Below are 230,686 nucleotides of genomic sequence, written 5' to 3'. Positions count from 1 at the left end.
AACGATCGACCTATTAACTCATAATTCGAAGTATAAAGACCAGACATCAAACCTGCAACATTTCCCCACTGACGAATAGCCTTTTTCAGAGGGATTTCAGGCGAAAGAAGTTCTCTTGATTCTTTGGTTTTAATTTCAATTTGCGGATGTATCACCACACACCATAAATCTTTTGGTGGCTCAATATGAATCACATCCAATGGATTGTATCCTCGAATCAAACAAAACCCTCCCAGTGTAGCTGGTGCAACATTATCGGCATGAATATCACCTGATGCAACCTCTTCGCCCTTCATAGCAAAATCAACCAGCTGCATTCTCGAATAGGGTTTCCCCAATAATTCATTGGCTGCAACCACCGCTCCTGCCGCACTAGCTGCACTTGAACCGATACCACTTCCCGGTTTTATATTCTTTACAATCTCAACATCAAATCCCTGATCACTTCCCAGATCATCCAACAATGCTTGAATGGCTACTCCTGCAACATTTTTCTTTGGGTCGGTTGGCAAGTTCTCATATCCATTCACAGGATTGATCCTGATCTCATTTTCATCATTCTTTTTAAGAATCATTTCATCACCAACTCCATCAATGGCAAATCCCAATATATCGAAACCACACCCTACATTTGAAACACTTCCGGGTGCAAACACTTTAACTTCTTCTGACATCTTATTCATTTTTTTACTATTGTCTTTCATACAATAGTTTTCTGATTTACGATCCATTCTACCTCAATTAATTTCTGCTAATTCTTATAATATCACCAAAAATACCCGATGCCGTAACCTCAGCTCCAGCACCAGCTCCTTTAATAATTAAAGGTTGGTCGTCATACCATTTGGTGTTTAGCGAAATCACATTATCCTTACCATGAATATCGTAAAACGGATGATCAGGGCTTACTTCCTTCAAACTCACATTTGCTTTTCCATCTTTAAAGGAAGCGATATATCTAAATCGAACATTTTTCTCTTTCATTACTTCTCTCCAAGCTTCGAAGTAATCATTATTAGCTTCCAAAGCCGTTAACAGTTCTTCTGCAGAATTTCCTTGCAGGCATGACTCAGGAATCATGGGTTGATGCTCCACTTCATTTTCTTCCAATTGATAACCTGCTTCTCGTGATAAGATCAATAGTTTTCTCAACACATCCATTCCACTCAAATCAATTTTAGGATCAGGTTCAGTAAATCCTTGCTCCATGGCCATTTTTACAGCTTCCACAAATGAACGACCTTTATTAAATTCATTCATGATAAAATTTAAGCTACCTGAAACGACCGCATCAATCCCAACAATTTCATCACCTGTGTTTACCAAACTATTAATGGTACTGATTACTGGTAAACCTGCACCAACATTACTTTCGAACATGAATTCAACATTGTGCTTTTTAGCTGCAGCTTTTATTTTACTATAGTTCTCGTAATCAGACGATGCCGCTATTTTATTACAAGCCACAATTGCAACTGTAGAATTCAATATCTGCTCATACACTTCGCTTACCTTATCGCTAGCTGTAATATCAACAAAAATTCGATTTCTCAGGTTCGATTGATCCATTAGGCGAACAAACTCCTGTAAATCTGCCTGAACACCATACTTATCCAATTTGTCTTCCCAATTTTCAAGCAAACTCTCATCTTCTGCAAAGAACATTTTTCTACTGTTGGTTACTGCCCTAACAATTAATTGCAAGCCTTTTTCTTCCAAAAGATGTTCGTATTGGTTTTTAATGAATTCGAGAAGCTTACCGCCAACGTTCCCAACTCCTGCAATGTATAAGTTCACCTTTTTGTAAGTCGTATCGAAAAACTCTTCATGTATTACGTTTAGCACCTTTTTAATATCCTTGGTGCGAACCATGAATGTAAGGTTCATTTCATTTCCGCCTTGAGCCATTGCCCTAATATTAACACCATTCTTGCCAAGAACGCTAAACACTTTGCCTGAAATACCCGGAGTGAATCCCATATCTTCACCAACAATGGCCACAATGGATAGATTCTCTTCAACCGATGGTTCATTCACCAGATTCATTCTGATTTCCATTTCGAATTCTTCGCACAATGCTTCCACGGCCAACTCTGCATCATCTTTGTGAATACCTACACTGATACTATGTTCCGACGATGCCTGTGTAATCAACACGACATTAATCTTATTTTTCGCCAAACTTGTAAAAAATCGAGAGGCAAATCCGCTAATTCCCATGACACCGCTCCCCGAAAGTGTAAACAAATTAATGTCATTAATCGACGATAAACCACGAACAACCGAGCGAACTTCTCCAGGTGTTTTGCTGATTAAAGTTCCCTCATCATCAGGTTCGAAAGTATTTTTAATTCTTACATCAATTTGATTCTGCACTACAGGAATTAAAGTTGGAGGATAAATCACTTTAGCTCCGAAGTGCGACAATTCGATGGCTTCTTGAAATGACATTCTTTTGATAGGCAAAGCTTGGGAAACAAATCGAGGATCAGCAGTATACATTCCGCTCACATCTGTCCAAATTTCCAATTCGGAACACCCCAATCCAGCAGCCAAAATTGATGCGGTATAATCAGAACCTCCACGTCCCAGAATCGTCATCTCTCCTTTGGCTCCTGAAGCTACAAATCCAGGAAACAATGCAACTTCAAATTCTTTTTTCTTTATTGATTCAAGATTTAGGTTGGTTTGTTCAGCATTTAAATAAACCCCTTTCCCATTTTGTGTTTTGATGTATTCTCTGGAATCGAAATACACTGTTTGCAGCCCATCATTTTTAAAGAATTCCGATAGAATTGCCGAAGACAACAATTCCCCTGAACCCAATACAACACTACGAACTTTTTCCGAAATATCTTCCAACAAATAAACCCCTTGTAAAAGCTCTGATATTTCTTCAAATTTTGCATTGATCTTTTCATTCAGATTGCCACTTACTCCAAGCTTCTGAATCATATCTTGGTGTCTCTGTTTTAACCTCTCCAGAACCTCTTTATACTCCTTGTCTCTTTTACTTGCCAAAGTAATACAGCGTTCCAATTCATCAGTAACACCTCCAAAAGCCGACACAACTACAACTTGCTTACAGCTTTTTTGATTCTTCTTAACAATCTCTTTCACCCTATTACAGCTTTCTGCATTGGCTACCGAGCTTCCTCCAAATTTTAAAACTTTCATCTGCTTATTATTTTATTTTAAGGCCAGATGGAACTTACCATTCCTGAATAATGATGTTTAAATGTGAGCTCATAATTTATTTAGGAACGGACGTTTCATTTCCTTGATTCGTTCTGATGATTTCCTCTCCCTACAAATGTTGATTCCATCATCAATGATTATATAATGGTTATAGTTATTTGATAATTAGCGTTATTCATATCGCACAAATGAATTTACGACATAATAAACAATCAGGCACAAATATTTCTATGTACTTTTTGAGTATGATAATACCCACCTTTGGTGATATGTAATAATATAGACCCCTAAAGGGTCCCCGTAGTTGTGGTGGTAGTAATAACAATAATGCCCATAGCACCGCACATACCGATAAATGGCATGTTCATCATAGCTATGTTTGTCATTTTATGCATTAGTGAATATTACTTTTCGTTGTGAGCATCAAAGATAAAGATTTTTTGCAATTAACCTGAGATCAATTAAAAACATTCCAAATAATATGAAATTTATATCATACCCCTGCTGTCGACTGTATCCTACTCTTGTTATCGGTAGTATCATGATCAGGATATCGATAGTATCATAGTCCTGTTCAAATCGAACTCAACATTCAAACAGATCACATCTACACTCAAATAGCCAAGCTCTTATCTACTTGATTTTCCATCGTTTAAGAAATCTTAATTAGATTCTTTCCAAATAATTGTCGTAAATTTGGGGATATTCACTAAAAACATATTTATCATGAAGAAGAAGAGTTTAATCCTAGGCTTAATACTACTTTGCACACTTGTTGCATTTGGCCAGGAGAAGGAAGAGAAGAAAACCATTGTGGTGGAAAGTGTATATATTCTACCTAAACGAGGAATGTCTGATAAATTTGAGAAAGCGATAAAAGCTCATAATGATAAGTTTCATCCCGAAGGAGATCATGTAGCAGGCTTAAGAATAGTAGACTATGGCGAAAAAGCCGGATGGTATGTTTGGATCATGGGACCTACAACTTATGCTGCACTTGATAGCCGTCCGACAAAACAAAATGGACATGACGAAGACTGGGATAAGAACATTGAACCCTTAGTTGAGAAATATGGAGCTGTAAATTTATGGAACTTCAACGAGAAACTGTCTTTTGGTATGGATCTGGTAAAAAACGCAAAGCATTATGAAGCTTGGGCTGTTGATATCAAGCGTGGACAGTATTATCGCTTTAAAGCCATTGCTGAGAAACTTATGAAAACTTCGGAAAGCCTGGGGGTTGCATTTCTGGTATTCAACAATCCACTGCATACACCTGGTGGCGCAGATGTTGGTTTGGTTTGGAATTTTGACAGTTATGATTCATGGTCGCAAGACATTGGTTTCATGAACGCATATGAGAAGTTGTATGGTAAAGGAACCTGGCAAAACATGATTGATGAATGGTTTGATATCATGGTTGATTATAACGCCGAATTGAGATCTAAGGTTCACTAAAAAAAGAATACATTGTTATAAGCCGGATTGAAATACTCATTCCGGCTTTTATTTTTAAGAGAATTCCTTTTTTATTTTGCAATAAAGATATAGTGTGCAATATTTGCATTTCAAATTATACATATATCATGATAAAAGGAGTAATTTTTGATCTTGATGGCACACTTGCCAATTCTATTGAAGACATTGCTGATTCAATGAATCAAGTACTTGAAGAAAACAATTTTCCAACCCATAATTATGCAACTTATAAAACCTTTGTTGGAAGAGGCATTAGAAGCTTAGTTGAAAAATCTTTGCCGCTGGAAAATAGAGATCTAAAAGAACTAGATAAAAACTTTGATCGTATGATGAAAGTTTATGATGAAAATTGCATTGTAAAAACTTGCCTGTATCCTGGTATCGCCGATTTATTAGACGCTTTGAGTGAAAAAGGTATAAAAATTTCAGTTTTCTCGAACAAAGCAAACGAATTGACTCAAAAAGTTGTTAAGGTTTTACTTGCCAATTGGAAGTTAGAATATGTTTTAGGTGCTGGCGGCGATATTCCAAGAAAACCAGACCCTAAAGGAGCAATTTTAATTAGTGAGAAAATGGGAATTGAACCTTCGGAACTAATGTATATTGGTGATTCAGGAGTTGATATGGCAACTGCTCAAAATTCTGGCATGCATGCAGTAGGTGTTCTTTGGGGATTTAGAGAAATGGAAGAGCTACTTACCAATGGTGCTCAAACAATATTGGAAAATCCAATGGATTTAATGACCTCATTCGATTAGTGCGAATGAGGCTTTTCTTGGTTTACCAAGCTTTCATCCTGGCAATATCCATTAATTTCGGGCTGTAAGGTTACATGGTTGATTTCAAAATCATCATGCAAAATATGTTCGATTTCATGAAGAACCTTGTTCACTTCACTTAAATTCAAATCCTCATTAAAACTGACATGCGCCTCAAAATTGACTTGTTTATCATCCAATTGCCAAACATGAACATGGTGAATATTTTTAACTTTCTTAACTAGTTTTATTTTCTGTTGCACCTCTTCTAAATTGATATGAATTGGAGCAAACTGCATAATAATTCTTACACTTTCAACAATTAATCCCCAGCTAGAATAAACAAGATAAAGTGCAATTGCAATAGAAAGAATACTATCTACCCAACTTACCTCCCACATGTACATGACAAAACCTCCCAATACAACCGCAATGGAAGAAATCATGTCGCTTAATAAATGTAGGTAAGCTGAACGCATATTGATATTATTCTTGGCATCTTTCATCACCAATAACACGCTGGCCCCGTTTAGCACAATTGAAAGTCCTCCAAGAATCATGACAAGTCCAGACTGAATTTCCTGAGGTTCTCCCAAACGCTCCACTGCCTCTTTAAGGAGAAAGAATGCGATGACAATTAAAGAAACTGCATTAATAAGTGCAGCCAAAATCTCAGCACGCTTATATCCAAAAGTTTGACGTACCGTCTGTTTCCTACCAGATAACTTACTTGCAAACCAACTAATAACCAATGCTAAAACATCTGAAAAGTTGTGTAAAGCATCTGACAATAAGGCCAAACTTCCTGAAATAAAACCACCTACCACCTGAGCTACAGTTATTCCAACATTTAGTAAAATGGCTATTCCTAAATTTCTTCCTTTCAAGTTCCCATGATCATGCTTATGATCGTGTCCGTGCTTTCCCATATTCCATTAATTTATTTAACCGGTTTGTAAATAAAACCATTTTTTAATAAAACTAATTATAAATAAGCCTCTTTTTTTCTTTCCTTCTCATCTTATTAATTGGATACATTAAGTCTGAAAGCATAGTAAAACAAGAATTTCAACCAATCCTTTAATAATTTGTACAAGCGATAACATTACAAAACCATTACATTAGTAACACATACACATTTGTAGATTCGTTAATATTAATATCTTTACGATGAATAATTAAAATAACTCCGAGTTTATAAGCTCTAAACAGGTTAATATAACTGCAAGATTTATAAACCGATGGGTAAGTTTGGAAACGAATTTGCCTCCCGCAGGATTAAAGTCCAAAAATTGGAAAGGAGCAAAATTGATGTGAATGATAATTGATAGTACTCTCTGGTACATGTCCGTTTCACCATACATTGCCTCCAATTCTGCACTGAGTTGGAGGTTTTTTGTATATGACAATTCAAAGAGAAAATATAATCCTGCTAGCTGGTAATGGCCAGAATGTTGGTAAGACTCTCTTTGCTTGTCAGCTTATTAATTCGTTAAAACAAAAGCATTCTGTTATCGGAATTAAAATATGCCCTCATTTTCATGAGCTTAAACCACATACAGAATTCATTGCTAGTAATACGAATTATCAGATTATAAAAGAACACCGCCAGCAAGGTAAAAAAGATAGCAATAGACTTTTAAATGCAGGAGCAAAAGAAGTGTATTATATACAGGCAAAAGATGATTACCTTAGAGAGGTTCTAAGCTGTTTGGATAAAGTCGTTCCAAATAATAGTCTTTTAATTATAGAATCGGGAGGATTGAGGAAAATTCTTGAGCCTGGTTTATTTATAATGATAGAAAGCAAAAACAATAAAAAACTAAAACCCAACACTGTTAAGTATAGAGAAATGGCTAATTTAAATATTGAATTTGATGGTGAAGAATTCAATTTCGATCCTAACCGAATCCATTTCTCTGAACAAAAATGGGTAATAAAGAATTAGCAACATGATTACGTTTCACGAGGCCCTAAAAACAGTAAAACATGCTACTCGAAAATTAGAGAAAGAGCATATTGATATTTCGGAGTGCTTAAATCGAGTACTGGCAGAAGATGTACGATCTGATATGGCTATCCCTCCATTCAACAAATCGGCGATGGATGGATATGCTTGTAAAAAAGAGGATTTATTAGAAGAATTGGAAGTGTTGGAAGTGATAGCTGCTGGTGTTGCTCCTTCTAAATCCATTGGCAAGAAACAATGTTCAAAAATTATGACTGGAGCTATGGTACCAGAAGGTGCTGATACTGTAATAATGATAGAACATACTGAAGTATTAAAGAACAGCAAAATTCGTTTTACCAAAGAGAAGACAAAATCGAACATTTGCATTAAAGGTGAAGATATTGAGGAGAATGATGTTGTTCTGAAAAAAGGAACCAGATTAAAATCTCAGCATATATCAGTATTGGCAACGGTAGGTTGCACCAATCCATTGGTATATAAAAAGCCGAGAGTTGCTAGCATCGCCACAGGAAGTGAGTTGGTTGAGCCACATCAAAAACCAAATACATCTCAAATTCGAAATGTGAATTCTTGGCAACTGCAAGCACAACTGAAGAAAATTGGTATTGATGTTAATTATTATGGCATAGTTGAAGATTCAAAAGAAGCTACTCAAGAAGCCATGGAAAAGTGTCTGGCTGAGAATGATATTTTGATCATTTCAGGAGGTGTTTCGGTTGGAGATTACGACTATGTACCTCAAATTTTAAAAGAACTTGGTTTTAATATCTGGTTTCACACCTTGGCTGTAAAACCAGGAAAACACACAGTATTTGCTGCCAAAAACGGACAATATGTTTTTGCAATGCCTGGTAATCCGGTATCATCATTTGTACAATTCGAATTATTAGGCAAACCTCTTGTTTTTAGATTGATGGGACACGACTACAATGCACCTATGGTTCGCATGCCAATTGCAGAAGATTACAAACGCAAAAGAACAGACAGGTTAGTATTTATCCCTGTTCGTTTCAATGCCAACAATCGAGTGGTTCCTATCGAATACCATGGCTCAGCTCATATCAATGCATTTACTTTAGCGGATGGAATAATGGCTGTGCCAAGAGAAGTTGATGAATTTACCGAAGGAGAATTTGTTCATGTTAGACAATTATAATCGAAATATAAATTACCTACGAATCTCTGTTACAGATCGCTGTAATCTAAGATGCACCTATTGTATGCCCGAAGAAGGTATAAATCTAATTGCACATGAGGATGTACTTAGTTTCGAAGAAATTGTAGCATTTGTAAAAGAAGCCATTGCCTCAGGCATCACGAAAGTGAGATTAACAGGCGGAGAACCTTTGGTAAGAAAGGGCATTGTTGAATTGGTTAATAAAATAGCAAGTATTCCTGGCATTGAAGATTTAGCAATGACAACAAATGGTATTCTGCTAGAGAAATACGCCAAAGATCTGGCTAAAGCTGGCCTAATGCGTGTAAATATTAGTTTGGATACCATGAATCCTGAGAAATATAAAAACATAACTCGCTTGGGTAATATTGAAGATGTATTTAAAGGAATTGATGCTGCATTGGAAGCTGGACTGAATCCGGTAAAAATTAACTGTGTAAGAATGCCGGATGCCGATTTGGATGATCTGGAAGCGTTAAGAAAATATTCCGATAGTAAGAATCTTGATCTTCGATTCATCAGACAAATGGATTTGGCAACTGGTGAATTTTCTATTGTTGAAGGAGGAAAAGGTGGCAATTGCCTTGAATGTAATAGAATCAGGTTAACTGCAAATGGAAAAGTAAAACCCTGTTTGTTTAACCAAAGTGAATATGATTTGAAAGAATTAGGTGCAAAACAGGCCATTCAAGAGTCGATCAATCAAAAACCAAAATCTGGCACCAAAAATAAAAAAGGAAGTTTCTATGGAATTGGAGGGTAAAGTCAATTAATAATGAAAAATTAGTAATTAAGAATAACATGTTCTATACAGACACTTTCACTATCAAATAATTACTGATTAATTACGATATAAGATGGGTAAATTCAGTCATATAGATAAGGAGGGAAAAGCCAATATGGTAGATGTTGGTGATAAAACTCCCCAAATAAGAGAGGCAAAGGCTACTGGCAAAATTACATTGGAAGAAGAGACGCTTAGACTAATCAATGAAAATGCTTTAAAAAAGGGAGATGTTTTAACCGTTGCAGAAATAGCAGGAATTCAAGCTGCAAAAAAGACAAGTGATTTAATTCCATTGTGTCATACACTACAAATTACAAAAGCTGAAGTTAAATGTATTGTGGTTGAGGACGGTGTTATTGCTAATACGAGGGTAAAATGTATAGGTCAGACCGGCGTCGAAATGGAAGCTTTAAGTGCTGCTAGCATAGCGCTTCTAACCATTTACGATATGTGTAAGGCGGTTGACAAAAATATGAGAATAGAAGGCATTAAGCTATTGGACAAAACTAAAACTGACTTGAAATAAAATACTATGAACAAAGAAGTAAGTGTATTATCGGTTAATATTTCAGAAAAGAAAGGTACAATTAAAAAACCAGTTGAAAGTATTCAGTTAAGCTCTATTGGAGTTGAAGGCGATGCTCATTCGGGAAACTGGCACCGTCAGGTTAGTTTATTGGCCAAGGAAAGTATCGATAAGTTCTCTGAAGAAGCAAAACGAAAAATTAAGTTTGGCGAATTTGCCGAGAATATCACAACGGAAGGCATTTTGTTGCATCATACTGCCCCACTTGATAGATTTACTTTTGGAGAATTGGAACTTGAGGTTACTCAGATCGGTAAAAAATGTCACGGTGACAATTGCAGTATTTTTAGGGAAGTTGGCAATTGCGTTATGCCTAAAGAAGGAATCTTTTGTAGGGTAATTAAAAACGGATCCCTCAAAGCTGGTGATACATTAACCTATTATCCAAGGGTAATAAAAACTATGATCATTACACTTAGCGATAGAGCCAGTAAAGGAGAATATGCTGATAAAAGTGGTCCGTTGGCTGAAAAACTTTGCCAGGATTTCTACAAATCACGAAATCGAAATTATAGCATCGAGAAGCATATCATTCCTGATCAGGAAGATAAATTAGCAATGCTACTAGACAAAGCCAAATCAGAAGAATTTGACATTGTTTTCACTACTGGAGGAACAGGAATAGGTCCTAAAGACATTACGCCTGATGTGGTAAAAAAACACATTACGAAAGAGATTCCTGGTATTATGGAGTTAATCAGGGTAAAATATGGCATGGATAAACCAAATGCATTGGTCAGTCGAGGAATTGCCGGTGTTATGAATAAAACTTTAATTTATGCCATGCCTGGAAATCCAAAGGCAGTTAATGAGTATTGCAGCGAAATTTTTAAGACCATCGAACACTCTTTGTACATGCTAAACGAATTGGATTTGCATTAAATGAAAAAATAATTGAACTGATGATCAAGGGCTTCGAAAATAATTCGTATTTATTACAAAAAAATGTTTGGTAGCAATTAAATTTTGTCATACATTTGCACCCGTTATCACAAGAGATATCAGAGCAACAATAGCTCAAAACAAGTATTGGAGAGATGGCAGAGTGGTCGAATGCGGTGGTCTTGAAAACCATTGTACGGCAACGTACCGGGGGTTCGAATCCCTCTCTCTCCGCTGAATGCAAGCACTGAAGTTGAAAAACTTTGGTGCTTTTTTTATGCACTAATTTAAAGGGATGAGAACCCTTCGAGCTTCATAACATATTCATGACGTTCGAAGAAAGAAATAATCCCAAACTCTCTCCTTCTCAGAAATCCAACAGGAAAAAAACTTGTAAACCATCTGTTTGTAATATTTTCTTTTATACCAACGTAAACAAATATTATAAATGAGAAAAAGGGTGTTTTAATTGGTGTAATTATAAAACTGTGAATCTCGAATCTTTGTTAGGATTACAATTGATGCCCCAAAAGTAAATATTGAAAAAATTTAGACTATGGATAAGATAAAGGGTGACCATTTACCTAAGTATGATCACCCTTTATTTGTTATATCAATCTTAACGTTTGATTTAAGTAAATGATTCAAAAGTTTAGTTTGGAATATTTACCTGCCACTTCCAGGCTGAAAGCAAAGTTTCATCCAATGTACTTTCTGCTTTCCATCCTAACTCATTATTGGCATAAGTAGTATCTGCATAAATCTTTTCAATATCACCTGCTCTACGTTCAACAATTTTATGAGGAACTTTTTCTCCTGTTGCTCTTTCGAAAGATTCTATAATCTCCAATACAGAAACTCCATTTCCAGTTCCCACATTAAAATATTCGTAGCCATTTTGATTTTTATTCTCCAACAAGCGTTCTATGGCTACAACATGAGCTTTTGCTAAGTCTACAACATGTATATAATCGCGTATTGCCGATCCATCAGGGGTATCGTAATCATTCCCAAATACACTCAATTCAGGTCGAATACCTGCTACAGTTTGCGTTAAGAAAGGAATTAAGTTATTAGGAACACCTAATGGCAATTCTCCAATTTTTGCAGTTTCGTGTGCTCCAATTGGGTTAAAATATCTTAAAGCAATACCTTTTAAACCTGGGTTGGCATGCACCGTATCGCGAATAATATCTTCGCAAATACTCTTTGTATTACCATATGGCGATTCTGCTTCTTTTCTTGGAGTTTGCTCGGTAACCGGTAATTTATCCGGCTGTCCATAAACTGTACATGATGATGAGAATACCAAATTATTTACATTGAACTCATTCATGCACTCCATGATGTTAATGAGTGAATTCAGGTTGTTATGGTAATACATCAATGGTTTTTCTACTGATTCTCCAACCGCTTTAGAGGCTGCAAAATGAATAATCGCTTCCAACTTAGTGTATTGCTCAAAAAAGGCTTTTACCTTTTGCTTATCAGTTAAATCAAACTGCTCAAAGCTTGGACGAATACCTGTAATCTCTTCAATCTGATCCAAAACTTCAACCTTTGAATTCGACAGATTATCTACTATTACAACATCGTAACCACTATTTTGTAACTCAACTACAGTGTGAGAACCAATAAATCCGGTTCCTCCCGTCACAAGAATTTGCTTCTTCATTCTTCTTATCTTTTACCTCTAATTATTTTAAAATCAACCTACCAAATGAAGATGGAATATGAAAATCTGGCTCTTCAGCATCTGGTTTCACCCAAGAAATCCATCTTAAATCTGCGTCTTTATCTTGGACAGGTAATTCCATACAGTATCCTCTATATAATCCTGCTTCCAAAACATTGCCATTTAATAAACCTAGTTCTCTTAATGATGAAAGCTTAATTGATCCCTCTACTACATATCCTTTGTCATTGTTTGAGGCTTTTACCTCTAACTTATTTTCAGGCCATGCCCAGTTATAATCAAACTTACGATAATAGTTTGTCACATAATCAAGAACTCTGGCATGAGCATCCATTTCCAAACAGTAATATGGATTTAATTCCTTATCTCGTCTAAAAAAGATCTCAACTCTGTCTGAATCTACAACTTCCATCTTATGATTCTGATCAACGAAAGTAAGTACATTCTCATCCTCAACATCGAACCTAAAATAAAAGTTCTCATCATCATACAAAGCTCTGAAAGTAGTCAAAGGAGCTTCACAATTCTCCCAAGGATAGCTAAAATCAGTATTCACTTCTGCTTCGTTCCATACAAAGTCCATATGCTCTCCCGAAATGTTTAAGCAATCATTTTTTATTTTATTTACAGTATACGTTTTCATTCTTTATAATTTATTAGACACAAATTAAATACTCAAATTCAAACAAATTATTCAATTCAACTGTTAAATCAGTCATTTCCATTATTCTTTAATAGCTTCACACAATTCACTAAGTCATTCGCATATTTCCGTGTTTTTGCCTCAAAATATGTGATTAATTGGTTCTGTATATATCTATTACAGCCATTTAAACTGTTGGCATTGATGCTAATCCCAGATCAACAAATTCAACTCCAACTGATATATCAACTCTATAATTTCTTTTTTTAATTTTAACTTATTCCCCTTTTACAAAATGATTGTAAGCATTGTAGTTACCTCCATCTTGTTTGGCTTCCATTTCCTGCTGCATTCTTAACTGGTTTGCCATCCAGTTACGTCCCATTTCCCGTAATTGAGAATGAGCGTGAGCAAAAAATATTTTATAGGAAGTACAAAAACGTGGCATACCATTGTCTTTTGGATCTTTGATTCTATCCTTGGTACAACCTCCAAAACAATGTTTTAAATAAGCACAGCTTTTACACTTTCTTGGCAATTTGGACTTCATACATCCGAATTGAGTTTGCTTTCTTGAATTAAGCATGTTAATTAGCTTACCTTCCTTAATATTCCCCAACTTCCATTTCGGATCAACAAAAAAATCACATGAGTATACATCTCCATTGTGCTCAATTACCGTATAAACACCACACTCTTTTTGCAAGGTGCATTCCGGTGAAGGTATGCCTACATAAGTATGGAAAACCGACTCAAAATGACGAATCGAAGTTGTTGGAGCGCCGTTTTCAAAATCATTAACCCACAAATCCCATAACTTACAAAGCACTTTTCCATATTTCTCTGGAGACAAAGAAAAAGATGCCGCTTGACGCGGATTTTCCTTATCTGTCTCCACTACAGGAATAAACTGCATAAAATCAAATCCCATTTGTTTGTGATGCTGATAGATCTCCTCAATATGATCTGCTGAATAATCTGTCAAACAACTTAGTACATTTGTTTCAACACCCTTATCCAATAACATTTTAGCATTCTTCGAAATGATTTCCCAGCTAGGCTTTCCCGCTTGCGTTAAACGATAATGATCATGAATATGCTCAGGTCCATCCAATGATAATCCTACCAACCAATTGTATTCCTTTAAAAAATCAGCCCACTCTTCATTCAGAAGCAAACCATTTGTTTGAAGACCATTTCCAACGGTTTTCCCGTAGCCATACTTTTGCTGAAGTTCAATCACTTTTCTAAAGAAATCCAAACCCATAAGGGTTGGCTCCCCTCCTTGCCAACCGAAAGAAACCTCAGGACCAGATTGTTCCATCACCTGACGAATCAACTCTTCAAGAGTATCTTCATCCATTCTATGAACTTTTTGTTGATGGTAAAGGTCAGCCTTCTCCAAATAAAAACAATAGGTGCAGCCTAAATTACAATCGGGTCCCGATGGTTTAATCAATACTGAGTTTAGCTGTTTGTTCTTCATTTCTATAATCTCCCTGTCTTAATATGTTGTAACTACTTTTGCAAGCTTGGCAATACCTAATTCAGATAATCAGGTATGCTTTCCGGATTCTTGCTCCACCTTTTCACCCTATTATTAATCATATGGAATTCTTCGTTCTTATCAGTAGGTTGATAAATGTCTTTCGGTAGATATTTTCTTAAGTTTTCCATCACTTCTTTGTATTTTGGATTTCCAACTAAATTGGTATGTTCTCCAAAATCCTGTACCTCATCATATAATTCTTCCGATCCATCGTAGTAACGAATATATCTCCAATTGTCGCGACGAATTGAATGGCTGCCATGAGTCCAGCTGCTGATTACGGCTTTCTTGCGCTTGGCTTTCATATCGGTAAGCAAGGGAATAATACTTTCCCCGTCAACCTGCTTCTGACTGTCAAGGCCACACAAGTCGGTAAGTGTTGGATAGATATCCAGTAAGCTTACCTCCTGCTGGCTTACCTGTCCTTTAGCAGTAACGCCCGGAACCACCCAAACCATAGGGCTTACCGTTGCCTCATTCCAAAGGTTGTTCTTTCTCCAGTTGCGCTTTTCGCCAAAGCACTGTCCGTGATCAGACCACAGAACAATGATAGTATTATCGGCATACTGGCTGTTGTCCAAGGCATCGAGTAGGCGTCCCAACTGGGCATCCATGAAAGAAATGGCAGCCAGGTATCCCTGCACCAACTCCTTGCGATAAGTCGGGCTAATGGTATTGATAATCATTTCTGCTCCCGGCTCGGTAATCCCTTCGGCTATGGCCTTTCCATACATTGGAATATCTGAAAACTCCTTCTCCATTGCCTTTGGAACCTCAATCTGATCTATCGGATACATATCGAAGAATTCACGTGGTGCGGTATACGGAACATGAGGTCGCAGAAAGCCAACTCCCAACATAAAAGGCTTGTCATAGTCTTTTTTCAAACGCTCAATGGCCCATTCCACATTAATCTCATCGGGCATTTTGCCTTCCGGCAGATATTCCCTGTCAATAGGGCCTGCACAAAGCGAAAATCCAGGGAAGTTGGTTCCATTCTTTTTGTTGTAGTTGGTGGTTCCCGATCCGCCCATTGGAAATGGATAAAAATCAGGGGCACCATATCGGTTCCCATCCTTTAGCATTTTCTCGGTGAGTCCGTACACACGAGGACGGCGTTCATCCCATAGCTTTTGATGCTCAAAATCATCCTCTATGGCCCAGCAAGCATGTCCTTCAATCTTACCACAAGCCATGGTACGATACCCATTTTGACGGAAATAGGCAGGCAACAAGTCCACCTCGTTCCAAATTTCCTGGTTAGGGGTTCCACTTTTATTGGTATAGCATCCTGTAGTCACCGGACTCAAGGAAGACAATACAGCCAAACGGGAAGGCGTACAAACAGCCACGGCTGCATGTGCATTGGTAAAATATACCCCACGTTTCGCCAAACGATCAAGGTTTGGGGTTTTCACATCGGGATGTCCTTTTGACATTCCTGTCCAATCGTTTAAATCATCTACCGCGATGAACAGGACATTTGGCTTGTCCAGTTCATCGCTCTTTTTATCGGAACCTCCGCCACACGACTGCATTAATAATGCTCCAGCACCCAGTAGCAGGCAGTTACTTATCTTGTTCATCTGTTATTAATTTCTTGAAAGATCTTTTTATTTTCTTTAATTCCAAAATCTGAGATTATACGGTTCTATTCTATGTTTAGAAATAATTTGTTCAAGCCACAGGGCTCTTACTTTTTTCATTGATAAAAAAGTAAGCAAAAAATCTAGGGCGCGCCCCCTCAGTCACCCATCACGATTCATGATCTAAATGAAAAAAACTCTCCCGATTAAGAACCTTATGGATTTTGATCCTCAAAATCCTACAAGTTCTAAACCGCGATCAAACAGTTTTTCATTTTTAACAATCATTTCATCTATGGGTCCCGACCTGCGGAGTCGATGCCCATCGTCTGCGAACTACCTTCTATTAAAAATTCCTACAACTACTATAGAACCAATCAGACTATGATTTTGGTAATAACTTCTTCCAGGTAGCAAGCTTCCACTCCACAGGTTTTTCCATGGAAGTAATCCACTTGTCGAAGGCAGCTTTCATGCTTTTCACTTTTTCAGGATGCTTGGCAGCCAAGTTATTTTCTTCGCCCGGATCATTTTTAATGTGGAACAACTCAAAACGATCTCCCACAGGATAGTAATGCATCATGTAGTCACCTTCCAACACGGTTCCTGCCGGATCAGACAAATACTCCTTGTACTGACTTGAAGGAACAGTAGTAATCTCAAGGCTTCCCTTCACATATTTTTCGTAATCAGACCAGAAACCAAGGTTGGTATCGCTCCAGTGGTAAGCCTGTGTTCCAGCCCAGAAAAGCTGTCTGCTGTTTCCTTGCTTATTCTCTCCGCGAATTACAGAATTCAAATCGATACCATCAACTCCTTTTGGCAATTCAATTCCTGCTTCAGCCAAAGCTGTAGGCAACAAGTCCATGGCAGAAACATTATCGGTAATCACTTTTCCTTCTTTATATTTTCCAGGATACCAGGCAAACATCGGTACATGAATACCTCCCTGGAACATCAAACCTTTGTTTCCTTTAAAAGCTCCGTTCAACGGTAGCGGTGAATCCACAACGGCACCATTATCACTTACAAACAAAATCATGGTGTTCTTGTCCAGCTTCAACTCTTTTAGCTTGGCAACAATTTGTCCAATCCCCTCGTCAACGGCAGCCAGGGTTGCATAGTAGTTGTCCACCTCGGGATTACCGGTATTGAATCGCTGATATTTTCTTGGAGCCTGCTCCTCCAAAGGAATGTGTGGCGCATTATACGACAGATAAATGAAGAACGGATCTTTCTGATTCTTCTCGATATATTGCAAAGCCTCATCGGTGAACTCTTCGGTGATGTAACCTTGTGATTTTACATGCTCATAGTTTCTGAACAAGCTGGTTGCATTGTAATAGTTGCTTCCGTGATAGTTGAAACCATAGTAGTAATCGAATCCCTTGTTCAGTGGATGCTGATTTTTCACGCATCCGTAAATCGCATCGCGATGGTAATCTCTGGTTTTCTCTACCAATGAGTCGATGGTCAACTCTCCCAGGTGCCATTTCCCAATCATTGCAGTTTTGTAGCCATTCTCCTGGAAAGTCTCCGAAAGGAATGTCTCATCAGGACGAACGCCTGCTTCCGCATCGTAGTTGTTGTAGATTCCAAAACGCTGGGTGTATTTTCCAGTCAACAGGGCTGCCCTTGAAGGAGCACATGTAGTAGAAGCCACAAATGCATTGGTAAATTTAATTCCCTCGTTGGCCAGTTGGGAAGTATTCGGCATGGCCGTTTGTGCCGCATTGTATGCCGCCTCAACAACCGTAGTATATCGCTTGGTCACCTGTGTATTTTTCAACTGATCCTGGCTATAGGAATTCGGATCGAAATTCAACTGACCATATCCCTGGTCATCGGTTACCACCACAATTACATTTGGTTTTTGATTGGCCTCTGCAGCCTGGTTTGTTGTTCCTGTTGCGCATGCACCCAAAACTACGGGCCACATTGCATGTATTGATTTTGATATCTTCACTTGGTAAAAATTTATTTTATATAGCAATACCCAAATATCCTATTAAGCCCGATTCTTCAAGGGTAAAATCATCCGAATGAACTCCAATATCATCCACGAACATGCCGTAAGCCTCCTCATTCCTCCTAAATTCAAGCATTTCTATTTATGGGACATATTCTAATAACCATCTTCCATCGACAAACTTGTATTTACCATATTTCATCTTTAGATTTAAATCTCAAATAAAACTCAAACAAATCATGAATCGTTTTAAAACAAAAATGACCAATACTATGGGTTTGATTGGTTGCACCGGAGTACTGCTTTCAGGTGCTTGCACGTCCACATCGAAAACAGAAAGCTCTCCCAACATCATCCTTTTCTTAGTAGATGATATGGGCTGGACCGACACCTCGGTTCCTTTTGGCAAAACTGCAACGCCAAACAATAAATACCAGAAAACACCAAATATGGAGTTGATGGCTCAGCAGGGCATCAAGTTTACCAATGCCTATGCAGCCAGCCCGGTTTGCTCGCCCACCCGATGCAGTATTCTTACGGGGAAAAACCCGGCCAGAAGCCAAATCACCAACTGGATTCCCGGACAGGGAAATGATGTTCCTGAATCGGAACAGAAATTATTCATTCCAGATTGGAACATTAACGGATTAACAGCTGCAGACATCACCTTCCCAAAAATATTGCGCGAACATGGCTACACCACGGCTCATATTGGGAAAGCTCACTTTGGAAAAGCAGGTACTTCAGGTGCTGATCCCAAACAGTTAGGTTTTGATTACAATATTGCAGGACATCATGCGGGTCATCCAGCCTCCTACTATTATCCTTACGGAAAAGAAGATAGCGGATACAAGGTTCCCGACATGGAAGAGTTTGCAAAAGACAGTCTCTACCTTACCGATGCCCTAACGGTGAAAGCAACACAGCTAATCGAAAAACTTTCGAATGAGAAGAAACCGTTTTTCCTGAATTTTGCTCACTATGCCGTTCACACTCCAATTCAAGAGCACAAAGAACTGGTTCAACAATTTATTCAGGAAGGAAAAACCGAAGCCGAAGCTAAATATGCTTCCATGGTGGCCAGTATGGATAACAGTTTGGGAGCTGTAATGAACAAGCTGAACGAACTAAAAATTGCTGACAACACGATCATCATCTTCATGTCGGACAATGGAGGCCTGATAACCCATGCGGGACATCCAACCACCAATGCTCCCCTTAGCGATGGGAAGGGAACTTGCCGTGAAGGAGGAATCAGGGTTCCTATGATGGTGAAGTGGGCTGGAAAAGTAAAGCCTGGCACTCAATGTGACGAACCCGTATGCAGCGACGATTTCTTCCCAACCATTCTACAAATGGCAGGAATTTCTCCTGAGGCCTTCCTGGAAACCATTGATGGAAAAGACTTGACACCTCTTCTTACCGGCAAGGGATCATTTGATCGTCCTGAAGGTCTTTGTTTTCACTATCCACACTATTGGGCATGGAAAGGCTTAAGAGATATCTATCCAAGTATTAAACCTTTTAGCTCCATTAGAATGGGCAAATGGAAACTTTGCTACGGCTATGAAGATGAAAAGGCAGAGCTATTCGATTTGGAAAATGACATCGCAGAGAAACACAATTTGATTGATGAGCATCCTGAAATCGCTAAAAAACTATGCACACAGTTGCGATCATATCTGAAAAGTGTTGATGCACAAACTCCGGTTGACAGACATAGTAGTAAATCCTTGGCCTATCCTAAATTATAAAGCTAAAAAATTGTACTTACCGCAACTTTTTGCGATACCTTTCGCAACTTATTGCAGTAAGTATCGAAACTTTTTGCGAAAGCTATAAAAATATCAAGCCTAAAGTACCCGGTAAAATTGTGGTAAGTACAATTGTTTCTTGTGGTGCTTTAGGCTTAAATCAATAAAGGCAAATTCATTTTCTAATTCAGCCTATAAGGTTTTCTTAATATGAAATCTGAACAGGGGTATTCACTTCTAAAGAAAGGTTCTTCATATACTCCTCCATTTCATCTGCTGTTTGAATCCCATTTTTTTAAAGGGTTTGAAGAATCTGATACACCCTTACATCAAACTCCCGTTATTTAGTTAAAATGAGCTTTTTCGACAGAAGCTGCCCATCCATTTGCAAGCGAACGATGTATACGCCAATGGGATTGGGAACATCAACACTTAATTCCTTTGAATCACTATGAAGTACTGATTTTAGCACTCGCCCTCCAAGGTCGTAAACCTGTACCATGGTATCACTGGGAAAAGGTCGAGAAGATTTAATCACAATCTTTCCATCTCTGCCGTATACCAATAAGTCATTATTACCATCGATATCATCCACGCCGGTCACTACGGTACTAAAAGAGTCTGTAGAAGAAAGAACGGAAACATTTCCCGCTTCATCCTCTGCCACGGCATGAAGCACATAAGATTCATTCTCCTGAAGATCATTCATCTGTCCTTCCCACACTTCATTAGCCACACAAGCATGTTGTCCGAAATGTACCGAACCAGCCCCGCTCATAACCTGTTCAGCAAGTGGCTTGGCATTGGCTGCCAAATCCACATACCAGTAAAGTGTTCCATTTTCATTACTGGTTAACTCCAAGCCTGCAGAGGCACCCTGAATGTCTTTTACCTGGATGTGCTTGATTACAGGTGCAACAGCGTCAGTGATTTCTTCACCTTTTGTCAGTTTAACCTCTCTTGGAATCCCATCTTTCACATTGAATTGAATTTTGGTTTCCGTATTGGTTCTCGACAAAATGCTGGCATCAGAAAATTGTCCATCCAACTCCCAGTTCCCCTTCAAGCGAATCACAATAACAGACTCCTGGCTAGCTTTGGCAGTAGTATAGGCAATTTCAGGAATATGAAGATCAGGATCGCAAACACTCAAATTTAATTTATCCTGTTCGGCATTGGCTTGTAGCATTACCAAAGCAGAAGCACTAATTTGCTTCACAAACTCATCCGATAATTCTGAACTTGCAGCAAAGAACACGTAGCCAGTGGTATTTGTAGCACGATCCCATACAATGTGAGCATTCTGATCTTGCTTTAACACCTTATAGGCAGCAGTTTCCGCTTGACTCATATTCGCAGCAAAGGCTTCCATTGCTGCCACATCAGCTTGCGGAAGAATAACATATTCATAGGTTTGATTCGAAGGTGAGGTTCCGTGATCGATCCAGGCGCTGGCAAAATCACCCTGAGTAGCAGCCTTGGTTTTATTATGACGGGAATCCTGGGTAGCTCTTGAAATTTTCAAGTGTGCACCTGATTTCAACCAATAGGCATTCCCAACAGGATCAACCAACCAGTGGTTCTTGTCGGCATTGAAATCCTGCTGCAAAGGAAAGCTTGTGATGGCATTGCTCCCATCAACATACATGGCTGTAGATTGATCTGTAAGATTTACCTGGAACAAAGTTGTTTCCGTAGGATATTGTGAATTGGAGTTTGAAATATCAGAGCCTAAACAGATGATTCGGTTTTCGAAACAGAACACCGACTTGTTGGCCTGATGATCAGCTGTGAAATTGGTTCTATCCTTTTCTCTCAACTTCATTCCAAAAATACCATTCTCACCACTCAAGTTCGAAGCTCCGGTAAATCCTTCATCCGATTTCTCCATCAAGGTTCCGCTGTTTGGGCTATCCAGCAAATTCAAAGGAAGGTGAATGCTGGTAGCTCCTGGATAACGATTCCAATCCCAACCATTTTCAACAAACCCACTTTTCGAAGAATTTACAGGATCACCGCTTCCGATTACCTGTACAGTTCCATAACTCTGGTAACGACCATACCTGTTATCTTTCGAATAGATTTCAGATCCCCATACATGTTTATTGTATCCTTTGACACTCACCATCCAATTGTCGCGACGATGAATCCCCAAAGCTCCATAGTTGTAGGTGAAGTTCCCACTTGGCGCCTCTTCCGCACTAATTCCCATACCTGCGAACTCTTTCTTGAAAGCGGTATTTGAGCTTTCTAATCTCATATAGGCCTGAGCCATCTCAGTCCAAATATCTTCACCCGTGTCCGGATTACCTGATTTAGCCAAATAGGCATAGGCATTTTTCATACCACTGCTAATGGTCCCTGCCAAAGGATGACGACCACAAATCCCAAATCCCCAATCCAAAAGATTGGAGTAGTTGCGCATAGCCATTATGCCTTTCCCAAAATTTCTTCTGGCCTCATTGGAAAGCGCATAACAAGTACCATTCACAAAACGAAGGTAGGTACCTACTCCGGCATATCCCCCCTTACTATAGGCAGGATACAAACCACCATGGTGAAATCCGCAACCATCCTCTTTGATACCGCCCATTGTACCTGGAACGATTTTCAATGAAATATCCATCCAGCGCTTAATGGCTTTCATTTCGCGGGCTTTTTCCGGAGAATCATCCATAGTCATCACCGCAATTAAACGAGGAATAACCGTAGTATTCCAGCTATCCATCAGCCCTTGCAAAGTTCCAACTTCCGGTTCAATTCTGTACTCCTGAATACCTGTCCAGTAATTCAGCATGGCAACGGCCTCATCCAATCTGCCATCAGCTTTCAAGGCATCCCTCATCAGAAGAACTGCAGGAGGAAACTCTCTGAAGTTATACCCATAATGGTGGTTGGTTCCCATACCACTACCAACATTCAGACCTTGATCCATCACATAATCCAGAAGATCGTAAAACATTTGTTTTGCCTCTTCATCCTTGTTGTGAAAGTATATCTGGGCAAGGTCTTGTAAAACCGGGCCAACCTGATTCATCTTAACGTCACCAATTGACTGGTCATACTCATCATCGCTTACGTATGGACGTCCTGTAATCTGTCCATCCAATCTTTGAATATCAAAACTTCTAAACTTGTCCTTAACCGTGGCAACCTTAGATGCAGTTGGCTGGGTTCCCTGGTAAGCCATTACCATCTCCTCTTTGATGGCATCAAAAGCCTTCTGCTCCTCAGCACTAACACTCGGTGCCAATGCAATATTGTGAGTATAATTATCGTACCAATACCAAAGTGCAGCCCAATGATTGTAGTTCATCGAAGGATTAATGTAAGGCAGCTGCTTATCTGGTGTTACCCTGTCGTGAATGCGAGTACTTGGAAACATCATTCTATCAAAACAGAGTGAGCCACTTTCTACATCAGAAGGGGCAATGATTTTCATATAATCCAAACTCTGATTGCTTTTGGGACCACTCATGTCATCTTTAAAGCGAATCCAACAGGCACGCCATCCTTTAAAATTGATCCCATAATCGAAGTAATAGTCTACACTACTTCCTTTTCCGAACTCAAATCTGATGGTACGATCAACAGGCGTTTCATTGTAGACCCACAACATCAATCCACCTTTATAGGTCGTTACTGCCGTATTAATGTTAGGAGGATTTGAAATATTCAACTCTGCCCCCTGATTCCAATCCCACTTGACCGATTGAGATCCCAACTTATAATGAGCACTACTCATTGTCAGACTGGAACCGGAGCTGGTGCTCCATCCCGCGGGAACGGAATTTTCCAAACCGATGTACTGTGCGTAACTCAACATGCAAGTACAACACATCAGCATCAGTAATAACAAAATATTCTTTTTCATCAGTTTATAATTTTCTTTTCATAACCATAAATTAAATAATCATTACTGTGTGTGAGTTAATAATTATTTAATCATGGACGTTTCATTGTTAGTTATTTATAATATAAAAGAGGATGGCTCTTCACATTTTGTGCCTGTGAATTGCAGATAGTTCCTGCAAAAAGAATAATCATCAAGACCACCAACACAAGATCTCCCAATCTAATTTTCAATCTTTCTTTCATTATCGTATTCTATATTTTCAAGCTTATCTCCTGATTATCTGACTCTAATGCCAACACCTATTCATTCAGGCCTCCCACTCGGGTCACTTTCTGAGCCGTAACCATTACTACCGATAGCCATGCTATGATTAGCAAGCTGATGCTTTTTCTATATGTCTTACTCATCTTTCCTTTTAATCTGATATACCTTCACATTATCAACACTCATATGGTTGTTGATGGTTCGTATTCCAAACCAACCCTTTTCATAAGCATCCTCATCCTTAAAATCATATATTATTGCTCCATCACGGATAAACTGTACTCGTCCATTTAAAGCAATTAGCTGAATTCTGTAGGTCTTGTTCGCTTCTATCAGCACATCTGGAGATGACAAGTCATGTCCGGCAAGAAGAGGTTTGTTCCCATCTCCTGCATAACGGCGAAAACGAGTTTTTGTATTGTTATGACCTCCCATTCCCACATAGTACAATTGCAAGGTATCATAATCATGAAACATTCCTGATGCCTTTCGGGGAGAGCTAAACAAGTCTTTCGGATTTCTAGGATCAGTCGCATTCCAAAAACAATTCAAATCACTCACCCTATCATTTGGACCATTTTTCCCTATTACTGTCGCATCATATTCAATTAAGACTCCTCCCTCGAAATATTGATCCAGCCAGATGGAAGCTCCCTTACAAACATCAATATCCATCTTTCCGTCTTTCATCAAAACTGAGCTGCATGAATCCTCCTGAATTTCACAAATCCAATTGCTCAAACTACCATCACTAAAGGAATCTTCAAACAGTAATTTCGATATTTCATACCAATTTTCTTTTTCAGATTTTGCATTACATGCCCATAAAGAAAGCACAAGAAATACCAGTCCAAATAATCGCATCATTTTCTTCTATTTTAAAAATATTACACCCCAGACTTACAAGGGGTCAATAAACAACAATTCTGAGCACTTGCCTGCTCCTGAAAACGATTTCAAGATACCTGAAAGTATTACCTCACACAAACTAAGCCTGTCCCAAATATCCATTTCGGCACATCAGTAAAGCAAGAAGCCCGAAAACACACTGATACACCAGGTTTTAAAAAATCGTACAATATCTTCCGTACGATTTTACACACTTGGAAAACATCATTAATAATTGCTTGTTAATACAGCTTTCTTTTTGGGTATCTGCACCTTACCGACATCCACCACAAAACAACTTGATTTATATGGAGATAATCCGCTTTCTTCCCATCCATAATTCTCCGAACAATTGCTACACTTCTAACAACAAGAAAATTAAGCTAGTCGCATTTTTTGAAACCCATAACACACCTCCGCTTAAGCCCTGAATTACTGATACTTACAAAACTTTCCTATAGGAATAGTACCAGAAATGAAAAAGTCCTCCATCTCACAGGACGCAATTCATAATTTTAAATGCAACTCATAGAAGAATCACGCAAGAATGAACAAAGAATCTCTCTATGATGCAATGAAAAAACAACACTGGGAAGCTTATTACTAATTCAACCTTCCAAAGACAAAATTTGATGGTTGAAATAGTCGGGAGATGCCAGGAATCATTAACAAAAAAACAAGAATCATATGAACAGGATCCACACCATCTGTTTCACATTTTTTGCCTGTCTACTTTTGTCGACAAGTGCCTCGTCACAGGAAAAAGGAAATGCAGATCTTCAAAAAATAAGAACAGAACTCCAAGGAAACAAGTTATCCGCAAAGGGAGAATCTCTCAACACAGAAAAAACACTCTCCTTACTTCAGGACGATGGTAGTTTTTCCGATGAAACTCCCCAAACAAAACATATTAGAGGGCGAATCACTCAATTAGCCATTGATTACAACAAAGCAAAACACCCCAACAAAAAGGAGTTGCGAAAGGCTATTTACAGTTCCTTGCAATATTGGATCAATCATCGACCAAAATATAAATTCCCAAGTGTGCCTTTTGAAACGCTAAGAGCGATGGCTGCCATTGAGTTGGTTATCTATAATGACATGATAAAAGAGAGGGAGTCAAACCCAGCCATGGCAGGTACAATAGACACACTGATTCAAAGCATTAGCGAATTTAGTCACTGGTGCTGGTATAATGGCAAAAGTCCTAAAGTCTTTGATAAACACGAAGGTCATAACAGAGGTGGCAATGTAGGTTACCGCTTGTGGGGCATGACAGCCATAGCTTCCTGTTCAGAAAACGAAAGCGAGATGGATTGGGTACACGAAATTGTAAAAGAACAGTTTCCAAGAGTAGTGAATACTCCGACAGATTTGCCAACTGGCTTTACTACTGATGGATCGTGGATTCAACACAATGCTGGAGGTGCACAAAACTACTGGGTTGGATATGGAGTTCACTGGATTAACCATATTCTTAACTATGCTGAAGTAACAAAGGGAACACCATGGGCTCTTACAGAAAAAGAATGGAACACCATTGCTGACTACTATCTAGATGGCATACAGTGGTATCATTTTAAAAACCGTGCGGCCCTGAACTTAGCCGGAAGACACAATGCATTGAAAAAAGCTCCGGCTGATAATGGAGAGATAAAGAAAAACATCACCAAACTGATGGCAGTTGCTCCATATACATTTGAAAGAGAAGCTGAATTAAAAACACTTCTTCAAAAACAGGGGGCAACACACACCGCAACACTTGATTCCACCAAGTATTTCTGGAATACAGATTTGTTGATACATAGCACCCCTAATGCTTACTTCTCAATCAAGATGTTATCAAACCGAACTACTGGATGCGAAACCTCTGAAAGTGAAAGGGCTCACGGGAAAAACAACTTCTTTAGTGGTGATGGTTCTACCATGATCTACCGAAATGGAAAAGAATACGACAAAGCACGTATTGGATGGAATTGGCGCGCTTTACCAGGAATTACTGCTCTTCAAAAAACCGGAAAGTTGCCATTAAGTCCATGGGGACGTGAAAGTAAAAGTAAAAATCAATTTGCCGGCGGATTGGCAGCCAACAAAAAAGGGATTGCTGCCTTTCAATACGATCGCGTAAATAACTATGCAAACCTGCAAGCCAACAAAGCATACTTTACCTATGACAATGTGCTTCTAGCCTTAGGAAACAGCATCAGGAAAAACAAAAATGATGATTTCGATGTATGGACAACACTGAATCAAAGTATCAGAAACGGATCAATTCATTACAATATCAATGGCAAAAAAGGAAAGGTTAAGGAAGGTAAATCTTCAAATCTTAAGTTCAAAAACATCCAGAAAACTTCGTGGGTTTATCATGATGGCACTGCTTACCTGATTTTCCCAACAAAAAAAGAAAGTTCACTGTTGCTATTTGCCGAAGATAGAACTGGTAACTGGGCAGACCTGGATGGCCGCTATTTAAATGCAAATAACAAGGCAGGCCAATTGGAAGAAACCTCCATTTTTCAGCTCTCCTTATCACATGGCAAAAACCCTGATCAAGCCGATTACTCCTATCTGGTAATCCCTGGAATTGAACTCAGCACGCTAAAAGAAATCTGTAAAGAGAATTTCCCTCTTATCATTCAAAACAATGATGGACAGCAAGCTATTCAAATTGATGCCAACACTTATATGATGGTCTTCTATAAGAAAGGATCAGTATCGCTAAAAGGTGGAATCAGTTTGGAAAGTGATGTACCTGTTATTGCCATGCTATCCCTAAACAATGAAGAGGCTGTGCTTCAAGTTTCAGATCCTCTTCATCAGCAAAAGAGTGGAAAGATAAAAATCAATACAGGGAATAACATTCTTGAATCAAACATTGACTTCCCACAAGGAATCAACGTTGGAAAATCAACTCAAATAATATTAAATCTTAAATAATAAAGTTCAAAAATGAAGCAAAATCTTCAATTTACGATTCTTTTGACTTGTATGGCCTTTCTTTGGTCATGCAATAGTCCAAAACATTCTTCTAATAATATTGTAGAGGAAAATGTAGAATTCGCGACTCAACAAATTGGTCGTGAAATAGAAAGTATGAATGCCAAAGGAGAAATCTTGAATCCCAGAACCATTCATGAGGATGGAACCACCAGATACAATACTCCTGAGCTTTGGACCAGTGGATTTTTTCCTGGTTCTTTATGGTATTTGTATGAATTAACAGGTGACAATAAATGGAAAACTGAAGCTGAGAAAGTTACTGAAACATTAGATACAGTTCAGTACCTAACATGGCATCACGATGTAGGTTTCATGGTATACTGTAGCTATGGTAATGGTTACAGACTAACTAAAAAACCAGAATATAAGGATGTAATTATTCAAGCTGCAAAATCATTAAGTACCAGATACCGTCCAAACGTGGGGGCAATCCAATCTTGGAACGTTCACCGTGGATGGCAAGCAAAAAGAGGATGGCAATGTCCGGTGATCATTGACAATATGATGAACCTGGAACTGTTGTTCGAAGCTACAAAACTAAGCGGCGATAATAGCTTTAGAGATATCGCTATTAAGCATGCTGAAACAACTATGGATCACCATTTCCGTGAAGATTACAGCTCATATCACGTGATCGACTACGATACCATCACAGGTCAAGTTCGCAACAAAGTTACCGCTCAGGGATATGCTGATCATTCTGCCTGGGCACGTGGACAAGGTTGGGCTATTTACGGATATACACTTTGTTACCGTGAAACCAAAGATCCTAAGTTTTTTAAACAAGCGGAAGCTATTGCCAACTTCCTTTTCACACATCCAAGAATGCCTAAGGACCTTGTTCCTTATTGGGATTTCGACTGCAAAGACATTCCAAATACCCCAAGAGATGCTTCAGCGGCAAGTGTAATTGCCTCTGCATTGTATGAGTTAAGCACTTACAGTCCTGAAAAATCTGCTACATACAAGAAATTGGCCGATGAAATTGTTGTTAACCTTTCCTCACCTGCTTATCGTGCTAAACTGGGAGAGAACAACAACTTTTTATTGATGCACAGTGTGGGAAGTATCCCTCATGGAGCAGAGATTGATGTTCCTTTAAACTATGCTGACTATTATTTCCTGGAAGCTCTTTGCAGAAAAAGAGAATTGGAAAAACTAGCAGCCAAATAAATTCAACTTGTCCCCGTCACTGTTCGGGGACAAGCTTTACTTTTATATTCTTGTAATAGAAAAGTATCAAATATTGATTTTGGTACACTTTATTTCTCAATCATTATCTTGCATCCGGCAGGTATTCTTTTCTTGCAACAGCAAAAGTCAATACATTTACAATGCATACAAAAAAACATACCAAATTACTTCACTGTTTAAGACAGGCCTTACTGGTAGCCTGTGTTCTTATCAGTGCCAGGTTATCAGCTCAGGACCTTTTCGTACCTGAAATCATCTCCTTCGAAGGAGAGCAAGTAAACTCTCAGTGGAGTGCTGATTCAAAATCAGAATTACAAGTTAGCGAACGTCATTTTAAACATGGCAAGCAAAGCTTACAATGGACATGGGAACGCAAAGGTTTTCTGGAACTGGATCAAAATATAAACTTTACTCCCTTTAACCCTGAAGCGGTGGACAAGTCAATTCCAACCTTTTGCTTTTGGGTTTACAATGAAACTCCTAAAGATGAAAAAATCACTGTTCAGTTTGCTACTGATGCAACTGTAAACTGTGAATTTGAATTCGGATTAAACTACAAAGGATGGAGAGCTGCCTGGGTAGCTTTCGAACGCGACATGAAAGGTACTCCAGTAACCAGCATGAACAAGATGAGAATCATCGCTCCTGAAAATACTTCTGGCAGCTTGTATTTCGATCACATCATGTTGTGCACCCCTGCCGACAGCAGATGGAATACTCCTGACTACCAGGTTCCATTTGTGAATGCAAAAACTGAAAACCACTGGTTGGTTCTTTACAAGTCGAGCTTAAACAAGCCAAGCCAAAAACTTGAACCACTGACTGACGAACAGATCAAAGGGATTCAGATGATCAACAAAAGGTATAGCAAGTCTGTCATTAAAAAAGTAAAAGTTACTGACAAGTTGATGAAGCAAATCAGAGATGACTATGCCAAATACAAAATTTCCAAAAATGAGGACCAAATCACCGGAGAAAACATTTGGTTTTGTCGTTTCTCAGAAATATACCACCCTTACACTAAGGATTGGAAGAACTACTTCAACAAGCATAACAAAGGCTTTCAGAAGTATACCAAATTAATGTATGATGTTGCCTGTGCCTATAACCAAACGGACAATGCAGAATACAAAAGCGAACTGGAGGAATTATTCTTCAACCTATCTGATCACCTAATCGATCAGGGCTGGGCTGAAGGTAGCGCCAACGGAACCCTTCATCATCTTGGATATAGCATGAGAACATACTACTCAGCCTATTTCCTAATGCGAGAATCATTAATTAGAACCCAAAGAGTAGACCAGGCTCAAAAAGCAATGGAATGGTACTCTGGTGTAAAAGAGGTGTATGCTCCCTTCCGTGGCAAAGGCATGAGCATTGATGCTTTCAACACTTCTGTAATGGGAAGATTGGCAAGTATCCTGATGCTGGAAGATTCTCCTGAAAAAGTACGCTACTTGAAAGCCTATGTAGCTTGGATCAACAACGGATTGGCACTTGCTCCTGGTTTGAAAGACAGCTTCAAGGTAGATGGTTCGGTTTTCCACCACGCCAATAATTACCCTGCCTATGCTACCGGAGGATATGATGGTGCAACAAAAATGGTGTACTTTTTTAGCAAAACTCCATTTCATGTTTCTGAAGAAGGACATCAAGTTTTAAAAGAATCATTATTAAAGACACGTCTTTTCTGTAATAAGGAAACCTGGCCAACATCAATGTCGGGACGCCATCCAAATGGGAAAGGAAAACTATCTGCTACTCATTATGAATTGATGGCCCTGTCAGGAACTCCTGATGGAAAGAAGAAAATTGACAAGGATATGGCTGCCGCTTACCTTAGATTAATGCAAGGTAAGAAAGCAACCAATAGTGTTAAGAAATTCCAAAAAGAAGGGATACAAGCTGAAGCTGATCCTAATGGTAACTGGACCATGAACTATGCTGCTCTGGGCATTCACCGCAGAGACAATTGGTCGGTTACTGCACAAGGACACAGCCGTTACTTATGGGCGGCCGAGCACTATATTGGAGCCAACTACTATGGTCGTTATATGAAACACGGACAGGTTCAAATTTTGGCCGGAACCGATAAGCCAAGTGTATTTACTGCCGGGTTTAATGTAAACGGTTGGGACTGGGGCAGATTTGCAGGTATCACTGCCATTCACTTGCCAATAGAACAATTGCGTGCCAACATTCTTAATGTTGATCAGGTAACTGGTTATGAGGAAATGCTTATGTCTGATGAAGCATTTGCAGGAGCCATTTCTTTGGAAGGAAAGAATGGTGCATGGGGAATGAAACTTCATGAACACGACAAATACAATGGGTCTCACCGTGCTTTAAAATCAGTTTTCTTTTTCGACGAGAAAATCATCTGCCTGGGTAGCGACATTGAAAATATCAATGCTGATTTTGAAACGGAAACCACCCTATTCCAAAACTATCTGAAGCAAGAATCTGATGCAGTTCAAATGAATGGCAAGGAAATTTCTGAATTTCCGTTTGCTTATGTAGGTAAAGGTAAAAAAGCGAACCTATTAACCGACAATGTTGGAAACAGCTTTTACATTCCATCAGCCTATACTGTAGAAGTGGGCAAGCAATTACAGCATTCAAAAGATCAGAAGAAGGAAACTCCAAACCAGGGAAACTTTGCAACTGCAGTGATTCGCCACGGCAAGGCTCCAAAAGGGGAATCATATGAATATGCCATATTGGTTCAAAGAGGACACAAAGAGTTGCAGAATTTTGCCAAGCAAATGAAGAAAAAGGCCAAAGCTCCTTATACCGTTCTTCAAAAGGACAGCAAAGCACACATTGTTCGTGAAAATGCAAGCAAAACAACTGCCTTTGTTCTGTTCGAAGCAAATGAACAAATCAACATCTCAGGAGTGAAAGCTGTTGATGCTCCTGCATTGGTAATGCTGAAAGATAAAAAAGACACCAAAGTTCTTAGCCTTTGTGATCCTGATCTGCACCTGTATGAAGGTCCGGCAGATGTAGTCATTGAAAATGGTAAAAGAAAGGAAAGAAGTATATATTCTCGCGAATGGAAAGACAACGAAAGTAAGATTTCAAAAGTGAGAATAAGCATTGAAGGAAACTGGTCTGTTCCAAACAACAAATACTGTACATTGATTAGCAACGAAGCCAATCAAACAGTATTGGAATTCAGCTGTCAGCATGGCTTGACCAGAGAAGTTGAACTACACAAAAAATAGATCATGGCTAAAGATATTTCAAGAAGAAACTTTATACGTAATACCGCCGCAATTACTGCAGGTATGACCTTGATTCCACAGGGCTTACTAAGTTCTTGTACCCGAAAAGGGAAAAAACCAAACTTGCTTTTCATCTTCCCGGATCAATACAGAAAGCAAGCCATGGGATTTATGAAGCAAGATCCTGTGTTAACACCAAATATCGATAAGCTGGCAAGCGATGGTGTTGTATTTAGCAATGCAGTTAGTAACCATCCGTTGTGTAGCCCATACCGTGGTATGATGCTAACCGGAAAATATCCATTGTCGAATGGAGTATTGTCTAACTGCCACTCGGGAAGGACAGAATTTGGGAACTTCTTAAAACCAGATGATGTTTGTTTCTCTGATGTATTGGCAAACAATGGTTACGATGCCGCCTATGTAGGCAAGTGGCACCTTGACGGGCCTACTCCAACTCAAAAGGGAGAAGCTAAAGTTTGGGATTCCTATTGCAAACCTGGCAAACACCGCCACGGATTTAATTTCTGGTATTCTTATGGCGCTGATGACAACCACTTGACTCCTCACTACTGGATCAACGATGCAGGTGAAGATCAGGCTCAATACTTTAAGCAATGGTCTCCTGAGCATGAAGCTGAAGTTGTGGAGAAGTACCTGGAAAATGCTGGTGACAAATTCAGAAATGATGACAAGCCATTTGCCATGTTCTGGGCCATCAACCCACCTCATCATCCATTTAACCTGGTACCTGAAAAATACAAGGAACGTTTCGAAGGAAAAACAGAGAAGGATGTTCTGAACCGTCCGAACGTACAGTTTACCGACAACAGAGAGATGGGTGACAAAGGTTTTGGCGATATGTTCGTGGAAAAAAGAATCGATCAGTCCATTGATTACTTCTCAATGTGTGAAGGAGTAGACCTACAAATTGGAAAAGTTTTGAAAAGCTTGAAAGAACAAGGTTTAGACGAAAACACAATCGTAATCTTTACTTCTGATCACGGAGAAATGCTAGGTAGTCAGGGTATGATGCACAAGAATATTTGGTTTAGCGAAGCCTTTGATATTCCATTCATTATTCGTTGGCCTAAGAAGATTAAACCTGGCACCGATGACTTGTTGATGAGTGTACCTGATGTAATGCCTACCCTACTTGGTTTAATGGGAATGTCGGATGATATCCCATCTGAAGTAGAAGGAAAAGACTACTCAGGAATCTTCAGAAATGAGAAAGTAGACCGTCCGGAGGCGGCCTTGTATTTCTTTGCCAAACCAGAAGACGATACTGAAAAACGCAGAGGTGTGAAAACACATACCCACACTTATGTGATCGCATATGATAACAAAGGAGAGAAACATCATTTCCTGTATGATGATGTAAACGATCCATATCAAATGACAAACATTTATGGAGAGAATACGGAACTGGAGCAAGATTTAACCGAAAAGCTTCGTGAAATCTTAATCCGCACAAACGATCCGTTTGTTTCCTATTTATAATACCAATTATCACACCAAATGCGCCTAATAAATCACATCTTTTCTTTTAGGCTCATTTAGTATTATAATTGGAATAAGACTTAGCATATCTTGATTCAAAAAAGGGCTGAGTAGTAAATTTGCACTTTGGCTAAAGTGCCATCCAATCATTTCATTGAAATTATCGCTTCACTTTTACTGGATGTTTACTACTGGCCCTTTTTCTAAACTTTAAAGTAATGAACAGAATACATCTATACCTTCTCACCGGACTTCTCACTTTTCTTACGCTTCAGGCAGTAGCGCAGGAATCCCTGGAAAAGGGAAAAGAGAAGAAATTGGTATACGAGTGTGACTTCAATCAAAAATCATCATTGGAAGACTGGGTGATGGAAGGACCGGGAATTGCTAAAATCAACAAGGGTCGCCTGGAACTCTATTCCCATTATCACAAAAAGGTGAACCGAAAGATGAAAAAGGGTGAGATTGTTTTTGAAGAAGGTACAGACAAGTGGTATCAGAACTACGTAGATGGCCTGGCTTTAAAAGCAGAACCTCACATGTATTCTTCCTACAAGCTGGACAATACTTTTAGAGGTGGACACCTGGTATACTGGAACAAAACCATTACACCGCAAGACTACGTGATTGAATTCGATTTTCAGAGTCCTATTCCCTACCCTTTGCACATGATCATGTTTTCAGCAACAGGTACAAAAGGGGAAAATGTATTCCATCCTTCCCTGAATAAGCGCTGTGGTGTGGCCGCTCAGTATACGAAGGGTGACATATACAATTATCGCATTTCCTTTCTGGCGCCCAAACGCGGCACTGCCAATATGCGCAAATGTCCCGGCAGAAGGTTGGTAACAAAAGGCCAGGACTTAACGCTTAAAAACCTTACCGGAAAACATCACATGAAGGTTATTAAATGGAAAGACCAGATTGAATTCAGGATAGACGGCCAATTGGTTTTCCAGTATCACGATAAAGAATCGGATGCTGCACTGGGAGCAGGACAAACAGCCATTCGCTTGATGGTTCCTGCCAGAGGATATTACGACAACTACCAAATCTTTGAATTAAAATAGAAATTCAGCACATAAACTACCTTCCCCTTTTCCCCTGCGACAAAGGGGATTTTTTATGCTCACCTACCTCGAATCACTTAAAAAAGTGCACTTATAAACTATGAAGCCTTCCTGATTTCAGGAAAACAAAAGAACTAATTCCTACCACTTCTAATAAAAAAGGTACAGCATCCTTGCTAATTGAGCCTGAAAAAGCATCCATTCTATCCCAAATCCTAATTTTGGCACTTCCCAACACTCTAAATCCACCTGAAAAACATTCTATTTCCATTTATTCGCGCTAAGCTAATTTTCAAAATATTAATTCAGGAAAAATTAAAATATGCGATCAAGCCTCTTATTCCTATTTTTCGTTTGTCTGTTCTCTGTAAATATGCAGGCTCAGGACCTAAGCATTACAGGACAAGTTTTCGATACAAAACTCAATGAATCCTTACCTTTTACACAGGTTGCCATTTCCAATATCAATTCGGAGAGTGGCATGAGTGGAACCCTGACCGATGACGAGGGAAGCTTTTCCCTTGCCGTAAAACAGAACAGCACCTATAAAATCATTATCCAGTACCTGGGATATGAGACCTACGAGAAGCTCCTGAATGTAACAACTGAAAGCATAGATCTGGGAGTTATTCCTCTCTATCCATCGGCACACAACCTACAGGAAGTATTTGTAACTGCCGAGAAAAAGTCAATCGGTAAGGAAAATGGAAATTGGGTGTTGTATCCCGATAAATTACCTGAAGGGGGAACCAACTCAGCCATTGAATTGCTAAGTTCCATTCCGTCAGTTTCTGTTGATATGGAGGAGGCAGTCAGTATTCGAGGGCGTCAAGCCAGCATATTAATCGATGGGGTTAAGATTGACGATCAATCAGAGTTGGATCAAATCTCTCCCTCCTCTATTGCTAAAATTGAAGTCATTCAAAATCCATCAGCAAAGTATGATGCCGATGGAAGTGTGATCAACATTCAGCTTAAATCGCCGATACAATCTCGGTCTTCGAGTAAATTCAGAGCTTCTGTTGATCACTTTGGAAATCACCAGGAGAACTTCTCCACTAACAAAAAACACAATAAATGGGGAGGATTCTTTCAAGTCAACTCCAACATCAATGAATTTAATACCACCATCAATCAGCTGCGAGAAAATCTCTTGCCCGGCAACTCCCCTTATATCAGGCAAGCCAGGGACGAATGGCAAAAAACCAACAGCCAACAGGCCAGAACCGCAATCAACTACCGACCATCGGAAAAACACCTGTTTAAAATAGATGGACTGTGGCAAAATAATCAGGTAGATCCACAAATCAACATCTTTAAAGAACTATTAAATGAAGAACAGGTTCTGACCCAATACACCGAACAGGAGCAAGCCTTTGAGAAGGATAAATTTACACAGCAGTATCGCGCACAATACATCGGGAAATGGGACAAGCAGACTTTAAAAGTAAGCAGCAGCTATCGCAAACAAAAACAGTATGAAGACAGGCTGATGTCCAGCCTGAATTTTGATCCTGAAGGGAAGCCAATCAATACCCTTCCGGCAGAGAAGAAAGATGATATTAATCTATCGGTTCAAAAGGTTCAAAGTAATCTGGACTACGAAAGAGAATTGAGTGATAAACTGAGCTTTGAAGGAGGAATCGATTGGAGCATGGAAAAACAAACACAGAACTCAATTCAGGAAAAGTACAATCATAGCGAGCAGGATTGGATCATGGTACCATCTAAAACCTTCAACTATCAATATGAAAACAGCAGTTCTGCCCTTTACGGGATTATTGACTTTAAAACCGACAATTGGTTCATTACAGCCGGATCAAGACTGCGATATGTTGACAGGTCGACCAACAATGCTCGTAACGAAATTGGAAATCAACAACACAACTCCTACCTGAGCCTTTTACCAACCTTTCATGCAGGAAGAAATTGGGAACATAGCGATGTGAGTATCTCCTACAAGAAAAGCCATAAACTGCCACGTTCAGGCCAGTTGAACTCTTATAAAAACGATGCCACCCCACTGAATATCTATTTTGGGAATCCCGATTTAAAACCAGAAAAAGAACATTCTGTTTCACTGGATTATGCCTTGCACAAAGAGAAGTTTCAAGTGGGGATTGCAATCTTCCATCGCTTTGTAGAAAATGTGATCATGCAAGAATACTATACCATTGGAGATACTCTTTTTAGAAGCTTCGACAATTTAGCAAAACAATTTGTGACCGGTAACGAGTATACCTTTAATTACTTGCCAGCCAAATGGTGCAGATTAAACGGAAGTGGCTCCATCTTCCATCAAAAGTTCTCAGGAAAAGGTATTTCTCTGCAAAAAAAGCAATTGTGGAGCTATAGCTACAAGCTTACCGGACAATTTAAACTGCCCAAAAGTGTAAGCATGCATGTGAACTACACCTATAATTCGAAAACCTTAATGCCTAACGGCCTGAAAGGAGAACTTTACAATCTGGACATGGCCTTTAGTCGCGATTTTTTCAAAAAGAAACTAAAGGTGTCGCTTAAAGGAGCGAATTTACTTGATAGCAAAAAACAATGGAACGAGGCCGAAAACATACAGTTTGTTTCTCGAAGCTCAAGGTATATGGATACCAGAAGACTTATTGTAGGCTTGGTGTACAAATGGCAGCATTCCAATTGATTGCAACAACTAAACTGAGAAGCTAAAACGGTACACCAATCAGCCTGAAGGTAGGCTGAGAGTTCTTTCTGTGCTGGTAATATTATAATGTCATCGTAAGCATAGTTACGATGACGTCGTAAGCATAGTTGCGATGACGTCGTAAGCATAGTTGCAATGACTCAGTAATACGAGTAGCAGTAATTCCATTCAGGAGTCTGAAATATCATTCCGGACTCCTTCTTCCAGTTTATGGGGATATCACAAATATGCCTGGAAAACTACTTCTCCTGCTTTTCCAGGTATTCACTAGGAGTTAAATCGGTGAACTTCTTAAAAATTCTGTAGAAAGAGGTTTTCGAGTTGAAACCACAATCTTCGGCAATTGCCAGCAGAGTGTAATCCTTGTTCTGGGGATCCTGTAAACGGTTCTTTACTTCATCTACCCTGTAGGTATTAATAAAATCGTTAAAACTGATTTGTAAACCATCACGCAGGGTATTTGAAAGCTGCACCTCGCTCCAGGAAAGCTGAATGGCCAATTGTGACTTGGTCAATCGTTTATCGAGATAAGGCTTCTCTTCCTCCATAAATTGATTAAGAGTCTTAATACTTTCCTCCCACTCCTTCTTTTTAGGTGCTGGAGCTGCCTTTTTTGTCACCACTTTTGCCTTTACTTTTTTTCGTTCTTCTTTCTTCCTGCGATTTGCATACACAACAGCCCCCGCCGATAAAACAGATACTAGAACAAGGAGATAAAGCAACCATGAATATTGTTTCCAGTTCCTGTTCACAACAATCATCATGACGGCAGGAGATGAGCTCCATTTCATATGATTGTTGGACACCAATACTTCAAGCTGATGTTCACCAATAGCCAGTTCTGGAACTACAATCTGGTGTTCACCCAAAGGCAAAAGCGTCCAGGTGGTATCTAATGAGGAAATACGGTAGCGAATTCTGTTTTTTTCAGGTTCCCAATAAGACATGGAAGCTACCGTAACACTCAAGTTCTGATCGGTATGATACAATTCAACTTTCTGCTGAAACACATCTCCTGATTCCCCTGAGTTTGAATAAGAGACAAACTGAGCCTCCGGGGTGAAGGAATTCATTTTAAAGTGGGAAGGATAAAAAGAGTTTAATCCATTATTTCCTCCGAAATACATTTGTCCGCTGGTATCAATACAAGCCACCTTGTATTCAAAAATATTCCCTTGTAAGCCATCTTCCTGGTAAAAATTGGCAAACTGCTTTTTCTTCACATCAAAGCAGCTTAATCCCTTATTGGTGCCGAGCCACAAACGGTTCTTTTCATCTTCCAGTATACTCAACACCACGTTTCCGGGTAGTCCGTCCTTCTCAACAAAGCTAGTAAATGTGTCCTCTTTTTCGTTGTAGAGGTTGAGTCCATTGCTGGTAGCAATCCATAAGTTTCCTTTGCTGTCTTCAAAAATATCGTAGACCCTGTTGCTCGACAAACTTCCTTTCTGATTTGAAGCTCTATAGCTTTGAAACCTGCTCTCTCCTCTTTTTAATCGACAGAGACCTCCCATGTGGCATGACACCCAGATGTCACCATTGGTCACCTGCGAGATCACTTTTACATTTTGATTTGTCAGATCATTCTTTTCCTTATCCAGAAGCTCTATACTTCCCTTTTGGGGATTCCATTTCCAGATTCCCTTATCCAGTTCGGAAAACCAGTAGTTCCCTTCGTCATCCTCCAGAATCTCAAATACACTCTTTTGGAAAATCAGTTTCCCCTTTGCCGTAAAGTTTTCAAACACCCTGCTTTTCACATTGTATTTTAACACTCCTGCATCGGTACCAAAGAATACCTGCCCTTTGCTATCTAAATAAGCCGTTCTAACGGTCTTGTGTCTTTTCTTCCTCTTGGTAGCTTCGCTTACTTTGGCAGGCTTAAATTCTTTTTTCACCGGGTCAAAATGACTTATGCCATCCCTCATCATGCCAACCCAAACATTGCCCAGTTCATCCGAAACGACTGCACGCAAGGTATTGTCGGGTAAAGAATATTTATTTTGCGGAATATTCTGATACAATTCAAAAGGCAGGCTATTGGGCGAAAAATGATTGACTCCCTGCATGGTTCCCACCCAAAAACTTCCAGATCTCTCACTCATAACAGCCAGAATGTTATTGCTTGAGATACTCTTTTTTAACAGGGGATGATGCTGGTAATTGTAGAATCTTTCTTCCTCTCGATCAAAGAAATTCAATCCCTTTTGGGTTCCGATCCAAAGGTTTCCTTTTTCATCATCATTAATCGCAGTGATGTAACTATCAGACAAGCTATACTTGTCTCCTTCCGAATGACGATAGGTAACAAAACTCTCCTCTTTCTCCTGAAACAGATTTAAACCTCCCACTGTGGCAATCCACATTTTGCCTTCTCTATCCTTAAACAAATCCTCTACATAGTTAGAAATCAGTTCCCCCTCTTTTCTTTTTTTGGATCGACGAAATTGTTGTTTCTTTTTCTTCTTTGTATCTAAAACCGTGATTCCATTTCCTGCCGTGCCAATCCACAGGTGTCCATTCTTATCGAAACACAAATCATTGATTAAGCGCTCTCCTTTCGAATAGCTTACAGTCTCACTATTAAAGGGAAAGTGCTCATATTGTTCAAACTGATCCTGTTCCCTGTTGAATTTAAACAAACCATTACGAGTACCAACCCATATTTCATTGCTTGCTGAAACGGCCAAATCATTCACATAAAGGCTCTGTGATTTATTAACCTTATAGGGCATCAGATAGTATTTCATCTTTCCCGATTCCCTGTTCAGAAAAACCACCCCAATTTGGGTAGCAATCCAAATATTCTGATCCTTATCCTCTATGAGAACATTGATTCTTCGATCCGCAACCTTAGCAAAAGGCCCCTGAGGCAAGGGGAAATTGACAATCTGATAACCATCAAAACGGTTCAGCCCCTCTTTGGTACCCAGCCATATCAACCCTTTCGAATCTTGAAGCATGGAGTACACAACATTTGAATGCAAACCATCAGAAGTGGTAAACTTTTGAAAACGAATCTCCTTACTTTTAGCTTTTGTAGGGGTAAACAGCAAACAGGCAAAAACCAGAGCCAATATGTACTTTATCAATCTCATTCCTCTATTTAAACGATTACTCTTTTAAGAACAGCCTAAAAATAATATTTCAATCTCTGACAAAGAATCAAAACCATTATTATTATAAAAAAAGCTCTCGAAGGCAAAATACCTAAGAGAGCTTCGTACCAAATGAATGTATTCAACCTCAAGGCTTCACACATTTATTTCCTTTATAATTTCATACTTGTACCATCAGACCTACATCTCAATGGTCAATGCTTTTCTTCTTCTCAATGCTTCCAGGTAATAGTAGTCAGCATAAACCAGGGCCACATCAATTTCATGGCGCTGTGGTTTTGCTCCTGTACTATGCAACAGGAAAGCATCGTTCACACCTTTTGCAGAATAGCTTGGTGATGCCAAAGAGTTTAAAATGGCATCAGCAGCCTTGCAATAGCGGTCTTTCAATTCCGGTTTGGTAAGCAATGAGCTTAGTTCCACCAAACCTGAAGCTGCAATAGCAGCGGCCGATGCATCACGTGGTTCACCTTCTTTGCCTGTCAAATCAAAATCCCAGTAAGGAATATGATCTTTTGGCAAACCTGCAATAAACCGTTCTGAAACCTTCATAGTAAAATCTAAAAACTTAGGATCTTTGGTTTCACGATAAACCATGGTGTAACCATAAACAGCCCAAGCCTGTCCTCTGGCCCAAACACTTTCGTCGGCATAACCTTGAGAAGTGTTCTTATTTCGAACGGCTCCCGTATTTTCATCGTACTCTACCACATGATAACAACTGTAATCATTTCTAAAATGGTGTTTCATGGTGGTCTCAGCATGCTTTATCGCAATATCTCTGTAAACAGGATTGCCAGTCTCTTTCGATGCCCAAAACAACAGCTCAAGATTCAGCATATTATCGATGATGGTGATGTGTTGTTTCCACTGAGGATGCAGCTCATTCGACCATGACTTGATGGTTCCTACCTTAGCATTGTATCTGGTGATTAATGAGTTTGCGGATTCTATCAATACATCACGGTATTCTTTCTTTCCAGTCAATCGATAAGCCTGTCCGTAAGAGCAATACATCATAAAACCAACATCGTGGTGTTCTTTGTTGTATTTATATGGTTCCAAAGGCAACGTTCTCTTCAGAGCCTCCTCTTTCCAATACTCATTCTTGGTTACATCGTACATCTGCCAAAGAATGCCAGGATAAAAGCCAACCGTCCAAACAAGAACTCCATTTTCAGGCATTTTCCAATGCTCTTCTCCACTCTCTATTAAGCGAGGATGTGTTTCAAAGTCAGTATGCAAAGCCACCGATTTCTTCAACTGTCCTTCGCAAAATTTCATCTCCTGCTCAATATTCACATTAAGCTCTTCCTGAAATATTGGCGACATTTCTTGTTTGCTGGTATCTTTTCCTTTTGACGAAGCAGATTGCAAACAAGAGGAATTTACCCCCATCAGTAATCCTAATGCGATAAAAAGTATAATCTTTTGCAACATTATTTTCTTTTAAACAGCTTGGTAAAAGAACAGGGAGTAACTCCCTGTTCAATTTATCTTTATTTCCACAATGGATTTTGTTCCATTAACTTGTTCTCGTTCATTTCCTTCAAAGGAATTGGCATCAAATAGTGCTTCTCAGCAACATTATTCGATGAACGATACAACCACTCTCTCGAAGAAGCAACGTTGGCAGCTTGCATTTCTGCTTTTAGTTGCGCCAATTTTTCAACCAACACTCCCCAACGAATCAAGTCGTGCTTACGAATTCCTTCAAAACAGAATTCTCTCAATCTTTCAGTCATCAACTCCTCATGGAAATCATCAGCAGTAGCAACCAAATCAGCTTCTATATTAGCTAATCCTGCACGGTTACGAACCTGATTCATAAATGGAACAGCTTCTGCAGTTTTATCCAACTCATTCAAAGCTTCTGCTTTCATCAATAGAATATCAGAGTAACGAAGAATTGGGAAATTAATTCCAGTATAGTTCTTATCCAAATCACCAGGTTCCAAACCATACCAGCTGTATGATCCATCAGCGTTATCCACTTTTTGAATACGACGGAACTTACCTGGGAACCACTCATATCTGTTTTTCTGAATCTTTACAACTCCGCTTTTATCAACTTTAAAGTTGGCAACATTCCAGTCGTAACGCTCATCATTGTCCTGATCGTAAGAATTAATCAATGATAATCCTGCATAGGTAAATGCATAAGCATAAGGAGAATTGTTTTGCTGACACATGATTCCGTTTAGGTTACCATGCTTACCATCTTCACGAATCCCAGCACCTCTTTGGTTCTCGAACTGAACTTCGAAAATAACCTCGGTATCATCATTAACACCTGTAATTTCGTTCATGAAGACATCTTCATACTTCTCAATCAAATTATGCTCTCCACTGTTGATGATTAGGTCACAATACTCATTCACCTTGGCATAAGATTCTGCTGGCATGTGTTTCAATGGTACACCTGCTTTTGTCATGTACACTCTTGCCAATAATCCCCAAGCAGCTGTTCTGCTAACTCTTCCATATTCAATCCCCTCTGAAGGTAGTGGCAAGTTTGGCGCAGCAGCTTCCAATTCAGTAATAATAAACTCGTAAATATCTTCAGCCGAAGTACGTGCAATATCATTGGCTGTTGCATCGCTAACAGATTTCGTTCTCAATGGTACTCCACCCCACCAACGAACCAAGTCAAAATAGAAGAAAGCTCTTAGGAAACGAGTTTCAGCTTCATATCTTAATTTTCTGCTATCCTCAGTAAACTCTGCTCCTGGCAAGTTCTCCAACAACAAGTTGGCACTGTTGATTCCTCTGTACAAGGTTCTCCATGTGTTTTCCAAATCAACGGTAGAAGCATTGTGAATATACAAACCTACAGTCCAGGAATTATAAGAACGTGAGAAAACAGCCTCGTCTGTTCCTACCATGAATTGAATAGGCAACTGTTCTCCATAAGTGTAACTGCTTCCAACATCGCTGTAAACTGCATTCAATGCTAATCTACAATCCGCCTCATTGCGATAAAAATTATCAGGACTTATTGTTGAAAGGGGTGTCTGATCCAACTCCGATTCACAAGAAGTAAAAAGGACAGACAGAACTGCGAATATGATTAAAAATGATCTTTGCATTTGTTATTTTTTTTAAAATGCCATTTCAAAGAATGATTCTGCTTGGAAATGGCAGTTCATAAGCTTTTAATTAAAAAGTTAAGTCAACACCAAAAGTTACTGTTGAACTTACAGGATAAGCAGAGTAGTCCAATCCTGGAGTCAAAGCACCATACTTACCTACTGAAACCTCAGGATCATAACCAGAATAGTTGGTTAAGGTCCATAAGTTTTGAGCTGAAGCATATACTCTTGCTTTCGAGAAACAAGTTTTCTTCAAGAAATTCTTGCTGAAGTTATATCCCAAAGAAACAGTCTTCAATTTCAGGTAAGAACCATCTTCCACTACTCGATCAGAAACCTTATTTCCTTCCGGAGCATAGCCCAACACAGCCTTCTCACCACGAATAATGTGAATATCATTTGTTGGGTTTGTAGGAGTGTAACGATTTGCTACAGAAGCATAGAAGTTGTGATTCTCTTTAATATCAGGACTTTCAAATACAACTCTGTTGGCATTTAAAATATCATTACCATAAGACCATTGGAACAAGAATGAAAAATCCCAGTTCTTATATTTGAAAGAGTTATTGATACCTCCGAAATGCTTAGGTTCTGGATTACCAATTACAGTTCTATCACGCTCATCAATGGTGTTATCGTTATTCAAATCTTTGTATTTCACGGAACCTGGAACAACCGCTCCACCGTTATCCGCAATATTATCTTTTAAAACATATCCTTCACCATTCACATAATTGAAATCATCAACCTGATACAATCCATCAGACAACAACCCGTAAATCTGCCCCACAGGGCCACCTACTTCAGTGATATACTGATATTCTGTATACTTATAGTTCCACTCAGGATTTGTCAACATGAAAGATTCTCCGTCGTTCAACTTAACTGTTTTATTTCGGTTGAAAGAGATATTAAAGTTGGTGGTCCATTGGAAATCCTCAGTATCGATGTTTCTTGAGGTAATGGCAACTTCCAGACCTTTATTTTCAATCTCTCCAATGTTAGCAACAACACTTTTGAATGATGTTGAAGGAGCCATTGAACGCATCAATAATAGGTCTACCGTATTCTTCTTGTACACATCAACATTCACATTTAATCTGTTGTCGAAGAATCCCATATCCAAACCAGCATTGTATTGGTAAGTAGTTTCCCACTTCAGGTTCTTGTCTGCAAGATTGGTCATGTAAATTCCTTTTGAATACTGACCTGCGAAATTGTAACCATTATCAGTATCCGCATTCATCTGGCTGTGCGCTGAATAAGTTGGGATTCTGTTGTTACCTGTTGCCCCCCAACCAGCTCTAAATTTCAAATTCGAGAACAGGTTCAAATCTTTAACAAATGACTCTTCAATCATTCTCCATCCGAATGAGAATGATGGGAAGTATCCCCACTGGTTCTTTCCTAAGAACTTCGAAGATCCATCCATACGGAAAGAGGCTGTCAACAAATATTTTTCACGGAAAGAGTAATCAACACGTGAGAAATATGACAATAAAGTTGACTTCTCAGCATATGATTCAGGAATGATTGGTTCTTCACCCAATCCAATATTATCAACACCCAGGTTATCCAAAGGCATGTGAGTATTCTTTGCTCTAAACCAATCACTGTCTCTAGAACTGAACTCATATCCTAACATTCCAGTGAATTTGTGATCCTGAATTTTAGTCTTGTAAGTCAGTACATTCGAAGTAGAAAGAGTATAGTATCTTCTATCGGTAAGCGTACCATTGATACCATTAGCTCCCTTGTATCCTTCCAAAGTTTCTTGTCCGTAGAACAATTCCTGGCGACGGTTGTCAGATACATATCCTCCTGTTAGCTTTAAGTTCAAACCTTTTGCCAAAGAAAAATCAGCATAAACATTTGCACGGAAAACATTCCAGTCAGTCTGACGATCAGTATTCTTCAAGGTCTTAACTGGGTTGAAACGCATGTTATTTGGATCTTCCAAGTCGATACCATTCTGTAAACCATCATCGTTTACAGGTTCTACCGGACGGAAAGTAATTGCATCAGCCAAAATACTCACTCTGTTGTTACCAGCAACCTTATCACCTGTTTGCTTCATAACAGAGTAGTTCATATTCACACCTACTTTAATCTTGTCAGTTAGGTTGTGATCTAATTTTAATCTTCCGTTGTATTTTTCGTAACCCGTTTCAATCATGGTTCCCTGCTGATTAAGGAAATCAAAAGAAACGTAGTGCTTTGTTTTGCTGTTACCACCACTCATTGATACATTGAGGTTCTTCATGATTGCTTCACGGAAAATTTCATCCTGCCAGTTGGTTCCCTTTTTATTGCGATACAATTCAGGATCTACCCAATGTTCTTTAAACTTATCAATATACTCTCCACCTTTGGCATTAGCAACTTCCTGCTGAAGAACAACAAAGTCATAAGGATTCATCACATCCAAACGATTCTGAATCCACTGTACACCTACAGATGAATTAACACTTACCTTTGAAGGACCTGACTTACCACCTTTTGTTGTGATGATGATTACACCATTGGCCCCACGAGAACCGTAGATAGCCGAAGCAGAAGCATCTTTCAACACATCATAGCTTTCAATATCACGAGTTGAAATCATACCTGGATCAAAACTCTCCATAGGAATTCCATCAACCACATACAATGGTGAATTATCTCCTGTTACCGAGTTCGCTCCACGAATAACGATCTGCATTCCCGAACCTGGCTGACCATCAGTACTGGTAACCTGTACCCCTGCCATTCGACCTGACAATGCCTGGTCGAAATTCGCTACAGGAGCTTTTGCAAGTTCCTCAGGACGAACCGATACAATTGATCCGGTAACATCCTTCACACTCTTGGTTCCGTATCCTACAACAACAACTTGTTCCAATTGCTGAACATCAGCTGCCATTGTAATTTTTAAGTCAGTCTGATTTCCAACAGTAATTTCCTGAGTTGCAAAACCAATGAAAGAAACAACAATGGTAGCATTCTTGCCTACAGAGATTTGAAATTTCCCATCAATTGATGTTACTGTACCATTGGTAGTCCCTTTTTCCAAAATACTTACACCTGGTAGTTCCAGTCCAGTATCGTCAAGTACAATCCCACTAATTTTTTTCCCTTGCGCATAAGACAAGGTGCTTGTAAATGTTAGCACCAATACCAACAAGCATTGTACTACATTTCTCATTCTATTTCTTGAATTAATGAAGTTCATTTCTACAAATTAAGATTCTTCAATTCAGCTAAATCTACTTGCGAATAGCTGTAACTTTAACATTCGACAAGAATGTTGTTCTTGTCATATTCTTCACGGATTTGCCACTATGAATGGAACGAAAAGCAATCACTACACTTTTCCCCATGTATTTTTTCAGACTAATCTTTCTTTCCACAGCCTGGTTTTGTTTGTGAATGCTTTCCATCCACAACTCATCCCACTGGGCAGCTTCAACATCTCCCTTGTAGTTGTCTGAAATCAATACTTTCAGTTCATTGGCACTGTCAGTTCCATACTTTGAATAAGCCTCGATCACCAATTCTGCTTTTTTGCAATTGGCAAGCTCAATTTCCTCAGACACCAACCAGTCATCATTTACCGATTGGTTAGGAACCATGATTACACCACGCTTTGAGTTTCCATCTTTACCGTTCACACTCCAGTTTCCCCATCCACTTGTCCACTTTTTATTATCAGACTGAACAGGTTCTCCTTCTACACTAATGGCTGTAAAATTGCCAGTTTGGTATTCACCCTCTACTGCTTTTAATTCTTGCCAGCCATCTTCAAAGATGGTAACTTTTCCCGATTTCTTATTCTTTGGTGCTTTATCTCCCGCCATGGCAGTCGATCCAAAGAGAAGAGATACCAGCATTGCTGCTGATACCACTTTCATTATATTTTTAGATCCTAACATCGTCATCTTTTCAATCTTTATTTTCTAAGACCACTAACTTTGAAATCCTGAACGTATGTTGTTCTACTCAAATTCTTCGGATCTCCATTGTCAGCCTCAATTAAGAAACTCTTATGACGGAATGCAATGGTCACTACCTGTCCATCGTATGCACTTAAATCAACCATTCTTGCCTGAGCAAATGTAAAATTGTGAACCGAAGTAAAATCAAGATTATCCCAGTTTGCAGTTTCAACATCACCAGCAAAATTGGTAGAAATCATTAACTCAAGAGTATTATTGCTATTGGTTCCGTATCGACTATAGGCTGCAAAATCTAATTGAGAATTCACAAAATTTGTTAGATCCACATTCTCAGCATACAACCAATCATCATTTTCAGCTTTCTTAGAGATCATGATTGCTCCTCTGGCACTTAGATTATCCACATCCATAACGCTCCAGTTACCCCAGCCGTAATCCCATTTGAAATTGGTTGCCTGAACAGGATCACTCAAAAGACTTACTTCTTTCATATTTCCCAATCCTTTTTCTCCAGCCTTAGGAGATACTTCATCCCATCCATCTTCGAATACAACTTCAGGAGTTGGAACCTGAATGGTTACAGTAATTACATCAGTAAAAGTCACCTCACCTTTAATGTTCGTAGCTTTTACAGATAGAGTATATTCACCAATGGCAAGACTATTTCCCTCTGCAAGGCTAATCACACCAGTGTTCTGATCAATTGCAAATGCTCCCTTGTTATCAACAAGTGCATAAGTAATAGGTGTTGTTCCTACCACTGTTGGCTGTACAGACTGGAATGCGAAAGATTCGTTAACCACATATGCTGACTTCGAATATTGCAGGTCAGAAGGCAATACCGCTTTGATTTCCACAATCTGGAAAGAAGCTGCATTTGCAAACTCAGTACTTCCGTGAGCATTAGTAGCCACTACAGTAAGATTGTAGGTATTAATATCCAATGGATGATTTTCAGGCAATGAAATTACTCCTGTATTTTCATCAATGGTAAATGATCCAAAATCGTCTTTCAAAGCGAAAGTAAACGGACCTGTTCCAGCTACAGTAGGTTGAGCACTTTGCTTTGCCTGTAATTGCTGAACATCCAAATATTCCTGAGGTGAATAAACCAAATTATATGCCTTGGTTTCCACCTTCACCATTATTACCTCTTTAAACTCAGCTACACCTGCAGCATTTGACACATTCACCGACAACTTGTAGTTTCCAGCTTCAATATCTGAATCTAAAGCCAATGAAATCTCACCGGTTTCAGCACTTATAGTAAAATCACTTTCTCCTTCTAATGAAAAAGTAGCAGGTTGGCTTCCTTTAAACAAAGGCTTGCTTGTTTTCTGTCCTTCAGCTCCACGAACAATAGTCTGCACATATGGTGCATACTGCAATCCTTCAATTGTACTTGGAAGAATTCTCAACTCAACAGCTTCAGGAAAAACTTTCTCACCAACTTTGTTGCTTACCTTCACATTCAGTTTGTATAAACCAGCGACCAACTTGTTGTCATTAGTTAAACTAATCACCCCAGTTGAATCCTTAATAGTAAATACACCCTCTACATAAACACCACCATCTTCAGCAGCACCTTCCACAATTTCAAAAATTGGTTGAGAATCTGAAAAAACTACAGGTTGTGCAGTTTCCATTGCCTTTCCTTCATAAACTTCGGTAACTGAAGCATAACGCAGACCACTTGGAGCCAAAACGTCTTCTGCAGAATCACTTTCATCATCGCAAGAATATGCAATTACTGAAAGCAAGGCAAATGCCACTGCCAACCATTTGGATCCAAAACGCCATTTGTTTTTACAATCGTTTGAATAATTCATTGAATTAACGTTTTGATATAAGATTAGTATTAGATTTTCAACATCGTTCCGAAAACGACTGCGTAAATGTATCCTTGCTGTCAAAGGATAATGTGACAATTTTATTCAAAACATGTCCAATATCATTCAACTACCACCTTTCAAGTACGATAATCCAACTAACCACACGTTTTTCACCCATGTGTGAATAATTTTGGATACAAAAATATCAAAGTTCAAATCTTCTCAAACTTTTTATAGACAGAGCACTATAAAAAAGAATCATTACAAGCTGTAAAAAAAGGCTCTGAGTGGATGGTTTCTTTTGTTTCACGAAACCATCATTAGGAAAGAGTACAATATCATCCCAAAACTGTATCGAAAATGGAATAGAAAATAAAAAGTCGGCACTTGCTGCACCGACTTTCATTAAAATGAGTTCGACGTAAATCTATCGCAAATAGAACTTACAGAGAATAGATCTTTACATCGAACTCACGTTATACTATAAACCAGGATTAATCAGAATATCTCTTGCCGGAATCGGGAATAGATATTTATCCTCAGTAATGGTTGACGGATCAAAATCGCTACGTTCATCGGCATGATTCATATTTGCCTCTTTAACCATTTTACGACGAACCAAATCGTGCCAACGCTTCATTTCAAATGCAAACTCCCAGGCACGTTCCTGAAGAACTACTGCATCGAACTCTTCTTTGGTAGCTCCAGCAGCTAACTTTTGGCTTTCCACTGCACTTCCAAGGTAGGCACGATCCTGTACCTCCCACAAGGCTGCATAAGCTTCAGCCGATGGAGATCCTTCTGCAAGGTTAGCAGCTTCAGCATAAATTAGCAATACATCAGCATAACGGAAAATTGGAAACAAACAGTTAGATGTAGCCTCACTCCAGGTAGCACCACCAATATCTCTGAACTTGGCAATGAAAGGGTGTGCTTCCGCTGAATTCTCCCATGAGAACCATTTGGACTCAGTCATCAGTTTCCCCTTCTTGTCATATTTAATGGTTTCATAAATGGTCCATTCCTTACGATTATCATTAGGATAGTTACGAGCAAACTCCTTTTCTACAAGAACTTCTCTCCAACCACCTTCATCTTTACCTCGAAAAGACTTGTTTCCAAAACTTCCATAGTTTCGATTTGATGCAAAATCAGCATAAAATGCAAAAATGTGTTCTCCCTCAGAAAGACGATCTTCATAACTCCATAGGGTAGAAAAATCATTTTCCAATTGGTAATTTCCGGCGTCAATCACCTCTTTTGCCTTATCGGCAGCCTTTTGGTAGTATTCAGTTCCCTTTTCCAACGGCCAACCTGCCATGTGAAGATATACATAGGAAATCAGAGTCTTTACCGCACCCAAAGTTGGACGTCCTTTTTCTGCTTGTGTTGCAGGCAATGCCTTTTCTGCTTCCAAAGCATCAGCCAAAATAAACTCATATACCTCTTCAATAGACGATTTTGTTACCTTTTGCGCATCACCGCCATTCATTAGCTCTTTTACAATTGGTACTTCACCCCAGTAACGTACCAGGTTGAAATAGGCAAAAGCTCTCATGAAACGAACCTCGGCAATACGAGCATTTCTTAGCTCTTCTGACATTGGAATCTCCTGAATTCTATCCAGGTTATTCAAAACATTGTTGGCAGCACCAATTCCTCGGTACAAAGCCTTCCAAACCATTTCCAGGTCGTTGTTCTCGGTAGAAACTTCAAAATCATCGAATTCAAGCAATCTTTGCTTGTTTAATCCTCGAGTTGAAGTAATATCATCAGCTCCGCAATTCAATCCCCAGCCTCTTCCGCTTAAACCGTTCAAGCGACTGTCATCCTTATATATGTAGGTGTAAATAGGATAAATTGCAGCATCCAATTCCTGCTGTGTAGAAAAATAGTTATCCGGGCTTAAAAGGTATGTATCTTCTTCCTCCAGAAAATTACAGCCTCCCAACAGGCCCAAGCTAATCACCAAGCCAAAGCTTAAATTTAATTTATTTATAAATCTTTTCATATGATTATAATTTGTCTATGGTTGCCATATGGAACTCTCGATGAATTTAATCATTCTGATGTGTGTATTTTAGAATGCTAAAATTCATGTTCGTTTCATCTGTTTATCATTTATCTTCAATTGCCAAATGGAGCCCCCAAGGAAAACAGAATAAGCATTTTCCATATTCAGCTCCATAGCTTCTGAGTTGTATTAGAAAGTAAGGTTAACACCAAAATTGAATACTTTAGCCAAAGGATATGGAGCACGGTCAAAACCTACAAGGTAGTCAGCATTATTTGCTCCTCCCGGGTTATTTACCTCAGGATCGTAGCCTCTGTAATCGGTAGATGTCCATAAATTCTGTCCACTTACAAATACGCGCATCTTTTCAATGTTATAACGCTTTAGTACTGATTTACTAAATGTATAACCCAATGAAATATTACTCAAACGGATATAAGATCCATCCTCTACTGTTGCTGATGAATTATCTAGGTAAGATGTTTTATAAGTAGTACTAAATGCAGGAATTGAATTGCTTGGATTTTCAGGAGTCCAACGATTCTGGATATCAACATTGGTAGGATCCTGATTTCCCCAACCCATTGAACGGCTATACACTTCATTCTTGATATCATTTCCGAATGTACCTGTAAACAAGATATCCATATCGAAATTTTTATACGAAAATGAGTTTGACCATCCCATATTCCATTTAGGGTATCCATACCCAATTATCGTGCGGTCATCAGCAGTGATAGCCTTGTCATCATTCACATCTACAAATCTTGCATCACCAGGCTTGTTGCCATACACCGCTGCCTGATCAGCTTGGTCTTGCTGCCATACACCGTCAAATTTATATCCATAAATCAAGCCTAAAGATTTTCCTTTCTGAATCAATGCAAGTGCATTATTCTCACCCATGATAATTTTCTCAGTATCTCCCAAATTCATTACTTTGTTTCGGTTGATACTCACAGTAACATTACTGTTCCATTTTAACTCTCCAAACGAATGGTTCGTTCCAAGATCAAATTCAACACCTTTGTTCTCAACCTCTCCCAGATTCTTGAACTCTGATTTGAATCCTGTATAAAAAGGAACAGCCACTTCCAACAACAAATCTTTGGTTTTCTTATAGTAGTAATCAGCAGTTAATGACAACTTCCCATTGAACAATGCAATATCAAAACCAAAGTCTACCTGAGCTGTTTTTTCCCACGATAGGAATGGATTATTTGAACGAGCAGGAGCAATTCCTACACTAACACCAGAACCATCAATAGGATAGTTTACACCAGTGCTCATTAAACCTTTAGACTGATATGGAGCAGTAGCCTGAGAACCTGTAACACCAAAGCTGGAACGCAATTTCAGGTTATCAATGAAATCCAAATCTTTCATAAATGATTCCTCAGACAGACGCCATGCGAAAGATCCACTTGGGAAATATCCCCACTTGTGATTGTCAGCAAACTTCGACGAACCATCAGCTCTCATAGCAAGAGTCACCAAATACTTGTCGTTGAATACATAGTTTAAACGTCCTAAGAATGACATCAACTGCCAATCAACAAAAGAAGAAGATGGCGACAATGGCTCTTTACCCAAAGACACATCATAGAATCCATTTTCAACATCGAAATTTTTCACTGCCAAAGCTGAAGCTTGTGTTTTCGAACCAGTTTGCTCATTCACAAAAGTAAAGTTGATTTTATGCTTTCCTATTTGATTCTTATAGGTTAAAATGTTGGTATTCTGCCAAACAAATTCCTTACGGTTATTAATATTGGCTCTACCGTTGTCTCCTTCACCAGCGTAAAGATTCACACTTGAATACATGTTAGAAACGTAATCTCTGGTGCTATAACCTCCAGATACTCTCACATTCCATTTATCATTGATTTGATAATCGAAGTATGCATTGATATTTTGCTTCACATTATCGATGTAATGATTCTGCTCCATATAATCCGCTACCGGATTCGATACCGTTGCAAAAGAAGAACGTGTATAATTTCCCTCCTCATCGTAAATAGGAAGAGTAGGCTCCATGGTAATGGCATCATTAGAGATAGATCCGTTTGGCCAGCTCAACTTGTGAGGTCTGTCCTTACTAAGGATTCCATTGATACGAACTCCCATCTTCAAATTCTCTGAAAGATCTACATCAACATTTGCGCGATAGCTAAATCTCTCATAGTTTGAATTTTTAAGAATCCCTTCCTGATTCAAATACTGACCAGAAAACAAGAAGTTGAACCCATTCTTTTTCCCACTTACCGATAAATCGTGATTGTGAGTCAAGGCTGTACGATACACTTCATCTTGCCAGTCTGTACCACCATTTCTTTTGAAATTCTCAATCTGCTCAGCAGAATACTCTTCAGCACCTCCTGTTTGAACACGCTTTTTGTTGATTACCTCAGCATAAGAAGCCGCATCCAACAAATCCATTTTATTTGCTAATTGCTGAACTCCCACGTAACCATTGTAGCTCACCTGCATTTTTCCATCTTTTCCACCTTTTGTGGTTACAAGAATCACCCCATTGGCACCTCTAGAACCATAAATTGCAGTTGCCGATGCATCTTTCAATACCTCTAAAGATTCGATATCATTCGGATTTAAATCAGAAAGAGATTGACCAATAAAACCATCCACAATTACCAAAGGAGCATTGCTACCGTTAATTGAATTAGTTCCGCGAATTCTAATTTTAATATCTCCACCAGGAGCGCCACTGTTCGACTGAACAGAAACACCAGATAGTTTCCCTTGCAGCGCCTGGCTAACATTTGGTGTTTGAATGTCCACAATCGATTCCGCTGATACGCGAGAAGTAGCCCCAGTCAAGTCACTTTTGCGCATGGTTCCATATCCAATGGCAACCACTTCATCCAATCCCACGTTATCAGCCTGTAACTCAACGTTAATGATTTGCTGAGTTCCAACTTTAATCTCCTGTGTTTTCATCCCAACAAAAGAGAAAATCAAAATATCCCCAGCAGTAGGGACAGTCAATACATACTTTCCATCTAGATTGGTGATAGTACCTAAAGAAGTTCCTTTCACAATGACGGAAGCTCCTGGTACTCCTAATCCATCTTCAGCCAATGTAACAGTTCCTGAAACGGATCGCTCTTGAGCTTTCAGAAATTGTACCCCTACAATAAAGAGGCATACAAACAGTCCAATAATTTTTTTCATTAGGTCATAAATTGTTTAGAGCGGTAGATAGTATCTAAATCATCAATACATAATTTGAATACTTCTCTAACCAGGTTTAGTAATAGCAAGTCATCACAAATATTCTACTCCCAAAGACAGTTTTTGAAACCATCTAATCGTTTCCGTCTGCTTAATTCCAGAATATTTGTATAACTTATAGTTTCGCAAACGAATGCATAAATGTATGATCAGTATAAAATGAGCCTTTATCATTTTGTTCAAAACATTTCCAAAATCATTCGAGAAATAAAGGAAAGCCCCTTATATCATGACTATTGGACGATTTGGTCATATGATTGGATGATAATGGACGTGGTTTTTCACATAAAAAACAACAATCTACTTTTTATATAGATAGCAATATAAATTATGTTATCAAAGAGAGGCTTTATCAAACTAAGAAGGAATTTGAAATTTCCATGGAGTTGGTTTGCTGGTGTTCTGCTTGTATTTTTTTGAAACTAGAATTCAATTTCTGGCAATAAACTGAGTTGGATTTAAAAACTGAATACAACGCTAAGATGAGTCCTTGGCACCCACAAAAAAATCCCGAACTAAACAGTGCGGGATTTTCCTTGAATTCTATTTCAATTTATTCATTTCCTACCTTGGGATCTTCTCCTTTGGCATACCTCGAAGGAGAAATCTTAAAATGATCGCTAAAGCATTTGCTAAAGTATCGTGGCGTTGTAAAACCTACCGAATAAGCAACCTCAGAAACGCTCACGCCCACTTCCGAACGTAGAATTACAGCTGCCTTTTTCAACCGACTACTCAAAATGAAATCATTTGGAGTTTGCCCGGTAATTCCTTTTATTTTGGCATATAAACTTGTACGGCCCAGACACATTTCCTGAGCAAACTGGTTGACATCAAACTTTGAATTATCGAGATTTTCTTCAATCACCTTCATGGCCTTCTCCAAAAGCTCAGCATCCAATGAATTGGAAGTAATATTTCTCACTCCAATACTTGGATTTGTTCTAAACTTATCTTGTAGTAAGGCTCTTGATTTGATTAAATTTTTACATCGCGCCTGAAGTAATTTCATATTGAAAGGCTTGGTAATATAATCATCGGCACCAATTTCCATCCCTTCAATTTTATATTCCAAAGCATCTTTAGCAGTTAAAAGGATGATTGGAATATGACTGGTACTTAAATCAGTCTTTAATTTTTCGCACATCTCAGTGCCCGTTAACACAGGCATCATCACATCACTAATAATCAGGTCGGGCTGTATTTCAATGGCTTTTTCCAAGCCTTTCTGTCCATTCTCAACCCCAATTACATTATAATGGTCAGCAAAGGAAGTACACAACATATCACGCACTTCAAAATTGTCCTCCACGATTAACAAGGTTGGATTTGTTGATAAGATATTTGTTTCAGATAATCTACTATCTGATATTTCCAGCTGATCGGCAAGCATTTTTGTGTTGGAACTAAGCTCAAATTCGAATCCTTCATCCCAAATAACATTTTCGTCATTGAAATGCTCTTTCCCCTTAGGCAAGTATACTTCGAAACAAGATCCCTCATCGGTTTTGCTATCTACCTTTATTTCGCCTCCATGAAGGTCAACAATTCCTTTTGTTAGAGCCAATCCAATTCCTGATCCAAGATGCTGATGTTTTTGCTGGCTCAAATGGTCAACCTGATAAAATCGATCAAAGATTTTATCTAAATATTCCTCAGGCATTCCTTTTCCTGAGTCAATCACTTTCACAACCACCTGCTTTTCCAGATTATCCAGTAAAAGATATACAGAACCTCCATCGTCGGTAAATTTAAAAGCATTGGAAAGTAAGTTAAACAATACTTTCTCCAACTGTCTTGCATCGAACCACAAAGGAATACTATTCTGATGACATACCATTTTAAAACTAATATCTCTTCGTTGTGCATATTCTTTAAAAGAGTCATATATACTCTTTGTAAATTCTACAAAATCATGCTCATTCACCCTTAATTTCACATATCCAAGCTCCTGTTTTCTGAACTCCAACAACTCATCAACAAGTTTCTTCAATCGATAAGAATTCTTAAATGCAACCAAAATTTTGTTGTAGATTTTGGGAGCAATGCCAGATTCATCTAATAACCCTTCCAATTGGCCCAAAATCAATGTGAGAGGCGTTCTAAATTCGTGGGAAATATTGGTAAAAAATCTCAATTTTGATTGATTCAACTCTCTGATTCGTTCCTTGTCAACCTGCTCCTTTTTCAAATTTTCCTCCAAAATGGCTTTTGAAATTAATACGCGGTTGATATAGATTAAAATACTAGCTACAAAAGCCAGATACAATAAGTAAGCCCACCAGGTATTGTAAAAAGGAGGATCAATTTCAATATCCATTTTTGTTATTTGCCCATATGTACCATCGCGGTACACCTCTCTCACTTTAAATGTATAGTCTCCTGAAGGCAAATTGGTATAGCTTACTGTTCTTCTGTATCCTGCATCTACCCAATTGTCATCAAAACCTTCCATCAAATACTGGTACTGCGATTTGTTTGCCTTTAAATAGTTGAATGAAGTAAAATCGAAAGAGATTACACTATGTCTGTGGTTTAAATTGATTTTTTCGGTAAAAGGCAATGTTTTGCTTAAAATCTCACTCTCATCGCCTACTCGAACCTCTTTGTTGTTTACTTTCAACGAAGTAAAATAGAGAGGATGGCTGATACTTTGGTTTTGCAATTCCTTTTCCCAAAAGGAAACCATACCGTGAATTCCCCCAACAAAAACTTCCCCATCTGAAGTAATATACAATCCTCTTTCATTGATTTCACCCAATGGGAAGCCACTTTCATAGTCGTAGGCTCTGAATACCTCCTCTTCAACATCAAACTTGCTAATCCCTTTACTGGTAGCAACCCAAAGAAATCCATATCTCGACTCCGTAATCCCATAGATAAAATCAGACGGCAAGTCATAATTCTTACTAGAGTATACCTTGAAACTATCATCTTCGGGAAGATAACGGTTCAAACCTCCACCCGAGGTGGCAATCCATACTCTTCGCATATGATCCTGATAGATCTGATAGATAAAATCGCTACTGAGATTAAAATGTTTACTATCCCTTCTATAATTCTTAAGATGTCCTGACTTTACATCAAAAACACTTAAGCCTTTGGTTTCTGAACCTATCCACAATCTATCATCCTTATCAAGAAGTAAAGCAAGGATTTTTTGTCCTACCAGCTGCCTTTGCTCCTCTTCATCAAAGAAATCGGTAAACATTTCAGTTTTAGGATCAAACATTACCACACCTTTGTTGGTTCCAAGAATCAATTTGTTTTTATAAGGGATAATTGCTGAAATAATGTTACTTGGGATAGAATAAGACTGCTGATCGTTTGTTAAATATTTTTTGATTCTTCCGGTTTTGATATCCAAAACATTCAGACCACCCATATGAGTCCCGATCCATAGTCTGTTGTCATTATCTAAATATAAACTTTTGGCATTGTTGTTTGATAAGCTCTTAACACCTTCTCCTTTGGTGATATAGGTAAAACTTTTTTCCTTTCTGTTGTAGAAGTTTACACCTCCCCCCTCTGTTGCAATCCATAGATTCTTGTCATCGTCTTCCAACATAGATCCCACAACACGATAATTAATAGATTTATTATGCTCGGGATCAGCAACAAAGTATCTGAATATATTTGTTTTAGGATTATAGATATTCACCCCGCCAAAATAGGTTCCAATCCATATACTCCCCTCATGATCGCGAAACATTGTGTAGATTGAATTATGACTAAGGGCATTGGGGTTTTTATCAGACTGGTAATAGTTAGAGAACTTCCGACTTTTTACGTCCAAAACACTAACTCCAAGGAAAGTTCCAATCCAGATTCTCCCTTCCCTATCTTCCGAAATATCACGAACTACATTGTGAGCTAGACCTGTATCCTGAGTATAGTGTTTTAATACCTTTTCTTTATAAATTTCGTATACACCATTGTTCTTTGTTCCCACCCAAATGGTGTCCAACTTGCTTTTATAAATACAGGATACTTCATCTTTTAATATGGTCTTCAGGCTCCCATTGCTTACGTGACTAATCAAGAGTCCTTTGTTTTTCATGCCTAGAAAAAGATCTCCATTGTCGTCCTCATAAATCTCAACGACACTATTCTCTTCTGTATGTATATCTTTGACAGCAATAAATTCAGATTTTGTTTCCTTTAATCTAAACAGTCCGTTATTGGTTCCCACCCAGATATCTTTTTTACCAATATAAAAGCAATTTACATCGGCATGAGGGTAGTTTATCAACTCATCAGTTTCAATGTTATAACTTGATAAACCTTCCTCTGTTAAGATCCATAATCGATTTCTGGAATCAAATTGCAAGTCACGTATATTATTTCCCAAAATACTATTGGGATTCTCTCTCTCATGACGAAATATATCAATTTCGTAACCATTAAACCTGTTCAATCCATCACGTGTCCCAATCCACATGGTGCCCAAATGATCCTGTTCAAGTGCGGTTACAGATATTTGAGACAAACCATCTTTCAAATCAATGTGATCGAAATAAATATCCTGAGCCTGACAAATCAAGATCTCCAGCAATAAAACAAATAGAAGAAAGGTTTTTTTCATAGGTTACAGGTATTTTTTAACAACAAGATTGAGTCTTCCTTGTTGCAACAAATTAAATCATTTCCTATCGCATTCAAAAATTAAATAGACCGGTATATTTTACTGATATGTTGCTATTAAACAATGCTACCAATAATTCTTATTTTATCTATTTAACAGACTCAAGTTATACTTGATAAATTCTATTAAATAGATCTTAAAAAAAGGCAAAGTCGATTCCAATGAATGCAACTTTGCCTTTAACCAAACAGATTAACAATTATTCAATCGTCAATTATAAAATTATTGTGAAGCTATTCGCTAAGTTGCAAATCCTCGTTCAATGGCTTCAATTTAGGTAACATCAAATGTATGATTCCTAGAATCACAAGATATAGTAAACCTGCAACCAAGAACATCCAGAAATAAAATGAATTTCCTGATGAGTCTAAACCATTCCCTAAAGCAAAGTCAACCAACATACCTGCAATGGCACCAACCATTCCACCTATACCAACTACAGAAGCTACTGCTTTTTTAGGCATTACGTCCGAAACAAGGGTAAACAAGTTTGCAGACCATGCCTGGTGACCGCCAGAAGCCAAAGCGATTAAACAAACTGCGATCCACACATTTTCAGTAAGAGCTGCAAAAGCAACAGGAGCAATACATAGTGCACAAATTAATAAGGAAACCTTACGTGCTGCGTTTAAATTCCAACCTCTATTGATGAAGAACTTCGACAAATAGCCACCACCAATACTTCCGAAATCGGCAACCAAATAAATCACAACCAATGCTCCCCCTAACTCTTTAATACTATCCAAACCAAACTTTTGCTTGAAAAAGATACCACTCCAGAACATGAAGAAAAACCAAACCGCATCGGTAATTTTACCAATGGCAAACGCCCAGGTTTGTCTCAATGGCAACACTTTCGACCACGACAATTTTTCAGCTTCTTTTTCTGCATTTTCAGGCTTGTTATCCTGTAGGATGTAGGCAAGTTCTTCTTTCGATACCTTTGGATGCTCTTCAGGCTTTTTATAGGTTCTCAACCATAGTGTAACCCAAATAGCACTAAATGCACCAGTTACCAAAAAGGCAAACTGCCAGTTATCTCCGTTAGAAGCAACCACCAAAGGAATAATAGCTGGTGCCAATACTGCACCAACGTTCGAACCAGCATTAAAAATACCCGTTGCAAAAGCTCGGTCTTTCTTTGGGAACCATTCAGCAACTGTCTTAACCGCTGCTGGAAAGTTACCTGCTTCACCGATACCTAAACCAAAACGGGCACTAATAAAACCAATCAATGCAAAAGCTGGACGAACCGCAGCGTGCAACATTCCGAAAATACTCCAAATAGCAATAGATAATGTATATCCAATCTTGGTTCCAAATCGATCAATTACACCACCCATTGTAATCATACCTATAGCATATGCGGCTTTAAATGCCATATTGATGTACCCGTAATCGGCGTTGCTCCAATGGAATTTCTCCATTAAAGTAGGGCCTAACACTCCCATAATACTGCGATCCATATAGTTGATAGTTGTTGCAGCAAAGAGTAAAGCAAGAATTCTATATCTGTAGTTTCCCGCTGGCTTTTCTAAACCTGTTCCACTCATATTTATTTCTTTTTAACGAAGATCAACACTTCCTATTTTTTCAATTTCTTAATAATCTCGAAAGCTTTAGCTGTTGCCTCTTCGATGCCCTGATAATCAAAAGAGCCATCCTCTTTCTTTAGCATCAACTGAGACCCCATTCCAACGCAGTGAACTCCTGCATCAAACCAAGATTTCAAGTTTTCCTCGTCAGGCTTAACACCACCAGTTGGCATAATGCTCGACCATGGGAATGGACCTTTTACTGCTTTCACAAATTCTGGTCCTCCAACCTGGGCTCCAGGGAAAATCTTCACTACTTCAGCTCCCAACTCTTCAGCATACGATATCTCCGTAAGAGAACCACATCCTGGCGACCAAGCAACCTTTCTGCGATTACAAACTTTTGCCATTTCAGCATTCAGAATTGGTGAAACTACAAAGTTAGCTCCTAATTGAATGTACAGTGCTGTGGTACCGGCATCAATCACCGATCCAACACCCATCATCATCTCAGGACATTCTTTAGTAGCCCATTTATTTAATTCTCCAAAAATCTCGTGAGCGTAATCTCCTCTGTTTACGAATTCAAAAAGCCGTGCTCCTCCCTTATAACAGGCTTTCACCACCTCTTTACAAACCTCTATATCTTTATGAAAGAACACAGGAATCATTCCTGTTTCTTTCATTTTTAATGCAACTTCTATTCTTGAAAATCTAGCCATTTTTTCTAATTATGAATTTATCTTGCAACACGACCTGATGCATCACCATCCATTAGTTTCTCAACTTCTTCAACCGTAACCTGATTGTAGTCACCATAAATAGTGTGTTTCAAACAAGAGGCAGCTACAGCAAAATTCAAGGCTTTCTGATTGTCATTCGGCCAGGTTAGCAACCCGTAGATTAAACCTCCCATGAATGAATCTCCACCACCAACACGATCAACAATATGAGTAATCTGGTAAGTATTGTTTGCTTTGAACAACTCTTTTCCGTCATACAATACTCCTGACCATGAATTGTGATTCGCATTAATAGAGCCACGCAAAGTAGTAATTACCTTCTTACAACGAGGGAATTGCGTCATGATTTGTTCTGATACTGACAAGTATGCCTCAGCCTCAACATGACCACCTGTTACATCAACACCTTCAGGTTTGATTCCCAATACTTTTTCAGCGTCCTCTTCATTACCAAGAACCACATCAGTACCGGCAACCAATTCAGGCATTACTTCACCAGCAGACTTGCCATACTTCCATAGGTTCTTTCTGTAATTTAAATCACAAGAAACTGTAATACCTCTTTCATTTGCAGCATTAATTGCTTCCAAACACACGTCAGCAGCACCTTGTGAGATAGCTGGAGTAATTCCTGTCCAGTGAAACCAATTTGCTCCTTCGAACACTTTGTCCCAGTCAATCATTCCTTTCTCGATTTGAGAAATTGCAGAGTGAGCACGATCGTAAACTACTTTACTACCACGGCTTACAGCTCCGGTTTCCAAAAAGTAGATTCCCAAACGATCACCACCATATACGATATGCTCTGTGTTAACACCATACTTTTTCAGGTCCATTTCACAAGAACGTGCAATATCATTCTTAGGCAAACGAGTTACAAAACTTGCATCTATTCCATAGTTTGCCAAAGAAACAGCCACGTTCGCTTCTCCACCACCATAGGTTGCAGTAAATTCTTTCGCCTGTGCGAATCTTTCATATCCCGGTGTTGCCAATCGCAACATGATCTCTCCAAAAGTAATTACCTTATTACTCATCTCTATCTATCTTTTCCTTATTATCTATTTTACACTTACCACAATTGGTGAACTCAACTCTTCAGCTTGCTTCGCCATTAGGCTTTTGAAACTTTCCTTTTTTGCCCAGTTTGCATTTTCTTTTTCCCACACTGCAAAAAAGTAATGTGTAGCTGCTTTATTATTCGAAATCTTCTGAGTTACAAAGTGAGTTTCTCCAACTGGCTGATTCCATCGGCTGCCTTTAATTACATTTTCCGACAATAAAGGAGCATCACCTGTTCTTACTTTCTCAGCAGATTTCACAAGAATTCCCAATCCAAGGAAATCCTCATTCATTGATTGCTTGTCGTGAGTAGCAACACCTGTGAATTCTTTGTTCGCTTCAAATTCAAATGGCTTTTCCTCTTTCAAATAGCTGGTAACAATTCCTGTTGCCAATTCAGCTTCTTCTTCAAGACCTTCAACAGTAACATCACTTTGGAACCAATATTTTCCAGCCCAAATCGAAATTCTTTCAGTAGCATTCAACATCTTACCATCAACATTCCAACCTGATAATTTCAAATCAAAAATAGAACGCACAGGACCTCGTGATACAAGCTGAAATTCGAAACGTTCAACGCTTCCTAATCGATAAAGAGAATCTTTGTGAAACATTGCTAAACCGCCAGCTCCCAATGATGGTCCAACGTGCAATACATCCATTCCCCAATCTGATAATTTATGGTAAGAACCACTTGTTTTGGTTCCAATTTTATTCATCACCATTTCAGGAGAAAGCTTACCGAATAAGTCTTTTGCATTGCGACAATCGAAGTAGTTACGGAATCCCATAATATCATTTTCCCAGCTTACACTTTCGGCCTGGTATTTTACAGGAACACCAGTAAATCCTTTTGGAGAAACTGCCTGATCCACACCTTCAAATCCTTCTTCAATACTACCTTCACCCAAACGAACATTGGTACGGATGGTAAATTGTGGTACTTCATTTAATGAAACCAATTTTACTTGAGGACGTTTGGTTTCGTTTGAGGTAAAATTGCTCACAAATACCAACTCATCCCAATTCCCATCACGGTCTAAATCATCAACCTGTGATGGAATATATTTGCCATTGGCTCCTAATACAACAGGAACCTTATCGGCAGGAATTTCACCTACTAATTTCTTTACATCTGCCCTGCTGATTACAACAGGTGCATCCGTTCTATTTTCAAGCAATTCATTTTTCAACTCTAAGGATGGAGTTGTACAGGACTGAAAAACAAAAGCCAAGGCAGCAACAACTAAATATCTTTTCATGGTCTTTTCTATCAAAAGTGCTTATTCAACTAGCTCTATAAAAGAGATTTTATAGCCAATCGGTAAACTAAAAAAGGAAAGGAAGAGTTATGGGCTCACTCCCCAGCAACGCCATTATTTATTCATTCTTCCTTTCCATATTGTACACAACTTTACTAACTATTCTTCGTTTGAAGGTTTTCCAATGGTCGCAAGAATACCACCATCAACATACACCACATGTCCATTAACAAAGTCTGATGCTTTTGAAGCAAGAAATACTGCTGTACCTCCTAAATCTTCTGGATCACCCCATCGAGCTGCTGGCGTACGGTTAATGATAAATTCGTTAAATGGATGACCATCAACACGAATTGGTGCTGTTTGAGAAGTGGCAAAATAACCAGGACCAATTCCGTTGGTTTGGATTCCGTATTTCGCCCATTCTGTTGCCATATTTCTGGTCAACATCTTCAATCCACCTTTTGCCGATGCATAAGCACAAACATCATTACGTCCAAGTTCACTCATCATTGAGCAAATGTTAATGATTTTACCTTCACGGCGCTCAATCATTCTTCTACCAACGTATTTACCCATAATGAAAGGACCTACCAAGTCAATATCAATTACCTGACGGTAGTCTTTTACTTCCATATCCTGCATAGGAACACGCTTGATGATACCAGCGTTGTTTACAAGAATTCCAATAGGACCAACCTCGTCTTCGATTTGTGCAACACCAGCTTTTACCGCTTCTTCATCAGTAACATCAAAAATGTAACCATGCATTTCAATGCCTTTTTCAGCATAAGCTGCTTTACCTCTTTCCAAAGCATCTGGCGAAATATCATTTACAACAATTTTTGCACCTGCTTCTGCTAAAGCGGTTGCAATGGCCATACCAATACCATGAGTAGCACCAGTAACCAATGCAACCTTTCCTTCTAACCTAAATAAATCTAAAATCATAACAACTACTATATAATTAATAACACAACAACTTCTTAACGCAATTCATCTGGTTGACAGATATCCATATCACCATAGTCAAGGTTTTCACCTCCCATACCCCAGATAAAAGTGTAGTTACTTGTACCGGCAGCCGAGTGAATCGACCAGGTTGGAGAGAAAACAGCTTCCTCGTTCCCCATCCACAAGTGACGAGTTTCTTTTGGTTCTCCCATAAAGTGACAGATTGCCTGACCTTTTGGTACTTCGAAATAGAAGTAAGCTTCCATTCTTCTGCTATGCGTATGCGCTGGCATGGTATTCCATACACTGCCTGGGTGCAACTCGGTCATCCCCATTTGCAATTGATTGGTTTTAATGGTATCCGAAACAATCAACTTGTTCAATGTTCTTCTGTTCGAATTTTCCGGCTCACCTAATTCAATGATAATTGCATCTTCACGTCCAATTTTCACTGTTGGAAATGCTTCGTGAGCAGGAGCTGAGTTCATGTAGAAATGAGCAGGTGCTTCAGCATTTTCACTACTGAATAAGATTTCCTTCTTTCCTTTTCCTACATACAAAGCTTCTTTATAGTCTAGCTCGTATACTTCACCGTCAACCGATACTTTTCCTTTTCCACCTACATTAACAATTCCAAGCTCTCTTCTTTCCAAGAAATACTCCGCCTTTAATGGATCAATGCTTTCTAACTTTAATGTTTCATTTACAGGTACTGCACCAACAACAATCAATCGATCGTACTGTGAATAAGTTAGATTCACATTACCTTCTTCCATGATATTCTGCACCAAATACTCATCTCTTAATCGATTGGTATCATAGTTTTTAGCATCCGCTGGATGGGTAGCATATCTTTCTTCGTATTTCAATCCCATTGCTAACTATTTTTATAATTTGAAAAATTTTAATCGAGTAATGTGACCTGTTTTATCACCTCTCGATGGATACAAAGAAAGAAAATGCAATTGAATTGTGCAATCGATTGTCTTATTATTCTTCATTTTTACTTTTTTCAATCGATACCGAAATACATTCAAAAAGCAATAAACACCTGCTTTATAAAGCTTTTAAGTGTTGTGATATTTTTTTAATTTAAATTTAATCCGCGCAATCGATTACCTTTTATTTGTCACTTTTAGGCTATTTATAAAAATTAATTGCATCTTTGCAGCGTGAATTAATACCTCTATAATCAAAATGAAGAACGAGAATAACGTTACCATACACGATATTGCCAAAGCATTAAATATCTCCGGATCAACCGTATCCAGAGCTCTTAATGACAATGCACGCATCAGCGAAAAGACAAAAAAGGCAGTAAAAGACATGGCAAAACAGTTGGGCTATCAACCCAATGCGCTTGCATCTAACTTGCGCACAAGTTGCACAAATACCATTGGTGTGATTATTCCCAGAATTAGCCGTTACTTCTTCTCTTCTGCAATTACTGGTATTGAGGAACTTGCTCGCAAAAAGGGTTTTAACGTTATCATTTGTCAATCCAATGACCTGGAAGAAAGAGAATCCGATTGTGTACAAACACTTTTTGCTTCGAGGGTAGATGGTGTAATCTCTTCGGTAGCCTTGAAAGCTGAAAACTACGACCACTATAAAACCTTTACCAACAGAAATATACCACTTGTATTTTTCGATAGAGTTGTAGACGAATTAGAGACAAGCAAAGTAGTGGTGGATGATTTTAAGGGTGGATTTATTGCTGCCGAACACCTTATTTCGAAAGGATGCAAACGAATTGCACACATTAGCGGACCACAACATTTGAATATATATATCAATCGTCTTCAAGGCTTTTTAAAAGCAATGCGCAAACACCATATCGATATTAATGAAGAATTAATAATTGAAAGTCCATTAACCCGGGAAGATGGTTTGAGATGTGCAAAAACACTTTTGGAATCAGACAATCCGCCTGATGCTATATTTGCTGGTAATGATACAACTGCCCTTAGCATTATTCTTTATGCCAAAGAAAAAGGGATTAAGATACCCGAAGAGGTAGCAGTAGTTGGATTCAGTAATGAACCGTTCTCGGAATACCTTAGCCCATCTTTAACCACGGTAGAACAATCAGGATTTGATGTGGGAACCAAAGCAACAGAACTTTTATTGGATATTATCCAGAACAAAACTGGCAACAGGCAGGAAACCATAGTTCTTCCTGTTAATTTAATTGAACGAGAATCTTCGAACAGAAAGTAAGCAAGTATATCTGATCGCATAGAGAGAGTGCTAAAAATGAACATTTCTCCTTAAGATTTCAAATTGAGATCATAATTGCGAGAAGTTTTCACCAAAACAAAAGAGGTTGTCTTTCTATTTAGACAACCTCTTCAACAACAATAAAATTGAGTCAACAATACCAAAAATCGGATTCAATTCTAATGAAAAACAACATTTATAGTGAAATCACTAGCACTTAAAGTTTAAGTTAGCATCTATACACTCAATATTTATTCAAAGCTCTTCAAAATACCCTGAAGAAAATCTCTATCTTGAGACCCGTCTTTAGTCAACTTTAAATAATCATTTCCTATTTTTTTTGCTCCCTCAATATTTCCAGCCATAAAATGGGCAAAGATCTCCGGAAAACAAACTCCACCATTTTCAGGCCAAGCTTTTTTAAATTCTCCGACCCATTCAAGTAAGATCTTACGCTCCTTAAATGTCGAAAAATCCAAATTATCTTTAGCCATCCAGAGTCTCCAAATTAACTCACCATACACTCCAGGATTATTTGTCGAGAATTTTTGTATATATTTTTTCGCAGCGTTTTCAAAAGCAATTAAATCAGCTCCATGAATGGCATGCATCCATTCTGCTCTTGTAGAAAATTGATCCAAATCAGCAAAGCCCATATCCTGGTACTTTTTATATACTTTTTGATAATTAGCAGTCCCAAAATCCTTTTGCAGTTCATAGTCAATTTTGTTGTCTATTGCTCTAGCTATTTCAAAGGGCCAAGCAACTTTTTGGTAGTCTTTTCTGTGCTGTACCAAATATTTAAATACCTCTCCGTCCAAATCCAGTTTCACTACCGCTAAAGTTTTAAAAGTCAAACTATCCAACTTCTGCTCCTCGGTCAATCCGTTAAAATAGGAATCAAATTCTCCCTTAGAGTTTTTGTCAAAGGCGAAATACTTTAATGCCACCGGCAAAGAACGATCACCATTGTGCCACTTCTCAATTACAGATCCTACTCTTCTGTTTTCATCAAATACTACCTTTGCTTCAGCCACCAACTGTTGCGGCACTTTAAAACCTGTTGAAACATGCAGAAGTTTTCCATCTCCGTCTAACCACATTAGCGTTGGATATGCTGTTACATGATACTGATTTGCAATTTCCTGGTTATTGCTATCCTTTTTATCTGCCTGTAGTTTAAAACACACAAACGATTTATTGAAATAATCTCCCACAATCTTTTGCGGAAAGACCTCCTTGGATAACTTCTTACATGGACCACACCACGAGGTATAAACATCTACAAAAAGAGGTTTGTTTTCCGTTTTGGCCTTCATTTTGGCTTCCTCAAAACTTCCGTGAAAGAACTCAATCCCCTGGGCTTTAATACCCAAAGAAACACTGAATAATAACAAGAAAGTCAAAATGCCTTTCTTTTCGATTCCTTTAAATAATTTCATGATTTTTTTATTTTAGTGCTGTTTTAAATATCATTTACTATTTCCAATCGTACCCCTCTAATTTCCCCTCTTAATTTTTAGGCGGTCCAAATGCACAAAACCATCATTATTTAGGATAAGAGGAATGATCCGTCTCCCTCAAAAAGCGGCATAAATCTGGTTCAAAAACAAGATATGGATAGGCAAACCGGTAGGTGAAACAGTATCTCTACCGAACAGCTAGTATGATTAAAAGAAACTGAGGCACTGATACAACAATGCCTCAGAATATTATTTATCTAGGGTTCTGTTCAATTAAGGAATTCAACTCAATTACTTTACGTGGAATCGGAAGAACGTATCTGTTACTTCCCGGCTCCAAAGTATAGCTTTCACCAAACAAAGTACGAGTAATGGTTTTGGCGGTTTTTGGATCCTTATTCAATCGCTTTAAATCGAACCAACGAAGACCTTTGAATAAAGTTTCTCTTCTTCGCTCATCAAGAATCAACTGTAACAAGGCATCTGGATTGGTTTCTGTAAGCTCAGGAGTTCCGGCTACATATCTTTTTTCACGAACAGCATTCAAAGCTAGCAGTGCTCCGTTCACATCATTATCACGAAGTTTTGCCTCTGCTTCGGTTAAAACAACTTCACCCAATGAAATCCCACGATTAAAATCTGCTATATCAGAACATCTGTATCCATTTGGATCCTGATCAAACGAATTGTACTTGTAATCTGTGAAGAAATTTATAAATCGTAAATCAACAGTTTGATCCATTAAAGCAAGCAACTCATCAGAAACATAGTACTGGCTTGAAAAATCAGATTCCCATTTGTAAAAAATTACATCTGGTTTTTCCCATCCAGAGAAAGGAGGCCAGTTGGTAATTCCAAAATCCGGTTGTCCTGGTGTCTCTTGACCAATGGTATTGTAATCCATTAGTTCTGGCATCAGAGTTCTCACTTGCTCGGCATATTCCCAAGCTTTTTTATAATTTCCCTGATAAAGGTGAAGGCGTGCCAATAAACCCAAAGCTGCTGGCTTGGTTCCCTGAAAGGTATAATCAGCAGTATTGGAAAGTAGCTCCGCGGCCTCTTCCAAATCCTGACGAACCTGATCGTAAACCTCTTTAACTGTTGACCTTGCATAAGTAAGGTTAATATCCGATTCTAAAGGCATAGGTACACCCAAATCAGTAGAAGATGTGTTCGAATCATAATGTTTTCCATACAAATTCACCAAAACAAAATATGAATTCGCCCTGTTTACCAGCGCATTACCTTTTACAAAATTGCGTCCATATACTCCATCACCTTCCGGGGCATTATCTATGTTTTCAAGAATGTAATTGCACAAATAAATTACATGATAAAAGCCATTCCAATCACGATCATCACTTGTAGGCTCATACAGATGATCTGCCCATACATAAGCGTTTTGACCAGCAGATGACACCCCAGAAGCAACAATATCCGGCAACCTACTATCATCTGACATCAAAATTGAATTAGCATGGCTATATGTTATTGCATTATCATCATATGGATCAAATGCATCAAGAATCATCCCCAAATCATCTACCGTTTCAGGGATCAGGTTTCCTTTTGGTGTTTCCTCAACAAAACTTTCGCAAGAAAAAAGCAGTAAGGAAATAAAAACTAAATATATATTTCTCATGATTCGTTTTTTACAAGTTTAATTTTAGACTAAGAGTATACTTGGCTCTTACTGGTAAAGAAAATGGTGAACCAAAGCCTGAATTAGCAAGATAATCACTATCCAAATTATATCTGTTGGCCGCCCAATACCATACATTCTCTGCACTACATCTAATTGAGCCTCCCTTTACAACAGGTAATTTCTTACATATTTTATTTAAATCGTAAGCCAAACTAATGCTCTTCAATCTTATAATATCTCCATCATCAACTAGGTAATCACTGTATTTTACAGCATTAATTCTAGCCCCAGAAACAAATCCCGGACTTGCATCCAACTTAGGCACCCATTTTGTCAACTCATCGCCAGGTTTTGTCCAGCGATACTTTTCAGACATCCACTCCGTAGGATTAAAATCAATAAAGAAAGAATTGTCAGGCGCAGGCATTCTCACTTTATGTCCTAGTTTGTACGTTACCAATATGCCCAAGGTAAAATTCTTATATTGGAACGTATTAGAAAGGCTACCAAACATTGGTGGTGTACTTCTACCCATAAATTTGTGATCATCTATTGTAAGAGAATACATCGCTTGATAAGGCAGTTTTGTATCGTCTCCTTTCTTCATAACTTGAGGTTCCCCATTAGCATCCAATCCTCCATAACGAAGAGCTGCGATATAAGAAATTGGCTTTCCTTTCATTGGAGTCTGGAAATAAAGACCACTTGCTGAAGGGGTATAGCTAATTGAAGTCACCTCGTTGTGATTGTAAGAAAAATTCAATCCTGCATCCCACTTCAACTCATTGTCAAGAATGCATCCATTTAGAGATAAATCCAAACCTCTATTTCTAACAGTTGCTGCATTTTTAAGAATACTTCCCCATCCTGAAGTAGGATCATTCTTCACATCACTTAACAAATCCTTTGAATTTTTCTGATAGAATTCAACAGACCCATGCAAACGATTATTCAGCATCGAAAAATCTACCCCTAGATTTAATACATTGGTTTTTTCCCAACCTAACTGTGGATTTTCAGGATTGGTAATAGAAAGGTAATTTAAACCCGCTAAAAAAGTAGATTGATCAATTCTACCGGTAATATCAGGTCCCGTGTTTTTGTTAATATTTCCACTTAAACCAAATGAAGCCTTAACAGCTAAACTATTGATCCATTCACTGGAAAAAAACGACTCTTCAGACAATTGCCATTTTCCACCAACAGACCACGATGGGTTGTTTCTGAATTTTCTTGAATTCACCAACATGTTGGTTTGATCCAAACGAACACTGGCAAATACATCATACTTTTCCTTAAAGGTTACTGCTCCTGTACCAAAATAGGATGCATACTTTTCAACTGTTTCACCTACCATAGGAGAGTAGCGATACGATGTATTGGTTCCTGTATATCCTTTTACCTTTCCAGCCTGTAAGGAAGCCAAATCAATAGCTTCACTGCTAAGTGTTTTATTATCGTAACCAAATAGTCTGTTGCTATTAAACCTGGTTTTAAGTGAATACAACTCGTTTCCGGCCATCAGCTTCACTCTAAAATCATCATAGGTAAAATCATACTGAAGCGTGTTCCTAAAAGCGAAGGAAACCAATCGTGTATTGGAAAGATCTAAAAGACCACCTTTCTGAGGCATATGATAATCTACAATTTCTGGTGTAACTGGATCATCCACCTCTGTATATTGATTCTTTAAAGATCTAACAGCATCATGGTCTTTTCCGTACAAATTACGCCCTTCAACTCGTCCTGTCTCATAACTGCCATAGGTAGTAAATTTTAATCCTTTAAGCAATTCCAAGGTAAGTTTAGCTGAAGTAGCGAAATTAATGGTCTCTTGTTCATTATCATTCGTTCTTACCTGGCGCAGGTTATTCATACTCCAGTCTAAAAATCCATTTGCTTCCAAAAGATCTCTATATTCCTTGGCAATACTTTTGTTCTGATCTACATATTCGCCATTTTCATCCAATACTCTTTCATAAGGCAACATGCTCCATACACTTCCATCTCCGTTGTTCTTGTCATTCTGGTAAGTCCCTCTTACACCTAACTGCAAATCAACGCCTTTTGCAATATTGATATCCGTATTGCCAATAAAATTCATCTTGTCAGATGAATTGCCAACAAGTTCCTTATCCGTCTGATCATAATTTAGCGAGAAATAGTGAGAAACTTTCTCATTTCCTGCCGTTAAGGAAAGGTTGTGTTGCTTCACCACCTTATGTCTGTAAAACAAATCCTCGATTTGACGTTCATTATCAAAAGAGCCAATGTTTGCAACTCTGGCTTTAGCTTCTTCTAATGAGATCGTACCAGCCTGCACATAGTCCATCCATACTTTCTGAATTTGATTGTATCCCTGGTATGGTGACCATCTAAAGATCCCTTTACCCAAACTTCTTTCAAACTCCAAAGCAGCATATTCAGATGCATTTAATCTGTGATAATCTCCTACGTCAACTTTATCTTCAATGCTATAGTCCCCAGAATAACTTATTGAAACCTTACCATCTTTTGTTCCTCTTTTGGTTGTAATTACAATCACTCCATTGGCGGCTCTCACCCCCCAAATCGAGGCAGAAGCAGCATCTTTAAGTACTGAAATCTGATCGATATCATTGGGATTGATGTTCATTACAGAACTTTCCAATGGAATTCCATCCACTACAATAAGAGGTTTTGTTGTTGTCATAAGTGAACCCTCACCACGGATTACCAAATTGTTATCCTTATCTACATATACACCTGTAGAAGCACCAACTAACTTCTCTCTAAAATCGGTAGAAACAACACGGTCCAACTCTTCATTTTCAAGAATCGTGAATGATCCGGTTGCTCTCCCTTTCTCAATGGTCTGAAGTCCTGTAACCACAACTTCTCCTAAAGTTTCAGCATCTGTAGTTAATTTGACATTCAGTATACTTTGCCCTGTGTATTTAACTTCCTGAGGCATCATTCCTACGAATGAAAACACCAACACTGTTTCGTCTTGATCAATTTCCAAATAATAATTTCCATCGATATCAGTGGCTACCCCAATATTGGTTCCTTTGATAACAACAGAAACACCAGGAAGTGGAACACCTTGATCGTCGGTTACTGTTCCTCTAATCGTTTTTTGTTCCTGAGCTTCATTGGTAGAATTAATTTCACTTTGGGGTTTATCAACAATTAGGATTAAATCCTTTTCTACCTTAAAGGTTTTTCCAAGTGGCTCCAAAATTTCTTTCACCACTTCTTCCCATTCCATACCCTGAAAGTTTACTTCTTCAAGCATATGATTTTTCAGCTCTTCGCCACGATACAAAAAGCCAATTCCAATTTGACTACTTATCTCTTCCACCACTTCTTGAACACTTACAGATTTCATTTGCAAGTCCACCTTACCACTTTGCATACCAGCATAACCAGGCAAGCTCAAACAGAGAATGAGCATGAAGCTTAAAAATCTTTTGTGCCATTTGTAGACACCATTTGGTTTTTTTTCCATAATTTCGAGTTAGATTTAAGTTATTCGAATACGCAAGTATTCTTTTAATCATCTTAAAACCGATAAAGTGTGCAGCTTTATCGGTTTTTATTTTTACTTAACTACAGATAAGACACGTGGAAGAAAATATAGGGTGGGTAGATTTATTAATTTTTCTAATCATACCTCTTTCCTCTTTACAGCACAACACACACCTCTTAATAAGATGATTAAACAATTAAATCTCTAAACAAGATACAAATTGTTTTACTCAATTTTAAATGATTAATTCTTATCATCCACCTACAAACTCATTACGAAATATTTGATATTCTGCTAGAACAATAGAAGTATGCTTTTTTATAATGCCCGACAATTCAACAGCAAATAAACATCTACTATTCTCTATTTTTAATAAATCTATTCGGGATTTTCTTAGTATGAAAAGGTAATCTAACCAAATAAATTAAGGATTTAGGCCATAAATAAAGGTGTCTTCTTTCGAAGACACCTTTATTTATATTTTGCAATATTCTATTTATACTTTCTCTTGAACAATTACGGCATTATCCTTAATCACAAAACTTACATCAGACAGTTGTTCCAATAAATCAAAAATATCCTGTAAGCTTTCGTATTTTTTCATTCTACCGGTAAAATAATTTTCTTTCACTTTTTCATTAACAAAAAAGAAATCAACATCATACCAACGAGATAGGATCAACGACAAATCTTCAAGGTTCATATTATCCAATACAAATACTCCATCTTTCCAAGCAGTAAAAATACTTGCATCTACAGCATTCACTTCAATTTTTTTGTTCCCTTTTGAATAACAAGCTTGAAAATTGGGAGACAAAACTGTTTTTATCTTATTATCTATTCCTTGAGCGAGTACTTCAACTCTACCATTTACCAAAGTGGTTTTAATTTCCTTTTCATCGGAATAAGCTTTCACATTAAAAGCTGTACCCAAAACCTTTACATTTAAATCATCAACCTTAACAATAAAGGGCATCTCCTTGTTATGAGCAACTTCGAAAAATGCTTCACCCGATAAATAAACGATACGTTTATCTCCAACAAATTTTGTCGGATATTTAAATGATGTTGCCGAATTCAACCAAACCTGGGTGCCATCAGCCAATCGCAACTTATATTCTCCCCCTCTTGGTATTTTTAGCGTATTGTATGTTTCAGTTTCAAGCAAGTTTTGATTTGATTGGTACTTCAATATCCCTGAAACATTCTGTATTTCAGTTCCATCTGATTCTTTCACTATTGTATCTCCTTGCTCGAGACTTACCACTTCTCCATTCGCTAATAACAATTCTGCCTTTGAAGATCCTGGTTCAATTGTTTCAATACCACTTGCTAATGTATTTTCATCAAACTTATTTGTATTTAATATTAAATATGTAGCAATACAAATGGGTATTAATATGCTTGCAGCATATCTTAATACAACAGCTAATTTTATCTTTTTTCCTTTCTTTTTGGCAATGTGTTTTTTGAATTCTGCAATGGCTTTCTCTGTGTCAGGTCTTTTCACCTCTTCATTTTCTGCAGCAACATAAAAGGACTTGGATTGTTCAGCGTATTTTTTGTGCTCCATCGAACACTCCAACCACTCTTCAAATTCAAGTTTTTCAGCTTCAGAAACACTTCCAAATAAATTTCTGGAAATCACTGACCAATCTATATTTTTGTTCTTTTTGTTACTCATCTCAGATTTATGACACTTACATATCTAATTAGGGTGGTTAAAAATTTAGAAAAGATTTACAATTTTATTCTGATTAATAACAATATCATCAGCTTCAAATAATCATCAAAGTTACATTGACGTAAAAAACGATAAGCTCTCTTCATGTGATCCTTTATCGTATCCACCGACAATCCCAATTCTTCGGCCACCTCTTTGTATTTCATATCCTGCAACACACACATTTTAAAGGTTATCCTACACTTTTCCGGTAAATCTTCTACTGCATGTTTAATCCTTTCGATCAAATCTTCATCATCTACCATCTCATAATTACCCGCAAATTGAATGGCATCCATTTCTTTCTTACGATACTTATCTTCCACTTGCAAATGTCGAAGATAGTTCAAACATTTATTCCGAATGGTAGAATACAAATATGACTTTAAGGATTTAGTGATTCTTTGACTTGAGGCTGATTCCCAAAGTTGATAGTATGATTCCTGTACAATATCTTCTGCAATATCCAACTGATACACATAAGTTTGCGCAAACACAGTAAGATCTGCATAATAAAGCCTGTAAAGCTCTTCAAATGCCTTCTCTTTTTTCTCTTGTATACCTTTCAGTAAGTCAGACTGGGAGTTCAAAATGGAATTATAATTTGGTTATTTGTCCGCAAGATAGAAAATTGTACGAATAAAATACAAATCGTGTTTTGCCTAGAATCAACATCTCAATACCCAAATGCTTTCTTCTCAAGAATTCTGAAATGTATTTTTAGACTTAAACTTAATGATCATATTAATCTGTCAAATGCAATGATTTAGAAGGAAACAAACGCAACCACAATGAAATATCTCTAAAGGAATTCTAAACAATATTATAAGTTAATCTTGATATGATATCTTACCGGGATTTTAAACAACAATTTTCATAAACTCACAAGCAAACACAACTTTTCGTTTTGCTCACCACAGTATTTAATCATGTAAAATCATAGATTCGTTCCACTCCCTCTCTCTGCAAAACATAAGCCCTGAACTTGAAAAACTTTGGAGCTATTTTATTGCATGTAGTTTTAAAAACCATTTCTTTTGCAAAACAAATTTGTATTCTCTTATTTTCAAAACGGATGCATTGCTTTATCACCTTCAACAAACCATTGGAACACAAAGTACTTCCTGAGTGCTTTACCAATCCATTTAACTATACGCCTCACCCTTTATGCATACAAGCTGCTAAAGAACTTCAAGCCAAACTTGGGACGCCAAATCCCAACTCCAAAGGTAAAATGTATGGTGTGTTGATTGTAAAAAATCACTTCGACGAAATTGGATACATTGCGGCTTATTCAGGCAACGATCAAGCTCAAGAAACTCAGATTCCATTTGTACCACAAGTATTCGAAATCACCAATCCCGATGGATTTTTTCGAAAAGGTGAAGCTGAGTTGAATCAAATCAATCAAGCCATTTGTAAGGAAGAAAATTCGCCGGACCTAAAACAATTGCAAAAAGAACTGAATAATGAAGTTCAAAATGCAAATGACACTTTAAAAGTAGCGAAACTTGACATGGCTAAAGCGAAAAGAAAAAGACAAGTCAAGCGAACAGAAGCTGAAAATCATCCTGACAAGGAAAGCATTCTAAAACATCTTGTAAAAGAAAGCCAAACAGAGAAAAGTAAATTTAACAAGCTAAAGAAAGAGTGTAAAGAAAAGATTGAAAGCTTACAATTAAAAGCGGATGAGCATTACCACCGAATTACAGGTTTAAAACAGGCGCGTAAAACTCAATCAGCTCAACTACAAAAGAAAATATTCGATAGCTATCTTTTTTTGAATATAGAAGGTAAAGAAAAAAGTGCAAACGCAATTTTTAAGGAAAACGAAGCCAAGGTTCCTCCTGCCGGTGCTGGTGATTGCTGCGCGCCTAAGTTATTACAATATGCATTTCAGAACAAACTGAAACCTATTGCTATGGCAGAATTTTGGTGGGGAACATCTCCAAAAAAAGAAATCCGCAAACATGCTTACTTTTACCCATCGTGCAAAAGCAAATGTGAGCCCATACTAGGACACATGCTAAAAAGGATGAGCATAGAAAAAGCAAAGCAAGAAGATAAAAACCTATCCATAAAAGTCCTCCATGAAGATGATGCCATTGCCATCATCAACAAACCTTCAGGTTTATTGTCAGTACCTGGAAAAGAGATGAAAGAATCAGTATATACTCAAGTAAAAGCTCTGTATCCTGATGCTGATGGACCTCTTATCGTTCATCGTCTTGATATGGTTACTTCGGGCATTATGCTTATTGCCAAAACAAAATCTGCACACGTAAACCTGCAGAAACAGTTTCTTAGCAAAAGCATTCAAAAAAGATATGTGGCTATATTGGATGGTATTATTGAGGAAGATTCTGGCACCATTGATCTACCCTTGCGTGTTGATTTGGATGATCGTCCTCGTCAATTGGTTTGTTTCGAACATGGCAAGCCTGCTTTTACCAAGTGGAAAGTTGTGGAACGTACTTCATCAAAAAGCAAAATACACTTCTACCCTATCTCTGGGCGTACACACCAGTTACGGGTACATGCAGCTCATCCACTCGGATTAAATACCCCAATCGTAGGTGATCCGCTTTATGGTCTGAAAGCTGATCGTTTAATGTTGCACGCCGAGGAAATTACATTTGTGCATCCTTCAACACAGGAAAAGATAAATTTTAAATGCCTGGCAGAATTTTAAACCAATTTCCACCATACCGATAAGTTATTTTAGGATGTATTTTACCCCTGATTTACAAACACATCCCCTTATACCTTCCTATTTTCAGGATAAATAAATATGTGAATTGTTAAATTTTATATTCTCGATCTTTTTAAAATCTGCAATTTTATTCTACTTTTGTGTGCAATCTCAATTATTGCAACACTGGAAAGGTGCAGGAGTGGTTGAACTGGCTCGCCTGGAAAGCGAGTATACGCCAAAAGCGTATCGGGGGTTCGAATCCCTTCCTTTCCGCAACAAAAAGCATCAAAGTATTTTACTTTGGTGCTTTTTCTATTTTATACATCCAAGGGATGAGAACAGAAGTGATGGTCGGGGTTCGTAACACGCTTAATGAGCGAGGCACGAGCGAATAATCCCTTCCTTTCCGCATAAACAAAGGAAAGCAGCGTTTTATTAAATGTTGCTTTTTACATATTTCCACTTCGTTTAAACATGGTTTAAACAATTTGCACGTTTTTTTCTATAAAAAACAAAAAGCCACCACGAAAATCGCAGCAGCTTTAAGCACCCTAAAATTACTTGACTTTTAAGTCACATTAAGCATCTGATATTGGTACAAAGTATAAATTCCTTATCTCTTCGCTAACTAAGTTCACATTTGTTTAGACTTATTCTATATTCATATCCTGACTTAAAATAAAATTATGCTATCGATAAGAATATTATGCATAATTGTACTTTTATAGAATACATAAAATTTATGAGATTTATACTCTTTATAGTCAATATCACACTAAAAATCATATCATCGTGAAAAAGTTAGCCATCTTAATTTTGTTAGTTCTAGGTATTAACATCTGCCATGCACAAAAAGAATTGGATAAATTATGGACTGAGCTTGAACAGTTTGAGTTAGAAGGAAGATTCCATAGTGCGAATCGAATCACAAATCAAATTCTTCAGGAGGCTAAAAATTCAAAACGAAGCGATCAAATTGTTAAAGGCTTCATTTACCAATCTAAATTTAGTCTACTGCTAGAAGAAGATGCTAAAAAGAAGGTCATTCAAAACCTGGAAGCCCACCTAAAAGAAAGTGATGTACCAACCTCTGCCCTTCTCGAATCGATTTATGCACAATTTCTAAAGCAATATCTGGATGAGAACAGGTACAAAATCAGAAAAAGAACTAAACTTGAAGGGCCCGTTACCGCTTTAGAATTTGAGAAATGGGACATGAATACGCTTGGTGAGCAAATTGTATTGCATTACAAACGATCGCTACAAAACAAACAAGCCCTTCAAAACATTCCCATTAATGAATATCGAGATATCTTAACCGAAAGCTACTCTTCTCACAAGTTCAGACCTACTCTTTATGATTTTCTGGCACATCTTGCCATTCAGTTCTATCAAAATAACCAATGGTATTTTACTAGGCCAAAGGAAGCGTTTTACATCAACAAGCCAGTGGTGTTTGAATCTACAAAGGAATTTAGCAAGGAATCATTCCTCACAAAGGATAGTTTATTCTCGCATCGAAATGCTTTGCTATTGTACCAAAAACTTGAATTGTTTCATGAGGGTTCTGATACAACAGCCTATGTTGATGTGGTATTGGAGCGCTTGAATTTTGCCAAGGAACAAGGAAATATCGAAAACAAAGAAGATCTGTATATCCATGCTTTGAAAAGGCTTTCCAATCGATTTGCCAAGCATTCTGCATCGAGCATGATCAATTACAAGATTGCAGATTACTATTTCAAGGAAAGTAATGCTTACAATGCCAAATACGATCCCATCTTAAAAAACTATCGCATAAAAGCATTAGATATTTGCAATTTGGTTCTGAAAGAATACCCAAATTCCGATGGAGGTCTGCTGTGTACCATTTTAAAAAATAAAATTGAACAAGCCTCTGTATCCCTTCAAACTGAGCAATACAATATTCCTAACAAAGCATTTCTTGCCAAAGTTCAATTCAAAAGTGTTGATAGCTTGTATCTTTCCGCCTATCGTGTTCCCTTCGATTTTTACAAGAACAAATCATCATACAAAAAGGATAGTTTATTATTGAATGTACTGGCGAAAACAAAAGTGAGCGCATCAAAATTCTATCAGCTTCAGCCTAAAAAGGATTATTACGAATATACTACCGAAGTAGATGTTCCTGCTCTGCCTGCTGGCAATTACATTTTGGTTTCTTCAGGATCCAAAAAGATTAGCTCTATTGATCAGATCTACAACCATGCGGTGATTTCAATAAGTAAGCTAAGCATGCTTAGTATTAACCAAAAAAAGCATGAACTAATAAAAATTCTGGACAGGGAAACAGGAGCGCCCAAAGAAAATATTAAAATATCCGTTAGCAGTGAGCGTGAAAATTTCAAACTAAATGGATTTACCAATAGTAAGGGTGAATTTTTAATTGAAAAGAACAACAAGAATCACCATTACCAAATTATTGCGACAGATGGTACCGACACAATTACCAATCAGTCTTACATCAACAGATTTTACAAAGACAGCAATAAAGATAAGGAACATATGGCCAAAGGCTATTTGTACCTGGACAGAAGTATCTACCGCCCCGGACAGACTATGTATTTCAAAGGCATCTTAACCGAAAAGAAGGATGGCAAATCACAAGTGGTTCCTAATACTTACGTATCCATAAGCATTTCTGATGCCAATTCTGAAGAACTCAAAGAGTTTCGTTTAAAAACCAATGAATATGGAAGTGTAAGTGGTGAATTTACTTTGCCGGATAATTTGCTTACAGGTCAATTCACCATTGAAATGGATGAAGATTTAGGAACTAAGATTGAAGATCCAGATCCATTCTATGACAAAATTGACGACTTCGACTATGTAGAACTCAACTTTTCGGTTGAAGAATACAAACGACCAAAGTTTGAAGTGATATTTGATGCTGTAAAGAACAATTACGTAATTGGAGACAGTGTTAGTGCTACAGGTTTTGCCAAAGCTTTTCTAGGTTCGAATATCAGCAATTCAAAAGTAAATTACACCATCAGCAGGGAAAGAATGTATGACTGGAGTCGTGGTTATTATGGCAGCTCCTCCCAAATTATTAAAACAGGAACTTGCAAAACCAATGCTGAAGGCAAATTTTCCATTGATTTTGTTGCCACTCCCGATTCCCTGGCAAAAAAAGAGGACAAACCTATATTTCTTTACAGCATAAAAGCTGACGTAACCGATCAAAACGGGGAAACCAGGAGTTCTTCCAAAAACATTAAAGTTGCCTATCACAATCTGAAAGTAGATGTTGTAATGGGCAGTCAATTGAATTCCGAAAAGGATCAAACCATTAGTGTACAAACTAAAAACCTTAACGATCAGTTTATTGATGCCAATGTAGAGCTTGTTATCACAAAATTGAATGGACCAGAAAGAGTGGTTAGAAAGAAACCTTGGGAGATTGTAGAAATTCATTCCATTCCAAAAGAGCAATTTATCAAAGACTTTCCACATGAAGTATACGACAGCACCGATTTAGAACAAAACTGGCCAAAAGGAAATACGGTCTATACTAAGAAAGCAGGACCAAAAGCATCAAAAGAGTTCGCTCTTCCGAAACTATCAAAATGGGAAGCTGGCATTTATCAGCTGCAAGTAAAAGCTACCGATAGTGGAAAGGATACGGTGATTACAAGCAAGAACTTTGAAGTTTATCATCCTGATAATAATGAATTGGCCGATCACCAAATGTTTTCTTACGAAATGGTGAACCTGGATTTTAAGAAGGACAAATACGTGATATTAAAGTTAAAAACGGCTTGCCAACAACTTAATATTCATGTAGAAACTTACTACAGAAATGAGAACGTATTCAAAAAACTGGTAAGCATTGAAAATGGGTACAGCATTGTAAAAATTCCAGTGAAAGAATCTTACACAAACAAACTAGACTTTAACCTCTACTTTGTGAAATACAATAGCATTGTAAAAGAACAGTTCTCTGCAGTTTTTAAAGAAGTGGAAAACAAACTGAATATTGAAACCTTAAGCTTTAGGAACAAACTTACGCCAGGACAAGAAGAGAGCTGGAGTTTTAAAATTACCAATTCAAACAACAAGAAGGTACAAGCCGAAGTTCTGGCTTCCATGTACGATACTTCGCTGGATCAGTTTAAAACTCACACATGGAAAAAAGATATTGGATTTCAAAAGAACTACTATTCTTCAGCACCATATATTCAAAGCAGATTCTTTGGCTTACAATATTTTTCAAACTTTAATTCTTTCAGATTTACCAATACCGTTCCATATCTTAAGAGATATCATGAATTGAAACGATTTGGATGCCATTTTGGTGATACCCAGTATGCCAACACGATATATCTGAAGCAACTGAAGCGCAAGCAAAACACAATACAATATGTAGAAGGTAATGTGAATGGCATTGTAACCGATGAAACGGGTATGCCAATTCCTGGCGTTAGTATAACCATAAAGGGAACAACAACAGGAGTAACAACTGATATCGATGGATTCTACTCGATCAATGCACCCAAAGGCACTGAATTGATCTTTAGTTTTGTGGGAATGAATACACAAGAAATGATCGTTTCGAAATCTGGCACTTATAATTTGGCTTTACAGGCCGATAATGTTGCATGTGATGAAGTGGTGGTTACCGCTATGGGAATTGCCCGAGAAACCTCAACTACAGGATCATATGCTTACATAAAAGCCAGTGATGTGAGAAATGATATTTTCAGACAGCTTCAAGGACAAGTAGCAGGAATAGAAATTTTGGAAGAAGAGGAAGCTGAAGATGAAGACATTTGTTTTGTTAAAATTAGAGGTACAGGCAGTCTTGATGCTTCTAATACACCGCTGTATATTATCGATGGTGTACCGGTAGATCCAAAAACCGGGGCACAATTTTCTCCAAAGGATGTAGCAGACATTACGGTGTTAAGAGGAGCATCGGCCACCGCATTATACGGTTCGAGAGCCAGCAATGGTGTGGTAATTATCAGCACGAAAAAAGGATTAGAAGAATTGACACAGGTGGAAACCAGGAGCGATTTAAAAGAAACGGCTTTCTTCTATCCTCACCTGTGTACCAATAAAAAGGGTGAAATCATTTTCAAATTCAATAGTCCGGAAGCACTGACCAAATGGAGATTGATGCTTTTTGCTCACAACAAATCCACTGAAAATGGCTATGTTGAAAAGTTCGTTGTCACACAAAAGAATCTCAATGTAATTCCGAATGTTCCACGCTTTTTAAGAGAGGGTGATACCATTACACTAAGTGCTAAAATCAGCAATCTTACCAAAGAAAAGCTAGAAGGATCTGCTGCTTTACAATTGTTCGATGGCACAAATGGAAATCCTATCGATAAAAATCAAGTGGATTTTAATCCAATGCTCCCTTTTGAAGTGGATGCCAAAGGAAATACAAGTTTGAACTGGACCATAAAAGTTCCTAAGGATCTTGCTGCCCTTCAATATAAAATTGTAGCCAAAGCAGGATCGCACAGCGATGGTGAAATGGGTATTATTCCGGTACTTTCGAACAGAAGCTTGGTAACAGAAGCAAAATCGATATGGGTTCAACCGGGCACTACAAAGGAAATTGAATTCGAAAAGTTAAAAAATGGCAATTCAAAAACACAGAGCAATCACAAGTACATCCTGGAATACACCACAAATCCTGCATGGTTGGCTTTAAAATCATTGCCTTACCTGATGGAATTTCCTCATGAATGTGCAGAACAAACCTTCTCAAGATTCTATGCCAACGCCCTGGCCAAGGATATCCTTACAAAGAATCCTAAAATAAAGGAAGTAATTCAAGCATGGAAAAAAGACCAATCGCTGACATCTCCACTGGAGAAAAACAAGGAATTGAAATCCATTCTGATTGCGGAATCACCTTGGGTAAGAGAGGCACAGAGTGAAGAGCAAAACAAAGCCAGACTGGCTAATTTGTTTGAAAATGATAAGCTAAACCAAGAACAAGCGCAAGCTTTGAGCAAACTGAGCGAAATGCAGCTTTCATCAGGGGCTTTTCCATGGTTTGCCGGAGGATATGAAAACCAATTCATTACCCAGCACATTGTAGCAGGAATCGGTCATTTGCAAAAGCTGAATATCAACAATGAATACCGCAATCAAAGTCAAAAAATTGAAAAGAAAGCAATCGCTTATCTCGATGAAAAATTTATGGAACAACACCAGAGATGGGCTGAACTTGCAAAAGATACCAGCAAAATTTCCTTATCGTCAATCAACTTGCATTACCTGTATTGCAGAAGTTTTTTCAATGCAAACTATCCTTTATCAGATCAACTGCAAGAAATCACAAAACTGTACATCGAGAAATGCAAAGAGAATTGGTTAACCCATTCCCTGTACAACAAAGCATTAATCGCATTGATTTTGCAGCGAAATGGAGAAAAGAATGCAGCCAAACAAATTACGGATGCCTTAACGGAGCAGGCTGTTATCAAAGAGGAAAATGGCATGTACTGGAAGAGCAATAAAAATGGTTGGTACTGGTACCAGTCCGCCATTGAATGCCAGGCCTTGCTGATTGAAACCTTTAGCGAAGTTGATGGTGATTTAAACAAAGTGAATCAATTGAAGCAATGGCTGCTTAAAAAGAAACAAACCAACAAATGGCCTAGCACCAAGGCCACCACTGAGGCCATTTATGCGCTGTTGATGCAGGGAAACAATTCTCTGGCTTTGAGCGACAATACCCAAATCACAATTGGGGATAAAAACCTAAGCAGTGATAAACTGGAAAAGGTTCAAAAAGAAGCTGGAACAGGATACTTCAAATTGAACTGGCAGAAAGAAGAAATTGATTCATCCATGGCTAAGGTAAAAGTGAGCAACCAGGGAAATATTACCGGATTTGGAGGTGTATATTGGCAATACTTCGAAGATCTGGATAAAATCAGCGATTCGGGCCAGGGATATTTGCAGGTACAAAAAAGCATGTACATCAAGAAGTCTACCGATGAAGGTGAAGTTCTTGAGCCAATAACAGCAGAAACACCAATAAAAGTTGGCGATTTAATTAGCGTTCGATTGGTAATCGAATCGAAAAACGATTTGGAATTCATTCACCTGAAAGATTTACGAGCAGCCGGCATGGAGCCTTTGGACGTACTATCGGGATACAAATGGCAGGATGGTTTGGGTTACTATCAAAGCACCAAAGATGTAGCAAGTCATTTCTTCTTTGAGCTACTGCCAAAAGGCAGATATGTATTTGAATACGAGCTGAGAGCCAACAACAAAGGAAATTTCTCCAACGGAAACGCCAGCATACAAAGTATGTATGCTCCTGAATTTACAGGACATTCCAAAGGAAATCGCATTTCGATTCATGAAAGTGAATAAATAGCAATATTTTAAATCGCTTGCCATGCAAAAAGCATCAAAGTTTTCAACTTTGATGCTTTTTATATTTATACATCCTAGGCCCAAGGAGTGAACTGTACTGTAAATAAAATGTAGCTGGACCTCAGTAAATATTTTATAAGTAATAACTAAGACCTAATGAAACTCTTAATCCCATCCATAAAACATCTCTGTGAATATCACTATTCTTATCTAATTCTAAATCACCATTGGTACTCAATTCATACCCACACTTTAAATCAAGTGATATTTTTTTATTGTAATGGTAAGAACCTAAAAAGAAAGGTTCTGCAAAATAAGACTGGGCTTTCAAATTAAAGGTATGGTATTCACTACTAATATCTTTTAGATATAACTTTTCTTTTAATTTCATTTTGGAAAAGATAATACCACCTTCCATACCCAAGTTACCATCAAATTTGCCTTTCCTAAAAATCAGGTGATGATAGTCAACTCCCAAGCGATAAGCATACAACTGCATATCCAATTTATATTCTCCCGAATAATCTCGAACATGGTTTCTACCACCTGTTGCATAATAAGCAAAATCAATCCCAAGATTATTCTTTTTCCCAATTAAATAATTTGCCGTTAAACCATAATAGATTTGATCCGAAAATTCATGAACCGATTTTATATTTTCCAGTTGACTCATTTTCATGAACTCCTGCTGCATCTCTTTCACTTCCTTCAGCTGGTAATCTCCATAACCAGCACGTAGGCTAAATTTGAAATTTTGCCCTTGACAGGCAAAGGATATCACGATAAATAGGATACTTATTTTTAATTTCATGTCTTACAGTTCTTCTTTAATATCTAATAAAAATCCACTTTCAGTTAATAACAGACCGTCAAATAGATAATTATAATATCTTTCGCCAGGCATGCTAAATACCAATTCTCCCGTAGTGAGGTCATAAATAAATAGCCTTTTGTAATTGGTTAATAGGATTTTATTTGAGGCTGGATCGATGTTTTCAATTACCATCTTAGTTTCCAGATTGATTGTTTTAATCAGACTAAAATCCAATGGATTCCGCACTTCTAAAATTTGATTATCATTAAAAGTCAAATACAATTCCGATGCATTTAATGGATTAAAATAAACTGATCTATAATTCCTGGTATCAGAGTAGATCTCATTTGCCTTATTGGCTAAGTGGTAAATTTTTAGTCCATTTTCTGTACCAACACTCATATAATTGGCATCCTGAGAAGTTGAAATGCAAGCCCATTTGCTGTATATGGGATAATCATCTATTGGGATTTGTAGTAGCTCCTGCTTGCTATCTATGTCAATCAAATGGTAAGTATTCGTGTTTGTTTTTGCATAAGCTATCTTCCCATTGTCAGTAAATAGAAAGTGATCAAGATTAAAAGAAGTAGTATTTTCATATGGTATTTCAATTGGGTTTTCCAAGCGACTATCTTCGAACACATATATTTTATCCTGCGAAAGAGTGGCTACTCTTGATGAGTTTGTAGGACATGCAAATAAACCTTCATTATCCAAATCTTTAAGCGTTTTGTTTTTATTAAAGCTATTTACATCAAAACAGACCACATCATTACCATCATTTGTATAAAAAACTTTCTCCTCTCTATTGAAAGCATAGTGAATTAATTGTCTTTGCAATATCTGATGCCCCATAGAATAACTTAAATATGAAGTTATTAACGATCCATATGAATCATCTTCCCAAACCTCATTTTGTGATTTTGTTCTCAGTTCTAAAGTGATTCGGTTCCCTAAACCAGGTTGTGGCATCACAAAAGAGGTATCGGCAGAAGTTGCAAAATACTCCGTTTCATAGCCCGCTATCAGAAGTTTATATTTGGCTTTATATCTAGATCGTTCCCAACTTATTTTCAGCTTTTCATACCCAATTTCCTGAACGTACAATTGCGGTGCTTCCATGGGTATATCTATCCTAGGACTATTACCGTAACTATTTCCTGTAATACAATCGACGCTAAAACTATAACCTTCGCCAGCATAAAGTGGATCACAAAAGGTCGTGTCATTGATATTGCTTATCTTTTTGTCGATAAACCTGAAGCCTGTACTGGCAGATATCTCATAATACTGAAAGTTGTAATGATCTGCTTTTGGCCATTTAATCACTAAAACACTGTCCTTATTAACAGATGCTACAGGCTGTAAAGATGGTGCCTTACGACCATCTGTAATAACATCCCACTCTTTATGTATTTGGTACTTTTCGAAACCTAGATTATCAGCTATACTATTAGTTCCAGTGCTTACAACAAGGTCTAACTTTAGTTTGTGAGGACCTGGTGTAAAATCATTGGGATGAATATTGAAGGTGCTTGCATTAGAATGAACTTCCCAGGATTGATCTTCCATACTATATACTGCACTATAGATTCTAGTTGTTCCGTCCCCAATCGTATATTGCAATTTGGTAGGCTCAAATATATTTAAAGTATAATCTGTTCCGTGTAATCTCAAATCGATTGCTGGATTGTCGGTTGGTGGTTCCAAGTCGACAAAATTCTCTTCTGTTAGACTATCGCCACAACTATGAACCAATAAAACTATAGCCAGACAAGTAAATAATCTCACAACAATATTCTGATAATACTCCACAAAAATTTTCTTCATCAATTTTGTCGATTTAATAATACATGCTCCTATCAACACTCACCATAGAAGAGGTGTTAACAAAAGTATTTAGACTGTAACAAAAATTAAGTTTGCAAACTTAAAAAAACATAATTAAAAAACATTATTATTGATTACTATTTTAAACCTATGCTGTTCAATAACATTGCTGCTACACCCAAGTTATACTTCATTTTTTTTGTTTGATTCATAGCCTCACTGTAGTGAGAACATGAAGAACAATCAGAAGTTGACTTTGGTGTTTTTTCTATTTATGCATACAAGGCCCAAAGTGTTTATACCTTATTTCCAATTATAAATTCCTTTTCTTGCTATAAACTTTGAATAATCGTAATTCATTCCCTGTAAGGCTGCTTCAGCACTCACCTTTAAAATTGGCTGACTATATTTATGAATCCCTTTGGAATTCTCAAAGAACCTGCCTGCAGGATCCACCATCACATAAGAATTGGTCATATCTTTATTGGTTTCTGAAATATAGCTGCTTATATGTTTGTGTTTGTTGATAAATTCAGAAAACTGTTGATCTGATATTTCCAAGCTCTTAATGTGCTTGTCGTTTTGCCCTTTGATTGGCAACACTTGCATTACCTTCCACCTTTTAGGATTTGATTTAATCATGAAATCTGTCATATCCTCCTGGTAATTGAACCAGTGAATGACTGTATTGATTTTTAGTTTGTATCCTTCTCTTTTAATTTCTTGTATGAGTTTTAGATAATGTTCTTTAGACAATGTTCTCGTATCTGCTTGAGATCTGCCTGATAATTGATTGGTTTCTTTGTTGAGACTATCAATACTTAGTGCTATCCAATCGAGATTGGATTTGTTTAGTTCTAGAAATTCAGTTGACAAATTTGTTCCGTTTGTAATTAACATGGTAGTCATATTACGTGATTTTGCCTCAGCAATCAGCTCATTTAGCCAAGGGCAAAGTGTGGGTTCGCCACCAGCAAAGCTGATTTTCTGAAAGCCTAAGTTTGCCAACTCATGAATGACTTCCAATGCATCTTCTTTTGAAAGATGTCCCTTGGGAAGGATTGATTTTTTTACATCCTGAAAGCTTGCAAAGCAGAATTTACATTTCATGTTACATGGTTCCCATAAATGGAAATTTACGCTCGGTATAAAATTGTTTTCGTACATCATAAATCATTTAAAAATTGTCCTGTGGAGGAATGAGATATGTTGCACAAAAAGAAAGCGTAGGCTGAATACAAATTCAGCCTGTAACAACTATTTTTATAAATTACTTAGAAAACATCTTTTCAATTATTTCCGGAGGTAAATTTTTAATTGGTTGTAGAAATTGAATATCAACAAACGGATATTCCTTTTTGATTTGAGTATAAATTTTAAATGCTTTCACCTCTTTACCTGCTTCCATTAAAGCCAAAGCATAGTTTCGGCAAACGAATAGGTCTTCTGGATAAATTTTAAGTGCTTTTTCAAAATAAGAGAGTGCCTGATCGAAGAGTTTCATGTTTGCAAGGACATTTGCCTGAGCAGATAAAGCATCAAAATCATTGGGATATTGATTTAGACATATCTCGAATAATGATTTTGCTTTTGAATAATTCCCATTTCTATCAGCATTCAATGCTTTGTTGTATGTTCCAATATAATTAGATGAAGACTTATCTGTATGAAATTTGGCTTCTCTGTATGCTTGGGGTTCTGCCATTGGAAGAGGTAGAGTAACAGCATCGTAAATTTCAAATTGGTTTCTCAAAGGCAAAAGGTTTTTAAATATACCAGATTCGCTATATTGTTTAAAGCTTATTAGATCAAGATTTTCAGGATGTAATACGGCCTTATACTGCAATACATCTGAGATTTGAGAATCGGAAGTTATTCGATTTACTAAATCTTGAATTGAAAAATCCTTCAGGTAAGTAAATGATTTAAGAATTGTAATTAAATCGAAATAATTCACCTTTAAGCAATCATTTATTGTAGTATATGTATTCTCAAAAGAGGTTGTGACGATCCATTTGTATATTTTTCCCTTAGGGCTGGAGAAATGTTTTTCTACATTATTTATTTGACGGCTTGCTTTATTATCTGTTTGAAGATATTCAAAATAAGAATCTTTTAAATTGAGGCGAAGTTTGGTCCTTTTCAGTTGGATTAAAATTGTATCCTTACCGCCCGTAACTTTAATATCGATATCTCCTTCGGAATTAGAGAATTCATGTCCATAAAAAATTTCAGCATCAAAACCTGCATCTCCAAAGAGCAGTTTTAAGTCTGACTCCATTTCAACGGAGGTCTCTTTACGTTGCTTATCATTTCTTTTGTTGCTTAAACGCTCAAGGGCATTTTGAGTTGTCGAATAAAACCAATCCTGCTTTGCAAAGAATAATGTTGGAGTAAAAACATACTTGCCTAATTGCAGAAATGGCTTTTTAAAGACATCATAATGAATATTGAAGCGATCAAAATCATTACCTATTTTGGCTTTATAAGTATATGGGGAAGAAAGCGTAGTTATTTTTGTTTTAAAATCCTTTTCAAGTTTTGATTGCCCATCATGGATTTTGTAGAGCTCATCAATAGAAGAATGAATGAAGGGAAAGTTTTCCATCTCATACAAATTCGGGTTATCATTCTTTAATTGCTGATAAGCTGCAAACCAATTCTTGTTTTTCTGATACACTTGATCAAAAAAATCATAAAGCATTTTATAGTAGTTAGACGCAGCAATAAGCGGTTGATAAAATCTTTGTGAATCAAGATTATTTCCACCAGGGAATTTTGATAGTTTTAAATCATCCAGGAAATGCTGTAATGATAAATAATTAGCTTGACAGTTAAATTCGTAGTCTGCAAACTCTGGAATTTCCGTAGAATGATTAAATCTGTGATTTAGGTTTTTACCTATCTCTTCATATGCAACAGACAAATAATCTATTCGATTGATTTCATATCTAAGTCCATCCAATTCCCATTTGTAATAGTCTTTTGAAGAGCGATTGTATGTTATGATTCCGTTTTCGTTATCTGGCTCTATTTTCAAATCATAACAGTATGGGTCTATGTGACTGTTTATAAATCCTTGCCAGCTTGCAATACATTTATATAAGGATAGCACATTAGGGTTTACTTTTTGTGTATCGATTATTTTCTTTAGATCCTGTTTTATAGCATTGTTAAATTTATGGTTTTTAGGAAGCCTGGCTAGCAATACTGAGATAAATGTATTGTATATCTGACTTAAGAACTGTAGTTGTGCATTTGATGGCTTCTTTGAATATTCCATTTCAATAATGAGAACTATACTTGCTAGAATACTAGAGGCATCATTTATGTTGATACATTTATCCAATTGGTATAATACTTCACTCCACAACTTACTTTCCTGATCGCTGAGATGTTTCCAAACTAGATGGTGAATTTTTATGTACTCAGAATATTGGTCAATATTTAATTCTGTGTACCAACTGTTTTTTAAAAAAGCTTGTGATACACGAAGCATCCTAACGAAAAGTTCAGGTGATTGTTCTGCAATTTTTAATTGAAAAGGTTTTGGATTTGTTGGGTGCGAGTCCTGCCAATCACATTGGAAATGTTTGTAAAGCAACTCATCAATTCGAGAAAAACTCAACAATTCTTTAACCAAGTTATCTTCTTTTGCAATGCAATTGCAAAATTCAAAATTCTGAAACCATTGATTTTCTGCGCTTTCTTTTATTAGAAAGCTTTCTGTTTCAACAGAATCGAGTTTAAAAATAGTGGTTAATGCTAAATTGTATTCTTTGGTAGAATACAATTCGCGAGCTTGTTTTTTTATTTCTTTGTTCATCATTGTTAAAATTTAAAAGTTGTCGCTCAGCGAGATTTCAACGATGATGAGATGCAAATATAAAATAATTTATTCTTAAGTAAAAAATAAAATATTATTTGTATTGACTTTATCTCTAATAATAAAGTCTTCTTAGGAAAAAGTATTATTGTGGATTTTATTTTGGATGAGGTGGGTTTGAAGGTTATTAGATTAAAATAGTACAACACCTTTTTGCGCTTGCTCCCTTTCAGGGCTTTGTTGTTTCGATTTATCTTTTCATAGGCCTTCGACCTATACTGATGCTCTTTCCCTTCCTGGGAAAAGTAATTCGCTATTTATTTTCCCTATCTTATCTTTCTACATACGCGAAGCACAAACCACAAGCTCATGCTATCGTTATTTTTTAATATCTTGTATGGAAGTAAACTATGCCTATTGGTCGTAAAATAATTTTAAAGGGATGTGCGGAACAGCAAAAAGGATCTATTTTATTCGAATGGCACTGATCAGTGCAGTTTTTACAATACTGATCTTGAAGGCTGAAGCACAAGTATCAGATACGCTAAGTAATAATTACGAAAAGGACTGGATCGAAAAAATGAGTGGGATAATTGCTGCTGATATTTCATTCAATAATTCATATGAAACTTTTCGGGTTGAAACTCCCTCAAACAAAACCATTCTTTACCCGAACACTCCCAACAACTTGCGTTTGAAAATTCACTATGAGTTCATTTCGTTGGGCGTTCAATTTGCTCCTGATTTTTTACCAGGTAATGGAGACAATAATTCAAAAGGTGAGACAAAAGCTTTTCAGCTTAATGCAGCCTTGGTATTTAAAAATTGGTTTTCGAATATTACCTACTCAAAAGTTCAAGGATATTACCTTAAAAACACCGATGATTATATCAACTGGACAAAGGGAGATGCCTATATCCAATTCCCTGATTTAAATTACGAAGGAGTATCCATTTCATCGGGCTATATTCATAATTCAAAATTCTCCTTACGCAGTTTAACCACCCAAACAGAACGCCAGTTGAAAAGTGCAGGGAGTTTTATGCCTGTTTTCAATTTCGATTATTATCGGATCAACGATCAATCCAATTCAGTAAACACTCAAAAAACAAAGAACATAGAGTTTCACATCGGACCGGGCTATGCACATACATTTGTGCTTAAAGAAAAAATCTATGCTTCCATAGGAATGCTTGCGAGTATTGGTTATTTAAACACCAAACTTACCACGCGCACAGCAGGTGGGAATTCTGTTACGAATCAGAATAACCTCTTGCTAAGAGCTGATTGTAAAATTGGAATGGGCTATAACAGCAGTAAGTTTTATACAGGACTTTTTACCACCTTTTCCGACACGTGGTTCAAACAAGAGAATACCACTGCCAGGAATACAGAAACAAATGTTTTCTATCACATCTTTTTTGGAATGCGATTCAATGCTCCCCATCTATTTAAAAAGAAAGGCAAAGGCTAGCGTTTTGCATGTAAAATCATCATAAAGGTCCCCCGCTGTCGCACACATCCTTTCGTGTTATCTTATTACAGTACCATGCGAAAGGATTGATTTTATCGAACTTTGTTTTGCGCGCTAGCTGAGGGAAATGTGATTTAAAAAATATTGTCCAAAAAAGTAATAGCTTTTCATTTATACCAATTCTTCAGAGGCTTGTAATTCTTCTGTTTTTTCTGGCTGTGTTTTATTTTTGCTGAGCCGCTTCACAAATGTCTCTTTTACCCTCTGCGATTTCATCATATACGGAATCCAAATTGCAGCACCTATTATACTTCGAGACAATTCCTTTTTATCTATGGCGTCGGAACCAATAATTTCCGCACCCAATATGTTATCAGCAAATAATCCCACAAGTACAATTACTCTAAAATAAATGTACAGTTTTGGAAAAGTGGTTCTTTTCTGATGCATCAATACAATCAGGAATATGGCAAAGAAAATTGTGGCCAGATTATAAAGCAATTCGAAAAAGTAGAATCCTCCGGCCAAAAAAGACTGGCTGCTATACAGTGCAATAAAGTCATCCCACACTGCCTGGTTAAAGTAACCTGAATCATATATCAAATAAACTATTGATATTGGTGTTACATAAAGGCCTAAAGCTACCAAGGCCAACCAACCTCCAATAGTCCCCTGAACCGGACCAAATTGATTCTCTGGCTTGGTATCCCAATTGTACAATTTTCGAATCAAGAAGAAAAGAGCAATAATCAATAATACTGCCATAAAGACCGCAGGACCAAATATTTTGAATTTAGGATCAACATCCATTCCCCACTGCACAGGAAATTCACACTTGTCGGACACCTTCTGGTAATCCTTATAATAAGTCTTTAATTTTTCAACAGGTACATGATCTTGTAAACTTTTGTATTTGTAGGTAAGGGTTACAAAATTGGACAGCTTATTATTCGATACATCGTAATAAAATTTAAACACGTCATTTACCACACTGTCCCTTTCTTCTGTAAATGCAACTTGCTTGTGTTTTGGAAAGTGTAGGTTTATTTTCAGTTCTACATCAATTGGATGAGTAATTTGCAGCGGTGCATTTCTAACCTTATCGTTGGTAGAGTTCATAAACTCGTACATATTGTAAGGAAAATAACTGGAATACAGTTCTAAGCTGTCAGTATCTCTATGCTCCCACAAACCTTCAATTTCATATTTTTCAATAATGGTGAAGGTATTCTCTTTCTGATTGTCACGAAATATTAAGGCCGAGTCGTGTTTCCAGTTCATATTCTCGTAGTAGCGGGTACAATAATCCAGGTAGGCATCCTTATTTTCTGCCAGGGAATTACCCAGGTTCCAACTTCTTCTTGTATTGGCAATTTGCCCGCTGAAATTGCTGACTACATCATATCGAATTTTTGAAATGCTATCGGTAAACCAGAAATTTTCATTAATCACTACTTTGCTGCTCTGATCTTCAGGAATTTTCTCCCAACAGGTTCTGTCATTATCGATCACCAATGCTTTACCATACAATGGGTTCTGCAATTGATCCAGCCCTCCTTTTTGATTGTTACAGGTAGGATCGACCCAAAAGGTTTTACCCTTCCAATTGATTTTCACAATCACATGGTTAAAGGCAAAAGGGGAAGGAACATACCGATCGACATATTTTCTGGCCTTGGTATTTACAACGGCTGGCCAGGCTTCCACTCCTATTTCCTTAAGCATATAGCTTAGCAGGTACGACTTGTCTTTGCAGTCGCCAAATCGTTGTTCGAATACTTTTTCGGGATGATGTGGTTTATGCGAATTTACCCCATTGCTCATGGCCAGATACCTGATTTCATCCTGTACAAAACGGATGATTTGAATTACTCCTTCCTCGTCGGCTTTGAATTTTTTCTTTGAAATGAAGTCAGTGATCTTTGGACAATTCACATCCATAAGATAAAGATCCTGCATAAAGGAACGCACCTCTTTCCAGTCCTGGAATGAACTGATCTCTGAAGCCGGATAGGCATCGTACCATGAAGGACTGTCTTCATCGGTAAAAATTGGAGCTACATTTTTCAAGTCCCAGGATATCGACTGCATCCCATTTTTAGTACTTTGCATAGGTGCTACTCCTCCAAAAAGGTTTTTCACCTGGTATTTTTTAAGCTCAGGCAGCAACATTTGATAATACATGTGCTGAATTCTGGAATTAAACGCCTGACTATGGTAATTGTAGAAATGATTCTTAAATATTGGATTGGCTCCTTTTAGGGTGTATTCATATTCGAGAATATCACCAACTTGCACATCTTCGAGAATACACACCGCAGAATAGCTTCCATCATAAATGTAACGTTCCACATTCTTCTCGTTTCTCATGAGCTCAATTTTATCTCTGTTGAGCTTATTGACCACTTTGCCATTTCGATAAATCTTAATGGTGTTAATGTAGAGCTCCTCGTAGGATGGATCGAAGGTAAAATACAATTGTGAATTGCTCTGAACCGCATCTTCATCATTCAAACTCATGCAGTAACGGTAATTGTGCTCTTTGGTGATCTCGTTGTCCTGCCAGTCTAACAAGAGGTAACTTACCGAACCTTCATTTTTATGTGCATGCACCTGTGGATCGAACTTAATTTTTGTTTTCCAGGCAGGAGAAGATTTGATTTTAAAAGTGGGTGTTGCTAGTGATAGAATTGACTGACTGGTGAAAATCAATACCAAAAAGAGTTGAATCAGTTTCATTTATTACAAAATTACGAATGACAATCCCCCATTTCTTCATTAAAAAACAGGCGGTTTAAATTTATCAAAAAAATTTAGTTTGATAGATCAACTTAAATTTTATATGCTGAATTCTTATAAAATAGAATGATTCAAAGCCCAAGTTTCGGTGTTCAAAAGTCAATGGAACTTAAAATGAATGGTAAATAACAATAACAGAACCCGTCAACCCACAAGGGGTATGACAGAAGCTCTTATTGCCATTTGTTTAGGTGTTTACAAAATGAAAAATCCGTAAATAATGCCGTAAATTGGGCAGTGTTATGGTTTATGCATTACATAGCACCCGCTGTTGGCGGTAGTGTTTATTCTTCAACACTCAATTTATCTGTTACTAAAGTATTATCTTTTTCAACTCTGATTTTCTTTTTCTCTTTAAGAATATCGAACAAAACAAAAGAAAGCAACATGGCTATCAGGTTTAATTTTAGATAGAATTCACTCCCAGAATTAATTGCCATATAGAATGTTGAGGAAATAGCAGATAGGTCAAAGTCTAACGATAATCCTTCTATTCCAATCGCTAGTTCGATGCATGAACTATAGGTTAAACCGTAACCTAAAATCTTCCAATGGAAAACTTGTAGTAACTGATTGACAATTGAAAGGATAATGCCTGTATTAGTTTTCTTATCGCTTATTAATTTTTTACCTGAGTATATCGAAAAAATAAATAGACTTATTCCTATTAGAAATATCAATAGAAGAGGTCCATTTATTTGTCCTGTATTTAAAAGAAGATTAGCCATTACGCCTAATCCGGTTATTCCTCCAATTATCTGGATCCAACCAATAATACCTAGAGTTAGAGTTGTGCTTTTAATTCTTAGTCTCATCTGTCTGATTCTGGTTTTACATTACCGCCAACGGTTTTGCTAAAATTTGAGGGCGATTTACAACAACCACCTTATCAAACACCGCTTTCGTTTATTGTTTTTGTTACATTATCTAGTTGAGCTTCACCGCCCTTTAATTTTAATTTTTGTTAGCGGTAGTTTACCTACACATTTATACATTCCATTGGTAATTCTGAAACTTCGTAATCAAAATTTATTTCTTGGTTACTGGATAATGAGATATTTCCAGATATATGAGAATTAGCGTGTGGTAAATAAATTCCAAAATTTTTACCTGTCCTAAATGAACCAATAAAATAACCATCTACTGATTCATTGTCTACTTTAAAAACATAGTCTTCTGAAGGAGTTTCTTTATGTTGACAAAAGCCGATAACCTCATTGGTAGTTTCATAACTTTCCGAATAATCATCGATTCTCCAGACAAAAGATTTAAACCTATGAAAAGAAGCAGCTTTCACTCTTAACACAACCCAATTACCCTGTTTACATGATTCAATTTTCTGCATAGATAGCTGCTTTGAATTGCGGTATCTATTTAGCTTTCTATTTAAATTATCAATGGATGAATCCTTAATAAATATAAAACACTTGTATTTATAAAAATCTATTGGTTTCCAATTTTTATCTTCTTTTGGAGTAGGCGGAATAATATAGTGGTGAGATTTTTTTTGTAACAATCTAGTGACTTTTATCCAAATGAAAAGCATAGCGATAAAACTACCAATTATTAGTATTATTCCTAAAACGTATTTCATCACTTCTATAAATGTTTCCATATTTTTTATAAAATTACCGCTAACGGTAAGTATATGCAAAGTAGGCGACTGCGGGCTTCAAACTTATCAAACCGTTACAATTTTGAAGCGGGCTACAACCCTTGAAATTACTACTGTCACGCCTATTTTGTATATACATTGTTATGGCCTGGCTATATTTTTATCTTATTATCCTTTTGAATCTTCCACAAAAAGTAAAATTCATTCTTTCTAATTTCTTGGTTTTTTAACAAGCTTAACACATCTTGTCCAATATTCTTAGCAAATCCAAATCCACCAACTGAGGCAACAATTTTATCAATATTTGCTGGTAAAATCCCCGCAAAAAGAGTAGCACTTATATAAGTGGAGGCTAAGAATATGTTAGATTTTATGTTTCCCCAAACAACCTTTTTATTATTTGACAATGTCAGGTTCATTTTATTTATTTCAGGTCTAATTTCTTCATTAAATAATTGTTTGGATTCTTTTGAAGATAAATTTTTCACTTGAATAAGTTTACTCAACTTATCCCTATAGACCTCGAACGACTCGCCCTCTTCTTTTCTAAGTTTTAATAATTTATTAATTGGAACAGAATCAATGAAAGGCACCATGTGGTCTAAGTTCTTTAAAATCTCAGATTCTTTTGTGTGCTTCTCGTAAACATCGTTATTAACCAATTTTAATAATTCAATGTCAAAATTTCGGTCTGTTAGAAGATGACAATTATAATAAGCTGAATAATAATCTTGAAAATGAAGATTCTTTTCTATGTGGTTTAATAAATAGTAAAGCACTCCTGATTTTTCAACTTCACTCTTTGAAAGCTTTACACTTTTACCTTTTACTGCAACTTTGTTTATGGCATCTGGAACGTATTCAACAAAATTTACAACTTGAGAATGGCTTAATAAATCACTTTTATCAATTATTTCAACTCCAATTGTATCGTATTTCCAATGTGCATAAAAGTCAATATTGCTTTGAAGATGTTGAAGAAGGTATGGTTCAATAGTTTTTATATTTGAATATAAAGTCTTTAGATATTTATCTTCAAACTTTTTATAGCATTCTGAACAAAAATGCACTTTGGTAGTAGCGTACTCAAAAATCCCCTCCTTTAATAACGGTTTAATTTTATTTAAAACAATTAAGTCGCCTATTATTTCAAGTCTAAGATTTTCATTAAATTCTTTGTATTCATAATAAGTTTCAAAAGGATTCTGTATGTAAACTTTATCAGCATACAATATTGCATTTCTTATCAGTGTATCAACGTTGCCCAATTTACACTCAACCTCTGAACAAGGAAAAGAATGCCCACTTAATGTATCATTTGTAATAAAACTAAAATTACTATGCTTTGACTTTGAAGAATAAGATTCTGAAATAATGTCGTTGAGAACTTTAATAAATTCACTCAACTCACTATTGTCTACATCAAGAATGTATTCATAAAATTCCTTGCTGTCTATTTTTGCTTCATCTATAAATTTAGTCAATAGTTCCATATGAGTTCTGTCGTTCTTTTAGCTTGGCCATAACGTTCCGCGGGTATGGCGTCGTGCCGCCAATTCCGCAGGTTCGTGGTTTAATGTTCTATCGTTTAAATTCTCACTTCAGTATCCAGCCGAGCCAAACCGCGGCATGCGCTATGACCCGCTGTTAGCAGTAGTGCATTATTCAGGTGATCTTGAGTTATTTTCAGGCAAGAAGTTAAAAACCAGGAATAAGCGTCAATAGTGTCTCTAATCTCATCATCTTTAATTAACATCTTTTCAGACGATTTAGGGTGAGTCAGATCATTACGGCGCTTTAGCATTTTCGAAAGTTTTTTATATTCCTCACAACCAAAGTCAAGTTTAGGATGTTCTAAAACTTTTGCTGAGGTGTTAAAAGTGAACTTTAGGAATGGTTCAAAATTATTGATTTTTTGTTTTGGTCTTACTTTGCCATTTGTTTGAAGATCCACTGCTTTTTCGCTTAGTATGATAAGTTCTTCTAAATTCAATTTATTTGAATAGGTGTTATTTTTCATTAAAAATCTAAGAAATTCTCTCATTATGAATAATTGAGATTCAATAAGGGAAAAGATATTCTTAATAATTAGTCTACGGTAGAATTGATTATTCAGATTTTCATGATTTAAGAACTTTTTCATTTCATCTAATTCATCAAGGTTTATTTTCCAAAGTTCCATTATATTTTTTATAGACATAGCATGAAAAATGATATCGTTAATAGTTGCGTTGCATTACTGCTAACGTATGTGTATAGTGCATTGCACTATATTTCACATATGTGTTGGTTTTTGTATGTTATTGTTGTTTAGTTGTATATCTTCTAAAATCGAATCCAAAGTACTTTTGACTTTTGCAAGAGACTTTTTACTCACGTGGGTAAAAATCTCTTTTTTTCTTCAATGATTTATGTCCTAAAATCATTTCAGACAAATCTGTTCCTTGTTCCAATCAAATCAATTACATCATTTCCATGTGTAATGAAAATCAAATTTATAAACAATCATTTTCAAAGCAAACATTTTACAGTAATAAATTTTAAGAGAATCAAATCTTCATCATTAATAATGGTTCTTGTTTCGTTATTACATCATTTATACAAAATTTGAGAGAGTATCTACCAAAAATTAAAATAGCCCAAGCTAAGATGGAAAAGTACTTTCGGAAAATATTTTAAGTCTTGCGGAACATTGGTTGGAGCCAACCTACTTTAGAAAAAGTTCTTTTGAACTTGGGATAGGCTGTTTTTAAATTCCCTTATTGCCAATCGAAACTAAAAAACAGGTTTTCTGAACTTCTGTTGGCCATTTCCTAAAGTCCGTTGAGCTTTCTGGAAGTTTGCTTATGCTGTACATACTTTCCGCTGGCTCCTACCAATCTTCCAAAGCTATTTTCCTAAACTCCGCAAGTAACTTCTTACTCTTCGAAATTTGCTTTTGGGAAGCCATTTTGTCTTTTTTTAAGAAAGTTCAATCCTATTCCTTGAAAATCTTCATGAACTTAATCATTTTTAGATAACAAGTCAAACATCTACAATATTCCCATTTTTATTAAGCTTACAAGGAGAAATAACAACACCTTTACTTAATCATATCTAAATTTAAAAATTCTTCCTAAAATAGCTCCTTCTCTTCTTAAAGCCTACACATCTTGTTTTTATTGACTTTTTTGTCCATCTAAAAAAATTAAAAAGTAGCAAATAGAGAGGAAATAGAAGTTATTTATTATCATATATTTTTAACCAGTTTTCAGAAAACATATTTTAGCCATCATAAAAATGATTTTTTCATCTTTTTTCTAAAATATTTTACAGATACTTATATTCCTCTAATCGCCATTATATCTAGATTTAATAATATTATTTTATGACTAAGGGAATTTTTTATACAAATAAGTATTGACATTTTAAAAAATACTTTCCAATTTTATTAGACACATCATAAGTAACAAAATATTAATATCAAACTAAAAATCAAATCACATGACACAAATTAAACTTACCAATGATTACATTTTAAAACCTGAAGAGGGTTTTAATGCCCAAGGCGAAAACATCATTGCAAAACTTCCCATTTATAAGGATATTCTGGGTCTTTCTGATGAACAAGTTGCGGACACCATAAAGACAATTCAGGATGACAAGGCTTTGAGCGAAAAGAAGAACATTATTCAGGCTCAATCGCGTTCTACCACCAAAGAGTATGAAACCAATCACCCTGCTTGTGTAAGAGTAGTTCGCGAACTAAGAAAGGAATTGGTGAACAATCCCAATTGCACTCCTGCCATTCTGGAAGATTTTGGTCTAAATCCTGGTCAACGTATCATCGATACCGATACACAGAAACCTGAAATAAAGGTTAGCCAGGTATCGGGTGTTCCTCAAATTAAATACACAAAATCTGTTTTTGATGGCATTCGATTGTTCTGCAAAATTAGCTATGGCGATGAAGAAAAAGAATATGAGGAAACCATTATTCGCCATATTTGGCAGGACACCAAAGCCCGAATGGATCCTTTAAAACCGGAAACCAGGTACTACTATGCATATTTCCTATACAAAGGACAAATCGTTGGGCAAAAATCAAATGTTGTTAGCATTACATTGGAGGCCATAAAATAAGCTATAAATGTAATTTGTTTTTGTAATCATTTGAGTTGAATTCTGTAGACAAGAGGCTGTTCAAAAAGAGTTCCATATTATAGTCATACCGATCCTGTTTCGGGTGAAAACCTCCAGATTTGAACTAGAGATGTTTCAATTCTATCAACATGACTTCACAGATTTGGAACTTACTTTTTGGACAGCCTCTTTCACCTAAAAGAATGCGGCACAGGCGATACATTGTCCTTTACTCCTTCTCCCTTACTTTATCTTTAAAAGGAGAAGTATATTCATAGTCTTTACCATCATTACCAGTTAAATTTCCCATCCAATCTTCTTCGAGTTCAACTCTATTATTACCCCTATTAATAGAACTCTTTTCTTCGGCTGATTCGTAATAATCGTCATCAGAATTGCCATTCGTCCCACCATAGGAATTATTACCTGAACTACCTATAAAGCCTGAAATATCGGGTTTATTGCCAGAAAGCAAAAATCCTATTAGCAAAACCGCCCCAATCAAACACACAATACCTATAATAATAGCAGCCGCAACATTTACAAATACAAAACACATTACTGTACTTGCACCAGTAAGCAACAAATAGGTAATAAATGGATATAAACCAGCTTTTATATCTTTTTCTTTAAATATTCGAATGGCATGATAGGTAATCGATCCAAGTAAAAGTATTAAGCCTAAGAACACAAAATTAGAAGCAATAAAGTAAGCAGTTAACAAACCAGTGCCACATGAAACAAACCAAAACAATGTTCCTAAGCTTAAATCAAGACCATCATAAGATTTACGGAAATAAATAAAAGTATAATATATCACCATCACACAATACGCACAATACGCAGCAAACCCCCATATGTACAATAACGAACTGCCATTCATCATTTCTCTTGAATTTAAAAACCAGAATGGATTTGGCATTGCAAAGAAATAGAACAAAACCAGTAAACTATTTATTATTAATGGAATTTCATAAATTATTCGATGTTTGTCTCCAATATGAGTCAAGTTTAAAAAGGTTATAATCAAACCTAAACCAAGAAGAATAATTGCTAATATTTTTTGATTTACTCCCAATGAAAAATTGGTAAAATTCAAAACATATCTATCAAAGACAAACGGAAAAATAATACCATCCCCCTTACTTAAAAATCCTGATTGAGTAGATAACTTTCTTTTATTAATCGCAGCTTTCTTCTGAATATCAGCTTTCATCTTAGCATCATATACAATAGGCGGGCTAGAAATTTTTTTTAGATACTTCGTTGCAACGTATCCCTCTCGTGATTTAAAGTATATTTTACTCCATTCCCCATAGGTGGCATGCACATAAACCTCCTTGCCTTTTTCAAGCGTTGCAATAACAGTGGAAGTACTACTAGGGCCTTCACGCATATTTAAGTTATCTACTTCAACCTTATGCATTCCTTTTGAGAAGGCATTTAAGCACAAAATAATACCAAGCAATAAAACAGCTAATCGTTTCATAAATATTTTAATTTTTCCTCGTTGATTTATTCAAATTGCATTGGTAACAAATGTATTTTTTTCTTCTCATTATTACAGTCTTAGTACGTCTTCCCTGATAAATAGAACCAGGGTTTCGATAAATAAACATTTTTACATTGCTTTACTTATAACAAGAATAGTTTGTCAAGTCCCAAAGTTTACCCAAATAAAAAAGAGGCCACCTCTTTTGTGTCAGCCCCTTTTTGCCGTTTTCTTTATCCCTTGTAAATGGTACACTAGTCAATTTTTTCTCCCAGCCAATTGTAATCTCAACTTATTCAAAGACTTCATAAAATTTATTTAAATCGACTCACAGCTATTTCCCAATCCAGCTTCCCAAAGGTTCCAGTATTCGAAAAGTTCGCATACTTTGCATCATATCTGGCAGCATGTTTTTATATACCTGCCGATATTCTTTTGCATTCAGGTGGTTCTTTTCAAAGGCCTCCATACTTGCTTCGTTCCACCTTTCATAAATGGTAAAGCGGGAAGGATCTTCTGCATCCTGATGCAGAAAAGTGCTTACAAAGGCCTCTTCTTCGGCCATTTTATTGAGTACCTGCAAAGCGGCTTTCTTCCAGTCCTCAAGCTTATCTGGTTTAATGTGAAAATTTACATAGAAGATCAAATCATTTTCCGATGGCTTTACAGTTGCACTTATCCAGTAGGCCAATGGTTTTAACAGGTGAATCTTTCGGGGAGTTTCACTTATCAAGGGTAGTCGCTTCTCATATTCCTTTCGATAGGCTTTCCCTTCCATTTGATAAGTCATAAAAGCATCCTTCGAAGCATCCGTCCAACGCTCATACATGGAAAAACGCCCCTCACCTTCCGCATACTGGTGCACAAAAGCACTCACAAAACTATCTTCCTGAGTCATGTTTTTAACCACACCCATTAATCGTTCCTGAAACTCGTTTATAAATTCTGGCTTGATATGATATTTCACATAGAACACCAGGTCATTGGGATTAGCATATTCATCAGTCATCCTTGATTCTTTTTAATTCATTTTTGTTCTCATTAATTTACAACGATTTGAATCAAGGGGCAACTAAGATTTCAATTATTCTCATCTATCCATTCGGTAAAAAACAGCTCGCCATATCATTTAAGAAATCAGCGGGCCGACTATCCAATCTATAAAGCTGAGTTCGATGAATCGTATACTTTGAAAAAGTTCCCTTAGCGCCAATAATTTCATTATTTTTTCTTGCAATCGTTTGTAATCCTAACTTATTCAAAGACTTCTGAAAATTTAGATTTTATTACAAATCTGAGTTCGTATCTTTACAGCCTTAAATTTTTAATGCATGCAAAACAAATTAAGAGTTACGCGATTTCAAGGCAAACAATGGTACGAATTCTGGATACAGAACCTATGGCGATATCCCAACAGGTTATTGGCCCTAAAGGCTGCCATTGCCATGGGAACATTGTTGATTCCCTTTGTGATATTCGACATGGCTTTTATTGGGGTAACCTTGGCTTTGGGTGCACTGGCGGGTGCCTTATCCGAAACCGATGACCACCCTAAGGGAAGGGTAAAAGCATTGCTGCTTACCATTCTTAGTTTTGTGATTTCCTCTGCTTCAGTCGAGATTTTATTGCCCTACCCCATTCTGTTTGGCATTGGCCTGGTAGGATCTACCATCACCTTTATTCTGGTTGGTGGCCTGGGTGAGCGTTACCGGGGAATTACATTTGGAGCCTTGCTTGTAGCCATTTACACCATGTTGGGTGCCGAAATTTCGCCCAAATGGTATGCTCAAATCATTTTATTGCCAACAGGAGCGCTTTGTTATGGATTATTGTCACTGATATTGCTGTATTTGCATCCTGCACGATTGTTAGAGGAACAATTGGCCGATGGTTTCGAGAATCTTTCTTTGTACATGAAAGAGAAATCAAAGCTATTTCCCAGCGATAAATCCATACAGAAAAAAACCAGGCAAGGACTGGCTTCTTTAAATGTAAAAGTAGTAAACTCTATAGGCAGATGTAAGAATGTTTTGAACAGTTACAGCGATGCTATGAATGATGAGAATGAACTTCGTCCCTACCTTCACAAGTTTATTCTATTGCAAAGTCTTCACGAAAGAGCCGCATCAAGTCATGAGCGTTACGATTTGTTGAGTGCTGATGCAGACAACCGAGAGATTTTGGAAGGTTTAGGTCAGTTGATGTTGCAATTATCTCTTGCTGCACACGAAGTATCAAAAAGTCTGTTAATGGGAACGGAATATCATCATCCTGTTTCCATAAAATGGACCATCAATGCCATTCAAGCTCAATTGAAAGCGATCAGGAAGAATGAGAACAAAAATGATTTGGGTTTGCTGCTGCAGAACCTTAATCAGTCGCATCTTTCCTTACAAAACATGAATTTTAACGTGGATTCCGGCTTATTGCCAAGAGTCGACAAAGATTCGAGTAGTTTGTGGAAACGATTTACCAATCAGCTGAATTGGAATCATCCAAAATTCAAATATGCCATCCGATTGTCTACCTGTTTCCTTATCGGATATCTTTTGATGCTGGCTTTTGATATCGAAAAAGGTTATTGGATTTTATTGACCAGTTTGTTTGTGTGTCAGCCCAGCTATAGTGAAACCAGGCAAAGGCTGTTTCAGAGAATTCTGGGAACCATAACAGGTGTGGTCCTTGGGGTTAGCATTGTTCAAATCCTCCCTACTATTGGTGGACAAGTCGTTCTATTGCTGATTGCCGCCTTCCTTTTCTTTGCGTGGCTAAAAAACAATTATGCAGTTTCGGTAATCTTTGTTACCATATTTGTGATCGCTGCTTTTAATCTGCTTGCCGATAAAGGAGTTGTTGTAATGATTCCCAGAATTATAGATACGGTAATTGGTGCACTGCTGGCCATTATCGTGGTTCGTTTCATGTGGCCCGATTGGCAATACAAACAATTGCCGAACCTACTGGCAACTGCCGTAGAAAAAAATCATGACTACTTTAATCAGATACTATTGGAGCATAAAGCACCCAGCGAAGATGATCTGCTAACCTATAGGATTTCAAGGTATCAGGCTCATCAGGCTGATAATGCACTATCCATGGCCTGGAGGGGAATGAAACTGGAGCCCAAACGCCAGCAGAAAATGCAAAAAAGGGCTTTTTCCATTACCTATCTCAACCATGCCTTGCTTTCGTATCTATCGGCTTTGGGTGCACACCGTAACATTCCTGATTATATGAATGAGGAATTGCAACTGATGTACCAGGAGGTGGAAAAAGAACTTCTAGTGGTAGCGGAATCATTGAGAAGAAACGATTCGAATTGTCCCTATGAAGATCTTGAGATTGTTCTGGAGAAATTGGGGAATACCCTGGAAACTACAGAAAGGGGAACACACCGCCAAAAGTTGGTATTGCTTTACAATATTGCCGAAGTAACACAGCAATTGGCACAAAAAGCCTCTCAAATTGAAGTAGAATAAATATTTCACGCAAAGGACGCACAAGTTGCTAGCATAGGGGCATTAAACAAAAATATGAATGCGACTATCATTCTTCAATTTAGCTTTACTTTGCTCAAGCCGCATGGCTCTTACTTTTTGCATTGATCAAAAAGTAAGCAAAAAATCTAGGGCGTGTAAGCCCAAACTACTTCTACTTGAAAAACATTAAGTTCGGCGCGGTGATCTTCTCAATTCTTCGAAGCTTCCCCGTCTCTCTAAATGTTTTCTGCGGATAAGCAGCTCGTACTTCCAATGCCCCAAATCCGCTATATGTCATACAGAGTCAATAAGAAGAGTTTTCTTGCAAAGTATTATCGAAAATTTATGATTACATAAGTTATGAATAACAAAATCAGCCTTGAAATCTGAAACCAAACAAATGTAGACATTAAAGTCCTCAGCAAAAGCAGAGGACATAGGAAATGCTTTGTGCAGAATAAATCAATTTGCCTTGGGTTTTAACCCAATGATTTTAAGTTAAAAACCTGCAGAAAATGTGACATTCAAAAATTTGTTGGGCCACATAGATGAAAAAGTCGTTAAGAACAGAATTCCATGAATGAGGTACGAGAGAATATTATTCTGTTTAAACTTTGAGTCGTAATGGGTAACGAAATTTTTGACGTCTAGATCTTTTGGTTCTTTTATAGCAATGATAACCGAGCTTTGCGAGCTTATGAATGCCCGTGAAAATTATGAATGAATAAAAGAACAGCCCATCCGGCTTGAGGATAAATAAAAAAGAAAACCTCTGTCTTTTAGGACAGAGGCTTAAGATATGGAAATTCAATTAATTAATTTCTTCGTGGACAATATGGCAATTTCACCATTTCGTAAGCGTCATGATAATTTCCTTCTACACAGTCGGTAGGATCGCAACAAGTATGGCAAACTCGTTTGAACGCACGGAACTTATGAAGCTCTACTCCAGGTGCCATAAAATCTTCTTTCACGGGTTCTTCACGCATTAAATCTGTACTTAAGTATTTTTTGTTGTCATCGGCAAATACAGTTACCACCACTGCATCAGCACCTAATTCCTCCTGAACTTTTAGTGCTCCCAAAAAGTTTGCTCCCGATGAAATACCAATTCCGATTCCCAATACAGAAGAAAGTTTTTGTGCCATAACAATTGCATCACCATCATCAACACTTACAATCTCATCCAGTTTATCCAACTCTACAATGGAAGGAATAAACTCATCAGAAATTCCCTGAATTCTATGCTTTCCAACTTTATATCCAGTAGACATTGTTGGTGAATTAGATGGTTCAAGAGGATGAATTTTGATATCAGGATTCTGCTCTTTTAGGAATTTACCAACTCCCATCACAGTTCCGCCTGTTCCAACACCTGCTACAAATGCATCAGGCACCAGGTTTCTGTATTTCAATTGCCACCACAATTCCTGAGCCGTTGTGTTGTAATGTGCTTCACAATTGTCCCAGTTGGAAAACTGACGTGGCAAAAAGGTATGCTCGTCCTCTTCGGCTAGTTTGTTCGCCATTTCAATACTTCCGAGGAATCCTCCCTCCTCTTTGCTTACCAGCTGAATATCCGCACCATAGCTTTTCATCAGGTTAATTCTTTCCTGGCTCATCCAATCGGGCATATAAATGGTAACAGGATGTCCCATAGCACGACCAATTCCTGAGAATGCTATTCCTGTATTGCCGCTGGTTGCCTCGATAATACGATCACCTTCTTTTAAAGCTCCGCTCTTGTATGCTTTTTGCAAAATATGAAATGCCATTCTATCCTTAATACTACCCGTCATGTTCAGGTATTCAGCTTTGGCATAAATGGTGCGAGTTTTTCCTTTGTAAGTAAACTTTATCGCTAATAAAGGCGTATTTCCGATCAAACTGGAAATGCCTACAATTCTTTTGCTTAGGGGATTTGTAATCATTTTGTTAGGTTTGTTATTTAACGTGAGCTCTATGTAAAAATCGACCACAGTTTGATCTGGTTTTGAGTAGAAATTTTCACAAATCCGTGAAGGAATATCGGGATATTTCAAACGAATTTGGGAGAATTTATGCCAAAAGCAGGCAAACCAATTATGGAAAGTTCTCTTTACGACATCTTCACATTAAAAACTCCTCAAAATAGCCCGCTATTCTTTCAGACTTTTTAATGCAAATCTATCGCAAGTATAACTTTCTGTGAATAGAATTTTACATCGATCTCACGTTTAGTAGTTAAATATATTCAATCTTATAGGATCTCTTTATCCTTTATGTTTCTTAAAAAAGAGGCAAGCTCGTTTTAACATGTCTGAATAAATTGGCGAGCTTGCCTGCTTTGCTGAAACTTACACTTAAATTATGAAAGACGTTATTAGTTCAATTCAGCTAAATATCTTTCAGCTTCCATAGCTGCCTGACATCCAGAAGCTGCAGAAGTAATAGCCTGACGATATACAGGATCCTGAACATCACCACAAGCAAATACACCTTTAACATTTGTTTTAGGAGTTCCTGCTTCTGTTAAAATATAACCCTGTTCGTCAGTATTCACATATTTTGAGAAGACATCAGAATTTGGATGGTGTCCAATTGCCAAGAAAAATCCATCAATAGCAATCTTCACTTCCTCTTCTTCAGGAGTACCAGCTTTTTTAATCAAAGTACAGCCTTCAACTCCCATATCTCCAGTTAATTCTTTGGTATTGTGTTCGAATAATATTTCGATATTTTCTGTTTTGAAAACTCTCTCCTGCATCGCTTTCGAAGCACGCAAATGATCCTTACGTACCACCAAATACACTTTGTTACAAAGTCCGGCAAGATATGAAGCCTCTTCGCAAGCAGTATCACCACCACCCACTACGGCAACATCTTTTCCTCTATAGAAAAATCCATCACAAGTAGCACATGCCGAAACACCAGAACCTTTATATTTCTCTTCACTTTCAAGTCCCAAATACTTGGCAGTTGCTCCTGTTGCAATAATTACCGATTCAGCTTCTATTTCAGTTTTACCATCCACAGTTACTTTGTATGGTCTTTGCTCAAAATCAACATCTGTAACAATTCCCCAACGGCAATCACAACCAAATCTTTCAGCTTGCTTTTTTAGCTCTCCCATCATTACAGGACCACTAATTCCTTCCGGGTATCCAGGAAAGTTATCAATCTCAGTAGTTGTTGTTAACTGACCACCTGGTTGCAATCCTTCATAAACCACAGGGTTCAAATTCGCTCTGGAAGCATAAATACCAGCTGTATAACCCGCAGGTCCTGAACCAATAATCAAACACTTTACTTTTTCAATATTATTCTCTTTCACATCCATCTTAAATCAATATTTTATCACCTGAATTTGATTAAAATTCTTCAGGTTAGCTTATGATATCTTTTTCATTTTCTCCAACATGGTCTTTAGAATCACCTCATCGGTTACTTCCATTCCTTCATTGGCCAGGCGACCAATATTTCTGATTGTTGCTTCAACATCATCATCAATAATACCATTCATTCCATTTAGCACATTGTGGTTCATTGCCAATAAAGAGGATTGAATGGCAGCACTAACACTTGCCGAAATCTTGTGTGAACATCCATATTTTGCACCATCGCAAATCATACCTGTTACACTACCAGTCATATTTTTCAAGGTCATGCCCAACTGTTGGAAATCTCCTCCCATAATGTAAGTGATTCCACATCCTGCACCAGCAGTAGAAAGCAATACTCCGCATAATGCCGACAATTGGCCTACGAATGATTTCATGTAAATCGTAGTTAGTAATGCCAGAGCCAAACCGCGTAATAATTTCTCGTGCTCTACTTCCAATTCTTCCGCTGTAACAACAACAGGAAGAGTAACGCTAATCCCTTGGTTACCACTACCACAATTCGACATAACCGGCATAGTACTACCTGCCATACGAGCATCAGAAGCAGCTGCTGTTAACATGATGGAGCGGTTCATGACATCAGAAGACAATAAACCTTTCTTGATATTCAACAACATCGATTTGCCAACCTGAAGACCATAATTTCCTCTTAAGCCCTCCTCAGCAATCGATTTGTTCAATTTGATTCCTTTTTCGATGAAACTGATCTCTGAAACATCTACACTATCTATAAAGTTGTAAATTTTTTCAAAGCTCCATTGAGAAAAGTCTGTTCCTCCTTTATCGTCAGAATTACATGCATTGCTGTAAATCACCTCACCATTTCTTTCAACGACTACAATGTTTGTATGACGGTCTTGAATAATTACTCGACCAGTATTGTCACCATTGTGGCAAATACACTCAATATACAATTTAGGTACATCATACTTTACATCAACTGAAACCTTTCCTTCATCGACAAAAGTTTTTGCCATATCCATAACATCATTGCTGATGCCATCCAATACTTCAAGTCCCGCTGTTGGATCACCACCTAAAGCACCTAATGCTCCGGCAATTGTTAATCCAACCATACCCGAACCAGGTATACCTACACCCATTCCATTCTTTAAAATGTTTCCACTTACAAAGAACTCAATGCGTTCTGGTTGTAAGGTTAACACTTCGCGAGCTTTAGCCGCTGCATAAGCAACTGCTACTGGTTCTGTACATCCAAGAGCTGGAACGAATTCCTCCTTCAGCTTTTGCAAGAATACTTCTTTCATTAGTTAGAGATAAAATTAAATGTTTGTTGTTTTTTTGGGTGGTTAATTGTTGTTAGATGAAAGAACGGACCGGCCGGCCCCTTACCTCCGACCGATCCAAAACTAAACCAAAACAGACTATTGATTTTGTTTTACGATTTCTTAGGGTTCATCACTACCTCTACAGAATCGTATTTCTTAAATAATTTTTTAGCAAATTCTTTTACTTTCTTAGCACTAATACTATTTACAAGATTATTGTAAGATTCAGTATCAGTAATAGGCTCATCGTTCATTAATGATCCTTGAATTACACTTAACCAGAAACTGTTTTCTTTTACTGCTTCAGCTCTATTCTTAATATAATTCTTCTTGATTTCTTCAAGATCAGTTTCATTAACTGTTTTTACAATGGCATCAATTTCCTGATAAACCAATTCTCTAAGTCTTTCTTGTTTTTCAGGACCACAATCAAAATTGATTGAGATACCAACATTTTCGTATGGACGCTTGCTAATTGATGGACGAACGCTAACACCATAAGTTCCACCTTCTTGCTCACGTATGGTTTCCATATATCTTTTAGATAGCAATTCTGCAACAACTCTTGCATACATTCTTGTTTCAAGATTGTATTTCATTTCATTTTTAACTGAAAGGAATACGGTTGTTTTTGGCACTTGCATTTCTCTTTCAAAAATATTTTGAGATTTTCCTTCTGCCATACGCACTTTTCTGTCAACCCAGTTTTCTTTGCGGTTCTCAGAAGAAATGCTACCAATGTATTTGCGAATTAAAGGCAAATGCTTTTCCTCATCAATATTACCTACAAACAGGAACGTAAAGTCGCTTGCATCTTTAAATCTGTCCAAATAAATTTTCTTAGCCTTTTCAAAATCGATATTGTTTACGAACTCTTCATTGAACATCAATGCACGTTCATGGTAATTAGCCACCATTTGTCCAATTGTATCTTTCAATGCTTTGCCATTGTCAGCTTTTACATTTTGAAGATTGTTCTTGATAGCTCCCATTTGTGCCTGGAATACATTTTTATCGAATCTTGGATGCTCGAAATACTGATACAATAATTGTAGCATAGTTTCGAAATCTTTTGGTGAAGCAGATCCTGAGAATGTTTCTGTATAAGAACCTAACTCCGGGCTTACACCTGCAATCTTACCTGTTAATTTCTTTCTCAACTGAATGGCATTGAATTCACCTACTCCTGAGATTTTAGCTAACATTGTCGCAACATCACCAGACTCTAAATCTTCTCTTTCAAGTAGTGAACTACCTCCAAAACTATATGCATTGAATAAGATTTCATCCTTGCTGTAATCAGTCGGAAGAACAACTACTCGTGCACCATTCTCTAATGTATATAATTTCGCATCCGTTCCTTTCACAACTGATTCTGAAACAAATTTCTTGTCTGTTAATTCATCAGTAACAAGCGGAGCATCACCAGTTTCATCAGCATAAGCTTCAATATTTGAAGTCATTACTTTTTTAACCGATGCAAATAATTCCTCTTTTGTAGGATATTTGATTTCCTCTTTATCAGGACCGCTCAAAGCAAAAACACTGTTGTTGATATCTCCATAGTTCTTCAACATTGAATTTACTTCCATTAAAGTGATAGATGGAATTGTTTTCTCACCAAATTCCACTTCCCATTCTACCGAAGGAGCAGGATTAGCACTTAAATAATGCTTCTGGAAAGTTTGAGCCCAATCTTCATTTGAGATTTTATCTTTTCCTTGTAGATATGATTCATAGCTTCTCAAGAAAGAAGTTTTTGCTCTTTCCAATTCTGTTTCTGCAAATCCAAAGCGTTGAACTCTTGCAAATTCAGTCATGAATGTTTCAAATGCCTCAATTTCTTTATTCTCTTTTGGAGCTACATAAAGGTAATTAGCCTCTTTTGTACGACACATTCCGAAATTACCTACGCTCATTCCCACAGCAGGACATTCTGGATTTTGCATCAACTCTTTCAAGCGGTTGTTCAACATGGTATTGAACATTCCCTGAACCAAACTCTCACGCATATAATTTTCATCACGTGTAGTATAAGCTGGCTTTCGGAAAATCCAGTTGATAGAAACTGATTTTGCCTCTTTATCTTTCGCCAATACATATTGTGTCTCCTTGCTATCTTCCACCTGGTAGTATACTCTTTCAGCAGCATTTTTAGGCATTGGAATTTTTGAGAAAAGTGCCTTTACTTTGGCTTCAATTTTCTCTACATCAAAATCACCAACTACCACTACAGCTTGGTTATCCGGACGATACCATTTCTTATAGTAATCACGCAATTGCTTGTGTTCAAAATTATCGATTACATTCAAGTCTCCAATTACATCACGCTTCGCGTACTGCGAGTGATTGTACATTACCGGGCTGGTTTGAGAATTGATGCGAAAACGTGAATTTCTTCTGGTTCTCCACTCTTCGTGAATAACACCTCTCTCTGATTCAATTTCTTCTGCTTCCAATAACAAGCCACCTGACCAGTCGTGAAGAACAAGAAGAGCCGAATCGATTAAGTTTTCGTTACCAGTAGGTAGGTTACTGATATTGTATACTGTTTCATCCTGAGCTGTATAGGCATTGATATCTCTACCAAACTGAATACCATTCTTCTCAAGATAATTGATCATGTTTTTTCCTGGGAAATTTTTAAGGCCATTAAATGCCATATGCTCCAAAAAGTGAGCTAAACCATTTTGTGCATCTTCTTCCAAGATTGCACCTACGTTTTGCACAAAGTAAAGACTTGCTCTGTCTTTTGGCTCCTCGTTGTGCATCACATAATAGGTCATTCCATTAGAAAGCTTACCATGCTTTACCTTAGGATTCAACGGAATTGTTGTAGTATTTTGGGCCTGGCTAAAATTACCAGAGAACAAAATCACACTCATTACGAGTAAGGATAAGAATTTCTTCATTTTGTTGTTTTTTTAGTTTTCTCAAAATCATTCCGAGAGTTCTGCCCGTCCGAGACAACAATCTTAAATGAGCATGCATAAGTAGCATGTCCTCAATTTAAAATGGTTTTTTGGTAATTGGTTTTCTAATGATAAAAGGGTGTGAGCAGGGAGTTTATAGATCAGATATTGGGGTAAAGTTCTTTACTGCCCTGCCCATAACCACTAACTAGTATTTGTTGTTGTAATTTTTGATTTTGATAGCCTTCGTTTTGCATAGACCCGATAACAGGAGGAGATTGCCTCCTATTATCAAAATCTATTTTTACTAACCATGTTTTCATTGACAATATGAAAACTCACTAACTAATCTAAACTACCTTTATATAAAAGCTCTATTTAACGTTTTGAGCTGTTACTTTTTTTTTAAAGTTTGCCTTTCCTTCATCCAGGAATTTCACAAATTTATTTACATCTAAATCGTAAGCTGTTGGTGCTGTTAAATCATTACCATTCTCATCAAGAAGCACGTAGTATGGTTGAGCATTTACATTGTACTTGCGAATTTGAAGATCTGCATTTTGCTTACCAATGGTTTTCTTTTTCTTTCCATCGTATTCAGACACATACCATTCTTCTTCTGGTAATTTCTTTTTGTCATCTACATAAAGAGCAACGATAATAAAATCTTCCTGTAATCTCTTTAATACTGCAGGATCAGACCAAACATTCGCTTCCATTTCGCGACAATTTACACAACCGTGTCCTGTAAAGTCAACGAAAATTGGCTTTCCTTCACGTTTCGATGCTTCTAATGCTTCTTCATAATCGAAGTAACCTTCTAATCCATGAGGCAAATGTAAAAAGTCTGCATATTTTGCCTTGTGAGTTGCTTTATGAACTGGTCCACCACCTGCATTATCTCTTACAATTTGACTTATATTGAAATCATGAGTTGCTAAAGGAGGAGTAAAACCTGATAACATTTTCAATGGAGCTCCGAACAAACCTGGAATCATATACACAACGAATGAGAATGAAGCAATTGCCAACATCAATCGTGGTACGCTGATACTCTTCACTGGGCTATCGTGAGCAAACATTAGTTTTCCTAGCAAATACAATCCTAACAATGTAAAGATTACAATCCAGATTGCGATATATACTTCTCTGTCCAAAATTCCCCAGTGGTAAGTCTGATCGGCAACACTTAAGAATTTTAAACCTAATGCCAATTCCAAGAAACCTAATACAACTTTTACTGAGTTCAACCAACCACCTGATTTAGGAAGGTTGTTCAACCATCCTGGGAAAATTGCAAACAATGTAAATGGTAATGCAAATGCCAATGAGAATCCCAACATCCCTATAATTGGCATCAAAACCTCACCACCTGCTGATGCTACCAAAATTGAACCTACAATTGGACCAGTACATGAGAACGACACAAGTACCAAAGTAAATGCCATGAAGAAAGATCCCATGAAACCACCTTTATCCTCATTCGCCACTGATTTGTTTACCATCCAGCTTGGCATTGTAATTTCAAACATTCCAAAGAACGAAAAGGCAAAAATCACAAATATCAAGAAGAACAAAATATTAGGAACCCAGTGAGTACTTAGGAAGTTCGCAAAATCAGGTCCCATTACTACTGCCAAAATTGTTCCAATTATCGTGTAAATTGCAATAATAGAGAAACCATAGAAGAAAGCATTCATTCTACCTTTTGCTTTATTACCACCTCCTGAGTGCATGAAATAACTCACTGTCATAGGAATCATTGGGAATACACATGGAGTAACAATCGCAAGTAATCCACCTACAAAAGCCGCAATAAAAATTGCCCATAAGCCTTTTTTACTTTCTTTATCATTGGTATCTGAAGAAGCATCCGCTACTACAGCTTTCTCCTTCGCTTCACCAATTTTCAAATCAAACTCGTCATCCCCCATTACACATTGTCCAGTTTCATCCGAACAAGTTTGGTATTCGAAAGTACCGGCAACATGAAGCGGCAATTCTTTTACCTTAATGGTTTGGCGCATTTCTCCTTCATTTTCGAAGTAGCTTACTTCACCCTCCCAAACTTCGTCGTACTTTTTGTGAGAGTTGATTGGCTTTACTTCTCCTACTCTTTCATAGCTTGAATTCGCTGCGAATTCGAAAGTGATCAAGATTGGACCTAAATCCGCATCGAAATCGTTGGAGTAAACATGCCAGGTTTTGTCAATCGTTGCTTTAAAAACAACATCTAATTCGTCTCCTACTTTTACATCTTTTTTAGAAAACTCTACTTTCCATTTGGTAGGCTCTATCATCTGCCCGAAAGAAAGTCCACTAAAAACCATCATTAAAATGGCTAGAATTGTAATTTTACCTTTCATCTGTTTCTTTTTAGTCTTAACTGATTGCAACCTTATTTTTATCAGATTCCAACCTGTTGGGTTGATTAGTTGATTATTTTTTGATTTAACCTTCGCTTTAGAGACAACCAAAATCTCTAATTGGGTGAACGAAATAAGTAAAAAATATCGTTAATTAACGTTAATAATTAGCACATTAGCAGGCATCTAAAAAACAATCAATTATTTATATTGTTTATTTTAAAATCTGTAAACTCACTGATTATCTAGAGCTAGGAATTTCAATTACAATCCAGATTAGATAAAAATTGGCTGTGAAAAAAAAATGATTTTTTTTACTTTTTTTTCACTGATTGTTGTATTTGTGCACCAAATGCTTAAAATCTGTAAATTCAAATGCTAATTTTGATTTCAAATTAATAGATATGAAGTGGTCAGATTGCTAGTTTTCGCAAACCAAAAGAGTATTAAAACCATCTCAAAATTGAATCTACTCATGTGAGATAATTGGAACTTTTTTTCTGTCTGGAAATAAATCTTCCAAATAAAAGCTTCCTTGAATGTGATGTGCCTTTTTATGCCTTCTGTTACTTTTGCGAAAATCATGTTTTAATCACTGCTAAAGCAAAGAGCATTTTTGCAAACGTCACTTTTTAGTTTTTAGAAAAGGTAGAAATTAATAATACAAAAAGAGGATGTCCATTGAATTTGGACATCCTCTTCTTATATCTGCTAACGCTATCGCTTAGAAAGCATCTTTCTTACAAACATCATTACATTTGTTACATTGTACACAATCGTAATTCGAAACGTAAGAATACTTGTTCTTTCTATCTATAACAATTGCTTGCGTTGGACATGCCTTTTCGCACATACCACAATACACACAATTATCGTCTTTTATTTTTCTTGGTTTAAATGAGAAGAATGAAACCACTCCCAACAATACACCATAAGGACATAAGAAACGACAGAATGGACGTGGTACCCAATATCCCAAAACAAGAATTGCAATCAGGTACAACCAGGTTCCAATGCCAAAAGCCAACAGAAACTTAGGTTCCATAGGATGCCCCAAGATAAATGCCAAACCTTGCTCGAACCAGGTTTGTCCTGTAAAGAACAATACTTTATAGGGCTCCACCTCGCAAACAAAAAAGCATGCACTCTGAATTGCAAAATAAACTGTTGCAATTAGCATGATTGCAGGTACTACTTTTAGTGCGTTATTCAGTTTTTTAGGCAACTTGATTGTCTTTTTAGACTTTTGTACCATATGCTGAACTGCTCCCAGTGGACATCCTGATGTACAAAATACACGACCGATAATTAGTGCAATAATTAAGGGAAGCATAAAAATAATCAGACTTGCCAAACCAACTTCGGCAGGAGTAATCAAGCCCATTGTAGTATTTGAAATGGCTCCAACCGGACAAACACAACCTCCACGTATAAAACCAAGGTAAGCAAATGTGATAATGGCCATTACAGTCATTGCTTTTTGTGATTTCTTTCTCCAAACCAAGAAAACACCTATTAAAAGCAATAATAACAGCACGCCCAAATCTACAAATACCATGTATTCCGGAGTTGGAAAATATTCTTTCGGAATGTAGTTGTCTTTAAACTCACGAATGTTTCCTCTACTTAAATCATCTACACTATGACAATCTTGCTCCTGAGGAGTAGGCAAAGCCATACTTGTATTTACTGAAGCCACCAAAGAAACCAGAGCAAATGCAATAATGATAATTACTCTCATATTTAATTTAAATCCTTTAAGCTCCATATTCATTCATATCATTTTCACCGTACTCCAACTCGTAAATTCCTTTAAAATCATCTTCTGGTCCGATATACAAACGATCAATTGCATCCTCAGGACAAATTCTTGCGATGTCACATGCATTACAGTTCAAACACAAATCTGGACGAATAATCAAAAACATTGATTTTGTTCCTTTATCCGTACAGGCTTCAGCACATTTACCACATCCTGTACATTTGTCATGATCGATATCATAGATAAAGTAACCATCCTTACCTCCCGAAAAATTCTTACGAGTTACTGCATCATACGGACAAACTCTTTCTCCATCGCTCATGATTTTCTCTGAAGCAATTTGTTTGTTTTTGATGTGACCATAACAAACTACACAACATGAACATTTTTTCTGATCGTTAACCGCCTTTACTGCCGAAGGTGTACGTACACAAGCAGTTTCGCATTTACCACAATTGGTACATTTGTCTGGATTTATCTGCCAAACATATCTGGAACGTGGACCTGCAGTTTCTTCGTCCAAATGTTGGCCTACAATTCTGTAAGCTATCCCTCCAAGTGCAAGAGCACAAGTGGCCTGACCAGCTTTACGCAAAAAGCTACGTCTGTCCCAATTCTTCTTTTCAGTCATATTAATAGTTAGTTTTGTGCTATCGGTTTTTTATATGGATTTGGGATCCATGATGCTGGCTTTACAAATCCTGCACTTAACATTCCTTCAGGAGATTTATCTTTTGATAAAGCCAACAAAGCTGCTTGAAAACGCATTGCATCTTCTTTCGAGATTTTCTTACGATCAATGATAACAGAACACAATGGCACTTTTTCAGTTTCTCCAATCACTCTAAAATCATCCTCGCTGGCAACATCAACAGCACAACTTGCTGACATCACATAATCAGATACAATAGCTACTTCAGCTTTTTTATCAATTAGCTCGTTGATGCTTTCCAAACAGCTGGCTTTATAATAGATTTTTCCAGGTTTAATGTTCAAGCTATCCAATTGATGTAAAGGAGCATGGTATTTTTCATATGCATCTTCCTGACCTGCAACCAATGTTCTTCCGTTGATATCAGCCATGGTCTTAATATCAGAATCTTTTCTTACCAAATAAACACCTGTTAACCACTGGTTATCATACACATCAAGAATATCAGCAATTCTTTCATAACGAAGGTGATTTTCTTTCATTAGCATGAAAGCATTCCATGGTTTTGTAATTACACCATCATGAGTTTTCGCTCTTAATTGATCTTCCATCATGTATGGCTCCATATAATAAGTAATCTGCAAATCAATATTAAACTGTTCCATCAATTGCTTTTGCAATTCTTCATACTCTCTTGCAGCAATATCGTGAATACAAGCACATGCCGTTTTCTTGCAATATGTATCGTTTAATGCAAGATTAATGGTTAATACCTTCTCATTAGACGAAGGCTCACCACAACAAGGCATAAATGCTGTTTCTTCAAATCCTTCATCTTTCTTCACTTCCTTCTTAGGCTTCTCGTTACAAGCTGCAAACACACTGATCAACAATGCAATCGCAGATAATTTAATTAGTGATTTCATGTTATTTAACTTTTATATACTACATCGGATTCCCCTATCACCTGTTTTCATTCAACAGATCAAAATCCCTATACTGTTAATTTAATATTGATCAAACTTATAAAAAAAGGAACACTTTTTTGTCCAGGAAATTTAATCACCCACTTTAAGTATTTGCCTAAATGACACTATTCCTTTAAAAATGGATGAATTGAAATTGCATTTTCTTTATTATTCATAACTCCTCTAAATAACAAAACCCTTTGTAGGTCGATTATGAGCCATTTTTCTGCAATTATAACAGCATTACCTAATAGTTTAATGTATATACTTAAAAATAAGCCCTCTTTTAACCTTAATTAACCGGCAAACAATATTATGGCTGATTTCAAATCTTTTTTTCACCTTATTTAACCTAGATTCGTTGATACCATAGCACTAGAATAAAAAACTCCTGCCTCATAAGAAGCAGGAGTAATTCTAAATAGATATAAAAAAAGACTGCCTAAAAAGACAGTCTTTCACTCCAAATATAAACTTGATTTACTTGGCAGGATAATTCAAATCAAACTCGTCATCCCCCATTACACATTGCCCTGTTTCGTCAGAACATGTTTGAAAATCAAAAGTTCCCTCAACATGCAATGGTAAACTCTTTACCTTAATTTTTTGACGCATTTCTGCAGTATCTTCGAAATAACTTACATCACCTTCCCAGATTTTGTCATATTTCTTATGAGCATTAATTGGTTTTACTTTTCCAATACGCTCGTAACTTGCGTGATCTTCAAAATCAAATTCGATTAAGATTGGGCCTAAATCCGGATCAAAATCATTTGAATACACATGCCAGCTTTTATCAATCTTAGCCTTAAAAACCACTTCGATTACATCTCCTACTTTAATGTCTTTTTTAGACAACTCCACAGTCCATTTTGCTGGTGTTAAAATTTGAGCAAATGAAGCAGTTGACACACTTAACACTAGTACTAACAGTACTGCAATTTTACTTTTCATATCCTTATTTTTTACTTGTAAAAGAGTTCGTCTCTTTAATATTAATGTTTATTCTTTCTGCATTTAAGACAATAATAATACTAAATAGGGTGAAACTAAGCTGCATTTTTTAAGCTTAATTAACCTTTCTATGTTTCTGCAAAAAAAAACCGCCTCATTAGAGACGGCTTTCACTATTCCTTATTTCACACAAAAATCGATACCAATTACTTGTTGTAATAGTTTTGAATCCCCTTAAGAGTTAAGGACAGCTCCTTACCAACAGCCTTGTATGTTTTGGTTTTAGCAGCCCCCTTGTTAACCTCAAAATAAGATTCTAGTCTTACCTTACTTTTATTTTTGCCTAATGGCTCAATGTAGTAATTCACAATAAAGTATTCCACCGGATATTGTGAGTCCTCAGATCTGAAGCAAATGCGTTTGGCGGCTTCCGAGAACACTGTAATTTCTTCTCCTCTTTCGGTTCCATCGGTCATTTTTACCAAACGATATGCTTCGTAACCGTCTCCCTCTTTCTCTACAGACTTTACAAACTCTGAATTGTATTCATCTACCTTATCCAAAACAGAAATTAATTTCCACACTTCATCAGGACTTGCATTAACAACCCCTTCTCGTTGTAGGGTTGGCGGAAGTTTTGTAGCTGCTGTCATTGCACTCTGAGCGAAGGCTGCACCTATATTTACTGTAAATACAGCTACTAATAAAATCAAATATCTTTTCATATCTTCTTGTTTAAGTTTAGATCCCTATTACCAAGAAAGGCAATTGGGACCTTCCCCATGATATACTATAATCCTAGTGGAAAATGGTTTCCAACAATTTTTCCAGTTTCTCTCCTCTTAGGTTCTTTCCAACAATTTTTCCTTCTTTGTCAAGAAGTACAATGAATGGAATACCAGAGAATTGATACTCTTTCATGATCTCCTTACCTGCCTTAGGTGCTTGTACCTGTGGCCATGGCATTTTCTCTTTGCGCATAGCATTCATCCAGGCATTCTTGCTCTGATCAATGGAAACACTCAACATTTCCAATCCCTTGTCGTGATATTTCTCATACTCTTTTTTCAAGTGAGGAATTTCCTGACGACATGGACCACACCAAGAAGCCCAGAAGTCGATCAATACATACTTACCACGAAAATCCTTCGGTCCATAGTTCTTTTCTCCATTCTTGGTTGGGAATGAGAAATCCGGGGCAATCTTACCTTCCATCATTCTTTCTCTAGCAGCCTTTGCTTCCGCCATTTCTCTTTTCACATCAAGCAATGGCTGATAGTTAGGATTTTTAGCTTCCAAAGTCTTAAAAATGTTAGCAATCAATTCTGCATCTTTGGTTTCGTTCAAACTTGGTAGAACTGAAAGAATTGAGTTACGGTCCGCATAATGCTGCGCCACATAAAGCGTTCTTTCTCTTCTGTCGTCAAAAATAATATTGTACTTATTTGCAGACATTTCTTTCCATTCCTTGCAATCTGATTTCGATGCTGCATAGATCTCTTTCCCTGCTGCAATCATGTTCTGATACGCTCGGTAACCATTGTAAGAGATTAAATTCATCACCTCGTTATTTGGTCCACCTTTTATATATACATATGGAGGGTTCTTGATCTTGATTTTTGCAGTATCCTGACCACGGAAATCAATCTCCAAATCCTCATTCTCGGCCCAAAACTGAACCGATTGCCACTTTTGACAATCTAAAGTGTAAACACCTGGCTTATCTACCTTCATTTTAAACTCGTAGGTATTATCAGCCTTCAGCTCCACAGAGTCAATAATTTCCTTCTCAAAACCATTTCTTTTAATGATCTGCATTTTAAAACGGTCGTCAGGAAATTTTACTTTTCCCTTAATTGTGATTTCATTGTTTGCAGGTTGTTGTGCACAACCAAAAAGTATTACACTTACAAGTGCGATTAATATTGTTCTCATTTGATAATATTATATGATTTGTGATTATACTTTTGTAATAAAACGGGAGTCACTCCGCCTTTAACAAGCTTGGGATATAATTCCCTATTTCTTTTTTGCCGGTTTCATTCCTCCCAGTTTCATCATGGGTACAGAAATGATTTTTGTTCCGGCAGCCTCTGCAGCCTTGTCTTCCTTTTCCGATGCCTTCATGGTCGATTTAGCCTCATCGGCTTTGCCTACCAACTCAAGAAGCTTAGCCTTGGTTGCCAGGTAACCAGATTTATGCTCCGAGCGAGTTTCCTTTTCAGCGGCATAGCTGGCCCAGCGAAGTGCTCTTTGCAACATTTCCTTGTCATTAGAAGCCTTAGAAATCATAGAGGCAGCTGAATCGAAATATCTCAACTCACTATCGTATTGCTTAAGGACAGCCAAATCCAAAGCAGCATCCACAACGTATGCATACTTGTTCCAGTCGTTCAAACGAGAATACTCATTCTTTAAAGCAATGGCGATTAATTCAGACGCTCTTGAGAAGTTCGAGTTTTGCAAATCCTTAATCAATGCATCAAATCCTTCCTTATCGTAGGTGCGTCCTTTTCCAGGATAGAAATAGCTGTAAGCTTCAATTTGCTTGCTGTAGGTATTGTAAATTTTTGAATCAATCTCGTCCTCTCCAACAACTTCCGCAAACTGATCTCTGTTCTTCACCATAAAACGGAATTCATCTGTCGCAGGATCATTCATGAAATATTTAAGGATGTTCCAGTTTTCCTTTTTCAACAAATCTTCCTTTTTCAGTTCAGCAATATACTTCTTTGCCTTTCTGGCCTCTTCCTTATCAAGGTTAGCCAAACGCAAGGAACGCAAATGTGAAAACATGAACTCACCATCGCGCTGACCAGCATCATAGGCTTTGTTAAGAGCCGCGAAGTTTTTGTCTTCCGATTGTGCCTCTTTTATGTATCCAATAAACTCATCAACACCATAAGCACCAACTACCCTGTGAATCACTTCCCCTTTGGCGTTGATCACCAAGAATGTTGGATAAGCATTGATCTTCCAACCTGGCTTTAAATCCGGTCCTTCTCCTTTTTCCATATCAATCTTGAAGTTCACAAAATTGCTATTGAAATAGTCAGCCACATGATCCTGTGTAAACACATCCTTAGCCATCATTCTACAAGGCCCACACCATGAGGTATAGCAGTCGACAAAAATGAGTTTGTTCTCCTTTTTGGCCTTCTTCAATACTTTTTTCCATGGTGAATGTTCAAACTCGACAGATCGGTTTTGAGCATCAACATGTCCTGACAGACAAATGGCCATTACAGCCATTGCCATTACTGTTAGTACTTTCTTCATTTGGTTCTTTTGTTTTTCAGTCATTTTAGTGTCTATTGATCACTACCAACTGTATTTAGTTGTTTTTTAAGATCTTTAAATGCATTGATATAGCCTTCGCTCAATCCATCGATTTTGATTCCCATATCGCACCAGCTAGCAGCCTCATTTCGCAAGCTTTTCTCTTTCACAGCCTTGTTCACAGGCAATGCATAATTGTAGAGAGACATGGCTCCTTTATCAATGATCCCATTATGCAGGTATTTAGAAACTGCAGCTACATAAGCAGGCCAATCACCCAATGTTCTCGATGTAGATATTTCAGAATAGGCACGAATCATTTCTTTATCTCGAACCTGATTTTCTTGCAGGTCGTTCAGGAAGGATTGCTTTCTTTCCTCATTCAAGGTATAACTTCCATTCTCCTCTTTATCGCACAATTGATTTCCCTGGCGCAAAAAGGTAAAGTAAACCTTGTCTTCCACCTCTTTCTTTCCATAGGCTCCGATAAAGCTTTCCTGATTCTTCAACAGGTATTGAAAGGCAAGATTACCGATATTGTGAACGTACTTTTTCAGAAGGTTCCAGTTTTGCTGTTTCAGCAATTCCTCTTTATTCAAATCCTTGAAATAAGCATTCACCACTTCCACAATGATTTTCTTTTCTCCTGCAACCTCTAGCTTGTTTAAATAATCCACCACAAAATGAGGATCGGAAACTCCCATTTCACTGTACTTCTTGTGATATCCCGAAAGGGTAGCTGAACCGTCCAATGCTTCGTTGGCAAATTTCAAAAGCTCTTCTTTATTTAAGGCACCCACGCTTTTGTGAATAATGTTTTGATTTGCATCAAGAAACAAGAGAGTTGGAAATGCACTCACTCCAAACTTTTTCTTCAGTGCAATGCCCGGCTCTTTTTCCATATCGAGCTTCACATTTACAAATTGTTGATTGAAAAAGGCTCCCACTTCTTTCTCTGTGAAAGTAGTTTTAGCCATCATTTTGCAGGGACCACACCAACTGGTATAGCAATCCACAAAAATGAGTTTGTTCTGCTTGTTTGCCTCTTCTAAAACTTCATCCCAACTAGCGTGATTGAAAGAAATTCCAGCTTTACCATCTTCATTTGAATCTGTATTTGCCTTTACACCATCCGTTAGAGAGAACAGCATCAAGAGCAAAACCATTGTGAGTTTTGTATACATTCTTGAATTAATTTGGGAATACAATAGCCTATTGTCAGGAGATGTTACAGGTTATTCCTGCAAACATCTCATCACAATAAAACTTGACTATAAAATAAGGTTGAGAGACCAAATTGTTTTGGTCAGATTATCGTCTACAAATAGCCTGGATTCTGCTCCAGACTGCCTTTTGTAATGTCAATTTCACTTTTTGGAATTGGCAAAACATATCGATTCTCAGGCAAATCTTTATCCTGAAGCTTACGTCCCGTTCTGATTAGATCGTAACGATGCAAGCCTTCAAAACAAAGCTCTTTTTCGCGTTCCAGCAAAATGCGATCGATCAGTTCATCTTCAGTAGCAAAGTCACCAAGCACGTAATTCGTATAGCTAAGGTCGGCACGTCCAGCAATCTCATTCAGCAAATCAACAGCCTCTTGAGTAAGACCAGAAGTTCTAACCAACGCTTCAGCTCTTGTCAAATACATTTCCGACAATCGAATCATTGGAATGTTATCTCTGCTATCTGAATTATTAAACTTTGAAGTTGTGAACTTTGTAGGATGCTGTCCGTTTGCTCCCTCATATCCTTTCCATATCAAAGTAGTTTTTCTTTGATCAGTATCGGAATATTTACTTATAAATTCCTCAGGAACATAGTAGGAAACCTTGCTGTAATAAGAAAAGAAATGAGTTCCATACTGGTGGTCTCCATTATTAAACGTTAAAGGAATGGCATAAATAAATTCCTTATCCAAGTTAACATCGTAACCACTACTTAATGGGAAAACAGATCGAAGGTTGCTATTCAAAGCATAGTTCACATTGCCAATCAAAAAATTTGCTTCACTGGCAGCCTTTTCATAGTCACCCTTGTACAAATAAACTCTTGACAATAACGCATGAACACTTCCTTTGGTTGCACGTGCACGAGTCTCTAAATCATCTTCGTATGCTTCTTGAAGATCGACCAAAGCTTCAGTAAGGTCTTTTATTATTTGTGCATAAACTTCGCCTACAGAAGAACGAGTCAAGGCATTAGCTGCGTCATATCTGGTTCCCTCGTAAGGTGTCAATTGTAAAGGCAATCCCAATCCGTTCATATTCCCGGTTAAGGCACCATCGCCAAAAAGCTTGAGCAGCACAAGGTAATTGTAAGCCCTAAGAAACTTAGCCTCTGCAATGTGTTGTAATTCCAAATCCTCATTATAGGTTCCCAGCTTGGGAATCGACTCTATCATGACATTGGCAACGTTTATGGTAGAATAGCAATCTGCCCAGATAGATTTAGAGGTAGAATTATCAACAGGAAGCTCCCCATTAATTACTATCTGATAATAAGAATTACTCACCACCAACAGGTCTGTTGTAAAATCGCCAATGGTATAAGCCGCTCCATTATTTGCTTCGTATGTTTTGTTATAAACATCCATTAGTGCAGACTCTGCAGAACTTGCAGACTGAAAAACTTCAGTTTCTACGGTTGTATCTTCAGGAGCCAGGTCAAGCTGTTTATTACAAGCTGTAAAAACAAGGCCAGAAGCTACAAACGCAAATGCATATATTGTATTATTTATCTTCTTCATGTCTCTTACTATTTTAGCCCAACTTTTATTCCTATCTGAATTGATTTCTGCTGAGGTATGGTTAGCTCATCATTGCCGGCATATACCGCAGAAGAACCAAAACTACTCACTTCCGGATCTGGTCCCGAATACTTTGTCCAGGTAGCTAAGTTAGATCCTTTTACATACAGAACCAAACTTCTTAAGCCAAAGCGACTGATACGCTCAGGATTGAATCGATAGGAAAGAGATACGTTTTTCAAACGAACAAAGGATCCATCTTCCAGGAATCGATCTGTCTGACGACTCACAGTATAATCAATGCCTTTTCCTGTATTTGAAAGGTTATTCTTTTTAGGAATGTCGGTTTGATGACCAGCAATAATCCATTCATCCAAAATATCTGTACTTAGGTTCTGATACTTATCATCTGAATAAGTCAGTAGCTCAGCCCTACTTCCATTCATGATTTTTCCACCATAAGAAAAGGAAAGAAGGGTGTTCAATTCAAAGTTCTTATAGGAAAATACGTTGGTGATCCCCCCAGTGATTTCAGGCAATCTATCCCCCATCACAAACTTGTTCTCGTAATTCTCTACATCACTGTTTTCTCTTGCGTATTTTTCAGGAGCCAAAGTACTGATGGTACCATCAGCATAACTCCAAAGTGGGTTTCCTGTTAATGGATCAACAGAATGCCAATCGTAAAGGAACCATGCTGTCGCCGATTCTCCAACTTTATAATAGGCATAACCAATTTCGGGACCTCCTGCTACATAACCATCTAAATTCAGTTTGGTTACTTCATTTGTATTGCGCGCCAGGTTCAGGTTAGTACTCCATTTAAATTCTTTGTTAACATTCAATGTACTTAGGCTAATTTCATACCCCTTATTGGTCATGTCAACCAGATTCTGCTGCTGTCCACTGTATCCTGTATAAAGAGGAACAGACGAACGAATCAACATATCGATACTTTTCTTTTGATAATAATCGAATGACACCTGAACTTTTGATCCAAAAAGACTCATGTCAAGCCCCAAGTCCAAAGTTTGTGTTTTTTCCCATTTCAAGTCTGGATTACTAGGCTGTTCAACTTCCAGAATGTTCTTCTTGCCATAGATATTGGCGTTATCTTTCTGAACATACTGTCCCTGATGTCCATAGTAACCACCCGAACCAGAAATACCACTAAAACCAAGACTTGCCCTTAATTTCATATCGTCAAGCCAGGTGTAAGCTTCCATGAATTGCTCTTTTGAGATTCTCCATCCTGCAGAAAAAGAAGGAAAGCCTACATATCGCTCATTCTTATTAAAACGTGATGAACCATCGACACGATAAGTCACACCAGCCAGGTATTTATCCTTCCAGCGATAGTTCATTCTGGCAAAGAAGGAAACCATAGCCCATTCCTGCAGAGAAGCTCCATCAACATGGGTTGTATTAGCTTGACCAATACTAAGCACATTATTGGTTGGGAAATCAGAAGCCGATACTCTTACGTAATCTTCCTTGGAAGCTTCAAAACTTTGTCCAATAACTCCATTAAATACATGTTCACCAAGCTCCTTGTATATAGTAGCAGTATTGTTGATCACATATTTCATGTTTTGAATGGTAGTTTGGCTTGCACTCCCACCTTCCAAAATTGGAGAAGCATCGTAAGACAGGTTTCTGTTATAAGCTTTCGAAGCCATAAAGTCAACGCCAAACTCAGATCGTAAGGTCAGCCATGAAAGTGCTTTGTATTCCGCATACAGATTTCCGATCACACGCTTATCCTGAACAAAGTTGATGTCATCTTTCGCTTTTGCAATTGGGTTGAAATAATTTCCTTTACTATTGATGAAGTTATAATTCTCATTTTCATCTCTTATCGCTACATTAGGAGCAGCTATCAGTGAGTTTCTATATACCTGACCTGAATTCAAAGAGTTATTATCGGTATATGAAATGGTAACGTTGTTCCCGAATCTCAACTTTTCACTCGATTTATACTCATAGTTAATACGGGCCGTATATCTTTTAAAATCATTATTGATCACATAGGAGTCCTGATCAAGATAGGACAAGGAAAGGAAGTATTTGCTTTTTTCAGTTCCTGCTGACACCGTGGCCGAAACATTATAGGTTTTAGCTATGCGTGTCGCTTCATCAGTCCAATCAGTGTTGATCCCCTTCTTGAAGTTCTTATCCTTATAGGCATTGTAAAAATCAGCATACTGATCGCCATTCAACACATCAGGAACACCAACTGGAGTAGCCAAGGAAGTAGAAATATTGAAATCCACTTTCGGAGCACCTTTTTTCCCTTTTTTCGTTGTAATCAGAATTACACCGGCAGCACCACGTGATCCGTAAATCGCAGTAGCGTATGCATCCTTCAGGATCTCGATAGATTCAATATCATCCATATTCAAGTTAGCCAAAGGATTACGCTCAAATTCGGAATTCGAACTAATCTGCCCTGCGGCACCATTTCCTCCGATTGAAACAGCAGCTACCGAGCCAGACTGAAATGAGGTAGACGAATAACCTCCGGCACCATATACAGGCACACCATCAATAATAAAAAGAGGGTTATTATCTGAAGCCAAAGAGGTAATACCACGAATGGTAATGGCAGTAGCACTACCAGGAGTTCCACTACTGGAATTAATCTGAACCCCTGCAACCTGTCCTGCCAAAGCATTATCGATACTTAAAGCTGGCTGTTCCAACGCTTGTACATCAATAGAGGTAACTGCTCCCGTTAAATCTCGACGCTCTTGAACGCCATAACCGATTACAGCAATCTCTTTTAATGATACATTGTCAGTTTTCAGTGCAATGTGATAATGTAATTTATCGGTAATCTTTATTTCCTGAGAGATAAAGCCAATAGAAGAAATCAAAAGAATGTCTCCTACATTGGCGTAAATTGAAAATTTACCATCGAAATCGACAGCGGCACCATTGGTGGTCCCTTTTACTATTACTGTTGCCCCAATTGCGGGCGATTGATCGGAACTGCACAATACAGTTCCAGTTATATGTTTTGCCTTTAGTTCTTGTGGCTTATAGGTTTGTGCTTGTACATTTGTTCCAATCATCAAGACCATAAAAGACAAGAACATGACTAATATCTTGTTCATATTCATGAGTTTTACTACATGTCCTCCGAGTTTCACCTGATCACTATTCAGGTGTTCACTCTATTGAATTCAAACATCCATTTTCATGCTTACAACCAACAATCTGCCAATTGTTAGTTAATGTTTGTTGTTTAATTTGAGAGTCTCATCTCAATGACGAGACTCTCAGTAATTCTTAGTTTAAAGTTCCTGTCCAAACATCTTTCAATACTGGAGTTGCACCGTCAACAGCTGCACCTTTACCACCAACAATCATTAGGTTGTTTCCATCCTGAATTAATGAATGTCCATATCTTGCTTCAAAATCAATAACACCTTCAGTCATTTGTGTCCAGTTTACACCGCCATCTTCTGATACCCAAGTATCATTAGCAGCTTCAGCAACCTGAGCGCTACCATCCATTTCACCAGTAACCACTTTACCACCTACAACAAAGATTCTTCCTGCATACTCATAAGCAACAAACTGCGAACGAGCAGTAAATGGAGTTGCCACCTCAACTTTTGTCCAGGTAGCACCATCTGCTGACTTATAAACTTCATTGTTGTACTGAGTTGGATATTTTGACTCTCCACCAATTAAGTACAATTCGTTGTTGTACACCAATAACTGACCTCTAAAACGAGGAGTGAAATCATCACCAAGGTTGGTTTCCAATTGAGTCCAGTTTACACCACCATCAACCGATTTCCATACATCATTAATAGGACCTGATGGACTTCCATATGCCAAAGTAGAACCACCTACCAAGTACAAATCGCCATTCATGTTGGCAACCATAGGCTCAGTTCTTGCAGAAAATTTGTTCTCTGCAGCTGTCTCTGCAGCGACATCTGTCCAGTTTTCACCATCAGCTGAAGAATAAACAGAAGCCTTTGCTTGACCAGTACTCCAGTCAGACCAATCCATTAAAGTGTGACCACCAATCAATAAGATGTTGTCATTGTATTTTACGGCCGCATAACCAACACCAACTCCTTCAGCTAAGAAATTATCATTAGCCACAGTCCAGGTAGCACCATCTTCAGAAGAATACAAGCTATAAGTATAATCTGTTGACTCTCCACCAGAGATGAAATACTTACCACCTACTTTAAATGCGTGTGTATAATCGTAGTTTGGGAAACCAGCATCTGCTGTTTGCTTTGTCCATGCAGAAATCTCTGTTGCTACATTTACTCTAACAGTATAAGTTTTCGCTGTTGTACCGTCTTCAGCAACGACCTCATACACAATATCTGAAGAAAAATCCTGCTCAGACTGACCGCTTACCTGCTCAACATCGTTCACCAAAACAGTTGAAAGAGGTGCCGAAGTAAATACAGGCTGCAAAGAAGAACAGTCGAATCCATAAGGCAATGCGGACTCATTGGTAATGGTACCATCAGCACCAATCACAAAATCATAATTGCTGATTATATCCTCATTAAATTCAAAAGATAAAAAACCAGTAAGGTTACTTAATTTTTCATCATCACTACATGAGCTTAACACTCCACTAAATACCATTGCAAACAACAGCATTACTACACTCCAAGGGTTTCTTAAAACTTTCATAAAATTTTAATTTTAGGTTATTAATTGAGTTTATTCAAAACACATTCTTCGACCATTTGAGCTTAGCCTCGACAATGGATCCTTTTGACAAAGCACCACTCAAACAATCTGTATCATTCTATTTACTATCTACTTAAAAAGAATTTGCCTGAAAGAGAAAGGCATGTTTCATCCCCCATTACCAACCAGATGGTTGATATTATTTTTAATTCAGACTGATGTTTTGTAACTAATTAATGAAAGGTTTACATTGTCCTGCCAGACGCCGTAAGGTTTTCATTTACTACATTCTTTTTTAATTTATTTACTTGACAATTTTTATTCTATAAACTAACTCTTAGGCCCAAACTAAATGTTTTAGCTTGAGGCATGGTTACCTCATCGTAACCTGACAATAATGATGAAGGTCCAAAAGCACTCACTTCGGGATCAGCACCAGAATATCCGGTAATTGTGAACAAATTTGTTGCCTGGGCATATACTTTCATTCCCTCAAGTTTCAAATTATTCACAAATTTCTTTGGTAAATGATAAGCCAATACAAGTTTCTTCATTCGAAGAAAAGATGCATTCTCGAAAAAACGACTACTTGTTCGACTGGTAGTATAATTGTTCTGGCTAGTAATGGATGGATTGAATAAGGCCGGCTGATTCGTTACATCCCCATTCTCACGCCAGTAGTTTGCTACATCTTTAGATAAATTGTAAACCTCAGTTGTGGTATAAGTATGCAAAATCGCAGAGGTACCGTTCATTAATTTTTTACCTTCAGCAAAGACAAAATAAGTACTTAATTCCACACCTTTAAAAGAAAACACATTGCTAATTCCACCTGAATATTTAGGCATACCGGAACCAAAAGTCTTTCTATTTTCCATATTGGTTGGCGGAGTCTCTCTTAGACTACCGTCAGCATATTTCCATAACGGATTTCCATTTGTCGGATTCACTCCTGCCCAATCGTATAGATAAAACTGAGCTGCCTCCCTTCCTTCCTTAAAATATTTGTAAGCCTGATCTTGTCCCCAAACTTCATATCCAGCTTGATTCAATTCCAAAACTTCGTTACGATTGAAGGCAGCTGTAAGAAACAGATCCCATTTGAAAGTACTGTTTATTAAACGAGAATCCAGTGTTAGCTCAACACCCGTATTCTTCATGGCCCCAACATTGATCCACTGTTGTGTATATCCTGTAACCTCAGGCACATCGGTGAATAACAACAAGTTGTTCACCTTCTTGGAATAATAATCAAGCGAGGCATTCACTTTGTTTTTCAAGAGACTGAAGTCCAACCCGAAATCAAAATTTTCCGTTTTCTCCCATGACAGATTCAGATTTGAACCATTTGCTTCCGTATAAATAGTTTTCTTCCCATAGGTTAAATCATTTTGATGCGTTTCATAAGTCCTCAAGGCACCATAGGTATAAGTAGATTGCTCCACACCAGAATATCCAAAGCTTGCACGAAGCTTTAGGTGGTTAATGAACTCCTCATCGCTTTGATTCACGGCAATCCATCCTGCCGAAAATGCAGGAAAAATTTGATATCGATTGTCATTACTAAATCGAGAAGAACCATCAACACGGTAGCTCAATCCGGCAAACAGCTTTTGCTTATAATTATAGTTTACCCTTCCGAACCATGATGCCAAGGCATACTTTCTTCTGCCGCTGGAATAATCAACAAGGTTATATGCATTCCTATTGGTTATTTGATATGCACTCTCATAGTTCAGTTCTTTTTCCTTTTGTCTTGACTCCTCAAAACTCTGCCCAAGCACGAACTTAAAAGAATGATCACCAAATAACTTATGTCCTCTCACCATATTGGCGATTACAAACTTTCTGGAATAGCCATCTGTTTCGATTGTAATTTTTTTATCAGGAGAATCACTATTTCTATAAGAAGCAAAAGCATCGGTCTCTATGAAGTTAATTCCCAAATCTAACTTATAAGAAAGCCAATCCGTGAGTTTAACATCAGCATAGATATTTGAAATCACATAGTTATCCAAAGCTTCCCCTTTATCATTTAACGCCATTGCTACAGGGTTCTCCGTATATATTCCATATGGATTGTTTCCCGTTGAAAAATTAAAGTCCCCTCTTTCATCGTACACACTAATATTAGGAGCCTTTAAGATGGCGTCGCGATATATCTTCGGAGCCAAAAGAGAATTATTTTTCTCAGAAGTCATTGAAATGTTAGCTCCTAATTTTAAATATTTGTTGATGTTTTGTTTGAAATTGAACCTTCCGGTATATCTTTTAAAATCGGCACCTTTTATATAAGCCTCCTGATTTAAATGTGAGAAGCTAAAATACAGGTATCCATTGTGCTTTTTATTCTGAATAGAGAAGGCCAGCTTATTACTTTTGGCATTTCTCACCACCTTATCATACCAATTGGTATTTGTGCTGGCTGGAAAAATTACCTCTCTTTTCTTTAACTGACTGTAATAGTTGGAATAGAATTGAGCATATTCTTCACCATTCATCAGGTTCGGTTTTCCAACAGGTTTGGAAACTCCTGTTTCCATCAAAAGGTTTACTTTCAGGCCAAATTTCCTTGGCTGCTTGGTCGTAATTAAAATTACACCCGCAGCACCTCTGGATCCATAGATCGAAGTAGAGTAAGCATCTTTCAACACACTAATGGATTCAATATCCTCGGTGTTGATCATGTTTAAGCCATTCTTTTGAAAATAATTGGATTCTCGAAGATCGTTAAAAACGTAGTTATCAGCCAAACCCAAAAGCGGAATCCCTGAAGAGGATAAAATATTAATCTGATTCAAACTTTCCTCTGTATTAAAAAGAGGAACGCCATCTACAACAATTAAAGGACTATTGGCATCAGGTTGCAAGGAAGTGACTCCTCTGATGGCTATGGTTGAAGCTCCACCTGGAACTCCAGAGTTTTTTTGCATCCATAAACCACTTGCGGTACCGGCCAATATCTCATCAAAATCATTCGGAATTTCACCAGTCATTGATGCAGAAAGGGTACTTATAGCTCCAGTTTTTTCCTCTTTCGCCTCTTCTCCATATCCAACAATGTTTACCTCTTGTAAGTTTATCACATTTGTATTGAGCCTAATATCTTCAATCATTTTGAGACCGACGATGTTTTCACTGGGCACAAAACCAATGGCAGATACAACAATGGTATCACCCACAAAACATTTTATACTATAGTAACCATCCTTATCGCTTGCAGTCCCCTTAAATTCATTTTTCACTCGAATAGAGGCACCAACAATTGGCTGACTATCCTCATCACACAGAATTCTACCCACAACCATCTTCCCCATACGAACCAATCTGGCAGCCTCAATCTTATTGGAAGCTTTTAATTGCAACATGGGTATTGGCCCGTCCATCTTCTTTAATATGATTTTATCACGGTAGAGAATAAAAGTGAAGCCAAGCGGACTCAAAACCATTCCGAGTATCTCTTGCAAACTTACTCTCTCCTCCGACGGAATGGTAATAGCTATTCCTTCAATTATTTCCGGATTGTATACAAAAGTGAAATCTGTTTGCGCTTGAATTTCCAAAATGAAATCTTCCAAGCTCATCCCCTGAGTAAGCCTGGAAGTAGATATTTCCTGAGCTTGTGAAAATGAAAGGAAAGAAAAATGGACAAAAATCAGACTTAAAAATAACTTCATTAGCTCTTTACATCCATTCTTAAAAAGGGATGAATTACAAACATTTAAATTTTTGTTTGCTGCAAATGAATATTTTTTCCTAATTTTGTCGTACATAATGCTAGCTGAAATAGCTCCTGCTATTTCGATTAGTTTTTTACTTGACAAGTAAATTTACTACATGTTAGTTAAAATACCGGAGAGCTGCCACTCTTTGGTATTTTTTTTTGAGTACTAACCAGGACTCCTCCTGCAAGATTAGAACTCGTTTTTATTCCCGATAACAACCCTATCCTTCTCAATTTTATAAGAGAATTCATTGGTCATTTCAAGAATCTTCATAATTTCTTCTAACTTTTCATTTTCAAAGCTGGCTGTAATTTTCAAATCCTTCAGACTACCATCCGTCAGTTTAAATTTTACACCATAGGTTCTGTATAATGTCTTTGTCAATTCAGACAAAGGTGTATTTACAAAGAGTAAGCCTCGTTTCATCCAGGCAATATCAAGCTGATTATCCACTTGAAATCTATCCATTGACTCCTCGTTGTGGTTGATCACACCTTTTTGTCCAGGTACCAGATGAAAACCTTCCTCTTCTCCTTTGTGGCTATGAGTAAAAGCTACTTTTCCGGTAATAACCGAAGTCTCCATGCGATCATCTTCGGGATATGCTTTTACATTAAAAGAGGTTCCCAAAACTTTCACCTCAGCTCCATCCAGATCTATCACAAAAGGTTTACTTTCATCTCTTGCCACATCGAAAAATGCTTCTCCCTCCATGTATACATTTCGTTCCGTACCTTCCAAATCAGATTTGAATTTCATACGAGAATCACCGTTCATGTATATGTGAGAACCATCAGCTAATAAAAAGTCTGTCTGCTTTCCTGCATCACATTCTCTTACTTCGTAGCCTATGGTATTCATCCATGAAAATGGCTCACTTATTTGATTCCAGGCAAGACTTCCAACAGATACAGCGATTAATACAGAAGCTGCTACACGATACCAATTGGCACCAAACAATCTTCTAATCGGTCTTTCATCAGCCTGCTCAGCTTTAATTCTTCCCTTAACTTTATTTAAAACACAACTTTTTTCTTCTGAAGAAGTTTGCAAAGTAAGTCCTTCCCAGCCTTGTTTTAAATCATCAAAAAGCTTTTGGTTTTCTGCTGAAGATTCAAGCCATCCCCTTAATTGGCCCATCTCTTCTTCAGAGATTTCTCCAGCAAAATACTTTGCTATTATTTGATGTATATGATTCATTTCCGTCATTATATTCTAGTAGTTCATTTTTAAGACAGTGCTTTTTCCATCTTCCACTAAAGAAAAATGAAAAAAGTTTATTTTTTTTTGCTTTTCCCCTGGTAACCTATCATTTCTGCTAGCTTCCTAATCGCAATACCCATTTGCGTATCTACTGTATTTACAGATACGTTCAGTTTTTCAGCCACTTCTTTATACTTCATCCCCTCAAAGCGAATCAAAAGAAAAACCTCTCTACACTTCGGCGGTAAACTTTCAATACTATGGATAATTTTATCTTGTAATTCCTTTGCAATAATTGCATCCTCGGCTGTATTGTCCTCGCTTATTTTATTTGAAACCACCTCATCAATAGAATCCTTACCAACTCTCTGTTCTTTATGGATATAATTCAAGGAACGATTCTTTATACTTACGAACAGATAATTATCGAGATTCTTAACATCTTGCAATTTCTCTCTATTCTGCCAAACTTGATAAAATACATCAGCTACAACTTCCTCTGCCAAATCTTTGCTTTTTACTAACACAAAGGATGCAGTTAAAAGCCTGTCGTAATAAATATGAAAAAGTTCATCTAAAGCACGTTCATCAGAATCTAGCGATAATCTTCGAATCAGAAAATCAATATTTTTGGTATGATTTTTCAAGGGTTTAGTTTTCTTAGGTGGTTAATATAGGTTGGTCAAAGATGCAAAAAATCTTATAAAGTGAAAATTTCAAAGTAAAAAGACTGGACATTTGCACCCAAACTACTTACATAATCTAACATCATTATTCCACTAATATTAAATTACTTACAAGCTGATTTAACTTATCTCAAACCTTATTCACTTCAATGTAGGTTTTTCCAATACATATACGAGCCAATCATATCAAAGAATGCATCCACAAAATATTACAAAACAAAAAACCGCCTCATGAGAGACGGTTTATGATATATAATATTTGATTTTTTTTACTGTGCAACTTTCTGTGCATCTAGTTTTTTAGTTATTCTTCCATAAACAATTAAGGCTATGGCTGATACTGCAGCAATTCCAACAAAATAATACCAAATGTAATGTGCATTTGACGATGCTACTTCCCATTCTGCTCTTGACTCGAATAATGTTGGATCAGGACAATATTTTGTAAGAAGAACTCCCGATAATCCGAAACCTAAAATAGAAGATACAAATGAATGTAAGTGACTAAACCCTAGATATAAACCTTCCTCACCCTTAGGCGCTTGAAGTGAGAAATACTCTAAGAATCGAGGTGAAATAAACGATTCTGCCAACCCCTGGAATACAATACCAACAATCATCATAAATGCTACAGGATGCATGCTGAAAAATCCCAAATCAACTGACTCTACATCAAGCAAGTTACCCGCAGCCATACACAATGCAGAAACTGGCATAATAAACATCCCAATTGTCATGGATAGAAGTGCAGTGCGTTTTGCCATAATCTGAGTAATTAAGCCAACGGATAAAACCACTATCAATGGGTTTACGTTAGCATACCATGATGGAGATGCTCCTTCACCTGCCATACGCAACACATATTTAGGCATGGTTGCATACAATTGATGCTGCACCATCCAAAATCCTGTAACAATAAGAATTAATGCTACCAAACGACCATTCGCAATTACTCTTGTTAATGCTTGCCAAATTTCGTTTAATGATTTTCCTTCACCCTCAGTTTTAGAACTTTTAAAGAAGAAGAATACTGCAAAAACAGCGATTAAAGTCATTGCTGCCGAGAAGAAGTTTAGATTTACCAATCCTTCGTTCCCCATGGCTTCACGCAATGGTTTTACAATGGTTTTTCCCGAGAATGAACCGATATTTACCATCATATAAAAAATAGAAAATCCCCTTGCACGATTCGATTCTGTTGTTTCTTTAGCAACAGTTCCTGTAATTACTGACTTAATAAACGATCCTCCAACCATTATCACAATAACAATTGGTACAATCATCCATTTCCAACCTGTTTTCTCCAATCCAGTAAATTTGGTTACCTCGGTATACTCAACCAAACCAGCAGCTTCCAACATGGTTGGTAAAATTGCTAAACCTGCATAACCAATACTTAGTAATGAGAAAGCCAACAACAAGGCTTTTCTAAAACCCATTTTATCTGCTAAGGCTCCACTAAATGTTGGTAGTAGATACAAACCAGCTGAAAACAGACCTGAAATCATTGCTGCTTCAATATCAGTAAAGCCTAATATTCTTGAAAGGTATATTGTTATTACAATGAAAACTCCATAGTATGCTGCTCTTTCCAAAAGCTCAACAGAGTTGGCCACCCAAAAGGCTCTTGAGAACTTTTCTTTTCCCGTACTCACTTGTTCTGCACTCATTTTATTCTTTGTTTAGTTTATTTAAGGTATCGTTGTCCGCAATTTTGGTGGTAAAAATAGATTGCCACGTTGAATTTCACAAGTAGGGATTCTCCTATTTTTTCTCACATCACACCTGTATATCCTGATAAATTTCAAACCAATAGTGACACAAAAAAGATGCCGCAATCAATGGATCAAACTAATCCAATAATTGCGGCATTAACCTAACTTAAAAATAAAATATTTTGCTCTGCTAATCGTTTATTTTTGCCATAGTTTCATTGTTGCTTCAACATCTATCGCCTCTGCTAAAATAGATATTGGATGCTGAACTTTGCTAGAAGTTGACATTTCTATTTGCCATTTACAAGTTTCACAATCTGTGGCTACAAAATTAACCTTAGAGTTTTCTATCTGATCGAATAAAGGTTTACCAACTTCTTGAGAGGTTTGATAATTTTCTTTCTTAAATCCATAAGTTCCTGCAATTCCGCAACATTGCGATTCAAGATTAACCAATTCAACACCTGGTATCATTCTAAGAAGCGAAGTTGAATAAATAGACCAGCCTAATTTTTCCATATGACAAGGAGTGTGATACGCTATTCTCTTTTTGTAGTCCTTCTTGAACACTAACTTTAGCTTTCCTTCATCAATTAAACGGAATAAAAAACGGGTTGCCAATTCACTCTCATCCCTTATTTCTTCATTTTTAACACTCAATAAGTGAGGATATTCATCTCGAATGGTAAATATACAAGTTGAGGATGTTGAAATTACTGGCATCTTTTTATCTACAATTGATTTTTTAAATGCCTCAACATTGTGTTTGGCTTGTTTGGTTGCCTGTTTAATTAATCCATTAGAAATTAATGCAACACCACAACATTTTTCCTTTTCCAAAAGATGCACACCATAACCCGCAGCATTCATTAACTTAATCAAGTCTTTACCTTGCTGAGGAAAATTATAATTCACATAACAGCCGTGGAAATAACTAACGTGCTTTTTGAAACCCTGCTGTTTCTTTTCAGCATATCTGCGATACCAAGTTTCAAAACGCAAACCTGTATACTTTGGAAACATACGATGATGATCGATCTTTAGCACACTATCCATTACTTTACGGACTGGCTTAAGCGCAACTGCAGTATTCACAATTGGGGCAAATGTACTTGCCATGGTTCCTACAATATCGGTATTCGCAAGAATCATATCGCGAAGCTTTGGCTTGCTTTTACTATACTTTATGCGAGCAGATTGGATTATATCGCCAATTTTAACTCCCGATGGACAGGCAACTTCGCAACGCTTACAATTTAAGCACAACTTCAAGGCCTCATCATAAAACTCAGGATCTTTTAATCGCATTCGTTCGCCATCTGGGCCAGATTGCTTTGGGCCAGGATAATCAGGATTTACTTCCAATACCGGACAATAAACGGTACAAATTGTACATTTGACACATTGTTCAAAGTTGTTATCACTAACGTTATATGGTTCAAATATTTCCTTTTTCATTGTCCTGTTATTTTAAAATTTGTTCAGCCGCATGAAGAGATGTAAGTAAACTTATACCTGCTCCACTTCCTTCTTTAAGAGGATTTGCTCCTCCCAACACAGAACCTGCCACATATAAATTTTCTACAGGTTCACCATTCATCAACGCTCTAAAGTTCTGATCGGTTTTTACACCATAATGCATAAATGCCTGATCGTTAAAGATCTTTTCATCAAACCATTTTTCACGATTGCTGTCGCCATCGATATCCAAACCAAAAATTGGTTCATATAATTTATCGTGAGTTGCCACAATTCCTTTGCTGTAAAAACTTCCGCTTGCCAAAATGAATTGATCTGCCTCAAATTTTATATCTCCATGATTATTGGTTCTGATTTCCAACAATCTGCCATTTTCAAAAACTCCCCCTTCAACATTGTCTCCCAACAAGTATGTTCCTCCTAATTCCTGAAATCTTTCACGCAATGTAATCTGTGTGCGAATACCAGGAACTGACGGAGGTATGGCTGGTAACAAAAGAACTGGCTTTTCAATTTTCTCTTTTAGCTTATCTGCAATTGTCTTATTAAACAATCCAAATACCGCAGGAAGAATCACTACATCAAACCCATCACTTAGAACATTTGCTTTTTTGGCAAATTCATCAATGGCATTTCCCTTGTCAAATTCTTTAGCAATATTGGTTGAACGCATTTCGCTAGGATTTTTACGAATTGCTTCAAACTGTTTCATCGAAACATTCTTGATTTGCGCATGAACATCAAACTTTTTTAACCCATCTTTAATGAACAAAGTGTGAAAATCAAGAAATCCACTAAAGTTTAGGATTACTGCTTTTTTCCAAGGAAAACTGTCCTTATGATCGAAACAGGTAAAATCACTTAGGGTCAACCAAGTTGGTTTCATTACACCCATTGGCGTTAAGGTAAAGTGATTTCTATCGGCTTGACCAGTAAAATTTAGACCTGCACGTACCAACAAATGCAAAGCATCATTTGTTAACCGTTCTATTTTATCCAAACCTACCCTTTTATAAGGATGAGTCTCAGATAAGGTTTTCATGCTTTCCAAAGGATTTGCAACCTCTTCACCATTTACCTTACCCAATAGATCGAAGGAACCCGAAAAGAAATGAATTGCACTTTGACCAGATGAAACAATCGCACATTTTTTTCCCTGCTCCGCCAATTTAATTCCACATGTGAGTCCGCTTAACCCACCACCTATTATAATGTTATCGAATTTCATACTCTTGCTTAATTGTTTTCTGGTTTCAATCCATATATCCCTTCGTAAATCCAAGATGTAAATTGAATTTCATTAATCGTTTCACCCCAAGCAATTGGCGACATTCCTTTCCATCTCTCCTGAAGAAAGTTGGCCAAATCATCTTTTGCTTTTCCTGGTTCTTCCATCGATTCACAAAGCAAACCAGCTGCACGACAAGCACACAACTCGCCTTGACAAGTTCCCATTCCAACACGAGTTCTACGACGCAAATCGATCAGGTTATTTACATGCAATTCATTAATCGCATACTTTACTTCACCAATTGAAACTCCTTCGCATTCACAAACCATTGAATCTTCATTTTCATCACCTTTTGCAATTTTATGAGCCAATGATCCATGTCTATCCTTTGCTGATTTTTGAGTTATACCATTTCCTGAATAAACTTTCTGACTTACATTATTTAAGGTTTCATCACTTTTTTCAGATCCAGGTAATGGAATGTTGGCCGTTTCACATCTTTTATCAATATCTAATTTTTTACAGATTAGATCTGTTGCTTCTTCAGCCATCAATCGATAGGTCATCAACTTACCACCTGTAATTGTGATAAATCCCTCCAAACCATCTCTTTCCTTGTGATCCAACAATACAATACCACGACTAATACTTCTTCCACTTGGATCATTATCGGCTGCCACCAGTGGGCGAACTCCTGCATAAGCACGAAGAATACGAGTCGTTGCCAAGGATGGTGAAAGCTTTACTCCTTCTCTTATCAGCACATCCACATCATCCTTTGAAACATACATATTGTCTATCTCTTCAATTGGAATTCGCTCCGAAGTAGTTCCAATCAAACAAATGGTATCTCCCGGAACAAGTATATCTGCATTGGCAGGTTTTCTACACCTGTTCAAAACCATTTTGTTTACACGATGACCAAAAATCAGAAGAGAACCTTTTGCAGGAAACATATTGATGTTTACTCCTGCAAACTTGGCAATATTATGTCCCCATATACCAGCTGCATTGCAAACAATTTTCCCGTAATATTTTACTTTCTCCTTTTTCGCATGATCGAATAATTCTACACCATTTACACGATCTTGATCTTTAAGTATATCAATAACTTCATGTTGAGTTAAAATATCTGCACCATGCAGTTTGGCATCCAATGCATTTGACATGGTCAAACGAAAAGGATCAACAGACCCATCAGGTACTTTTACAGCTCCAATTAAGTTCGGATTTGCCGATGGTTCCATGCGAAGTGCTAATTTGGGATCAATAATTTCCGTTGAAATCCCAGCACTTGTACAAGCATCTACAAATTGAGATTGAAATGCAATGTCATCTTCTGGTAGAGTAAGAAATAGTCCATTGTTCTCTTCGATGCAATGGTTTGCAATTTTTCGGAGAATCATGTTTTCCTCAATGCACTCAGCAGCCGATTCATGATCGGTTACTGCATATCTGGCTCCACTATGTAATAAACCATGATTTCTTCCTGTTGCACCAGTTGCAAAATCATGACGTTCTACTAGCAATACACTTAATCCTCTCATCGCACAATCCCGCGCTGTCCCTGCACCTGTTGCTCCCCCTCCGATGATTATTACATCATATTCCTTGGATCTATTCTTATTCATGATGAGTCTTCTTATTTCAATATCTTTTTATTCAGCTTAACGAAGATTTTAATAAATCTTAGAATACAAAGATATACATCATACATAGCATTGCAAAGTATGTCTTTAAAAAATATATTTTGCATTATCTATTCTTTAGCTTAAGAATGTATTCTTTGATTGAATTATCATATCTAAAACACTTACCAAATTAAATACTAAAAACCGCTATAATGTCAACATTTACAACGCATCCAAACTTTGCTATCATATCGAATTTTGAGAAAGTAAATTGGAATAAAAACAGATTAGGTAGATTGCATCTAAATAAAAAAATTAAACATTTTCAGACAAAATCAATATAAAAAATAAGCCAAATCATTAAAATGATTTGGCTATTTACTATGACACAGGCATTAAATCTGACAAAAATACCTGCCAACATTCACTTTGTAAAAAGTAATTTTATATAGGTGTTAATAGTTACAATTTTTAATTCTCATTCAATAACCAATGTCTTCCATTTTCAGGAGTAGAAAATACCTTTAACTGATAACGATCACAAGAATTGCATTGAACACGAATCATTCCAAATGCTGTATCAAGAGGGTTTCTTCTAATCAAAGCATGCCGAACCATTAATTGTTGTCCCAATTCAGATTCTATAATCGATCCCAAACTTTCAGCATCATCAATATCATATAGTAGTTCCGCCGAACTTGCATCTTCTAAAATTCTAACACAATTGGGTGTAGTTATTCCCTTTAATAGGTTTAAACAATACTCCTTCATCTGAGCAAATTGTATCTTGCCAGTCAACACCACATCCAATAAATCACTTTCTGGTCTGTATTCTACATTTATCATGACAATCTCTCCCTCTTTTTCACTTCTACCTTATAGACAATTAATTGAGGAAATCGGGTGAAAGAAAAGCAAAAAAAAAGAGCCATTTGTAAAAAATGACTCTTTCTGTTTAAATTTTCTTATCAATTTTTAATTCACTGATACACACTTAACAATTCCCTTTTCAGCTGAAGCAAGATAAAGATTATCCTTACCATCAACGATCATTGGAATGTATGAACATCCTTTCACCAATTCTTCGATACCCGCAATTTGTTTTGCGCCTTCTTTGCTATAGATTTTGATACGAGTTGGATCTTTTTCTACAGTAACGATAGCACCATTAGATAAACTTGTTACACTAACAGGATTACAACAACCGTGGAAATCATTCACTGTTTTTCCTCTTTGTCCAAACGAAAGAATTTTCTTTCCTGTAAAATCAAAACCTTGAACACGGAATGCTCCAAGATTAGCAACCAAGATCTCTTTTTTAGCATTTACGTTAAAATCCAGAATTCCACAACATGGACGCATATCTTTCATTACAGCTCCAGCTGCTCCTGTTTCCTTATTAAACATTGCCAATTTAGCGTTTCTGTAGTCTGCAACAACCAAATTGTTATCAACAACTCTTGCTCCAGTAGCAGTAATTACATCATTAAGCATGTATTTTTTCATTTCTTTTCCATTTCCATCAAGAACTACACACTCAACTGCTTTAGGCATCATTCTTTTTATTTTTCTACCTCTAACTTTTTTCTCTACTTCTTCCTGAATGCTACATAACAAATAAATGTTATCATCTCCATCAACAGCTAAAGCCGAAGCCTGACCGCTTAAACTGGCTTTAAACTCCTTAGCAACTTCTCCCTTGGCATTAATTACCTGAACTGTTCCATCTTTCTTTAAAGCACATAGATTTCCATTCTTAAATGCTCCCAGGTAAATAATATCTTTTAATTCCTTACCTGCATATTTTGTATCAACTTTGTAAGAAACATTCTTTACATTGGCCATTAACTCATCAATGGTAACATCTTGCTCACTTTTTTTAGCCATTTCTGCAAGGGTACTCACAATCGTAGGATTCTTCTGAAGTTGAGTATCCATTGCAGCAACCATTTTTTGAGCTTCCTTATAATTCTTACCAGAAAGTTCTCTTACTACAAGGCTAGCAGCATGAGCAGAGGCTGGATATTCCTTAATGAACTTCTCATTTAAAGCTTCCATTTCTTTTTGCTGAGGCTCTAATTTCTTCATTAATTCATCAGCTTGCTCTTTAGTGTTACCAGGCTTATAAAGCTGAGCCATAATATCCTTGTATTTTTCACGGATCAGGTTGCTTTCCTTCTGATAAATTGCATAAGTATCATGCTCTTTACTACCTGTAACTTTCATGTTAGCAAAATCCTTAACATCGGCAGTAACGGTAATTGGAGCATTTTCCACATAGATTTGTGCATAATTATTTGTTTCTGCAATTGCAAAGTAACACAAGGTTGGAATTGGGTAATCTCCTTTGATTTCAAACTTACCTTCTTTGATAATGGCAGTATCTTTTTGCATTCCCCCCTCAGTATAATGTGCAAGTTCCAGTTTTGTACCATCGGTAACACCAACAATAGTTCCAGATAAAGTCATTCCTGATTTTTCTTCTTTTGCGTTATTACATGCAAAAACACCCAGCATAGCAGCCAGGACAACTAGTAGGTTTAATTTAAATTTCATCCGCTTAGAGTTTCTTTTTTTTGTCGGATGTAAGCCACAAGATCAAAATAATCATCGTTGTATGTATTTAATAATAATTTTAATCATGCTCGTTTCATCAGATCAGTTTATAAATTTGTTTTTTTGATTGGGTAAAGTGGTTTGACTTCCTATAAAGAATTGTCAAACCACATATTAAGTTGTTAAATATAATCAATAAATTATTGACTAATTACATTTTTTCGATTTCTTCTTTTAATGCCATTACACGCTTGTCGTTTTTACCACCTTTTTCTGCATTTTTAGAAATAAATGCATTGATATTTTCCAATGCTTTCTCTTTGTTATTTGATTTTTTATACAAACTTGCCAAGCAATAGTAACCAGCTAACATTTCACTATCCTCTTTAAGGTAATCTTCTACTGCTGTAATTGCTTTTCCATAAAGACCAGAACCTTCGAATGCAGGATCCATAGCAATTCGGTAAGTGGTATTAATTAAAATACCAGATCCCATTCTCTTGTCTGTTTTCAAGCTTTCCTTCGCCGAGGAGATCTTTTTGTTAAACCATGTATCATACTCTTTGTGCGCCAAATAGTAGGTAGAATACCAATTGTCTTCCATCATTTTTTGTTGAGGAGTTGTGAAGTCTTTCTTAGTTGCTTCAATTGCAGATTTTAATTCTTCAATTGTTCCTGTTGTAGCAATACCTGATACATATTTGTTCACTGCAGCTCCAATAACACCATCATAATCTTCCTGACCAATTCCTTCAATAGCAATAAGTTTGTCGTGATTTGCAATAATGTATTTGTAAGCTTCACTTCCAAATTCCAATGCCTCCGAATAGCCAATTACAGTAAAGGCATCAACATTAGCTAGTTTTTCTTTCGGACAATTTGTAATAAAATCTTTCCCAACAGCTCGCATCTCATCTTGCTTGTAAGCCGAATACAAGGCCTTTATATACTGTGCAACAAATTTAGGTTCACGATTGCCTTCAGCATATTTTTTCTCTAATGCTCCAATTTGTCTTGAAGGATCACCTGCAATCTTTGCCTCTTCGATCAAACCAGCAGCATCTGATCCACCAACTTTGGTATGCAGAACTTTACCATTTGCATCCATAAACAAAAGAGTTGGGTATGCTTTTACTCCATATTTCTTTTGAAGTTCAATCCCTTCTCCTTTTTCCATGTCCATTTTAACATTTACAAAATGTGCATTAAAATAATCTCCTACCTCTTTCTGAGGAAAAATATTCTTTGCCAACATTTTACATGGACCACACCAAGTTGTGTAACAATCCATGAAAACCATTTTGTTTTCTTTCTTTGCTTTTGCCAAAGCTTCAGCAAAAGTTCCGTGCTCGAATTCAATTCCTTGAGCAAAAATGCTACTGGTCATAAATACAGCTAGCATTACTCCTAATAACTTCTTCATTTTGAGTTAATTTTTGTGGTAATTACCAATATTAATTTTCAATTTATACTCTTAGGACATGTCAAAAGGTAAAACGTGTGAATGGAGGATTGAATTTTTAACCTTAATTAACGTTCTGTAATCAGAATCGTTTAATCAACGGCATAAAAAATGCCAGCAGTTTTCACTGCCAGCATTCAGTCCCAAATCATAAAACAAATCCGATTTTACTCACCAAATAGATTCTGAAACATTTTATCCATTGCTTCATCACTATCACCATCTGCGCCAAATCGACCGATGATTTTACCTTCCGGATCAATTAAAATTTTTGTAGGTAAGGTATGAATTGCGTACAAGTCACCAATATCATTTCCCGTTTCTTTGGTCCCGCTTAAAATATGACGCCAGATTCCAATTTGATCTTTTTTAACCGCTTTGTGCCAAGCTGGAATATTATGGTCATCGCTGGCAACACCAATAAATTCAACTCCTTTTCGATGATATTTATTATACAGTGAAATCAGATGTGGATTTCCTTTACGGCATGGACCACACCAAGATGCCCAAAAATCAATCAACACATACTGACCTTTGAATTCTTCCAAACCAATCTCCTTGTCATTGATATCCAGCTTGCGAAAACCTGCAGCCATATTGCCAGGCGTACCAGATAGATTTTTTTCAATTTCTGATTTGATCTCTTTTCCCAAAATGCTATTCTTAATCTCATCAGAAAACAAATCATATTTTGCTTGGGCTTCTTCAGGTTTCATATGCGACATTGACCATATTAAAATGTTGGCTGTTACAAATGAATTCTGATGATCCTCTATATATTTCCGATTCACCGCATTCATTCTCGATGAAAATGGCTTTAATGCATCGTAAGCCAATTGAGCTTTGCTTTTAAGCACCAATAATTCCTCTTCGGGCAATTTCGCCTTCATTCCTTTTATATAGGCCATGTTTGCTTCATTATAATCCAATGCATAAGGTTTCTGTTCTTCTCGAATGGGCTGCAACAAAGCTTCATAAACCTGCCTTTCCAACTCTATTTTCCCTCCTTCAATTTCAACCGGTAATGTTTTTCCTCCCCATTGGTCTGCTCTTGCTTTTTTCATATCACCTTTCACAGTGATTTGAGCATTTTCCATCCATAGTGAAAAACTTGCATTGCCCGGGGTAATCGTAACATTCAATTCCTGAGGATAGTCCATTTTCCCATTCAATTCGAATTCCCCATTCTCAATGATGGCTGTCGCAAAGGTTACAGATTTATTTTGTCCCCTGTCGTAATAACTCAAAACGATTTTTCCATCAGCAATTCCCTTTATTTCTCCTGAAAGCACATAACCATCATGTTTTTCTGCTCCACAGCTCATCAACACTAAGGTTATTAGTATTATTAGAATTGATCTCATTGTCATTTAATTAAAATCCAAAAATCTCTTTCAACTTTTTATCTAGCTCATCACCATGTAGTAATTTGGCAATGATTACTCCCTCTCTATCGATCAATACGGTTGATGGCAAATAATCCATCCCATATTCACTAATTACCCTTGCAGGACTATAATTCACAGGAAACTCATCCGCCACATTTACCCATGGAAGCTCATCATCTTTGATTGCCTTTTTCCAGGCTTTGTGGTTGCTATCATTGGTAACTCCAAGAATTTCGAACCCTTTCTTTTGGTATTTCTTATACAATTCCTTCATGTGAGGAAATGAAGCACGACAAGGCTTGCACCATGACGCCCAAAAATCAACCAACACAATTTTCCCTCTTAAGTCTGTCAAACTTAAATCCTCTCCTTCAGGGGTTTTCAGGGTAAAATCTGGTGCAACTTTTCCAAGTTGTATTCTCTCTTTGGCTTTTACATCCTCCATAATATCAAGCACATTCTTGCTCTTTTGGGTAGACTCAGGAAGTTGTGCATAAAGCTCCTTTATTTGCTCAATAGAAGCTATACTTTTCAAAAAAGGAAAAACTTGAGTCACAAAATACTTGTCCTTATTTTTCTGAACAAGTTCCAATTGGGCGGTTTTCACCACCTCTTCTAAATGAGGAGCAAGTCGACCAAGCTCTTCATTTAATTCCACGTACTCATCATGATCTTTGGCACGCTTAAGTTTTTCTGCCACATTTCTGCAGTTTGCATATTTCTCCTGTTTCAGTAGTTCACTCTTCATGTCATGAAACTGATTGACCAGCTCTTGGTTTTGAGCTCCTTTTAATGAAACTTTCTGAATATACCCTCTGTGGTCATCTTTACGATCTGCTTCCAAATTAAGGTTTCCATTTTCAAGAATTACGCCTAGGCTAATCTTAGCATCTAACAACTGCAGGATATAAGTCCCAACTTTCAAAGAGGGTTTTTCAATGGTAAATCTACCATCCACAACATTTACAGTATCAATTCCCTGAACAGATCCAACACCTCTGTCATAGGTTCCCAAAACAATCTTGTCGTTCTTTACTCCTTTGATGTGTCCATGCAATACGAACTGATTTTTTTCGCCACAAGAAAACAATGTAGTAACAAGTACTAATGCAACCAATATTCTCATTATATAGTATTTTAAGGTACAGATGTACCGATTAATTTTAATTCGATTAAGAGTGTATCATTCCGGCTCATGCCATTAAGGCATGAAGAGAGTTGTTATTAAAAATGTGCGAGGATGGGTATTTTGTTGATAAGTATAACTACCAACTAAAAGAGTTAAAATTGCGCACGGTAATATACCGTACGCAAATAAAATATTAATAGGTATTTTGCTCAATCACTCCATTACTAGAGATAACTTCACTTTCAGGAATAGGGGCAGCATATCTTCTGTCATTCTTTTCCAAAGTATAAGTTTTAATCGGCTGATCATCCAAAATATTCAAATCACTATATGGATAGAAAGTTTTTGAAACAACTACATCATCACCAGAATAGTCATTGTTATTCAACCTTCTTAGATCATACCATCTAATAACAATAGGCATTTCTCTTCTTCTTTCATCCAATATTTTACCGATTGCTTCATCTTGAGAACTAGCTACCAAGTTAACCTCACCAGTAGGGTCAATTCTTTTTTCCCTTAAAACATTAACCGTATTTATAGCTTCCTGCCATTGTCCTTGACGAGCCTGACATTCCGCTTTAATCAATAACATTTCTGGGACATTTGTTCCTCCATAAGTGGAATATGTATCATGCATGAAAGCTGGATAATCATATGTAGAACCTACCTTGTAGGAATAATGCTCTACATAGAAATATTTCCATCGCAAATCTTTATCCTTACTACCATCCTTGTCATATACATCCATCAAAGATTGGCTTGGAAATCTCCATGTGGTTGCACCTCCAAAACCTGAACCTACTGTAGAATTAAAATATTCCTCACTCCAAGAATTTGGATCCCAATTTTGATAAGTAGCAGGATAATTCAATTCATAATCCACTACTACACCGTCGATTGTAATACTTCTTGGTTCAGGAGAATTCCACGAATATCCAAAACTGTTCAAGTCCTTTATGTTTTCAATCCCATAACCACTCAAAGCCTCCTCTGCATATTCCAACGCTTTGGCATAGTCGTGTTTTACCAAATAGAACCTTGCTGCAAAGGCATTCACTGCAGGAGTCGTTACTCGACTAGGACTATTAAAACCAATCGCATCTGTTAAAGCCACATCTAATTTTAAAGCATCCGTTACATCTTGCTCAATCATCTCAAACACCTCTCCAATGGTAGCTCTTTTTACAGACTCATCGAAAGCTGTTGATTTTTTTAAAGGAACACCAGGTTCATTTAAATTGGCACTACTATAAGGCAAGGCATATAAATTAACCAATGAGAAATAATTATATGCTCTTTTAAATTTAGCCTGAGCTTCCAACCTAGACTTTTCAGAGTCCGTTGCATCTGCATTCGGTACTATATTTAAGACCATATTCGATCTAAAAATATTCTGATATCTGTATAACCAGAAATAATCTTTGTAATTAACTGCAGAAACTTGTCTTTCCCAGGTCGCAGCATGAATATCCTGTATAGGATAAAAGGTTTTCATTCCCTTATAAAGGTTCACATTTGGCTCTACATCATCTGATGAAAACATTAAGTAATGAGAAATCTCATCTTCTCGGTAAGCTCCTGCTAAAATTAATTCTAAATCTTCAACAGTTTCAGGCACAACACCTTGTGATTTAGATGGTCTTTCTTCCAAAAAATCATCACAACCAGTCATCGCAAAAGATGAAATAAGAAGTGATCCCAGTATAATATTTTTAAATAGCTTCATAATTCAACTTTATTTTAGAAATTAAACTTACATCCGAACGTATAGCTTACCCCAGGTTTAATTGATCCTTTAGGGTAAACAGGATCCTGGTTGTATTTATTAAATGTGATAACTCCAACATTATTGGCCTGTGCGTAAAAACTTAAGCCTTTCAATCCTATTTTATTCAATGCTTTTTTAGGCATATTATAAGTAAGGTTTATTTCCTCAATTCTAATGTTATCAGCATTTACAGTTAAATAATCCAATATTCCAACATAGTACCCATATCTTCTATAGTTAGGTGAACCTTCAGTAGGCACAGGCACAATCTTATTTGGATCTCCATTTATTACTTCTTTATAAAACTCATTGATATTTCCCTTTCCAGCACTCATACTAGGATAATTAAATGAGGTTCTTCTGAAAATGTGTCCAAAATACCCAGTCATAATAAAAGACAAATCAAAATCATGAATCTTGAAATGGTTAGTGAATCCCATTGTTACTGGTGGGTTATATGTTCCTTCATTCGTAACAAAATCTTTATTCACAAAAGATGTTGGTCCATAGCCTGAAAAGTCAACATACTTTTTTCCATCTCTTGAAACAATTGATGGTCTCATATCAGGATTTTCTGCAGTACCAAAATTATGCATTCCTCCATATTTCATTCCCCACACTGTGTGGGCATTATATCCTTCTACAAATTCCCAACCAGAACCATTTCCGTACATTCTGTAGTTAAGCGTCGCATCATCTTTGTACAAAGAGGTTATTTTGTTCTTATTGTAGGCAAAGTTTAAGTTACCTGTCCATACAATTTGATTGCCTTTGATTGGCAATTTAGTTCCAACACTAATCTCAATACCACGGTTATACATCTCTACCGCATTAATAGATTGAGAATCGTCACCATTAACAGCTGGAATAGAAACCATAGAAATTAGATCCTCTCCTTTCTTGTTGTAGACATCAATTTTCCCAAACAGTCTTCCTCTAAATAAGCTAAAGTCAAAGCCTAAATCGAAAGTTCCTGTCTTTTCCCAACTTAAAGATGGATTTCCATAGTTTGAGATAATACCCATTGCAGTCCCTGTGTATGAGTTATACCCCCAGTACGAAATTAACGGATCAACTGATGTTTCTTTGTTTACATTACCATTAAAACCATAAGTTGCACGAAGTGTCAAACGATCAACAAAATCTAAATCTTTCATAAAATCTTCTTTACTCAATTGCCAACCTGCTCCGATTGACCAGAATGGAGAATAACGCGACTTTGGATCTGAAGAAATTAAATTTGAAGCATCTGTTCTGTAACTTCCAGAAAGGGTATACTTATCATTGTAGGTATAGGCTAAATTCCCATAAACTGAAAAATACTTGTCAATACCATCACTAATACGATTCTCTGCAAATGGCATATCTCTTAGTGTTTGCCCTAGCATATCCTTCAATGGATTCATTGGATCCGAAGAACCATGAGGCCATGAAGTATATGTCAATCTCTTTTCGTTGAAACCATATTTTCTGCCATAAGTTGTCCCATCAATTGTTCTTTTGGTAATTTCAGTACCTGCAATAAAATTGATGGCATGCTGTTTATAAGTACGAGCAAAATTGATCTGGTTTCGAATATTATACGCTTTTGTCTCTGAAGTACTTTCGTCAACTATTGAACCCTTAGGTAAATTAGGATCTACTGTAGCAGGATTTCCAATTGTCCAGGCAGTAGCTTTGTTTACATTGTATCTTACCTCGTAAGAATCTTCAGAATAGATACTCTTTGAATCATTCTTAAAAATCTCATACTGAAACTTTGTATCAAATGTCAATCCTTCTAAAAGTTTCACTTTTAATCCAGCCTGAACTCTAGAGTTAATAGACTTGAAGTTTTTATCTCTATTTCTTCTCTCTTGAATGGGATTGTATCCCCAGTTTTCATAAGGAAATTCTGAACCAGTATCCTTTACAAATCGATTAATTAATGGCATATACAAACCACGTTGAACATCTGCATAAGAACCATCCTCATTCAATAACATATCATATGGTGACATTGCCTGAATATCACTCAAACTTACACCATTATTATTTCTATCATTATATTGAAACATTCCTGAAAAGTTGAAATCCAACCAATCAGCTAACTTCACTTTATTTCTATAGTTAATATTGTACTTCTTTCTGTCATTTCCTTTGAAATAATCATTACCACTTTCGAACAATAAAGAAAGAGTGTTGGAAAGATTTTCAGAACCACCAGAAATGATAACATTATGCTGCTGAGTAAATGGTGAAGCCAACAAATTATCTTTTATTTGCTTCTTGTTGTTTTGACTCTTCAACTTCGCTAATGTAGCATTCATATCTGCATCAGATAAGAATCCTAAGCGGTTTTCATTCATTACAATCACTGCTGATGAATAATACTGATCCGTATTATATGAGTCCAATACTTGATTAAAATCATTTTCAATTGGCTTCGAGCTGCCTCCAAAAAAACCTGTATTAAATCCCATCTTTTCATACTCCACCACTTCAGAACTCGAGGCCAGTGGATTTGCATAATCCAAATCCATTTTAGACTCGAACTTTACCCATGATGAAACTTCTACTTTTACATCTCCTTTCTTGGCTTTCTTAGTAGTGATTACGATAACACCATTTGCCGAACGAGCCCCCCAAATTGAAGCTGCTGCTGCATCCTTTAACACTGTTACACTTTCAATATCATTTGGATTAATTGACTCCAAGTCTCCCTCGATAGCGAAACCATCAACAACAATAAGTGGACTTGAATTCGCTCCCAAACTTGTTACACCTCGAATCTGGAGCCCACCTTCATCCTCATACTGTGTTCCTAATCTCTTATGTAGACCTACAACTGTACCGACTAGTCGATCTGCAACACTTGAACTAGGTTTATTGATCTGAACTTTATCAACTTTATCGTAAGATCCTGTTGCCCTTTCTTTAGCAATGGTTTGATATCCTGTAACAACTACTTCAGCCATTTGTTCCGTATCAGCAAAAAGAGTAACATTTACCACCTCCTGACCTGTAAAGGCAATTTCCTGTGAAACCATTCCAATAAAAGAAAACACCAAAGTTTTCTGACCTTCTTCCAATCTTAAGGTGTAATTTCCGTCTACATCTGTTGCGGTTCCAATTGATGTTCCCTTTACTAAAATTGATACACCAGGAAGTGCTGCTCCGGCTTCATCAGTTACCTTTCCTTTTACTGTTTTTTCTTGAACAACAGGTGTAGTTTCAACCACTGGAGCTACAAATTTTCTTTCTGAAATAATGATTACATTATCGTCTAGCTGGTAATCAAGATCTCGCTCATGCAAAACATCTTCCAATAATTCTTTTAAATCTTCATGATTCACTTCCAGACTTACCGTTTTTTTGCTGAGAACCAAATCATAATTGTAAAGAAATTCATAATCGGTCTGATCAGCGATCTCCGAAAAGAACTCGATTAAGTTAGCATTATGCATACTCATGTTTACCATCGCATTCTGCCCTTTCACATTTGCCGATAGTTGTAAAACACCAACCAGCATCAACATCGTAAGCAACTTCATACGCATTAAAGTTTTCTTCCACCTTCTTTTCTCAAAAAAGGAGGTGATTCCAAATGAATTTTTCATAAATTTGTAAGGATTACAGTTACACATATGTATTCATCTATTGATTCCATTCACTGATGAATACGGTAATTATTATCATTTCGGGTTTGTTGGTAGCAAACCCGTTTTTTGTTTCATATATATTGGGTTTTGTTAGTAACTAGTCATTAGCCACTAGCAATTCATCATCTTGGTTTAATTGTAATTATTTTCCTTCTAAACACCCCTCTAAATCTCCCCTAAAAGGGAGACTTTCTGGTTGGTATAAGTTCGAAAACATCCTACTTTATTCGTCATTGTTAATTCGTAATTCCTAATTGATTTAGTATTGTTTCTGAACGATTATGGTATTGTCCTTGAAGAAAAACTTCACTTCATTGGTTTTCTCCAACATTCCTAATAATCGATCCAGACTTTCGTATCGTTTTAAAGTTCCTGTAAAGTTGATATCTCCAGCTGCATTATTTTGGTAGAATACTTTCACATCGTACCAACGAGAAACCTTGTTCATAATGTCATACAAGCTGGATTGCTCGAATACAAACTTTCCATCTTTCCATGATGTATATAAATCCACATTCACTTTTTTGTTTTCCAATTCCCTATCCCCTTTAGAGAATACAGCCTGATACCCTGGGTCTAGTATAAGGTTCGTACCTGGGTTTTTACTATCCATTACTGCCACGCTACCTTCAACCAAAGTGGTTTGAATCGCTTTATCATCAGCATAAGAAGAGATATTGAATTGAGTTCCCAAAACTCTCACATCAATTCCTTGCGTTTTCACGATAAATGGTCGATTCTTGTCTTTGCTTACCTCAAAATATGCTTCTCCTTCTAACAACACCACTCTCTCTCCATTCGGAAACTTGGTTGGATATCTCAATCTGGTTTCCGAATTCACCCATACCTTGGTTCCATCTTCCAGTTCCAACTGAAACTCTCCCCCACGAGGCACCACCAAGCTGTTGTAACTTATTAACTCGTTTGCCTTGTTGCTGGCATCGTAAACCAAACCTGTACCTGTATTATTGATCACAGTTCCATCATTCTCCTTGATTGTACTCTTTTTACGGTCAGCATCTAAGTCCAGAACTTTACCATCGGCTAAAACCAGCTCAGCTTTATTCGAACCTGGCTCCATGGCTGTTAACCATTGTTCCTCTTTAGAAATACCAGCCTCTTCATGTCCCAGGTACATCATCACCGAAAACAAGCCAATCATCAATAAAATTGATGCAGCATAAGGCAGTACTTTTCTGAAAGTTTTTATGCGTAACTCTTTTCGAGTTTCTCTCATTTTGCCAAGATGCTTCTCAAAAGCTCTGTCCACATTTGCTTCACGGGCCATCAATGACTTTTTGGCTTCGGATGAAAATTGCTTCAAACCTTGGTAGAATCGTTTATTTCCATTATTGCTCAACCATGCTTCCAGCTCCTTATTCTCTTCGCTGGTAACTAGCTGCCCTCCAATTGATCTGGAAATAATATCAATAATTCTTTCTTCCATTTGTAATTTTTTCAATCTATAGATATCATGTATACACCCTTAGGACAAAGCAGTTTTGATATGATGTGAAAGGATTTAGAACTTTTTTTTGATTTTTTCAAAAAAAGGTCAAGTATAAGATATAAAATTCTGATTAGATGAAAGATGGAATTAATGAATAATGCAAAACAAGGATTGAAAATATCGTTTAAAAACAATAGAAAAATTTATTTAGGAATTCTTCCCTTTAGGAGAAGATGGTGACAGTCAGAAGGGTGTATTTTTGATTATATTGTTCTTATTTCCCCCTTTTCCTCTGTCGAGGTTTGCTTCACACACAATTTTCATATTAATGAGTGAACCAAATTTCAACTTAAAAAAGTGATAAAATTCATAATTGTCTAATCAATACAGCTATTTTAACCCTCAGTTGACATGAATATCTTTGGTACGCTTGTAACTTTTATAAGAAGCGCTCTTTACTTTTATGAGAAGCGCTTCATATTTTAGGGAGCTGCGCACCTCAGTAAAGTTTAGAACTAAGCGTATTGAAGAAGAAATTAGTCAATAGATTATTCAACTTGAGCCTTGCAACTTATAGCTTTTTGCTGACTACTGACTGCTGACTGCTATTTATGAAAGAAAAGCATGTAGAACAAATGCGGAGATTTTAGTTTTTCGCGCAACATCTTAAATGCACGAACCATATGTGTTCTGACTGTATTCATTGATACATTCAATTCCTCGGCTGCCTCGTTATAGGTATATCCACTTACACAGCAAAGCATAAACACCTCTCTGCACTTTTGAGGAAGTTCATTAATAGCAGAATAAATTTGCTGAGAATTCTCTATACTTTGCTCATTGGCTTTGGGAGCTGATTCTTTTTCCTCCAAATACTCTATATCGTGAATCAATTTCTTTTCGCGCTGCATATAATTCAAACACGAATTTTTAACGGCACGATAGATGTATGATTGTAAGTTTGAAGTAACCGATTTGTATCGCTTCTTTTCCCAAAATTTGATGAAAAAGTCCTGAACCACATCCTCTGCTGCCTCACTATCCTTTAGTATGCTATTGGCCCATAAGAACAAATCCTGGTAGTAATGTTTAAAGAATGCCTCGTACGCTTTACGACTTCCGCTACGCAACAGTTCATCCAAAATGTATTTTGACTCAGGCATGTGGTTATTTAGAATAGTGGGTTAATGCAAGCAAAAATAGAAGTTTTTTTTGAAGAAGGAAATCAAACCAATTTCTAAGCCAATTCATGTAGGATAGAAAACAACCATTTTCCGCTCTAGATATAGTCGGTTTCCAAGGCGGTATTGATTGGTTTCCGCACTAGAAACGTTTAATTTCCGCACTAGATAATTTTTAAAGCCAAACGGACATAAAAAAATGCTGCCAAAGCAGCATTGTATCACAGCCAAATATTATCTAATAAGTCAATTTTTATTTGATTTTATTAGTTTAGAGAAATGGGATCATCGGGATAGGCTTCGTTCCACATGGCAATAAATTCTTCTTTGCTCTTGCCAATATTTGTTTTGTTCTCGATGTTTCCGGTAAATCCACCCTCTACATTTAATGCACTCTTGATGTAGCGATCGAGCCTGTGCGATACTGAAATTTTTCCTTCGGTATCTATTTTTGGAAGGTATGTACCCAAACCTTCCAGTTTTACACCTTGTCCTTGCTTGTTAAAGAAAATAACAGTGTCAGCCAACTCAGCAAGTACCATCTGAATTTGTCCTTTGTTTAATCCAGTTCCGGATGCTATAAATTCTACCACCTGTTTCATTCCTGCAGTTTTTGCAAGTTTTATTTTAGGTCGATACGTGTTTAATGCTTTTATAAATTTGCCATAAGACTTGTGTGTTTAGTTAGTATTATTGTATTTAATGTCAACTCTAAACAATTGGCTGCACTTGTTTTAAACGATATATTTAAATTAATCAATAAACCAAACTTTGTCAAGCGTTTTTGTTAACATTATAGAGATTTATTTTTCAAATAAAGGTATTTGGAGAAATGTAGGACTAAAAAGAGTACTGGATTAGATTTCAATCATCATACATCCTGTTTTTCAACTCTCATTTTCCTAATTCCTGTCAGTATGAAAGCAAAAGAAATTGCAATAATTGGTGCCAATAGGAAAATATATTTGAGATCCATATCAGCAAAATGCATCCATCCCAGCGCACCTCCTTCTATTAGCCCCAATATAATGGAATAAGATTTCTTCATTTTTTTCTTCTCCCTTTCATCCATTCGTTTGATTAGCAATGCCCAAATCACATACAAGAGAAGAGTTATATAAAAAATAAGAGCTGAAAGCGTCGTATAAAATATCCAGTTGAATGATGTACTCCTAGCTGATTCTACAAACAGGTAGCCCGAATAAGCTACTAATATTGTAAAAAAGGCAATTTTAATCGATTTATTTAATTTCATGGAGTTTACATTAGATTTCTGGATCGTATTCTTTGTCCTCAGCAAGAAGTTCCTTTATGTTTTTGTAGGTATTGATACTTACGCCAATTAAACCTGCCAGTAAGAGTATGAATTTCCATGAAAAATCTTCTTCTAACCACATTCCTATAAAAACAGCAACTATTAAAAGCACAGTTATCACCTCAGGAATGAGCCAAAATATTGTTTTAAATCTCATAATAGAAACATATAAAAAATGCCCCTGCAGAAAGCAGGTGCTTTACAGGGGCATAAGTATTAATAATTAACCACGTTACTAATTACTTTCTAAGTACAAACCAAACATCAGGGTTGTTTACACTAGTAAGTTTCACAACTGTCGGATCATCAGCATTGTCAACCTCTGTTTTATATGGTGCATTATCCGAAATAAAATTCACCATTGATTCCAGGTGTCCATACCATTTCCAATTAAAGCCACCATTCAACTTGATAACATTCAAATAATCATCGTGACCAACAACTCCACCAAAGCTTAAATTATAATGAGATCTATAAGCTTTGCCGGCTGAAGTGAACGAATAAAATGAAGATCCGATATCTCCAGACTTTTCATAACAAAGACCAAGGAATACTTCACTATATAAAGCTTCTCCCCAAGTTTTTGCATTAGCTCCATACGCTACATCCCAAGCAGCTTTCACAGCAGCTGATCGATCAGCTTCCTCAGCAATATTAATAGACCATCTTGCTTTTGTCAAGTCAACAGGAGCAAAGGCAATGTCTATGGTCAATTCCCCATTGTCTGATGTAAACTGTTTTGCCTCCTTATTCAAGGTAAAATCCTGTGCAGAAACACCTAGTATTTCAATCGCTTCATATAAACGTATTCCTTTATCTGTAGGTAAAAAAGCAACATCTTCCGATACGTTTTCTTTCCCATCATTATAATTAAAAGTCAATACTCTATTACCTGGAATTACAGTTACAGGGGTTTCCTTTATTGTTGTTCCCATTGAAGCACCAACAAGGAAATCCATTACCTCTTTTGTTTTCGCAAAATATTCCTCAGGTGTTTCTGTCATTTTTATCAAACGCATTTTATTTTGCGTTTTAATACCTTTAAGAGTGATTACATCATCCTCATTGGACATCAACAAAAACTCAAAGTCACCGCCTTTTGCATTGTATTCAGCAACTGAAGGAGTAGCATATTCATGCATCAAAGAGTTGTATGTATTAAATGTAAGAACAGGACCACCATAGGCGATTACGTCATACATAGAAGTTTCAGGATCAGCCTCACCTTCCATCCATACTATAACACTATCTTGTTCTTTAAATTTCACAATATAATTGTACCCTCCATACTTCTGCTCCTCTTCAGGAAAATACTGGAATAACCAGCCATTTTCTGCTGATTTCAAAGCCTCATCGTATTCCTTAATGGCTTCGTTTTTTCTTTCTGCTGCAGTTTGTTCGAACAGGTCCTCTGATTCATTGTCACATGAAACAGCACCGATTCCTAACAACAAACCAAACAGCACTAGATATATATTTTTTCTCATAGTTATTTAATGGTTATATTATCAAGATCTTGTTCATCTAATTTTGCTGCACGCGTTTGAATTGCCGCACGCAAGTCATCCATATCAATGTTCCAAACTTCTTTCATGTATGACTTTACAATGGTCATTTTTTGAGTAAGCTTTGCTTTACCGGAATCACTGGCAGGATCAATTTTAGCAGCCCAAGACTCTTCCGTATTGGTAATGTAGTGCGCAATTAGCTCTACAAAATCTTCATTTGGCTCCTTACTGGAATAATCACTAATAAAGCCTGCATCCAAAGAAGATTTTCCATCCCATGCATCGTTCCACGAACCTCCAACATAATCAGTTGAAGAAATCTTATCAAAATCAGTAGTATAATCTTTGGTTTGATGTAAGATGTGAGAAAATTCGTGGAAAATGGTACGGAAATAAAACTCATAAAGCATCTCTACATTGGTCACATCTAAGTTATTGATGTCATACAGTGTGATTTTTAATCCGCCTTCAGCTGTACCCAACACCCTAGTTCCATTGTTACGATAGGCTGAAGAACCAACCATCATGAACATTTTTGGGAAATATTTCTTTAAGAAATCACTTGGAGCAACTTCATCATAAGAATCCAAACAAAGGTATTTTACCAAATTGGCCATCTTAATAGAATTCTCGTAAGTAGCTGGCACCAATTGATAGTTCATATCCGACTCAACATCCTCCCATTTGTACAGAAATTGGATATTGTAAGGCTCTGTAAATATATTCTCCAAATATTTGTCGAATTCGTTCTTTTCGCCTTTTTCAAGACTAATCACACTAATGTCTGTATTTGGATCATCATCGTCGCATGCGCTAAATGATACTACCAGAACCACAATCATTAGTAAATATTTTAATTTATTCATTTTTGTTGATTTACTAGTTAGTAATTAGCGTGGATTAGCTGTTAAACCAGCAGAAACCACATCCTGAGGAATTTGAATGGCTTTGCGCAAATCATTCGCCTTTAAAACATCTAAAACTGTTACTGTTCCATCAGCCTGAATCTGGAAACGAGGAACTTCAATACCATAACGCTTAATATCGAACCAACGCAAACCTTCATGTAGAGTTAGTATTCTTCTGCATTGCAACACGTAATGAATCATATTCTCCTGTGTTCCGGCAGCAACAGCAAAGTTCGGATTCAATTTCTTCTTTTGATTAGGAGCTACTTCCGAAGAATATTCCATTGCATCATAGAAAGTATTGACCTGATCTAAAGTTGCTTCTTTTCCTTTAAAGAAATTCTTACTCCAAGCGTTCAAGTCAGCCAAAGCAGCATCATTTTCACCCAACATTACCTCTGCTTCCGCTCTCACTAACAACGTTTCATCGGTTGTGAAAGGAATGGTAACAGTTCTACTATATCCAATACCAGCAACTGGATCGGTATATTCAAACAAATAAGGAATCTTATAGAATAGCGTTTTATCAAGGTTGGTTCCTGCATACACAAAAGGACCAAAATTAAAATCAGCTCTTGCTGTAGCTCCCCAAGGAAGTGGTGCCAATAAAGTTTGCTCATCAGCAATCTTTTTAGAGTGATTAAAACGAGAACCGTGATAATATGCTCCAAAATAAACTCCCGCGATTGATCCATCAGTAAGGGCCAATAAATTTGCCGCATCATTAATGTAGGCCTGCGTTACAGGATCTGGCTGTCTTGGTAATGTCCCTATTGCAGCCCAATCTCTTAACACGGTTAAAGGATCTTCTGTAACCACCACATTAGCATATTCTTTGGCTTTTGGCCAATTCTCGTAGTACAAGTTAAAACGAGCAGCAAATGCATAAGCCGCTTTCTTTGTAAAGTGATATGCACTAATCTCATACATATCATCAGAGATTAGCGGCAGGGCAGCTTCTATATCTGCATTGATCTTCTCGTAAACATCTGCTACTGTTCCACGTTCATATTTAGGATTCAAAGTCGTTTCTGACTTCTCCATATAAGGAATTCCTAAATCTGTACTACTAGTAGATTTGCTATAATGATTACAGAAAACATTCACCAAAACGAAATGGTTATAGGCTCTAGTAATTAATGCCTCACCCTTTTCAGCCTTTAAATTCTCTTCGTCAAGTTTTGCAATCGCAGCTAATGCTTCGTTTGAGTGAGCAATAGCATTATATGAACTCTCCCAAATTTGCTTAGGGTCATCATTTTCAACCTCTGTAACATCTACCCAATTAGCAAGTTGTTCATAAAAGCGAGACGTATTCGGATTTGAAGTTCCCATATCATCCACATTATCTGAACTAATTTCGGTCACCAAAGTATAACCTCCAGTAGGATATGCGGAAACAAGTAGTTTTCTAATTTTCGTTTGGCTGTCTACTTCTGCTCTATTATCAGGAGTTTCATCCAGATAGCTATCGCAAGAAGCAGCAAACATAGCCAGAAGAACAATGTATACTATTTTAAATCTTTTCATCTTAATTAGTTTTTAATCTTCTACAATCCGAACTTTAACGTAAATGTAAACTGCTTAGGCACTGGAGTTGCCACACCACCTGAATTGAAGAATTCCGGATCCTGACCATTTAATTTGTCATCAGAATACAATAGGAATAGGTTCGTTGCCTGAACTTTTAACGACAGATTATTTACACCCAATTTGTTTGTAATCTGTTTAGGAAAATCGTAAGCCAACGAAATTTCTTTCATTCTAATAAAATCACCCTTTGCAATACGCGCAGAAGAATAATTGTATGCGTTATAAGCAGTAGCCAAATCAGAAGAACCAATATTATCTCTCTGACGAACAGTTGCTATTACAGGAATATTAGTAATATTTTCATCACCTGGTCTTACCCAACGATTTTTGAATTCTTTAGGCAGTGCTGACATATCTGAATAATCGCTTGCAAAAACAGGATCTAAACGAACTACATTACCAAAAGAGTAAGTCATGAATACATTCAATCTTAAACCTTTGTAAGTAAATGTATTGTTTAAACTACCAATATCTGTAGGATCAGCAGAACCTGAGTATTCAAGGAAGTCAAGATTTTCTCTTTCCTGGAAATAGATATCGCTAACCGTTACATTGCCATTTTGATCGCGGAAAGTTGGTAAACCTTCGCTATTCAATCCCTCGAATGGAATGGAGAAAATAGAACGAACAGCATATCCTTCGCGAGCAAAACCATTCCCTTTCACCATATCAATTACACGTGATCTGGTTTCAAGATCAGTTACCTTATTCTTTACCTTAGAATAAACAAAGTTGGTTACCCAAGAGAAGTTAGGTGTTTTGATATTGGTTGAAGAAATTGAGAATTCAAAACCATGTGAATCCATCGAAGCAACATTTCCATACTTTGCAACTTCTCCACCTAAACCTTGAGTGGTTACAATACCAATCAAATCATAGTTGTCACGAGTATAATAATCGAATGTAGTGTTTATCTTATTATTCAAGAAACCAATTTCGGCACCAATATTGAACTCATGCTTCTTCTCGTAAGTTAATTCACTATTCTCTAGAGATTCAATATACAATGAACTTTCTCTCATACCTGCAGTAGGTCTCCAAGGGTTACCACTTCTGATATCAACAAGTGAGTTGGTTACATAATGTGGCCCACGGTCAGCAGTCAAACTATAAGAAGCTTTCAAAGACAAATGGGAAATTGCAGGCTTTAATGACTCGAAGAAGTTCTCTTCATGAGCATTCCAGGCTCCTGAAACATTCCATGTTGGCAACCAACGAGCAGAATTAGATTTACCCATTTTGTTTGTTCCCTCGTATCGCAAAGTACCGTTAACGGTATATTTACCCAAGTATGAATAAGTAGCATTACCGAAGAATGCTGTGTTACGATACCTGGTATTGTTTACACCATAGTAAAGGTTGTTATTCTCAACTCCTTTCTTGAATAACTCATAAGTGTAGAATGGAATTTCACCCATTGAGTATTGAAGTCCCCATCCTGTACTGTTGGTCTTCTTACGGTCAGCAGAATTGACCTCCATACCTCCATAAAGATTGATAATGTGTGTATCCTCATTAAAAGAATCCTTGTATGAAGCTGATGCTCTAAAGTCATAACCCAACATGTTATAATCTGTACGCTCATAAATACCACCCTGTGGCAATACACTTACAGGAATTGCATAAGGATCATCCGGATCTTTATACAAGAATGGATTGTTATCACGAACTGTAACATTCGGCATTGCTCTGTATGCTTCTGCCTGGTTCGAGAACTCTGTAATGTTGTGTTCCTGAGAAGTTGCCTGATATTTAATAGCTCCCAAAGCACTCAATTCAACTTTTTGAATTGGTTTCCACTTCAATTCTGTTTGGAATTTTACATCCACAACATTCAAATCGATGTAGTTTTCACCCAATTCTTTTTTAATGTTGAAAGGAGCATAGTTACGTGTGTATTCTGCACTAGGATCCAAAGTTCTTGAAGAATTCAATGCAAATGAATAAGGATTGATATCAAAGTCACGCTTTACCTTACCTGTTACAACATCAACATCTTGTGCCAATGTTCCAGGAGCTTTTTGTTTACGATAAGAAGCACTACTGATTGTATTGAATGACAGATTATCGCGAATTTTAAAGTTTGATTTGAAGTTCGCAGTATAACGATTTACCTTACTTGATTGAGTCCAACCTGGATCAACCAAGGCACTGATAGATCCGTAATAAGTTGCCTTTTCAGTACCCGATGACATGCTCACAGAGTGACTTTGCATGATATTGGTATTGAAAAGTTCATCGAACCAGTCAGTATTTCTATATTCAGCTTTTCTTAAAAATGCAGCTTTTGCTTCAGGAGTATTCGCCAACAAAAAGTTTCCTGAAGCATCCAATTGGTTCAATTGCTGATACATTCTACCATACACACCACTTTCACGTGCATTGGCCATATCTGCGTAATTCAACCAACCACCTTCACGCATATCTTCATAAACAGCCATTTGCTCCTGAGAGTTCATGATGTTAAAATCAGAGTATGAAGGTGTCAAACGGTAAGTATATTCCCCTGTATAGTTGATACGACTAACACCAGCTTTACCTTTTTTGGTTGTGATAACAATAACCCCGGCCATTGCTCTTGCACCATAGATAGAAGTTGCAGAACCATCCTTCAATACTTCGAAACTTTCAATATCATCGGCATTTAAACCTGCAATTGCAGAACTAATCAATGTAGTTACATCCCCTGAAGAAAGAGCATCTGAACTTAATTCAACAACATCTTCAAGAATAACTCCATCAACTACCCAAAGAGGCTTTGAACTACCATAGATTGAGGTTGCACCACGAACACGGATTTTAGGAGCAGCACCAAAAGTACCCGAAACGTTTTGTACAGATACACCAGCAGCACGACCTTCTAAACCACGACTCACATCAGGGATACCAGAAAGTTTCACCTCCTCTGCGTTCAATTTTTGACTGGCTCCTGTAAACAAACGTTTATCAGTCACAACCATACCAGTAACAACAACCTCCTCTAGTTTTTCTGATGATTCTTTCAACGTAACATTTAAGGATGTTTGATTGATAATTTCAATTTCCTGAGCTTCCAAACCAATGAAAGAAAAAATCAAAACCTGACCTGGTTTATCATCCAAAGAGATTTCATACTCTCCATCAATATTGGTAGTAGTACCAATATTTGATCCTTTGATGATTACTGAAACTCCAGGTAAGGAAACATTGTTTTCATCAACAACTTTACCTTTCAATTTTCTTTTCTCTTGAGCAGCAGAATTTGCATTTCGTTCCTGCACTCTAATCAAAACGGTTTTGTGTTCCACCTCATAAGATAAACCAGTATTTTCAAGTGCTTTATCAAGTACTCGTTCTACCAGTTCATTTTGTGCATTCACTGAAATTGGCTTAATGCCTTCAAACTGAGATGCATCATACAGAAACCCCAGTTCGGTTTGCTCTTCAATAGCTTTAATTAAGTCTTCAATGCCGGAATTCTCTAGGCTTACGCTAATCCGACTTTGCGAAAAAATGCCTGCATTCGCTTGAAATGCAAATGCGACAATTAACACCATCACATTTCTCATTGTACGTAACATTCTCATCCACCTTATAAAAAAGGCAAATGCGTTCTCACAAAGGTTTTTTTTCATACATTTGTCAATAGGTAATTAAACTTGGAATACCCTTGCACGGTATTCATTATCTGTGTATAAAATCGGAAAATGTTGGCGCAGTTTCCGATTTTTTCTTTTATTTCTTCATACTTACAACAACAGCTTTTTTATTCATTTCTATTTCTACATTCGAAATCTTTTCAATCATGTTAGAAATCACTTCTAATCCTTCCATCTTATTCAATTTTCCACTTAATCTCTTGTTTTTAAGATCAGGATTTTGATAAAAGACTTTTATATCATACCATCTGGCTATAGTTCTCAGAATATCTTCCAATCGTTGATTCTCAAATCTAAAATAACCATTCACCCAGCTGGTATATAAATTGGTATCAACCTCTTTACTTTCCAAAGTTCTTTTCTTAAGATTCCAGTTGGCCTGATTTCCTGGCTCAAGCATTAAACTTTTATCAACACCATTAGAGTTAATTGAAACTTTTACTTTACCACTAACTAATGTGGTTTGTATTGAATTTTCATTCTCATATGCCATTACATTAAATTGAGTCCCCAACACTTCAACTTCCATATCATTCACTTCAACAATAAACCGTTTGCCTGTTTTACTCACATCAAAAAATGCCTCTCCTCGTAATTCTACTCTTCTATCCTGCCCTCCAAAACTTACCGGATATTTTAATTCAGAATCACAATTCAGATAAACTATCGTTCCATCAGAAAGTTCGATCTGATAATCATCTCCTTTTGATGTTCGAAGCGTATTGTATACAACTGACTTAGTTTTTACCGTATCTTGCTTTTCGTACTTTAAGCCTGCTCTCAGGTATTTTCTAATTTTAACTCCCTGATCTTCCACAACAGCTTGCTCTACACCCGATTCTAATTCATATGTATTTCCGTTAGAGGTTATTAAAACTGTTTGGTTTAAATCCTCCTTTTTTATCTGATTTTGATCAACCAAAGATTGATTCATTTGATTGTTGGAGTATATCCAAAGTCCAACACCAATAGTTAATGGCAATATAACAACTGCAGCATACTGAAGCATTTTTCTAATGAATGCTTTACGCGACTTTCTATTCAATCTTTTCATGAACAAATCCGTTGTATTCGGAACTGATTCCAATCTCAATTCTTCCATTGATTTTTCATGATAGTTTTTCATACGACCGAAAAACGCGCTGTTCTCTCCCGATGCCATCAACCATTCTTGAAATTCTTCCTCTTCAAAGGAAGTTAATTTGCCATCCAGCTTTTTTCGCAGAATGTCTAAATCTAAATTCTTCATTTTAAATTTTTACCGATTTAAAATCTATACAAATGGTTGGTAAGGTTAAGTCACTCTTAAGACGAGGAAAAACAAAAAGGGTTAACAAAATTTTGAATTTTTATTTCAGAAAAATGTAACCCTTTGATATTGTGAAATATATTTTAACTATATTTTATTTTTTGTAATTATGTAGGAAAATAACACCAACAATTCTTTTAAACTATATAGCCTTTCTTTTAAAATTTTTTTAGCTCTGAACACCTGAACTTTTACAGTATTTACAGAAATATCCATTTCTTCTGCTATTTCGGCATGTTTTAATCCACTGTATACCGACATACGATAAACTTCTTTACATTGAGCTGGCAGCTCATCAATGGCGCGCTTAATTTTAAAGCTTACTTCAGAATCTATATTAATACTTACCGATTCCGATACAATTTGAGCTTCTGCTAATTTTAACTTTTTCTTGTCTTCAAGCTTTATGGAACGTAAATGATCAATGCAAGCATTCTTAACCATAAAAAAAAGATAAGAACGAAGCGATCTGGAGATTCTAATATTAGGATTTTCCCAAAGTTTTATAAATACTTCCTGAACAATATCCTCTGCTATATCAGGAGAGCATACATAACATTCAGCAAAACGAAACAATTGCGCATGGTATGTATCAAACAACAATCGAAAAGCGTTCTTGTCACGTTCAGCAATTCTTTGGTTTAGTAATCTCTCTTCTGCAATCATTTGTCGTGGGTTTCTTTTTCTCAATGTTTCCAACAAGTTTAGATCAAACTATTGTCAAAAACTTTATCTAAGGGGGGAGTGCTAATATATAAAATTAACCTATTTAAACAAAGTATTGTTAATATAAAATCATTATTGACATTTGAATATCCTCTCTTTTAAGTTAAAAGAAGTAATATCTTTGTGATCACTAAATTTTCACAAAATAAGTATCTAATCCAAGCAAAAGTAAAATGAGAATCATCCAAATTATAATTCTTAGCATTGTTTTTTACTCTTGTAGCAACAATAAAAATCAAAATAACTCCAATTCTGAAGTTGCTGAAAGTAAACAATCAGCGGAAAGTCCGGAAGCATTCGCACAATACCGCGATATCACTGGTTTAGTAGATGCAGAAGAGTTTTACCGACTGATACAAACTTGCGATAGTGTTAAAATTTATGACATTCGGCCAAGAGAAGTATACATTTCGGAACCCAGAATTAAGGGAGCCAAATTAATTTACGATTTCAGCTATTTCAAAGAAGCACTTCAAAATTTACACCGCGATCATCAAATCATGGTATACTGCGGTAAAGAACTTCGAAGTCCTGCTGCTGTTAACGCTTTGGTAAAATTGGGCTTTAACAATGTATACGAATTGCAAGGTGGATTGGCAGCGTGGAAAAACAAAAGGCTTCCTTTGGTAGATACAGATGGAAATGAGTACAAATATTCATCCATGAAATAATTTTCTTGTTCATGTGTAAACCACAATAAACAACTATCAAATTGTTACTTAAATAAGGCAATCTACTTTCAAAAAATAAAATTAAAGGTTTTTTAACAAATAAATTCTTCTTTTCGTTCACCCATTTCTAACAATCGACTGTTATTGTATTGTAATTATTAAAAACAAATAATCAGCTTAATCGCTAAGGGGGAAAAATGAAGAAGAGAGAGATTGCCGCACCAAAAAGTGCAATGGGTTTTAAAGGCAACAATGAGAAAGCTAGAAAAAGCAGCAAAACAAGTATTAAAAGACTTGCTGTTGTATTTATTCTATTAGCCTTTTGTATGCCAATAAGCAAAAATGTGCTGGCAAATAAGGAAGAAAAGATTAAACCTGGAAAGAAACAAGCTACACTGATTCTATCGGATGGCAGTAAGTTAATTCTGGGTGCAAGTACCGATACCATTGTAAGTTCAAAAACAACCGGTATTCGTATCATTGTAGATTCTACTGGAATCAATTACATCTCGATTGATAGTTTGAAGAAAATACATAAAACCCACAAAGTGGATTCAGTAAAAACACAAAAGCCGCAAAAGAAAGTAGTATCCCATAAAGTTTGCAATTAAAGTTATTCTGATTTTTTTCGGAGTCCCAATTTAGACTCCGAAAAAAATCAAAATAACTTTATAGTGAAAATCAACCTTTTTCAGGACGATTCAAACTATTAAAAATTAAGATCTATATTACTTTCTCGGACTTGTGACAAATCTTCCACTTTTGGCACCTGGATTGTAATAACCTTCCATAACCGTTGGTATTTTCTTCAGTAATAAACCATTATGAACTAACTTCAATGCTATAAACCCTGTCGCAACAAAATTAATCGTACCATCTCTATATTCTGTACCACCATCTCCCTCGTGTTGATATGTCATAATAGCATCCCATAAAAATGTTTGATAAAAACTACTATTAACAGTTTTAGCCCACTTTCCATCTAACTCTAGATATACCATTTGTATCCCATCTGGAAATGATTCTTTAAACCAGTAATTTTTAGTGCTTTTTAGAAAACTCACATTGCTTTTGCCATTTTCTTCACTAACTGAAGATGGGATCATGAAATACTTATTAATAAATTTCATAGCTGAATCAAGTTGAGAAATTGAATTAATGGGTTGTAAGTCCTTGTAAATACTATTTTCCAATTCAGATTCCTCAACATCTTGTATATTATACTTTTCCATAAGAGCATTGAACCTAGCATCATCTAAGTCCTCGATAATTTCATTTTGACTACAGGCCAAACACATAGCACTAAGTACAACTATTCCAACTGCTCTACATAAACTTTTCACCTTAAATATTTTCATACATCTATTTTATTAATTTTATACTCTTTGAATTTACTTTTTTACTTCTTTTAAATTTCCTGCTAAATTGGAAATATATAATGGTACCGATTACAGGAAATACTATAATCAAAATGAAGAATAATAATTTGTGCAATTTATTCTTATACTGTGATTTTTGGATATCAATAAAAGCCCAACACCATAATATTATTACTAGTATTAAAAATACAATCATTAAAAAATTTCCCATTATCATACAAGATTAATTTTTAATATTACTACAATTTGTCAATTGCTTCCTTTAAGCGGGTAACAGAAGGATGTGTATTGTTACCACCAGCTTTGCCATTTTCGGTGATGAAAATATCAAAAGCACTCGCAGCTTTCTCCTTATCCTTCTTGTGCAGATAAAGTTTTGCCAACATCATATTCCCCATGATGATGCCATTTTCTCTGTCTGCGGCAAATGTTTGAGCAATCTTGATAAAATCATCTACTATTTCTTTTTGGGCGGCTAGTTTTTCCGTTTTTAAAATCTCATCACATATGCTGTAATAAGTAAAAACATTTCCTTTATTGCCTTTTGATGCTTCTGCCTCCTTGATTTTAAGATCGTACCATGTTTGCAATTGATTGTTTGCTATGTAATAGGTATACTTTAAACTTTTCTTTGTATGCTCTAAATTATCATTTGGAAATTCCCTATGACATCTATCGATTTCAGCATTCAGTTCTTTTAAGCTTTTACACTCTTTAGCATACTGTTCTAAATGCGCATAATAAGCAGAACCAAATAATGTTGCATATTCATAAGGCTCAGTAATTTCTTTTAGCTTGTCCTTATTCTCCAATAAGCAGTTGAATTCTTTTGATCCGTACGGAAATTTAACGGATGAAATCACATAGAACTGTTCTTTGTTCAAGTATTTTTCCAAAGAGGTTCTATTGATGATTTCTTTGGCAACAATGGACATTGTTTCCTTATCATACAGGGCTTTTACTGCATTCAGATAAGTCATTAAAAATTCCAAATCTCTGTTCCCGTTCTTGAACTTGGTTCGAAGGGTTCCGATACGCAATTCCGGGTTCAAAGCTGCCTTTGCGCCTTTGATTAAATCTTCAGCCGGCATCCCTCCAACTAACTTGTGAACTACCTTACCGTGGGCATCGATAAATAACAAGCTAGGATAAGAAGTTATTCCATATTTCTTGTTTAAGGCAATCCCTTCTCCTTTTTCCATATCCATTTTTACATTCACAAAATTCTTATTGAAGTAATCTCCAACTTCCTTTTGTGGAAAAATGTCTTTTGCCAAATACTTGCACGGACCACACCAACTGGTATAGCAATCCATAAAAACCAACTTGTTTTCTTTTTTTGCTTTTGCCAAAGCTTCTTTAAAAGTTCCATGTTCAAACTCAATGCCTTGAGCAAACAAGCCACTACAGATAAATGTAGCTACTATAAGTACTAAAACCTTTTTCATTACCATTAAATAATTTATTACAAGAATTCCGAGACAAATGAACTCAACTCATTTATTCTTAATTAAAGTCAAAATTTTCTTAGGCTGGTAGGGTGTAGAGAATTAGCCCCGAAATTAATCGGGGCTACTATGGTTACCTACTAACGAGGGTTTTGTTCTATTTCAGGATTCTTTAAGATGTACTTTCTTGCTATTGGCAGAACCCACTTGTTATCTCCCGGCGATAAAATATGCGACTCTCCCGCTACACTGTGATCGATGGAGATATTTGCATCATCATATGCATTGTAACGCTTAATGTCAAACCATCTTGATCCCTTATAGGCAAGCTCTCTTCTTCTCTCCTGCTTTACTTTTTGTAGAGCATCTGCAGCATCAGTAGCTGTTAGTTCAGTATAAGCTTCTGTCTTAATTCTGTTTTGACGAATCAAATTCACATCCGACATTGCATCACTAACATTTCCTTTTCTTGCATAACATTCCGCTCTTGTCAATATCATTTCAGGTACGGACAATCCACATGTTCTTCCTACTATATACTCTTGTAAATATATCTTGTCGGCATAAGGAGGAAACCATTCTGTTTCGAACATACCAACAAATCTTAAATCATTGTCCATGTCATACAAATCTTTCAATTGCTGACTTGGATAGATCAATTCATACGAATTTTGTGGTTCTTTCCACAAGATTTGTTCTTTGTTTTCGTAGTTATCTGGTAAATCAATCATATTTGCGTACCATGCATTCTTTGGCAATTCATTGTAGTTATACATGAAATTATAGTATGATAAAGATTCTTCTGCTTTAGAAAGGGCTTTGTTAAAATCACCCATCAACAAGTATGTTCTTGCCAAAAGTGCACTGGCCGAAGCCTTTGAAGGACGATAAGATTGCTCCGGAACATTAGGTAAATCATTGTATACCGCATCTAAGTCGCTTAAAATTAAATCATATACTTCCTTCACTGTTGATCTCTCCAAACTTCCTTCAATAGCAGGTTCAATAAGCAAAGGAACTCCTAAATCGGTTGCGGCAGTAGATGGATTATAATGCTTCCCATATAAATTTACCAAATTCAAGTAGGCAAAAGCTCTGTGTACAATTGCCTCGGCATACAATTGATTCTTTTCGTCTTCGCCTCCTGTTGCTGACTTCACTTCTGCAATAACAACATTGCACATGTAAATCTGATTGTAAATAGCTGCCCAGTCCGGATCTTCATACTCTTCCAGATAGATATGATCCTCAAAAGTGTATGCATTTCTAGTGCTCTCACCATATTTGCTTTCGAATCGTTCATCGGTAATTACAACATCATCACTCAAAAATAAATCTCCTCCATAACTCTCAACAATACCAACAGATTCTCCTCGTGATAAGGTTTGATCCATCAGTAATCGATAATCCTCTACTTTTTGAGGTATAATTTTCCCTTTGGGTTTGATATCCAACCAATCATCACATGACGTAAATAGCATCAGTAATGCGACTATATATATGTATGTTCTCATTTTTTTCTATTTTAAAAGATCGGTTATATTGATCTCTTGATTATCAATTTAAATCCGTTAAAATGTAGCTTTCAAGCTAAAGGTATATTCTGGCTTTAAAGGCATACCTGATAAAGTTTGATTCCTCTCAACATATGGTACATATTCAGGATCTAATCCAGAATCATTAAATGCTATAACACCTAAATTTCTCACCTGTACGCCCACATTCAAAGCTCTTAATTTCAAAGGTTCCACAAACTTCTTAGGTAAATCATAGTTTAAAACCACCTCTTTGAATCTAATGTGCGAAGCACTTTCCACTCTATTGTCTGATAATCGACTGTAATTACCGAAATAACTACCTAATTGGCTAAAATCTGTTGGCAGAACAGGAATATCTGTGTGAGCCTCATCCCCTGGCTTTTGCCATCTCTTCACATAATCCTTATGAACAAAGTGTCTATACAATGAAGTGTTTAAGTCAGAGTAGTTAATGGTAGGCACTCTAAACTTGTGACCGAATTTATAAGTAAACAATGTACTTAACGAAAAACCTTTGTAACGAATCACATTTGACCAACTGCCATAAAACTTCGGAATCAAGCTTCCTTCATATTTTAAAGCTTTGGGATCTTCCAATAGAGTTTCATGATCAATCACTTCATTTTTCTCATTATATATCTGTGGCAATCCTTCGTTTGATAATCCAGCCCAACGATAACTATACATGTAATGCAATGGCTTTCCTACCCTTGCTACTCCTCCAATATAACTTGACACGGTTTCATGAGGTATTTCAACCTTTTCAACTCGGTTCTTATTGTAACTGAAGTTCAGAATACTATTCCATTTCACTCCTTTGTTTAAAACACCTACGTTCACACTTGCATCAATTCCTTTGTTGCTCATTTCAGCGAAATTCATCAGGGCACTGGAGAAACCATAAGTAGAGTTTAATGATACATTACCCAATAAGTCGGTACTGTTTTTAGAGTAGTACTCAATCGATCCTGATAGTCTATTCGAAAACAATGAGTAATCAACCCCAACGTTTACCACTGCAGTTTTCTCCCATCGAAGATTCGGATTTTTCGGATTCTTCAAATAGGCATATTGATGCTGATCTCTGTAATCCTTGGTAACTTCAGCAATCAAATATGGACTGGTATCTTTGTCAACATTACCATTGGTACCATAAGTTAATCTAAAATTCAAACGATTTACAAAGTCCAGATTGATAAAATCTTCTTTATGCATCTGCCAGTTCAAACCCGTTGACCAAAGCGGTACGTTACGATATTTTGAATCTGCACCAAATAGGTTCGAATCATCCAAACGTGCACTTGCCGTTAAGGTATATTTATCGTTGTAGGTATAGGCCATATTCCCATAATAGGATACAAAACGGTCTTCCAAATGACCAAATGAAGTATTGTCCCCAATATTTCTTTTTTGTCCGCTAATAGCCGTTGTATATCTCTCATTGTGATTTACACTAACAAACTGCAAACTTTGCGGATTATACCCATATTTACTGTACGAAGACCTCTCACTTTCATATTTTCTAACCTCCATGCCTGCAAGGGCATTTAACTGATGCTTGTTATCATCAAATGCACGATTAAAATTCAATTGTCCTCTGGTAGTAAAAGTTCTATACTTTTCAAAAGACTGATCGAAAATGTGACCTTTTGGAAAATTACTAATGATATTTCCATCTTCAATATAAGTAAATGCATTTACATTATTTCGAACCCTGTAGGTCTCTTCATTAAACAAACTTTCACCTTCCTCATTTCCCCACTCATACTGATATCTTCCTTCAAAATCAAGTCCATCTAAAAGCTTTACATTAACACCAACATTCATACGAATATCCGCGTTCTTTATGGTATTGTCTTTATTCTGAAATTCCTGATACAAGTTGTAATCCCAATTGTACGGATAACCTTGTGCAACCAAATCTTCCTTTGTTTGTTGATAGTGAGATTCTGGTTGCGGAATGTAGTTGCCGTCAGCATCTAATATGGTTTGATATTGTGGTGCTCTAAGAATACTTTGGATACCAATTCCATTGTTATACTGATTTCTAAGAGTAGTAGAAATTCCTGCATTCACATCGATGCGATCAGTAATTTTGGTATTGATTTTTAAATTCGCAATCAAACGATCATTTTGATTTTCCTTGGAATATGATTTGTTATCATCATAACTCAATGAGAGACGATAGTTGCTATTATCACTAGCTCCACTAATTGCAATATTGTATTGTTGACGAACAGATTTTCTTAAAAACAGATCTGCAAATTCGTCTCTTACATCAACTTTTTTAAGCTGATTAATGATTGCATCCGCTTCGGCTTGATCGATTTGTCCATCTTTTAGTTTTAAAAAGGCATCCATACCCTGAGTGATCGGATATTGACTAGCTCCCGATGGCAAATTTTGCCATCCATTGTCGGCAAGAAATTTCTCCACCTCTAAAAACTTTTCAGTTGAAGCAAATGGCAATTCGTATAAATCAGGATGATCAGCAATGGATAAAGTTGAAGAAAACTCAACCATTGGTTTTCCTTTCTTCCCATTTTTTTTCGAAACAATTACAATAACACCATTGGCAGCACGAGCACCCCAAATTGATGCTGCAGCTGCATCTTTCAAAACAGTCATACTTTCAACGTCGTTAGGATTTAAGGTTTCCAAATCTCCCTCAATAGGAAATCCATCAACAACATATAAAGGCTCGCGATTTCCTTTCATTGTACTAATTCCTCGGATGGTTATTTTCCCTTCACTGTCAAATAATACACCTGCAGCCTGTCCTTCCAGCTTATCTACCACATTTAAAGTTGATTTTTGATCCAAAACCTCTGAATCTACCTTTTCGAATGCACCTGAAGCTCTTTCTCTCGAAATAGATTGGTAACCGGTTACAACCACCTCAGCCATTTGTTCCGTATCAGCGCCCAAGCTTACATTTTGAACAGACTGGCCTTTGTAGGCAATCTCTTGTGGTAACATTCCAACAAATGAGAATACCAATACTGCGTTATTGCTGTCAATTTCCAACACATAATTTCCATCAATATCTGTAGCAACACCAACTGAAGTTCCTTTAATTACAACAGATACTCCGGGAAGAGGCACTCCTTGATCGTCGATTACCTTTCCTTTGATTTCCTTCTTTTCCTGCTCAACAGGTTGCTCGTACACATGAGCTTTTTTGCGAATTACCACAACATTATTCTCTATGTAGTATTCCAAATCAGTTCCTTCCAAGCAAGATGTCAAGGCATCCTCTACACTTACATCCTTTAAATTGATTTCGTCAATCTTTACATCTGCCACCATACCTTCGCTGTACACAAAAGTATAGTCCGAGAGAGATTTTAGTTCTCTGAAGACTTCTTTTAAACTCGCATCTTCCATTTTCATGGAAACCCTTGTTCCTTGGCTATATCCTTCTGCCGAAACGGTAAATATTGCCAGAAAGAATAAAATGGCTGTTAATTTCATAACCCTTAAGGTTTTTCTCCAAGCATTACTCAAGCAATGCCCGAAATCATGATTTTTTTTCATAAATTTGGGTTGTTAGTTACTATTTAGCGCATTCGCACTGCGCTTGATTTAATTAATTGGGGATGTTAGCGCATCCCTTTTTTTATTTTATTTCATCAGGACGCAAAGCCTTGCGTCTTTACTATTCTACCGTGATCACCTTTCCTTTTATCGTAAACTTGGCATCTCCAGTTCCTTCAATCAGCGAAAGAACATCTTCAATCTGTCCGTATCTCTGAACGTCAACCGAAAAGATCTTGTCCTTTACAGTTGAGTTGGCAAAAAATACTTTGATATCATACCAACGAGCCAAATCGTACATGATGTTTTCCAATCTTCGACTATCAAAAATAAACTGACCGTTCTTCCAGGCTGTAACCTCCTCGATATTTGCCACTACACTCTTTAACGAATTTGTGCCTTTATCAATTACGGCTTGATGCCCAGGGCTTAATAAAATCTGCTCTCCCCTGGTGTTTTTCACTTTCACACTTCCCTCAACCAGAGTCGATAGAATTTCTGCCTCATCATCGTAAGCTCGCACATTAAATTCTGTTCCCAATACTTTCAATTCCATTCCATTTGTCTCTACAATAAAAGGCCAATCCTTATTGCTCTTTACATCAAAATACAACTCCCCTTTAGCAATTACCTTTCTTTCCTTACCAGAAAATTTCGAAGGAAATTCCAAATAAGAATCTGCATTCATCCATACTTTGGTTCCATCGGGTAAATTCACTTGAAATTCTCCTCCTATGGGAGTAACAATACGGTTCATTTTATAAGCTTCACCAGCCAGCAATTCCTCATCATTAATTTTTAACTGGTTGCTGTCTCGCTCTACCAAAAGATTCTCCTTCGATCGAATCACTCCTGAAGTATCCTTCGATAGATCGACCACCTCTCCATTCGAAAAATAGATGACTGCATTACTGCTTCCTGGTTCAATTTGCTGAACATCGGCCAAGCCAACTTCATATTCCGGCGTTTTGTGTAGCAACAAGAATCCTATTGCCATTGGAATTAATAGAACTGCAACATAAGCCAACCATTTCTTATAATCCAGACTCGATTTGATTTGTTTCTCTAATTTGTTCCAGGCCTCTTCCTGATTAAATTCATCGTATGCAAAACTTTTCGATAGCATTCTTTCTTTCGACACAATGCTATCGAAAAGTTCTTGCTTGCCTGAATTCTGTATCCAGTTTTGCAGATCCTTTTCCTGTTCTGCATTCAATTGGCCTTTTAAATGACGAACAATTAAATCTGATATATTATTCTCTGAAATATGCATATTCTTTCTTGGTTTGTTACTAAGAAACGGATGAGTAAAAAGTGGGTGACAGTATCTAATTTTTTTCTCAATTTAAAAAAAGAAAGTCAATAAGTCAGGAAAGGATTAAAAGTTGAGAAGAGTTTTAAAAAGTCAAACAGTCTAACCGTCAGAAAGGATCATGAGTAATGAGTAATGAGTAATGAGTAATGAGTAATGAGTAATGAGTAATGAGTAATGAGTAATGAGTAATGAGTATGTAAAGTTCGGAACTCATATCTACTTCCGCAACTTTATACTTTATACTTTTTTCCTGATCCTCGAGACCTACAGAGCTGGCTTAATGCTTGAAGCTTGCAGATACCCACTAATAACAGTCTGCTATGCTAATAGTAACAACAGTACCCAATGAATTCCCTTCAATTTCCCGCGCAGAAATTCATAAGCTCGTTTTTTCAATGTTTTTACCGTGTTCACGGAAACATTTAATTCCTCAGCCATCTCAGGGTTTGTCAAGCCATTCATGGTCATCAGAATAATCTTACGAGATTGAGGAGAGAGTTCTTTTATGGCTTCGTAGATTTGAGAGTGTACCTCTTCTTCAACAATGGATTCTTCGGCATACCAATCGGATGATAAAGCCTTGATATCCTCCTGTGATTTTTGTTTTACATCTTGATGACGAAGGTAATTTAAACAGGCATTGCGAACCGATGAATACAAGTAACTTTTAATGGCAGTATAACTTTCTATATCGCTGCGCTTGTTCCATAATCCCAAAAAAGATTCCTGAACCAAATCATCACATACTTCTGCATCGGGAATAAAATTTCTGGAAAATCCACATAGTGGACGATAGTATTCCTCAAAAATCTTTTTGAAAACTACCCGATTCCCTTGTGACAATTGTTTTAACAGTAATTGATTTTCCATTGAAAGTCAAAAATAGAAATAGATATTGGAAATACAAATTGGTAGCTTTTTGAAATCCCATTAGCAATAAAGGCAATTCCACAAGTACATCACAACAAACTACACTTCAATAATCATTGGGAGCAATCACTTATCTTTTCAACAAACCATCAACTGTTAAACAAAGTTAAATTAGCTGAGTTTAAAAAACTTGACACATTTGGCAGGTGGAATTGTCATAACATTTATTTAACTTGGGTGGAAGTTTTGGAAAGACAACCCACCGGCTGGTCATCAACCTTGTAAAACTTTGACGGGTCGCACTTGGAAGAGGAGGCCGATGGGCTCTTTTCAAAAATAAACTAAATTTTTAATATCATGACACTTCGTTATGGATTAGGTTTAAATCATTTGACGGAAGCACCAAATGATTACACTGCTGTAGTCACAGACAGCACAAATATTAATGTTACAAAAATCATGGAACGCATGATTGGCAAAGGATCTACTGTTACTAAAGCTGAAGGACTTTCGGTAATTGAAGAATTTGAATATGCCGTTGTGGAAGAAGTGAAGAATGGAAATATTGTTTCCACTGATCTGTTCAGGATTAGTCCAAGTATTTCAGGAGTTTTTGAGGATGAGAATGATTCTTTTGATCCTTCTCGTCATTCAATTAATCTGAATATTAGTCCAGGACCGAGGCTACAGGAAATCATCTCAAAAATTGAATTGAAGAAAGTAGCTTTAAGCTCTGCTGAACCTGTGATTGAGAAATTTGTAGATTTAAAGACTAAAGTAGAAAATGAATCTTTCACTCCTGGCCAGATTGCATCCATTAAAGGTTCATTGCTTAAGTTTAATGAAGAAGATAACAATCAGGGTGTATTCTTTATTGCTGTAGATGGCACAGAAACAAGGGTAACAGAATTTGTGAAGAACAAGCCATCTGAATTAATGTTTTTTGTTCCTGATGGCTTAACCATCGGAAATTTTCAGCTTGAAGTAAGAAATACTCCTCATAAGCTAAAAACCATTAAAAAAGGTAGACTATCAGTCGAATTGGTTCCTGCAAATTGAGTTGTAGGAATGCTTAAAGGGAACTCTTTCGAGTTCCCTTTTATGTATTATTTCTTCCAAACAGTTTTGAAAGCTAGTTCCAATGTGTTTGGAACCGTAATTCCAGGATACTTGGAACACTAATTCCAAGACAGTAGGAAGGTTAGTTCCAAACAATTTGGTATAAAAAAGTACAAACTCTATCCTAAAATTCTTTATCGCAAAAAAAGCTTGTAAAATTTTAGAGACCGAATTAATCCTGTCTCTAACATCACAAATAAAAAGAGCAAGCCATAACAGCTTGCTCCTACAACTAGTCAAATAAATACCTTTAGGAGACGAAAATTAAAGGTAAACCTGAAAAAGGTCTCGTTTAATTTTAATTTGATAGAATTTTTTTGTCTTTACATTAGGAATAGCCACTCCCAAATGTGACTACTCCATTATAAACCAACTAATCTAATTCTTCCAAACTCTCGGAATAAATGATAATAAATACCTTTTTTAATATAGAAGCTGATTATGCTTTTATAAATTCTTTAATACTTCTTCTATTTCTAATGGATGAAGATCAAAACCAATGATGATTCCTTTTTCATCAATTAATAAGTTCTTTCCAACAGAACCAAACTGTGTTCCCATGATTTGATCTCCAATATCGAAAACATTCATCCAATTAAATTCATGTTTCTTCATCACCTTAATCCAATCCGCTTTTGCTTCCTCCATGCTTTTAATGTAGCCACGAACCGTATAATCCCAGCTCACTGCCAATATCTGAAATCCTTTGGGTTGGTGTTTTTGATAAGTCGATTTGATCTGCTTTAGTTTCTTAATGCAAGGACCACATTTTGAAGCCCATGAATCAATCCAAAGTATTTTTCCTCTCAAATCAGCTGTATTGATCTCTTCTCCATTTTGGTCCATAAGTCTAAAGTCTTTCAGTTGATTTCCAATAGCCGTATTCTGGATACTTTCCAACCATTTCTCGTAAAGAGTACGACGAGCCTCGTTCAATTTCTCATTTTGTAACAACTTCGATAAATCTTTAGGTCGAATGTGTTCCATCAACTCTAAAAACAAGGCCTCATCTTTATTCATTATGGCTTGTTGTTTGATCTCATCCACCAAGTGATGCTTTTGAGTATACAGTTTCAGAATTCTACTTTTAAGCTCTTTATCCGTCTCTTGCTCTTTATAATATTTGAATTCCAAATCTTTTATTTGATTTAGAATTTCCATTTTTTGATTCTTGAACTGCTCAAAACTTTTTGCAGCATTAGGGGATAGCTTCACATCCTCTTTTACCTTCCATATTTGCATGAACAGATCTTCGGATTGTGCGAAAGAAGACAAACTGCTTAATAAAATGCAAAGCAGAAATACATTTTGAACTAAACGTCTCATGATCTTACAATTTTAAGTTCTCTTTGATGGTTTCTTCCAATACCTCGCCACGCTCAATGGCCAAAATATTACCGTTAGGACCAATTAGCAACACATAAGGAATACCCCGTACAAAATAAGAAGGTGCAACCTCCCCATTTTTATCATGCAATTGCAAATAAGGCATGTTCAACTTTTTCATTGCCATCTTCCATGCATTAGGATCCTGATCGGTTGAAATGGCTAACATTTCCAATCCTTTTGAATGATATTTCTTGTGTAGTTCCTTCATAAATGGCATTTCCTTTTTACAAGGACCGCACCAAGAGGCCCAAAAATCAATCACCAGGTATTTTCCTTTAAAATCAGATAAGCTGTGCTCATTTCCAGCAGCATCTTTCAATGTAAATGCAGGCGCTTTTTCTCCCACCGATAGCGATTTAGGGGCTGTCTGCTTTTTCATATAATCCAATACAGTTACAAGTCTTTCATAAGCAGCTGTTTCTTTCACTGCAGGTTGAAATAATGCCCCAAGTGAATCCAGTTTTTCAACACCTACTTGTCCACCCCAACTGGCCAAAACAACTGCCATTTCTTCGCTATTGGCAAACTGTCCAGTCTTATCAATCAATTCCTTTCTTACCGCATCCAACAAAGCATTTCCCTTGTTTGCATAAGCAATTTGCTCCTCATGACTCCTTCTTTCTCCACTACTCTCTTTCAAGCTTTGCTTGTTAAACTTGTTAAATTCAACAACGGCAGGAAAGTTTGCCTGCTTAAATTGCTCAACCTTATTCATGTGTTCGTTCTCTACATTCGAGAAAAGCAAGGAGTCGTAATGTGCTTTAATCGTAGTGATTTTATCCATATAGAAATCTATGGCACAAGCTTCTGCTACCGGATACATGTACGGATTTGAATACTTAGACGGGAAGTGCAACACATAAGAAGCATGCATCTTGTTCAAAGGCAATTCTCCTTCGATCTTGAACTCTGGTGTTCTGGAATAAATGGTTTTAATGGGTTCGTTCGTTGTTCGATCTAATAATATCACAGGTCCACGCAAATTGGCAACGTCCATTGAAATCGAATACTTAAAAGTATCAGTCTTAACTTCTTGTTTTTGCTCTTTACAAGATGTCATAAATATGCCTGATAGTGCAGCAATTACTAGTAACTTCTTCATGATATCTTATTTTTTATAAATCACACCTTCCTTAATTACAGTGTGGATATCTTTTGTATTGGAGATATTTTCTAATGGATTGGTGTTCAGCAGTAATAAATCTGCTACTTTGCCTTTTTCGATTGTACCAATCTCGTTTTGCTTGTTAAAAGTTTCTGCAGCAATCTTGGTAGCAGACTTTAAGGCTTCAAAAGGTGTAAAGCCACAATCCTTCACCAAGCTTTCCAGTTCGTTGTGAATGTATGGCAATTCTTGCTCGCCCAAATAATCGGTACCTGCAGCTACTTTCACTCCCATTTCGTGAGCTTTCTTTGTGAAAATTGCTGCTTCTTTTAATCCATTTACTGTTCCATGATAGCAAGTAGCATCCAGAATAATGTTTTTCTCCTTCATTTTTTCGAACAGCATATCCAATTCAGGGAAATCGAACTTGAATTTTCCATAGTATTTCTCGTAATTGTCGAACATACTCATCGACAAAGAAGGACACTGTTCCCATTTCAACATCTCGGCATGCGACATCACTTCCATTCCAGCATTTACCGCATCCATAGGTTTGGCCGACATCACTGTGGCATGTCCCCAAACGCCAAGGCCTTGCTTCTTTGCTTCCTGAGCTAACTGATTTAGTAAATCCGGTTGAATCGTTGCATATAACTTTACACCCGAAGCTCCTGCATTCTTTGCTTTTGTCATGGCGTTCTGAACATTCGTAGAAGAATCAACAGCTTGTGTACAAGCATTGAATTCTGTTGTTCCCATCTGCTTGTAATAGGATGGTCCGGCAAAGAAAGCCGAGTAGTAAATCTTAGGTGATTTGATTTCAAAACTTGAACTCTTTTCCTGTAAGACTTTCAAAACATCTCCTTTGCCACCAACATCGCGAACAGAAGTAATTCCACCAATCAACATCTTTTCAAGCAGATTTTTTGAATAAATCATATTCTCTGCAAAATTCTTGTGTTGTCCTGTAGTAACATGCACGTGGGCATCAACTAAACCTGGTAAAAGGTATTTACCTGTGGCATCAATCACCTCCGCATTTTTAGGAATTTTATTTCTATCCTGATAAATGACATCTCTAATTCGACCATCTACAATTAAAACACTTCCTTTTTGGATGGGATGATTCGTTAACATGTTGATGATGTATGCATTTTGCACATACAATGTCTTCTTCACTTTCTCTTCCGCCTTTACATTTAGGCATAGCAAAGCCAGGAGACTCAAAATAATACTTCTGGTCATGATATTGGTATTTGAATAAGATTGAAAAATAAACTGATCTTTCAGTCTATTTCAAGATTGAAGTCAATGTGCAATTGGCATATTTTACCAATTGCACATTTATTAATTGAATTTAGTATCCTGGATTTTGTTGAATTCCCGAACGGTCAATTTCCAATTTAGGAATTGGCAACGCAAAACGAGGGCTGTTTGCAGGTAGTCCTGAACCATCAGGTCTGGTGAATCCCATTTCCAAACGCTTTAAATCGGTAAAACGGAATCCTTCAAAAGCCAACTCTCTGCGACGCTCATTCATCACTTCTGTCAACAAATCGCCTGAATAATCGCCAATGCCACGGGCATTTCTTAAAGCATTCAAATAATTGTCAGCATCCGATGCACCAGTTCGCGCTTCCGATTCTGCAATAATCAAATACAATTCAGGAACACGAATCAATTTGATATCTACAGCACCTGCATTATAGTTATCGTAATCCGCAGTTCTCATTCCAACATGTTTTTCAGGATAGTAATTTCCCGATCCCATTGGATCTGATTCAAAATAAACATCAAAACGAATGTCATTCGCCTGATCGTACAGATTTAGTAAATCATTCGACACATAATATGGGAAACTTGAATACAAAGGAATTGCAAACATGGCTGCATTGGAACCATTATCCTTTTCATCGAATCTGATTCTGAAAATAATCTCATTGGAATCATCTTGTCTCCATTGATTTTCTAAAGCTGAAACATCCGTATCTAAATCATATCTTGTATCCTTAAGAGCTTCTTTTGCAAACTTAATGGCATTTTCATAATCACCTGTTTCGTGATACACACGAGCCAACAAAGCCTGAATGGCAGTTTTCGATATGCGATAAGAATTCACATCATTAGTTGCCATTTTTTCTGCACGATTTAAATCATCCAACACATAGGTGATCACTTCCTGAACGGTATTTCGTGGCTTTTTCACCAACAATTCATCGCTATCCAAACGATAAGGAACTGCTAATGCATCCTTACTTACGGCATAAGCAGGAGCAAAAAATCGATACAAATCGTAATGGATTAATGCTCTCTGTGCCAAAGCTTCGGCAACAAACTGATCCTTATTTTTCAAAGAACTATTCTGACCATACTTGATAATTGAATTGGCATTGTTAATCGATTCATAAGCAATACGCCAAAATCCTCCCAACTGGAACGATTGATAATCGTAATTCAAAGGATGAATATCAGCGTGAGTATTTTCAAAAGTAAACCCATATTGACTTCCCGCAATGATATCATCATTAATATTTTCCGGAATGGTATAAATACAGAAATTGTATCCCAAAAAATCTTGTTTCATGGCAGCATATACACCATCCAAAGCTGTTCTGAAACCAGTTTCTGTTTCGAATAATGTTTCTGGTGCTACTTCATCTAAAGGTTGTTTCTCAATAAACTCATCCTCACAGGCCGAGAATCCCACAAGCAAGAGTAGTAAACATGTATATTTTATAATTGACTTCATCATATTCTCATTTTAAAAATTAGCACTTATTCCAAAAGAGTACCCTCTCAATACAGTTGAAGATAATCCTACTCCACCCATCGTAGCATATTCAGGATCAATATAATCTACATCGGTAATTGTAAACAAGTTTTGAGCTTGCACATAAAAACGCAATTTGTCAATACCAATTTTGCTTGTTAGGCTATTATCCAAGGTATAACCAATGGTTAGGTTCTTTAACTTCACATAGTCAGCATCTTGCAAAAATTGAGTAGAATTTTGATAATCAGAATCAATTCGACGTGTTAAAGGTTGCCAGTAATTCAATGCTCGAACTGCCAATTGAGATTGATCTCCCGCTTGTTTCCAGGCATTGTTTACATCCTTGTGCTGATTCATCCATACATCATTTCTTAATTTATGATTGGCACTATTCACTACATAATGACCTCCTGCAAAGGAAATTAAGATTGAAGCATCGAATTTTTTGTAATGGAAAGTATTGGTTAAACCTCCAAAATACTTAGGATTTCCTGTTTTATTAGTAACACGCTTTAAAGCTGTAATATCTGACTGGTTAGGAGTTCTGACATTGGTTTGATATTCTACCAATAAATCATCTGCTCCTGTAGCATCAGGGTTTACATACATGTTGTAACCTGTTTCAGGATTCACACCAGCCCACTCTGCAAGATATAAAGATGCAATTGGATTACCTTTTTTATAGGCCACCGTACCCAATTCAATAATTTTATCATCTTCAATTAACTCTCTAATTTCACTTTTGTTGTAAGAAAAATTGAAGTTGGTAGACCACATAAAATCCTTTGTAGAGAAATTGGTGCTACGTATTGAAAATTCGAAACCTTTATTTCTAAAGTCACCAATATTAGAGGTCAAACTTTGAAATCCCGATTGTAATGGAATCTGAACATTATTGATCAAATCATAAGTATCGCGAATGTAAAAATCTAAAGTTGTATACAATTTATTTCTCCAAAGCCCTACATCCAAACCAACATTTCTGTTCTTGTTCTTTTCCCAGGTAAGATCAGGATTATCTCCACGGTTCAAAGTTGCCACGTCATTCCCATCATAAGATTCTCTAAAATCATACAAAGAAACAGAAGCAAAATCACCAATACGGTCGTTTCCTGAGGTACCAATACTACCTCTTAGTTTTAAGGTACTCAATGCACTTTGGTCGTTGGCAATATCCTTGTGAATGTTCCATGAACCTCCAAGGGCCCAGAAATTCCCCCATTTGTGTTTGTCTCCAAATCGAGATGAACCATCTCTACGTAATGATGCTGTAATATTGTAGGTATTAGCAAAAGAATAGTTCAATCTGCTAAAATAACTTACCCCGCCTGATTGTGATTTACTCTCTTTCTGAGAATCAATATTTTTCGCTGAGTTAATAATTTGAACGGCATCGGAAAGAAATTCCTTGGCATGTCCGTAATAGCTATAGCTTTCATTCTCTATAAACTCCGTACCCACAACCACATTTACCGAATGATGATCGAACTCTTTATCGATACTAGCAGTTAAAGTTCCAGTGACATTGTTGTTATCACCATTGTTAATGGTTAATTTTCCACCTTCAATGATAATTTTTTCGTAGTTATGCCCTTTGGAATGATTATAATTCCCTCCAATATTACCACTCAATGTTAACCAATCAGTAGCCTGATAGGTTAATTTTGCTGTACCCAAAACATTTCTGCGTACTGATTTTATATCTGTATTATCGCGTATGAATAATGGATTATAAGCAACCCCATAAGAGTTTGTCGCGTAGCTCAGATTACGTAAAGGATCTCCATTCTCATCGTAAACCTCTTCCCATGGATTCAACAAAAAGGCATTGGATACTGGACTACCCGTAACTCTTCTATCTTTATTGTTTACATTACCATAAGTACCAGAAAGGCCAAGTGTTAAGTTCTTAGCAATCTCAAAATCGAATTTTAAACTTGCTGTATATCTTTCGTAATTACTGCCATAAATATTATCAACCTTATTGTATGATAATGAAGTGTAATAGTTCATTTTCTCATTACCTCCAGCAATCGAAAGGTCATATTTTTGATTCGCCTCATTGTCAAGCATTAATTCTGACCAATCAACATCGTTACCCGAAGCACGACGTTCTGCCAACAAAGCCTGTGCAGCGACATCATCTGCAGGGTACAAGCCCAAAGACTCCTCATAAGACAATTTCTCAGAAGCATTCATGATATCATCACGGAATGATTTGTCTGGTCTTTTGGTACCAAAACTGGCATTAAATGTCACCTGAGGTTTTGCATTTTTCTTTCCTCGTTTGGTATTGATAATGATAACACCATTTGATCCTCTAGATCCATAAATTGCTGTTGAAGCAGCGTCCTTCAAAACACTGATTTCCTCAATATCGCTGGAATTGATGGTAGAAGAGTTAAATCCTTCAGGCATTTGCACACCGTCAACAACTACCAAAGGAGAAACGTTACTCGAGATAGAACCAATCCCTCTTAAAATAATATCCGGAGAAGCATCTGGACTAGAAAAGTTCTCCTCAACATACATCCCAGGTACAATGCCAATCAAAGCATCGGCATAGGAAACATTCTGTGTGTTTTGTAGAACGACAGGATCAACTTTTGTAGTTGCTCCAGTCGCTCTTTCTCTTGATATGGTTCCATAACCAATCACAACTACTTCTTCCAATCCTTCAGTATCCTGGAAAAGTTCAACATTAAGAACTAACTGTCCAGTATAGTTTTTCTCCTGAGGCAACATTCCCACAAAAGAGAAAATCAATACGGCATTTTCATCTTCCATTTCCAAAGTATAGTTCCCATCAATATCGGTAGCAACACCTGTGCTGGTTCCCTTGATCACAACAGAAACTCCTGGAAGAGGAATCCCATCTTTATCGGTCACCTTACCTTTAATTTCTTTCTTTTGTTGTTCTAATTCAATAACTGGCTCTGGTTTTTTGTCCACAACCATAATTACATTTTCTTCAAAGCGACATTCTAAACTACTTTTGCCAAAAATTTCATTTAAAACTTCTTCCACAGTTTTACCAGCGGCATCGACACTTACACGATCTAATTCCTGAATTTTCTCTTCACTGTAAATAAAACTCAAACCTGTTTGAGACTTGATTTCATTTAGAACTTCCAATATCGTAGCATCTTCAAATTCGAAACTAACTCGCTGGTTTTGCGAAAAAACTCCTGCCGTTGCACTTAGAGATAGTGCCAATGTTAAAAAGAGTACTAGTTTCATTTCCAATAGGATTTTCAGCCATTTCCGTTTCGGGAAATGAACCAACAAATGATTTTTTTTCATAATTTTGTATTGAAATGAGTTAACATTTGAATAGAAACCGCCAAGTATCTATTCGATTATTGATTTCGAAACGGGAGGATCTGCAAATCCTTCCGTTTTTTATTTATACCGATTTGTTTCTAAAATGCCGAATTGCTTCATTTCTCTCGCATTTCGCCTTTAGAAATCTATCGGCATAATACGTACGGCATTATAAGATCGAAATCGTATTAGGTTCTATTTTGCCATCACTACTATGGTATTCTTGTTGATTTCAAATTTTGCATTCGAGGTTTCCTGTATAAAATACAACAAACTTCTCACGTCAGCATATCTTTCCATATCACCTGAGAATCGATAATTTTTACATTCTTCATTCATGTAAAATATCTTCACATTGTACCATCGTTCCAATCGAAGCATGATATTTTCCAAGGATTCATTCTCAAAAACAAAGTCTCCATCTTTCCAGGCAATGTATGGTCGTACATTTACTTTTTTGATATCTATTTTACCTGATTGCATGTCTGTCAAGCCCAATTCGCCAGGCTTTAATTTTGATTCTTCTCCCCTTGGATTCGGTCTTACACCAACCGATCCTTCAACCAAAACTGTTTTTATCTCATCCTGATTATAGGCATTGATACAAAACTCCGTTCCATATACCTTAACTTCCTGATTGTAAGAATTTACAACAAATGCCTTCTTTTCATTATGAGCTACATCGAAATACGCTTCTCCCTTTAGATACACTTTTCGAACATTACCCGTAAATTGAACTGGATATCTTAATTCCGAATCAGCATTCAGCCACACCCTGGTTCCATCTGCCAATTGCATATTAAACTCGTTTCCGCGTTCAGTTTTTAATGTATTATAGATTAGTTTATCTGATTTTGTAGCACTCTGGGTGTATTCAAGCCCTGTTCCAGAATCCAATTGAATTAAGGAACCATCCTCTTCTTTGATCTTTTTGCTTTGGTCCTCGATATCAACTTGCCTTCCTGTAGACAAAATCAATTGAGCACCTTTCTTTCCCGGTTGAATAGCTTGGTTTGCCACAATCATTTCCTGATTTTCCTGGTATTGATTCCATAAGTAAGGGACAGAAAGGCTTAAAATAAGAATTACACTGGCTGCAGCTGCAATCCAGGTAATGTAACGAACACTAGAGTTAATTCGATTCTCAAACTTCTTCAGTTCTTTATTTGTATCAATTTGTTTGGATTTTAAACTCCAACGAACAAACAAAGATTTTTTCAAAATCTTCTCATAGATCTTTTGGTTCTCTTCAGAAGAATGAATCCATGTTTCCATAGATTTTTTCTCTTCATTCGTGAGTTCACCTGAAATGTAATCTACAATTTCCTGGTATTTTTGATCACTAATGTTCATTTTCTTTCCTGTATATGTGTACTTTCACTACAAGTACAGGAAAAAATCAAAAACGGTTGACAAGAATTTCTATTTTTTTAAGAAAAAGTATAGAAGAAAGAAATCTCCAAGTTTCTCGGAACTAGCTCTAAGTGTTTTAAGTGAACGTACCAATTGAGTTTTAACGGTAGATAAAGAAACATTTAACTCATCTGCAGCTTCCTGGTATTTCATTCCTTTTAAGTAAATACATTTTACCACCTCACGTCCACCAGCAGGTAATTTCTCAACTTCTTCAAGAATTTTGGCTACTATTTCTTCTTTATTGGATTCAAACTCATCATAGATTTTATCAAAACTCTCAATATCAGCAGTATTTTTGAGAATATCTACTTTTTTAATTTTATTAAAACAGGCATTTTTAACCGCTACATGCAAGTAGGAAGCTAATTTGTCAGAATTCCAATTGCGGTAAGTTTTTTTTCTCCAAATGCCAACAAAAAGATCCTGTACCAAGTCTTGAGATTGATCCATATCATTTAAAAAAGTATCGGCCCAAATCACTAGGGATTCAAAATATTTTTTAAATAGTAGATTCATTCCCTGCTTATTATCAGCAGCTAACAATTTACATATGTACTTATCGGTGGTTCTCATGGTTGAATTAGGTGCTTCAAAGCTTGCAATTTTTTTTGTTTTGTGCAAACTGTAATTTTTCAATACCTGGAAACCATTCCTCAACTTGTTTCAGGACCAGGAAAAGAATAAATACCCAATGCCTTTATAAAATTTGTGCATTGCGGCAGTTGATGAATATTAGTCCAAAATAAAAAAGCAGCCACTCCCAAATGTGGCTGCTCCATCTACTAATCAACATATCTATTTCATCTTTACCCTCGGAATGATTTCGAGTTAGTTTTAAAAAATTTACAAGTAATAGACAATATAGATAAAGCTTTTATTACAATTTGTAAATCGCATTGGGCTACGAAATAAAGTCTATTTTAGTTCTCCATTTAAATAGCTTACAGACCATAAGGTCTTCCTATCTTCTTCAGAAGCAAGTTCTATTGATTTTGCTGCAACTTGCTTTGCCTCTTCACTTCGACCTGCTTTATGGAGTAACTGAGCATAGACATCGGTGTTAAAAAATTTGGTTTCCAACTCCACCGAACGCTTGATGATAGTGATCGCTTTGTTTAATAAATCTTCGCTTACCTTTTGTTGAGACATTACAACACCCACAGCATTCATATACAAAATCATCCAACTGTTCATTTCATATTCTAATGCATAATCAACTGAAGCAACCATATACTTTTGCCGATCACCCAATTCTCTTACTTTTGCCAGTTCCATCCTTGCAAGAATTTTCGCTCCCAAATAAGAGTCCAATTCAACTATTTCCTTTTCCTTTAGAGCCAGTTGTTCTGGAGTTCCTTTGCGCGACACAGCAGTTAGCTCATTCATCAAAACCGTTTCTATATACTGATCTACAGCTACTTGATCTACTACAGTATAAAATTCTTTTTTGTTTTTTAAAATAAAATGAAAAACAGGACTAGAGCTGGTCCTTGCTACTGATGTGATCAAATTATAATCATCTGCATTAATCAATTCTTCTGGTTTACATTGATTAAAGATTTGTTCGGTAGCTTCTTTTGCATCGGCTCCTGCTTTTGATGCCCGTGCAAGATACTTTCGAAGGAAATTTAAACTGCGGTCACCATCTTCATAGCGTTGGGCTATTGCATTCCAATTGTTTGTTGAGTCCATAGCCAAAACTGCGGCATCGAGTATCTTTTTAGCCTTTCCTCCACCTACTACCCGGTGTTGCATCCTCCCTTTGGAGTCCAACCACAGAAGAGTTGGGAATGCTTTAACCTGATATTTTTTTAGTAAGTTTTTCCCCTCATCCGATTCCATATCCATCTTTAGGTTTATAAAATGATCATTGTAAAAACTGCCAACCTCTTCTAAGGTGAAAATATCGTTTGCTAATCTTTTACAAGGGCCACACCAAGTTGTGTAACAATCCATGAAAATCATTTTATTTTCCTGTTTTGCTTTTGCCAAAGCTTCGTCAAATGTTGTTTTTTCAAAATTGATTCCCTGGGAAAAAACACTACTACCATAAAATAGAATAAGGACTGATATGAGTATCTGTTTCATTTGTTATTTCTTTAGTATTACGCAACGCGTATTAAAACAGGGCAAACCTATTTTTTTAAATACATTTGCCCTGGCTGTAAATTATTTGTATCGTAACTATATTAAATAAAGGCATAATAAAAAAATTATGCCTTTGATGTTTAAATGGAATTCTTATACACAATATCAACTATTTTCCCACAAATATTTTCATATGATTTGGTAACCTTACCTGTTCGATCCAAATAATATAAAGAAGCATTTTTATCGGATCCAGAATTATCATAAACTCCAACTTCAAGCCTTTCTCCTTCAGAATCATATCCATGCTTAAAGTACGATATTTGAGATCCTGCTGGATATTCGTAAAACTTAACAGGCTTAGCTTTTACATCATCGTAATTGTATCTGTAAATAACATTATCCTTTGTAAAAAATAGATATTTTTCTGTGTTCGAAGCTGAAAACAAGGTGTTCTCATCAATCAATTCCGACGCTACAAATTCATTTTCAGATTTCAGATCATATACAAACATATATTTAGAACCATTAAAGCCATAACTACAGCCATATTCTGTTATCGACGTTCCATTTTGGACATAAAATCTAGCCTTATCTTCAGACCACATACTTCCTCCGGGTTCCGACATCATGTATAACATTTTCCCTGGCATTACAAGCTTACGTCCTCCGGAAGAAAAATCTACATTGATTCCCCAAACACCAGAAGAGTACAATTGTCCCGTTTCTGCTCCATGTAGAATATTTAAACCTGCTTCACCAATATAGTCCACATCTTCCTCAAAATCCGGTAAATTATATTCAAAGTAAGGTCTGTATTTATCACCCATCATTAAATTCAAATAAAAATACCTGTTGTTAACAAGGGAATAAAAACCTGTTCCATCCGATTCCATGTACTGAAAATCGGCATCCTTAGGAATCTCACCAAAAAAACAAACAGATGCCGGAAACAAATACTCAAACTTACTGAAATCAAATATTGCCCCATAATCTGGATATTGATCGGTGTAAATATTCAAAAGCTCATCCCGATTGGGATAAAAATGGCACATTTGTTTTGGCTTTCCTGCCAAAATTTTGCCCCCTGTTACAATTCCATAAACATCTTCTACGATTTCCTCATTTTCTTTTATCAAACAGAGTTCGGAGTTATTTCCTTTTTGGTGTAAAATAAAACTACCATAGCTATAGCTGTTTTTCACAGTCAAAAATGTTGATTCCTTAAAGACAATTCCCGTTCCTTTTGATGTTACCTCGAATACACACATCATTTTTTTAATAGGCACAGTAGCATCTGCTGTAAATCTTAAATCCTTATTCGTAGAGATATAAATCGTGTCATGCTTTATAACACCTACGTTTTTATCCAGATAGTAATCGATCAAATACCATTTGTAATCATAGTCATCTTTATTAAAATCGGAATTCCCTACAGTTAGCTCTGGTGTAACTACAAGTTCCTCCTCGAATTGATAAATACTATAGGCTTCATCAATCCCCTTTATTTCCTGCACATAGGCTAGGTTTTCATATTCATAATTTCCATCATCCTTTAAGCAAGAAACCATAAAGAACGAAGCAATAATTATTACGATATATATTGTATTCTTCATTTGTTTATTTTTTAGTATCAAGTAATTATTTACTTCTTCAATAGCTTTATTCTCACTATTGAAAATTCCAACTCCGAGATATTACAGATATTCTAAAGTTAATTTGCCTCAAACAATAACCTCTTTCCATTCTCATCATAAGTAGGATTTTCTTCAAACCAAATCCTGGATCTTTTAACATAGACCAAAAGTTCTAGATTACTTTCCGGGCTCCACTTTTCATCAGTTACCCCTGAGATTTCAATAAATTTCTTGCATTTTAACGGATGGTAAGCACCTGCATGAGTATCCAAATCTTGCCGCGTCCAGAAATAAGGAGGTTTATTAATATTATTCGAAATTTTAATCTTAAACTCCTGATTGTCTTCTAACCCCACTTTAAAATCTTTAGACTCTTTAAGTTTAAGCGCCAATTCTGCAACCCTATCTTTAAGAGCATCTGTTTTTATGATATTTACAACCAAATACGATGTAAATGTGTTTTTATCAAACACATATTCTGATTGCAATTTCTCAAAATCTACACCTTCTATAGCGGTGGTATTTGCTGTATCTATCTCTACCTGATAGTACCTATCATAATCAGTTGCCTGTCCTGTTAGAGTTAATCTAATCTCAACAGGATGGACCAATACATCATCCTTTAAAAACATAAAGTTAACGGAAGTACTATCCAAGCCTGGCATATTCAATGCACTATACTCTGTATCGTATAATAATTTATCGTTCTTTTCACATCCAATAAACTGAAGTACAAGAATTAAAAAGAACAAGTATTGTAATCTAAATTTATTCATAACATGAGTGTTTAACTATTACTTTCTTCCTCCAAATTGAATTTCATCTTTGGGAAGTGGGAAAATGTATTTTGATTCATCCATAGCTATTATTGCCCCTGAAAAATTTGTCATTCTATCTAAGGCTAAACGTTTGTACATGAAAAATGTCTGTCCTTCACTTAAAAATTCAAGATGATACTCTTTCTTTATCATTTCTAATAATTCAGCACTATTGGCTACATTTTCCACAACCGGAGAAACGCGTTCAGATTTTAATTTATTCAGATATGTTAAAGCTTCAGCGGTATTTGTTTCAGACAAACATTCTGCTGCAATTAGGTACATTTCAGATATTTTAATAAGGGGGACATTAGGATCTGAGTATTCTTCAGCTTCTTCTTCTTTTTCTGGCCGTTCATATTTTGTCATAAAGTATCTATTAATCTCATAAATATCTTTCTTTTGAGTTAACCAATATTTGAACCTAACATCATCACTCGTAAACATTTTTTCTACAGGTGAACTAATGAATAATTGATCATTTCCTTTAGGACTAAAATAATAATCCGAGTTGTCTTTCAACTTATAAGTGTATATTGAAAAAATATGCTCATTGTTAAAAGCGTAATCTTTGTTGTTAATAATATTTCCAGGATTAATAAAAGTGTAATGTTCTGAATCGATTACTTCCTTTGCATAGCTTAATGCCATCTCTTTATCACCTACATACAATGAAACCCTTGCCATCAATGCTTTTATGGCATACAAATTCATTCGGTTATGTCTGTCGATTAAAAATGGATTTGAAGAGTGATTTTCATCGTCATCAATTAAAATTGGATCTATTCCCTCCAATAAAGTAATTGCTTTAGATAAATCAGCATTGATATGCGCAATTGTTTCCTTTGAACTCAATTGCTTAGACACTTCTTTAGAAAATATCGTTACATAAGGAATTCCTACATAATCAGGATTTGAAACATATGGGGCATTAAACATTCGTAGCAAATCAAAATGAACATAAGCTCTTAAACCCAATGCTTCAGCATAAATCAAATTGTAATTGTCTTCTGTAAATGATTCCTTCGACATTAGTTCAATATGCTCAATTATAGTATTACAATTTGCAATAACGTTATACATATCACCCCAAATCTGGTTAATACGCCCCTCTGGTAATTCCTGCACATAATCAAATTTAGCAAGATCGGTAAGTGAAGGACTAAACCTCACATTATAGTTTTGAGCCAAAACATCCAAAGTTCCCATGGTTAAATTACCCCCATAGACGCCTCTTGCCGACATTAGACTATACACTCCTACAAGTGCATCTTTATAGCCAGATTCTGATTCAAACATATCCTCTTCAACAACCTCTGAATCGGGCTTAATATCTAACCAATCAGAACAAGAAGTAAAAAGAAATAAAAAGCAGATTACTATATAAAATTTACTCATAATGCTACAAATTAAAAGTTTACTTTAAGTGAGAAACTGTATTTTCTTGCGAAAGGATAATAGATCCCTCGTTCTATTTCAACAGATGACAATCGGAACACATCTGTTAGATGTACACCTAATTTCACTCTGGACAGCGACATACTATTTGCAAAACGATCTGGCAACTGGTAGGATAAATTCACATTGGTAAGAGAAAGCGAATTGTCATCCTCTACAAATCGAGAACTTGCTCTTGTCTTAACCTTACTTGTAATGTTTTTATAAGGTGTATGATCTCCTGATCGGGCCCATCTTTGTTCTAAGACACGTTTATCGGCATTCTCAAAAATATTTGCATTTTCAACCCTATCGATAACTGTTTGGTTAAAAATTTGGCCTCCCAATCGGTAGTTAAAAGTATAGTTCAAGCTAAATCCTTTATAATCGAAAGCTCCACCAAAAAATCCTTCAAATTTAGGTGCAGCTTCTCCAACCACTACCAAATCTTCCGGACTCCATACATTTGTTAAGCTCCCGTCCTTTTTGATGAGAATTTCTTCTCCTGTAGTAGGATCAATGCCCATGGACCTTACAGCATATATCGCATTTAACGACTGTCCTTCCTTAAATTGCAAAACACTTTCTGTGGTAGTTCTATCATCGAGTGCTACATCATTGGTTGTATCATCATCATTATCCAATTCAATCTCTTTTCGCATATTCTCAATTACTTTATCGTTATATGCCTTTAAAGAGTTAGAGATTTTTTTAATGGTATTTTTGTTGTGACGAAGATTTGCAAAAAAGCTCAACATCATTCCATTTTCTTTGTTTCGAATAGGGAATGCTTGCACACGTAGCTCATATCCTTCATTATCCACATCGCCCATGTTTGCATTAAAACTTCTAAATCCTAATGATGGAGCAACGGAAATATTCGTTAACAAATCATGTGTTGTATTCAAATAATAGTTTCCAACAACTTTAAGCCGTTCATCCAATAATCCAAGCTCAATACCAAGATTTCGACTTAAGGTACTTTGCCATTTTAAATCCTCATTACCTAAAGATTTTAATACAGCCCCTGTTAACAAACCATATCTTACATCACTTAGGTAATGGTATGTTGTTATGGCTTGATATGCATCAAAATTCTGATTTCCTGAGGTTCCCAGATTGGCTGTTAGCTTTAACGACGACAAAAAGAAATTATCTTTCATAAATTCCTCATTGTGTAAATTCCAACCAGTACCAAGCGACCAAAAAGGAGCTGTTTGCTGTAGTTTCCCAAACTTTGAGGATCCATCAATACGACTTGAAGCATCAAACAAATATCTGTTGTCGTAACTATAGTTAAAAGAAAGGAAAGAACCGGCCAACCTACTTTTCGAGTCATAACCAGTAGGTTTAGAATTGGGGCGAAATTGATTTGCAAAATTGATATGACTCAATTTATCATTCAAAAATCCAACGGCTGTATATCCCTCGTTAAAATTGTGATTACTTTGAATTTCACCACCAAGAACAGCATTAATTACATGATTGTTAAAATTCTTAAAATAGGAAAGAACCACATTTGCATCCAGATTCGTTGTTTTAGTATCTGAAATGGTATAGGAACCTCTTTGGAAAAAATCCTTTTCTTCAAAACCAATAAACTGAACTGATCCTGGAGAAACAAAAGATTCGGCATTCGCAAACTTTTTTGATATCGAAGCATTCCCTTTCAAACGCAACTCCGGGGTAATTTTCCAATCTACAGATAAATTGTTTCTTACATCGATGTATTCGTTTCGATCAAAACTATCAAAATTTTCTACTTCGTAAAGAGGATTGTATTGCTGAATCTGACTTCCTATTTCACCTTCACCAAGCTTAAATACCATATTCCCTTTATCATCAGTTGGTCTATAGTATGGATTTAAGCGAACATATTGGCTAAAATTGCCATAAGGACTATTTTTAGCCTTTACATAAGTAATATCAAGCTTATTTTTAAATACGATGTTCTTTGTGTTGTATTGTAAATAAACTCCAGTATTATAACGATCTCTTCCAGACCCCTTCATTACACCAACATTTTTGTTGTAACTCATTTCGAGTCCATATCGCATAAACTCATCTCCTCCTTCAAGGAAAAGTGAATGCATTTGTCCTACTGAAGTTTGCAAGGGTTTTGCTAACCAATATGTATCTACACCTGATTTTACTGCCAACAACCTCTTGTTGTAAAGAGCATCCAACTCCATTTGGTTCGCCATTCCTGTAAAATCTTTACTCCAAGTATCGTATACCCCAGCCAGTTTTTCTGCTTCAAGCTTCTCTTTTGCATTTAAAAGATTGTAATCCGATAAGTCGGGCAAAGAAATGTCTATGCTTGAATTGTAGGTAACCTGCATTTTCCCGGCTAAAGGTTTCTTTGTTTCGATCACAACAACTCCATTTGCCGCTCTCGATCCGTATATAGCGGTTGCAGAAGCATCTTTCAAGATTGTAATGCTCGCGATACGATTTTTGTCGATATCAAAAACTTTTTGGGCGCTTACCTCGAATCCATCTAAAATAAACGTAGGCATATTGGTATTTCCTTTTAGCTCTGTTTCTGATATTCCCGGAAAATTTGCCTGTCCCCTGATTTGAATGTTTGGCATAGAGTTAGGGTCGGACCCCATTAAATCATTCTCTACAATTTTAAAAGAGGCATCAAAACTTTGAATCGCAGTAAAGACATCAACATTTCCAAGTTTTTCCAATTCTTCAGAACTTACAGCAACTGTTGTTCCCGTGAAACTTTCTTTGGCTTTATTAAAATAACCGGTAACAACCACTTCAGACATTACCTCCGTATCTGGCTCTAATTTTACTTTAAAATCAAGCTTGTCACCAACTTTAATCTCCTTTGTCTTGTAGCCAATAGAGGAGATAAGAATGATCACTTTACCATTGTTTGGAATTTTGAGTTTAAATTCCCCGTCCAAATTCGTACTCACGCCTATTGTTGTCTCTTTAACAACAACTGAAGCTCCTGGCAAAGGCTCTCCCTTTTCATCAGTCACCTTTCCTCTTACCTCCTTTTTTTCTTCTTGCTTTTGTTCTATTACTCGAGGTCCTTTGGTAATCAGAACATAGTCATCAATAATCTCATATTTTAAAGAAGTCTGTTTGCACACTACATCCAATGCTTCTTTCAAACTTACTTGTGAAAAGTTAGCATTCACCGTTAATGACTCATCTACCTCCTTTTCACTAAACATGAAATAGGTGCCTGTTTGTGCTTTTAATTCTTTAAAAACTTCTCTCACAGACATCTCTCCAGACTGCAGGCTTACTTGCTGTCCAAGCATAACACTTGCTGAGAGTTGTAATGTACACACCAGAACTAAGAATACACTTATTTTCATCACACGTACAATTTTTCGAATGGAAGGTGGCAAAACCCTCCAATTTCCAATGATTTTCATAAATTTGTATTGAGGTTATTAAATTTCCATTGCGCCAACAATGGAGTTAATTATCACTGAACGGGGAATACGCCAATATTTCCCGTTTTTTCTTTATCCGCCAAAGCGATATATCTTATAATTATTCTCTTCCTACAACAACAAGCTTCCCTTTGATTGCAAAATCAACATCGGCCACACGTTCAATTAAATTCAAGGCATATTCAAAAGAATTCTCTTTCTCAAATGCACCTGTAAATTTGATGTGTTTAAAACTTTCCTCTGTGAAGAAAAATTTCACATCATACCATCTTCCCAATTGCGTCATAATGTACTCCAATTCCATATTTTCAAACTCATACACTCCATTCACCCATGCGGTGTACAAGTGGGTATCCACTTCCTGAATCTCAATTTCATCTCTACCTCTAATGATTATAGATTGATATCCTGGCTTTAATAATTTCTTATTTCCCAAATTATTAATCTGTACAGCCCCGTCCACAAGCGTGGTTGCAATGAATTCCTGATCTTCATATGCAGAAACATTAAAACTGGTTCCTAAAACCTTCACTTTGGCATCGTGAGAGTGAACTACAAAAGGAGCTTGCTTGTTATGAGCCACTTCAAAATAAGCTTCTCCAGTGAGATAAACCTCTCTCTTACTACTGGAAAATTTTACAGGATATCGAAATTTAGTATCAGCATTTAACCACACCTTTGTTCCGTCTGAGAGCGTTAAAGAAAACTCGCCCCCTCTTGGCACATCAATTGCATTAAAAAGTAATTTTTCATTCGAAGTTGCCTTAGGAGTATAGATTATATTATTCAAAGAATCTTTTGTAATCTGAGTTCCATCTTTTTCAGAAATCAACTGCGTCTCTTTTTCTTCAAGCTTTATTCGAGAACCATCAGCCAAAGTGATTGTTGCACATATATCACCTTGTTGAGCTAACTGTTCGAAATTATAATCTTTACTAAAGTCAATTTCACTGCTATGCTCTTTGATTAAAATAGTGCTCACAATCGCAATAATGGCAACAGCAGCAGCATACGGAAGCAACAAATGCAGTTTTCGTATTTTTGATTTGCTCAATCTGGATTGAATCTGTTTCCATGCTTTTTTCTCATTCAATTGATTCAAAAAGCCAACTGAACGACCATTTGCATACAAACGACGATAGTGATTAAACAGTGCTTTGTTTTCACTGCTTTCATTCAGGAAACTTTCAAGCTCTTTCTTAGAATTCTCACTCAACTCCCCACGGGAATAATCTCGAACCCAACTGATAATATTTTCTTCCTTACTTTCCATTTCTTTTTGAACCGATCGATTTTATAACAAAATAGGTGTGCACTTTCAATAATATGATTTAGGATTTCTAAAATGGGTGACAAATTTTTTATTTTTTTTGCACCCCTAAATATATGTATCGGCAATCATCTGTAAAACCTATAGAAGTGGACATAGAAAGGCCATCCGTTAAAAGCTAACAGTGATGCAAGGCAATGATCTCATGATCGTCTCAAACAAAAATTGCCTGAATTAAGATAACATGATGAGAATAATGATATCAAGGGAAGACCTCAACTGCTTTAAGGCTCTTGAAAAATGTGTTTTGATCGTGTTTAGGGAAACATCCAATTCTTCTGCCACTTCCTTGTATTTCATATTATCAAACACAATGGCTTCAAAAACTTTACGACTCTGTTCCGACAATTGATCCAATTCTCTGAAGAGTTTGGCTTTTTTTTGTTCCAAAACATTAGTATCTACCTCTTCCATTAAAATGTCAAATTCGTCGTCTAATTCTTCAATTCGGTACCTATTGGTCTTACGGATGTAATTCAATGCATTATTCTTTACTGCTGTAAAGAGGTAAGATTTAAGAGAGGAATTTAAAGAATGAATTCGCTTGTTTTCCCAAAAATTTATGAAGACCTCCTGAACTAAATCTTCTGCCACATCATAAGCGTCTAGATATCTCATTGCAAAAATGCATAGTGGAGAATAATATAGATCAAACATATGGCGCAATCCAGATTCGCCGCCATTCTTCATTTTTTCGATAATGATTTGTTCCTGATGTTTCATAATGGGCTCTCAAAAATAGAAAATATATTTTATTGAAATAACAATGCATCCATTAAAAAAAGTCCCTACTCTTTTTAAGATTAGTTCTAGCTACCCAAAACGAATCCGACAATTCGGCAAATCATGTACAATAATGTTTATAAAGAATAAATGTTTTAAGAGTTCGTTATACTTAAGCTTGCCAAAAGTTCTTTTTATCACATTTAATTTCTTTATAATAACTATTTTTCATTTGATCTAAATACAACTAAAAAACTACACTATATTCAAATTATTGGCAAAATCACAAAATGTAATTTACTGTATATAACAAAATTGAATCATTATAAACCTGATTAACTTGATTACAAAACCTAGTTACAAAAAACACGACTACACACCTCATATTAAATGATTTAAACACAATAAAAGTGCAAACTGTTTGGCTTGCACTTTCATTGTGTTCTATTCTTGGTTTATTTCAAATAATTTATTCAAACTTATATTTCCTATAAAGTTCTTTCTATCGATATTTTATAGTTGTTCTTCTGTATTTTTGAAGCATTTATTTCTCGATCGATGATTCATCTTTCAAACATCTATCTATCATTTCACTCAGCCTATTATCTGAAGGACGTGGTGCAAAAACGTCTACAATTAATCCATCCTTATCAATTACCATAAAGCGAGGTATCCCATGAATTCTGTATGCACTAAATTCTGTACGATTGGTAATGTACTGCTTCGTTTTTTTAGTGTGCTTTTCCAAATATTTCTCCCATCCAACTTTGTTGGAATCTATACTAATGGCAATAAATTCTATGTTCTGATTTTTATACTTATCCGCCAACATCTCGAAGTAAGGAGATTCCTGCACACAAGGTCCACACCATGTTGCCCAAATATCTATAACAAGGTTTTTCCCTTTAAAATCTGATAATTTAAACTCTTTTCCATCTTTATTTCTAAATCCAAGTTGGGGTGCTGGTTGCCCTGCAAGCAATGGCTTATATTTTTCAAAAGCTTTATGCACTATTTCTTTATACTCCTCACTTTTTAACTCACAAAGTATTTTTCTTTTCGTTTCTTTCACCTCCTCAACAGGACCTTTACTTGCCAGATAATAAATCAATTCATTTGATTTAATGTATTCGAGTACTTCTTCATCAACATTCTCTGTTCCGATGAATTCAATAGCCGAGGAACAAATGTCCCTGTAAACATCCAGATTTAAATAGCACGCATCACCACCACCTTTTAAATACTCTTGGATGTCCTTGTTAAAATAAATTTTAGCCTCTTTAGCCATTTTAGCAGCTTCTTCACCTGTCAGTTTTTTTATCCATGAGGCATAACCTGCATAAGAAAACAATGTATTTACTGCTCCAAACTTAATTCTCCCTTTTTCAAGCTTCTTAAAATTTTCACTAAGATTAGGAGTTTCTTCCAATTCTTTGAGGCGTTTTTCTATTTTATCTTTCAAGCGTTTTTGCACTGTTTGCAAATCAGGATCATCTTTAATCATTTCTCCTGCATTAAGAAAGGAGCCACCTTTAGGAAATGGTTTTGCACAAAGATAAAAACATGCATCGGCACCCTTACCAGAAAATTTTGCAGCCTTTGGATCATTATAATCACACTCTATATATATGTCATCCCCAGGTGATAGATAAAGTGTATTTCTTCCTAATCGAAAATAACTTGGTTTATCTAATTCAAAAGTAATTTCAAAAAGATTATTGGATTCTGGCCTTATGGTAATACCATCCTTCAAGAGTACTCCTTCTGGTGTACCTTTAGACATGAATACTTCTGTACCAAAATTTCTTAGTTCTCCTCGTAATCGAACCGTTTTTTGCTTTAAATCACAAGACCATATCATAATTGATAGGAACAATGCGATTACTATTTTTGACATTCTAAAATACATACAACTTGTTAAAATTTACAGATTAGTTCTTTCTTCTACTTGATCAATTAGATTAAATACAGCTTGAATCGGAATAATATCTTTCATCACCATTTGAATGTGTTTATCGCTTGAATAAATTGATATGGTGGATTCTACCACACCAATTACATTCCCATTTTGATCAAATACCGGTCCTCCACTTGAACCTTGTGCATAATCTGCTGAAATACTGTAACGTGGAGAGTTGATACCTGCAGCAAGATGTTTTCTTGTTAGAATACCCTCAGAGTAGGCATAAAATTTTCGTTTTGGATGAGATATAACTTTAACCTTATCGCCTACAGAAACTTTTCGATTCAATGGCAAAGGACTTAACTTATCACCTTGTGTATCAATTTTAAAAATAAGTACGTCATCTTTTTTATTGGCTGCTAAAACTTCCTTAATTTTGTATACTTTACCTTCGAAATTAGTTACTCCCAAGCCCATTACCATTGCTTTTTGCTCAGATAAAACATCGAAAACATGGTAATTTGAAACACATAAACCATCTTCGGAGATAACAAAAGCTGAAGCTGATGAGATGTGTCCAGCCGGACAGTTTTTGCATTTGTACAATTCTCCAATGGCCAGCACACTATGCTTTAAATCATTATAACTAAATGAGCTTGTAGATTTTTCAGTTTCAAGCTGAATCCTACATTTCGTTCTTTTTAATTGATTTACAATGGTTTCTACAGACACAGTACTACTATCAGAAGCAAATTCTGCAATCTTTAGCTTTAAACTGTTAATGTAAAAATTATCATTTATAAATTCTTTTTCAATTACATTTCTTTTGGTAGTGTGCTCATGCAAATTGTCTGCTATGCATATGCCATTACAAACTATTAATAGTATTATTACGGTTATATGTTTCATATTATAATAATAAAAAGCAGTAGCCTTATGACTACTGCTATAAAAATTAGTCATTTTAAAATTTGGTTTCTTGACTGACACCAATCTTTATTTTCTCACCAATACACAAATTCGAATGTATTAATGGTCTTCAACTTGATTATTTTGGTCTTTAATAGAATTTAATCCTTCTATAATTTTATCCAACTTCCTGCCAATTGCATGTGTATTATGAATAAGCGCAAGCAATATAACGATTACTATTATTATCATATTTCTATATTTTTTAAAGAAGGCTATTTATGAAAGCTGTAAATAAAAGTTGGTATTTCTTTTTATTTACTATTCCAAACACTCAACAATTTTATCCTCCAATTCTTTTCCATGCATGTTTTTGGCTGCAATAATTCCATCTTTATTAATCAAAATTGTTGTTGGTACGCCATTCACTGCATAATCGGTTTTTGCTTGTGTATCCCAACCTTTTAAATCAGAAACATGAATCCATGATAGCTCGTGTTTGTTTATGGCTTTCACCCAATTTTCTTTTTTACTATCAATGGATACGGCATAGATTTCAAAACCTCGGTCTTTATATTTTTCATATACTTCTTTCATTTCAGGCAAAGATGCAATACATGGACTGCACCATGAGGCCCAAAAATCGATTAGTACACATTTGTTTTTTGCCACTACTTCTTTCAGAGATACCACCTTTCCCTCTGGGGATTTTTGCGCAATATTAATATAAGGCTGTCCTTCTGCCGATTTTCTATGAGCCTCAATTTCAACTATCAACTGCTTAGCAATTTTGTTATTTTTTGCTTCCACTGACATTGTTTGTAGGATGGAATCCAATTGTTCGTGAGAAAAATAATTCTTTAAATAATTGGCTAATATTGCTGATGCATATGGCTTTTTTTTATTATTCTCGAATGTTTGCTTGGCCAAGTCGATTTGTCCTTTCCCATAATTTTGAAGAATTGCCAACAAAGAGTCACGACGAATCTGCTCTTTTTCAGCATAATACTTCTTTCTTTCTTCTGACTGCTTTTTTACCAATTCGTTCATCCTATTTGTAAACCCCTGATATTCTATATTCAATTGAGATTTTGTGATCTTGCTAAAATATGGATGCTCATCAGAAACATTTATTTCTATCTCCTCATTCGATAGAAAAAAACCAAAAGCACCCTTTTTCTTCTCAAAAGTTAAAAAGTACTGTTCACAATTTTCAGTACTACCTGTAAAAACAAATTCTCCCATTTCTATATTAACAGAATCAATGGGAATTAGCTTATAGCCTTTGGTTTCGTTCAGGTAAACTTTTCCTGAGTAACTTGTTTTTCCTGTTATTTTATATTCTTCCGACCCCTTTAGTGAGCACGAAAACAACAGCACCAAAAGCACTATTGAAAAAAACTTAATATGATTCATGTAGGTATTTTTATTTACTAGATGTTACCATTTAATAGGACACACAATTAAACTCTATTGTTAACTAACAATATTAAAGTCAGCAAATTCTTACTAATTTCAACTAAAAGTCAGATTGGCCCGCCTTTCAAAGCAGAAAGTTTTGAAAGGCAGGCTATTTATTTGATGTTAATATAGATTGGAAGATTAAGGTAATTTATGCTCATCTCTCAATTGAGCATATTTATTACCTGTTGCTTGAATGTCCCATCCCAGATCATTAAAGTACTTTATAACTTCAGCATACTTTTTAGTTCTGTTTGGGCTATTATCTAAATATTCAGCCTTAACTTCTTCATATGAGTTTAAAACAAGTACTTCAATCCATTCTTTAATATCATTTGCGAAAGATTTTGAACCTGTTGCAGAAATAAAACCACCTTCTCTAGCCAACTCTTCAAGAGCATCACGCTTTTCCTGACTTCCCCTTTCATACTCTTTTTCAATCTTATTGGTTGCCTCCTCACCATAAGCCCAACCAGCAGCTTCAATTTCATCTGAAGATTCTAGTAACAAAGAATTAATTCCTGCCAGAGCATTCCATACTACTGAAGCTAGTACTACATCCTGATAGTAGTGATAATCATAGTCTTCCAAATTAACATCTAATGCCTTTCTTCCTCTATAGTCATTATATGTATTCGGCCACTGCAATATTAATCTTGATCGCCCAAGAGATTTTGCATTAGTAGGGTCCCACCACATTCCATATTCCTTTACTATAAAAAAGTCGATAGGAAAAAATCTCTTTACAAACCCCTCTGGAATGTCAATTAATAAAGTTTCAATGTACTTGTAAGCACTAGCTCTGTACTCATCATCTATTTTAGTCACAAATCCCCTGTTATAATTATCCTCATATAACATGGCATTCTCAACTTCAGAAGGATCGTCGAAATCCATTCTCACCCATAAATTGTACTTTTCATAGATCTCTTTCTCTTTTCCTGAAATACCAGGTCCTGGAAGAAAATTCTCCTTTATTCCGATCTCCTCAGACGAAACTAGGTCATCCTCTTTATCACAAGATGTAAGAAACAAACTGCATCCTGCAACTATCGATACGCATAATATCTTATAATTCATCTTTTTATTTTTTTAGATTCTTGATATCGGCAAGGAACTCTGAAAATTCAGCGCTCCTGATTTACACTATTAAGACAGACTAACTACCTTGGGTTCAAGATCATGTTAGGACTATGCTTCTGCTCCGAGATCGGAATTTGCAAAACATAGCGAAGGTCTCCCTTTTTCAATTCAAACACACTACCTTCCTTATCAGCATGAGTCAAAGCAGGTTTTCCCAGTCTTCTCAAATCGAACCATCGTAGCCCACCATCAAAAGCGGTTTCTTTACGTCTTTCTTTTAATACTCGAGCCAATACATCTGTCTCTGCATCAATCATTGTTTCGTAATCGGCGAAGTGATCTGTCTGAATGCGCTTCTTCATTAAAAGTTTTACATCATCAATAGCTTTGGTATTTAATTGCTTACGAGCATAAGCTTCAGCTCTGATAAGAATAACTTCTCCCAGTTTTATGCCAATATAAGGATGTCTAGGCCCTTGGAAAGAATACATGTTGTAAACTGTTTTCCCTGTTTGCTTGCCATAGTAGGTCTCAGTGTCAGCAAAAGATTCAAAAATATACCTTCTATAATCAAAAATGGTATCACTCTCGACTCCTTTTTCAATGAAACAATTGAATAGATCTTCTGATGGCTTTTGTAATCCCCTTGAATAATAATAAATATTTCCACCAGCACCTCTACTACCACCATTTGTGCACATTGAAAACAATACATCCTCCTGGTATCCGGTGTCCATAACACCTCTCTCGCCAGTGAATAAGTATTCCAGTGGTTCATTTTCACTATCTATAATATCCTGAATATTATTCATATCCCAAGGCTTATAAATTGCGATAACCTTACTAGAAGAACTGATCGCAGCATCTAAGTTATCCATGTACAAATAAACTCTGGCTCTTAAAGCTTCAACTGAAAGGTAATTAAATCGTACTTTTGTATTTGGGCGTTTTCCTGCAAGTAATTTTGATGCTTCTTCCAAATCTGCAACAATCAAATTCCAAACCACTTCAACAGACTCACGAGTATTATTCTGCGTCCTCTCATGCAAATCTTCAGTAGTGATACTAAAAGGAACACAAACTTTGGCTAAATTCTCACTAGAATAAGGCTCTGCGTACAAATTGGCCAAATAGAAATATGACAATGCACGTATGGCATGCGCCTCTCCCTTAATTGTTTCGAATAGCTCTTGATCCTCAGGCAATACTTCCTTCTCATTAAAATCATCTATGATTGTATTGGCATAGAAAATAGATCGATACAACTCCCCCCAGTAAGAATCATATTCCTCACCATCAGATTGATGTGAGTCCGCCCATGTATACCACGGAACATAATCTCTTCTCATATCACCATATCCATTCGGATTTACAGCAACATTGTCTGTCATCATCTCCGTTTTCATAAAGAATTCATTGTCTGGGTAAGCTCCCAAAAGTACATCTTCATAATCCTCAACACTTTTAGGGATCATACTGTTTACAGGATCAATTTCAAGCAAATCATTACAGGAAGAAAGGGAAATCAAAACCATTCCTCCTAATATAATATTCTTAATAGCTTTCATTTAACTTATCATTATAGATTAAAAACTAACATTTATTGAGAAAGAATAGGAACGTGGTATAGGTAAATATGTATTTCCAAAAGACACATTCGCTTCGTTTGAAGCAGCATAACTTCTTGCAGAGCCAGTTGCCTCAGGATCCTGACCTTTCAATTTGGAATTTTTCCAAACATGTAAATTACTTCCCTGCAAGGTAAACTGTATATTCTGAATCCCTTTTTCCCTTAATTTTTCCGAGTAAAGGTTATAACTCAAGGACACATTTTGCAAGCGAACAAAATCGCCCTTAACCGTTCGCAAATCACTGTTATTGTACATGTATACATTATCAGGATATCCATTTAAGTCATAATTGTATCGCTCATCCCCTAACCTAGGTATGTCCGTAGTTAACTCGTCGCCAGGCTTTCTCCAACGGTACACCCATTCTTTTGGCATGTTAGCATCAGGTTGCGGATAGAAAAAACCAAAACTTGATGGTTGTGATAACTGACGTAAACGTATTACATTTCCAAAACTCCCTACCAACATACAAGATAAAGTGATATTCTTATAGCTTATGGTATTGGTTAAACCTGCTTGTATTGGTGGTGTTGTTGGTCCCTCGTATTTTAAAGCTTCCATATCTTTAACACCGGTTAATACCTTTTTCTCTACCTTATTTCCATTTTCATCCTCTTCAAACTGTCCTGAGTAAAAGGTAGCATCACCATTTTCGTTTAATCCTGCATATCGAAACGAATACAATCCACTTAAAGGTTTACCTATAACGGCTGATGATTCGTAAGAGGTTTTAAATGCGTTTGTTAAGTCTTTATACCCCGACTTGGAATACACATCCAACACTTTATTTTTGTTCCAACCTACATTTGCAGAAAAAGACCACTCAACATTATTCGTTTGAATTGGTTTTACATATAAACTGGCCTCTAAACCTTTATTTTCCATTGAAGCCCAATTCACCTGAATACTTCTAAAACCTGTTACATCAGAAACTTGTTTTCTTCCAAGTAAATCCTCTCCTTTTTTATAATAATATTCTAAAGTACCGCGAACTCTTCTGTCGAACAATCCAAATTCAAGAGCCAAGTTAGAATTGGTATTTTTCTCCCATTTCAAATGAGGATTCTTTGGATCAGAAATGATCAAAGGGCTTTGGTTTTTAATCGTATTGTACGTACCCAATCTTGTTATCAAATCAGAATATGCCTGTGCAGCAACATTTCCCTGAACACCATAAGAACCACGGAAAGTCAGGTAGGAGATCCATTTAATATTTCTCATGAACCCTTCTTCTTTCATTTGATAGTTAAAACCAGCTGACCATAAAGGCTGGAACAAATCATTGGTTTTAATACCAAATCTGTTGGAACCATCAGTTCTGGCATTAAAATTCAAAGTGTACTTTTTCTTGTAAGTATAACCAAGCACTCCATAATAAGACACATTTGCGGATCTATTTAAATTCTTAATCCAGTAAGGTCTTCCTATGTGTTCTATCAATTTCCATTGGGGGTTTAGCTGTTGTCCTCTATCATGAACATAACCATAAATATTATCATTATGGCCTCTATATTCAGAAGTTCGAATCTCACTTCCCAACATAACATTCAATTCATGATCATTACGAATGGTAGGATTGTATGCGATTTGATTTCGAATGGTTTGAGAATTATTTTGAGTATTCCTCCCCATATACAAGCCACCATCTAGCCATAGAGGTTCAGTTGAATAACCAACTGTCTTTACATAGTTCTCCATTTTACTTCTTACAAAGAAACTATTTTCCTTTGCTACGTTCTCCTCAGTAGTACTTTGTTTACTAAAATTAAACAGCGAGGTCCAGCGGAAATTTTTGAAAAGTTCCCATTCTGTGCGCACCTGCCCCCTTATTCCAAAGGAGTTTGATTTCCTCCATGAAGTTTTTCTGTTTTCCAAATAGTTATACTTCAAATCATCGATATACATATAATTGTAATCGCCATTTTCATCAAATGCCTTTTGCGCTCTTGTAGTATAAATTGCCCACTCGTAAGGATTTTCACGAGAATCCGCTGAAAAGAAACTATTATTGTCTCTTGAGGTAATATCTAACTTGGCATCCAAACGAATATTATGTCTTACTTTAGTAGAAACTTTAACAGATCCAGTATATGTTTTCTGCCCCACACCTTTTGCGGTTGCCTGTTCATCTCTAAAACTACTTGAAACATAGAAAGTAGTTTTTTCATTACCGCCCGATACACTTAAACTATGATTCTGAGCAATGGCATTTCTAAATAAATGCTTAAACCAATCAGTATTAACCGTTTCAAGCTCCTTTACTTTGCTTTCAAACTCATCCCAGCCTATAGTTCTATTATGAACATCAATAAAATATCGTTCAAAATCTGTAGCATTCCCATATTCTCCAATTCTACCTGAATTTGTTAAAAACAGACCTTTATTAATCATTTCACGATTAACATCGATCCTCTCTTTGGAGTTCATCATATACGCATCATCCAGTTTGGGACGCATAGAAAGTGTTGTATTACCAGAATATCTGATTCTGGTTTTTCCTGCAGATCCACTTTTAGAAGTAATCACGATTACACCATTGGCGGCTCTAGTTCCATATAGAGCTGTTGCAGATGCATCTTTCAATACGTTGATCGACTGAATATCCGCTACGTTAATTCCTCCGATTCCAGAAGCAATCAGGTTTTTATTGGTTAAGATCTCACTCACATCAACATTAATCGGATCGTCAAGAATCACACCATCAACAACCCAAAGAGGTTGAACATTTCCACTAATAGTGGACGTTCCACGAATTCGAACTTGCGGTACAGAACCTGGTGCGCCTGATGTACTCATGATTGACATACCTGCAACTTGACCTTGTAGCAATTTATCAATACTAGATTCTGCTCTGGTTTCTATGCTTTTCATATCAACAGTTGTAATAGCAGCAGTTTTCTTTCTACCATCAAGATTCTGGTATCCGGTAATAACTACCTCTCCTAATTGTCCCTGATCAGCACTTAATTTCACATCCAGAACATTACCTTTCTTCAGTTTGTGTTCTTGAGTTTCCATACCTACGAATGAGAAAATCAAGGTAACATTTCTATCATCCACCATAATATTATACTCACCATCAATGTTAGTTGCAACTCCAACATGAGTACCTTTCACAACAACGGAAACACCAGGTAATCCTACTCCCTTTTCATCGGTCACCTTACCTTTTATAGAAATTTTTTTCTTTTGCACTGCTGGTTTGGGAGCCTTTTCCTTATAGGAAACAATTACCAAATCATCCTCAGTTTTATACTGGAAAGGGTGACCACATAACACTTCGTTAAGACACTTTTCCAGAGAAATATCCTCGAGGTCAACTGTCACCTCGTATCCTTTTACATCATTGTAATTAAAAACAAAATCGTATTGACTCAATTTTTCAACTTCTTCGAGTGCTTCTGATAATTTTGCATTCTGAAGCTTTAAGCTCGAAATCACCATTTGTGAGTTCACATTACCATAGGCCGTGGCTAAACTCATTAATAACACTAGTTTTAATACAGTCAAACGCATAAATAACTGCCGGTTTTTACTTTTCTTCCATCCTGAAAAAAAGCAGATTAGATTTTTTTTCATAAATTTGTAAATGAAATTAAACAATGGTTCATCGCTCCAACGATGAACATTATTGAGGGATAGCTCCAACTATCCCTTTTTTTATGTTAATTTTATATGTCTTAGCGATTTACATCAGAAACGATAACTGCATTACCACTTATCTGTATTGAGATACGGCCAGTTTTCTCCAACCTTTTTGCAATATCTTTAAACTCTGCATCACGATCGGCTCTCATTCTAAACTCATAGTCTTTCACGCCAGGATTTTGGTAAAAAACTTTAAAATCATACCACCTTTCCAGTTTTATGAAAATATCCTCCAATCGCTCTTTCTCGAAATAGAAATAACCATCACGCCAAGCTGTGTATTTTCGAACATCAACGCTTGAAACCTGCATTTTACTCATCCCTGTTTGTAGTTGGGCATTCTCTCCTGGCTGCAGTACAATCTTGTTTATATTTTTTTTCGAACGCAACTCCACCTTCCCTTCTACAAGTGTGACATCCACATTTTCAGCCGGATAAGCATTTACATTAAATTCTGTACCTAACACTCGCGTGTCAACTCTATTGGTTCTTACAACAAAAGGTACTTCAGGATTTGATACAACTTCAAAATATGCTTCTCCTATAAGTTCTACGATACGCTCTTTCCCACTAAATTTCACTGGATATTTTAGCTCTGTTTCGGAATTCAAATGCACTTTAGTTCCGTCCGAAAGCACTAATTCATATTCACCTAAACGGGGTACCTTTAAAGTATTATAAATGGGCTCCTCATTTTCAAGTTTTTCAGTTTTCTGTTCTTCGCAATATTGAATGACATTATCCGAGTCAGCAATAATCTGCATCCCTTGCTTTTCACTGATTACAATATCCTTGAGTTTTTCCAACTCATACTCATTTCCACTGGAAGTAATCAACACTGCTTTACTCTCACCTTTTACAATACGATTCGAACGCACTATATATTCTTTATGTTCCCAACTTGTTTTTTCGAAAAGCAATGCTAGTGTACAGGCAAGCAGTACTGCAATACTTGCTGCAATAGTCAGGTTGATTCTATGCTTTTTTTGATTTTGAAGTTTATTTTTTAGCTTTTGCCACTCTAAACCTACGTTGGGTGGATCTATCTGTTCCAATAGAAATCCAGCTTCCTTATACTTTCTCAATTCTTCGTACAATTCAATCATTTGTGGATTATCCTGGTACTTCATTAAAAAATCCACCTGCATTTCTTTAGGTTTGCTTAGAATCTGAAAAACTTCTTCTATTCTTTTATGATCGTGTTTCATCCTTGTTATCTACAATCTTATCACTCGTTTCTATGTTTGTTTTACACACTATCACAATGAAAATTTAAATCGGGTGAGTTATTTTCATTTTTTTTGAAAAATGAGGAACAACATTAACATTTCTCTATTTAATTCTCTTCTTAAACGTTTTAAGGAATTGGTAACATGTGTTTTTATGGTATTGACCGAAACATTCAATTCATCAGCAGCTTCTTTGTAACTTAAATTTTCGATAAAACACTTTTTAAACACATTTCTACTTTGATTGGGAAGTTGTTCAACAGCTTTCATAATTTCCAATAAAGCTGAGTCATAATCTTTATACTCCTCTTCCTCGTGTATGTCGTGTTTTTTTCTGTTGATGTATTTTTTTTCTACCTCCTGTTTCCGTAGATAATTAATGCATTTATTTCTAACAGTATTATAGAGAAAGGATTTTAGCGAATAAGATATATCTAATTTGTTTCTCCGGTTCCATATCTCTTCAAAAGAGTCATTCACCAAGTCTCTTGCTTGCTCGGTGTCATTTAATATACTGTATGCATGATAGTATAAACTTCGATAATGTTCTTTGAACAGTTCTTCAAAAATTGGTTGAGTTATAAGTGATCGTGCCAAGACGGTTTAGGTTAAAGTTGTATTTATAATCATTTGAGGACTAACACAAGCAAAATTAGAAATGGGTGAAAAAAAAAAGAGTAAATTTTCTTGAAAGAGGTTGCAAATTCAAGCATTATTCAAATAAAACAATTAGGTAACCAGCTAGAGTCAACTCATGGAAGGAATCAATACTGCTTTTCTAATTACATTTTCTTTATAGCACAAAAAAAGCCCGGACAAAATGTCCAGGCTCTTCTATATCATACAACTTGTTTTTCTTATTCCCAATCCAAGATTACTTTTCCGCAATCTCCTTTTTCCATGATTTCGAAACCTTTCTGGAATTCATCAGCTTTAAAACGGTGTGTAATCATAGGTGATAGATCCAAACCACTCATTAGCATTTGTTCCATTTGATACCAAGTCTCGTACATTTCACGACCATAAATCCCTTTCAACTGAAGACTCTTGAAAATAATATCAGTCCAGTTCACAGTGGTTTGTGATGGTAAAATTCCTAATAATGAAATCTTTCCTGAGTTGTACATGTGTCCAACCATATCGTTGAATGCTGCAGGAGCACCAGAACATTCCAAACCGATATCGAAACCAATCATACCAAGCTCTTTGATTACATCATCCAAACTTTCTTCCATTGGATTGATAACACGATCCGCTCCCATTTTCTTTGCCAACTCAATTCTAAAAGGATTGGTTTCTGTAGCAACAACATATCGAGCTCCTGCAAATTTAGCTACTGCAACACACATGCTACCAATTAATCCTGCACCAGTTACCAATACATCTTCACCAATCAAAGGAAATGAAAGAGCTGTGTGAGTAGCATTTCCAAATGGATCCATAATGGCTAACATCTCATCTGGAATCTTATCGCTCATTTTCATCAAGTTCGATGCTGGAATAGCAGCATACTCAGCAAAAATACCATCGATGTTCACACCAATACCTACTGTGTTTTCACAAACATGCTTACGCCCTCTTCTACAGTTACGACAGTGACCACAAGCAATGTGACCTTCACCTGTTACACGATCGCCAATTTTGAAACCAGTAACGCCAGCTCCAATTTGTGCAACTTCACCAACATATTCGTGACCAATAATCATTCCTGGTTTAATGGTATTTTGCGACCATTCATCCCACTTATAAATGTGTAAATCGGTACCACAAATTGCAGTTTTCTTAATTTTTACAAGAATGTCGTTTACTCCTACTTCAGGAATATCAACTTCTTCCATCCAAAGACCTTTTTCTGGCTTGGATTTTACAAGAGCTTTCATTTTAGCCATGATGATGTATGTGTTCGTTGTTTTTTGTTGAAAATCTAAAATGGTCTTTTCTAAGGATTTAATAAAATAATCTCTATAAAAAAGCCTTACACAAAGTAAAAAAACTTGATCTTAAATTCAAGCCTTACATTACTTATTAAGTAAATAAAACTGAATGTATTGAATTACAGCTTAACAATTAGTTGAAATTGCGGATAAAGATTCAAGCTTTCAGTAATTTTTACTCCAAATATTCAATTTTAAAATAATTAACACCAGAATTATTAACAGACTGCAATTTTCCTGCTCTTTTAATTCGGTCGATTGAAATATCACTAATGGAAGAAAATCCCAATTTGTATCCAACAGCATTTACTGCAAGCTTTTCTGCTTTTTGAATACAGATAAACTTTCGATTTGAATCCGGAACTTGGTTCATTTTATAAACAGCATGAGCCGTAGTTGCCGAACCTGCAAAAATATCCAACACAGTATCTTCCTTACCCGACAACTGATCGAACAGTAATATTAATAAGTCCGTAGGTTTTGGATGTTTAAATGGAATCTCTTCTGGATACAGCTCTTTCAACTCCTTTGTTCCCTTTAAACCAGGAATATCAGTAATAATTGATGAGAGTGACTTTTGCTCACTTCTTAATTCACTTCGATATTTCTTGAGTAAAAATCGCTTCCCTCTTTCCTTTGGGAATACCATTTTCCCTGATCTGGTCCACTCTTCTACTCTTGCCTTGGAAAAAGCCCAATACCTGCCATTGGGTGGCAAATATTCTTCCATTGTAATGGGATTTGTTATTGGAAATCTTGCATTTTCATTACCACTTGCTGCGGTTGGATTATCAGGAATCCATTCTCCATTTTCATCCTGATCAGGATTGGAATAATTCGAGAAATCCTTCTCTTCTCCTTTGAACTTTAACTTTGATTTATCCTTGGCATAAACAAGAATGTACTCATGAATTGTTGAAAATAGATTGGCAGAATCATTGCTAATACTTCTGTTCTCCCAAATAAAGCAACCCACAAAATTCTCTTCCCCATAAACCTCATTACAAATCAACTGCAAATTGTTTTTCTCCGACTCATCAATAGAAATTACCACGGCTCCATCATCAGTCAAAAAATCCTTGGTAAGTATCAAACGAGGAAAAATCATATTCAACCATTGAGTATGAATTTCTCCACTTTCAATTCTGTGTTGGGTAAATTCATCAACCCTACCAATATTAAATTGATTCAAATACTCAAGGTAATCATCTGCTGCCAAATGGTAATTATCGCTAAAAGCAAAGTTTTTACCCGTATTGTATGGAGGATCAATGTAAATCAATTTTATTTTCCCTTGATAATCCTTTTTAAGAAGTTTGAGAGCATCCAGATTATCACCTTCAATAAATAAGTTCTTGGTTTTATTAGGTAAAACCGACTTGTCTTTTACGAAAACAAGCTCAGCTTCACAATTTGCTTTTGCAGAATCAAGAGCTAACTTCTTATCGTACCATGAAAGCTCATAGTTTGCATGATCAATAAAACCATCTTCACCAATAAAAGCTTTCAGCTTTTGAATATCCAGTACACCTCCCTCAAAAATCTCAGGTAAAATCCCCTTCAATTCCCTTAATTGTTTTTCCTTTTTATACGAACTTAAAAGTGATGTTTTATTGGTCATGATATTTAGGTAAGCGATAATCTCTATCACAAACCTAATACATTTCCTATTGGTAAAAAAATTTGATTATATCGTATATTAACACTCTTCAGTTAACAAGAGCTTCTCATACAAATAATCATCATTGCCAGTGATCCTAACCGTATAAGCATCTTCCGGTAAATTTCCTGGTAAAGATTCTTCACAAAATCGATTTAATGAGTCAAGACTTAAATATACAACGTCGCCTTCAAGATTAATGACCTCAATTCTGTACATTCCTTCTTTGTATGCTTCCATAGTTTTTAGCTTGTAGTTTTATTAATGCTAATCTACAAAAGGCATTCTTACAAGATGTTTCACATAGGTTAATTAAAACTGATTTAATTGTTACATTCAAATTTGAAGAGTCGTGAAAAGTGAGAAAATCTAAGAGTTTTTTGTTGCTCATTGTTTGCTGATAACTATTAATTGATAACTGCCAATTGTTATTACCTTTGCGACATGAAAATAAAAACTGAAGATATTTTAAAGAGACTGGGCATTAAAGCACTGAATGAAATGCAAAATGTATGTACCAAATCGTGGACAAAATCGAATGATTTAATTCTATTATCGCCTACCGGTTCCGGGAAAACCTTAGCATTTCTTTTGCCAATGTTAAAAGATTTAAATGTTGATCAGGAAGGGGTTCAAGCACTTGTTCTTTCTCCTGCCCGAGAATTGTCTTTGCAGATTGAATCAGTTTTTAAGGATATGGGCACTTCCTTTAAGGTAAATTGCTGTTATGGTGGCCACTCCATGCGAATTGAAAAGAATAATTTGCAAAATCCACCTTCTGTTTTAATAGGAACTCCTGGTAGAGTTGCCGATCACATACGTAGAGAGAATTTTGATACTTCAGGAATTAAATTTTTGATTCTTGATGAGTTCGATAAGGCTCTTGAGTTGGGATTTCAAAAAGAAATGAATGAGGTAATTAAATCATTACCGCGAAGTGTAAAGAAGGTTCTTACATCGGCTACCCAGGGAATTGAAATTCCTGAATTTGCACGAATGAACTCTCCTAAGGAAATTAATTTCCTGCCAAAACAAAAAGCAATAGCTTTAACACAAAGAAAAGTGATTGCAAATGATAAAGACAAGCTAGATGCTTTGTTTAGACTAATCTGTACTGTTGGAGATCAACCAGGATTGGTCTTTTGTAACCATAGAGATGCAGTTGAACGAATTGCTGATTTATTAAAGGAACAAAATATTAGTTGCGATATTTTTCATGGAGGACTGGAACAAGCTGATAGGGAGCGTGCTTTAATTAAATTCAGAAATGGTAGCAACCATTTGTTAATTACTACCGATTTGGCATCAAGAGGTTTGGATATTCCTGAAATTCAAAATGTAATTCATTACCAACTGCCAAAAGTAGAAGAAGCTTTTATTCACAGAAATGGCCGAACTGCCAGAATGCATGCAAAAGGAAATTCCTTTATTGTATTGGCCGAAGAAGAAAAAGTTCCTGAATTTATCTCCGATGATATTCCGGTTTTCTCTATTAAAAATGAGGTTCAAATCCCCAATTCTCCCATTTGGGAAACCCTTTATATTGGTTTAGGAAAGAAGGAAAAAATCAATAAAGTGGATTTGGTTGGATTCTTCTTTAAAATAGGAAACTTGCAAAAAGACGAACTTGGAAAAATTGATGTACTGGATCATACTTCTTTCGTAGCTGTAAAGAGAGGCTTAGGACAAAAGCTTGTCAATAAATTGAAGAATGAAAGAGTAAAGAAAAAGAAGATTAAAATTCAAGTTTCAAAATAAATTGGAGTCTTCAGCAGTCAGCAATCAGCAAAAAAATGTTAGTGCCATTTGAAAACTATAGAGATTAGTCGAAGTTCTACTATTTCACTTTTTTACCTTTTGACTATTTGACTTTTATTCTCCGAACAAATTGTCAAGAAATCGGGTAAACGAACTACCTGATTTTTTTTCAGTTGGGTATACCTCTTCTTTTGTGGAAATCATTTTGTAGATATTTCCCCAATCAGGAATACCCCCAATATTTCTATCGTCGATATACAAATCAGCATAAATCTTACGACTTACACTTTCATCAAACTCCTCTTCAGGATAGTTTTTATTAATAGCATAAAATTCCAAGCCTTTGCTTTCGCAATAATCTACAGCTTCATACAATAAAGCACCTGTTCGGTAAGTCCAAAGAATTAGTTGATGGCCTTCTTTTTGCAATTCAAGTAAAGCTTCAATTGCAAAAGGAATTTCATCTCCAATTTGGGGGTATTTATGTTGCACTATGGTTCCATCAAAATCAACAGCAATAATCATGAATTTCTTATTAAGGGAATAATACTCCCTTTAAATTTATAGAATTAATCTTAGCTTTCTAAGAGTATGTAAAAGAAAAAGGTTCGAAAATTTTCGAACCTTAGCTTATTTTTAATTATTACTTACCTTTTCCCATAGCTTGCGAACAATTCCGGGAGATGGTTCTTCATAATAATACCCTTCGCCATTGGTATAATTTCCATATGATCCATTTGATGTCACATCATTTAGAATCAAGGACACATTATTCAACGTTCCTCTCTCTGCAATCTGATTCACAAAATTGATTTGCTCTTTATGACTGAAACCTTGTCGAAGAATAAAAAGATTTGCATCTGCCAACTTGCCCGTAATAAAGCCATCAGTAACCATTGATATCGGAGCATTGTCGATAAACACATAATCAAACTTACCTTTTACGGCATTCAAAAACATCTCCAAACGCCCATTTTCAAGCAACTCGGCAGGATTTGGAGGAACAGGACCAGAAGTCACGCAATACAAATTCTTGATGTGTGTGTTTTGCACCACTTCTTGCCATTTATTGTATCGAATTAAATACGTACTCAAACCAACCTTATTCTCCAGATCAAACATTTTCTCAACCTTAGGCTTCCTCATATCTGCTCCTATCAGAAGAACTTTCTTGTTGTTCATGGCAACTATACTGGCAAGATTAACAGTTGCAAATGATTTCCCCTCCGAAGGAATGGTAGAGTGAATTCCGATTACTTTTGTAGGCTGATCGGGAAGAACATAATTCAAATTGGTTCGTAATGACCTGAAGGACTCAGATATTGCCGACCTTGGTTGATGAAATACGGGCAAATTATTTGGATAACGATTATGAGCAATGGTTCCCAAAACAGGCAAATGTGTTTTCTTCACCAACTCTTCCTTACTTTGGATATTATCATTGAAAAACTCTTTCAGGATAATAATCAAAAATGGAAATCCTAAACCCAAAAACATCCCGATTAACAGGTTTATGGCAAGTTTTGGTTTTATCTTAATAATGGTCGCCAATCGGGCCGGATCAATAATTTGAGCATCTGAAATATTTGATGCTTTTGCAATAGCAGCTTCAGCTCTCTTCTTAAGTAAAAATGTATACAACTCGTTATTCAAATCGAAATTGCGCTTCATATTGATAAACTTTTGCTCATTTTTAGGCATTCGAGCCAACTGATCTTTCACCTTAGACATCCTTTCACTTAGGCTAGCAACTTCGATTTGAGAATTGGCTACCAAGGATTTTAGGTTTTCATCCAAACTTTGGCGAATCACATCAATCTCCTTGTTCAGAATAACCAAACTCGGATTTTTTGCTTGAACGCTATATGAAAGCACTTCACGTTTTCCATAAAGATCAGTTAATTTGGTAACCAGGGCATCCAATGTTGGATCGGTAATTCCGGCAACCGTAGGAGCAACAACTTGCTTCATCTGGTTGGCATCACCAAGGTTTCGAAGTAAATTCTTATAATACTCCAATGAGATCTGGGCTTGAGAAAGTTGGGTTTCCAATTCCTCCATTTTAGCCACTACCACTCCAGCTTCCTGTCCCAAGTCTACAATCCTGTTTCTGGAACGGAAATTGGTAAAACTCTGACCTGCCAATTGCAAGGAATCAACAATTCCATCCAATCGCGAATCAATAAATCGAACCGTATTTTCTGACTTTTTGTTTTTCTCTATCAACCTAAATTGTAGGTATACCCAATTTAGTTCATTCAGAAAATCAACACCTCGAGCAGGTTCTGTATCATCTATTCTCAGATGAATTAATTCGGCTTTCTTCTCGGCAACCGTAATTACCATACTCTCCATGTATTTCAGTGTAAGCTTATCCAAATCATTAAACACAAAGTAATGATTCGCTTCCTGATCTACCTTCTTATTTTTGGGCTTTATGGTAAAATTAAAGTACTTGTTGTTAAAAGCTTGATTAAAAAAACCTTCCTTTTCAAACTTCACCTTTACCTTATCACCTTTGTATTCAGCTTCGCCATCAACCCTTATTTTATAGGTGTGCCCATCAATCTGTTCTATGAAAACAGGAATATCCGTAAGGTTTGTACCTTCGTGTTGAATGACTTCAAAAGGCTCATTTCGATACAATCCTTTATCTATAAACCATGTTTTTTTATACCAGGATTGTGTCCAGCCCAGGTTCTCCATTGCTTTTCGGTTTATGGTAAAGGATTTTAGAATTTCCACATGATTTTGAATATTTGCCTTATCTCGCAGCTGATACCCTTCGAACATTTGCTTTGCACTTGTTTCATCAGGATCTACGTGCACCAATAAGCTACTTCGCATCATGTAAACAGGGGTTGAATATTTGCTTACCAAATAAGCAATACAAATCCCCAATACTCCACAGATTACAAATATCTTCCATTTAGATAAAATCCTGTAGAGGAAATCTTTCACATCAGGACCATCCTTCTTGTCGAAATAGTCCATTACTTCATCTACGTATTTCATAACAATTCTATCTTAATTGGAAATTATTAAACTGGTAATCAGTACAGCGGTTGATACTGTTGAAAGCAACAAACTGTATATATTAGAGTTCATATCAGTATTCTTAATCTTATGAGGCTCAACGTAAATCACATCATTGGGCTGAATAAAGAAGGCTTCCGATTTTAGAAAATTCTTATTCGATAAATCCAATCGGAATGTTTTGCTTTCCTCATTGCTGGTTCTGATTACCAATACCCTGTTTATTTTCGCATGATCTGTAATTCCGTTGGCCATGCTTATTGCTTCAAGAATACTCAGGCTACTGTTATAATTGTAGTATACTCCGGGAGTTGTTACTTCTCCCATAACAGTCACCCTAAAATTCAGAAGCTTCACTTTTACACTTGCATCCTTCAAATACTCATCGGCATGTTCTTGAACTTTTGCCTGAGCTTCTCTTTGTGTTAATCCTGCAACACCTATACTTCCAAGTATAGGTAAGGATATGTTTCCATTGGAATCAACCTGGTATCCATTCAAATACTGATCAGGCAATTGACTGTAAAGGTTTTGTGTTCCTTGTTGACTACCTATGGCCTGAGCAGGATTGTAAAGCTGACTAATCTCTGGATTCATTGACTTTATACTAACGAATAGGTTGTCGTTGGTTTTAATCTTGTACTCAGGAACCTTTGATACGAATTCAGGAGCCAAAACTTCAGCATCAACATCTTGCAAATACACGAGATCTTTATTCGATCGACAGGAAATGAGACCCATTACTATAACAAGGCTCATAAGGGTAATTAATTTTCTATTCATGGTCTTGGTTTTTTATTTATTTCAGTCCCGATAGCTATCAGGAATAAATTATGAATCAGGAATTACCTGATCATACTTGTAAGAAAGAATGCCTTACAAAAAGAATTGAGAGAGTAAATTACAGGAGATCTTATTTAATTCTCTCTGCTTGCTGAAAGACTACCTCTTAAAGAAAACTTGGGTAGCTTAATATTTATAGAGTAACTAATAACTGTTCACTGATTACTGTCCATCCCCTGTTAGAACCACTTTAATGGTGCTAAGGAAAAGCATTAAATCCAGCTTTAACGACCAGGTATCTATGTAGATCATGTCTAATTTCATCCACTCCTCGAATGGAATGTTGTTTCTTCCTGAAACTTGCCAGATACAAGTAATTCCAGGTTTCATACTCAAGCGGCGTCTTTGCCACCGTTGATACTGCTTCACTTCAGAAGGAATTGGAGGACGAGGACCTACAATCGACATCTCTCCTTTTAATACATTAAAGAATTGTGGGAGTTCATCCAGTGAAGTTTTGCGTAGAAACCTTCCCACACGAGTAACTCTAGGATCGTTTTTAATCTTAAAAACAGGTCCCGATTGTTCATTCATATTTTCCAGCTTCACTCGAAGAGCTTCTGCATTCTCAACCATTGTTCTAAACTTTAAACACTTGAATAACCGTCCGTTTAAACCAACTCTTTCTTGCTTGAAAAATATCGAACCTCCATCCTCTATTTTAATTGCAATGGCTATTCCTAGTAACACTGGAGAAATTAATACTACAATGCAAAATGAGAATACAAAATCGAGAATCTCCTTCACCTTTAAAGCAAAGTAGTTTTTTGTATTGTTCGCAAATGTCAAAAACGGAAGTTCTTTAAAATAAGTCAAATGAGAACGCATACTAACCACACTTAAAAGCTCTGAATATACTCTAAAGGTTACTCCAACTTCTGAACAAGCATAGATTAAAGCACGCACTTCGTCATTATTGAATTTTCCCTTACAGTAAATTACCTCATCCACAACATTGGCATCAATAATCTCATTCAATTGAAAATGTTCATGCAGTACTCTTACGTGAGAATCGTATTTGTTTTTAATGTGCTTCCCATCCGACATGATTGCCCAAACACGATATCCCCAATCGCGAATAAAAAGCATTCTATCAATAAAGTGCAGGTATGATTCATCATCAGCTACAATCAATACATTGCGTGTGTTGTATCCTTTTCCTCTAATTTTTTTGAATATGGTATAGCTCATCATTCTGAAACTGAACAAGACAGCCATATTCAAACAGGCAAACAATGCCAGAATTAATACAGGAACGGTATCGGTTAAAAACAAGCTTCCTAAATACAACAAGCCTGAACTGATAAATACCATTGCAAAATACTCGGCAAACAATTCAGAATAGGTTTTTACCCTTAGCATTTTCCCCAAATTGAATTCCTTAATAAGTGTGTACCATATTGCGATAATCATTAAATAAACAATATTGGTATCGTGAGCAGCAATTTCAACAGGCCGCAAATAGTTGTTTGTTGCCCAAGCAACAAACCAATAGCAGCCCAGGGATAAGGCAACCTGAACTATGCTACTTATCCTTGCTAATGTTTTTTCTCTTCCTTTAATCATTCTTGGTTTATTTAAGGTTTTAAAGTGAATTTATTTATGGTTGTTTTATATTGTTTATGTTTATCCCACTATATCGGTTCTGAAATCTACTCCTTAAATGCAAAAGTGAAATGGCATATTAATTAGTTACAGATGAATTGAGGATAGTATTTTCAAGTTGAACTTTTCCCTTTCTAAGGGAAGCGAAGCCCGTGAACTCAATATTAAAACTATTAAGAAATGTGAACCAAATCCCGACAGGGAAAAGGGTGAAATAAAAGAACACACCCCTCTGGCTGTCGCCTCCGCGAAAGCTTTCGGGATCCCCTAAAAGGGGAGAAATTGGAAATTAATGGATTGCATATCTATTTATTCGCGCAACTGTTTACTGAAAATTGTTTTCACCCTCTCTCTCAACACATAGTAAATAAATAACGAATTGGTCACCAGATATCTTTTCCACATTCTGCCGGGTTCTTGCAAGAATCTGTAGAACCATTCCAAACCTACTTTTTGCATCCATTCAGGAGCTCTTTTTACTTTTCCTGCAACTACATCAAACGATCCTCCAACGCCCATAATAAATGGCACTTTCAGCTGATCTTTATAGGTATTCAAAAAAATCTCTTTAATTGGTGAGCTAATGGCAACAAACAAGATATCCGCTTTCGATTCCGCAATTTGAACGGCGATATTAGCTTCCTGTTCTTTTTTAAAATATCCGTTGCGATATCCTGCAATAATATCCTTTCCAAATACCGATGTATATTTCCTAACTACTTCAGCAACTACCTCTTCTTTTCCTCCAAAAAAGAAAATCTTATACTTTTTCTCAGAAGCAAGAATTACCAGTTCTTGCATTAAATCAACACCTGCCACACGTTCAGGCAATGGTTTACCCAACAAACTTGCAGCCCATACCACTGCCATTCCATCAGCATTAATAATATCACTATCAACTACCGACTGATACAACTCCTCATCCTCTTGCATGTGAACCAACTTGGCAGCATTAACTACAATGTGTTGAATTGATTTCTTTTCGCGAATGGAATCATCTATAATATCAATGGTCTCGCGCATTGTTAAAACATCAACCGGCGAATTCATTATTGTAATCCGCTTTCTCATATTCCGGTGTTTTTAAGGTTTCTAATAAATAGGTTGATAAGGCCAAAAACATCCAGGCCTGAGCCCAGCGGATGTATGGAATTTTGGTTTTAAAGTTCTTTCCTGCTCTGAAATAGAAATATCCTTCAGGACTTTGCAGGTTTTGTATAGTCCAATTTAATACTCGATCTATCAATTCCTGCTGCGATTGAAAAGCACCAGTCTTACTGAGAGTAATTGGCAACTGTGCCGGACAATGGATGTCTACAGGGTAAGTTGAATTGTTAAAATATTTTGGAATTCCCTCTTCCGTAAAGAAATGATTCAAATAATATTCCAGTCCTTTTTCAATATTCTCATGGAATGATTTATCCTCGGTATATTTCTGATAATCGGCTAAGGCTTCCAGGTTAAATCCAGTATGGAAATTATCAATCCATTGATGATACGGTAAGGTTCCATATGCCCAGGAACCATCTGTATGCTGATAATTAATGCTGAACTGAACTGATTTTTTTGCTTCTTCTGCCAATGCTTCATCATTTGTAATAGAATAAATTCGAGCTAATGTTTTACTTCCCAGTAATGAGGCATTAAATACACTTGTCTCATCCAGCGGTGAATAGGAAAAGCAGAAATCTCCATTCCCATCGTAAGTACGATGCAAATCATTCAGAATAAAATCTTTTGCGCTAATGGCTGTTTCCAACAATTCTTTATCACATAAAATTTCGTAGGCATCCAGCAAAGCGTTGGTAACGTAAGAAGTCACTACAACCGAAGGTGTTCCTTTGGGCTGAAAAAATGCCCTGGCTTGCCAATCGAAGTTGTAACCCCAGCATGCCCCCGACCATCCGGTTGACTGTAATTCCAATATTTTCTTGCTTAAAAAAAGGATCCGGGATCTTACCTCCTGTGTGCGATCAAGCTGATAAAGCTTACAATAACCACTTAGAAATAAACCAAGACCTTTGGGATTATAAGCTTTCTTAATCCCTGCAAGATCCCGGAAATTCATTGGATTTTTTTTAAAGGTCTGAATCCATATCAACCTCATTAGTCGACTTTTATTCAAAAAAGGAATTGACTGAAACAGTTTGGAGTTTAATCCGTCATAAGGATCCCAACCTTTGTATTCTTGGTCTTCTATATATACTCGTAGTTTTTCGAGACTTTGTGCAATCATTTCTGCGTATGTGTTTCTTTAATTTGCGCAATCGCTTCACCTATTGTGAAGAACTTTAACTTACCTCCCGATACTCTATTTGCCAAAAAATCAATAGCATCTGAGTAATAGAAATCTTTCGGATGTCCCACCAATACAAAAGGATGAAAGGATGAATTGGAACTTTTATTAATCTTTGTAGCCTCGTTAAGAAATTTCCGCATTTTTGATTTCGAGAACAGGCAAAAGTCCCAGGTAACGGCTTCTTTATCCATTAAAAATCTAATGGTTTCCCATTTCGATTTTTTTGAACTGTTGTTCTTAAACTTTTCAATTGAGTTTGCCTTGTTCTTTAAAGCAGAGCGAATCCTAACCAAATCGTATTTCAAAATTCTTCTGATATTTTTTGCAAATACAGGCATTTCCAAAAACTCCTTTTGATTATTGCCTACAGTTAGTAAAGAACCATTGGCAAACCAATAAGGAACATCCTTCTTTACACGGGTATAATCGTATTTCGACAGCTCACTCTCCGCTTTGCCGCCATAATAAACGGAGCTATCGGCTATAAATTCATTCTCTTTTAATGTTTTCAACAAGCGTTCCGATGGATCGATATTGTAGCCACCTGCCCGCAACACATTGCATTTGTAATCAGGATTTATGGGTTGAAGAATCCCCTCCAATTCCTCTTTTCCTTTTCGAATCAGTTCATTCAAGCCCATACTGATCTGCTCATTGGCATGATTCGGAACTTCTGGCAATCTCCAGTAATCCAAATTCAAATTCCACTCTCCATTCTGATACCGGGCATCAACCCATTGTGGATGAATATGCAATTGAATATCGTGACCTAACTGATGAGCTTTCTTTATCTGATTTGCCATGGCTTCGGCAGGATTTCTTTCGTATCCCATCGACTCACCGCTCTCATAAACTTCCTTCAGTTTCCAATACTCAACCACCTCGAAGAATATGGTAAGTTTCATTCCATACTTAGAACAAATGGCGAGCAAGCGGTTGGTAGGTTCTATAATGTGGGTAAACACATTACCTCTTCCCGATCCAAACAGCTCATAGTCTAATGTCAAACAAAGTGAGATCATAGTATTGTATTACCAAAGTGTTGTTTTATTGATTGAAGCAGATTAACTAATCTTCACGTACACTGAATAAATATTCAAGTCTACTGAACGAACTTTACACTGAATTGATTTATTCTACGATATTATTGATTCAAAATTTCCCCTTACTGAACCATCTTTCGAGCCTTCTGATTCGCTATCACAGTCTACCGAATCATCTTTCTGGTCTTCTGAATTGAAATTGCAGTGTTTCGAATTAACTTTTAAGTCTTCTGTATCGAAATTGACATGTATTGAATTATGTTCTTTGTACCATGAATTGAGTTTACCTCTTCATCTGATAAAAGAATGGCAATGGATCATGAATATCCCAAACATCGAAAGTTCTCTTGTTAAAGTCGAACAGAACTTTTAACATGTGAACTGCCTCTCTTGGATTCTTAAATATCAATACCAAATCACGAAGCACATTAATCCATTTCACAGGTTTTGGATTTTTATAAGCAATCAACTTAAGCCCTATTACATAAGGAATCAACTCGGGATATTTCTTCTTCATGATTTTAATGAAACCAAAAGGTCGAGGGTTCACTTCAAGCAAATACAATTTTCCATCTCTAAGTTTAAATTCAACATCCAGAAATCCTGTAAACTTTGTTTGATGCAGAACCGCCTCTGCTTGTCGTTTTATTTCCTGGGCATAGTCCCCAACATATTCCTCAACCACCGATGAAACTCCCGATCGGAAATGACGAACCTCATTCACGCAAATGTCCAACTTCACCTTTCCTTCGTCCACATATGCACCATAGGAAAAATTGTTTTTCAAATCGGCACCTAAAAAATCCTGGCTTATGAGCGATGTCTTTTCCTGCTCACTTAATATTTTAAGCAGGTCAATCATTTCTGCTACATTCCTAATCAATTGAGTTTTAAACCTTGGTTTGGTAAATAGAAAGATATCCTTGTTCCATTTCACGATTTGCGGATAATTGAGTTGATTCACCAATTTCTGATTTTCTACATCCTCCAACAAATGGGTTTGGGGAAACAACACCTCCACATTTTTTGCCAGTTCGTAAGTTTTGCTTTTGGTCATCAATTGTTCAAGCGATACTTTATGTCCCGGCATCACTTGGTACAACTGAAAGAAACGTGGAAAGTGATTCATCAGGAAAGCCAAATAAAATCCACTGGCGATATAGGCTTTTAGCTTGGGATAAGTATTTGCCAGCGAATTAAGCTCCAATACCAAATGTTCCTTACTGCGAATCGCTTTTTTCTCGGCATACTTCGAATACATAGCAATCTCGTTTTTTTTGCCAACCAGAATTACATGGTAATTCAGACGACTAAATTCCCGCACCAAAAACAAGGCCTGAGGTCCTGCACCCACAACTAATATTTTCTCAGAGTAATTTTTCATTGGTATTAATGATAGAATATGATGGCTCGCTGTATTTTAATTCCTTAACTGATCATTTCTTACGCTTCTCCTTTAATTGAGAAACCACAAGATTAAATTTCCCCTTCTCTGTTCTAATCAACTGATCTGTTTCTATTTTATCAAAACGAATCAGGCAATCATTCCCAAGCAAATCACGCAAGTTCGATTCTATAACATCCAAATCCCCTTTGTCAAATCTCTTATCAGGAATCAGGTTGACCCGAATAATGCCAGGCTCATCCTGAATAATTTGAGCTGCCAACAAATTTCTGGCCTGCTTAAAGGCCAAATCAAGTCGACCAATTCTTTGACCATCATTTAAAACAATGTAATCATCATCCCTGCCTTCAATCTTTTTGATAACACAAATTCCTTTATTACAATCAGCCAATTGTACCACATCATCAACACGATAG

149 protein-coding genes, 2 tRNA genes and 1 riboswitch (2 of these 152 only partly in view) are annotated in these 230,686 nt (G+C 36.7%); of the genes, 26 read left to right on the top strand and 125 right to left on the bottom strand.

Going from position 1 to position 230,686, the window contains the following annotated elements:
- A protein-coding gene (locus ACKPCA_RS02250; protein WP_321281116.1) for a homoserine kinase crosses the window boundary here: on the bottom strand, nt 1-731 show its 5' portion. 253 nt of this gene lie to the left of the window's left edge; 731 of the gene's 984 nt are visible here — the first part of the coding sequence; it begins with the start codon at nt 729-731; its stop codon lies off the left edge, out of view.
- Between the two features lie 10 nt (nt 732-741).
- Nucleotides 742-3,177, bottom strand: a complete 2,436-nt coding sequence (gene thrA, locus ACKPCA_RS02245) for a bifunctional aspartate kinase/homoserine dehydrogenase I (RefSeq protein WP_321281115.1) — start codon at nt 3,175-3,177, stop codon at nt 742-744.
- 747 nt (nt 3,178-3,924) lie between these two features.
- Here thrA and ACKPCA_RS02240 point away from each other — a divergent pair.
- Nucleotides 3,925-4,656: a hypothetical protein gene (locus ACKPCA_RS02240; protein ID WP_321281114.1), complete on the top strand. Its 732-nt coding sequence runs from the start codon at nt 3,925-3,927 to the stop codon at nt 4,654-4,656.
- 128 nt (nt 4,657-4,784) lie between these two features.
- Nucleotides 4,785-5,435, top strand: a complete 651-nt coding sequence (locus ACKPCA_RS02235) for an HAD family hydrolase (RefSeq protein WP_054717808.1) — start codon at nt 4,785-4,787, stop codon at nt 5,433-5,435.
- On the opposite strand, the gene ACKPCA_RS02230 is transcribed toward ACKPCA_RS02235, so the two are convergent.
- Nucleotides 5,432-6,364: a cation diffusion facilitator family transporter gene (locus tag ACKPCA_RS02230; RefSeq protein ID WP_321281113.1), complete on the bottom strand. Its 933-nt coding sequence runs from the start codon at nt 6,362-6,364 to the stop codon at nt 5,432-5,434. The two genes, ACKPCA_RS02235 and ACKPCA_RS02230, sit on opposite strands and share 4 nt — an antisense overlap.
- A 246-nt stretch (nt 6,365-6,610) precedes the next feature.
- Nucleotides 6,611-6,754: riboswitch (molybdenum cofactor riboswitch) on the top strand.
- Between the two features lie 83 nt (nt 6,755-6,837).
- Here ACKPCA_RS02230 and ACKPCA_RS02225 point away from each other — a divergent pair.
- The 6 genes from ACKPCA_RS02225 to ACKPCA_RS02200 all read left to right on the top strand — a co-directional run bounded on the left by ACKPCA_RS02225 (nt 6,838) and on the right by ACKPCA_RS02200 (nt 11,073).
- Nucleotides 6,838-7,383: a hypothetical protein gene (locus tag ACKPCA_RS02225; protein ID WP_321281112.1), complete on the top strand. Its 546-nt coding sequence runs from the start codon at nt 6,838-6,840 to the stop codon at nt 7,381-7,383.
- A 4-nt stretch (nt 7,384-7,387) separates the two neighbouring features.
- Nucleotides 7,388-8,563, top strand: a complete 1,176-nt coding sequence (locus tag ACKPCA_RS02220; protein WP_321281111.1) for a molybdopterin molybdotransferase MoeA — start codon at nt 7,388-7,390, stop codon at nt 8,561-8,563.
- Between the two features lie 64 nt (nt 8,564-8,627).
- Nucleotides 8,628-9,347, top strand: coding sequence for a GTP 3',8-cyclase MoaA (locus ACKPCA_RS02215; protein WP_321281110.1), 720 nt, complete (start codon nt 8,628-8,630; stop codon nt 9,345-9,347).
- A gap of 94 nt (nt 9,348-9,441) precedes the next feature.
- Complete coding sequence (gene moaC, locus ACKPCA_RS02210) at nt 9,442-9,897, top strand: cyclic pyranopterin monophosphate synthase MoaC (protein ID WP_321281109.1); 456 nt, start codon at nt 9,442-9,444, stop codon at nt 9,895-9,897.
- A gap of 6 nt (nt 9,898-9,903) precedes the next feature.
- A complete protein-coding gene (locus ACKPCA_RS02205) occupies nt 9,904-10,839 on the top strand; it encodes a molybdenum cofactor synthesis domain-containing protein (protein ID WP_321281108.1) in 936 nt (311 codons plus the stop codon).
- Between the two features lie 149 nt (nt 10,840-10,988).
- Nucleotides 10,989-11,073 (top strand) — tRNA-Ser (locus ACKPCA_RS02200).
- Between the two features lie 418 nt (nt 11,074-11,491).
- Here ACKPCA_RS02200 and galE read toward each other — a convergent pair.
- From galE to ACKPCA_RS02170, 6 genes are all read right to left on the bottom strand, one after another.
- A complete protein-coding gene (galE, locus tag ACKPCA_RS02195; protein WP_321281107.1) occupies nt 11,492-12,514 on the bottom strand; it encodes a UDP-glucose 4-epimerase GalE in 1,023 nt (340 codons plus the stop codon).
- Between the two features lie 22 nt (nt 12,515-12,536).
- Nucleotides 12,537-13,178, bottom strand: coding sequence for a carbohydrate-binding family 9-like protein (locus ACKPCA_RS02190; protein ID WP_321281106.1), 642 nt, complete (start codon nt 13,176-13,178; stop codon nt 12,537-12,539).
- A gap of 277 nt (nt 13,179-13,455) precedes the next feature.
- Nucleotides 13,456-14,664 (bottom strand): anaerobic sulfatase maturase, encoded by a 1,209-nt coding sequence (locus ACKPCA_RS02185; protein WP_321281105.1) that lies wholly within the window; start codon nt 14,662-14,664, stop codon nt 13,456-13,458.
- 56 nt (nt 14,665-14,720) lie between these two features.
- Nucleotides 14,721-16,313 carry a sulfatase gene (locus tag ACKPCA_RS02180; RefSeq protein ID WP_321281104.1) on the bottom strand — a complete coding sequence of 531 codons (1,593 nt, stop codon included), beginning with the start codon at nt 16,311-16,313 and terminating at the stop codon, nt 14,721-14,723.
- A 382-nt stretch (nt 16,314-16,695) separates the two neighbouring features.
- A complete protein-coding gene (locus ACKPCA_RS02175; protein WP_321281103.1) occupies nt 16,696-18,279 on the bottom strand; it encodes a sulfatase-like hydrolase/transferase in 1,584 nt (527 codons plus the stop codon).
- Nucleotides 18,280-18,295: 16 nt separating this feature from the next.
- On the bottom strand, nt 18,296-18,418 hold the full coding sequence (locus ACKPCA_RS02170; RefSeq protein WP_321281102.1) for a hypothetical protein: 123 nt from the start codon (nt 18,416-18,418) through the stop codon (nt 18,296-18,298).
- Nucleotides 18,419-18,521: 103 nt separating this feature from the next.
- Between ACKPCA_RS02170 and ACKPCA_RS02165 the strand changes: the two genes are divergently transcribed.
- Entirely contained in the window at nt 18,522-20,036 is a 1,515-nt protein-coding gene (locus tag ACKPCA_RS02165) for a sulfatase (protein WP_321281101.1), read from the top strand.
- A 340-nt stretch (nt 20,037-20,376) separates the two neighbouring features.
- Here the strand turns inward: ACKPCA_RS02165 and ACKPCA_RS02160 are convergent, their stop codons facing one another.
- Together ACKPCA_RS02160 and ACKPCA_RS02155 are read right to left on the bottom strand one after the other, a co-directional pair.
- Nucleotides 20,377-23,910: a chondroitinase family polysaccharide lyase gene (locus ACKPCA_RS02160; RefSeq protein ID WP_321281100.1), complete on the bottom strand. Its 3,534-nt coding sequence runs from the start codon at nt 23,908-23,910 to the stop codon at nt 20,377-20,379.
- 381 nt (nt 23,911-24,291) lie between these two features.
- Nucleotides 24,292-25,023, bottom strand: a complete 732-nt coding sequence (locus ACKPCA_RS02155; RefSeq protein ID WP_321281099.1) for a DUF6250 domain-containing protein — start codon at nt 25,021-25,023, stop codon at nt 24,292-24,294.
- 708 nt (nt 25,024-25,731) lie between these two features.
- On the opposite strand from ACKPCA_RS02155, the gene ACKPCA_RS02150 reads away from it, so the two are divergent.
- The 5 genes from ACKPCA_RS02150 to ACKPCA_RS02130 all read left to right on the top strand — a co-directional run bounded on the left by ACKPCA_RS02150 (nt 25,732) and on the right by ACKPCA_RS02130 (nt 35,041).
- Entirely contained in the window at nt 25,732-27,984 is a 2,253-nt protein-coding gene (locus ACKPCA_RS02150; protein ID WP_321281098.1) for a polysaccharide lyase family 8 super-sandwich domain-containing protein, read from the top strand.
- Nucleotides 27,985-27,996: 12 nt separating this feature from the next.
- Nucleotides 27,997-29,220, top strand: a complete 1,224-nt coding sequence (locus ACKPCA_RS02145) for a glycoside hydrolase family 88 protein (protein ID WP_321281097.1) — start codon at nt 27,997-27,999, stop codon at nt 29,218-29,220.
- A gap of 161 nt (nt 29,221-29,381) precedes the next feature.
- Nucleotides 29,382-32,468 (top strand): chondroitinase family polysaccharide lyase, encoded by a 3,087-nt coding sequence (locus ACKPCA_RS02140; RefSeq protein ID WP_321281096.1) that lies wholly within the window; start codon nt 29,382-29,384, stop codon nt 32,466-32,468.
- A 3-nt stretch (nt 32,469-32,471) separates the two neighbouring features.
- Nucleotides 32,472-33,971, top strand: a complete 1,500-nt coding sequence (locus tag ACKPCA_RS02135) for a sulfatase family protein (protein ID WP_321281095.1) — start codon at nt 32,472-32,474, stop codon at nt 33,969-33,971.
- Between the two features lie 218 nt (nt 33,972-34,189).
- Nucleotides 34,190-35,041, top strand: coding sequence for a DUF1961 family protein (locus tag ACKPCA_RS02130; RefSeq protein WP_321281094.1), 852 nt, complete (start codon nt 34,190-34,192; stop codon nt 35,039-35,041).
- A gap of 91 nt (nt 35,042-35,132) precedes the next feature.
- On the opposite strand, the gene ACKPCA_RS02125 is transcribed toward ACKPCA_RS02130, so the two are convergent.
- Entirely contained in the window at nt 35,133-35,312 is a 180-nt protein-coding gene (locus tag ACKPCA_RS02125) for a hypothetical protein (protein WP_321281093.1), read from the bottom strand.
- 51 nt (nt 35,313-35,363) lie between these two features.
- Between ACKPCA_RS02125 and ACKPCA_RS02120 the strand changes: the two genes are divergently transcribed.
- Nucleotides 35,364-37,700, top strand: coding sequence for a TonB-dependent receptor (locus ACKPCA_RS02120; RefSeq protein ID WP_321281092.1), 2,337 nt, complete (start codon nt 35,364-35,366; stop codon nt 37,698-37,700).
- A 260-nt stretch (nt 37,701-37,960) separates the two neighbouring features.
- Here ACKPCA_RS02120 and ACKPCA_RS02115 read toward each other — a convergent pair whose 3' ends face one another.
- From ACKPCA_RS02115 to kduI, 15 genes are all read right to left on the bottom strand, one after another.
- Nucleotides 37,961-40,819, bottom strand: coding sequence for a ligand-binding sensor domain-containing protein (locus tag ACKPCA_RS02115; protein ID WP_321281091.1), 2,859 nt, complete (start codon nt 40,817-40,819; stop codon nt 37,961-37,963).
- 201 nt (nt 40,820-41,020) lie between these two features.
- Entirely contained in the window at nt 41,021-42,280 is a 1,260-nt protein-coding gene (locus ACKPCA_RS02110) for a glycoside hydrolase family 88 protein (protein ID WP_321281090.1), read from the bottom strand.
- A 59-nt stretch (nt 42,281-42,339) separates the two neighbouring features.
- On the bottom strand, nt 42,340-43,929 hold the full coding sequence (locus ACKPCA_RS02105) for a RagB/SusD family nutrient uptake outer membrane protein (protein ID WP_321281089.1): 1,590 nt from the start codon (nt 43,927-43,929) through the stop codon (nt 42,340-42,342).
- Nucleotides 43,930-43,999: 70 nt separating this feature from the next.
- Nucleotides 44,000-47,143 (bottom strand): SusC/RagA family TonB-linked outer membrane protein, encoded by a 3,144-nt coding sequence (locus ACKPCA_RS02100; RefSeq protein WP_321281088.1) that lies wholly within the window; start codon nt 47,141-47,143, stop codon nt 44,000-44,002.
- A 34-nt stretch (nt 47,144-47,177) separates the two neighbouring features.
- Entirely contained in the window at nt 47,178-47,849 is a 672-nt protein-coding gene (locus ACKPCA_RS02095) for a choice-of-anchor J domain-containing protein (protein WP_321281087.1), read from the bottom strand.
- A gap of 11 nt (nt 47,850-47,860) precedes the next feature.
- A complete protein-coding gene (locus tag ACKPCA_RS02090; protein ID WP_321281086.1) occupies nt 47,861-49,696 on the bottom strand; it encodes a surface glycan-binding family protein in 1,836 nt (611 codons plus the stop codon).
- 484 nt (nt 49,697-50,180) lie between these two features.
- A complete protein-coding gene (locus ACKPCA_RS02085) occupies nt 50,181-51,710 on the bottom strand; it encodes a RagB/SusD family nutrient uptake outer membrane protein (RefSeq protein WP_321281085.1) in 1,530 nt (509 codons plus the stop codon).
- 192 nt (nt 51,711-51,902) lie between these two features.
- Complete coding sequence (locus tag ACKPCA_RS02080; RefSeq protein WP_321281084.1) at nt 51,903-54,905, bottom strand: SusC/RagA family TonB-linked outer membrane protein; 3,003 nt, start codon at nt 54,903-54,905, stop codon at nt 51,903-51,905.
- A 613-nt stretch (nt 54,906-55,518) separates the two neighbouring features.
- Nucleotides 55,519-59,550 (bottom strand): hybrid sensor histidine kinase/response regulator transcription factor, encoded by a 4,032-nt coding sequence (locus tag ACKPCA_RS02075; protein ID WP_321281083.1) that lies wholly within the window; start codon nt 59,548-59,550, stop codon nt 55,519-55,521.
- A gap of 293 nt (nt 59,551-59,843) precedes the next feature.
- Nucleotides 59,844-61,163 (bottom strand): MFS transporter, encoded by a 1,320-nt coding sequence (locus tag ACKPCA_RS02070; RefSeq protein WP_321281082.1) that lies wholly within the window; start codon nt 61,161-61,163, stop codon nt 59,844-59,846.
- A 32-nt stretch (nt 61,164-61,195) separates the two neighbouring features.
- Nucleotides 61,196-61,867 carry a bifunctional 4-hydroxy-2-oxoglutarate aldolase/2-dehydro-3-deoxy-phosphogluconate aldolase gene (locus ACKPCA_RS02065; RefSeq protein WP_321281081.1) on the bottom strand — a complete coding sequence of 224 codons (672 nt, stop codon included), beginning with the start codon at nt 61,865-61,867 and terminating at the stop codon, nt 61,196-61,198.
- Nucleotides 61,868-61,884: 17 nt separating this feature from the next.
- Complete coding sequence (locus tag ACKPCA_RS02060; RefSeq protein WP_321281080.1) at nt 61,885-62,925, bottom strand: sugar kinase; 1,041 nt, start codon at nt 62,923-62,925, stop codon at nt 61,885-61,887.
- A gap of 24 nt (nt 62,926-62,949) precedes the next feature.
- Nucleotides 62,950-64,212: a DUF4861 domain-containing protein gene (locus ACKPCA_RS02055; RefSeq protein ID WP_321281079.1), complete on the bottom strand. Its 1,263-nt coding sequence runs from the start codon at nt 64,210-64,212 to the stop codon at nt 62,950-62,952.
- A gap of 159 nt (nt 64,213-64,371) precedes the next feature.
- A complete protein-coding gene (locus ACKPCA_RS02050) occupies nt 64,372-65,163 on the bottom strand; it encodes a gluconate 5-dehydrogenase (RefSeq protein ID WP_165835993.1) in 792 nt (263 codons plus the stop codon).
- A 35-nt stretch (nt 65,164-65,198) separates the two neighbouring features.
- A complete protein-coding gene (kduI, locus tag ACKPCA_RS02045; RefSeq protein WP_321281078.1) occupies nt 65,199-66,041 on the bottom strand; it encodes a 5-dehydro-4-deoxy-D-glucuronate isomerase in 843 nt (280 codons plus the stop codon).
- Nucleotides 66,042-66,363: 322 nt separating this feature from the next.
- On the opposite strand from kduI, the gene ACKPCA_RS02040 reads away from it, so the two are divergent.
- A complete protein-coding gene (locus ACKPCA_RS02040; protein ID WP_321281077.1) occupies nt 66,364-67,386 on the top strand; it encodes a LacI family DNA-binding transcriptional regulator in 1,023 nt (340 codons plus the stop codon).
- Nucleotides 67,387-67,637: 251 nt separating this feature from the next.
- Here ACKPCA_RS02040 and ACKPCA_RS02035 read toward each other — a convergent pair whose 3' ends face one another.
- The 5 genes from ACKPCA_RS02035 to ACKPCA_RS02015 form a co-directional block, all read right to left on the bottom strand.
- The gene (locus ACKPCA_RS02035; protein WP_321281076.1) at nt 67,638-68,828 is read right to left on the bottom strand and encodes a thioredoxin family protein; all 1,191 of its coding nucleotides are present in this window, start codon (nt 68,826-68,828) and stop codon (nt 67,638-67,640) included.
- 274 nt (nt 68,829-69,102) lie between these two features.
- Nucleotides 69,103-70,491: a RagB/SusD family nutrient uptake outer membrane protein gene (locus tag ACKPCA_RS02030; RefSeq protein WP_321281075.1), complete on the bottom strand. Its 1,389-nt coding sequence runs from the start codon at nt 70,489-70,491 to the stop codon at nt 69,103-69,105.
- 10 nt (nt 70,492-70,501) lie between these two features.
- A complete protein-coding gene (locus tag ACKPCA_RS02025) occupies nt 70,502-73,984 on the bottom strand; it encodes a SusC/RagA family TonB-linked outer membrane protein (protein ID WP_321281074.1) in 3,483 nt (1,160 codons plus the stop codon).
- Nucleotides 73,985-74,501: 517 nt separating this feature from the next.
- Nucleotides 74,502-75,689: a FecR family protein gene (locus ACKPCA_RS02020; protein WP_321281073.1), complete on the bottom strand. Its 1,188-nt coding sequence runs from the start codon at nt 75,687-75,689 to the stop codon at nt 74,502-74,504.
- A 56-nt stretch (nt 75,690-75,745) separates the two neighbouring features.
- Nucleotides 75,746-76,318 carry an RNA polymerase sigma-70 factor gene (locus ACKPCA_RS02015; protein ID WP_321281072.1) on the bottom strand — a complete coding sequence of 191 codons (573 nt, stop codon included), beginning with the start codon at nt 76,316-76,318 and terminating at the stop codon, nt 75,746-75,748.
- 485 nt (nt 76,319-76,803) lie between these two features.
- On the opposite strand from ACKPCA_RS02015, the gene ACKPCA_RS02010 reads away from it, so the two are divergent.
- The 3 genes from ACKPCA_RS02010 to ACKPCA_RS02000 all read left to right on the top strand — a co-directional run bounded on the left by ACKPCA_RS02010 (nt 76,804) and on the right by ACKPCA_RS02000 (nt 85,794).
- Nucleotides 76,804-78,420: an RluA family pseudouridine synthase gene (locus tag ACKPCA_RS02010; RefSeq protein ID WP_321281071.1), complete on the top strand. Its 1,617-nt coding sequence runs from the start codon at nt 76,804-76,806 to the stop codon at nt 78,418-78,420.
- A gap of 188 nt (nt 78,421-78,608) precedes the next feature.
- A tRNA-Ser gene (locus ACKPCA_RS02005) sits at nt 78,609-78,696 on the top strand.
- Nucleotides 78,697-79,215: 519 nt separating this feature from the next.
- Nucleotides 79,216-85,794, top strand: a complete 6,579-nt coding sequence (locus ACKPCA_RS02000) for an alpha-2-macroglobulin family protein (RefSeq protein ID WP_321281070.1) — start codon at nt 79,216-79,218, stop codon at nt 85,792-85,794.
- 136 nt (nt 85,795-85,930) lie between these two features.
- Here the strand turns inward: ACKPCA_RS02000 and ACKPCA_RS01995 are convergent, their stop codons facing one another.
- The 4 genes from ACKPCA_RS01995 to ACKPCA_RS01980 all read right to left on the bottom strand — a co-directional run bounded on the left by ACKPCA_RS01995 (nt 85,931) and on the right by ACKPCA_RS01980 (nt 92,267).
- Nucleotides 85,931-86,608: a hypothetical protein gene (locus ACKPCA_RS01995; RefSeq protein ID WP_321281069.1), complete on the bottom strand. Its 678-nt coding sequence runs from the start codon at nt 86,606-86,608 to the stop codon at nt 85,931-85,933.
- 3 nt (nt 86,609-86,611) lie between these two features.
- Nucleotides 86,612-88,441, bottom strand: coding sequence for a hypothetical protein (locus ACKPCA_RS01990; protein WP_321281068.1), 1,830 nt, complete (start codon nt 88,439-88,441; stop codon nt 86,612-86,614).
- Between the two features lie 303 nt (nt 88,442-88,744).
- Nucleotides 88,745-89,551 (bottom strand): viperin family antiviral radical SAM protein, encoded by an 807-nt coding sequence (locus ACKPCA_RS01985; protein WP_321281067.1) that lies wholly within the window; start codon nt 89,549-89,551, stop codon nt 88,745-88,747.
- 160 nt (nt 89,552-89,711) lie between these two features.
- Nucleotides 89,712-92,267 carry a tetratricopeptide repeat protein gene (locus tag ACKPCA_RS01980; protein ID WP_321281066.1) on the bottom strand — a complete coding sequence of 852 codons (2,556 nt, stop codon included), beginning with the start codon at nt 92,265-92,267 and terminating at the stop codon, nt 89,712-89,714.
- A 478-nt stretch (nt 92,268-92,745) separates the two neighbouring features.
- On the opposite strand from ACKPCA_RS01980, the gene ACKPCA_RS01975 reads away from it, so the two are divergent.
- A complete protein-coding gene (locus tag ACKPCA_RS01975) occupies nt 92,746-93,741 on the top strand; it encodes a DUF4421 family protein (protein WP_321281065.1) in 996 nt (331 codons plus the stop codon).
- Nucleotides 93,742-93,912: 171 nt separating this feature from the next.
- On the opposite strand, the gene ACKPCA_RS01970 is transcribed toward ACKPCA_RS01975, so the two are convergent.
- The 5 genes from ACKPCA_RS01970 to ACKPCA_RS01950 all read right to left on the bottom strand — a co-directional run bounded on the left by ACKPCA_RS01970 (nt 93,913) and on the right by ACKPCA_RS01950 (nt 100,337).
- A complete protein-coding gene (locus ACKPCA_RS01970) occupies nt 93,913-96,480 on the bottom strand; it encodes a DUF3857 domain-containing protein (protein ID WP_321281064.1) in 2,568 nt (855 codons plus the stop codon).
- A gap of 344 nt (nt 96,481-96,824) precedes the next feature.
- The gene (locus ACKPCA_RS01965; protein WP_321281063.1) at nt 96,825-97,355 is read right to left on the bottom strand and encodes a hypothetical protein; all 531 of its coding nucleotides are present in this window, start codon (nt 97,353-97,355) and stop codon (nt 96,825-96,827) included.
- Nucleotides 97,356-97,519: 164 nt separating this feature from the next.
- Nucleotides 97,520-98,155, bottom strand: a complete 636-nt coding sequence (locus ACKPCA_RS01960) for a hypothetical protein (protein ID WP_321281062.1) — start codon at nt 98,153-98,155, stop codon at nt 97,520-97,522.
- A 152-nt stretch (nt 98,156-98,307) separates the two neighbouring features.
- Nucleotides 98,308-99,648 (bottom strand): hypothetical protein, encoded by a 1,341-nt coding sequence (locus ACKPCA_RS01955; protein WP_321281061.1) that lies wholly within the window; start codon nt 99,646-99,648, stop codon nt 98,308-98,310.
- A 95-nt stretch (nt 99,649-99,743) separates the two neighbouring features.
- On the bottom strand, nt 99,744-100,337 hold the full coding sequence (locus ACKPCA_RS01950; RefSeq protein ID WP_321281060.1) for a hypothetical protein: 594 nt from the start codon (nt 100,335-100,337) through the stop codon (nt 99,744-99,746).
- A 1,301-nt stretch (nt 100,338-101,638) separates the two neighbouring features.
- Between ACKPCA_RS01950 and ACKPCA_RS01945 the strand changes: the two genes are divergently transcribed.
- Entirely contained in the window at nt 101,639-102,277 is a 639-nt protein-coding gene (locus ACKPCA_RS01945; protein ID WP_321281059.1) for a hypothetical protein, read from the top strand.
- A gap of 229 nt (nt 102,278-102,506) precedes the next feature.
- On the opposite strand, the gene ACKPCA_RS01940 is transcribed toward ACKPCA_RS01945, so the two are convergent.
- Complete coding sequence (locus tag ACKPCA_RS01940; protein WP_321281058.1) at nt 102,507-103,766, bottom strand: SH3 domain-containing protein; 1,260 nt, start codon at nt 103,764-103,766, stop codon at nt 102,507-102,509.
- 337 nt (nt 103,767-104,103) lie between these two features.
- A complete protein-coding gene (locus ACKPCA_RS01935; RefSeq protein WP_321281057.1) occupies nt 104,104-104,778 on the bottom strand; it encodes a putative quinol monooxygenase in 675 nt (224 codons plus the stop codon).
- Between the two features lie 322 nt (nt 104,779-105,100).
- Here ACKPCA_RS01935 and yccS point away from each other — a divergent pair, with 322 nt between their 5' ends.
- Nucleotides 105,101-107,248, top strand: a complete 2,148-nt coding sequence (gene yccS / locus ACKPCA_RS01930) for a YccS family putative transporter (protein ID WP_321281056.1) — start codon at nt 105,101-105,103, stop codon at nt 107,246-107,248.
- Nucleotides 107,249-108,063: 815 nt separating this feature from the next.
- Here yccS and ACKPCA_RS01925 read toward each other — a convergent pair.
- The 41 genes from ACKPCA_RS01925 to ACKPCA_RS01725 all read right to left on the bottom strand — a co-directional run bounded on the left by ACKPCA_RS01925 (nt 108,064) and on the right by ACKPCA_RS01725 (nt 169,445).
- On the bottom strand, nt 108,064-109,179 hold the full coding sequence (locus ACKPCA_RS01925; RefSeq protein ID WP_321281055.1) for a PLP-dependent cysteine synthase family protein: 1,116 nt from the start codon (nt 109,177-109,179) through the stop codon (nt 108,064-108,066).
- A gap of 431 nt (nt 109,180-109,610) precedes the next feature.
- Entirely contained in the window at nt 109,611-110,567 is a 957-nt protein-coding gene (gene trxB, locus ACKPCA_RS01920) for a thioredoxin-disulfide reductase (RefSeq protein ID WP_218186172.1), read from the bottom strand.
- 51 nt (nt 110,568-110,618) lie between these two features.
- Nucleotides 110,619-111,899: an L-cysteine desulfidase family protein gene (locus ACKPCA_RS01915; RefSeq protein ID WP_321281054.1), complete on the bottom strand. Its 1,281-nt coding sequence runs from the start codon at nt 111,897-111,899 to the stop codon at nt 110,619-110,621.
- Between the two features lie 131 nt (nt 111,900-112,030).
- Entirely contained in the window at nt 112,031-114,832 is a 2,802-nt protein-coding gene (locus ACKPCA_RS01910) for a M16 family metallopeptidase (protein ID WP_321281053.1), read from the bottom strand.
- Between the two features lie 374 nt (nt 114,833-115,206).
- A complete protein-coding gene (locus tag ACKPCA_RS01905) occupies nt 115,207-117,198 on the bottom strand; it encodes a protein-disulfide reductase DsbD family protein (protein WP_321281052.1) in 1,992 nt (663 codons plus the stop codon).
- Between the two features lie 724 nt (nt 117,199-117,922).
- The gene (locus tag ACKPCA_RS01900) at nt 117,923-118,972 is read right to left on the bottom strand and encodes a 4Fe-4S binding protein (RefSeq protein ID WP_054720981.1); all 1,050 of its coding nucleotides are present in this window, start codon (nt 118,970-118,972) and stop codon (nt 117,923-117,925) included.
- Nucleotides 118,956-119,591, bottom strand: coding sequence for a 4Fe-4S dicluster domain-containing protein (locus ACKPCA_RS01895; protein WP_321281051.1), 636 nt, complete (start codon nt 119,589-119,591; stop codon nt 118,956-118,958). The genes ACKPCA_RS01900 and ACKPCA_RS01895 overlap by 17 nt, the downstream gene beginning before the upstream one ends.
- A gap of 8 nt (nt 119,592-119,599) precedes the next feature.
- Nucleotides 119,600-120,538 (bottom strand): phosphate/phosphite/phosphonate ABC transporter substrate-binding protein, encoded by a 939-nt coding sequence (locus tag ACKPCA_RS01890; RefSeq protein ID WP_321281050.1) that lies wholly within the window; start codon nt 120,536-120,538, stop codon nt 119,600-119,602.
- 522 nt (nt 120,539-121,060) lie between these two features.
- Nucleotides 121,061-121,534, bottom strand: coding sequence for a protein-disulfide reductase DsbD domain-containing protein (locus tag ACKPCA_RS01885; protein ID WP_321281049.1), 474 nt, complete (start codon nt 121,532-121,534; stop codon nt 121,061-121,063).
- Between the two features lie 206 nt (nt 121,535-121,740).
- Nucleotides 121,741-122,259: an SRPBCC family protein gene (locus ACKPCA_RS01880; RefSeq protein ID WP_321281048.1), complete on the bottom strand. Its 519-nt coding sequence runs from the start codon at nt 122,257-122,259 to the stop codon at nt 121,741-121,743.
- A 73-nt stretch (nt 122,260-122,332) separates the two neighbouring features.
- Nucleotides 122,333-123,469, bottom strand: a complete 1,137-nt coding sequence (locus tag ACKPCA_RS01875; RefSeq protein ID WP_321281047.1) for a TlpA disulfide reductase family protein — start codon at nt 123,467-123,469, stop codon at nt 122,333-122,335.
- 84 nt (nt 123,470-123,553) lie between these two features.
- Nucleotides 123,554-124,813, bottom strand: coding sequence for a thioredoxin family protein (locus ACKPCA_RS01870; protein ID WP_321281046.1), 1,260 nt, complete (start codon nt 124,811-124,813; stop codon nt 123,554-123,556).
- A 32-nt stretch (nt 124,814-124,845) separates the two neighbouring features.
- Nucleotides 124,846-125,997 (bottom strand): thioredoxin family protein, encoded by a 1,152-nt coding sequence (locus ACKPCA_RS01865; RefSeq protein WP_321281045.1) that lies wholly within the window; start codon nt 125,995-125,997, stop codon nt 124,846-124,848.
- Nucleotides 125,998-126,131: 134 nt separating this feature from the next.
- Complete coding sequence (locus ACKPCA_RS01860) at nt 126,132-127,562, bottom strand: RagB/SusD family nutrient uptake outer membrane protein (protein ID WP_321281044.1); 1,431 nt, start codon at nt 127,560-127,562, stop codon at nt 126,132-126,134.
- A gap of 8 nt (nt 127,563-127,570) precedes the next feature.
- Nucleotides 127,571-130,678: a SusC/RagA family TonB-linked outer membrane protein gene (locus ACKPCA_RS01855; RefSeq protein ID WP_321281043.1), complete on the bottom strand. Its 3,108-nt coding sequence runs from the start codon at nt 130,676-130,678 to the stop codon at nt 127,571-127,573.
- Nucleotides 130,679-130,853: 175 nt separating this feature from the next.
- Nucleotides 130,854-132,236, bottom strand: coding sequence for a Kelch repeat-containing protein (locus tag ACKPCA_RS01850; protein WP_321281042.1), 1,383 nt, complete (start codon nt 132,234-132,236; stop codon nt 130,854-130,856).
- 323 nt (nt 132,237-132,559) lie between these two features.
- The gene (locus ACKPCA_RS01845) at nt 132,560-135,913 is read right to left on the bottom strand and encodes a SusC/RagA family TonB-linked outer membrane protein (protein ID WP_321281041.1); all 3,354 of its coding nucleotides are present in this window, start codon (nt 135,911-135,913) and stop codon (nt 132,560-132,562) included.
- 237 nt (nt 135,914-136,150) lie between these two features.
- Nucleotides 136,151-137,161, bottom strand: a complete 1,011-nt coding sequence (locus tag ACKPCA_RS01840) for a FecR family protein (protein ID WP_321281040.1) — start codon at nt 137,159-137,161, stop codon at nt 136,151-136,153.
- Between the two features lie 77 nt (nt 137,162-137,238).
- A complete protein-coding gene (locus ACKPCA_RS01835; RefSeq protein WP_321281039.1) occupies nt 137,239-137,811 on the bottom strand; it encodes an RNA polymerase sigma-70 factor in 573 nt (190 codons plus the stop codon).
- A gap of 308 nt (nt 137,812-138,119) precedes the next feature.
- The gene (locus ACKPCA_RS01830) at nt 138,120-139,520 is read right to left on the bottom strand and encodes an MFS transporter (RefSeq protein WP_321281038.1); all 1,401 of its coding nucleotides are present in this window, start codon (nt 139,518-139,520) and stop codon (nt 138,120-138,122) included.
- A 243-nt stretch (nt 139,521-139,763) separates the two neighbouring features.
- Nucleotides 139,764-141,023, bottom strand: coding sequence for an anaerobic glycerol-3-phosphate dehydrogenase subunit GlpC (glpC, locus tag ACKPCA_RS01825; protein WP_321281037.1), 1,260 nt, complete (start codon nt 141,021-141,023; stop codon nt 139,764-139,766).
- Nucleotides 141,024-141,030: 7 nt separating this feature from the next.
- Nucleotides 141,031-142,272, bottom strand: coding sequence for a glycerol-3-phosphate dehydrogenase subunit GlpB (gene glpB / locus ACKPCA_RS01820; RefSeq protein WP_321281036.1), 1,242 nt, complete (start codon nt 142,270-142,272; stop codon nt 141,031-141,033).
- Between the two features lie 8 nt (nt 142,273-142,280).
- Nucleotides 142,281-143,906 carry an anaerobic glycerol-3-phosphate dehydrogenase subunit A gene (glpA, locus tag ACKPCA_RS01815; protein WP_321281035.1) on the bottom strand — a complete coding sequence of 542 codons (1,626 nt, stop codon included), beginning with the start codon at nt 143,904-143,906 and terminating at the stop codon, nt 142,281-142,283.
- A 471-nt stretch (nt 143,907-144,377) separates the two neighbouring features.
- A complete protein-coding gene (locus ACKPCA_RS01810; protein WP_054720953.1) occupies nt 144,378-144,752 on the bottom strand; it encodes a hypothetical protein in 375 nt (124 codons plus the stop codon).
- A 129-nt stretch (nt 144,753-144,881) separates the two neighbouring features.
- On the bottom strand, nt 144,882-146,462 hold the full coding sequence (locus ACKPCA_RS01805; RefSeq protein WP_321281034.1) for a DUF4369 domain-containing protein: 1,581 nt from the start codon (nt 146,460-146,462) through the stop codon (nt 144,882-144,884).
- A 211-nt stretch (nt 146,463-146,673) separates the two neighbouring features.
- Nucleotides 146,674-147,885, bottom strand: a complete 1,212-nt coding sequence (locus ACKPCA_RS01800) for a thioredoxin family protein (protein WP_321281033.1) — start codon at nt 147,883-147,885, stop codon at nt 146,674-146,676.
- A gap of 206 nt (nt 147,886-148,091) precedes the next feature.
- Nucleotides 148,092-149,288: a TlpA disulfide reductase family protein gene (locus tag ACKPCA_RS01795; protein WP_321281032.1), complete on the bottom strand. Its 1,197-nt coding sequence runs from the start codon at nt 149,286-149,288 to the stop codon at nt 148,092-148,094.
- Between the two features lie 10 nt (nt 149,289-149,298).
- Nucleotides 149,299-150,438 (bottom strand): TlpA disulfide reductase family protein, encoded by a 1,140-nt coding sequence (locus tag ACKPCA_RS01790; protein WP_321281031.1) that lies wholly within the window; start codon nt 150,436-150,438, stop codon nt 149,299-149,301.
- Nucleotides 150,439-150,634: 196 nt separating this feature from the next.
- Nucleotides 150,635-152,170 carry a RagB/SusD family nutrient uptake outer membrane protein gene (locus tag ACKPCA_RS01785; RefSeq protein WP_321281030.1) on the bottom strand — a complete coding sequence of 512 codons (1,536 nt, stop codon included), beginning with the start codon at nt 152,168-152,170 and terminating at the stop codon, nt 150,635-150,637.
- A 14-nt stretch (nt 152,171-152,184) separates the two neighbouring features.
- A complete protein-coding gene (locus ACKPCA_RS01780; RefSeq protein ID WP_321281029.1) occupies nt 152,185-155,811 on the bottom strand; it encodes a SusC/RagA family TonB-linked outer membrane protein in 3,627 nt (1,208 codons plus the stop codon).
- Between the two features lie 301 nt (nt 155,812-156,112).
- Complete coding sequence (locus ACKPCA_RS01775) at nt 156,113-157,300, bottom strand: FecR family protein (RefSeq protein WP_321281028.1); 1,188 nt, start codon at nt 157,298-157,300, stop codon at nt 156,113-156,115.
- 608 nt (nt 157,301-157,908) lie between these two features.
- Complete coding sequence (locus ACKPCA_RS01770; protein ID WP_321281027.1) at nt 157,909-158,466, bottom strand: RNA polymerase sigma factor; 558 nt, start codon at nt 158,464-158,466, stop codon at nt 157,909-157,911.
- A gap of 284 nt (nt 158,467-158,750) precedes the next feature.
- Nucleotides 158,751-159,086 carry an HU family DNA-binding protein gene (locus ACKPCA_RS01765; RefSeq protein ID WP_321281026.1) on the bottom strand — a complete coding sequence of 112 codons (336 nt, stop codon included), beginning with the start codon at nt 159,084-159,086 and terminating at the stop codon, nt 158,751-158,753.
- Between the two features lie 269 nt (nt 159,087-159,355).
- Complete coding sequence (locus tag ACKPCA_RS01760) at nt 159,356-159,739, bottom strand: hypothetical protein (RefSeq protein WP_321281025.1); 384 nt, start codon at nt 159,737-159,739, stop codon at nt 159,356-159,358.
- Between the two features lie 10 nt (nt 159,740-159,749).
- Nucleotides 159,750-159,956 carry a hypothetical protein gene (locus ACKPCA_RS01755; protein WP_321281024.1) on the bottom strand — a complete coding sequence of 69 codons (207 nt, stop codon included), beginning with the start codon at nt 159,954-159,956 and terminating at the stop codon, nt 159,750-159,752.
- Between the two features lie 82 nt (nt 159,957-160,038).
- Nucleotides 160,039-161,286, bottom strand: coding sequence for a DUF4302 domain-containing protein (locus ACKPCA_RS01750; RefSeq protein WP_321281023.1), 1,248 nt, complete (start codon nt 161,284-161,286; stop codon nt 160,039-160,041).
- 2 nt (nt 161,287-161,288) lie between these two features.
- Nucleotides 161,289-162,173: a zinc-binding metallopeptidase gene (locus tag ACKPCA_RS01745; RefSeq protein WP_321281022.1), complete on the bottom strand. Its 885-nt coding sequence runs from the start codon at nt 162,171-162,173 to the stop codon at nt 161,289-161,291.
- Nucleotides 162,174-162,197: 24 nt separating this feature from the next.
- Nucleotides 162,198-163,745: a RagB/SusD family nutrient uptake outer membrane protein gene (locus tag ACKPCA_RS01740; RefSeq protein WP_321281021.1), complete on the bottom strand. Its 1,548-nt coding sequence runs from the start codon at nt 163,743-163,745 to the stop codon at nt 162,198-162,200.
- 20 nt (nt 163,746-163,765) lie between these two features.
- Nucleotides 163,766-167,368 carry a SusC/RagA family TonB-linked outer membrane protein gene (locus ACKPCA_RS01735; protein WP_321281020.1) on the bottom strand — a complete coding sequence of 1,201 codons (3,603 nt, stop codon included), beginning with the start codon at nt 167,366-167,368 and terminating at the stop codon, nt 163,766-163,768.
- A gap of 154 nt (nt 167,369-167,522) precedes the next feature.
- Complete coding sequence (locus ACKPCA_RS01730) at nt 167,523-168,695, bottom strand: FecR family protein (protein ID WP_321281019.1); 1,173 nt, start codon at nt 168,693-168,695, stop codon at nt 167,523-167,525.
- A gap of 147 nt (nt 168,696-168,842) precedes the next feature.
- Complete coding sequence (locus tag ACKPCA_RS01725; protein ID WP_321281018.1) at nt 168,843-169,445, bottom strand: RNA polymerase sigma-70 factor; 603 nt, start codon at nt 169,443-169,445, stop codon at nt 168,843-168,845.
- A gap of 209 nt (nt 169,446-169,654) precedes the next feature.
- Here ACKPCA_RS01725 and ACKPCA_RS01720 point away from each other — a divergent pair, with 209 nt between their 5' ends.
- Nucleotides 169,655-170,152, top strand: coding sequence for a rhodanese-like domain-containing protein (locus tag ACKPCA_RS01720; RefSeq protein WP_321281017.1), 498 nt, complete (start codon nt 169,655-169,657; stop codon nt 170,150-170,152).
- Between the two features lie 197 nt (nt 170,153-170,349).
- Nucleotides 170,350-170,763, top strand: a complete 414-nt coding sequence (locus ACKPCA_RS01715; RefSeq protein ID WP_321281016.1) for a hypothetical protein — start codon at nt 170,350-170,352, stop codon at nt 170,761-170,763.
- Nucleotides 170,764-170,880: 117 nt separating this feature from the next.
- Here ACKPCA_RS01715 and ACKPCA_RS01710 read toward each other — a convergent pair whose 3' ends face one another.
- From ACKPCA_RS01710 to ACKPCA_RS01680, 7 genes are all read right to left on the bottom strand, one after another.
- The gene (locus tag ACKPCA_RS01710; protein ID WP_321281015.1) at nt 170,881-171,510 is read right to left on the bottom strand and encodes a hypothetical protein; all 630 of its coding nucleotides are present in this window, start codon (nt 171,508-171,510) and stop codon (nt 170,881-170,883) included.
- A gap of 4 nt (nt 171,511-171,514) precedes the next feature.
- Nucleotides 171,515-171,727, bottom strand: a complete 213-nt coding sequence (locus tag ACKPCA_RS01705) for a PLDc N-terminal domain-containing protein (RefSeq protein ID WP_407660184.1) — start codon at nt 171,725-171,727, stop codon at nt 171,515-171,517.
- Between the two features lie 43 nt (nt 171,728-171,770).
- The gene (locus ACKPCA_RS01700; RefSeq protein WP_321281014.1) at nt 171,771-172,979 is read right to left on the bottom strand and encodes a thioredoxin family protein; all 1,209 of its coding nucleotides are present in this window, start codon (nt 172,977-172,979) and stop codon (nt 171,771-171,773) included.
- Nucleotides 172,980-173,119: 140 nt separating this feature from the next.
- A complete protein-coding gene (locus ACKPCA_RS01695) occupies nt 173,120-174,493 on the bottom strand; it encodes a RagB/SusD family nutrient uptake outer membrane protein (RefSeq protein WP_321281013.1) in 1,374 nt (457 codons plus the stop codon).
- Between the two features lie 57 nt (nt 174,494-174,550).
- Nucleotides 174,551-178,054 (bottom strand): SusC/RagA family TonB-linked outer membrane protein, encoded by a 3,504-nt coding sequence (locus ACKPCA_RS01690; RefSeq protein WP_321281012.1) that lies wholly within the window; start codon nt 178,052-178,054, stop codon nt 174,551-174,553.
- Between the two features lie 121 nt (nt 178,055-178,175).
- On the bottom strand, nt 178,176-179,327 hold the full coding sequence (locus ACKPCA_RS01685) for a FecR family protein (protein ID WP_321281011.1): 1,152 nt from the start codon (nt 179,325-179,327) through the stop codon (nt 178,176-178,178).
- Between the two features lie 360 nt (nt 179,328-179,687).
- Complete coding sequence (locus tag ACKPCA_RS01680; protein WP_054720921.1) at nt 179,688-180,239, bottom strand: RNA polymerase sigma-70 factor; 552 nt, start codon at nt 180,237-180,239, stop codon at nt 179,688-179,690.
- Nucleotides 180,240-180,596: 357 nt separating this feature from the next.
- Here ACKPCA_RS01680 and ACKPCA_RS01675 point away from each other — a divergent pair, with 357 nt between their 5' ends.
- A complete protein-coding gene (locus ACKPCA_RS01675; protein WP_321281010.1) occupies nt 180,597-181,298 on the top strand; it encodes a DNA-binding domain-containing protein in 702 nt (233 codons plus the stop codon).
- Between the two features lie 507 nt (nt 181,299-181,805).
- Here ACKPCA_RS01675 and ACKPCA_RS01670 read toward each other — a convergent pair.
- From ACKPCA_RS01670 to ACKPCA_RS01550, 25 genes are all read right to left on the bottom strand, one after another.
- Nucleotides 181,806-182,684: a peroxiredoxin family protein gene (locus tag ACKPCA_RS01670; RefSeq protein ID WP_321281009.1), complete on the bottom strand. Its 879-nt coding sequence runs from the start codon at nt 182,682-182,684 to the stop codon at nt 181,806-181,808.
- A gap of 4 nt (nt 182,685-182,688) precedes the next feature.
- A complete protein-coding gene (locus ACKPCA_RS01665) occupies nt 182,689-183,849 on the bottom strand; it encodes a TlpA family protein disulfide reductase (RefSeq protein WP_321281008.1) in 1,161 nt (386 codons plus the stop codon).
- 6 nt (nt 183,850-183,855) lie between these two features.
- Nucleotides 183,856-185,097, bottom strand: coding sequence for an amidohydrolase family protein (locus ACKPCA_RS01660; protein WP_321281006.1), 1,242 nt, complete (start codon nt 185,095-185,097; stop codon nt 183,856-183,858).
- 112 nt (nt 185,098-185,209) lie between these two features.
- Entirely contained in the window at nt 185,210-186,601 is a 1,392-nt protein-coding gene (locus tag ACKPCA_RS01655; RefSeq protein ID WP_321281003.1) for a RagB/SusD family nutrient uptake outer membrane protein, read from the bottom strand.
- Between the two features lie 12 nt (nt 186,602-186,613).
- Nucleotides 186,614-189,865 (bottom strand): TonB-dependent receptor, encoded by a 3,252-nt coding sequence (locus ACKPCA_RS01650; RefSeq protein ID WP_321281001.1) that lies wholly within the window; start codon nt 189,863-189,865, stop codon nt 186,614-186,616.
- Between the two features lie 279 nt (nt 189,866-190,144).
- Nucleotides 190,145-191,302 carry a FecR family protein gene (locus ACKPCA_RS01645; RefSeq protein ID WP_321281000.1) on the bottom strand — a complete coding sequence of 386 codons (1,158 nt, stop codon included), beginning with the start codon at nt 191,300-191,302 and terminating at the stop codon, nt 190,145-190,147.
- 69 nt (nt 191,303-191,371) lie between these two features.
- Entirely contained in the window at nt 191,372-191,986 is a 615-nt protein-coding gene (locus ACKPCA_RS01640) for a sigma-70 family RNA polymerase sigma factor (protein ID WP_321280999.1), read from the bottom strand.
- Nucleotides 191,987-192,280: 294 nt separating this feature from the next.
- Nucleotides 192,281-193,453, bottom strand: coding sequence for a thioredoxin family protein (locus ACKPCA_RS01635; protein ID WP_321280997.1), 1,173 nt, complete (start codon nt 193,451-193,453; stop codon nt 192,281-192,283).
- 140 nt (nt 193,454-193,593) lie between these two features.
- Nucleotides 193,594-195,069, bottom strand: coding sequence for a PKD-like family lipoprotein (locus ACKPCA_RS01630; protein ID WP_321280996.1), 1,476 nt, complete (start codon nt 195,067-195,069; stop codon nt 193,594-193,596).
- 98 nt (nt 195,070-195,167) lie between these two features.
- Nucleotides 195,168-195,866, bottom strand: coding sequence for a DUF4843 domain-containing protein (locus ACKPCA_RS01625; protein ID WP_321280992.1), 699 nt, complete (start codon nt 195,864-195,866; stop codon nt 195,168-195,170).
- A gap of 18 nt (nt 195,867-195,884) precedes the next feature.
- Nucleotides 195,885-197,306 carry a RagB/SusD family nutrient uptake outer membrane protein gene (locus ACKPCA_RS01620; RefSeq protein WP_321280991.1) on the bottom strand — a complete coding sequence of 474 codons (1,422 nt, stop codon included), beginning with the start codon at nt 197,304-197,306 and terminating at the stop codon, nt 195,885-195,887.
- A gap of 11 nt (nt 197,307-197,317) precedes the next feature.
- On the bottom strand, nt 197,318-200,749 hold the full coding sequence (locus ACKPCA_RS01615; RefSeq protein ID WP_321280990.1) for a SusC/RagA family TonB-linked outer membrane protein: 3,432 nt from the start codon (nt 200,747-200,749) through the stop codon (nt 197,318-197,320).
- Between the two features lie 121 nt (nt 200,750-200,870).
- Complete coding sequence (locus ACKPCA_RS01610) at nt 200,871-202,043, bottom strand: FecR family protein (protein WP_321280989.1); 1,173 nt, start codon at nt 202,041-202,043, stop codon at nt 200,871-200,873.
- A gap of 231 nt (nt 202,044-202,274) precedes the next feature.
- Nucleotides 202,275-202,823, bottom strand: a complete 549-nt coding sequence (locus ACKPCA_RS01605) for an RNA polymerase sigma factor (protein ID WP_321280988.1) — start codon at nt 202,821-202,823, stop codon at nt 202,275-202,277.
- A 544-nt stretch (nt 202,824-203,367) separates the two neighbouring features.
- Nucleotides 203,368-204,720, bottom strand: a complete 1,353-nt coding sequence (locus ACKPCA_RS01600) for a TlpA family protein disulfide reductase (protein ID WP_321280987.1) — start codon at nt 204,718-204,720, stop codon at nt 203,368-203,370.
- Between the two features lie 27 nt (nt 204,721-204,747).
- Nucleotides 204,748-205,635: a S1 family peptidase gene (locus ACKPCA_RS01595; protein ID WP_321280986.1), complete on the bottom strand. Its 888-nt coding sequence runs from the start codon at nt 205,633-205,635 to the stop codon at nt 204,748-204,750.
- A 321-nt stretch (nt 205,636-205,956) separates the two neighbouring features.
- Nucleotides 205,957-207,051, bottom strand: a complete 1,095-nt coding sequence (locus ACKPCA_RS01590; RefSeq protein WP_321280985.1) for a TlpA disulfide reductase family protein — start codon at nt 207,049-207,051, stop codon at nt 205,957-205,959.
- 186 nt (nt 207,052-207,237) lie between these two features.
- The gene (locus ACKPCA_RS01585; RefSeq protein WP_321280984.1) at nt 207,238-208,176 is read right to left on the bottom strand and encodes a hypothetical protein; all 939 of its coding nucleotides are present in this window, start codon (nt 208,174-208,176) and stop codon (nt 207,238-207,240) included.
- Nucleotides 208,177-208,259: 83 nt separating this feature from the next.
- A complete protein-coding gene (locus ACKPCA_RS01580) occupies nt 208,260-209,747 on the bottom strand; it encodes a RagB/SusD family nutrient uptake outer membrane protein (RefSeq protein ID WP_321280983.1) in 1,488 nt (495 codons plus the stop codon).
- 18 nt (nt 209,748-209,765) lie between these two features.
- Nucleotides 209,766-213,293 (bottom strand): SusC/RagA family TonB-linked outer membrane protein, encoded by a 3,528-nt coding sequence (locus tag ACKPCA_RS01575; protein ID WP_321280982.1) that lies wholly within the window; start codon nt 213,291-213,293, stop codon nt 209,766-209,768.
- A 197-nt stretch (nt 213,294-213,490) separates the two neighbouring features.
- Entirely contained in the window at nt 213,491-214,666 is a 1,176-nt protein-coding gene (locus ACKPCA_RS01570; RefSeq protein WP_321280981.1) for a FecR family protein, read from the bottom strand.
- Nucleotides 214,667-214,750: 84 nt separating this feature from the next.
- Entirely contained in the window at nt 214,751-215,284 is a 534-nt protein-coding gene (locus tag ACKPCA_RS01565) for an RNA polymerase sigma-70 factor (RefSeq protein ID WP_321280980.1), read from the bottom strand.
- A gap of 260 nt (nt 215,285-215,544) precedes the next feature.
- Nucleotides 215,545-216,576, bottom strand: a complete 1,032-nt coding sequence (gene tdh, locus ACKPCA_RS01560) for an L-threonine 3-dehydrogenase (RefSeq protein ID WP_321280979.1) — start codon at nt 216,574-216,576, stop codon at nt 215,545-215,547.
- 220 nt (nt 216,577-216,796) lie between these two features.
- Nucleotides 216,797-218,272, bottom strand: a complete 1,476-nt coding sequence (locus ACKPCA_RS01555) for a site-specific DNA-methyltransferase (protein WP_321280978.1) — start codon at nt 218,270-218,272, stop codon at nt 216,797-216,799.
- A gap of 48 nt (nt 218,273-218,320) precedes the next feature.
- Nucleotides 218,321-218,521, bottom strand: coding sequence for a hypothetical protein (locus ACKPCA_RS01550; RefSeq protein WP_054721160.1), 201 nt, complete (start codon nt 218,519-218,521; stop codon nt 218,321-218,323).
- Between the two features lie 204 nt (nt 218,522-218,725).
- Here ACKPCA_RS01550 and ACKPCA_RS01545 point away from each other — a divergent pair, with 204 nt between their 5' ends.
- Nucleotides 218,726-220,039: a DEAD/DEAH box helicase gene (locus ACKPCA_RS01545; RefSeq protein WP_054721159.1), complete on the top strand. Its 1,314-nt coding sequence runs from the start codon at nt 218,726-218,728 to the stop codon at nt 220,037-220,039.
- Nucleotides 220,040-220,153: 114 nt separating this feature from the next.
- Here ACKPCA_RS01545 and ACKPCA_RS01540 read toward each other — a convergent pair whose 3' ends face one another.
- The 9 genes from ACKPCA_RS01540 to ACKPCA_RS01500 form a co-directional block, all read right to left on the bottom strand.
- Nucleotides 220,154-220,564: a BT0820 family HAD-type phosphatase gene (locus ACKPCA_RS01540; protein WP_054721158.1), complete on the bottom strand. Its 411-nt coding sequence runs from the start codon at nt 220,562-220,564 to the stop codon at nt 220,154-220,156.
- A gap of 111 nt (nt 220,565-220,675) precedes the next feature.
- A complete protein-coding gene (locus tag ACKPCA_RS01535) occupies nt 220,676-223,054 on the bottom strand; it encodes a GumC family protein (protein WP_321280977.1) in 2,379 nt (792 codons plus the stop codon).
- Nucleotides 223,055-223,066: 12 nt separating this feature from the next.
- Nucleotides 223,067-223,858: a polysaccharide biosynthesis/export family protein gene (locus ACKPCA_RS01530; protein WP_054721156.1), complete on the bottom strand. Its 792-nt coding sequence runs from the start codon at nt 223,856-223,858 to the stop codon at nt 223,067-223,069.
- Nucleotides 223,859-224,080: 222 nt separating this feature from the next.
- Nucleotides 224,081-225,484 (bottom strand): sugar transferase, encoded by a 1,404-nt coding sequence (locus tag ACKPCA_RS01525; protein WP_054721155.1) that lies wholly within the window; start codon nt 225,482-225,484, stop codon nt 224,081-224,083.
- Nucleotides 225,485-225,832: 348 nt separating this feature from the next.
- Nucleotides 225,833-226,594 (bottom strand): WecB/TagA/CpsF family glycosyltransferase, encoded by a 762-nt coding sequence (locus ACKPCA_RS01520; protein ID WP_321280976.1) that lies wholly within the window; start codon nt 226,592-226,594, stop codon nt 225,833-225,835.
- Nucleotides 226,557-227,591: a prenyltransferase/squalene oxidase repeat-containing protein gene (locus tag ACKPCA_RS01515; RefSeq protein ID WP_321280975.1), complete on the bottom strand. Its 1,035-nt coding sequence runs from the start codon at nt 227,589-227,591 to the stop codon at nt 226,557-226,559. Before ACKPCA_RS01515 ends, ACKPCA_RS01520 begins: the two co-directional genes overlap by 38 nt.
- A gap of 164 nt (nt 227,592-227,755) precedes the next feature.
- On the bottom strand, nt 227,756-228,844 hold the full coding sequence (locus tag ACKPCA_RS01510; protein ID WP_321280973.1) for a polysaccharide deacetylase family protein: 1,089 nt from the start codon (nt 228,842-228,844) through the stop codon (nt 227,756-227,758).
- A 304-nt stretch (nt 228,845-229,148) separates the two neighbouring features.
- Nucleotides 229,149-230,249: a hypothetical protein gene (locus ACKPCA_RS01505; RefSeq protein ID WP_321280971.1), complete on the bottom strand. Its 1,101-nt coding sequence runs from the start codon at nt 230,247-230,249 to the stop codon at nt 229,149-229,151.
- Between the two features lie 52 nt (nt 230,250-230,301).
- Nucleotides 230,302-230,686 carry the final stretch of a phenylacetate--CoA ligase family protein gene (locus ACKPCA_RS01500; protein WP_321280970.1) on the bottom strand. Its footprint extends 896 nt past the window's final position, so the window shows 385 of its 1,281 coding nt (coding positions 897-1,281); its start codon lies off the right edge, out of view; the stop codon is at nt 230,302-230,304.

Origin of the sequence: Marinifilum fragile, from assembly GCF_963677365.1 — a bacterium.
GTDB lineage: Bacteria > Bacteroidota > Bacteroidia > Bacteroidales > Marinifilaceae > Marinifilum > Marinifilum fragile.
The sequence above is the reverse complement of the archived record's forward strand: the minus strand, read 5'-3'. Positions and strand labels throughout refer to the sequence as shown.

Excerpts from the sequence above, each read along its gene's own strand:
- thrA (WP_321281115.1), bottom strand. The coding sequence starts at position 3,177 with ATGAAAGTTTTAAAATTTGGAGGAAGCTCGGTAGCCAATGCAGAAAGC.
- ACKPCA_RS02240 (WP_321281114.1), top strand. The coding sequence starts at position 3,925 with ATGAAGAAGAAGAGTTTAATCCTAGGCTTAATACTACTTTGCACACTT.
- ACKPCA_RS02235 (WP_054717808.1), top strand. The coding sequence starts at position 4,785 with ATGATAAAAGGAGTAATTTTTGATCTTGATGGCACACTTGCCAATTCT.
- ACKPCA_RS02230 (WP_321281113.1), bottom strand. The coding sequence starts at position 6,364 with ATGGGAAAGCACGGACACGATCATAAGCATGATCATGGGAACTTGAAA.
- ACKPCA_RS02225 (WP_321281112.1), top strand. The coding sequence starts at position 6,838 with ATGACAATTCAAAGAGAAAATATAATCCTGCTAGCTGGTAATGGCCAG.
- ACKPCA_RS02220 (WP_321281111.1), top strand. The coding sequence starts at position 7,388 with ATGATTACGTTTCACGAGGCCCTAAAAACAGTAAAACATGCTACTCGA.
- ACKPCA_RS02215 (WP_321281110.1), top strand. The coding sequence starts at position 8,628 with ATGCCCGAAGAAGGTATAAATCTAATTGCACATGAGGATGTACTTAGT.
- moaC (WP_321281109.1), top strand. The coding sequence starts at position 9,442 with ATGGGTAAATTCAGTCATATAGATAAGGAGGGAAAAGCCAATATGGTA.
- ACKPCA_RS02205 (WP_321281108.1), top strand. The coding sequence starts at position 9,904 with ATGAACAAAGAAGTAAGTGTATTATCGGTTAATATTTCAGAAAAGAAA.
- galE (WP_321281107.1), bottom strand. The coding sequence starts at position 12,514 with ATGAAGAAGCAAATTCTTGTGACGGGAGGAACCGGATTTATTGGTTCT.
- ACKPCA_RS02190 (WP_321281106.1), bottom strand. The coding sequence starts at position 13,178 with ATGAAAACGTATACTGTAAATAAAATAAAAAATGATTGCTTAAACATT.
- ACKPCA_RS02185 (WP_321281105.1), bottom strand. The coding sequence starts at position 14,664 with ATGAAGAACAAACAGCTAAACTCAGTATTGATTAAACCATCGGGACCC.
- ACKPCA_RS02180 (WP_321281104.1), bottom strand. The coding sequence starts at position 16,313 with ATGAACAAGATAAGTAACTGCCTGCTACTGGGTGCTGGAGCATTATTA.
- ACKPCA_RS02170 (WP_321281102.1), bottom strand. The coding sequence starts at position 18,418 with ATGCTTGAATTTAGGAGGAATGAGGAGGCTTACGGCATGTTCGTGGAT.
- ACKPCA_RS02165 (WP_321281101.1), top strand. The coding sequence starts at position 18,522 with ATGAATCGTTTTAAAACAAAAATGACCAATACTATGGGTTTGATTGGT.
- ACKPCA_RS02160 (WP_321281100.1), bottom strand. The coding sequence starts at position 23,910 with ATGAAAAAGAATATTTTGTTATTACTGATGCTGATGTGTTGTACTTGC.
- ACKPCA_RS02155 (WP_321281099.1), bottom strand. The coding sequence starts at position 25,023 with ATGATGCGATTATTTGGACTGGTATTTCTTGTGCTTTCTTTATGGGCA.
- ACKPCA_RS02150 (WP_321281098.1), top strand. The coding sequence starts at position 25,732 with ATGAACAGGATCCACACCATCTGTTTCACATTTTTTGCCTGTCTACTT.
- ACKPCA_RS02145 (WP_321281097.1), top strand. The coding sequence starts at position 27,997 with ATGAAGCAAAATCTTCAATTTACGATTCTTTTGACTTGTATGGCCTTT.
- ACKPCA_RS02140 (WP_321281096.1), top strand. The coding sequence starts at position 29,382 with ATGCATACAAAAAAACATACCAAATTACTTCACTGTTTAAGACAGGCC.
- ACKPCA_RS02135 (WP_321281095.1), top strand. The coding sequence starts at position 32,472 with ATGGCTAAAGATATTTCAAGAAGAAACTTTATACGTAATACCGCCGCA.
- ACKPCA_RS02130 (WP_321281094.1), top strand. The coding sequence starts at position 34,190 with ATGAACAGAATACATCTATACCTTCTCACCGGACTTCTCACTTTTCTT.
- ACKPCA_RS02125 (WP_321281093.1), bottom strand. The coding sequence starts at position 35,312 with ATGGAAATAGAATGTTTTTCAGGTGGATTTAGAGTGTTGGGAAGTGCC.
- ACKPCA_RS02120 (WP_321281092.1), top strand. The coding sequence starts at position 35,364 with ATGCGATCAAGCCTCTTATTCCTATTTTTCGTTTGTCTGTTCTCTGTA.
- ACKPCA_RS02115 (WP_321281091.1), bottom strand. The coding sequence starts at position 40,819 with ATGAGATTGATAAAGTACATATTGGCTCTGGTTTTTGCCTGTTTGCTG.
- ACKPCA_RS02110 (WP_321281090.1), bottom strand. The coding sequence starts at position 42,280 with ATGTTGCAAAAGATTATACTTTTTATCGCATTAGGATTACTGATGGGG.
- ACKPCA_RS02105 (WP_321281089.1), bottom strand. The coding sequence starts at position 43,929 with ATGCAAAGATCATTTTTAATCATATTCGCAGTTCTGTCTGTCCTTTTT.
- ACKPCA_RS02100 (WP_321281088.1), bottom strand. The coding sequence starts at position 47,143 with ATGAACTTCATTAATTCAAGAAATAGAATGAGAAATGTAGTACAATGC.
- ACKPCA_RS02095 (WP_321281087.1), bottom strand. The coding sequence starts at position 47,849 with ATGACGATGTTAGGATCTAAAAATATAATGAAAGTGGTATCAGCAGCA.
- ACKPCA_RS02090 (WP_321281086.1), bottom strand. The coding sequence starts at position 49,696 with ATGAATTATTCAAACGATTGTAAAAACAAATGGCGTTTTGGATCCAAA.
- ACKPCA_RS02085 (WP_321281085.1), bottom strand. The coding sequence starts at position 51,710 with ATGAAAAGATTTATAAATAAATTAAATTTAAGCTTTGGCTTGGTGATT.
- ACKPCA_RS02080 (WP_321281084.1), bottom strand. The coding sequence starts at position 54,905 with ATGAAAAAAATTATTGGACTGTTTGTATGCCTCTTTATTGTAGGGGTA.
- ACKPCA_RS02075 (WP_321281083.1), bottom strand. The coding sequence starts at position 59,550 with ATGAAAAAAACCTTTCTTCTATTTGTTTTATTGCTGGAGATCTTGATT.
- ACKPCA_RS02070 (WP_321281082.1), bottom strand. The coding sequence starts at position 61,163 with ATGAGTGGAACAGGTTTAGAAAAGCCAGCGGGAAACTACAGATATAGA.
- ACKPCA_RS02065 (WP_321281081.1), bottom strand. The coding sequence starts at position 61,867 with ATGGCTAGATTTTCAAGAATAGAAGTTGCATTAAAAATGAAAGAAACA.
- ACKPCA_RS02060 (WP_321281080.1), bottom strand. The coding sequence starts at position 62,925 with ATGAGTAATAAGGTAATTACTTTTGGAGAGATCATGTTGCGATTGGCA.
- ACKPCA_RS02055 (WP_321281079.1), bottom strand. The coding sequence starts at position 64,212 with ATGAAAAGATATTTAGTTGTTGCTGCCTTGGCTTTTGTTTTTCAGTCC.
- ACKPCA_RS02050 (WP_165835993.1), bottom strand. The coding sequence starts at position 65,163 with ATGATTTTAGATTTATTTAGGTTAGAAGGAAAGGTTGCATTGGTTACT.
- kduI (WP_321281078.1), bottom strand. The coding sequence starts at position 66,041 with ATGGGATTGAAATACGAAGAAAGATATGCTACCCATCCAGCGGATGCT.
- ACKPCA_RS02040 (WP_321281077.1), top strand. The coding sequence starts at position 66,364 with ATGAAGAACGAGAATAACGTTACCATACACGATATTGCCAAAGCATTA.
- ACKPCA_RS02035 (WP_321281076.1), bottom strand. The coding sequence starts at position 68,828 with ATGAAATTATTTAAAGGAATCGAAAAGAAAGGCATTTTGACTTTCTTG.
- ACKPCA_RS02030 (WP_321281075.1), bottom strand. The coding sequence starts at position 70,491 with ATGAGAAATATATATTTAGTTTTTATTTCCTTACTGCTTTTTTCTTGC.
- ACKPCA_RS02025 (WP_321281074.1), bottom strand. The coding sequence starts at position 73,984 with ATGGAAAAAAAACCAAATGGTGTCTACAAATGGCACAAAAGATTTTTA.
- ACKPCA_RS02020 (WP_321281073.1), bottom strand. The coding sequence starts at position 75,689 with ATGAGTAACAAAAAGAACAAAAATATAGATTGGTCAGTGATTTCCAGA.
- ACKPCA_RS02010 (WP_321281071.1), top strand. The coding sequence starts at position 76,804 with ATGCATTGCTTTATCACCTTCAACAAACCATTGGAACACAAAGTACTT.
- ACKPCA_RS01995 (WP_321281069.1), bottom strand. The coding sequence starts at position 86,608 with ATGAAATTAAAAATAAGTATCCTATTTATCGTGATATCCTTTGCCTGT.
- ACKPCA_RS01990 (WP_321281068.1), bottom strand. The coding sequence starts at position 88,441 with ATGAAGAAAATTTTTGTGGAGTATTATCAGAATATTGTTGTGAGATTA.
- ACKPCA_RS01985 (WP_321281067.1), bottom strand. The coding sequence starts at position 89,551 with ATGAAATGTAAATTCTGCTTTGCAAGCTTTCAGGATGTAAAAAAATCA.
- ACKPCA_RS01980 (WP_321281066.1), bottom strand. The coding sequence starts at position 92,267 with ATGAACAAAGAAATAAAAAAACAAGCTCGCGAATTGTATTCTACCAAA.
- ACKPCA_RS01975 (WP_321281065.1), top strand. The coding sequence starts at position 92,746 with ATGGCACTGATCAGTGCAGTTTTTACAATACTGATCTTGAAGGCTGAA.
- ACKPCA_RS01970 (WP_321281064.1), bottom strand. The coding sequence starts at position 96,480 with ATGAAACTGATTCAACTCTTTTTGGTATTGATTTTCACCAGTCAGTCA.
- ACKPCA_RS01965 (WP_321281063.1), bottom strand. The coding sequence starts at position 97,355 with ATGAGACTAAGAATTAAAAGCACAACTCTAACTCTAGGTATTATTGGT.
- ACKPCA_RS01960 (WP_321281062.1), bottom strand. The coding sequence starts at position 98,155 with ATGGAAACATTTATAGAAGTGATGAAATACGTTTTAGGAATAATACTA.
- ACKPCA_RS01955 (WP_321281061.1), bottom strand. The coding sequence starts at position 99,648 with ATGGAACTATTGACTAAATTTATAGATGAAGCAAAAATAGACAGCAAG.
- ACKPCA_RS01950 (WP_321281060.1), bottom strand. The coding sequence starts at position 100,337 with ATGGAACTTTGGAAAATAAACCTTGATGAATTAGATGAAATGAAAAAG.
- ACKPCA_RS01945 (WP_321281059.1), top strand. The coding sequence starts at position 101,639 with ATGACACAAATTAAACTTACCAATGATTACATTTTAAAACCTGAAGAG.
- ACKPCA_RS01940 (WP_321281058.1), bottom strand. The coding sequence starts at position 103,766 with ATGAAACGATTAGCTGTTTTATTGCTTGGTATTATTTTGTGCTTAAAT.
- ACKPCA_RS01935 (WP_321281057.1), bottom strand. The coding sequence starts at position 104,778 with ATGACTGATGAATATGCTAATCCCAATGACCTGGTGTTCTATGTGAAA.
- yccS (WP_321281056.1), top strand. The coding sequence starts at position 105,101 with ATGCAAAACAAATTAAGAGTTACGCGATTTCAAGGCAAACAATGGTAC.
- ACKPCA_RS01925 (WP_321281055.1), bottom strand. The coding sequence starts at position 109,179 with ATGATTACAAATCCCCTAAGCAAAAGAATTGTAGGCATTTCCAGTTTG.
- trxB (WP_218186172.1), bottom strand. The coding sequence starts at position 110,567 with ATGGATGTGAAAGAGAATAATATTGAAAAAGTAAAGTGTTTGATTATT.
- ACKPCA_RS01915 (WP_321281054.1), bottom strand. The coding sequence starts at position 111,899 with ATGAAAGAAGTATTCTTGCAAAAGCTGAAGGAGGAATTCGTTCCAGCT.
- ACKPCA_RS01910 (WP_321281053.1), bottom strand. The coding sequence starts at position 114,832 with ATGAAGAAATTCTTATCCTTACTCGTAATGAGTGTGATTTTGTTCTCT.
- ACKPCA_RS01905 (WP_321281052.1), bottom strand. The coding sequence starts at position 117,198 with ATGAAAGGTAAAATTACAATTCTAGCCATTTTAATGATGGTTTTTAGT.
- ACKPCA_RS01900 (WP_054720981.1), bottom strand. The coding sequence starts at position 118,972 with ATGAATATGGAGCTTAAAGGATTTAAATTAAATATGAGAGTAATTATC.
- ACKPCA_RS01895 (WP_321281051.1), bottom strand. The coding sequence starts at position 119,591 with ATGACTGAAAAGAAGAATTGGGACAGACGTAGCTTTTTGCGTAAAGCT.
- ACKPCA_RS01890 (WP_321281050.1), bottom strand. The coding sequence starts at position 120,538 with ATGAAATCACTAATTAAATTATCTGCGATTGCATTGTTGATCAGTGTG.
- ACKPCA_RS01885 (WP_321281049.1), bottom strand. The coding sequence starts at position 121,534 with ATGAAAAGTAAAATTGCAGTACTGTTAGTACTAGTGTTAAGTGTGTCA.
- ACKPCA_RS01880 (WP_321281048.1), bottom strand. The coding sequence starts at position 122,259 with ATGAAAAGATATTTGATTTTATTAGTAGCTGTATTTACAGTAAATATA.
- ACKPCA_RS01875 (WP_321281047.1), bottom strand. The coding sequence starts at position 123,469 with ATGAGAACAATATTAATCGCACTTGTAAGTGTAATACTTTTTGGTTGT.
- ACKPCA_RS01870 (WP_321281046.1), bottom strand. The coding sequence starts at position 124,813 with ATGAAGAAAGTACTAACAGTAATGGCAATGGCTGTAATGGCCATTTGT.
- ACKPCA_RS01865 (WP_321281045.1), bottom strand. The coding sequence starts at position 125,997 with ATGTATACAAAACTCACAATGGTTTTGCTCTTGATGCTGTTCTCTCTA.
- ACKPCA_RS01860 (WP_321281044.1), bottom strand. The coding sequence starts at position 127,562 with ATGAAGAAGATAAATAATACAATATATGCATTTGCGTTTGTAGCTTCT.
- ACKPCA_RS01855 (WP_321281043.1), bottom strand. The coding sequence starts at position 130,678 with ATGAACAAGATATTAGTCATGTTCTTGTCTTTTATGGTCTTGATGATT.
- ACKPCA_RS01850 (WP_321281042.1), bottom strand. The coding sequence starts at position 132,236 with ATGAAAGTTTTAAGAAACCCTTGGAGTGTAGTAATGCTGTTGTTTGCA.
- ACKPCA_RS01845 (WP_321281041.1), bottom strand. The coding sequence starts at position 135,913 with ATGAAGTTATTTTTAAGTCTGATTTTTGTCCATTTTTCTTTCCTTTCA.
- ACKPCA_RS01840 (WP_321281040.1), bottom strand. The coding sequence starts at position 137,161 with ATGAATCATATACATCAAATAATAGCAAAGTATTTTGCTGGAGAAATC.
- ACKPCA_RS01830 (WP_321281038.1), bottom strand. The coding sequence starts at position 139,520 with ATGAGTGCAGAACAAGTGAGTACGGGAAAAGAAAAGTTCTCAAGAGCC.
- glpC (WP_321281037.1), bottom strand. The coding sequence starts at position 141,023 with ATGAAAAAGGAAATATTTGAACCATATAACGTTAGTGATAACAACTTT.
- glpB (WP_321281036.1), bottom strand. The coding sequence starts at position 142,272 with ATGAAATTCGATAACATTATAATAGGTGGTGGGTTAAGCGGACTCACA.
- glpA (WP_321281035.1), bottom strand. The coding sequence starts at position 143,906 with ATGAATAAGAATAGATCCAAGGAATATGATGTAATAATCATCGGAGGG.
- ACKPCA_RS01810 (WP_054720953.1), bottom strand. The coding sequence starts at position 144,752 with ATGATAAATGTAGAATACAGACCAGAAAGTGATTTATTGGATGTGGTG.
- ACKPCA_RS01805 (WP_321281034.1), bottom strand. The coding sequence starts at position 146,462 with ATGAAATTTAAATTAAACCTACTAGTTGTCCTGGCTGCTATGCTGGGT.
- ACKPCA_RS01800 (WP_321281033.1), bottom strand. The coding sequence starts at position 147,885 with ATGAAGAAGTTATTAGGAGTAATGCTAGCTGTATTTATGACCAGTAGC.
- ACKPCA_RS01795 (WP_321281032.1), bottom strand. The coding sequence starts at position 149,288 with ATGAGATCAATTCTAATAATACTAATAACCTTAGTGTTGATGAGCTGT.
- ACKPCA_RS01790 (WP_321281031.1), bottom strand. The coding sequence starts at position 150,438 with ATGAGAATATTGGTTGCATTAGTACTTGTTACTACATTGTTTTCTTGT.
- ACKPCA_RS01785 (WP_321281030.1), bottom strand. The coding sequence starts at position 152,170 with ATGAAGCTATTTAAAAATATTATACTGGGATCACTTCTTATTTCATCT.
- ACKPCA_RS01780 (WP_321281029.1), bottom strand. The coding sequence starts at position 155,811 with ATGAAAAATTCATTTGGAATCACCTCCTTTTTTGAGAAAAGAAGGTGG.
- ACKPCA_RS01775 (WP_321281028.1), bottom strand. The coding sequence starts at position 157,300 with ATGGAAGAAAGAATTATTGATATTATTTCCAGATCAATTGGAGGGCAG.
- ACKPCA_RS01770 (WP_321281027.1), bottom strand. The coding sequence starts at position 158,466 with ATGCCTGAGTCAAAATACATTTTGGATGAACTGTTGCGTAGCGGAAGT.
- ACKPCA_RS01765 (WP_321281026.1), bottom strand. The coding sequence starts at position 159,086 with ATGAAACAGGTGGTAGAATTTATAGCATCCGGAACTGGATTAAACAAA.
- ACKPCA_RS01760 (WP_321281025.1), bottom strand. The coding sequence starts at position 159,739 with ATGAAATTAAATAAATCGATTAAAATTGCCTTTTTTACAATATTAGTA.
- ACKPCA_RS01755 (WP_321281024.1), bottom strand. The coding sequence starts at position 159,956 with ATGAGATTTAAAACAATATTTTGGCTCATTCCTGAGGTGATAACTGTG.
- ACKPCA_RS01750 (WP_321281023.1), bottom strand. The coding sequence starts at position 161,286 with ATGAGAAAAAATATATATCTAGTGCTGTTTGGTTTGTTGTTAGGAATC.
- ACKPCA_RS01745 (WP_321281022.1), bottom strand. The coding sequence starts at position 162,173 with ATGAATAAATTAAAATATTTACTAATGATTGTGGTTCTGGTAGTATCA.
- ACKPCA_RS01740 (WP_321281021.1), bottom strand. The coding sequence starts at position 163,745 with ATGAAAAGATTTAAAATAGTATACATTGTTCTTCTGGCTATGTTTGCT.
- ACKPCA_RS01735 (WP_321281020.1), bottom strand. The coding sequence starts at position 167,368 with ATGTTACGTACAATGAGAAATGTGATGGTGTTAATTGTCGCATTTGCA.
- ACKPCA_RS01730 (WP_321281019.1), bottom strand. The coding sequence starts at position 168,695 with ATGAAGAATTTAGATTTAGACATTCTGCGAAAAAAGCTGGATGGCAAA.
- ACKPCA_RS01720 (WP_321281017.1), top strand. The coding sequence starts at position 169,655 with ATGAGAATCATCCAAATTATAATTCTTAGCATTGTTTTTTACTCTTGT.
- ACKPCA_RS01715 (WP_321281016.1), top strand. The coding sequence starts at position 170,350 with ATGAAGAAGAGAGAGATTGCCGCACCAAAAAGTGCAATGGGTTTTAAA.
- ACKPCA_RS01710 (WP_321281015.1), bottom strand. The coding sequence starts at position 171,510 with ATGAAAATATTTAAGGTGAAAAGTTTATGTAGAGCAGTTGGAATAGTT.
- ACKPCA_RS01705 (WP_407660184.1), bottom strand. The coding sequence starts at position 171,727 with ATGATTGTATTTTTAATACTAGTAATAATATTATGGTGTTGGGCTTTT.
- ACKPCA_RS01700 (WP_321281014.1), bottom strand. The coding sequence starts at position 172,979 with ATGAAAAAGGTTTTAGTACTTATAGTAGCTACATTTATCTGTAGTGGC.
- ACKPCA_RS01695 (WP_321281013.1), bottom strand. The coding sequence starts at position 174,493 with ATGAGAACATACATATATATAGTCGCATTACTGATGCTATTTACGTCA.
- ACKPCA_RS01690 (WP_321281012.1), bottom strand. The coding sequence starts at position 178,054 with ATGAAAAAAAATCATGATTTCGGGCATTGCTTGAGTAATGCTTGGAGA.
- ACKPCA_RS01685 (WP_321281011.1), bottom strand. The coding sequence starts at position 179,327 with ATGCATATTTCAGAGAATAATATATCAGATTTAATTGTTCGTCATTTA.
- ACKPCA_RS01680 (WP_054720921.1), bottom strand. The coding sequence starts at position 180,239 with ATGGAAAATCAATTACTGTTAAAACAATTGTCACAAGGGAATCGGGTA.
- ACKPCA_RS01675 (WP_321281010.1), top strand. The coding sequence starts at position 180,597 with ATGACACTTCGTTATGGATTAGGTTTAAATCATTTGACGGAAGCACCA.
- ACKPCA_RS01670 (WP_321281009.1), bottom strand. The coding sequence starts at position 182,684 with ATGAGACGTTTAGTTCAAAATGTATTTCTGCTTTGCATTTTATTAAGC.
- ACKPCA_RS01665 (WP_321281008.1), bottom strand. The coding sequence starts at position 183,849 with ATGAAGAAGTTACTAGTAATTGCTGCACTATCAGGCATATTTATGACA.
- ACKPCA_RS01660 (WP_321281006.1), bottom strand. The coding sequence starts at position 185,097 with ATGACCAGAAGTATTATTTTGAGTCTCCTGGCTTTGCTATGCCTAAAT.
- ACKPCA_RS01655 (WP_321281003.1), bottom strand. The coding sequence starts at position 186,601 with ATGAAGTCAATTATAAAATATACATGTTTACTACTCTTGCTTGTGGGA.
- ACKPCA_RS01650 (WP_321281001.1), bottom strand. The coding sequence starts at position 189,865 with ATGAAACTAGTACTCTTTTTAACATTGGCACTATCTCTAAGTGCAACG.
- ACKPCA_RS01645 (WP_321281000.1), bottom strand. The coding sequence starts at position 191,302 with ATGAACATTAGTGATCAAAAATACCAGGAAATTGTAGATTACATTTCA.
- ACKPCA_RS01635 (WP_321280997.1), bottom strand. The coding sequence starts at position 193,453 with ATGAAACAGATACTCATATCAGTCCTTATTCTATTTTATGGTAGTAGT.
- ACKPCA_RS01630 (WP_321280996.1), bottom strand. The coding sequence starts at position 195,069 with ATGAAGAATACAATATATATCGTAATAATTATTGCTTCGTTCTTTATG.
- ACKPCA_RS01625 (WP_321280992.1), bottom strand. The coding sequence starts at position 195,866 with ATGAATAAATTTAGATTACAATACTTGTTCTTTTTAATTCTTGTACTT.
- ACKPCA_RS01620 (WP_321280991.1), bottom strand. The coding sequence starts at position 197,306 with ATGAGTAAATTTTATATAGTAATCTGCTTTTTATTTCTTTTTACTTCT.
- ACKPCA_RS01615 (WP_321280990.1), bottom strand. The coding sequence starts at position 200,749 with ATGAAAATCATTGGAAATTGGAGGGTTTTGCCACCTTCCATTCGAAAA.
- ACKPCA_RS01610 (WP_321280989.1), bottom strand. The coding sequence starts at position 202,043 with ATGGAAAGTAAGGAAGAAAATATTATCAGTTGGGTTCGAGATTATTCC.
- ACKPCA_RS01605 (WP_321280988.1), bottom strand. The coding sequence starts at position 202,823 with ATGAAACATCAGGAACAAATCATTATCGAAAAAATGAAGAATGGCGGC.
- ACKPCA_RS01600 (WP_321280987.1), bottom strand. The coding sequence starts at position 204,720 with ATGTCAAAAATAGTAATCGCATTGTTCCTATCAATTATGATATGGTCT.
- ACKPCA_RS01595 (WP_321280986.1), bottom strand. The coding sequence starts at position 205,635 with ATGAAACATATAACCGTAATAATACTATTAATAGTTTGTAATGGCATA.
- ACKPCA_RS01590 (WP_321280985.1), bottom strand. The coding sequence starts at position 207,051 with ATGAATCATATTAAGTTTTTTTCAATAGTGCTTTTGGTGCTGTTGTTT.
- ACKPCA_RS01585 (WP_321280984.1), bottom strand. The coding sequence starts at position 208,176 with ATGAATTATAAGATATTATGCGTATCGATAGTTGCAGGATGCAGTTTG.
- ACKPCA_RS01580 (WP_321280983.1), bottom strand. The coding sequence starts at position 209,747 with ATGAAAGCTATTAAGAATATTATATTAGGAGGAATGGTTTTGATTTCC.
- ACKPCA_RS01575 (WP_321280982.1), bottom strand. The coding sequence starts at position 213,293 with ATGAGTTTAGCCACGGCCTATGGTAATGTGAACTCACAAATGGTGATT.
- ACKPCA_RS01570 (WP_321280981.1), bottom strand. The coding sequence starts at position 214,666 with ATGAAACACGATCATAAAAGAATAGAAGAAGTTTTTCAGATTCTAAGC.
- tdh (WP_321280979.1), bottom strand. The coding sequence starts at position 216,576 with ATGGCTAAAATGAAAGCTCTTGTAAAATCCAAGCCAGAAAAAGGTCTT.
- ACKPCA_RS01550 (WP_054721160.1), bottom strand. The coding sequence starts at position 218,521 with ATGGAAGCATACAAAGAAGGAATGTACAGAATTGAGGTCATTAATCTT.
- ACKPCA_RS01545 (WP_054721159.1), top strand. The coding sequence starts at position 218,726 with ATGAAAATAAAAACTGAAGATATTTTAAAGAGACTGGGCATTAAAGCA.
- ACKPCA_RS01540 (WP_054721158.1), bottom strand. The coding sequence starts at position 220,564 with ATGATTATTGCTGTTGATTTTGATGGAACCATAGTGCAACATAAATAC.
- ACKPCA_RS01535 (WP_321280977.1), bottom strand. The coding sequence starts at position 223,054 with ATGAAATACGTAGATGAAGTAATGGACTATTTCGACAAGAAGGATGGT.
- ACKPCA_RS01530 (WP_054721156.1), bottom strand. The coding sequence starts at position 223,858 with ATGAATAGAAAATTAATTACCCTTATGAGCCTTGTTATAGTAATGGGT.
- ACKPCA_RS01525 (WP_054721155.1), bottom strand. The coding sequence starts at position 225,484 with ATGATTAAAGGAAGAGAAAAAACATTAGCAAGGATAAGTAGCATAGTT.
- ACKPCA_RS01520 (WP_321280976.1), bottom strand. The coding sequence starts at position 226,594 with ATGAGAAAGCGGATTACAATAATGAATTCGCCGGTTGATGTTTTAACA.
- ACKPCA_RS01515 (WP_321280975.1), bottom strand. The coding sequence starts at position 227,591 with ATGAATTTCCGGGATCTTGCAGGGATTAAGAAAGCTTATAATCCCAAA.
- ACKPCA_RS01510 (WP_321280973.1), bottom strand. The coding sequence starts at position 228,844 with ATGATCTCACTTTGTTTGACATTAGACTATGAGCTGTTTGGATCGGGA.
- ACKPCA_RS01505 (WP_321280971.1), bottom strand. The coding sequence starts at position 230,249 with ATGAAAAATTACTCTGAGAAAATATTAGTTGTGGGTGCAGGACCTCAG.